General features: G+C 66.1%; 203 protein-coding genes and 3 pseudogenes. 120 read left to right on the top strand and 86 right to left on the bottom strand.

Annotation, left to right across the window (positions count from 1 at the left end):
• The 3 genes and pseudogenes from ACAD63_RS10930 to map form a co-directional block, all read right to left on the bottom strand.
• A pseudogene (locus ACAD63_RS10930) lies at window positions 1-642 on the bottom strand (pseudouridine synthase); the annotation flags it as partial.
• A gap of 22 nt (window positions 643-664) precedes the next feature.
• Window positions 665-3,256 (bottom strand): [protein-PII] uridylyltransferase, encoded by a 2,592-nt coding sequence (locus tag ACAD63_RS10935; RefSeq protein WP_434033943.1) that lies wholly within the window; start codon window positions 3,254-3,256, stop codon window positions 665-667.
• A 76-nt stretch (window positions 3,257-3,332) separates the two neighbouring features.
• Window positions 3,333-4,151: a type I methionyl aminopeptidase gene (gene map / locus ACAD63_RS10940; RefSeq protein WP_133096309.1), complete on the bottom strand. Its 819-nt coding sequence runs from the start codon at window positions 4,149-4,151 to the stop codon at window positions 3,333-3,335.
• Between the two features lie 360 nt (window positions 4,152-4,511).
• Here map and rpsB point away from each other — a divergent pair, with 360 nt between their 5' ends.
• The 16 genes from rpsB to ACAD63_RS11020 all read left to right on the top strand — a co-directional run bounded on the left by rpsB (window position 4,512) and on the right by ACAD63_RS11020 (window position 20,752).
• The gene (gene rpsB, locus ACAD63_RS10945) at window positions 4,512-5,255 is read left to right on the top strand and encodes a 30S ribosomal protein S2 (RefSeq protein ID WP_029045850.1); all 744 of its coding nucleotides are present in this window, start codon (window positions 4,512-4,514) and stop codon (window positions 5,253-5,255) included.
• Window positions 5,256-5,538: 283 nt separating this feature from the next.
• A complete protein-coding gene (gene tsf / locus ACAD63_RS10950; RefSeq protein ID WP_133096308.1) occupies window positions 5,539-6,417 on the top strand; it encodes a translation elongation factor Ts in 879 nt (292 codons plus the stop codon).
• A gap of 302 nt (window positions 6,418-6,719) precedes the next feature.
• Window positions 6,720-7,430 carry a UMP kinase gene (gene pyrH, locus ACAD63_RS10955; protein WP_063237869.1) on the top strand — a complete coding sequence of 237 codons (711 nt, stop codon included), beginning with the start codon at window positions 6,720-6,722 and terminating at the stop codon, window positions 7,428-7,430.
• Window positions 7,431-7,547: 117 nt separating this feature from the next.
• Window positions 7,548-8,108 carry a ribosome recycling factor gene (gene frr, locus ACAD63_RS10960; protein ID WP_133096307.1) on the top strand — a complete coding sequence of 187 codons (561 nt, stop codon included), beginning with the start codon at window positions 7,548-7,550 and terminating at the stop codon, window positions 8,106-8,108.
• Window positions 8,109-8,152: 44 nt separating this feature from the next.
• Window positions 8,153-8,923, top strand: coding sequence for an isoprenyl transferase (locus ACAD63_RS10965; RefSeq protein ID WP_135705370.1), 771 nt, complete (start codon window positions 8,153-8,155; stop codon window positions 8,921-8,923).
• A gap of 50 nt (window positions 8,924-8,973) precedes the next feature.
• Window positions 8,974-9,795: a phosphatidate cytidylyltransferase gene (locus ACAD63_RS10970; protein ID WP_133096305.1), complete on the top strand. Its 822-nt coding sequence runs from the start codon at window positions 8,974-8,976 to the stop codon at window positions 9,793-9,795.
• A gap of 23 nt (window positions 9,796-9,818) precedes the next feature.
• Window positions 9,819-11,000, top strand: a complete 1,182-nt coding sequence (gene ispC, locus ACAD63_RS10975) for a 1-deoxy-D-xylulose-5-phosphate reductoisomerase (protein ID WP_133096304.1) — start codon at window positions 9,819-9,821, stop codon at window positions 10,998-11,000.
• 115 nt (window positions 11,001-11,115) lie between these two features.
• The gene (gene rseP / locus ACAD63_RS10980; protein ID WP_434033944.1) at window positions 11,116-12,519 is read left to right on the top strand and encodes an RIP metalloprotease RseP; all 1,404 of its coding nucleotides are present in this window, start codon (window positions 11,116-11,118) and stop codon (window positions 12,517-12,519) included.
• Window positions 12,520-12,615: 96 nt separating this feature from the next.
• The gene (gene bamA, locus ACAD63_RS10985; RefSeq protein WP_240745874.1) at window positions 12,616-14,949 is read left to right on the top strand and encodes an outer membrane protein assembly factor BamA; all 2,334 of its coding nucleotides are present in this window, start codon (window positions 12,616-12,618) and stop codon (window positions 14,947-14,949) included.
• 22 nt (window positions 14,950-14,971) lie between these two features.
• A complete protein-coding gene (locus ACAD63_RS10990; protein WP_133096301.1) occupies window positions 14,972-15,499 on the top strand; it encodes an OmpH family outer membrane protein in 528 nt (175 codons plus the stop codon).
• 43 nt (window positions 15,500-15,542) lie between these two features.
• The gene (gene lpxD / locus ACAD63_RS10995; RefSeq protein WP_434033945.1) at window positions 15,543-16,634 is read left to right on the top strand and encodes a UDP-3-O-(3-hydroxymyristoyl)glucosamine N-acyltransferase; all 1,092 of its coding nucleotides are present in this window, start codon (window positions 15,543-15,545) and stop codon (window positions 16,632-16,634) included.
• Window positions 16,635-16,645: 11 nt separating this feature from the next.
• Window positions 16,646-17,095, top strand: coding sequence for a 3-hydroxyacyl-ACP dehydratase FabZ (gene fabZ / locus ACAD63_RS11000; RefSeq protein WP_010809590.1), 450 nt, complete (start codon window positions 16,646-16,648; stop codon window positions 17,093-17,095).
• Between the two features lie 100 nt (window positions 17,096-17,195).
• Entirely contained in the window at window positions 17,196-17,999 is an 804-nt protein-coding gene (lpxA, locus tag ACAD63_RS11005) for an acyl-ACP--UDP-N-acetylglucosamine O-acyltransferase (RefSeq protein WP_133096299.1), read from the top strand.
• 13 nt (window positions 18,000-18,012) lie between these two features.
• Window positions 18,013-19,221, top strand: coding sequence for a lipid-A-disaccharide synthase (gene lpxB, locus ACAD63_RS11010; protein ID WP_195427627.1), 1,209 nt, complete (start codon window positions 18,013-18,015; stop codon window positions 19,219-19,221).
• Entirely contained in the window at window positions 19,221-19,979 is a 759-nt protein-coding gene (gene rnhB / locus ACAD63_RS11015; protein ID WP_434033946.1) for a ribonuclease HII, read from the top strand. The genes lpxB and rnhB overlap by 1 nt, the downstream gene beginning before the upstream one ends.
• Window positions 19,976-20,752, top strand: coding sequence for a TrmH family RNA methyltransferase (locus ACAD63_RS11020; protein WP_115703349.1), 777 nt, complete (start codon window positions 19,976-19,978; stop codon window positions 20,750-20,752). The genes rnhB and ACAD63_RS11020 overlap by 4 nt, the downstream gene beginning before the upstream one ends.
• Window positions 20,753-20,786: 34 nt before the next feature.
• Here ACAD63_RS11020 and ppsR read toward each other — a convergent pair whose 3' ends face one another.
• The gene (gene ppsR / locus ACAD63_RS11025; RefSeq protein ID WP_218959498.1) at window positions 20,787-21,740 is read right to left on the bottom strand and encodes a posphoenolpyruvate synthetase regulatory kinase/phosphorylase PpsR; all 954 of its coding nucleotides are present in this window, start codon (window positions 21,738-21,740) and stop codon (window positions 20,787-20,789) included.
• A 289-nt stretch (window positions 21,741-22,029) separates the two neighbouring features.
• On the opposite strand from ppsR, the gene ppsA reads away from it, so the two are divergent.
• From ppsA to ACAD63_RS11040, 3 genes are all read left to right on the top strand, one after another.
• Window positions 22,030-24,414 (top strand): phosphoenolpyruvate synthase, encoded by a 2,385-nt coding sequence (ppsA, locus tag ACAD63_RS11030; RefSeq protein ID WP_434033947.1) that lies wholly within the window; start codon window positions 22,030-22,032, stop codon window positions 24,412-24,414.
• A gap of 180 nt (window positions 24,415-24,594) precedes the next feature.
• Entirely contained in the window at window positions 24,595-25,017 is a 423-nt protein-coding gene (locus ACAD63_RS11035) for an NfeD family protein (protein ID WP_133096295.1), read from the top strand.
• Window positions 25,018-25,115: 98 nt separating this feature from the next.
• Complete coding sequence (locus ACAD63_RS11040) at window positions 25,116-26,048, top strand: SPFH domain-containing protein (RefSeq protein WP_029045868.1); 933 nt, start codon at window positions 25,116-25,118, stop codon at window positions 26,046-26,048.
• Between the two features lie 24 nt (window positions 26,049-26,072).
• Here ACAD63_RS11040 and smpB read toward each other — a convergent pair whose 3' ends face one another.
• Complete coding sequence (gene smpB, locus ACAD63_RS11045) at window positions 26,073-26,525, bottom strand: SsrA-binding protein SmpB (protein ID WP_133096294.1); 453 nt, start codon at window positions 26,523-26,525, stop codon at window positions 26,073-26,075.
• Between the two features lie 178 nt (window positions 26,526-26,703).
• Between smpB and ACAD63_RS11050 the strand changes: the two genes are divergently transcribed.
• Entirely contained in the window at window positions 26,704-27,141 is a 438-nt protein-coding gene (locus tag ACAD63_RS11050) for a type II toxin-antitoxin system RatA family toxin (RefSeq protein ID WP_135705364.1), read from the top strand.
• Window positions 27,128-27,472 (top strand): RnfH family protein, encoded by a 345-nt coding sequence (locus tag ACAD63_RS11055; RefSeq protein ID WP_133096292.1) that lies wholly within the window; start codon window positions 27,128-27,130, stop codon window positions 27,470-27,472. The genes ACAD63_RS11050 and ACAD63_RS11055 overlap by 14 nt, the downstream gene beginning before the upstream one ends.
• A 72-nt stretch (window positions 27,473-27,544) precedes the next feature.
• Here ACAD63_RS11055 and ACAD63_RS11060 read toward each other — a convergent pair whose 3' ends face one another.
• Window positions 27,545-28,075 (bottom strand): DUF4124 domain-containing protein, encoded by a 531-nt coding sequence (locus tag ACAD63_RS11060; RefSeq protein ID WP_195427629.1) that lies wholly within the window; start codon window positions 28,073-28,075, stop codon window positions 27,545-27,547.
• Window positions 28,076-28,268: 193 nt separating this feature from the next.
• On the bottom strand, window positions 28,269-29,228 hold the full coding sequence (locus tag ACAD63_RS11065; protein ID WP_133096290.1) for a DMT family transporter: 960 nt from the start codon (window positions 29,226-29,228) through the stop codon (window positions 28,269-28,271).
• A gap of 123 nt (window positions 29,229-29,351) precedes the next feature.
• Here ACAD63_RS11065 and guaB point away from each other — a divergent pair, with 123 nt between their 5' ends.
• From guaB to ACAD63_RS11085, 4 genes are all read left to right on the top strand, one after another.
• Entirely contained in the window at window positions 29,352-30,815 is a 1,464-nt protein-coding gene (gene guaB / locus ACAD63_RS11070) for an IMP dehydrogenase (protein ID WP_133096289.1), read from the top strand.
• 227 nt (window positions 30,816-31,042) lie between these two features.
• Complete coding sequence (locus ACAD63_RS11075) at window positions 31,043-31,651, top strand: hypothetical protein (protein WP_133096288.1); 609 nt, start codon at window positions 31,043-31,045, stop codon at window positions 31,649-31,651.
• Window positions 31,626-33,245: a glutamine-hydrolyzing GMP synthase gene (gene guaA, locus ACAD63_RS11080; RefSeq protein WP_135705361.1), complete on the top strand. Its 1,620-nt coding sequence runs from the start codon at window positions 31,626-31,628 to the stop codon at window positions 33,243-33,245. Before ACAD63_RS11075 ends, guaA begins: the two co-directional genes overlap by 26 nt.
• A 416-nt stretch (window positions 33,246-33,661) precedes the next feature.
• On the top strand, window positions 33,662-34,648 hold the full coding sequence (locus ACAD63_RS11085; RefSeq protein WP_276609569.1) for a tripartite tricarboxylate transporter substrate binding protein: 987 nt from the start codon (window positions 33,662-33,664) through the stop codon (window positions 34,646-34,648).
• Window positions 34,649-34,687: 39 nt separating this feature from the next.
• Here ACAD63_RS11085 and ACAD63_RS11090 read toward each other — a convergent pair whose 3' ends face one another.
• The 10 genes from ACAD63_RS11090 to ACAD63_RS11135 all read right to left on the bottom strand — a co-directional run bounded on the left by ACAD63_RS11090 (window position 34,688) and on the right by ACAD63_RS11135 (window position 43,635).
• A complete protein-coding gene (locus ACAD63_RS11090) occupies window positions 34,688-35,503 on the bottom strand; it encodes a shikimate dehydrogenase family protein (RefSeq protein ID WP_434033948.1) in 816 nt (271 codons plus the stop codon).
• A 24-nt stretch (window positions 35,504-35,527) separates the two neighbouring features.
• Window positions 35,528-36,517: a 2-hydroxyacid dehydrogenase gene (locus ACAD63_RS11095; RefSeq protein ID WP_195427630.1), complete on the bottom strand. Its 990-nt coding sequence runs from the start codon at window positions 36,515-36,517 to the stop codon at window positions 35,528-35,530.
• 20 nt (window positions 36,518-36,537) lie between these two features.
• Complete coding sequence (locus ACAD63_RS11100) at window positions 36,538-37,482, bottom strand: sugar kinase (RefSeq protein ID WP_135705357.1); 945 nt, start codon at window positions 37,480-37,482, stop codon at window positions 36,538-36,540.
• A complete protein-coding gene (locus ACAD63_RS11105) occupies window positions 37,479-38,276 on the bottom strand; it encodes a sugar phosphate isomerase/epimerase family protein (RefSeq protein WP_135705356.1) in 798 nt (265 codons plus the stop codon). Before ACAD63_RS11105 ends, ACAD63_RS11100 begins: the two co-directional genes overlap by 4 nt.
• Entirely contained in the window at window positions 38,273-39,007 is a 735-nt protein-coding gene (locus ACAD63_RS11110) for an amino acid ABC transporter ATP-binding protein (RefSeq protein WP_133096281.1), read from the bottom strand. Before ACAD63_RS11110 ends, ACAD63_RS11105 begins: the two co-directional genes overlap by 4 nt.
• The gene (locus tag ACAD63_RS11115) at window positions 38,994-39,644 is read right to left on the bottom strand and encodes an amino acid ABC transporter permease (protein ID WP_042879405.1); all 651 of its coding nucleotides are present in this window, start codon (window positions 39,642-39,644) and stop codon (window positions 38,994-38,996) included. Before ACAD63_RS11115 ends, ACAD63_RS11110 begins: the two co-directional genes overlap by 14 nt.
• A complete protein-coding gene (locus ACAD63_RS11120) occupies window positions 39,641-40,399 on the bottom strand; it encodes an amino acid ABC transporter permease (RefSeq protein ID WP_133096280.1) in 759 nt (252 codons plus the stop codon). The genes ACAD63_RS11115 and ACAD63_RS11120 overlap by 4 nt, the downstream gene beginning before the upstream one ends.
• A 55-nt stretch (window positions 40,400-40,454) precedes the next feature.
• On the bottom strand, window positions 40,455-41,258 hold the full coding sequence (locus ACAD63_RS11125; protein WP_133096279.1) for a transporter substrate-binding domain-containing protein: 804 nt from the start codon (window positions 41,256-41,258) through the stop codon (window positions 40,455-40,457).
• Between the two features lie 237 nt (window positions 41,259-41,495).
• A complete protein-coding gene (locus ACAD63_RS11130; RefSeq protein ID WP_434033978.1) occupies window positions 41,496-42,551 on the bottom strand; it encodes a LacI family DNA-binding transcriptional regulator in 1,056 nt (351 codons plus the stop codon).
• A gap of 445 nt (window positions 42,552-42,996) precedes the next feature.
• The gene (locus tag ACAD63_RS11135) at window positions 42,997-43,635 is read right to left on the bottom strand and encodes a hydrolase (protein WP_434033949.1); all 639 of its coding nucleotides are present in this window, start codon (window positions 43,633-43,635) and stop codon (window positions 42,997-42,999) included.
• A 343-nt stretch (window positions 43,636-43,978) separates the two neighbouring features.
• On the opposite strand from ACAD63_RS11135, the gene ACAD63_RS11140 reads away from it, so the two are divergent.
• Together ACAD63_RS11140 and ACAD63_RS11145 are read left to right on the top strand one after the other, a co-directional pair.
• Window positions 43,979-44,275 carry a putative quinol monooxygenase gene (locus ACAD63_RS11140; protein WP_434033950.1) on the top strand — a complete coding sequence of 99 codons (297 nt, stop codon included), beginning with the start codon at window positions 43,979-43,981 and terminating at the stop codon, window positions 44,273-44,275.
• A gap of 15 nt (window positions 44,276-44,290) precedes the next feature.
• Window positions 44,291-44,755 (top strand): acyloxyacyl hydrolase, encoded by a 465-nt coding sequence (locus tag ACAD63_RS11145; protein WP_135705351.1) that lies wholly within the window; start codon window positions 44,291-44,293, stop codon window positions 44,753-44,755.
• Here ACAD63_RS11145 and ACAD63_RS11150 read toward each other — a convergent pair.
• A complete protein-coding gene (locus tag ACAD63_RS11150; protein WP_240745872.1) occupies window positions 44,743-45,417 on the bottom strand; it encodes a TetR/AcrR family transcriptional regulator in 675 nt (224 codons plus the stop codon). The genes ACAD63_RS11145 and ACAD63_RS11150 overlap by 13 nt on opposite strands.
• Before the next feature lie 246 nt (window positions 45,418-45,663).
• Here ACAD63_RS11150 and ACAD63_RS11155 point away from each other — a divergent pair, with 246 nt between their 5' ends.
• From ACAD63_RS11155 to ACAD63_RS11170, 4 genes are all read left to right on the top strand, one after another.
• On the top strand, window positions 45,664-45,972 hold the full coding sequence (locus ACAD63_RS11155) for a hypothetical protein (protein WP_434033951.1): 309 nt from the start codon (window positions 45,664-45,666) through the stop codon (window positions 45,970-45,972).
• Window positions 45,973-46,119: 147 nt separating this feature from the next.
• Window positions 46,120-46,917, top strand: a complete 798-nt coding sequence (locus ACAD63_RS11160) for a citryl-CoA lyase (protein WP_195427634.1) — start codon at window positions 46,120-46,122, stop codon at window positions 46,915-46,917.
• A complete protein-coding gene (locus ACAD63_RS11165; protein WP_195427635.1) occupies window positions 46,914-48,557 on the top strand; it encodes a class I adenylate-forming enzyme family protein in 1,644 nt (547 codons plus the stop codon). The genes ACAD63_RS11160 and ACAD63_RS11165 overlap by 4 nt, the downstream gene beginning before the upstream one ends.
• A gap of 22 nt (window positions 48,558-48,579) precedes the next feature.
• Window positions 48,580-49,428, top strand: coding sequence for a dioxygenase (locus ACAD63_RS11170; RefSeq protein ID WP_133096271.1), 849 nt, complete (start codon window positions 48,580-48,582; stop codon window positions 49,426-49,428).
• A gap of 12 nt (window positions 49,429-49,440) precedes the next feature.
• Here the strand turns inward: ACAD63_RS11170 and ACAD63_RS11175 are convergent, their stop codons facing one another.
• A complete protein-coding gene (locus ACAD63_RS11175; protein ID WP_133096270.1) occupies window positions 49,441-50,295 on the bottom strand; it encodes an IclR family transcriptional regulator domain-containing protein in 855 nt (284 codons plus the stop codon).
• A 77-nt stretch (window positions 50,296-50,372) separates the two neighbouring features.
• Between ACAD63_RS11175 and ACAD63_RS11180 the strand changes: the two genes are divergently transcribed.
• The 15 genes and pseudogenes from ACAD63_RS11180 to ACAD63_RS11250 form a co-directional block, all read left to right on the top strand.
• Window positions 50,373-51,260, top strand: a complete 888-nt coding sequence (locus tag ACAD63_RS11180; RefSeq protein ID WP_195427637.1) for a LysR substrate-binding domain-containing protein — start codon at window positions 50,373-50,375, stop codon at window positions 51,258-51,260.
• Between the two features lie 123 nt (window positions 51,261-51,383).
• Entirely contained in the window at window positions 51,384-52,595 is a 1,212-nt protein-coding gene (locus tag ACAD63_RS11185) for a CaiB/BaiF CoA transferase family protein (RefSeq protein WP_434032636.1), read from the top strand.
• Window positions 52,596-52,636: 41 nt separating this feature from the next.
• Window positions 52,637-53,587, top strand: a complete 951-nt coding sequence (locus tag ACAD63_RS11190) for a hydroxymethylglutaryl-CoA lyase (RefSeq protein ID WP_434033979.1) — start codon at window positions 52,637-52,639, stop codon at window positions 53,585-53,587.
• Between the two features lie 28 nt (window positions 53,588-53,615).
• A complete protein-coding gene (leuC, locus tag ACAD63_RS11195; RefSeq protein WP_135705345.1) occupies window positions 53,616-55,031 on the top strand; it encodes a 3-isopropylmalate dehydratase large subunit in 1,416 nt (471 codons plus the stop codon).
• A 19-nt stretch (window positions 55,032-55,050) separates the two neighbouring features.
• A complete protein-coding gene (gene leuD, locus ACAD63_RS11200) occupies window positions 55,051-55,689 on the top strand; it encodes a 3-isopropylmalate dehydratase small subunit (protein WP_434032637.1) in 639 nt (212 codons plus the stop codon).
• Window positions 55,690-55,740: 51 nt separating this feature from the next.
• A complete protein-coding gene (locus ACAD63_RS11205) occupies window positions 55,741-56,736 on the top strand; it encodes a Bug family tripartite tricarboxylate transporter substrate binding protein (RefSeq protein WP_434032638.1) in 996 nt (331 codons plus the stop codon).
• 16 nt (window positions 56,737-56,752) lie between these two features.
• Complete coding sequence (locus ACAD63_RS11210; RefSeq protein WP_434032639.1) at window positions 56,753-57,676, top strand: NAD(P)-dependent oxidoreductase; 924 nt, start codon at window positions 56,753-56,755, stop codon at window positions 57,674-57,676.
• Window positions 57,677-57,746: 70 nt separating this feature from the next.
• Window positions 57,747-58,907, top strand: a complete 1,161-nt coding sequence (locus ACAD63_RS11215; protein WP_135705342.1) for an ABC transporter substrate-binding protein — start codon at window positions 57,747-57,749, stop codon at window positions 58,905-58,907.
• 39 nt (window positions 58,908-58,946) lie between these two features.
• Entirely contained in the window at window positions 58,947-59,834 is an 888-nt protein-coding gene (locus ACAD63_RS11220; protein WP_133096263.1) for a branched-chain amino acid ABC transporter permease, read from the top strand.
• A gap of 2 nt (window positions 59,835-59,836) precedes the next feature.
• Entirely contained in the window at window positions 59,837-60,826 is a 990-nt protein-coding gene (locus tag ACAD63_RS11225; RefSeq protein ID WP_434032640.1) for a branched-chain amino acid ABC transporter permease, read from the top strand.
• Window positions 60,823-61,629, top strand: coding sequence for an ABC transporter ATP-binding protein (locus tag ACAD63_RS11230; protein ID WP_195427642.1), 807 nt, complete (start codon window positions 60,823-60,825; stop codon window positions 61,627-61,629). The genes ACAD63_RS11225 and ACAD63_RS11230 overlap by 4 nt, the downstream gene beginning before the upstream one ends.
• Window positions 61,630-61,631: 2 nt before the next feature.
• On the top strand, window positions 61,632-62,351 hold the full coding sequence (locus ACAD63_RS11235; protein WP_135705339.1) for an ABC transporter ATP-binding protein: 720 nt from the start codon (window positions 61,632-61,634) through the stop codon (window positions 62,349-62,351).
• Window positions 62,352-62,394: 43 nt separating this feature from the next.
• Window positions 62,395-62,799 carry a nuclear transport factor 2 family protein gene (locus ACAD63_RS11240; protein ID WP_195427643.1) on the top strand — a complete coding sequence of 135 codons (405 nt, stop codon included), beginning with the start codon at window positions 62,395-62,397 and terminating at the stop codon, window positions 62,797-62,799.
• 10 nt (window positions 62,800-62,809) lie between these two features.
• Window positions 62,810-63,103, top strand: coding sequence for a YciI family protein (locus ACAD63_RS11245; protein WP_434032641.1), 294 nt, complete (start codon window positions 62,810-62,812; stop codon window positions 63,101-63,103).
• Window positions 63,104-63,117: 14 nt separating this feature from the next.
• Window positions 63,118-63,237: pseudogene (locus tag ACAD63_RS11250) on the top strand (hypothetical protein); the annotation flags it as partial.
• Window positions 63,238-63,243: 6 nt separating this feature from the next.
• Here ACAD63_RS11250 and ACAD63_RS11255 read toward each other — a convergent pair.
• On the bottom strand, window positions 63,244-64,209 hold the full coding sequence (locus ACAD63_RS11255) for a LysR family transcriptional regulator (RefSeq protein WP_434032642.1): 966 nt from the start codon (window positions 64,207-64,209) through the stop codon (window positions 63,244-63,246).
• A gap of 166 nt (window positions 64,210-64,375) precedes the next feature.
• Window positions 64,376-65,224, bottom strand: coding sequence for a class I SAM-dependent methyltransferase (locus ACAD63_RS11260; protein WP_434032643.1), 849 nt, complete (start codon window positions 65,222-65,224; stop codon window positions 64,376-64,378).
• 275 nt (window positions 65,225-65,499) lie between these two features.
• On the opposite strand from ACAD63_RS11260, the gene ACAD63_RS11265 reads away from it, so the two are divergent.
• The 3 genes from ACAD63_RS11265 (at window position 65,500) to ACAD63_RS11275 (ending at window position 68,756) form a co-directional block, all read left to right on the top strand.
• Window positions 65,500-66,480 carry a quinone oxidoreductase family protein gene (locus tag ACAD63_RS11265; protein ID WP_195427647.1) on the top strand — a complete coding sequence of 327 codons (981 nt, stop codon included), beginning with the start codon at window positions 65,500-65,502 and terminating at the stop codon, window positions 66,478-66,480.
• Window positions 66,481-66,551: 71 nt separating this feature from the next.
• A complete protein-coding gene (locus ACAD63_RS11270; protein ID WP_434032644.1) occupies window positions 66,552-67,613 on the top strand; it encodes a 3-keto-5-aminohexanoate cleavage protein in 1,062 nt (353 codons plus the stop codon).
• A 153-nt stretch (window positions 67,614-67,766) separates the two neighbouring features.
• Entirely contained in the window at window positions 67,767-68,756 is a 990-nt protein-coding gene (locus tag ACAD63_RS11275) for a Bug family tripartite tricarboxylate transporter substrate binding protein (protein WP_135705333.1), read from the top strand.
• A 92-nt stretch (window positions 68,757-68,848) separates the two neighbouring features.
• Here the strand turns inward: ACAD63_RS11275 and ACAD63_RS11280 are convergent, their stop codons facing one another.
• Window positions 68,849-69,907 carry an AraC family transcriptional regulator gene (locus tag ACAD63_RS11280; RefSeq protein ID WP_135705332.1) on the bottom strand — a complete coding sequence of 353 codons (1,059 nt, stop codon included), beginning with the start codon at window positions 69,905-69,907 and terminating at the stop codon, window positions 68,849-68,851.
• 361 nt (window positions 69,908-70,268) lie between these two features.
• Here ACAD63_RS11280 and ACAD63_RS11285 point away from each other — a divergent pair, with 361 nt between their 5' ends.
• The 4 genes from ACAD63_RS11285 (at window position 70,269) to ACAD63_RS11300 (ending at window position 73,744) form a co-directional block, all read left to right on the top strand.
• A complete protein-coding gene (locus ACAD63_RS11285; protein WP_133096250.1) occupies window positions 70,269-71,114 on the top strand; it encodes a TauD/TfdA dioxygenase family protein in 846 nt (281 codons plus the stop codon).
• A gap of 103 nt (window positions 71,115-71,217) precedes the next feature.
• Entirely contained in the window at window positions 71,218-71,787 is a 570-nt protein-coding gene (locus ACAD63_RS11290; protein WP_434032645.1) for an RBBP9/YdeN family alpha/beta hydrolase, read from the top strand.
• A gap of 166 nt (window positions 71,788-71,953) precedes the next feature.
• Window positions 71,954-72,889: a 3-keto-5-aminohexanoate cleavage protein gene (locus tag ACAD63_RS11295; protein WP_434032646.1), complete on the top strand. Its 936-nt coding sequence runs from the start codon at window positions 71,954-71,956 to the stop codon at window positions 72,887-72,889.
• A gap of 108 nt (window positions 72,890-72,997) precedes the next feature.
• Window positions 72,998-73,744: an SDR family NAD(P)-dependent oxidoreductase gene (locus ACAD63_RS11300; protein ID WP_135705329.1), complete on the top strand. Its 747-nt coding sequence runs from the start codon at window positions 72,998-73,000 to the stop codon at window positions 73,742-73,744.
• Between the two features lie 142 nt (window positions 73,745-73,886).
• Here the strand turns inward: ACAD63_RS11300 and ACAD63_RS11305 are convergent, their stop codons facing one another.
• Window positions 73,887-75,044, bottom strand: a complete 1,158-nt coding sequence (locus tag ACAD63_RS11305; RefSeq protein ID WP_434032647.1) for a porin — start codon at window positions 75,042-75,044, stop codon at window positions 73,887-73,889.
• Between the two features lie 347 nt (window positions 75,045-75,391).
• Here ACAD63_RS11305 and ACAD63_RS11310 point away from each other — a divergent pair, with 347 nt between their 5' ends.
• The 6 genes from ACAD63_RS11310 to ACAD63_RS11335 all read left to right on the top strand — a co-directional run bounded on the left by ACAD63_RS11310 (window position 75,392) and on the right by ACAD63_RS11335 (window position 79,343).
• On the top strand, window positions 75,392-75,862 hold the full coding sequence (locus ACAD63_RS11310; RefSeq protein WP_434032648.1) for a plasmid fertility inhibition factor family protein: 471 nt from the start codon (window positions 75,392-75,394) through the stop codon (window positions 75,860-75,862).
• 159 nt (window positions 75,863-76,021) lie between these two features.
• On the top strand, window positions 76,022-77,086 hold the full coding sequence (locus ACAD63_RS11315) for a VWA domain-containing protein (protein ID WP_135705326.1): 1,065 nt from the start codon (window positions 76,022-76,024) through the stop codon (window positions 77,084-77,086).
• Between the two features lie 313 nt (window positions 77,087-77,399).
• The gene (locus ACAD63_RS11320) at window positions 77,400-77,720 is read left to right on the top strand and encodes a hydroxyquinol 1,2-dioxygenase (protein ID WP_133096243.1); all 321 of its coding nucleotides are present in this window, start codon (window positions 77,400-77,402) and stop codon (window positions 77,718-77,720) included.
• A 33-nt stretch (window positions 77,721-77,753) separates the two neighbouring features.
• A complete protein-coding gene (locus ACAD63_RS11325) occupies window positions 77,754-78,173 on the top strand; it encodes an organic hydroperoxide resistance protein (protein WP_434032649.1) in 420 nt (139 codons plus the stop codon).
• A 58-nt stretch (window positions 78,174-78,231) separates the two neighbouring features.
• Complete coding sequence (locus tag ACAD63_RS11330; RefSeq protein ID WP_135705324.1) at window positions 78,232-78,732, top strand: DUF1097 domain-containing protein; 501 nt, start codon at window positions 78,232-78,234, stop codon at window positions 78,730-78,732.
• A 176-nt stretch (window positions 78,733-78,908) separates the two neighbouring features.
• A complete protein-coding gene (locus ACAD63_RS11335; RefSeq protein WP_434033980.1) occupies window positions 78,909-79,343 on the top strand; it encodes a MarR family winged helix-turn-helix transcriptional regulator in 435 nt (144 codons plus the stop codon).
• Window positions 79,344-79,385: 42 nt separating this feature from the next.
• On the opposite strand, the gene ACAD63_RS11340 is transcribed toward ACAD63_RS11335, so the two are convergent.
• From ACAD63_RS11340 to ACAD63_RS11350, 3 genes are all read right to left on the bottom strand, one after another.
• A complete protein-coding gene (locus ACAD63_RS11340; RefSeq protein WP_434032650.1) occupies window positions 79,386-80,162 on the bottom strand; it encodes an enoyl-CoA hydratase in 777 nt (258 codons plus the stop codon).
• Between the two features lie 162 nt (window positions 80,163-80,324).
• A complete protein-coding gene (locus ACAD63_RS11345) occupies window positions 80,325-80,597 on the bottom strand; it encodes a DUF4148 domain-containing protein (protein WP_135705322.1) in 273 nt (90 codons plus the stop codon).
• Window positions 80,598-80,715: 118 nt separating this feature from the next.
• Window positions 80,716-81,519 carry an SDR family NAD(P)-dependent oxidoreductase gene (locus tag ACAD63_RS11350; RefSeq protein ID WP_195427652.1) on the bottom strand — a complete coding sequence of 268 codons (804 nt, stop codon included), beginning with the start codon at window positions 81,517-81,519 and terminating at the stop codon, window positions 80,716-80,718.
• 303 nt (window positions 81,520-81,822) lie between these two features.
• On the opposite strand from ACAD63_RS11350, the gene ACAD63_RS11355 reads away from it, so the two are divergent.
• Both ACAD63_RS11355 and ACAD63_RS11360 read left to right on the top strand, forming a co-directional pair.
• Complete coding sequence (locus ACAD63_RS11355; protein ID WP_133096239.1) at window positions 81,823-82,566, top strand: response regulator; 744 nt, start codon at window positions 81,823-81,825, stop codon at window positions 82,564-82,566.
• Entirely contained in the window at window positions 82,563-83,864 is a 1,302-nt protein-coding gene (locus ACAD63_RS11360) for an ATP-binding protein (protein WP_133096238.1), read from the top strand. Before ACAD63_RS11355 ends, ACAD63_RS11360 begins: the two co-directional genes overlap by 4 nt.
• 24 nt (window positions 83,865-83,888) lie before the next feature.
• Here the strand turns inward: ACAD63_RS11360 and ACAD63_RS11365 are convergent, their stop codons facing one another.
• Window positions 83,889-85,379 (bottom strand): efflux transporter outer membrane subunit, encoded by a 1,491-nt coding sequence (locus tag ACAD63_RS11365; RefSeq protein ID WP_434032651.1) that lies wholly within the window; start codon window positions 85,377-85,379, stop codon window positions 83,889-83,891.
• Between the two features lie 143 nt (window positions 85,380-85,522).
• Between ACAD63_RS11365 and ACAD63_RS11370 the strand changes: the two genes are divergently transcribed.
• The 7 genes from ACAD63_RS11370 to ACAD63_RS11400 all read left to right on the top strand — a co-directional run bounded on the left by ACAD63_RS11370 (window position 85,523) and on the right by ACAD63_RS11400 (window position 92,574).
• Complete coding sequence (locus ACAD63_RS11370) at window positions 85,523-86,011, top strand: winged helix-turn-helix transcriptional regulator (RefSeq protein ID WP_133096236.1); 489 nt, start codon at window positions 85,523-85,525, stop codon at window positions 86,009-86,011.
• A gap of 107 nt (window positions 86,012-86,118) precedes the next feature.
• Window positions 86,119-87,246, top strand: coding sequence for an HlyD family secretion protein (locus ACAD63_RS11375; protein ID WP_195427653.1), 1,128 nt, complete (start codon window positions 86,119-86,121; stop codon window positions 87,244-87,246).
• On the top strand, window positions 87,246-88,847 hold the full coding sequence (locus ACAD63_RS11380; RefSeq protein ID WP_434032652.1) for a DHA2 family efflux MFS transporter permease subunit: 1,602 nt from the start codon (window positions 87,246-87,248) through the stop codon (window positions 88,845-88,847). The genes ACAD63_RS11375 and ACAD63_RS11380 overlap by 1 nt, the downstream gene beginning before the upstream one ends.
• A gap of 240 nt (window positions 88,848-89,087) precedes the next feature.
• Complete coding sequence (locus ACAD63_RS11385; protein ID WP_195427655.1) at window positions 89,088-90,275, top strand: thiolase family protein; 1,188 nt, start codon at window positions 89,088-89,090, stop codon at window positions 90,273-90,275.
• A gap of 42 nt (window positions 90,276-90,317) precedes the next feature.
• Window positions 90,318-90,776: a MaoC family dehydratase gene (locus ACAD63_RS11390; RefSeq protein WP_133096231.1), complete on the top strand. Its 459-nt coding sequence runs from the start codon at window positions 90,318-90,320 to the stop codon at window positions 90,774-90,776.
• A gap of 12 nt (window positions 90,777-90,788) precedes the next feature.
• Window positions 90,789-91,727 (top strand): 2-dehydropantoate 2-reductase, encoded by a 939-nt coding sequence (locus tag ACAD63_RS11395; protein WP_135705316.1) that lies wholly within the window; start codon window positions 90,789-90,791, stop codon window positions 91,725-91,727.
• 37 nt (window positions 91,728-91,764) lie between these two features.
• On the top strand, window positions 91,765-92,574 hold the full coding sequence (locus tag ACAD63_RS11400) for an oxepin-CoA hydrolase, alternative type (protein ID WP_195427656.1): 810 nt from the start codon (window positions 91,765-91,767) through the stop codon (window positions 92,572-92,574).
• 48 nt (window positions 92,575-92,622) lie between these two features.
• Here the strand turns inward: ACAD63_RS11400 and ACAD63_RS11405 are convergent, their stop codons facing one another.
• The 4 genes from ACAD63_RS11405 to ACAD63_RS11420 all read right to left on the bottom strand — a co-directional run bounded on the left by ACAD63_RS11405 (window position 92,623) and on the right by ACAD63_RS11420 (window position 97,671).
• On the bottom strand, window positions 92,623-93,624 hold the full coding sequence (locus tag ACAD63_RS11405) for a tripartite tricarboxylate transporter substrate binding protein (RefSeq protein WP_434032653.1): 1,002 nt from the start codon (window positions 93,622-93,624) through the stop codon (window positions 92,623-92,625).
• Between the two features lie 102 nt (window positions 93,625-93,726).
• Window positions 93,727-95,664, bottom strand: coding sequence for an acyl-CoA synthetase (locus ACAD63_RS11410; protein ID WP_434032654.1), 1,938 nt, complete (start codon window positions 95,662-95,664; stop codon window positions 93,727-93,729).
• Window positions 95,665-95,666: 2 nt separating this feature from the next.
• Window positions 95,667-96,458, bottom strand: coding sequence for an enoyl-CoA hydratase/isomerase family protein (locus tag ACAD63_RS11415; protein ID WP_135705312.1), 792 nt, complete (start codon window positions 96,456-96,458; stop codon window positions 95,667-95,669).
• Between the two features lie 28 nt (window positions 96,459-96,486).
• Window positions 96,487-97,671, bottom strand: coding sequence for an acetyl-CoA C-acyltransferase (locus ACAD63_RS11420; protein ID WP_434032655.1), 1,185 nt, complete (start codon window positions 97,669-97,671; stop codon window positions 96,487-96,489).
• Between the two features lie 425 nt (window positions 97,672-98,096).
• On the opposite strand from ACAD63_RS11420, the gene ACAD63_RS11425 reads away from it, so the two are divergent.
• The 4 genes from ACAD63_RS11425 (at window position 98,097) to ACAD63_RS11440 (ending at window position 102,427) form a co-directional block, all read left to right on the top strand.
• A complete protein-coding gene (locus tag ACAD63_RS11425) occupies window positions 98,097-98,576 on the top strand; it encodes an SRPBCC family protein (protein ID WP_434032656.1) in 480 nt (159 codons plus the stop codon).
• A gap of 121 nt (window positions 98,577-98,697) precedes the next feature.
• Window positions 98,698-99,195, top strand: a complete 498-nt coding sequence (locus ACAD63_RS11430) for a (2Fe-2S)-binding protein (RefSeq protein WP_434032657.1) — start codon at window positions 98,698-98,700, stop codon at window positions 99,193-99,195.
• Window positions 99,192-101,564, top strand: coding sequence for a xanthine dehydrogenase family protein molybdopterin-binding subunit (locus ACAD63_RS11435; protein ID WP_135705309.1), 2,373 nt, complete (start codon window positions 99,192-99,194; stop codon window positions 101,562-101,564). Before ACAD63_RS11430 ends, ACAD63_RS11435 begins: the two co-directional genes overlap by 4 nt.
• Window positions 101,561-102,427 carry an FAD binding domain-containing protein gene (locus ACAD63_RS11440; protein WP_133096221.1) on the top strand — a complete coding sequence of 289 codons (867 nt, stop codon included), beginning with the start codon at window positions 101,561-101,563 and terminating at the stop codon, window positions 102,425-102,427. Before ACAD63_RS11435 ends, ACAD63_RS11440 begins: the two co-directional genes overlap by 4 nt.
• Before the next feature lie 17 nt (window positions 102,428-102,444).
• Here the strand turns inward: ACAD63_RS11440 and ACAD63_RS11445 are convergent, their stop codons facing one another.
• The 3 genes from ACAD63_RS11445 to ACAD63_RS11455 form a co-directional block, all read right to left on the bottom strand.
• Window positions 102,445-103,155: a TetR/AcrR family transcriptional regulator gene (locus ACAD63_RS11445; RefSeq protein ID WP_133096220.1), complete on the bottom strand. Its 711-nt coding sequence runs from the start codon at window positions 103,153-103,155 to the stop codon at window positions 102,445-102,447.
• Between the two features lie 123 nt (window positions 103,156-103,278).
• Window positions 103,279-103,725 carry a winged helix-turn-helix transcriptional regulator gene (locus tag ACAD63_RS11450; protein ID WP_133096219.1) on the bottom strand — a complete coding sequence of 149 codons (447 nt, stop codon included), beginning with the start codon at window positions 103,723-103,725 and terminating at the stop codon, window positions 103,279-103,281.
• A gap of 27 nt (window positions 103,726-103,752) precedes the next feature.
• Window positions 103,753-104,316 carry a TetR/AcrR family transcriptional regulator gene (locus tag ACAD63_RS11455; protein ID WP_133096218.1) on the bottom strand — a complete coding sequence of 188 codons (564 nt, stop codon included), beginning with the start codon at window positions 104,314-104,316 and terminating at the stop codon, window positions 103,753-103,755.
• A gap of 337 nt (window positions 104,317-104,653) precedes the next feature.
• Here ACAD63_RS11455 and ACAD63_RS11460 point away from each other — a divergent pair, with 337 nt between their 5' ends.
• A complete protein-coding gene (locus tag ACAD63_RS11460; RefSeq protein WP_135705307.1) occupies window positions 104,654-106,021 on the top strand; it encodes an MFS transporter in 1,368 nt (455 codons plus the stop codon).
• Between the two features lie 125 nt (window positions 106,022-106,146).
• Here the strand turns inward: ACAD63_RS11460 and ACAD63_RS11465 are convergent, their stop codons facing one another.
• From ACAD63_RS11465 to ACAD63_RS11475, 3 genes are all read right to left on the bottom strand, one after another.
• Entirely contained in the window at window positions 106,147-109,293 is a 3,147-nt protein-coding gene (locus tag ACAD63_RS11465; RefSeq protein WP_240745868.1) for an efflux RND transporter permease subunit, read from the bottom strand.
• A complete protein-coding gene (locus ACAD63_RS11470) occupies window positions 109,290-110,417 on the bottom strand; it encodes an efflux RND transporter periplasmic adaptor subunit (RefSeq protein ID WP_195427661.1) in 1,128 nt (375 codons plus the stop codon). Before ACAD63_RS11470 ends, ACAD63_RS11465 begins: the two co-directional genes overlap by 4 nt.
• Before the next feature lie 125 nt (window positions 110,418-110,542).
• A complete protein-coding gene (locus ACAD63_RS11475) occupies window positions 110,543-111,160 on the bottom strand; it encodes a TetR/AcrR family transcriptional regulator (RefSeq protein ID WP_133096215.1) in 618 nt (205 codons plus the stop codon).
• A gap of 93 nt (window positions 111,161-111,253) precedes the next feature.
• On the opposite strand from ACAD63_RS11475, the gene ACAD63_RS11480 reads away from it, so the two are divergent.
• Window positions 111,254-112,699: an efflux transporter outer membrane subunit gene (locus ACAD63_RS11480; protein ID WP_434032658.1), complete on the top strand. Its 1,446-nt coding sequence runs from the start codon at window positions 111,254-111,256 to the stop codon at window positions 112,697-112,699.
• A 98-nt stretch (window positions 112,700-112,797) separates the two neighbouring features.
• On the opposite strand, the gene ACAD63_RS11485 is transcribed toward ACAD63_RS11480, so the two are convergent.
• Window positions 112,798-113,103: a hypothetical protein gene (locus ACAD63_RS11485; RefSeq protein WP_135705305.1), complete on the bottom strand. Its 306-nt coding sequence runs from the start codon at window positions 113,101-113,103 to the stop codon at window positions 112,798-112,800.
• A 147-nt stretch (window positions 113,104-113,250) separates the two neighbouring features.
• Between ACAD63_RS11485 and ppk1 the strand changes: the two genes are divergently transcribed.
• On the top strand, window positions 113,251-115,386 hold the full coding sequence (ppk1, locus tag ACAD63_RS11490; protein WP_434032659.1) for a polyphosphate kinase 1: 2,136 nt from the start codon (window positions 113,251-113,253) through the stop codon (window positions 115,384-115,386).
• Window positions 115,387-115,443: 57 nt separating this feature from the next.
• Here the strand turns inward: ppk1 and ACAD63_RS11495 are convergent, their stop codons facing one another.
• Window positions 115,444-115,845, bottom strand: a complete 402-nt coding sequence (locus ACAD63_RS11495) for a hypothetical protein (RefSeq protein WP_135705304.1) — start codon at window positions 115,843-115,845, stop codon at window positions 115,444-115,446.
• Window positions 115,846-116,099: 254 nt separating this feature from the next.
• On the opposite strand from ACAD63_RS11495, the gene ACAD63_RS11500 reads away from it, so the two are divergent.
• From ACAD63_RS11500 to ACAD63_RS11525, 6 genes are all read left to right on the top strand, one after another.
• Entirely contained in the window at window positions 116,100-116,606 is a 507-nt protein-coding gene (locus ACAD63_RS11500; protein ID WP_434032660.1) for a DUF1993 domain-containing protein, read from the top strand.
• A 344-nt stretch (window positions 116,607-116,950) separates the two neighbouring features.
• On the top strand, window positions 116,951-117,598 hold the full coding sequence (queE, locus tag ACAD63_RS11505; protein ID WP_434032661.1) for a 7-carboxy-7-deazaguanine synthase: 648 nt from the start codon (window positions 116,951-116,953) through the stop codon (window positions 117,596-117,598).
• A 129-nt stretch (window positions 117,599-117,727) separates the two neighbouring features.
• Complete coding sequence (queD, locus tag ACAD63_RS11510) at window positions 117,728-118,204, top strand: 6-carboxytetrahydropterin synthase QueD (protein ID WP_135705302.1); 477 nt, start codon at window positions 117,728-117,730, stop codon at window positions 118,202-118,204.
• An 8-nt stretch (window positions 118,205-118,212) separates the two neighbouring features.
• Complete coding sequence (gene tadA, locus ACAD63_RS11515) at window positions 118,213-118,875, top strand: tRNA adenosine(34) deaminase TadA (protein WP_434032662.1); 663 nt, start codon at window positions 118,213-118,215, stop codon at window positions 118,873-118,875.
• Window positions 118,872-119,831, top strand: coding sequence for a muramoyltetrapeptide carboxypeptidase (ldcA, locus tag ACAD63_RS11520; RefSeq protein WP_434032663.1), 960 nt, complete (start codon window positions 118,872-118,874; stop codon window positions 119,829-119,831). The genes tadA and ldcA overlap by 4 nt, the downstream gene beginning before the upstream one ends.
• Before the next feature lie 302 nt (window positions 119,832-120,133).
• The gene (locus ACAD63_RS11525; protein WP_133096205.1) at window positions 120,134-121,756 is read left to right on the top strand and encodes an ABC-F family ATPase; all 1,623 of its coding nucleotides are present in this window, start codon (window positions 120,134-120,136) and stop codon (window positions 121,754-121,756) included.
• A gap of 73 nt (window positions 121,757-121,829) precedes the next feature.
• Here the strand turns inward: ACAD63_RS11525 and ACAD63_RS11530 are convergent, their stop codons facing one another.
• Window positions 121,830-122,444 carry a hypothetical protein gene (locus ACAD63_RS11530; RefSeq protein WP_434032664.1) on the bottom strand — a complete coding sequence of 205 codons (615 nt, stop codon included), beginning with the start codon at window positions 122,442-122,444 and terminating at the stop codon, window positions 121,830-121,832.
• 215 nt (window positions 122,445-122,659) lie between these two features.
• On the opposite strand from ACAD63_RS11530, the gene ACAD63_RS11535 reads away from it, so the two are divergent.
• The 3 genes from ACAD63_RS11535 (at window position 122,660) to ACAD63_RS11545 (ending at window position 127,449) form a co-directional block, all read left to right on the top strand.
• Complete coding sequence (locus ACAD63_RS11535; protein ID WP_133096203.1) at window positions 122,660-124,090, top strand: aldehyde dehydrogenase family protein; 1,431 nt, start codon at window positions 122,660-122,662, stop codon at window positions 124,088-124,090.
• A gap of 94 nt (window positions 124,091-124,184) precedes the next feature.
• Window positions 124,185-126,632 carry a penicillin acylase family protein gene (locus ACAD63_RS11540; protein ID WP_434032665.1) on the top strand — a complete coding sequence of 816 codons (2,448 nt, stop codon included), beginning with the start codon at window positions 124,185-124,187 and terminating at the stop codon, window positions 126,630-126,632.
• A gap of 109 nt (window positions 126,633-126,741) precedes the next feature.
• Entirely contained in the window at window positions 126,742-127,449 is a 708-nt protein-coding gene (locus tag ACAD63_RS11545; RefSeq protein ID WP_434032666.1) for a glutamine amidotransferase, read from the top strand.
• A gap of 23 nt (window positions 127,450-127,472) precedes the next feature.
• On the opposite strand, the gene ACAD63_RS11550 is transcribed toward ACAD63_RS11545, so the two are convergent.
• The 10 genes from ACAD63_RS11550 to ACAD63_RS11595 all read right to left on the bottom strand — a co-directional run bounded on the left by ACAD63_RS11550 (window position 127,473) and on the right by ACAD63_RS11595 (window position 136,869).
• A complete protein-coding gene (locus ACAD63_RS11550; RefSeq protein ID WP_434032667.1) occupies window positions 127,473-127,724 on the bottom strand; it encodes a DUF1289 domain-containing protein in 252 nt (83 codons plus the stop codon).
• 88 nt (window positions 127,725-127,812) lie between these two features.
• Complete coding sequence (locus ACAD63_RS11555; RefSeq protein ID WP_371704740.1) at window positions 127,813-128,424, bottom strand: PPC domain-containing DNA-binding protein; 612 nt, start codon at window positions 128,422-128,424, stop codon at window positions 127,813-127,815.
• A gap of 55 nt (window positions 128,425-128,479) precedes the next feature.
• The gene (locus ACAD63_RS11560; protein ID WP_195427668.1) at window positions 128,480-129,637 is read right to left on the bottom strand and encodes an alpha-hydroxy acid oxidase; all 1,158 of its coding nucleotides are present in this window, start codon (window positions 129,635-129,637) and stop codon (window positions 128,480-128,482) included.
• 40 nt (window positions 129,638-129,677) lie between these two features.
• Window positions 129,678-130,955, bottom strand: a complete 1,278-nt coding sequence (locus tag ACAD63_RS11565; RefSeq protein ID WP_135705293.1) for a TRAP transporter large permease — start codon at window positions 130,953-130,955, stop codon at window positions 129,678-129,680.
• Between the two features lie 16 nt (window positions 130,956-130,971).
• Window positions 130,972-131,472, bottom strand: coding sequence for a TRAP transporter small permease (locus ACAD63_RS11570; protein WP_116312639.1), 501 nt, complete (start codon window positions 131,470-131,472; stop codon window positions 130,972-130,974).
• A gap of 27 nt (window positions 131,473-131,499) precedes the next feature.
• Entirely contained in the window at window positions 131,500-132,432 is a 933-nt protein-coding gene (locus tag ACAD63_RS11575) for an amidohydrolase family protein (RefSeq protein WP_195427669.1), read from the bottom strand.
• Window positions 132,433-132,442: 10 nt separating this feature from the next.
• Window positions 132,443-133,435 carry a DctP family TRAP transporter solute-binding subunit gene (locus tag ACAD63_RS11580; RefSeq protein ID WP_434032668.1) on the bottom strand — a complete coding sequence of 331 codons (993 nt, stop codon included), beginning with the start codon at window positions 133,433-133,435 and terminating at the stop codon, window positions 132,443-132,445.
• 90 nt (window positions 133,436-133,525) lie between these two features.
• Window positions 133,526-134,716 carry a fumarylacetoacetate hydrolase family protein gene (locus ACAD63_RS11585; RefSeq protein ID WP_135705291.1) on the bottom strand — a complete coding sequence of 397 codons (1,191 nt, stop codon included), beginning with the start codon at window positions 134,714-134,716 and terminating at the stop codon, window positions 133,526-133,528.
• A 1-nt stretch (window position 134,717) separates the two neighbouring features.
• Entirely contained in the window at window positions 134,718-135,683 is a 966-nt protein-coding gene (locus tag ACAD63_RS11590; protein WP_195427671.1) for a Bug family tripartite tricarboxylate transporter substrate binding protein, read from the bottom strand.
• A gap of 46 nt (window positions 135,684-135,729) precedes the next feature.
• Window positions 135,730-136,869 (bottom strand): iron-containing alcohol dehydrogenase, encoded by a 1,140-nt coding sequence (locus ACAD63_RS11595; RefSeq protein ID WP_135705289.1) that lies wholly within the window; start codon window positions 136,867-136,869, stop codon window positions 135,730-135,732.
• Window positions 136,870-137,144: 275 nt separating this feature from the next.
• Here ACAD63_RS11595 and ACAD63_RS11600 point away from each other — a divergent pair, with 275 nt between their 5' ends.
• From ACAD63_RS11600 to ACAD63_RS11620, 5 genes are all read left to right on the top strand, one after another.
• The gene (locus ACAD63_RS11600) at window positions 137,145-137,924 is read left to right on the top strand and encodes an enoyl-CoA hydratase-related protein (protein WP_133096192.1); all 780 of its coding nucleotides are present in this window, start codon (window positions 137,145-137,147) and stop codon (window positions 137,922-137,924) included.
• Between the two features lie 69 nt (window positions 137,925-137,993).
• Window positions 137,994-139,226, top strand: a complete 1,233-nt coding sequence (locus ACAD63_RS11605) for a CaiB/BaiF CoA transferase family protein (protein ID WP_133096191.1) — start codon at window positions 137,994-137,996, stop codon at window positions 139,224-139,226.
• Between the two features lie 59 nt (window positions 139,227-139,285).
• The gene (locus tag ACAD63_RS11610; protein WP_434032669.1) at window positions 139,286-140,275 is read left to right on the top strand and encodes a Bug family tripartite tricarboxylate transporter substrate binding protein; all 990 of its coding nucleotides are present in this window, start codon (window positions 139,286-139,288) and stop codon (window positions 140,273-140,275) included.
• Window positions 140,276-140,279: 4 nt separating this feature from the next.
• Window positions 140,280-141,206, top strand: coding sequence for an amidohydrolase family protein (locus tag ACAD63_RS11615; RefSeq protein ID WP_434032670.1), 927 nt, complete (start codon window positions 140,280-140,282; stop codon window positions 141,204-141,206).
• An 85-nt stretch (window positions 141,207-141,291) separates the two neighbouring features.
• Window positions 141,292-141,702, top strand: a complete 411-nt coding sequence (locus ACAD63_RS11620) for a thioesterase family protein (protein WP_434032671.1) — start codon at window positions 141,292-141,294, stop codon at window positions 141,700-141,702.
• A gap of 52 nt (window positions 141,703-141,754) precedes the next feature.
• On the opposite strand, the gene ACAD63_RS11625 is transcribed toward ACAD63_RS11620, so the two are convergent.
• Complete coding sequence (locus ACAD63_RS11625; RefSeq protein ID WP_133096187.1) at window positions 141,755-142,681, bottom strand: transcriptional regulator GcvA; 927 nt, start codon at window positions 142,679-142,681, stop codon at window positions 141,755-141,757.
• 328 nt (window positions 142,682-143,009) lie between these two features.
• Between ACAD63_RS11625 and ACAD63_RS11630 the strand changes: the two genes are divergently transcribed.
• A complete protein-coding gene (locus tag ACAD63_RS11630) occupies window positions 143,010-143,477 on the top strand; it encodes a PaaI family thioesterase (protein WP_133096186.1) in 468 nt (155 codons plus the stop codon).
• A 233-nt stretch (window positions 143,478-143,710) separates the two neighbouring features.
• On the opposite strand, the gene ACAD63_RS11635 is transcribed toward ACAD63_RS11630, so the two are convergent.
• From ACAD63_RS11635 to prpB, 6 genes are all read right to left on the bottom strand, one after another.
• Complete coding sequence (locus ACAD63_RS11635; RefSeq protein ID WP_135705284.1) at window positions 143,711-144,823, bottom strand: asparaginase; 1,113 nt, start codon at window positions 144,821-144,823, stop codon at window positions 143,711-143,713.
• A 213-nt stretch (window positions 144,824-145,036) separates the two neighbouring features.
• A complete protein-coding gene (locus ACAD63_RS11640) occupies window positions 145,037-146,491 on the bottom strand; it encodes a bifunctional 2-methylcitrate dehydratase/aconitate hydratase (RefSeq protein WP_434032672.1) in 1,455 nt (484 codons plus the stop codon).
• 26 nt (window positions 146,492-146,517) lie between these two features.
• Entirely contained in the window at window positions 146,518-147,708 is a 1,191-nt protein-coding gene (prpF, locus tag ACAD63_RS11645) for a 2-methylaconitate cis-trans isomerase PrpF (RefSeq protein ID WP_135705282.1), read from the bottom strand.
• Between the two features lie 131 nt (window positions 147,709-147,839).
• Window positions 147,840-150,452, bottom strand: a complete 2,613-nt coding sequence (acnD, locus tag ACAD63_RS11650; protein ID WP_135705281.1) for a Fe/S-dependent 2-methylisocitrate dehydratase AcnD — start codon at window positions 150,450-150,452, stop codon at window positions 147,840-147,842.
• Window positions 150,453-150,575: 123 nt separating this feature from the next.
• Window positions 150,576-151,733 carry a bifunctional 2-methylcitrate synthase/citrate synthase gene (gene prpC / locus ACAD63_RS11655; protein ID WP_135705280.1) on the bottom strand — a complete coding sequence of 386 codons (1,158 nt, stop codon included), beginning with the start codon at window positions 151,731-151,733 and terminating at the stop codon, window positions 150,576-150,578.
• 101 nt (window positions 151,734-151,834) lie between these two features.
• Window positions 151,835-152,743 (bottom strand): methylisocitrate lyase, encoded by a 909-nt coding sequence (gene prpB / locus ACAD63_RS11660; RefSeq protein ID WP_135705279.1) that lies wholly within the window; start codon window positions 152,741-152,743, stop codon window positions 151,835-151,837.
• A 285-nt stretch (window positions 152,744-153,028) separates the two neighbouring features.
• On the opposite strand from prpB, the gene prpR reads away from it, so the two are divergent.
• Window positions 153,029-155,008 (top strand): propionate catabolism operon regulatory protein PrpR, encoded by a 1,980-nt coding sequence (prpR, locus tag ACAD63_RS11665; protein WP_135705278.1) that lies wholly within the window; start codon window positions 153,029-153,031, stop codon window positions 155,006-155,008.
• A 13-nt stretch (window positions 155,009-155,021) separates the two neighbouring features.
• Here prpR and ACAD63_RS11670 read toward each other — a convergent pair whose 3' ends face one another.
• Both ACAD63_RS11670 and ACAD63_RS11675 read right to left on the bottom strand, forming a co-directional pair.
• Window positions 155,022-156,023, bottom strand: a complete 1,002-nt coding sequence (locus ACAD63_RS11670; RefSeq protein ID WP_135705277.1) for a cysteine synthase A — start codon at window positions 156,021-156,023, stop codon at window positions 155,022-155,024.
• 165 nt (window positions 156,024-156,188) lie between these two features.
• Window positions 156,189-156,482, bottom strand: coding sequence for a putative quinol monooxygenase (locus ACAD63_RS11675; RefSeq protein WP_133096177.1), 294 nt, complete (start codon window positions 156,480-156,482; stop codon window positions 156,189-156,191).
• Between the two features lie 223 nt (window positions 156,483-156,705).
• On the opposite strand from ACAD63_RS11675, the gene ACAD63_RS11680 reads away from it, so the two are divergent.
• The gene (locus ACAD63_RS11680; RefSeq protein WP_434032673.1) at window positions 156,706-157,929 is read left to right on the top strand and encodes an HD-GYP domain-containing protein; all 1,224 of its coding nucleotides are present in this window, start codon (window positions 156,706-156,708) and stop codon (window positions 157,927-157,929) included.
• Here the strand turns inward: ACAD63_RS11680 and ACAD63_RS11685 are convergent.
• Complete coding sequence (locus ACAD63_RS11685; protein ID WP_195427677.1) at window positions 157,924-158,841, bottom strand: LysR family transcriptional regulator; 918 nt, start codon at window positions 158,839-158,841, stop codon at window positions 157,924-157,926. The two genes, ACAD63_RS11680 and ACAD63_RS11685, sit on opposite strands and share 6 nt — an antisense overlap.
• A 116-nt stretch (window positions 158,842-158,957) precedes the next feature.
• On the opposite strand from ACAD63_RS11685, the gene ACAD63_RS11690 reads away from it, so the two are divergent.
• Both ACAD63_RS11690 and ACAD63_RS11695 read left to right on the top strand, forming a co-directional pair.
• The gene (locus ACAD63_RS11690; RefSeq protein WP_029045934.1) at window positions 158,958-159,275 is read left to right on the top strand and encodes a DMT family transporter; all 318 of its coding nucleotides are present in this window, start codon (window positions 158,958-158,960) and stop codon (window positions 159,273-159,275) included.
• 135 nt (window positions 159,276-159,410) lie between these two features.
• Complete coding sequence (locus ACAD63_RS11695) at window positions 159,411-160,736, top strand: mechanosensitive ion channel family protein (protein WP_133096174.1); 1,326 nt, start codon at window positions 159,411-159,413, stop codon at window positions 160,734-160,736.
• Window positions 160,737-160,757: 21 nt separating this feature from the next.
• On the opposite strand, the gene purT is transcribed toward ACAD63_RS11695, so the two are convergent.
• Window positions 160,758-161,963, bottom strand: a complete 1,206-nt coding sequence (purT, locus tag ACAD63_RS11700; protein WP_133096173.1) for a formate-dependent phosphoribosylglycinamide formyltransferase — start codon at window positions 161,961-161,963, stop codon at window positions 160,758-160,760.
• A 72-nt stretch (window positions 161,964-162,035) separates the two neighbouring features.
• Window positions 162,036-162,515 (bottom strand): hypothetical protein, encoded by a 480-nt coding sequence (locus tag ACAD63_RS11705; protein ID WP_133096172.1) that lies wholly within the window; start codon window positions 162,513-162,515, stop codon window positions 162,036-162,038.
• A 172-nt stretch (window positions 162,516-162,687) separates the two neighbouring features.
• Between ACAD63_RS11705 and ACAD63_RS11710 the strand changes: the two genes are divergently transcribed.
• Complete coding sequence (locus ACAD63_RS11710) at window positions 162,688-163,668, top strand: SDR family oxidoreductase (protein ID WP_195427678.1); 981 nt, start codon at window positions 162,688-162,690, stop codon at window positions 163,666-163,668.
• A gap of 257 nt (window positions 163,669-163,925) precedes the next feature.
• Here the strand turns inward: ACAD63_RS11710 and ACAD63_RS11715 are convergent, their stop codons facing one another.
• From ACAD63_RS11715 to ACAD63_RS11730, 4 genes are all read right to left on the bottom strand, one after another.
• Window positions 163,926-165,170, bottom strand: a complete 1,245-nt coding sequence (locus ACAD63_RS11715) for an MFS transporter (RefSeq protein ID WP_434032674.1) — start codon at window positions 165,168-165,170, stop codon at window positions 163,926-163,928.
• 253 nt (window positions 165,171-165,423) lie between these two features.
• Window positions 165,424-166,188 (bottom strand): crotonase/enoyl-CoA hydratase family protein, encoded by a 765-nt coding sequence (locus tag ACAD63_RS11720; RefSeq protein ID WP_135705273.1) that lies wholly within the window; start codon window positions 166,186-166,188, stop codon window positions 165,424-165,426.
• A 56-nt stretch (window positions 166,189-166,244) separates the two neighbouring features.
• Window positions 166,245-167,009, bottom strand: coding sequence for an SDR family NAD(P)-dependent oxidoreductase (locus ACAD63_RS11725; RefSeq protein ID WP_135705272.1), 765 nt, complete (start codon window positions 167,007-167,009; stop codon window positions 166,245-166,247).
• Between the two features lie 58 nt (window positions 167,010-167,067).
• The gene (locus ACAD63_RS11730; RefSeq protein ID WP_135705271.1) at window positions 167,068-168,246 is read right to left on the bottom strand and encodes a thiolase family protein; all 1,179 of its coding nucleotides are present in this window, start codon (window positions 168,244-168,246) and stop codon (window positions 167,068-167,070) included.
• 226 nt (window positions 168,247-168,472) lie between these two features.
• On the opposite strand from ACAD63_RS11730, the gene ACAD63_RS11735 reads away from it, so the two are divergent.
• The 3 genes from ACAD63_RS11735 (at window position 168,473) to ACAD63_RS11745 (ending at window position 172,162) form a co-directional block, all read left to right on the top strand.
• On the top strand, window positions 168,473-169,288 hold the full coding sequence (locus ACAD63_RS11735) for an IclR family transcriptional regulator (protein WP_434032675.1): 816 nt from the start codon (window positions 168,473-168,475) through the stop codon (window positions 169,286-169,288).
• Between the two features lie 119 nt (window positions 169,289-169,407).
• Window positions 169,408-170,682, top strand: a complete 1,275-nt coding sequence (locus ACAD63_RS11740; RefSeq protein ID WP_135705269.1) for an MASE1 domain-containing protein — start codon at window positions 169,408-169,410, stop codon at window positions 170,680-170,682.
• The gene (locus ACAD63_RS11745; RefSeq protein ID WP_434032676.1) at window positions 170,675-172,162 is read left to right on the top strand and encodes an acyl-CoA-binding protein; all 1,488 of its coding nucleotides are present in this window, start codon (window positions 170,675-170,677) and stop codon (window positions 172,160-172,162) included. Before ACAD63_RS11740 ends, ACAD63_RS11745 begins: the two co-directional genes overlap by 8 nt.
• 24 nt (window positions 172,163-172,186) lie before the next feature.
• Here ACAD63_RS11745 and ACAD63_RS11750 read toward each other — a convergent pair whose 3' ends face one another.
• Complete coding sequence (locus ACAD63_RS11750) at window positions 172,187-172,984, bottom strand: crotonase/enoyl-CoA hydratase family protein (protein ID WP_434032677.1); 798 nt, start codon at window positions 172,982-172,984, stop codon at window positions 172,187-172,189.
• Window positions 172,985-173,254: 270 nt separating this feature from the next.
• Here ACAD63_RS11750 and ACAD63_RS11755 point away from each other — a divergent pair, with 270 nt between their 5' ends.
• From ACAD63_RS11755 to ACAD63_RS11785, 7 genes are read left to right on the top strand one after another with little or no spacing between them, the layout of a single operon-like run.
• Window positions 173,255-173,434: a hypothetical protein gene (locus ACAD63_RS11755; RefSeq protein ID WP_135705266.1), complete on the top strand. Its 180-nt coding sequence runs from the start codon at window positions 173,255-173,257 to the stop codon at window positions 173,432-173,434.
• 10 nt (window positions 173,435-173,444) lie between these two features.
• Window positions 173,445-176,249: a monovalent cation/H+ antiporter subunit A gene (locus ACAD63_RS11760; RefSeq protein ID WP_434032678.1), complete on the top strand. Its 2,805-nt coding sequence runs from the start codon at window positions 173,445-173,447 to the stop codon at window positions 176,247-176,249.
• Window positions 176,249-176,632, top strand: coding sequence for a Na+/H+ antiporter subunit C (locus ACAD63_RS11765; RefSeq protein WP_133096160.1), 384 nt, complete (start codon window positions 176,249-176,251; stop codon window positions 176,630-176,632). Before ACAD63_RS11760 ends, ACAD63_RS11765 begins: the two co-directional genes overlap by 1 nt.
• Window positions 176,629-178,167, top strand: coding sequence for a monovalent cation/H+ antiporter subunit D (locus tag ACAD63_RS11770; protein ID WP_434032679.1), 1,539 nt, complete (start codon window positions 176,629-176,631; stop codon window positions 178,165-178,167). Before ACAD63_RS11765 ends, ACAD63_RS11770 begins: the two co-directional genes overlap by 4 nt.
• Window positions 178,168-178,170: 3 nt before the next feature.
• Window positions 178,171-178,674 carry a Na+/H+ antiporter subunit E gene (locus ACAD63_RS11775; RefSeq protein WP_434032680.1) on the top strand — a complete coding sequence of 168 codons (504 nt, stop codon included), beginning with the start codon at window positions 178,171-178,173 and terminating at the stop codon, window positions 178,672-178,674.
• Entirely contained in the window at window positions 178,659-178,931 is a 273-nt protein-coding gene (locus tag ACAD63_RS11780; RefSeq protein WP_135705261.1) for a K+/H+ antiporter subunit F, read from the top strand. The genes ACAD63_RS11775 and ACAD63_RS11780 overlap by 16 nt, the downstream gene beginning before the upstream one ends.
• A 12-nt stretch (window positions 178,932-178,943) precedes the next feature.
• On the top strand, window positions 178,944-179,288 hold the full coding sequence (locus tag ACAD63_RS11785; protein ID WP_434032681.1) for a Na+/H+ antiporter subunit G: 345 nt from the start codon (window positions 178,944-178,946) through the stop codon (window positions 179,286-179,288).
• 6 nt (window positions 179,289-179,294) lie between these two features.
• Here ACAD63_RS11785 and ACAD63_RS11790 read toward each other — a convergent pair whose 3' ends face one another.
• Entirely contained in the window at window positions 179,295-180,164 is an 870-nt protein-coding gene (locus ACAD63_RS11790) for a DUF72 domain-containing protein (RefSeq protein WP_135705260.1), read from the bottom strand.
• Window positions 180,165-180,255: 91 nt separating this feature from the next.
• Between ACAD63_RS11790 and ACAD63_RS11795 the strand changes: the two genes are divergently transcribed.
• The 3 genes from ACAD63_RS11795 to ACAD63_RS11805 all read left to right on the top strand — a co-directional run bounded on the left by ACAD63_RS11795 (window position 180,256) and on the right by ACAD63_RS11805 (window position 182,663).
• Entirely contained in the window at window positions 180,256-180,501 is a 246-nt protein-coding gene (locus tag ACAD63_RS11795; protein WP_135705259.1) for a hypothetical protein, read from the top strand.
• Window positions 180,502-180,611: 110 nt separating this feature from the next.
• Window positions 180,612-181,451, top strand: a complete 840-nt coding sequence (locus tag ACAD63_RS11800; RefSeq protein WP_135705258.1) for a class I SAM-dependent methyltransferase — start codon at window positions 180,612-180,614, stop codon at window positions 181,449-181,451.
• Window positions 181,452-181,631: 180 nt separating this feature from the next.
• Window positions 181,632-182,663 carry a patatin-like phospholipase family protein gene (locus ACAD63_RS11805; RefSeq protein ID WP_133096152.1) on the top strand — a complete coding sequence of 344 codons (1,032 nt, stop codon included), beginning with the start codon at window positions 181,632-181,634 and terminating at the stop codon, window positions 182,661-182,663.
• Here the strand turns inward: ACAD63_RS11805 and ACAD63_RS11810 are convergent.
• Together ACAD63_RS11810 and ACAD63_RS11815 are read right to left on the bottom strand one after the other, a co-directional pair.
• Entirely contained in the window at window positions 182,644-183,297 is a 654-nt protein-coding gene (locus ACAD63_RS11810; protein WP_434032682.1) for an HD domain-containing protein, read from the bottom strand. The genes ACAD63_RS11805 and ACAD63_RS11810 overlap by 20 nt on opposite strands.
• Window positions 183,294-186,779, bottom strand: coding sequence for an adenylate/guanylate cyclase domain-containing protein (locus ACAD63_RS11815; RefSeq protein ID WP_135705256.1), 3,486 nt, complete (start codon window positions 186,777-186,779; stop codon window positions 183,294-183,296). The genes ACAD63_RS11810 and ACAD63_RS11815 overlap by 4 nt, the downstream gene beginning before the upstream one ends.
• Before the next feature lie 181 nt (window positions 186,780-186,960).
• Here ACAD63_RS11815 and ACAD63_RS11820 point away from each other — a divergent pair, with 181 nt between their 5' ends.
• The gene (locus ACAD63_RS11820) at window positions 186,961-187,371 is read left to right on the top strand and encodes a DUF1801 domain-containing protein (protein WP_135705255.1); all 411 of its coding nucleotides are present in this window, start codon (window positions 186,961-186,963) and stop codon (window positions 187,369-187,371) included.
• A 2-nt stretch (window positions 187,372-187,373) separates the two neighbouring features.
• Here ACAD63_RS11820 and ACAD63_RS11825 read toward each other — a convergent pair whose 3' ends face one another.
• From ACAD63_RS11825 to wecB, 11 genes are all read right to left on the bottom strand, one after another.
• Window positions 187,374-188,702 (bottom strand): type II toxin-antitoxin system HipA family toxin, encoded by a 1,329-nt coding sequence (locus tag ACAD63_RS11825; RefSeq protein WP_135705254.1) that lies wholly within the window; start codon window positions 188,700-188,702, stop codon window positions 187,374-187,376.
• A 2-nt stretch (window positions 188,703-188,704) separates the two neighbouring features.
• Complete coding sequence (locus ACAD63_RS11830) at window positions 188,705-189,103, bottom strand: helix-turn-helix domain-containing protein (protein ID WP_135705253.1); 399 nt, start codon at window positions 189,101-189,103, stop codon at window positions 188,705-188,707.
• 242 nt (window positions 189,104-189,345) lie between these two features.
• Window positions 189,346-190,926: an isocitrate lyase gene (locus tag ACAD63_RS11835; RefSeq protein ID WP_133096146.1), complete on the bottom strand. Its 1,581-nt coding sequence runs from the start codon at window positions 190,924-190,926 to the stop codon at window positions 189,346-189,348.
• Between the two features lie 577 nt (window positions 190,927-191,503).
• Window positions 191,504-192,310, bottom strand: coding sequence for a hypothetical protein (locus tag ACAD63_RS11840; RefSeq protein WP_135705251.1), 807 nt, complete (start codon window positions 192,308-192,310; stop codon window positions 191,504-191,506).
• A 2-nt stretch (window positions 192,311-192,312) separates the two neighbouring features.
• A complete protein-coding gene (locus tag ACAD63_RS11845; RefSeq protein WP_135705250.1) occupies window positions 192,313-193,152 on the bottom strand; it encodes a YaiO family outer membrane beta-barrel protein in 840 nt (279 codons plus the stop codon).
• 157 nt (window positions 193,153-193,309) lie between these two features.
• Window positions 193,310-194,311 (bottom strand): hypothetical protein, encoded by a 1,002-nt coding sequence (locus ACAD63_RS11850; protein WP_240745971.1) that lies wholly within the window; start codon window positions 194,309-194,311, stop codon window positions 193,310-193,312.
• 16 nt (window positions 194,312-194,327) lie between these two features.
• A complete protein-coding gene (locus ACAD63_RS11855) occupies window positions 194,328-195,404 on the bottom strand; it encodes a hypothetical protein (protein WP_434032683.1) in 1,077 nt (358 codons plus the stop codon).
• A 2-nt stretch (window positions 195,405-195,406) separates the two neighbouring features.
• A complete protein-coding gene (locus ACAD63_RS11860) occupies window positions 195,407-196,780 on the bottom strand; it encodes a glycosyltransferase (RefSeq protein WP_167884587.1) in 1,374 nt (457 codons plus the stop codon).
• A gap of 296 nt (window positions 196,781-197,076) precedes the next feature.
• Window positions 197,077-198,855: a hypothetical protein gene (locus ACAD63_RS11865; RefSeq protein WP_218959515.1), complete on the bottom strand. Its 1,779-nt coding sequence runs from the start codon at window positions 198,853-198,855 to the stop codon at window positions 197,077-197,079.
• A gap of 187 nt (window positions 198,856-199,042) precedes the next feature.
• Window positions 199,043-199,417, bottom strand: coding sequence for a hypothetical protein (locus tag ACAD63_RS11870; protein WP_135705245.1), 375 nt, complete (start codon window positions 199,415-199,417; stop codon window positions 199,043-199,045).
• A gap of 84 nt (window positions 199,418-199,501) precedes the next feature.
• On the bottom strand, window positions 199,502-200,686 hold the full coding sequence (wecB, locus tag ACAD63_RS11875; protein WP_135705244.1) for a non-hydrolyzing UDP-N-acetylglucosamine 2-epimerase: 1,185 nt from the start codon (window positions 200,684-200,686) through the stop codon (window positions 199,502-199,504).
• 971 nt (window positions 200,687-201,657) lie between these two features.
• Here wecB and ACAD63_RS11880 point away from each other — a divergent pair.
• The 4 genes from ACAD63_RS11880 to ACAD63_RS11895 all read left to right on the top strand — a co-directional run bounded on the left by ACAD63_RS11880 (window position 201,658) and on the right by ACAD63_RS11895 (window position 203,793).
• The gene (locus tag ACAD63_RS11880) at window positions 201,658-202,098 is read left to right on the top strand and encodes an Hsp20/alpha crystallin family protein (protein ID WP_135705243.1); all 441 of its coding nucleotides are present in this window, start codon (window positions 201,658-201,660) and stop codon (window positions 202,096-202,098) included.
• Between the two features lie 15 nt (window positions 202,099-202,113).
• Window positions 202,114-202,521, top strand: a complete 408-nt coding sequence (locus tag ACAD63_RS11885; protein WP_135705242.1) for an Hsp20/alpha crystallin family protein — start codon at window positions 202,114-202,116, stop codon at window positions 202,519-202,521.
• 207 nt (window positions 202,522-202,728) lie between these two features.
• Window positions 202,729-202,998: a hypothetical protein gene (locus ACAD63_RS11890; protein WP_205751655.1), complete on the top strand. Its 270-nt coding sequence runs from the start codon at window positions 202,729-202,731 to the stop codon at window positions 202,996-202,998.
• A gap of 501 nt (window positions 202,999-203,499) precedes the next feature.
• Window positions 203,500-203,793: a hypothetical protein gene (locus ACAD63_RS11895; RefSeq protein WP_434032684.1), complete on the top strand. Its 294-nt coding sequence runs from the start codon at window positions 203,500-203,502 to the stop codon at window positions 203,791-203,793.
• A gap of 13 nt (window positions 203,794-203,806) precedes the next feature.
• Here the strand turns inward: ACAD63_RS11895 and ACAD63_RS11900 are convergent, their stop codons facing one another.
• The 4 genes from ACAD63_RS11900 to ACAD63_RS11915 form a co-directional block, all read right to left on the bottom strand.
• Window positions 203,807-204,472 carry a methyltransferase family protein gene (locus ACAD63_RS11900; RefSeq protein WP_434033981.1) on the bottom strand — a complete coding sequence of 222 codons (666 nt, stop codon included), beginning with the start codon at window positions 204,470-204,472 and terminating at the stop codon, window positions 203,807-203,809.
• Window positions 204,472-204,738 (bottom strand): DUF2933 domain-containing protein, encoded by a 267-nt coding sequence (locus ACAD63_RS11905; protein ID WP_434032685.1) that lies wholly within the window; start codon window positions 204,736-204,738, stop codon window positions 204,472-204,474. The genes ACAD63_RS11900 and ACAD63_RS11905 overlap by 1 nt, the downstream gene beginning before the upstream one ends.
• A gap of 582 nt (window positions 204,739-205,320) precedes the next feature.
• Window positions 205,321-207,795 carry a heavy metal translocating P-type ATPase gene (locus tag ACAD63_RS11910; RefSeq protein ID WP_434032686.1) on the bottom strand — a complete coding sequence of 825 codons (2,475 nt, stop codon included), beginning with the start codon at window positions 207,793-207,795 and terminating at the stop codon, window positions 205,321-205,323.
• A 248-nt stretch (window positions 207,796-208,043) separates the two neighbouring features.
• Entirely contained in the window at window positions 208,044-209,228 is a 1,185-nt protein-coding gene (locus ACAD63_RS11915; RefSeq protein ID WP_434032687.1) for a methionine adenosyltransferase, read from the bottom strand.
• 319 nt (window positions 209,229-209,547) lie between these two features.
• Here ACAD63_RS11915 and ACAD63_RS11920 point away from each other — a divergent pair, with 319 nt between their 5' ends.
• Genes ACAD63_RS11920 through ACAD63_RS11930 form a run of 3 tightly spaced genes read left to right on the top strand, consistent with a single transcriptional unit; the run spans window position 209,548 to window position 211,543 of the window.
• Window positions 209,548-210,189, top strand: coding sequence for a LemA family protein (locus ACAD63_RS11920; RefSeq protein ID WP_434032688.1), 642 nt, complete (start codon window positions 209,548-209,550; stop codon window positions 210,187-210,189).
• On the top strand, window positions 210,186-211,043 hold the full coding sequence (locus ACAD63_RS11925) for a TPM domain-containing protein (protein ID WP_434032689.1): 858 nt from the start codon (window positions 210,186-210,188) through the stop codon (window positions 211,041-211,043). Before ACAD63_RS11920 ends, ACAD63_RS11925 begins: the two co-directional genes overlap by 4 nt.
• The gene (locus ACAD63_RS11930; RefSeq protein ID WP_434032690.1) at window positions 211,037-211,543 is read left to right on the top strand and encodes a TPM domain-containing protein; all 507 of its coding nucleotides are present in this window, start codon (window positions 211,037-211,039) and stop codon (window positions 211,541-211,543) included. The genes ACAD63_RS11925 and ACAD63_RS11930 overlap by 7 nt, the downstream gene beginning before the upstream one ends.
• 136 nt (window positions 211,544-211,679) lie before the next feature.
• On the opposite strand, the gene ACAD63_RS11935 is transcribed toward ACAD63_RS11930, so the two are convergent.
• Complete coding sequence (locus ACAD63_RS11935) at window positions 211,680-212,159, bottom strand: cupredoxin domain-containing protein (protein WP_434033982.1); 480 nt, start codon at window positions 212,157-212,159, stop codon at window positions 211,680-211,682.
• A gap of 336 nt (window positions 212,160-212,495) precedes the next feature.
• On the opposite strand from ACAD63_RS11935, the gene ACAD63_RS11940 reads away from it, so the two are divergent.
• The 4 genes and pseudogenes from ACAD63_RS11940 to ACAD63_RS11955 all read left to right on the top strand — a co-directional run.
• Window positions 212,496-213,065 (top strand): hypothetical protein, encoded by a 570-nt coding sequence (locus ACAD63_RS11940; protein WP_434032691.1) that lies wholly within the window; start codon window positions 212,496-212,498, stop codon window positions 213,063-213,065.
• A 598-nt stretch (window positions 213,066-213,663) separates the two neighbouring features.
• On the top strand, window positions 213,664-215,298 hold the full coding sequence (locus ACAD63_RS11945) for an ABC1 kinase family protein (protein ID WP_434032692.1): 1,635 nt from the start codon (window positions 213,664-213,666) through the stop codon (window positions 215,296-215,298).
• A gap of 764 nt (window positions 215,299-216,062) precedes the next feature.
• A complete protein-coding gene (gene copK / locus ACAD63_RS11950; protein ID WP_434032693.1) occupies window positions 216,063-216,347 on the top strand; it encodes a periplasmic Cu(I)/Cu(II)-binding protein CopK in 285 nt (94 codons plus the stop codon).
• A 373-nt stretch (window positions 216,348-216,720) separates the two neighbouring features.
• Window positions 216,721-216,993 (top strand): annotated as a pseudogene (locus ACAD63_RS11955) (porin); the annotation flags it as partial.
• Window positions 216,994-217,067: the final 74 nt, after the last annotated feature.

Genomic DNA, 217,067 nt, shown 5'->3' on the forward strand with positions numbered 1-217,067 from the left:
ATAGCGGCGCGGACGGTTGTCGTCGTCGCCGAAGCGCCGCGGCGGACGCGATTCATTGCCTTCGAAGCGGCGCGGGCGGGCTTCGCCGCGATCGTCGCCATAGCGGCGCGGACGGTTGTCGTCGTCGCCGAAGCGCCGCGGCGGACGCGATTCATTGCCTTCGAAGCGGCGCGGGCGCGCCTCGCCACGATCGTCGCCATAGCGGCGTGGACGTTTGTCGTCGTCGCCAAATCGCCGCGGCGGACGCGACTCATTGCCTTCGAAGCGGCGCGGACGAGCCTCACCGCGATCGTCGCCGTAGCGGCGCGGACGATTGTCGTCGTCGCCAAAACGTCGAGGCGGGCGCGCTTCGCCTTCGGCACGGCGCGGCCGTGCCTGGCGCTCGCCGTCAGCGGGCCGCGGCGGACGCGGCTTGCGCACGTCGCCGCCCGATTGCGCTTCGCCTGGCGCGCGGCGGCCGGCACTCTTGCCGCCGTCATTCTGCTGCGCACGCTTGATGCCTTCGGTCACGGCCCGCACGCGGTTGCGGTTCAGGTCCGAAACCCGCACCGGGCGGTTGCCGGTCTTGCGCGCGGCCGTGCCGGTATCGCTTGCGGCCTTGATGCCTAGCGTCTTGCGCTTCGGCGAATTGCTGTCGGTCATATCGTTGATGCTGTCCGCCGCCTCAGATCGCGAGGGCGGCGAGCAAGTCCTGTTCAAGCTGAATCTGCAATCGGTTGTCGGCGGCCAGGCGGCTGCCGTCTACCAGGAACACGTCTTCGACGCGTTCGCCCAGGGTGTTGATGCGTGCCGAATGCACGGACACGCGATGCCGTGCCAGTACGCGGGCGATGGCGTACAGCAGGCCGGTGCGGTCGTTGGCGGAAAGCGACAGCAGGTAATACTGGCCGCGCTCGTCCGCGCGCAGGTCCACGCGCGGCTTGATCGGGAAGCTGCGCGACTGGCGCGACAGGCGTCCCTGCGTGGGCTCGGGCAGGGCGTCGTGCTGGCGCAGCTTTTCGCAAAGCTCGTGCTCCACCAGCGCGATGATGTCGCGGTAGTTGCCACGGTAGTTGTCATTTCCTGCCATGCCGGGGTCCGTGACCTGGAACGTGTCCAGCGCGTAGCCGTGCCGGGTGGTGTGGATCTTGGCGTCCTGGATCGAAAACGCCTTGCGCTCGAAATAGCCGCAGATGCGCGCGAACAGGTCGGGCTGGTCCTGCACGTAGACAGCCACCTGCAGGCCTTCGCCCGCAGGCGAGATGCGTGCCTTCACCACGGGGGCGGGGCTGTCGACCTTGTCGTACAGGTGCCGCGTGAGCCAGGCGATATCGCGCGCATCGTGGCGCAGGAAGAAGGCCACGTCGAGCTGCGCCCACAGCCGCTTGCCGAGCTCGGGATCGAACGCCTTGAGCCGCAGCGTCGAGATGGTTTCTTCCTTGCGCTGCGCCCACAGCGAGTGCGAATCGACCCTGGCGCCGCCGAGCACGCGCAGCGTGATCCGGTACAGGTCTTCCAGCAGCTTGCCCTTCCACGCGTTCCAGACCTTGGGGCTGGTGCCGCGGATATCGGCCACCGTCAGCAGGAACAGCGCGGTCAGGTAGCGTTCGCTGCCGACCACGCGCGCGAAGGCATGAACCACTTCCGGATCGGTCAGGTCCTGCTTCTGCGCCACGTGGCTCATGGTCAGGTGGTGCTCGACCAGCCAGCTGATCAGGTCGGCATCTTCGCGCGCGATGCCATGCTGCTTGCAGAAGCGGCGCGCGTCCTGCGTGCCGAGCTTGGAATGGTCGCCGCCGCGGCCCTTGGCGATGTCATGGAACAGCGCCGCCACCCACAGCACCCACGGCTTGTCGAAGCTCGCCATCAGCTGGCTGCAGAACGGGAACTCGTGCGTGTGCTCGACGATGGCGAAGCGGCGCATGTTGCGCACTACCATCAGGATGTGCTGGTCCACGGTGTAGACGTGGAACAGGTCGTGCTGCATCTGCCCGACGATGCGGCGGAAGTTGATCAGGTAGCGCCCCAGCACGCTGGTCTGGTTCATCAGCCGCAGCGCGTGAGTGATGCCTTGCGGCTCCTGCATGATGGCCAGGAACAGGCGGCGGTTTTCCGGGTCGTTGCGCCAGCTTGCGGTCATCACGGTGCGGGCGTTGTACAGCCCGCGCAGCGTGCGCGGCGACAGGCCCTTCACGCCGGGCGTGCGCTGGTACAGCAGGAAGGTTTCCAGGATCGCGTGCGGATCGCGCTCATACACGTCGTCGCTGGTGATCTCCAGCATGCCCTGGCGCTCGACAAAGCGTTCGTTGAGCACGCGCGTGACCTGCGACTCGCTCGGGAACAGCATCGCCTCGATGTTCAGCAGCAGCACGCTGTTGAGCTGCGTGACTGCCTTCGCCGCCCAGTAGTAGCGCCGCATCAGCTGCTCGCTAGCGCGCTTGTTGGTGGTCTGGCGGTAGCCGAAGGATTCCGCCAGCGCGGTCTGCAGGTCGAACACCAGCACGTCCTGGCGCCGGCCCGCCACCAGGTGCAGGCGCGCGCGGATGGTCTTGAGCAGGCGCTCGTTGCGCGCCAGTTCCTGCGCTTCGCGCTGCGTCAGCAGGCCGCGCTCGAACAGTTCTTTCCAGCTGTCGCCCAGGCCCGCGGCCTTGGTCATCCACAGGATCACCTGCAGGTCGCGCAGGCCGCCCGGGCTTTCCTTGCAGTTGGGCTCGAGCGCGTAGGGCGTGTCCTGGTACTTGGCGTGGCGCTGGCGCATTTCCAGCAGTTTGGCCTGGAAGAACGCGGCCGGGTCCAGGTCGGCGAGGTAGCGCGTGCGCATCGACTCGAACAGCTTGCGGCTCCCGGTCACCAGCCGCGCCTCCAGCAGCGAGGTCCGGATGGTGATGTCCTGGCGCGACTCGCCGATGCAATCGTCCACGGTGCGTACCGACGAGCCGATCTCCAGCCCCAGGTCCCAGCACAGGCCGATAAAGCGCTCCAGCCGCCCGGTGGTGTCCTGGTCGGGATCGGCGGGCAGCAGCAGCAGCACGTCGACGTCCGAATAGGGCAGCAACTCGCCGCGGCCGTAGCCGCCCACCGCCACCAGCGCCGCACCCGCGGGCATCTGCAGCCCGCGCCACGCCTCTACCAGCGCGGCGTCGACGGCGCGGCGCAGCCGCGTGATCAGCGTGCCGACGTTGGCGCTGGTATTGAAGTCGGCAAGCAGGACCTGCTTGTCGGCTTTGAGCTGTTCGCGCACGCGCGTGGCCAGCAGAAGTTCCGGCGTGGTGTCCATGGAGAGGGCGGGGTGGTTCGTGGGCACGGCTGGAAAAATAAGGGCGCCGCTCAGGCGCCCTGGCTGGTGTGCGACCTCAGGCCGCGACGGATTCCGTAATGAAGGCCGGCGGCGCCGGTGTGCCGGCGGAGACCGTCAGCACTTCATACCCGGTCTCGGTGACCAGCACGGTGTGCTCCCACTGCGCCGACAGGCTGCGGTCGCGGGTCTTGACCGTCCACTGGTCGGGCATGGTGCGGATATCGCGCTTGCCGGCGTTGATCATCGGCTCCACGGTGAAGATCATGCCGGCCTTGATCTCGGCGCCGGTGCCGGCTCGGCCGTAGTGCAGGATCTGCGGGTCTTCGTGGAAGTTCTTGCCGATGCCGTGGCCGCAGTATTCGCGCACCACGCTGTAGCCGGCGGCTTCGGCGTGCACCTGGATGGCATGGCCGATGTCGCCGAGGCGCGCGCCATGGCGTACCTGGGCGATGCCCTTCCACATGCATTCGTATGTCACCTGCGCCAGGCGCTTGGCCAGGATCGAGCCCTCGCCGGCGATGAACATGCGGCTGGTGTCGCCGTAGTAGCCTTCCTTGGTGATGACGGTGATGTCCAGGTTGACCGCGTCGCCGCTCTTGAGCACGCGCTCGCCGGGAATGCCATGGCAGATCACGTCGTTGACCGAGGTGCAGATCGCGCCGGGGAAGGGCGGGTAGCCGGGGGGCGCATAGTTCAGTGGCGCCGGCACGGTGCCTTGCACGTCACGCATGTAGGCGTGGCACAGGCGGTCCAGCTCGCCCGTGGTGACGCCCGGCTGGACGAAGGGCGTGATGTAGTCGAGGACTTCGGAGGCAAGGCGGCAAGCCACGCGCATCTGGGCGATGTCTTCGGCGGTGTTCAGGTAAATGCTCATGCTGCGTCGCCAAAAGTGATGGCGGGGCCACTGGCCGCGCCGAATTCGAAAGGTCAATGTCGGATTATCGCACCATCGGAGCCTGATAGCAGCCTGTGCCGAGGCGCTTTTGGACGGCGCCTCTCCAACGCGGGTGCTGCGGTTGCGATCCGGGCGGCTTGAGCGCCCGATGCTTTTCTTGCTAGAATAGCGGGCTGACTTGATTGCGGCGCAGCATTGCATCCGCCAGGCCGGTATTTTGCAGCATCTGCTGCACGGTTTCTTGGAAATCGTTTTTGGAAATCGCTGGCCCGCCTATCCGGGGTGTTCCTTTTCAGGAATGTCGGGGCGGGCTTCAGACCTAACCCTTTGGAGAATCACATGTCCGTTACCATGCGCGAAATGCTGGAAGCCGGTTGCCACTTCGGCCACCAGACCCGCTTCTGGAACCCGAAGATGGCCCCCTTCATCTTCGGCCATCGCAACAAGATCCACATCATCAACCTCGAAAAGACGTTGCCGATGTTCCAGGACGCCATGAAGTACGTGCGTCAGCTGGCAGCCAATCGCGGCACCATCCTTTTCGTGGGCACCAAGCGCCAGTCGCGCGAAATCCTGGCTGAAGAAGCAGGCCGCGCCGGCATGCCCTACGTCGACGCCCGCTGGCTCGGCGGCATGCTGACCAACTTCAAGACGGTCAAGACCTCGATCAAGCGCCTGAAGGACATGGAAGCCGCCAAGGAAGCCGGCGCGCTGGAAACCATGAGCAAGAAGGAAGCGCTGATGTTCGAGCGCGAGATGATCAAGCTGGAAAAGTCGATCGGCGGCATCAAGGACATGGGCGGCGTGCCTGACGCCATCTTCGTGGTCGACGTCGGCTACCACAAGATTGCCGTGACCGAAGCCAACAAGCTGGGCATCCCCGTGATCGGCGTGGTCGATACCAACCACTCGCCGGACGGCATCGACTACGTGATCCCGGGCAACGACGACTCGAGCAAGGCTGTGGCCCTGTACGTGCGCGGCGTGGCTGACGCGATCCTGGAAGGCCGTGCCAACGCGGTGCAGGAAGTCGTTGAAGCCGCCCGCGGCGACGACGAATTCGTCGAAGTGCAGGAAGGCTGATAGCCTCCGGCCCGCTGTTTGAAAGGAACCCGATAGCGCGCACGTCAACATAAGACAGCAAGCATCGCTTGCCGCCCGGCATGCCGGGCAGCGCGCAGGGCGCAAGCCGGGGTACTTCGGCAGCAGGGCAAAAAAAGGGGGCACATCTGGCGCCCCCTTTTTTCGAATTTGAATTGTTGTCATCCGCCGCAGGCAATATCTGCCGCGGGTGCGCTGTAGACCCACCGACCGGGTGCCGCGGGCGACTGCCGGGGCCCGGCGCGAACCATTCAAGGAGTGACAAATGGCGGCAATTACCGCAAGCATGGTTGCAGAACTGCGCGCGAAGACCGACGCGCCGATGATGGAATGCAAGAAGGCCCTGACCGAGGCCGACGGCGACCTGAACAAGGCCGAAGAGCTGCTGCGCGTCAAGCTGGGCAACAAGGCCAGCAAGGCCGCATCGCGCGTGACCGCTGAAGGCGTGGTCGGTTCGTTCATCGACGGCACCACCGGCGCCCTGGTCGAACTGAACTGCGAGACCGATTTTGTCTCCAAGAACGACGACTTCCTGGCGTTCACGGCCAAGGTTGCCGAGCTGATCGCCAAGCAGAACCCGGCCGACGTGGCTGCGCTGTCGGCGCTGGAAATCGACGGCGTGAGCGTGGAAGCCACCCGTGCCGCCCTGATCGGCAAGATCGGCGAGAACATGACGATCCGCCGCTTTGTCCGTTACGCCAACGGCGGCAAGCTGGTTTCGTACCTGCACGGCACCCGTATCGGCGTGATGGTCGAGTTCGACGGCGACGAAGCCGCCGCCAAGGACGTGGCCATGCACGTGGCCGCCATGAAGCCGGTGTCGCTGTCGGCCGAGCAGGTCCCCGCCGACCTGATCGCCAAGGAGCGCAGCATCGCCGAGCAGAAGGCTGCCGAGTCGGGCAAGCCGGCCGAGATCGCCGCCAAGATGGTCGAGGGCTCGGTGCAGAAGTACCTGAAGGAGGTGTCGCTGTTCAACCAGCCGTTCGTGAAGAACGACAAGCAGACCGTCGAGCAGATGCTCAAGGCTGCCAACACGACCGTGAAGGGCTTCACCCTGTACGTCGTGGGCGAAGGCATCGAGAAGAAGCAGGACGACTTCGCCGCTGAAGTGGCCGCCCAGGTGGCCGCTGCCCAGAAGGGCTGATGTCAGGGGCGCGCCGGCCGGCCCTTATGGGACGGTCCGGGCGCCTATAATGCCGCAGGGGCGCCGCAAGGTGCCCCTCTGCATAAGTAGCGCAGTGACGCGTATTGCACTTTGCAGCACGTTGACTGCAGCAGTCAGTTTTCGCGGTCGTCTTCCTGTCGCCTGCCGCCAGGGCGGGGCGACCCCGAAAACCGGCTTTCTCCCGCCGGTGGCGCGCGATCCGCGCCGCCGGTGTCAAAAAATCAATCGTCTCATTTGTGTTCAGTCCCAAACGAGCGACTTGCTCCTGCCCGAGGGTAAACATGCCAGCCTACAAGCGCGTCCTTCTGAAACTGTCCGGTGAAGCCCTGATGGGCGACGATGCCTTTGGCATCAACCGCTCCACCATCGAGGCGATGGTGAACGACATTGCCGAGATCGTGAAGCTCGGCGTCCAGGTCGCGGTGGTCATCGGCGGCGGCAATATCTTCCGCGGTGTCGCGGGCGGCGCGGCCGGCATGGATCGCGCCACGGCCGACTACATGGGCATGCTGGCCACCATGATGAACGCGCTGGCCCTGCAGGACGCGATGCGCCACGCCAATATCGAAGGCCGCGTACAGTCCGCGCTGCGCATGGACCAGGTGGTCGAGCCGTACATCCGCCCGCGCGCGATTCGCCAGCTGGAAGAGGGCAAGGTGGTGATCTTCGCCGCCGGCACCGGCAACCCGTTCTTCACCACTGATACCGCCGCCGCGCTGCGCGGCTCGGAAATCGGTGCCGAGGTTGTGCTCAAGGCGACCAAGGTGGACGGCGTCTACACCGCCGACCCCAAGAAGGACCCGAGCGCCACGCGCTACACCACCATCAGCTTCGACGAGGCGATCTCGAAGAACCTGCAGGTGATGGACGCTACCGCCTTCGCCCTGTGCCGCGACCAGAAGCTGCCGATCCGCGTGTTCTCGATCGTCAAGCCGGGCGCGCTCAAGCGCGTGATCCTGGGCGAAGACGAGGGTACCCTGGTCCACGTCTGAGTCCGGCGCCCCCCGATGCCGCGCCACGGCGCTGGTGTCTGGCCGGGCAAAGAGTAGAATGATTCATTTTCGATCCCGCCCGGCGGGATCATGGTTGGCTGATTTCCGGAGGTTAACATGAGCGTCGCCGACACAAAGAAGAGCGTCGAGCAGAAAATGCAGAAGTCGATCGAAGCCTTCAAGGCCGATCTGGCGAAGATCCGCACTGGCCGTGCCCACACCGGCCTGCTCGACCACGTTCAGGTGGATTACTACGGTTCGATGGTGCCGATCAGCCAGGTCGCCAGCGTCGGCCTGGCCGATGCGCGTACGATCACGGTGCAGCCGTGGGAAAAGAAGATGGTGGGGGCGGTCGAGAAGGCCATCCGCGATTGCGACCTGGGCCTGAACCCGGCCACCATGGGCGACGTGATCCGCGTGCCGATGCCCGCGCTGACCGAAGAGCGCCGCAAGGAGCTGACCAAGGTCGTCAAGGGCGAGGCCGAGGGTGCCAAGGTTGCGGTGCGCAACCTGCGCCGCGATGCCAATGAGCAGTTCAAGAAGCTGGTCAAGGACAAGGCCATCTCGGAGGACGACGAGCGCCGCGGCCAGGACGAGGTGCAGAAGCTGACCGACAAGTACGTGGCCGAGATCGACAAGATGGTCGCCGAAAAAGAGAAGGAGATCATGACGGTCTGACGCCGTCCCTGCATTTGCCGGGGCTGCCGCGACCGTCTGCCATCATGCAGCACATCAGTTCAACACTCGCCGTACCCGATACCTCCTACGTGCCTGGTCACGTTGCCATCATCATGGACGGCAACGGCCGCTGGGCGACCCAGCGGCACCTGCCGCGCGTTGCCGGGCACTCCCGGGGGCTGGATGCTGTGCGCGCGGTGGTGGAAGCCTGCGCCGCGCGCGGCGTGCAGTACCTGACGCTGTTCGCGTTCAGTTCCGAGAACTGGCGCCGGCCGGCGGACGAGGTGTCGTTCCTGATGCGGCTGTTCATGATGTCGCTGCGGCGCGAAGTGGTGAAGATGCACGCCAACAACATCCGCCTGCGGGTGGTTGGCGATCTGGCCCGCTTCAGCCCGCGCATCCAGAAACTGATCAAGGACGCCGAGGCCCGCACCGCAGGCAACACCGGCCTGACCGTGACCATCGCCGCCAACTACGGTGGCCGCTGGGACCTGCTGCAGGCCATGCGCAAGATGCTGGCGCGCTCGCCGATGCTCGATCCGGAGTCGATCGACGAATCGATGCTCGCCCCGCACCTGGCCATGGCCTATGCGCCGGAGCCCGACCTGTTCATCCGCACCGGCGGCGAACAGCGCATCAGCAATTTCCTGTTGTGGCAGCTCGCGTATTCCGAGCTGTATTTCACCGACGTGTACTGGCCGGATTTCGACGCCGCCGAGCTGGACAAGGCCTTTGCCTCGTACCGCCAGCGCGAACGCCGTTTCGGCCGCACCAGCGCGCAACTGGTTGCGCCGGGACTATCGGGCACCGCCTGACACCCTGGCCGATCCGGGCTACTCCAATAACTACCACGGGACCGCAGCGCATGCTCCTCACCCGCGTCATCACCGCCCTGTGCCTGTTGCTGCTGATTCTTCCGATCCTGTTCCTGGCGCCGCCGGCCGGCCTGGCGGGCCTGCTCGGGGTGATCGTGCTGCTGGCGGGCTGGGAATTCGGACGCCTGATCGGACTGCGCGGGCCCTGGCCCTATGTCTATGCGCTGGCCTGCCTGATCGCCACCATCACCTGGCATGACATGCCGCTGCGCCACGCCACCACCTGGCTGCTGGAAGCGGCGGTGGTGTGCTGGGGCGTGGCGCTGGTCTTGCTGGCGCGCGGCGTGCGCACCGCCACGCCGGGCTTTGCCGTGCTGGGGGCCATACTGGGCCTGGTCATGCTGCCCGCGTTTGCCCATGCCACGATGATCCTGCGCGGCGCCGGCATCGGCGTGCTGCTGACGGCGGCCGTGCTGGTGTGGGCGGCCGACATCGGCGCCTATTTCACCGGCAAGGCCATCGGCCGGCGCAAGCTGGCACCGTCCATCAGCCCGGGCAAGTCCTGGGAGGGCGCCATCGGCGGCTGGCTGCTGGCGCTCGTCATCGGCCTGGCGCTGGCCGCCACCCATGCCTTCGCGCCGACGTGGTTCTCGGTGCTGGGCGACCGCGGCGGCCTGGGCTACGTGGCCGCGCTGACCACGCTGCTGGTCGCGGCGAGCGTGATCGGCGATCTGTTCGAGTCGCTGCTCAAGCGGCAGGTCGGCATGAAGGACAGCAGCCGGCTGCTGCCGGGCCATGGCGGCGTGCTGGACCGGATCGATGCCTTGCTGCCGGTGTTCCCGCTGGCGGCACTGATGCTGATTTTTCTCTGAAGCCTTCTCTGAAGCGGTCTGATATGCAGCGCATTACCATCCTTGGCGCCACCGGCTCGATCGGCGAAAGCACGCTCGATGTCGTCCGCCGCCATCCCGACCGCTACACCGTGCACGCGCTGACGGCGCATCGGCAAGTGCGCAAGCTGGCCGAGCAATGCATTGCGTTCCGCCCGGCCCGCGCCGTGGTAGGCAGTGCCGAGGCGGCCGGCGAGCTGCAGGCGCTGCTGCGCGATGCCGGTGTCGATACCGAAGTCAGCCACGGCGAGGCCGAGCTGGAATCGGTCGCCGCCGACGCGCAGACGGACGCCGTGATGGCCGCGATCGTCGGCGCCGCCGGCCTGCGCCCGACGCTGGCCGCTGCGCGTGCCGGCAAGCGCGTGCTGCTGGCCAACAAGGAAGCGCTGGTGATGTCCGGCCGCATCTTCATGGACGCGGTGCGCGAGCATGGCGCCACGCTGCTGCCGATCGACAGCGAGCACAACGCCATCTTCCAGTGCCTGCCTGCCGACGACCCGCGCTATGGCCGTGGCGTGGCCAAGGTGCTGCTGACCGCGTCGGGCGGGCCGTTCCGCACCCGCGATCCCGACACGCTGCATGACATTTCGCCGGACGAGGCCTGCGCCCACCCGAACTGGGTCATGGGCCGCAAGATCTCGGTCGACTCGGCCACCATGATGAACAAGGGCCTCGAGGTCATCGAGGCGCACTGGCTGTTCGGCGCGCCGGCCGAGCGCATCGAGGTGCTGATCCACCCGCAGAGCATCGTGCATTCGATGGTGGCCTACCACGACGGCTCGGTGCTGGCGCAGCTGGGCAACCCGGACATGCGCACGCCGATCGCCTACGGCCTCGCCTATCCCGAGCGCATCGATGCCGGCGTGACGCCGCTCGACCTGACGCTGGCCGGCGGGCTGCATTTCGAGAAGCCGGACCTGCAGCGCTTCCCGTGCCTGGGGCTGGCCTTCGACGCGCTGCGCGCCGGTGGCGTGGCGCCGACCGTGCTCAATGCCGCCAACGAGGTGGCGGTCGAAGCATTCCTGGGCGGAAAAGTGCGCTTCACGGACATTTCGCGTTTGGTGGCTCAGGTGCTCCAGGCGGCACCGGCCGGCGCGGCGGACACGCTAGACGCCATCCTCGATGCCGACCGCATGGCGCGCGCGGCTGCGCGCGCGGCCGTTGCCGGGCTGGCGCTGCGCCACTGATCCGACGGACCGGCCCGCCGCATCTGCGACAATAGCGGTTGCGGCGGCCCCGGACATGCCGGTACCCCCGGATCCGGCGCGCCAGTCCAGCCACTGTTACTGACGTCCCGACGCCATGCAAACCGTACTCGCTTTCATTGTTGCCTTGTGCGTACTCATCTACGTGCACGAGATGGGGCATTACCTCGCCGCGCGCGCCTGCGGCGTGAAGGTGTTGCGCTTTTCGATCGGCTTCGGGCGGCCGCTGCTACGCTGGATCTCGAAGAGCCGCGACCGCACCGAATGGACGGTGGCGGCCATCCCGCTGGGCGGCTACGTGAAGATGCTGGACGAGCGCGAGTTCGACCCCGAGCGCGACGCCCGGATCGATCCGGCCGACCTGCCGCGCGCGTTCAACCGCCAGCCGGTCGGCAAGCGCTTCATCATTGTCGCGGCCGGGCCGCTGGCCAATTTCCTGCTGGCGATCGTGCTGTACTTCGCGCTGTTCGCCGGCGGCATGCGCGAACCCGCGCCGATCGTCGCCGCGCCGGCGGCCGGCACCATGGCGCAGCAGGCCGGCGTGCGCGAAGGCGACCGGGTGCTGTCGCTGACCGCCAACGGCCATACCGAAGCGGTGCGTTCCTGGAACGACCTGCGCATGGCGGTCTTCGCCGGGGGCTTCGGCGATGCGCGCGCCGTGCTGCGCGTGCGCGCCGCCGATGGCACCGAGCGCGACGTCACGCTGGCGCGCCTGCCCAATACCGGCGGCAACCCGGAGCAGGATCCGCTCAACACGCTGGGCCTGAATCTGAAAGGCGGGCCGGTCACGATCACCGAGGTATTGCCGGACTCGGCCGCCGAGCGCGCCGGGCTGAAGAAGGGCGACCGCATCGTCGCCTGGCAGGGCACCCCGATGACCCAGGCCAGCGCGCTGATCAAGGCGGTGCGCAGCCAGCCGGGCCAGACCGTGACGCTCGGCATCGAGCGCGACGGCAAGCGGCTGGACGTGCCGGTGACGCTGGACGCTGCCGCCCCGCGCGACGGCGAGAAGGATGCCAGCGGCGCGCCGGCGCCGCCCGCAGGCAAGCTGGGCGCGGCGCTCAGCCAGGCGGTGGAGATGGAGACGGTGCGCTACCGTCCGGACGAGGCGCTGGCGCGCGCGTTCGGCCAGGTGTGGGACACCAGCGCGCTGTCGCTGAAGCTGCTGGGCAAGATGCTGGTGGGGCAGGCGTCGCTGCAGAACCTGAGCGGACCGCTGACAGTGGCGGACTACGCCGGGCGTGCCGCAAACCTCGGCCTGCAGGCTTTTGTCAGCTTCCTGGCGCTGGTCAGCGTCAGCCTCGGTGTACTGAATTTGTTACCTATTCCGGTTCTGGATGGGGGGCATTTGCTGTATTATTGCGTGGAATTTTTGACTGGCCGGCCCGTACCAGACCACTGGCAGGCAATGCTGCAGAAGGTTGGCATTGCCTGCATCCTGCTCCTGACCTCGCTCGCTTTGTTCAATGACGTCAGCCGAATGTTTCTGGCGAACGGCTAGAAACGCTTGTCGGCAAGGGGGCGGTCGTGTCGTCGGACACCGTCGCCAGGGGGCGCCATTGCCATGCGCAGTCCCACGAGGCATGGAAAATCCTGGATGGAATCAAAGAGGGGATCAACATTGATCAGACATAAGCGCATTTCGCTGGGCTTGCTGGCGAGTGCCGTTATTGCAGCCTGGAGCCCGGCGGGCTGGGCTGCCGATCCGTTCGTCGTCAGGGACATCCGCGTTGAGGGCCTGCAGCGCGTCGAGCCGGGTACGGTGTTTGGCTACCTCCCCGTGCGCGTCGGTGAAACGTTCACCGACGACAAGGGCGCCGATGCGATCCGTGCCCTCTACAATACCGGCTTCTTCAAGGACGTGCAGATCCGCGCCGAAGACGGCGTGCTGGTCGTGCAGGTGGAAGAACGCCCGGCGATCTCGCAACTGGAATTCGTCGGCATCAAGGAATTCGACAAGGACACGCTGCGCCGCTCGCTGCGCGCGGTCGGCGTCGCCGAAGCGCGCTACTATGACAAGGCGCTGATCGACAAGGCGGAGCAGGAGCTCAAGCGCCAGTATGTCGCGCGCGGCTACTATGCCGCCGACGTGCAGACCACGGTTACGCCGGTGGACCGCAACCGCGTCTCGGTCGTGTTCAACGTCGAGGAAGGCCCGGTCGCCAAGATCCGCCAGATCAATATCGTCGGCAACAAGGCGTTCAAGGAAAGCACGCTGCGCGACGAGATGCAGCTGTCCACGCCGAACTGGCTGTCGTGGTACACCAAGAATGACCTGTACTCGAAGCAGAAGCTGACCGCCGACCTGGAGGCGCTGCGTTCCTACTACCTGAACCGCGGCTACCTCGAGTTCGCGATCGAATCGACCCAGGTCTCGATCACGCCGGACAAAAAGGACATCTACCTGACGCTGAACATCAAGGAAGGCGAGCAGTACAAGGTGTCCGACATCCGCCTGGCCGGCGAACTGCTGGGCAAGCAGGAGGAAATGGAAAAACTGCTGCAGCTGAAGAAGGGCGACATCTTCTCGTCCGAAAAGCTGACCGCCAGCACCAAGGCCATTACCGACCTGCTCGGCACCTATGGCTACGCCTTCACCACGATCAACCCGCAGCCGAACATCGACCAGGAAAAGCGCGAGGTCGCGCTGACGCTGATGGTCGACCCGGGACGGCGCGTCTATGTGCGCCGCGTCAACGTGGTGGGCAACAGCAAGACCCGCGACGAAGTGGTGCGCCGCGAGATGCGCCAAATGGAAAGCTCGTGGTTCGACAGCGAGAAGCTGCAGCAGTCGCAGGCGCGTATCAACCGGACCGGCTACTTCACCGACACCAACATCACCACCGAGGACGTGGCCGGCGCGCCCGACCAGGTCGATGTGAACGTCAACGTGACCGAAAAACCGACCGGGCAGATCAGCCTGGGCGTGGGCTTCTCGTCCACCGACAAGCTGGTGCTGCAGGCCGGCCTGCGCCAGGACAACGTGTTCGGCTCCGGTACCAGCCTGGGCCTGGACGTGAACACCGCCAAGTCGTTCCGTACCATCGCGCTGACGCAGTACGACCCGTATTTCACGGTGGACGGCATCAGCCGCTCGACCGATATCTACTACCGCACTTCGCGTCCGCTGTACTACACCGGCGACCAGGACTACAAGATCGTCTCCGCCGGCGGCGGCTTCAAGTTCGGCGTGCCGTTCTCGGAAGTCGACACCGTGTTCTTCGGTATCGGCTACGAGCGCACCCAGGTCTATACCTCGGTCAACACGCCGAGCCAGTACACGGCGTGGCTGAACGCGATCGGCAAGAACAGCGGCGACGGCATCAACAACTTCCCGTTTACGATCGGCTGGGCACGTGACCGCCGCGACAGCGCGCTGGTCCCGACCAAGGGCCCGTACACCCAGGCCAACCTGGAAGTGGGCCTGCCGGGCGGCGATACGCAGTACTACCGCGCCAGCGTGCAGCAGCAGTACTTCTATCCGATCTCGAAGTCGTTCACGCTGGCGCTGAACGGTGAAGTCGCTTACGGCCACGGCTACGGCAACACGCCGTTCCCGGTGTTCAAGTACTTCTACGCCGGCGGTATCGGCTCGGTGCGCGGCTACCAGACCAGCACGCTGGGTCCTAAGGACCAGAACGGCAACCCGGTGGGCGGTGCATCCAAGATGATCGGTAACGTGGAATTCATCTTCCCGCTGCCGGGCTCGGGTGTCGACCGCACGCTGCGCCTGTTCACGTTCTTCGACTTCGGTAACGTCTACCAGGAAGGCGCGCCGATTTCGTTCAGCGACCTCAAGTACTCGACCGGCTTCGGCATGTCGTGGCTGTCGCCGATCGGCCCGCTGAAGATCAGCATGGGCTTCCCGCTCAACCGGGAAGAAACTGACAAGGTCCAGCGCTTCCAGTTCCAGATCGGGACGGCATTCTGATTCTGTAAAAGGATCTGTTTTCATGATGACAACATCCAAACTGGTCAAATCCCTGGGCGCCGCCGCATTCGCCACCGCCGCGCTGTGCACCGCGATGCCGGCCATGGCCCAGGAGGCGCGCATTGCCGCCGTCAATTCCGAGCGCATCCTGCGCGATTCGCAGCCGGCCAAGCAGGCCCAGGTGAAGCTCGAGCAGGAGTTCTCCAAGCGCGACCGCGAGCTGCAGGACATGGCCCAGAAGATCAAGGGCATGGCCGACAAGCTCGACAAGGACACCGCCGTGCTGGCCGACTCCGACCGCCAGCGCCGCCAGCGCGAGGTGGCCGACCTCGATCGCGAGTTCCAGCGCAAGCAGCGCGAGTTCCGCGAGGACCTGAACCAGCGCCGTAATGAAGAGCTGGCGCAGGTGCTCGAGCGCGCCAACCGCGTGATCCGCCAGCTGGCGGAGCAGCGCAAGTACGACCTGATCGTGCAGGAAGCCGTGTACGTGAACCCGCGCATCGACATCACCGACGACGTGATGAAGGCGCTGAACGCCGGCGCCCGCTAAGCCGCCGCTGTTCGTTTCGTCCCTTTTTTCAGGAAGTACCGCCATGCAGACACCCACACTGGGTCAGCTCGCCACCGAGAACGGCGCGCAGGTTGTGGGTGATCCCGACCTGGCGATCGTTGGCCTGGCTCCCCTTGACCAGGCTTCGGCGGGCGAGCTCTCGTTCCTGTCCAATCCGCTCTACCTGCAGCAGGCGCTGGATTCGCAAGCCGGCGCCGTGATCGTGTCGCCGGCCGACCTCGAGCGCATCCGCGCCGAGGGCCGGGCCGACGGCCGCAACTGGCTGGTGGCGCGCAATCCCTACGTCTGCTTTGCCCGCGTGGCGCAGCGCTTCGATCGCGAAGCCAACCACGATCCCCGCGTCGGCATCGACCCGCGTGCCAGCGTGTCGCCCGACGCGGTGGTGCCGGCGTCGTGCTTCATCGGCCCGAACGTGGTGATCGAGCGCGGCGCGCGGCTGGGCGAGCGCGTCCGCATCCTGGCCAACGGCTACGTCGGTGCCGGTGCCGAGATCGGCGACGATTCGCTGCTGTACGCCAATGTTTCGATCTACCACCACTGCGTGGTCGGCGCGCGCGCCATCCTGCACAGCGGCGTGGTGATCGGCGCCGATGGCTTCGGTTTCGCTCCCGATATCAGCGCCACCGACGTCGAATACGTGAAGATCCCGCAAACGGGACGCGCGGTGCTGGGTCATGACGTGGAGGTCGGCGCCAATACGGCGATCGATCGCGGCGCCATGGCCGACACCGTGGTCGAGGACGGCTGCAAGATCGACAACCAGGTCCAGATCGCGCACAACGTACGGGTCGGCGCCCATACGGTCATTGCCGGCTGCGCCGCGGTATCGGGCAGCACGCGCATCGGCCGCTTCTGCGTGATCGGGGGCGCCGCCAATTTTGCCGGCCACCTGACCATCGCCGACCGGACCACAGTGTCCGGCGGTACGTCGATTACCAAATCCATTACCAAGCCCGGGGGCCATTTCACCAGCGTCTTCCCGTTCCTGCCGCACGGCGAGTGGGAACGCAACGCAGCCATCGTGCGCGGCCTGAGCAAGCTGCGCGAACGCGTGGTGGCGCTGGAACGTCGCCTGCGCGGCCAGTCCGCCGGGTCCCAACCCACACAAGACTAAGAGAAATCATCATGAGCGCGGCCGAAATCGATATCCGCAAGATCCTCAAGCTGCTGCCGCACCGGTACCCGTTCCTGCTGGTCGACCGCGTGCTGGAGTTCGAAGCGCAGAAGCGGATCAAGACGCTGAAGAACGTCACCATCAACGAGCCTTACTTCCAGGGCCATTTCCCGGAACAGCCGGTGATGCCGGGCGTGATGATCCTGGAAGCGCTGGCGCAGTCGGCCGGCCTGCTGACCTTCGGCGCCGACATGGAGCGCAAGGAAGGCGCGCTGTACTACTTTGTCGGCATCGACGGCGCCCGCTTCAAGCAGGTGGTGTACCCGGGCGACCAGCTGCACATGAATGTGACGGTCGAGCGCTATATCCGCGGCATCTGGAAATTCAAGGCGTTCGCCACCGTGGACGACAAGGTCGCCTGCGAGGCGGAACTGATGTGCACCGTGAAGCAGGCCGAGTGAGGCCGGCTGCCGCGCTCCCGGACGGGCGCGCGGCGCGGACGGGAACCTTTGCCGCGCGCAGGGGCCCATTCTTCACCAGACACACCACAGGACAGGACGTATGACGCAAATCCACCCCACCGCCCTGGTTGACCCGAAGGCAGAGCTGGCAGCCGACGTGACCGTCGGGCCGTTCTCCATCGTCGGCCCCAATGTGCGGATCGGCAGCGGCACCCGGATCGGCTCGCATACGACGGTCGAGGGCCATACCACGATCGGCGAGGGCAACAACATCGGTCCCTATGCCTCGGTCGGCGGCGTGCCGCAGGACATGAAGTACCGCAACGAGCCGACCCGGCTCGAGATCGGCGACCGCAACACCATCCGCGAATTCACCACGATCCACACCGGCACGGTGCAGGACCGCGGCCTGACCAGCATCGGCAGCGACAACTGGATCATGGCCTACGTGCATATCGCGCATGACTGCTCGGTCGGCAACCACACCGTGTTTTCCAGCAACGCGCAGATCGCCGGCCACGTCGACGTGGGCGACTGGGCCATCCTGGGCGGCATGAGCGGCGTGCACCAGTTCGTGCGCATCGGTGCCCACGCGATGCTGGGCGGTGCCTCGGCGCTGGTGCAGGACGTGCCGCCGTTCGTGATCGCCGCCAGCGACAAGGGCGGCAACAAGGCGACGCCGCATGGCGTCAACGTGGAGGGGCTGCGCCGCCGCGGCTTCGATGCGGCCCAGATCGCCGCGCTGCGCCAGGCCTACAAGCTGCTTTACAAGTCCGACCTCAGCTTCGACGAGGCCCGCAACGAGATCGCCGCCTTGCTGGCCCAGTCGGATGCCGGCACCGCGGCGCCGCTGCAGTCGTTCGTCGACTTCCTTGCCGCCACCCAGCGCGGCATCGTGCGCTGAGACCGGGCTGCACATGGTCGACGCCGCGATTCGGGGTGGCCTGCCCACGGGCAACGGTTCTGCCGCCGCCAGGCGCGGCACCATCGCCATGGTGGCCGGAGAGGCCTCCGGCGACCTGCTGGCATCGCTGATGATGGGCGGGCTCAAGACCCGCCTGGGCGATACCATGGCGTACGCCGGGATCGGCGGCAAGCGCATGATGGCGCAGGGCTTCGTCTCGCGCTGGCCGATGGAAACGCTGTCGGTCAACGGCTATGTCGAGGTGCTGGGCTCGCTGCGCGAGATCCTGCGCACCCGGCGCGAGGTGCGAGACTGGCTGCTGGCCGAGCCGCCGCAGTGCTTTATCGGGGTCGACGCCCCGGATTTCAATTTCGGCCTGGAAGTGCCGCTGCGCCGCGCCGGCATCCCGGTGGTGCATTTCGTCAGCCCGTCGATCTGGGCCTGGCGCGGCGGGCGCATCCGCACCATCGCGCGCGCGGTGGACCACATCCTGTGCCTGTTCCCGTTTGAGCCCGAGATCTACGCCAAGGCCGGCATTCCCGCCACCTACGTCGGGCACCCGCTCGCCGACGTGATCCCGATGGTGCCTGACGTGGCCGGCGCGCGCGCCGAGCTGGGGCTGCCTGCCGGCCACCGCGTGGTCGCGGTGCTGCCTGGCAGCCGGCAGTCCGAGGTGCGCAACCTTGGCGCCACCTTCTTTGCCGCGATGGCGCAGATGCAGCGCATGGACCCGAACCTGGCGTTCGTGCTGCCGGCGGCAAGCGCGCCGCTGCGCGCCATCGTCGAAGACCTGCACCGGCAGTATCCGGAACTGCGCCTGACCATTGTCGACGGCAAGTCGCACCAGGCCATGGAAGCCGCTGACGTGGTGCTGCTGGCCAGCGGTACCGCGACGCTGGAGGCGGCGCTGTACAAGAAGCCGATGGTGATCTCGTACAAGGTGCCCTGGCTGACCGCGCAGATCATGAAGCGGCAGGGTTACCTGCCGTACGTGGGATTGCCTAATATCCTTTCAGGGCGCTTTGTCGTGCCCGAGCTGCTGCAGGACGATGCCACGCCCGAGGCGCTGGCCCGCGAAACGCTGCTGCAGCTCAACGACGAGGGCAATACCGCCTTCCTGTACGAGCATTTCACCCGCATGCACGAGACGCTCAAGTGCAACACCGCGCAGATTGCCGCCGATGTGGTGGTCGATTTGATGCATAGCCGGGGCAAAGTCTGATGGCCCGCCGCAATGCCGTATCCCTGCAGATGGGACTGGACCTGGCTCCTTCCGCATCCCCCGTGCAACGTTTGTGCGGCGTGGACGAGGCGGGCAGGGGGCCGTTGGCAGGCCCGGTCTATGCCGCCGCCGTGGTGCTGGACCCCAAGCGCCAGATCCGCGGGCTGGCCGATTCCAAGATCCTGACCGCCGCCAAGCGCGAGGCGCTGTACGAGAAGATCTGCGAGCGAGCGCTGGGTTGGCATATCGCCTTCGCCACGGTCGAGGAAATCGACACCATCAATATCTTCCACGCCAGCATGCTGGCGATGCAGCGCGCCGTGCAGGGCCTGGCCGCCAAGGGAATCGTGCCGGACCTGGTGCAGGTCGATGGCAACCGCTGCCCGCAGGTGCCGTTCCCGGTCGAGGCCATCGTCAAGGGCGACGCGCTGGTCAAGGCGATTTCCGCAGCGTCGATCCTGGCCAAGGTGGCGCGCGACCGTGCCCTGATGGAGCTGCACGCAACCTACCCGCAGTACGGCTTCGACTCGCACGTCGGCTACGCCACGCCGCAGCACATGGCCGCGCTGGCCGAGTTCGGCGCCACGCCGCATCACCGCCGCTCGTTCGCGCCGGTGCGCGAGGCGCTGGCACAGCGTCCGCTGTTTACCGCGGTGACGGCAGTTGCTGCCGGGGGCATTGACGGCATCGAAGTCGCCGAACTCACCACCCCGATCCAGGCCGCGCCCCCAGGCACCCTGCAAACCGACGCACCGTGAAGCACGTCACCTCGCGCGACAACGCGCTGTTCAAGCACCTGAAGGCGCTGGCCACCTCCACCCACCAGCGCCGCAAGGCCGGGCAGTCGCTGCTCGACGGCGTGCACCTGGCCCAGGCCTATGTGGATGCACTGGGCCAGCCAGTCACCTGCGTGGTGTCCGAGCGCCACTACGACCATGCCGAGGTTGCGCCGCTGCTGGCGCGCGTCGACGCGGAGCGGCTGGTAGTGCTGGCCGATACGCTGTTCACGCAGATTTCCGGCGTGGTCAACGGCATCGACCTGATGCTGGTGATCGAAACGCCTGCTGGCCACCTGCCGGCGCGCATCGAAGAGGACTGCATCATCCTCGACGGCGTGCAGGACGCCGGCAATGTCGGCTCGATCCTGCGCAGCGCCGCCGCGGCGGGCATTCGCCATGCCTTCCTGGCAACGGGATGCGCGTTCGCCTGGTCGGTGAAGACGCTGCGCGCCAGCATGGGCGCCAACTTCCACCTGAACATCGTCGAGCACTGCACCGTGGAGTCGCTGGCACCGCGGCTGGCGCTGCCATTGCTGGCGACGTCGTCGCATGCCGACGCCGCGGTGTTCGATACGGACCTGCGCGCGCCGGTGGCCTGGGTGGTCGGCAATGAAGGCGCCGGCGTCAGCGACGCGTGGATGCAGCACGTCAAGCGCAAGGTCGGCATTCCACAGCCGGGCGGCCTGGAATCGCTGAACGTGGCGGCCGCCACCGCGATCTGCCTGTTCGAGGCGGTGCGGCAGCGGCGATGAAAAAAGCGGCCGGGCGGCCGCTTTTTGTTTGTGCCTAGTAGTTGTCGCGATCGACCTTGATCTCCTGCAGGATCGTGGTCGCAATCTCTTCGATCGACTTGTGCGTCGACGACAGCCACTTGATGCCTTCGCGCCGCATCATCGCCTCGGCCTCATTGACCTCGTAGCGGCAGTTCTCCACCGCCGCGTACTTGCTGCCGGGGCGGCGCTCGTTGCGGATCTCGGTCAGGCGCTGCGGGTCGATCGACAGCCCGAAGATCTTGCTCTTGAACGCGTACAGCGCCGACGGCAGCTTGCCGCGCTCGAAATCGTCCGGGATCAGCGGGTAATTGGCCGCCTTCAGCCCGTATTGCATCGCCAGGTAGAGGCTGGTCGGGGTCTTGCCGCTGCGCGACACGCCCACCAGGATCACATCGGCTTCTTCGAGGTTCTTGTGCGACTGGCCGTCGTCGTGCGCCAGCGAGAAGTTGATCGCCTCGATCCGGTTCTTGTACGCCTCGGTATCGGCATTCTGGTGGAAGCGGCCGATGGCGTGGGTGGACTTGAGCCCCAGTTCCTTCTCGAGCGGCTCGATGAAGGTCTGGAACATGTCCAGGATCATCGCCTTGGCACGGCGCAGTGCCTTGTTCGCTTCCTGGTTGACCAGCGTGGTGAAGACGATCGGCGGCACGCCTTCGTTGTGGAAGGCCTCGTTGATCTTGCCGACCGCGATATGTGCCTTTTCCGGGGTATCGACGAAGGGCATCCGCACCTTGCGGAAGCGCATTTCGAACTGCGCCAGGATCGAGTGACTGAACGTTTCCGCAGTGATCCCGGTGCCATCCGAGACGATAAAGACGGTACGCACCGGCGGCCGGTCGCCGGTCTGGGCGGCTGCAGCGGGCGTTATCGCAGGTCTTGTCGCGGTCGCTTGGGTGGACGGGGAGGCGGGCTGCGTTCCAGGCTGGGTCCCGGAATCCGCTGTACCGGGCGCTTCTGGCTGGGACATGGGGTTGCGCAAATAAATAGATTCAATCTTCCGCAGAAAAGTGCGGCGCAGCACGGTAGAATAGCGGCGATCTTTTCGCTAAGCAATTCCGCGAGGGGCCCGCTTTGCATCAATCCAGGCCCGGAATTGTCGACAATGTGCGCTGCGCGATGAGAGCCGTAGCGCCGTGTCCGCAACATTGCAGCACCATGAGCATGGGGTTGCTTAGCCAAGCGATCGGTCCGGGAACAGAACGCGAACAACATACCGGGCATGCGCAACAAGTTTTCTACTTTGTTTTGAGGCTCTCATGACTAACCAGGCAGATAACGGCGCCTACGTGTTGCCGTTCGAGCAGTTGCGCATGGCTGACGTGGAAATCGTCGGCGGCAAGAATTCGTCGCTGGGCGAGATGATCTCCCAGCTGGCGGAGGCCGGCGTGCGCGTTCCCGGCGGTTTTGCCACCACCGCGCTTGCCTTCCGCGACTTCCTCGCCCACAACAACCTGACCGAGCGCATCTCCCAGCGCCTGAAGACGCTCGACGTCGACGACGTCAAGGCCCTGGCCGAGGCCGGTGCCGAGATCCGCGACTGGGTCGCCACCGCTCCGTTCCAGCCGCGCCTGGAACAGGAAATCCGTGAGTTCTATGCCAGCGTGTCCGAGCGCGAAGGCGCCGAGGCTTCGTTCGCGGTGCGTTCGTCGGCCACGGCCGAAGACCTGCCCGACGCCTCGTTCGCCGGCCAGCAGGAGTCCTACCTGAACGTCAGCGGCATCGACGACGTGCTGGACAAGATCAAGCACGTGTTCGCCTCGCTGTACAACGACCGCGCTATCTCCTACCGGGTGCACAAGGGTTTTGCCCATGACGTGGTGGCACTGTCCGCCGGTATCCAGCGCATGGTCCGTTCGGACCTGGCCGCTTCCGGCGTGATGTTCACCATCGACACCGAATCCGGCTTCCCCGATGTGGTTTTCATCACCTCCAGCTACGGCCTGGGCGAAACGGTGGTGCAGGGCGCGGTCAACCCGGACGAGTTCTACGTCTTCAAGCCGACGCTGCAAGCCGGCCAGTACCCGATCATCCGCCGCTCGATCGGCTCCAAGCTGATCAAGATGGAATTCACCAAGCCGGGCGAAGCCGGCCGCGTGAAGACCGTCGATGTGCCGGCCGAGCTGCGCAACCGCTACTCGATCACCGACGAAGACGTGACCGAGCTGGCCCGGTACGCGGTGATCATCGAGAAGCACTATGGCCGCCCGATGGACATCGAGTGGGGCAAGGACGGCAAGGACGGCAAGATCTACATCCTGCAGGCCCGCCCGGAAACGGTGAAGAGCCAGTCGGCCGGCAAGGCCGAGCAGCGCTTCAAGCTCAAGGGCACCGCCCCCGTGCTGACCAGCGGCCGCGCCATCGGCCAGAAGATCGGCACCGGCCCGGTCCGCGTCATCAACGATCCGTCCGAGATGGAACGCGTGCAGCCCGGCGACGTGCTGGTCGCCGACATGACCGACCCGAACTGGGAGCCGGTGATGAAGCGCGCTTCGGCGATCGTCACCAACCGTGGCGGCCGTACCTGCCACGCGGCCATCATCGCGCGTGAACTGGGCGTGCCGGCCGTGGTCGGCTGCGGCGATGCCACCGACATCCTGAAGGATGGCACGCTGGTAACCGTGTCGTGCGCCGAGGGCGACGAAGGCCGCATCTACGACGGCCTGCTCGAAACGGAAGTGACCGAAGTCCAGCGTGGCGACATGCCGGAAATCGACGTCAAGCTGATGATGAACGTGGGCAACCCGCAGCTGGCCTTCGACTTCGCGCAGATCCCGAACTGCGGCGTCGGACTGGCCCGCCTGGAATTCATCATCAACAACAACATCGGGGTCCACCCGAAGGCCATCCTCGACTATCCGCAGGTCGATGCCGACCTGAAGAAGGCCGTGGAAAGCGTGGCCCGCGGCCACGCCAGCCCGCGCGCGTTCTACGTTGACAAGCTGGCCGAGGGCATCGCCACCATCGGCGCGGCCTTCTACCCGAAGCCCGTGATCGTGCGCCTGTCGGACTTCAAGTCCAACGAGTACAAGAAGCTGATCGGCGGTTCGCGCTACGAGCCGGACGAGGAAAACCCGATGCTGGGCTTCCGCGGCGCCTCGCGCTACATCGCCGAAGACTTCGCCGAAGCGTTCGAGATGGAATGCAAGGCCATGAAGCGCGTGCGCGATGAAATGGGCCTGACCAACGTCGAGATCATGGTGCCGTTCGTGCGTACGCTGGGCCAGGCCGAGAAGGTCATCGGCCTGCTGGCCAAGCACGGCCTGAAGCGCGGCGAGAATGGCCTGCGCATCATCATGATGTGCGAAGTGCCGTCCAACGCGATCCTGGCCGAAGAGTTCCTGCAGTACTTCGACGGCTTCTCGATCGGCTCGAACGACCTGACGCAGCTGACGCTGGGCCTGGACCGCGACTCGGGCATGGAGCTGCTGGCCAAGGACTTCGACGAACGCGATCCGGCGGTGTGCTTCATGCTGTCGCGCGCCATTTCGGCGTGCATCCGCCTGGACAAGTACGTCGGCATCTGCGGCCAGGGTCCTTCGGACCACCCGGACTTTGCCGAATGGCTGACCAGGGAAGGCATCAAGTCGATCTCGCTGAACCCCGATTCGGTGGTCGACACCTGGCAGAAGCTGGCTTCCTGAGGCTTTTGACGTCACAATAACGACATTCGCCGGCGCGCCTTCGGCAGCCGGCTGGCACCGGCCCCTGCGTCAGGTGTTGCATCGGCCCCGCAGGCGCCCCTGGCGCTGCGGGGTTTTTGTTTTTCGGGAATCGATTCCGGGCATTCGCTGCCGGGAACCGATCGGACGGGGGGATTTCGGATGGCGTACTACATCTGGTTCGTGGCGGCGGTCGCGCTGGTGATCGTCGAACTGAATACCGGCACGTTCTACCTGCTGATGGTGGCCGTCGGGCTGGCCGCCGGCGGCGTCGCGGCCTTGCTGGACCTGTCGCCCGCCGCGCAGACGGTGACCGCGGCGCTGGTCGCCGCGGTGCTGATCGCCGGGCTGCGCCGTACCCGTTTCGGCAAGCTGCGGCGCGGCAATGCCGCCGCCGATCCCAACGTCAATCTCGACATCGGCCAGGAACTCGACGTTGCAGCGTGGGACGCCAACGGCCGTGCGCGCGTGCCGTACCGGGGCGCAGACTGGACCGTCGAGCTTGCGCCGAACTGCGCCGCGGCGCCGGGCCGCTACCGTATCGTCGAAGTGCGCGGCAGCACGCTGGTGGTTTCGCCGCGCTGAGCCGCATCCAAGGGTTGCCCGGTGCCAGCCGCGCAACCATCCGCCTGCCGCCGTTCCGGCGGCGCCGTACCGCTGTTTCCTGACCGGAGGGTTGTTACATGCTCGCTTTTCAGCTTGGCCTGTTGCCGCTGATCATCCTTATTGCCGTGATCGTGCTGATCGCCAGGGGCATCAAGATCGTGCCGCAGCAGCACGCCTGGGTGCTGGAGCGCCTGGGCCGCTACCATGCGACGCTGACGCCGGGGCTGTCGATCGTGGTGCCGTTCGTCGACCGCGTTGCCTACAAGCACGTGCTCAAGGAAATCCCGCTGGACGTGCCCAGCCAGGTCTGCATCACCAAGGACAATACGCAGCTGCAGGTGGACGGCGTGCTGTACTTCCAGGTGACCGACCCGATGAAGGCGTCCTACGGCTCGAGCAACTTCGTGGTGGCGATCACGCAGCTGTCGCAGACCACGCTGCGCTCGGTGATCGGCAAGCTTGAGCTGGACAAGACCTTCGAGGAGCGCGAGTTCATCAACCACAGCGTGGTGAACGCGCTCGATGAGGCCGCCGCCAACTGGGGCGTCAAGGTGCTGCGCTACGAGATCAAGGACCTGACGCCGCCGAAGGAAATCCTGCATGCGATGCAGGCGCAGATCACCGCCGAGCGCGAGAAGCGCGCGCTGATCGCCGCGTCGGAGGGCAAGCGCCAGGAACAGATCAACTTGGCCACGGGTGCGCGGGAAGCGGCCATCCAGAAGTCGGAAGGCGAGAAACAGGCCGCCATCAACAAGGCGCAGGGCGAGGCGGCGGCGATCCTGGCGGTGGCGGACGCCAATGCCCAGGCGATCCAGAAGGTGGGCAACGCGATCCGCACCGAAGGCGGCATGGACGCGGTCAACCTGAAGGTGGCCGAGGAATACGTGGCTGCGTTCGGCAACCTGGCCAAGCAGGGCAATACGCTGATCGTGCCCGGGAATATGAGCGAGATGAGCAGCATGATCGCGTCAGCGCTGCAGATCGTGAAGGGGCAGAAGGCCGGCGCCTGAGCACGCAGGCGCCGCCGGGCGGCATTATCCCTTGGTGTCGCCCTTCATGATGCGCGCCTTCTCGCGCTGCCAGTCGCGCTGCTTTTCGGTCTCGCGCTTGTCGAACTGCTTCTTGCCCTTGGCCAGGCCGATCTCGCATTTCACTCTGCCACGCGTGTAATGCAGGTTCAGCGGCACCAGCGTGTAGCCGCGCTGCTCGACCTTGCCGATCAGCTTCTTGATCTCGTCGGCCTTCAGCAGCAGCTTGCGCGTGCGCACCGGATCGGGGTTGACGTGGGTGGAGGCGCTCTGCAGCGGGCTGATATGGGCGCCGATCAGGAACATCTCGGCGTCGCGCACCACCACGTAGCCTTCCTTGATCTGTACTCGGTTCGCGCGGATCGCCTTCACTTCCCAGCCTTCCAGCACGATCCCGGCCTCATATCGCTCTTCGATGAAGTAGTCGAAAAAGGCCTTCTTGTTGTCTGCGATGGTCATGCGTGCGGGTAGGGGAACAATGTGGTGAAAGCGGGCCGGATCGCTGCAGCGCCGCATGGCGAAGTGCCGCCAGCGACCAGCGTCGGCTAAAATTGGGATTTTAGCAAACCAGCCCCGGTACCGGCTTGTGTCCTGGCGCAATGCGCCAGGCATGGCCGGGAGCCAGATTTTCCAATACATGGCAGACGTCCATAAATCCGTGCTGCTCGGCTATTCCGCCGCGCAGATGTACGACCTGGTCACGCGCGTGGAGGACTATCCCAAGTTCCTGCCATGGTGCGGCGGCGTGGAGGTGTTCGAGCAGACCGAAACCACGCTCGACGCCAAGATCCATATCCATTTCAAGGGGATCCAGCAGTTCTTCCACACCCGCAATACGCAGGAGCGCCCGACCCGCATCGACATGACCTTCGCCGACGGGCCCTTCAAGACCTTTAATGGCGCGTGGCGCTTTACGCCGCTGCGCGTGGACGCCTGCAAGATCGAATTCCACCTGCACTATGAGTTTTCGAGCCTGCTGCTGGAAAAGCTCATCGGCCCGGTGTTCAGCATGATCGCGAATACCTTCGTCGATGCCTTCGTCAAGCGCGCCGAGGTGGTCTATGGCGCCAGTTGAAGGCGCGGGCACCGTGCATGTCACGGTGTGCTATGCGCGGCCCCATGCGGTATTCCTGAAGGAGATCGACGTGCCCGCGGGCACCACGATCGCTGCGGCCATCGTCGGCTCGGGGCTGCAGCAGGCGTGCCCGGAAGTGGATCCGTCGACCATGCGGGTGGGCATCTTCGGCAAGCTCAAGACGCCCGATACCGTGGTGCGCGAGGGCGACCGCGTGGAGGTGTACCGGCCGCTGACTGCCGACCCCAAGCAGGCGCGGCGCAAGCGCGTGCAGAAGCTGCGCGAGGGCGGGGCGCGGGAAGGCCAGAAATGGCTGCGTGGCAATGGCTGAGCCGCAAGGCTTGCGCCACCGGCCGCAGCACTGACCGCGAAACGGGGCGTGATGCCCCGTTTTTGCTTATGTTCAGTTGCAGTTCTTTTCGAGGCTGGCGCTGGTCTTGACCAGTTCGGCCTGGCGCTGCTCGCTGTTCAGGTGCTGCAGCGAGCCGTCCTGACCCGCTACCGCCGCGCGCATCCCTTGCTGCAGGCCGGTGGCGTAGTTGCGCAGCTGGGCGCAGCGGGCCTCGCGGTCGGCAGCCTCGGCTTCCTTGCGCGCCTCTTCCGCGGCGGCTTTCAGGCGCGAGTCGCGGCGCTTCTGGAAGGCCTCTTCGGCCGTGGGCGGCGGGGCCTCCTTCGCCTTGCCCGCGGCCCTGGCAGGGGCCGGTGCAGCCACGGGGGCGTTGGCGGTCTCCGTGTTGGCGGCCTCCACCGGCTGGTACTCGCCGGCGCTGCGGCCAGGGGCACGCAGCACCCTGGCGGCGGCGCCGGAGGGCGGCACGTCGCTGTAGACCATGCGGCCGTTGGCATCGCGCCATTGCCAGTAGGCATGGGCGTGGACCGAGGCGGCAGCGGTGACGGCAGCGGCAAGCAGGCACAGCACGGACGATCGTTTCATGGCGCGGCGTCTCAAAGTGGCTGGTAAGGAACGGATGCGGCTGGAGAACTGCTGGGCCGCCGGCTGCGCGCGAGGCAATGCCGCGGCAGGCCTGCCGCGGGCGATGGCTTGGCGCCAGGGCATGGCGCCGGTTTGACCCTGGTACTTCAGTTCTGATGTGGCGCGTGTGACCCCCGCGCCATCGTCCGCTAGTCTACGCAGACTTGTCGCTGGCGTGCAAGCGCACCGACCAGGCCACGCCGACCATCAGCAACACAATGGCGGCAATTTCCAGCGGCCGCGGCCAGCGGTGGTCGAAGACAAAGCCATATGCCAGCGCGAACAGCGTCTCGAACACGATCATCTGGCCCGACAGCGTCAGCGGCAGGCGCCGGCTGGCGATGTTCCACAGGTTGTTGCCGATCAGCGACGCGCCCAGCGCCACCGCGGCGTTGACCATCCAGAACCACTGCCAGTCGCGGCCGCTGTCGCCGGAAGTGAGGGCATCGCCCGCCACCAGCCAGCCGACTATGGCCAGCACGGCCGATACCGCGCCGGTCGACAGCCCATAGAGCGCCGACCATTCATTGCCGCTGTAGTGCGGGTTGCGCTGCAGGTAGCGCGCGTTGTCGACCGCATAGAGCGTCCAGCAGACCAGCGCGCCGGCGGCGCAGCAGACGCCGGCAATCTTCTGCCAGACCGGCCGCACGGCGTCACCGGCCGCGGCGGCATGTGCGCTCTGGCCGCCGCCGAACAGGTCGATGTTGATGCAGGCGATGCCCGCGGCCACCACCAGCAGCGGCCACAGCAGCCGCGACAGCGGCACCGCACCGTGGTCGCGCCGGCCCATGATGGTGACCGTGATCGGCAGGATGCCGATAATCAGCGAAGTCGGCCCGACCCCGGCCAGCTGCACGCCGAAGGCCAGCAGCACGTAGTAGAGCAGGTTGCCGGTAAAGGCCTGGCGCAGCAGCGCCACGCAATCGGCGCGGGTCAGCTTGCGGGCGATGCGCTTGATCAGCGGCAGGGCGGCAACCAGCGCGACCAGGCCATACGCCAGGTAGCGCCCGATCGCCAGCTCCCACGGCGAGAACACGGGCAGCAGCTTGGGCGCGATAAAGACCATGCCCCAGAACGCGCCCGCCAGCAGCCCGCACAATACGCCGATCCCCATGCTTTTCAACGCCCGGTTAAAAGGACGACGAGCATAGCAGACGACACGCCGGAAAACCCGTTGCCGTTCATCAGCCAGCCGCGCATTCCTGTATAATTCGCTTTTGCGCCTAGAGGATTTGCTATGCGTCTTGTCCAGAAAGCACTCACATTCGATGACGTGCTGCTCGTCCCGGCCTATTCGGCCGTCCTTCCCCGGGATGTTTCCCTCCGCACTCGCCTGTCCCGTTCGATCGAACTGAACATTCCGCTGGTGTCCGCTGCCATGGACACGGTGACGGAGGCGCGCCTGGCGATCTCCATGGCGCAAGCCGGTGGCATCGGCATCGTCCACAAGAACCTGAAGCCCGCCGACCAGGCCCGCGAAGTGTCGCGCGTCAAGCGCTACGAGTCGGGCGTGCTGCGTGATCCGATCACCATTTCGCCGGACGCGAAGATCCGCGATGTGATCGCGCTGTCGCAGCAGCATGGCATTTCGGGCTTCCCGGTGCTGGAAGGCAAGATCGTCGTCGGCATCATCACCAACCGCGACCTGCGCTTCGAGGAAGAACTCGACGCCCCGGTGCGCGCCAAGATGACCCCGCGCGAGAAGCTGGTGACGGTGGCCGAAGGCGCGCCGCTGGAAGAAGCCAAGCGCCTGATGAACCGCCACCGCCTGGAGCGCGTGCTGGTGGTCAACCAGGCCTTCGAGCTGCGCGGCCTGATCACGGTGAAGGACATCCAGAAGGCGGTCGAGAACCCGCTGGCGAGCAAGGATGACCACGGCCAGCTGCGCGTAGGCGCCGCGGTCGGCGTGGGTCCGGACAACGACGAGCGTGTCGAGCTGCTGGTCAAGGCCGGCGTCGACGTGATTGTGGTCGATACGGCGCATGGCCACAGCCAGGGTGTGCTGGATCGCGTGCGCTGGGTCAAGCAGAACTTCCCGCAAGTGCAGGTGATCGGCGGCAATATCGCCACCGGCGACGCCGCCCGTGCGCTGGTCGAGCATGGCGCCGACGGCGTCAAGGTCGGCATCGGCCCCGGCTCGATCTGCACCACCCGTATCGTGGCTGGCGTGGGCGTGCCGCAGATCACCGCCGTTTCCAACGTGGCCGAGGCGCTCAAGGGCACCGGCGTGCCGCTGATCGCCGACGGCGGCATCCGCTATTCGGGTGACGTGGCCAAGGCCCTGGCGGCCGGCGCCCACACCGTGATGATGGGCGGGATGTTCTCAGGCACCGAAGAAGCGCCGGGCGAAGTGTTCCTGTACCAGGGCCGCTCGTTCAAGAGCTACCGCGGCATGGGTTCGGTAGGCGCGATGAAGGACGGCGCGGCTGACCGCTACTTCCAGGAAGACAACACCGCCAACGTCGACAAGCTGGTCCCCGAGGGGATTGAAGGCCGCGTGCCGTACAAGGGTTCGGTGATGGCCATCATCCACCAGCTGACGGGCGGCGTGCGTGCCTCGATGGGCTACTGCGGCAGCAAGTCGATCGCCGACTGGCATGAGAGTGCCCAGTTCGTCCAGATCACGGCAGCCGGCATGCGTGAATCGCACGTGCACGACGTGCAGATCACCAAGGAAGCGCCGAACTACCATATCGACTGACGCGCAGCGGTCGCGCCCGCCGTCCGCAGTGGCGGCGGTGCGCTGCCCGCGATCAGCGGGACGAGGGCGTGCGAGGTTTGGTGCGAGGTGCGCAGCGCCGCCCTGGTCCGACCGGATTCCAATCCGGCCCCGACCGTGGCCCCGGCCGCGCGCCACGCCGGTGTTGCCTGTCCCGGCGTGCCTTGCTGCCAGCCGCATCACCGGCGGGGCCCAGACGAGGAGCGCCAATGAAGGTGTTGCTGCGAGCCGTGCTGTTTTTCGATGCCCTGGTGGACCTGCTGCTGGGCGTCCTGCTGTTGATGTCCCCATTCACCACGCTGTACGCGGCGCTGCAATTGCCGCAGCCACAACCCGCGCTGTTCGGGCAACTGCTGGGCGTGGCGCTGGCCGGCCTGTCGGTGCTGCTGTGGCAGGCCGCGTTCAACGGCCAGCTGACGGTACCGGTGGCACGCACGGCCGGCTATGTGAACCTCGCCAGCGCGATGCTGATCATTGCCTGGATGGTGTTCCTTGAGCTGCCGCTCGAAGGCGCCGGCAAGATCTGGCTGCCGACCATGGCCGTGGTGCTGCTGTTTTTTGCCGCGGTGCAGATCCCCGCGGCGAAACGCGTGCGCGTGCGCGAGCAGCAGCTGAAGATGGAACGCGCGCTGAAGGAACAGGAAACCCGGAAGGAACCCGGCGTCGCCCCCGCGGCACGCCCAACGAATACCCCAGAATACCGGCGCGAGCCGGTCATCACGCCGCCGCCGGGCTATGGCCCCGGCACGGAAGTGACCGAGCCCGCAACGGAAGACACGCCATCGGCCCATCATGCACGACAAAATCCTCATTCTTGATTTCGGCTCGCAGGTCACGCAGCTGATCGCCCGCCGCGTCCGCGAGGCGCACGTCTACTGCGAAATCCACCCGAACGACGTCTCCGACGACTTCGTGCGCGAGTACGCGCCCAAGGCCGTCATCCTGTCGGGCAGCCACGCCAGCACCTATGAAGACCACCAGCTGCGCGCGCCGCAGGCGGTGTGGGACCTGGGCGTGCCGGTGCTCGGCATCTGCTACGGCATGCAGACCATGGCCGTGCAGCTCGGCGGCAAGGTCGAGTGGAGCGACCAGCGGGAGTTCGGCTACGCCGAGATGCGCGCCCACGGCCATACCGCGCTGCTCAAGGACATCGAGGATTTCCGCACTGCGGAAGGCCACGGCATGCTCAAGGTCTGGATGAGCCACGGCGACAAGGTCACCGGCCTGCCGCCGGGCTTCAAGCTGATGGCGTCCACCCCGAGCTGCCCGATCGCCGGCATGGCCGACGAAGCGCGCGGCTACTATGCCGTGCAGTTCCATCCCGAGGTCACGCATACCGTCAAGGGCCGGCAGATGCTCGAGCGCTTCGTGCTCGGGATCGCCGGCTGCAAGGCAGACTGGGTCATGCGCGACCACATCGAAGAAGCCGTCGCCAAGATCCGCGAACAGGTCGGCGACGAAGAGGTGATCCTGGGCCTGTCGGGCGGCGTCGATTCGTCGGTGGCCGCGGCGCTGATCCACCGCGCCATCGGCGACCAGCTCACCTGCGTCTTCGTCGACCACGGCCTGCTGCGCCTCGACGAAGGCAAGATGGTGATGGAAATGTTCGCCGGCCGCCTGCACGCCAAGGTCGTGCACATCGACGCTTCCGAGCAGTTCCTCGGCCACCTGGCCGGCGTGACCGACCCCGAGCAGAAGCGCAAGATCATCGGCCGCGAGTTCGTCGAGGTGTTCCAGGCCGAGGCGAAGAAACTGAGCAAGGCCAAGTGGCTGGCGCAGGGCACGATCTACCCCGACGTGGTGGAATCGGGCGGCACCAAGACCAAGAAGGCCACCACCATCAAGAGCCACCACAACGTCGGCGGCCTGCCCGAAACGCTGGGCCTGAAGCTGCTCGAGCCGCTGCGCGACCTGTTCAAGGACGAAGTGCGCGAACTCGGCGTGGAACTGGGCCTGCCGCCGGAAATGGTCTACCGCCATCCGTTCCCGGGCCCGGGCCTGGGCGTGCGCATCCTCGGCGAAGTCAAGCGCGACTATGCCGACCTGCTGCGCCGCGCCGATGCCATCTTCATTGAAGAACTGCGCAAGACCATCGCCACCGAGCAGGACGCTGCCGCTGGCCTGTGCGAGCCGAACCAGGTCGGCAAGAGCTGGTACGACCTGACCAGCCAGGCATTTGCCGTGTTCCTGCCGGTCAAGTCGGTGGGCGTGATGGGCGACGGCCGCACCTACGACTACGTCGTGGCGCTGCGCGCTGTGCAGACCACCGACTTCATGACGGCGCATTGGGCGCACCTGCCGTACGCGCTGCTCGGCCGCTGCTCGAACCGCATCATCAACGAAGTGCGCGGCCTGAATCGGGTGGTGTATGACGTGTCGGGCAAGCCGCCGGCGACGATCGAGTGGGAGTGATTTGACGTCCTCCGAAGTCTATCGCTGACGATCGGAAATCTCCCGGAAACCCGCGCCGCTGCGCGGGTTTCGTGTTCTTGGCTATCGATGGCTATCGACTGAAATCGGACTCTGGGGTCGGTAGCAAGGCCGCCAGTGTGGCCGTTCCTATCAACTTCGGGATGGCTCTACCGGGCGATTCGGGATCAAATGCAGCGCCCCACGTGATAGACCTCTTTCGCGGTGTTCCTCACCATGACCATCCCTTGCGGACTGCGCTAGAGAAAAAAACTGGAGACAGGCGAAGGTGGTTTCCATGCCGTTCGCCAGCACGACAAATCCGGCAAGCGGCAAATGGTGCTAGTCTTTCACGTTCTGTCCCTGACAGTGCCCCAATGCTTGCAATGCCGCCGGCTAGCTAAACGTGTGAGTCATAGATGCGACTACCCCGCAAGCACCTTCAAACAGCTTTATTGCTGGCCGCTCAACTGGCCGGATTCCTTGCCGCAGTTCCCGTGATGGGCCAGACGACTGCGGCGACTTACCCGAGTCACGCTGTCGAACTGGTGGTGCCAAGCTCAGCGGGCGGTGGTACTGATACGGTTGCGCGAGCCTTCAGCGAAGCCATGCGAAAGTACCTGCCGCAGCCGCTGACCGTGGTGAACAAGCCAGGCGCCAGTGGCGCAATCGGCATGACGGAAGTGGCCCGCGCCAGGCCGGATGGCTACAAGCTCGGCATAATCATCGCGGAAGCCGTGATCGTCCCGCATGTCGGGCCGACCACGTTCGACCCCGCCCAGCTGGTGCCGATCGCACGCCTGAATGCCGATCCGTCCGCGATCACGGTGAGGGCCGATTCGCGCTGGAATACCATCGAGGCGTTCCTGGCATTCGCCAAGGCGCACCCCGGTGAGGTGCAGCTCGGGAATTCCGGTCCGGGTTCGATCTGGCACCTGGCGGCGACGGCGTTGGAGGACAAGTCGCACGTCAAGTTTAATCACGTGCCGTTCACCGGCGCGGCGCCGGCGTTGGTGGCGTTGATGGGCGGGCATATCGACGCGGTGGCTGTCAGTCCCGCGGAGGTATCGGCCTATGTGGCCGCGGGCAAGGTGAAGACGCTCGCGGTGATGGCCGACCAGCGTGTCAGCGGTTTCGAGAATGTGCCGACGCTTCGTGAGCGGGGTATCGCCCTCTCGATCGGCACATGGCGCGGGCTGGCCGCGCCCAAAGGCACGCCACCCGAGGTGCTCGAAACCCTTGCGGCCGCCAGCCGCAAGGCGGTGGCGGATCCAGTCTTTGTGGCGGCGCTGAGCCGGCAGAACCTGGGCATTGCCTATGCCGACGCAGCGACCTTCAAGGCGATGATCGCGGCTGACAACGCGGTGATGAAGGCGCTGGTGGCCAGGACCAACCTGAAGAAGTGAGGCAGCGCATTCGCTGGTCCCGATGATGCTGACGGGGGCTTATGACAGGCGGGCAATCTCCTCAAGCAGCGCCGCCTCCATCGCCTCGATCGGCGCGCGCGCGCAGCCGGTGTAGAACTCGACCTGGGCGCACGCCTGGTGCAGCATCATGCGCGTGCCGTCGATGGTGCGGCAGCCGAGCGCTGCGGCATCGCGGATCAGCTTGCTCCTGACCGGGATGAAGGCGGCGTCCATGACGATCAGGTGCGCGGCGAGCTGTCCGGCGACCGGGTTGACATCGGGGGCGCGAAAGCCCGCCGCGGTCGCGTTGGCGAGCATGTCGAAATCCGCCGCGCGGAAGTCCGTCAACCCGCCGCCAAAGCGCAGGCCGAGCGAGCCGGCCAGTTCTTCGCCGCGCGCCGCGGTGCGGTTGAACACGGTCACGCTGGCGCCGGCCTCGCGCAAGCCATAGGCCATCGCCCGCGCCGCGCCGCCCGCGCCCAGCAGCGCAATGCGCTGGCCGGCCACATCCGTCACCTCCTGGAACGCCCGGACGGCGCCGATGCAGTCGGTGTTAAAGCCGGTCAGCACGCCATCGAGATTGTTGATGGTGTTGACCGCGCCGATGGCGCGCGCGGTCTCGTCGAGATGGTCGAGGTGGGGGATCACGGCCTGCTTGTGCGGCATCGAGACATTCATGCCGCGCACGCCGAGCGTGCGGATCGACTGCACGGCGCCGGGCACGTCCTGCACCCCGAAGCACACAAAGGTGTAGTCGATCCCGAGCGCCCGATAGGCGGCATTGTGGATGCGCACATTGAAGGTGAAGGGCTCGCCCATGATCGAGCCGCACAGCGTGGGAATGGAACCGGGCATTGCGGGGTGTCCTTGCGAGAAAAATCAGGCGGCTGCCTGGGCGGCAAAGGCCGCCAGGTCGAAGCGCGCGGCAGGTTGCCGCCCGGCGAGCGCGTCCAGCAGGTTGCGCGTGGCCAGTTCGGCCATGGCACGACGGGTCTCATGCGTGGCCGAGCCGATATGGGGCAGGGCGGTCACCCTGGGATGGCGGCGCAGCGGCGAATCCTGAGGCAGCGGCTCGGTGGCGAAGACGTCCAGCCCGGCCGCGCGCAGGTGGCCGCTTGCCAGCGCCGCGAGCAGCGCGTCTTCCTGCACGATCTGGCCGCGCGCGCCGTTGACGAAGATGGCGCCCGGCTTCATCAGCGCGAACTCGCGCGGGCCCATCAGGCCTCGGGTGCTGTCTGTCAGGGGCAGCGTGATGGCGACGATATCGGCGCGGCGCAAGGCGTCGTCGAGTTCCGTCCGGGTGGCGCGCCCCACCAGGTCGGGCGGCTCCATGGCAGTCTCGTTGACGTAGAGCACCTCCATGCCGAAGCCGAGCGCCGCGCGCCGCGCCACGGCCTGGCCGATACGCCCGAAACCCAGGATCGCCAGCGTCTTGCCGTGCACGTCCCAGCCGAACAGGCTGTCGCCGATATTGGCGGTCCAGCGGCCTTCGCTGACGTGGGCCGCCAGCTCGACCAGGCGGCGGCTCGTGGCCATGATGAGGGCGAAGACGGTGTCGGCCGTGGTCTCGGTAAGTACGCCCGGCGTATGGCACAGCGTGATGCCGCGCTGGTGCAGGCAGGGGAGGTCATAGTTGTCGACGCCCACCGAAATACTCGAGATCACTTCCAGCCGGCCGGCTTCGGCCAGTTCCGCCGCGCCCAGCTTCACGCTGGAGCCGATCAGGCCGTGGGCGGATGCCAGCGCGGCGCGGAAGGCCGGCCGTTGTGCCGGCTGGCGCGGGTCAGCCACGATCACGTCATGCTCCGACTCGATCCTGGCGAGCAGGTCGTCAGGAATCGGCCGGAACACCAGTACATTCTTGCGCATGGGTAGTCCTTGCTGCGGCTTCACAGGCTGGCGGCCGCCAGCTGGGCATGGGTCGGCAGGCCTTCGGTATCGCCGCGCACCTGCACCGCCCGGGCGCCGATCCAGGCACCGCGCCGGACGGCTTCGCCCACCGGGCGGCCCTCCAGCAGCGCGCTGATCACGCCCACGGCAAAGCCGTCGCCGGCGCCAACGGTATCGACGACGCGCTCGACGCTGAAGGCCTCGACATGGCCGCTGCCGGCCTCGCCATCGAAGTAGGCGCCGTCGGCACCGAGCTTCACCACCACCAGCTTCGCGCCGCGGGCACGGTAGAAGGCGGCAATGCGTTCCGGCTCGGCGTGGCCGGTGAGGAAGCGGCCTTCCTCGATGCCGGGCAGTACCCAGTCGCTTTGCTGCGCGAGGTCGTTCAGCGTCTCCCGCATCAGCTCGGGCGTGGCCCACAGCGTGGGCCGAAGGTTGGGATCGAACGAGATCGTGCGGCCGGCGGCGCGCATGGTGGCGATGGCCTGGCGCGTGGCGGCCTGCGTGCCTGCCGCCAGCGCGGGGAACACGCCGGTGACGTGCAGGTGCCGCGAGCGCCGCAGCCATTTGTCGTCCAGGTGCTCCGGGTTCATGCGGCTCGCCGCCGAGCCGCGGCGGTGGTATTCGACGGGCGGATCGCTGCCGTCGTCGACCCGGCCCTTGAACTGGAAGCCGGTGCGCTCGCCGGGCTCGCATACCACCTGGCTGCAATCCACGCCTTCGCGCTGCATTTCGCCGAGCAGGTAGCGGGCCATCGAGTCGTCGCCCAGCCGGCTGGCCCAGCCGACCTTCAGGCCCAGGCGCGACAGGCCGATGGCCACGTTGGTCTCGGCGCCGGCGGTGCGCTTGTGGAAGGTCTGCGCGCCTTCGAGCGGCCCGGCTTCGCCGGCGACCAGCATCAGCATGGCCTCGCCCAGCGTGACCACGTCAAGATCGGGACTCATGCGGGGACCTCCACCGAACGCAGCAGTTCGACATGATGGCGCGTGACCTGTACCAGGTCTTCGCCTTGCAGCGGGAATTCGATCGCACGCGCAACTTGCGTGGGCAGGCGGCGCAAGACGCCGCGCCAGGGTGCCGCCGACTGGTCGAGCGGTACCGCGATCCATTTGGCGGGCGTGCGCTGCACGCCCTTGCAGTGCACGTAGCCGACGTTGGCGCCGAAGACTTGCGCGGCGTCGAGCGGGTCTTCGCCGGTCCAGTGCCAGTTGCCCATGTCGAAGGTCATCGGCACGGTCTCGCCGAGCGCCGCGATACGCGCGAAGAAGTCGCGCAGCGGCGGTACGGTGCCGGCGCGGGCGGTCTGGTCGTTTTCCACGACGAGTTCGATGCCGTCGTGCCGCAGCCAGGGAAGCAGCGCTGCCAGTGCCGTGCCTGCCCGATAGCCGCCAAGCGACATCTTGACCCGGCTCGCACCGAGCGCCAGCGCGGTCGTGAAGGCACGGTCGAGCGCGGCGGCATCGAGGCTGCCTGCGTCATTCCAGAGGCCTTCCGGGCTGGACCAGACCACGTCCAGTCCATGCTCCCCAGCAACCTCGCGCTGTTCGATGACTTCCTCCTTGTGCCCGCGCTGGAGTTCGCCGCGGAATTCCACGCCATCCGCGCCCGCTGCCGCGGCAATCCGCGCCAGCGCCGCCTGGCCGTCGCGCAGCGCGAGGTCGGCACCATAGGCGGTCAGCGAGATAAGGACCGGCGGGCGCGAGGCTCCATTTGCGCCTTCTGGTTGCCACTGGCTCATTTCAGTGCTCCCGCGCTGAGGAATTGCTGCAGTTCCGGCGTCCGTGGCTGCGCGAACAGCGCCTTCGATGGGCCCGCCTCGTGGACCTTGCCCTGGTGCATGAAGATGGTGGTATGCGCCATGCGGCGCGCGAATTCCATCTCATGCGTGACCAGCACCATGGTCATGCCGGAGGCAGCGAGGTTCTCCATGACACGAAGCACTTCCGCCGTCAGCTCGGGGTCGAGCGCAGAGGTGACTTCGTCGAACAGCATCACCTTGGGTTCCATCGCCAGCGAACGGGCGATGGCCACGCGCTGCTGCTGGCCGCCCGAGAGTTGCTCGGGGTAGCAGTCCTTCTTGTCGAGCAGGCCGACCTGGGTCAGCACCTGGGCGACGATGCCGTCGATCCGGCTTGCGGCCATCTTCTTCACGATGGCCGGCGCCAGCGCGATGTTCTGGCCCACGGTCAGGTGCGGAAACAGGTTGTAGCTCTGGAACACCATGCCCACGTCGCGGCGCAGGTCGAGCAAGCGCTTGCGGTCGTGATCCAGCTTGTGGCCGGCGACGGTGATATTGCCGGCATTGATCGTCTCCAGTCCGTTCAGGCAGCGCAGCATGGTGCTCTTGCCGGAGCCGCTGCGGCCGATGATGGCGACTACCTGGCCCGGCTCGATGGCAAACGACACGCCTTTCAGGACTTCGACGCAGCCATACGATTTGTGCACGCCTTGTGCTTCAACGATTGACATGGAGCCTCCTTTCCATGCGCCGGGCCGCCGCGGACAGCGGGAAGCAGAGCGCGAAGTAGATAAGTGCGACGACGACAAAGACCGCAAAGGGCTGGAAGGTCGCGTTGTTGATCAGTTGGCCGGCGCGGGTCAGCTCGATGACGCCGATGATGGAAGTGATCGAGGTGTTCTTGACCAGCTGGACCGAGAACCCCACGGTGGGCGGCAAGGCCAGCCGCACCGCCTGCGGCAGCACCACGTAGCGCAGCTGCTGCCAGCGGGTGAGGGCAAGCGCCTCGCTGGCTTCCCACTGTCCTTGCGGCACGGCCTCGATGCAGCCGCGCCAGATCTCGCCAAGATAGGCGCTGGCGTAGATCGACATCGCCAGCATGGCCGCGACCATCGGCGACAGCTTGAGCCCGAGCACGGACAGGCCGTAGTAGCTCAGGAACAGCACGATCAGCACCGGCGTGCCTTGCACGACCTGGATATAGACCGTGCTGGCCAGGCGCAGCAGCGGGCTTCTGGAGGTACGCGCCAGCGCGACCAGGAAACCGGCCAGCGTGCCGCCGACGAAGGCCAGCAAGGTCACCCACAGCGTCCAGCGTGCGGCCAGCAGCAGGATTTCAAGATGATTCCAGGAAAACTCGGTGATCATTTCGTGCTCCCAGCAACCGCTGCCGTCAGTTCGGCGCGCGCCAGCGGCACGACCGGCGCCGTGCGGGCCAGCTTTCGTGCGCGCGCCACCACGCGGCGCCGCTTGAACACCAGGTTGCCGATCAGGGCGAACATGGCGCGCAGCAGTAGTGCCAGCCCGATATAGAGGAACATGACGAGGATGTAGCTCTCGAAGGTGCGGAAGGTCTGCGAATCGACCTGGCTGGCGACCGCCGTCAGCTCTTCCACCGAGATCGTCGACACCACGCTCGAGGTCAGCATCATCAGCGTGAACTGGCTGGTCAGGGCGGGATAGACCTTTTCGAAGGCCGGTACCAGCGCGACGTGGCGGATCAGCTGCCAGCGCGTCATGCCCAGCGCGGCGGCGGCTTCGAGCTGCGAGCGGTGTACCGCCTGCAATCCGGCACGGATGATTTCAGTCGAGTAGGCGCCGAGGTTGACGGTCATCGCAATCACCGCGGCAGTGACGGCATCGATCTGCAGGCCCACGGTCGGCAAGCCGAAGAAGATGATGAAGAGCTGGATCAGGAAGGGCGTGTTGCGGATCGCCTCGACATAGGCCCTGGTGACGCGCTGCAGCCACGGGCCGCCAAAAGCGGCGGCAATGGCGCCGGCGGTGCCGACCAGGGTGCCAAGCAGGATCGAGCCGAAGCTGAGTGCCAGCGTCATCGCGGCGCCTTCCGCGAAGCGATCCAGCTGCGACAACACCGGGGTCCATTCGAATTGGTAGTGCATGCGGGTCTCCTGGCACGCCGGCGGGGCGCCGGCGCGCAACCTCAGACGGCCTGGTTCAGAACGTTTGCAGCGCGGGCAGCGCCTTGCCGGTCCACTTCTGCGCAATGGCATCGAGTTCGCCATTGAGCTTGACGTAGGAGATGGTGGTGTTGAGCCACTGGCGCAGCTCGAAGGCGTCGCGGCGCACGGCCATCGAATTCGGCTGCACCGAGAACGCGAACTTGGCGTCGAACTTGCCGGCGCCGCGCGCCTTCATGATTTCGTTGCCGGTGGTGTTGGGCAGCGCAATGGCGTCGACCTGGTTGCTGATCAGCGCCTGCGCGCAGGTGGCATCGTCCTCGAAGCGGACGATATTCATGCCGGGCACCGCCAGGCGGGTCAGCGCGGTGTCCTGCGTGGTGCCGCGCGTCACGCCCACCTTCTTCTTGCCGAGCTCAGTCAGCTTGGCGTACTTGGCAGCGGTAGGCGCAAAGATGGTCAGCTCGAATGCGCTGTAGGGCGAGCTGAACATGATGGCACGCGCCCGCTCCGGCGTCGGCGCCAGCGTCGCGACCAGGAAGTCGACCTTGCCCGCTTCCAGCGCCGGAATCCGGCTGGGCGAGGTGAGCGGAACGATATCGACCGGCACGCCCAGGTACTTGCCGAGCAGGTTGGCCACGTCGACGTCATAGCCGGCGGGTTTGCCGGTGGCGTCCGTGGTGCCGAAAGGCGGAGCACCGGTCACCACGCCGATGGTGACCTTGCCCTTCTTGACGATCTCGGCGACGGTCTGGGCTTGGGCGGTAACAGCGGCGCTGGCCAGGATCAGCAAAGCCAGTACGGGCGTGGCAAAGCGGCGCAACAGGTGTTGGGCGTTCATTGGATGTCTCCTGCACGGATATGAAAGGTGTCGCTGGCGGCAGCGATCTGCATGCCGGATTTGAAACCGGTTTCAGGATTATAGGAAACCGGTTTCAGAGATACAGCAGTGGAAACCCTTACGGGCGCGCCGAGGTTGTTCCGACGGGGAAATGGGCGCGCTTGCGCACCCGCTACGCTGGTGCGGCGGCTCTATGCGTGGCTTGCGCGCGCACGCCGGACGGCGGCGGGGGAGTGATCAGCCGCGGCGGGTGGAACCGCGTGTGACCAGCGTGCCGGGCAACAGCACCCGCCGCGGCGGCAGCTGGCCGCCTTGCAGGCGCTCGATCAGGCAATTGGTGGCAACGCGCCCGATATCGTCGGTCGGCTGGGAAATGGCGCTGAGGCCCGGGCCGACCAACGCGGCCCATTCGGGGTCATCGAAGCCTATCAGGCCAAGGTCGGTACCGAGTTGCCACCCCAGTCGGGCGGCCGACGCGGCCACGCGCAGCGAGATCACTGCGTTGGCTGCCAGCACGGCAACGGGCGCCTGGCCGGCACGCCGGCGCAGCTCGCGCAGCGCTTCATCGAGGGCATCGTCGTCACCTCTGTGGGCTTCAATAGCAGATCCGCTGACCGTGTCCGCGTGTTCGGCGATAAAGCTTCGAAATGCGCGGGCGCGCTCGTTGCGCGAGCTGATGGCCTTGATCGGCTCGCTGATAAAGAGGATGTGCCGATAACCGGCTTCGACAAGGTGGCCGGCCGCTTCATGGACGGCAGTCAGGTTGTCCAGGGCGACAAGATCGACTTCCGCATCGCCGACCTTGCGATCAACCAGGACGACGGGCTTGCCCAGCTGCGCGGCATCGGTCAGGGCACCGGCGTCGTGGCCCAGTGTATGCAGAATGAAACCCTCCACGCGGTAAGCCGAGAGCGAGCGAATGGCTTCGCGCTCCAGTTGCTCGTCGTTGCCCAGGTTGAACAGCATCACCATATAGCCGGCATCGCGACAGGCCTTCTCAACGCCACGCAGCACTGCTACCGAGAACGAATTGGACACGTCCGCCACCACCAGCCCAATCAGGCGAGACTTGCCGCGTTTGAGTCCCTGCGCCATGGGACTGGGACTATAGCCAAGTGTGCGGATGGCCGATGCCACGCGCTCCTCCACCTCCGTGGACAACTGCTGGCCACCCCGGTTCAGGTAGCGCGATACCGTTGCCTTGGAAACGCCCGCATAGTCGGCTACATCCTGGATGGTGAGCTTTTCTGCGGGATTCGGGTTGGACTTCGGTCGGGTCACGGGCGGCGGCATAAAGTTGGATGAAACCAGTTTCACGATTATGCCTCGCGACTGCCATGATCGCCAGCACGCCGGGCTCAGTAGTGTAATAGTGCGCAAGTCGGCACTTAATGACGGGGGCGATGGGCACTGGACGGCCCTGAGGAGAGGGAAGCGCAGGTACGGCATCACCCCCGCTACATCACCGACGATATGACGGCGTTGTGTCGAGCGGCAAGGCATGGCGTAGGTATCGTTCAGTTATCGAGCATGTGTTTTTGTCTTTAGCTTTGTCATCACAGAATGCGATGGCACGATAACTATTGATTGCTTTACACGGCCGGAAAGGAGGTAGTAGTCGGCCATGCCGGCTCCGGTCGGGGCGGGGTTAAGCGAGAGAACAAAGGAATCGCGCCCCGCGTGGCGCGGGGCGCGTGGCACATGGAGTTGGGGGCGGGCATGCCGGCCCGCCTGCAGCTCAGGTGCGGTCGTAGGAGAACTGGATGCCAGCCGTGCCGCCGGTCTGGATGAAGAGATCCATGAAGGCCGGGACGGTGTCGCTGCGGGCCCAGTCGCGCTGCAGTTCGCAGAACAGCTGAGCCACGCTGATCATCTTGCCGCCAGCCTGTTCGATGCGGCGCAGCGCGGCCTCGTGCGCCGCCACGGAAGTACCGCCTACGGCGTCGGCCACGACATAGACCTCATAGCCTTCCTTGAGCGCGTCCAGCGCCGGGAAGGTCAGGCACGCTTCCGTCCACAGGGCAGTCATGATCAGCTTCTTGCGCCCCGTCGCCTCCACTGCCGCGCGGAACTCCACGTCTTCCCAGGAGTTGATCGAGGTGCGGTCGTAGGTGGGGAAGTCGCCCAGCACCTTCTGCAGCTGCGGGATTGGCGGCTTGTTCAGGCCCGTCTTCACATTGACCGTGGAATGCACGATCGGCAGCTTGTACGCAACCGCGGCACGCGAAACGCCGACGATGTTATTGATCAGCAACTGCCGGTCCATGGAGGCGATGGAGTTCACCTGGACCGGTTGGTAGTCGATGATCACGAAGGCTGCGTTCTGCGGAGTCAGCAGGTGGTCGTTTGCGGGATCGCGAATGGGTTCGCTCGCCATGGTTATCTCCAGAACAATGGGTGGGTTTCTGCTACTCGGCGTTCCCAGGCCGGCGCTGCATGTACTGTGCGCGACGCTGGCCCGACTGCCCCGCGACGGTACCGGCATTGCCGGACACTGCAAACCGGAAATGCGGTTCTGATGCCGTCCCGCATGCGTCGCGGTCGGCCGTCGCAACGAGCCTTTGCAGCATAAGCCATGCATTGGGGCGAGCGTGATAGCCATCTGCCAAACATGCTGTTCGCGCTGATAGAACGATCCGCGCGCCCTCCGTGTCCTGCTTGCTTGCGCCGTGGTATTTGCCTAGTCTTTGCTGACACCATATGTGCGGAGGACACGAACGATGGGCGATTTCTATGTGCTGGTGATCCTGTATGCCAAGCCCGGGCGCGAGGCGGAGCTACGGGAAAAACTGCGGGCCGTGGTGGCGCCTTCCCGCCGCGATGCCGGCAACCTGCGCTACGAGATGTTCGAGCAACAGGATGATCCGCGGCGCTTTGTCTTCGTCGAGCACTGGGACAGTCCCGCCGCGCAGGAGGCGCACCATACGCAGACCGAGCACATCCGCCGCTTCCAGGAAGATGGCAGCGATGCGGTGGAAAGGATGGAGTTGTTCTACCGGATGAAGCTTGTGGCCTGAGTGGCAGCGTTCTCCATGCAGGGAGGCTATGGCGGCGATAACGACCACGGCGTGGAAAAGTATGAAATCGCCGCGCGCTGGGACGACATCGTGCAATGGCAGCTGTCCAGCCGCTTCACGCTCTCGCTGGATGGGGAGGTCAATGTCGCGAACTGGCGCGCATTGTCTAACCGGCCGTCCAGCCAGCTGATGGAGTACGGCATCTCGCCAATCTTTCGCCTGGGTTATGCCGCGGAATTTGCCACGCCGTTTATCGAGGCGTCAGTGGGTTTGCGCGTGCTCAGCCACACCGAGATCGCCGGCGGCCACCGCATGGGATCGGCGTTCCAGTTCTCAGACATGGTCGGCGTCGGGGTTGCCTTCGGCGAGGCGCGGCGCCTGACCATCGGCTACCGCTTCCAGCACCTGTCCAACGCCGGCATTCAGGAGCCGAATCCGGGCGTCAACTTCAGCATGGGCTACATCCGCTATCGCTTCTGACGCGCTTCTGAGGGCGTGCCGGCATCAAGGGCCGGCACGATCACCGCGATCGCGTCGCGGACCAGCGCATCGATCTCGGCGTCGTCCGGACGGACGCCGGTAGCCAGCGCACGGTGCAGGACGCTGGCCAGCACCATGCCGTGGAACAGCCTGGCACTGACCTCAGGGCTTGCCGAGAGCCGCGTGCCTCTCGCCTGCTGGCTGCCAAGGAAGGCCGCAACATAGGCGCAGGTCGCCGCCGGGCCGCGCGTATACCAGGCGTTCCCCAACGCGGGGAAGCGCCGCGATTCCGCGAAGATCAGCCGCAGGAACGCCAGGTGGCGTTCCTCCAGCAGCGACTGCAGAAAACTGTGCGCGATCTTGCCGAGTCCCTGCGCCGCATCGCAGCGCGACACATCCACGCCCTTCTCGGTCTTTTCCAGGAAGCGGTCGCACAGCCGCTCCACCACCGCCACGAACAAACCGTCCTTGCCGCCGAAATAGCTGTAGACGTTGGTCTTGGAGCCCCCGCACGCCTTGACGATGTCGTCCAGGCTGACGCCGTCATAGCCGTGCTCGAGGAACATGTCGGCGGCGGTGCTCAGGATCAGGGCGCGCTTCTCTTCGCCACGGCGTGTGATGCGCTGCGGCGGGCGGTGCAGGGGAGTGTCGGTAACGCTCACGGGTGATGCCATCGGTAGCGAGGAGTAACAGGGGACAAGGGGCGCTGGCGCCCCGCGCAGTCTACCAAATGCTTGCGTGATCCAAGTGGCAGCCCAGGCGTCGCCCCTTTCTTCAAAAAATTCGAGTGAGGTTTTTCAATTTATTTAGTACCATACGGTACGGTTTTTTATATTTGGATCGTGAGACGTGCGGGGCAGATTGCCCCGGTCGACACAAGGTTCTTCCTGGTAGGAAAGGAGCAAGTGATGAAAAAGGCATCGATTGGCGCAATACTGATGGTGGTGATGGCGGCCGGGGCGCAAGCCGCGGTGCGCCCCGCGGACGTCTATACAGACGGGGCGCATGTTGCCGAGGCCCTGCAGCGTTCGCAATCCGGCCGCCTGGCCGATGAGCAATTCCGCCGGATTGCCGTGCGCAAGGCGGATCCGTTCACCGACGGCGGACTGCGGCAGGTAGATCTGTTCACCGACGGCGCACTGCGCCAGGTGGATCCGTTCGCCGACGGCGCACTCGCGAGAATTGGGAGTGCCGACCGGTTCACGGATGGCGCCTGAACGGCAAGCCGGTCCTGCGCCACATGCAGTGCCGGCCGCAAGTTGACGTCGGGGTGCGGGTTTACCGTTCTTGCAGAGGCTCGCACCCCCACCTAAAATAATTCGCATATCGCATTAGATTGCGCGTAGCGCAAAAACGGAGACAACGTGACGGAAGCGAAACACCCCCGGGCTGCCGGTCAGACCAGCATCGCGCATGTGGATATCCACGGCGTGTCGGTGCATGGCAAAGACCTGAGCGAGGCCTTGATCGGCAAGACCGGCTTCACCGCCTACTTCCTGTTCCTGCTGACCGGCCGCGAGCCCGGCGCAAAGCTGGTGGCGATCACCGATGCCTGCCTCGTGGCGATCGCGGAGCATGGCCTGGTCCCCTCGGTGCAGGCAGCCCGCATGACGCTGGCCGCCGCGCCGGATGCGTTGCAAGGCGCCGTGGCGGCTGGCGTGCTGGGTTGCGGCTCGGTGATCCTGGGCGCATCGGAAACCGCGGGCCAGCTGCTGGCGGAAGTGCTCGCCGGGCGGGAACACGGCACGCTGGCCGAGAGCGCGAACTTGGTGGTCAGGGCCGTGCGGCAGGCGCGCAAGCCACTGCCAGGCTTTGGCCATCCCACGCACAAGCTGGGGGATCCGCGCGCGCACCGGCTGCTGGCCATTGCGCGGGAGCTGGGCGTTGCCGGCGACCACGTGGCCGCGCTGGAAGCGGTAGCCGCCGCAGTGCCCGAGCATTACAGCAAGCCCTTGCCGCTGAACGTTTCGGGCGCAATCCCCGCCGTCCTGCTCGACGCTGGCTATCCCGCCACCGCGCTCAAGGGGGTGCCGTTGCTGGCGCGCGTAGCGAGCCTGATCGCCCACCTGCAGGAGGAACGCCGCCAGCCGATTGGCTTCATCCTGGCCGATGCCGCCGAACAGGCCATCGCCTACAGCGCCGCGCCGGCGCAAGCATCATGAGCGCGCCGGCCACCTGCACCGGCACGATGGCGCCGCTCGACGTGCTCAGGCAGTATCCGGCGCATGACTTCACGCTGACCGGTTTCCTCGCGGCCCGCGTGGCGGCGCATCCGGACAAGCCGGCGTTGCTTTTCGAGGGCGAGACCTGGAGCTATCGCGAGCTCGAGGGACGGATCGCGCAAGCCGCGCAATGGCTGGCGCGGGCCATGCACGTGCGCCGCGGCGACCGCGTCGGCGTGCTGTCCCCCAACCATCCGTCCACGGTCGTGCTGATGTTTGCGCTGGCGCGCATCGGCGCGACCATGGTGCCGGCCAACCCGGAATACCGGCTGGACGAGGCGCTGTACGTGTTCCAGCATGCGCAGGTCTGCGGGCTGGTGTGTGCACCGGCTACGCTGGACACCGGTGCGGCCATCGCCCGGGCGCTGGGCGGTGGGGTCTGGCTGCGCGCCAACGAGCCTGGCGACCACGGCGTGCCGACGCTGGAGCAGTCGATGGCGTCGGCGGGCGAACTTGCGGCCGAACCTGCCGACGACGGCGGCGACCGGGATACCGCACTGATCATCTATACGTCCGGCACCACGGGCTTCCCCAAAGGCGCGATGCACAGCCATCGCGGCTACGTACTGACCGCCGAAGCCTTCGTCGGCCGGTTGCAGCTGCAGCCAGACGAGCGCGTGATGTGCGTGATGCCGCTGTTCCATATCAATGCGCTGATGTATTCGGTGGGCGGGTCGCTGGCTTGCGGCGGCTGCCTGGTGCTGGTGCGCAGGTTCTCGGCGTCGTCGTTCTGGCGTTTCGCCGCCGAGACCGGCGCCACGGAGGTGAACCTGGTGGCGGCGGCCGGCAGCATCCTGGCCCGGCGCCCGCGTGCGGAGTTCGTGCCTGGCCACCGCATCACCAAGATGTTCATCGCGCCGCAGACCCAGGAAATGGTGCGTGTGATGAAGCAGGAGTTCCACGTGCCGCGGCTGATCGAATGCTATGGCATGACGGAAATCCCGGGCGTGATTGCCAACCCGTTCGACGGCCCGCACAAGCTTGGCACCATGGGCCTGATCTCGCCCCACCCGGATCCGGCGGTGCCGGTGCCGCAGGCCCGCATCGTCGACGACGAAGGCAGCGACGTGGCCCCGGGCGGCGAGGGCGAACTGCTGATCCGCACGCCTACGCTGATGCAAGGCTACTACCGTGACCCGGCCCAGACCGAGGCGGCGTTCCGCGACGGCTGGTTCGCCACCGGCGACCTGGTGCGCCAGGACGAGGACGGCTACTACGTCTTTGTTGCGCGCAAGAAAGATGTGATCCGGCGCAAGGGCGAGAACGTGTCGGGCGCCGAGCTCGATCGCATCTTCGGCGAACACCCGGCGGTGGAAGAAGCGGCGGCCATCGGCGTGCCCGCGGAACTTGGCGAGGAAGAAATCCTGCTGGCGGTGCAGTTCCGCGCGGGCCAGTCGGCCGATGCGGCCGAGCTGCTCGCCTGGGCGCGCGGCCGCCTGGCCGTGCACAAGCTGCCGCGTTATATCGCCACCGTCGACGCAATCCCGCACACACCGACGCACAAGCCTGCCAAGCACAAGCTGAAGGCTGACCGGACACTACTGGCGCGCGCGGTCGACCTGTCGGCCGCCAGCCAATAAGCCAGAACAAAAGGAGACAACCATGAGCACCCAGGACAACTACACCCTCCAGCGCGCGCTGGACGCCATGTGCGCCGGCGCACCCGGCTCGGACGAGACCTTGCAGGCGCAATTCGGCGTGGCGCTGCGGCATTTCCACGCCATGCTGGACGAGCTGCAGCTGACCGATGCGCAGCTCTATCGCATTGCCGCCTGGCTGGGCCGGGTGGCCGCGCAGGATGAGCTGATCATGCTGTGCGACATGATGGGCCTGACCATGCGCGCGCTGGACCTGGCGCGCACCGGCGAGCAAGCCACGCCACAGAACGTGACCGGCCCGTTCCCCAAGGACCAGGTGGCCGAAGGCAGCAACCCCTGCCACCTGGCGACGGCGGAGGAGCCCGGGCAGCGGCTCGAAGTGCGCGGCCGCGTGCTGGATGCGCGCACGGGCCAGCCGGTGCCGGGCGCGACGCTGATCGTGTGGCAGCCCAACCAGTTCGGCCGCTACGAGAACGAAGACGACTCCCAGTCCGAAGACAACCTGCGCGGCAAGCTGCGCTGCGATGTGGAGGGCGGCTTCCAGATCTTCACGGTGCGGCCGGGCGGCTACATCATCGGGCGCGAGGACACGGAGGTGGGCGTGCTGATGAGGCGCCTGGGCCGCAACCGCCAGCGCGCGCCGCATATCCACTACCGGGTGGTGCAGCCGGGATACCGCACGCTGACCTCTCAGATCTATTTCAAGGGCGACCCCGCCAACCCGGTCGACTGCATCTTCTCGACCATCGATGACCACATCGTCGAGGTGGGGCCACATCCGCAGCGTGACGGCTACCAGCTGCTGACGCTGGATGTGGTGATCGAGCCCGAGGTGGCGCCAGTGGCGGCCTGAGCCCCGCGCAGCTCAGGAGGCCGCCAGGATCGAATGCGCCAGCGTGGGCGCCCGCCGGATGGCGGCCTCGATCATCGCGGCCGCCTCGCGCAGTGCCGGCAGCCGTGTGGCGACAAGTTCTTCGGGGCTGGCGCGCTCGGTCTCGGTGGAGCAGTTGATGGCGGCGATCACGCGCTGCTGGGGGTCGCGCACGGGCACGGCGATAGACAGGACGTTGAGCTCGAGCTGGCCGTGCTGGATCGCATAGCCCTGTTCAAGTGTGCGTGCCAGCGCGGCGCGCAGCGCATCAGCATCGCTGAGCGTCATCGGCGTGAATTTCTGGAACGGTGCCTTGTCCAGGACCTTGTTCTGCTGGGCCTTGGTCGCATGCGCCAGCAAGGCGAGGCCGAGCGAGGTGCAATGCACCGGCAGCCGGTAGCCGACCGAGGCGCGGAACGCGATGCGCCGCTGGCTGGGCACATGCGCGAGGTAGACCACACTGTCGCCGTCGAGGATGGCGAGCGAGACCGAATCGCGGAAGCGCTCGGCCACTTCCTGCAGGAAGGGCTGGACGATGTCGCGCAGGTTCATCGAGCTGAGGAATGCGGCGCCCAGCGACAGGACCTTGGGCAGCAGCACGAAGCGCCGCCCGTTGGCGCCGATGTAGCCCAGCGCCTGCAGCGTCAGCAAGGCACGGCGCGCGGTGGCGGGCGTCATGCCGGTGGCCTGGGCGACTTCGCTCAGCGTCATTTCCGGCGTGGTGTCGGTGAACGCCTGGATCACCGCCAGGCCGCGCGCCAGCGCCGCGACGTAGTCGCGGTGGCCTTCTTCGAGCTTGGGCGGGGCGTCCTGGTCGACGGGGGCGGTGGGTTTGGCGGCGGAGGTCATGCACGCATTTTATCCGCAACGCCCAGGCTGGAACAGAAAGGAGGGCGCCATGGCCGGCGCCCGGGAGACATAGCAACATGAGACTCGATCCTACCTCGCTGCGGCTCTTTGTCTGCGTGGCGGAAGAGGGCTCCATCGCAGCCGCCGCCGAGCGTGCGCACCTGGCCGCCGCCGCGGTCAGCAAGCGCATCAGCGAGCTGGAGCAAGGCCTGGGCACGGCCCTGCTCCGGCGCAGCAACAAGGGCGTGGAGCCGACCACGGCCGGCATCGAGCTGGTGCACCTGGCGCGCGGCGTGCTGCACGACCTTGACGACATCGTGACGCGCATGCGCGACTTCGGCGGAGGCCTGCGCGGCCAGGTCAGGGTATTCGCCAACGTCTCCGCCATTACGCAGTTCCTGCCGGCGCAGCTCAAGTCGTTCCTGGCGGACTATCCGCGTGTCGACGTGCGCCTTGATGAGCGCGTCTCCACCGCCATCGTGCGCGCCGTGGCCGAGAACGCCGCGGATATCGGCATCTTCACCGCGTGCGCGGTAGGCGCGGAACTCGAGACCTTTCCCTACCAATGCGACGAACTGGTGGTGGTGGTGCCAGACGGCCACCCGCTGGCAGCGCGGCAGTCGGTGTCGATCCGCGAGGCGCTGGACTTTGATCTGGTCAGCATGCATGCCGGCAGCCAGATTCATCTGCAGCTGGTGCGGGCCGCCAGCGAGGCCGGCCTCGTGTTCAAGCCGCGCATACACGTGCCTGGCTATGACGCGCTGTGCCTGATGGTGCAGGCGGGGATGGGGCTGGGCATCCTGCCGAGGTCCAGCGCGGCGCCTTACCAGGACACCCTCGGCATCCGTACCGTCAGGCTGGACGAGCCCTGGGCCGCGCGGCAACTGGTGATCGGCGTGCGCGCCTACGACAGCCTCTCGGCGGTGGCGCGGCTGCTGGTCGACCGCCTGCTCGACGCCGCGTAGCACAGACGCGCCTGCCATCGCGCTATGCGATGGCAGGCTCGCCAATCACTGCTTTACCACGCGCGCCGGTTCTTCCAATCTTGCATGGCAGTCACCGTATTTCGACAGGAGCAGCAAACCGTCATGGTCAACGAAGCGAACAAGGAAAAGATGCCGCTGCAAGGCGTGCGCGTGTTGGAGCTGGGATCGCTGATCGCCGGCCCGTATGCCGGCGGCCTGCTCGCCCAGTTCGGCGCCGAGGTGCTGAAGATCGAAGCGCCGGGCGAAGGCGATCCGCTGCGCAAATGGCGCAAGCTGTATGAGGGCACCTCGCTGTGGTGGTATAGCCAGAGCCGCAACAAGAAGTCGCTGACGCTGGACCTGCGCAGCCCGGAAGGCCAGGACATCGTGCGCAAGCTGGTCGCCGGCGCCGATATCGTGATCGAGAACTTCCGCCCCGGCACGCTGGAGAAATGGGGCCTGGGCTGGGAAGACCTGCGCAAGGTGAGTCCGGCCCTGGTCATGGTGCGCATTTCCGGCTATGGCCAGACCGGCCCCTACAAGGACCGCCCGGGGTTTGCCGCGATCGCGGAATCGATGGGCGGGCTGCGCTATGTCAGCGGCTACCCCGACCGGCCGCCGGTGCGGTCCGGCGTGAGCATCGGCGACACGCTGGCGTCGCTGTACGGCGTGATCGGCGCGCTGCTGGCCATGCACCACCTGCGCAACAACAACGGCGAAGGGCAGTATGTGGACGTGGCCCTGTACGAGTCCGTCTTTGCCGTGATGGAGAGCCTGGTGCCGGAGTTCGACAAGTTCGGCCACGTGCGCGAGCGTTCCGGCGCCAGCCTGCCCGGCATTTCGCCGTCGAACACGTATCCCTGCAAGGACGGGCAGTACGTGATCATCGCGGGCAACGGCGACGCCATCTTCCGGCGCTTCATGACGGCGATCGGCCGCGACGACCTCGGCCAGGATCCGCGCCTGGCGCACAACGATGGCCGCGTGCAGCACAACACCATGCTCGACGACGCCATCGCCGCATGGACCGCCGCGCACGACCTCGACACCGTGCTGGCGACGCTGGAAGCCGCGGCGGTGCCTTGCGGGCGCATCTACACCGCGCAGGACATCTGCAGCGACCCCCACTACAGTGCGCGCGGCATGATCGAGCCGCACCAGCTTGCCGATGGCTCGCCGCTGGCGCTGTCGGGCATCGTGCCCAGGCTCAGCGCCACCCCGGGGCGAACCAACTGGATCGGGCCGGCGCTGGGCGAGCACACCGAAGAGATCCTGGCGGGAATCGGCATTGCCGGCGCCGAGTTCCGCGCGCTGCGCGAGGCCGGCGTGGTCTAAGCCCGCGGCGCCAAACCGAAGGACAGAAAATGAACATGACCATGTGGCTTCCCCATGCCCCGCGGCGAGTCCGCATCAATGAAGTGTCCGTGCGCGACGGCTTCCAGATCGAGCCGGAATTCGTCCCCACCGAAGAGAAGATCGCGTTGATCGACCGGTTATCCGAAACCGGGCTCGCCCGGATCGAGATCACCTCGTTCGTGTCGCCCAAGGCGATTCCGAACCTGCGCGATGCCGAAGCCGTGGCCAGGCAGATCCGCCGCCATCCCGAGGTCATCTATACGGCCCTGGTGCCGAACGTGCGCGGATGCGAGCGCGCGCTCGAGTGCGTGCTGGATGAGATCAACCTCGTCATGTCCGCCAGCGAGACCCACAACCTGGCAAACATGCGCATGACGTGCGAGCAGTCGCTGGCGCAGTTCCGCGATGTGACGGCGCTGGCCCGCTCCGGTGACCTGGTCGTCAGCGGCTGCGTGGCGACGGCGTTCGGCTGCCCGTTCGAAGGCGCGGTGGCGCCGGAGCGCGTGCGGTGGGCCGCGGGGCGATACCTGGAGCTGGGCATGGACAGCATCACGCTGGCCGACACCACCGGCATGGCAGACCCGCGCCAGGTGAGCGACCTGGTCGAGACCTTCCGCCAGTGGTTCCCGGGCGTGCCGCTGACACTGCATTTCCACAACACCCGCGGCATGGGCCTGGCCAACGTGCTGGCTGCGCTGGCCGCGGGCGTGGACAGCTTCGATGCCTCGCTGGGCGGGCTCGGCGGCTGCCCGTTCGCGCCCGGCGCCACCGGCAACATCTGCACGGAGGACCTGGTGCACATGCTCGAGTCGGCCGGCATCGACACCGGCGTTGACCTGGACCGGCTGCTGGGCGCCGCGCGCGACCTGCCGGCACTGGTCGGGCACGATATTTCCGGGCAGGTCGTCAAGGCGGGCAAGCGCACCGAACTGTATCCGGTGCCGGAATGGGTGGGCGCGCGCCAGCACTGAAGCAAAGCATAAGCAAGGAGACATCACCATGACCGAGCCTAACCGCCCCGCGAGCCTGCTCGACAAGCTCTGGGCCAGCCACGTGATCCACCAGGAGACCGACGGCCCCGCGCTGATCTATATCGATCGCCACCTGGTCAACGAAGTGACCAGCCCGCAGGCCTTCGAAGGGCTGCGCCTGAACGGGCGCAAGGTGTGGCGTGCCGCCTCGGTGCTGGCCACTGCCGACCACAATGTGCCCACCACCGCGCGCAGCCAGGGCATCGCAGATCCGGTGAGCCGCGCGCAGGTTGACGCGCTCGACCGCAACTGCGAAGAGAACGGCATCGTCAATTTCGGCATGGACGATCCGCGCCAGGGCATCCTGCACGTGGTGGGGCCGGAGCGCGGCGCGACCTTGCCCGGCATGACCATTGCCTGCGGCGATTCGCATACCTCCACGCACGGCGCGTTCGCGGCGTTCGCATTCGGCATCGGTACCTCGGAAGTGGAGCAGGTGCTGGCCGCGCAATGCCTGTGGATGAAGAAGCCCAAGTCGATGCTGGTACGCGTTGAGGGCGAGCTGGGCAGGGGCGTTGCCGCCAAGGACATTGCGCTCGCGCTGATCGGGCGCATCGGCACGGCTGGCGCGACCGGCCACGTGATCGAGTTCGCCGGCAGCACCATCCGCGGCCTGAGCATGGAGGCGCGCATGACCGTGTGCAACATGGCGATCGAGGCCGGCGCGCGCACGGGCATGGTGGCCGTTGACGAGACCACGCTGGAATATCTGGGAGGACGGCCGCAGGCGCCGCAGGGCCGGATGTGGGACGTGGCCGTCGAATACTGGCGCACGCTGCACAGCGATCCGGGCGCGACCTTCGATGCCGTGGTGGACCTCGACGCCGCGACCATCCGCCCGCACGTGACCTGGGGGACGTCGCCGGAGATGGTGGTGCCCGTCGGCGAGCGCATTCCCGATCCGCGGGACGAGCGCGACCCGGTGCGGCGCAAGAGCATCGAGGCGGCGCTGCGCTACATGGGCCTGCTGCCGAATACGCCGATCGAAGCGGTCGCGGTCGACAAGGTCTTTATCGGGTCATGCACCAACGCGCGCATCGAAGACCTGCGCGCCGCGGCGGAGGTCGTGCGCGGCCGGCATGTCTCGCCGCGCATCCGGCAGGCACTGGTGGTGCCGGGCTCGGGCCTGGTCAAGTCCCAGGCCGAGGCCGAGGGCCTTGACCAGGTATTTATCGCGGCCGGCTTCGAATGGCGCGAGCCCGGCTGCTCGATGTGCCTGGGGATGAACGACGACCGCCTCGCGGCGGGCGAACGCTGCGCATCCACGTCCAACCGCAATTTCGAAGGCAGGCAGGGACCGGGCGGGCGTACCCACCTGGTGAGCCCGCAGATGGCAGCCGCGGCCGCCGTGGCGGGGCACTTCGTCGATGTCCGCGCGTTGTAACACCGGAGGAAGCCGAGCAATGAAAGCCTTTACCACCCTGGATGGACTGGTCGCGCCGCTGGATCGCGCCAATGTCGATACCGATGCCATCCTGCCCAAGCAGTTCCTGAAATCCATCCGGCGCAGCGGCTTCGGCCCCTACCTGTTCGACGAATGGCGCTACCTCGACCATGGCGAGCCCGGGCAGGACTGCAGCACCCGGCCGCTGAACCCGGACTTCGTGCTGAACCAGCCGCGCTACCGCGGCGCGTCGATCCTGCTGGCGCGCGAGAACTTCGGCTGCGGCTCCTCGCGCGAGCATGCGCCGTGGGCGCTGGAAGACTTCGGCCTGCGCGCGCTGATCGCGCCAGGTTTCGCGGACATCTTTTACAACAACTGCCTGAAGAACGGCCTGCTGCCGATCGTGGCGGCGCCGGAGGTGGTCGACCGCCTGTTTGCCGAGGTCGCTGCCACGCCGGGCTACCGGCTGCAGGTGGACCTGGCCGCGCAGCAGGTGGTCACGCCGGCCGGGGAGGTGGTCGCTTTCACGCTCGACCCGTTCAAGCAGCATTGCCTGCTCAACGGGCTGGACGATATCGCGCTGGCACTGCGCCACGCCGCGCAGATAGACGCCTACGAACAAGTGCGGCGGCAGCGCGAACCCTGGTTGTTCAACTGACTGGACATCCGGCCGCACGAGCCGGAAAGCCCGACAACGATAGATGGAGACATGATGGACTGGAACACTCACACCCCTCGCGCGCTGTGTGCCGCGGCGCTCGGCCTGGCCTGCTTTGCCGGCGCAAGCGCCGCCCTGGCACAAGCCTATCCCGCACAACCGATCCGCATGGTGGTGCCGTACGCACCCGGCGGCACGACCGACATCATCGCCCGGCAACTGGCCCAGCGCATGTCCGAGAAGCTGCACCAGCCGGTGGTGGTGGAGAACAAGAGCGGCGCCAACACCGTGATCGGGGCCGACGCGGTTGCCAAGGCGCAGCCCGACGGCTACACGCTGCTGCTGACCAACGACGCCACGTTCGTGCTCAATCCGGTGGTGCTGCCATCGGTGTCCTACAACGTCGCGCGCGACTTTGCGCCGGTGGCGGCGATCGGCTATGTGCCGCTGGTCATGGCGGTATCGGGCAGCCTGCCGGTGGACAGCGTCAAGGACCTGGCGGCCTATGCGAAAGCCCGCCCGCAGGCGCTCAGCTACGGTTCGTTCGGCGCTGGCAGCCAGCCGCACCTGATGGGCGCGCTGTTCAACAAGCTGGCCGGCACCGACCTCGTGCACGTGCCCTACAAGGGCTCGGCGCCTGCCGTGGCCGATGTCGTCGGCGGGCAGATCCTGATGACCTTCCCGGCGCTGCCGACGATCCAGAGCTTTGTCACAGCGAAGAAGCTCAAGGTGCTGGCGGTCAGCGGCGACAAGCGCACGCGCGCATTGCCCCAGGTCCCGACCTTCGAAGAGGCCGGCTACAAGGAAATGAATATTTCGGCGGTCTACGGTGTGCTGGCGCCGGTCAAGGTGCCGCGCGCGGTGGTCGACAAGCTCAATGCCACGATCCGCGAGATCCTCGACGAACAGGACTTTGTCGAGAAGCACTTTGCGGCGCAGGGCATGGTGCCGATGAAGCTGACGCCGGAACAGTTTGCGCGCTACATCGAAACGCAGACGCAGCAGACACGCAAGGTCGTTGCGCTGTCGGGCGTCAAGGTCGAGTAGGCCGGAAGGCAAGGACATGAAAGACGTGAATCACGAACGCACCTCGTCATCGCCGCGCATCGGCTGGATCGGAATCGGCGCCATGGGCAGGCCGATGTGCCTGAACCTGCTGAAGGCCGGCCACGCGCTGACGGTGTTCGACAAGGTGCCCACCCAGTGCGAGCCGGTCGTTGCCGCGGGTGCCCACGCCGGGCCGTCCGCGCGGGATGCGGTAGCGCAATCCGATGTGGTGTTCTCTACCGTCTTCGATGACAGCAGCTTGCGCGCGCTGTTCCTGTCCGACGGCGGCATTGCCGCTGCGGCGGCCGCGGGCCAGGTCTTTGTCGACATGAGCACGGTATCGCCGGAAGCCTCGGCTGAGGTGGCCGAGGCACTGGCGCAGCGCGGCGCCAGCTGGCTGCGCGCGCCGGTGTCCGGCACGGTGTCGCTGGCCGCGAGCGCGCAGCTGAGTTGCTTTGTGTCCGGGCCACGCGAGGCGTTCGCTGCGGTGCAGCCGCTGCTGGCCTGCCTGACCGCGCGCCAGTCTTATGTCGGCGGCGCCGACGAGGCGCGCGTGATCAAGCTGATGATCAACATGATGGTGTTCATGAGCACCGCGGTGATCGGCGAAGGGCTGGCCTTCGGCGAGCGCGCCGGGCTGGACCGCTCGCTGATGGTCGATGCGATCAATGACAGCATCGTCGGCAGCGCGCACTACCGCACCAAGGCCGACAAGCTCAAGCAGCGCGAATACGGCGCCGCGGGGCCGATCTCGCTGGTGGTGAAGGACCTGGACCTGGCACTCGCCGTGGCGCGCGACAACGCCGTGGCGCTGCCGATCTCGTCGCTGGTGCGGCAGTACCTGGCGATGATGCAGCAGCGCGACCTGGGCCATCTCGACATTGCCGCGCTGGCCGATGTGCCGGCCTGGAGCAGTGCGCCGGGCGGGGAGGTGCGCTAGCCGCCGTCAACTGAGGCGCGCCGCGAGAGCGCGCCCAAGACCCATGAACCATGACAAAAAGGATGGAGACATGAACCTCAAGCAAATCATCCGGACGCCGCACGGCGTCCTGTGCGCGGCTGTCGCCGGAGTGATGTTCGGGCTGGCGCAGCAGCCGGTGCTGGCCCAGGCCAGGCCCGGCGCGGAGCCGGTGCGCATCGGCGGCCTGTTTTCAACCACCGGCGGCCTCGCCGCCGTGGGGCTGGCCGAGCGCGAAGGCGCGCTGCTGGCGCAGAAAGTCATCAATGCCGGCGGCGGCATCGGCGGGCGGCCGCTGGAGCTGGTCGTCGAGGACGACGGCTCCAGCCCGGATACCGCCGTGGCCAAGGCCAACGCACTGCTGCACACGCACAGGGTGCGCGCCATCGTCGGCCCGTCCGGGATCGCGCAGACCGTGGCCATCGGCGGCATCACGCAGGCGCAGAAGGTGCCGCTGTTTGCGTTCTCCGGACTCGGGCCGGCGGTGGAACGCGAGCGTACCTGCGTCTTCCACCTGACGCCCTCGCAGGAACTGAATGCGCGCGCGGTGCTGTCCTATGCGCGCGACAACGGGCTCAAGCGCATCGGCGTGCTGCACGATTCGGGCTACGGGCAGGTGGTGTGGAGCAGCATGAAGACGCTGGACCGCCAATACGGCGTCACCTTCGTGCAGGTCGAGAAATTCGAGATCGCCGCCACCGACGTCACCACGCAGGCTGCCAAGCTCAAGGCCGCCACGCCGGACGCGATCGTCGTCATCTCTACCTCGCCCGCGCCGTTCCGCAATGTGCGCCAGCTGAAGGTCGGCGCACCGATCATCTCAGTGCACGGCACCGCCACCTACGAGACCGTCAAGGGCATGGGCGAGGCCGCCGACAACATCATCCATCCCGAGTTCATCGTTTCCGAGGATCCGCTGCCGGGGCAGAAGGAGTTTGTCGAGGCTTACCGCAAGGAGTACGGCAAGCTGCCCAAGCATTTCGCCGCCGTGGGCTGGGATGCGGTGATGGCGCTGGCCAGCGGCCTGAAGGCGGCGGGCGCCGATGTGGCCGGCGACAAGCTCTGCAGCGCGCTGCGCCGGCCTTACCAGGGCGTCACGATGGGCTATGACTTTTCTGCGCCCGATATGGGCGGCATGACGCTGGCCGGCTTTACTTACTCGAAGCTGCAGAAGGGCCAGTTCGTGCGGCTGGACTACAAGGCCCGGCCCTAGCCGGTGTAGCGGCAAAACGCATCGGCAAAAGGATCGGCAATGTCTGACACCCTAGTTATCCAGGCGGTCCTGTCCGGGATCACCAACGGCTTCGTCTACGCGCTGATCGGCGTGGGCATATCGATCATCTTCAAGGGCACGCGCATCGTCAATGCGATGCAGGGAGAGTTCGCGGTAATCGGCGCGCTGGTTGCGGTATTCGCGCTCAAGACGCTGGGCCTGCCTTATCCGGTGGCGATTGCCGGCGGCATTGCCGCCGGCGCCGCCAGCGGCCTGGCCATCGACACGTTGTTCGTACGCCCGATGATGCGGCGCGGCGCCGGCGAAGAGAGCTTCCTGCTGCTGACCATCGGCCTGGCGTTCGCGCTGTCCGCCGCGGCACTGTACTTCGGCGGGCGCGATTCGCACCTGCTGCCGGCCATCGGCGGCGAGGGTGTGGTGGAGCTGCTGGGGGCGACCGCGCCCGTGCACGCACTGGCGCTGGTGGTCATTGCGGTGCTGCTGGTGGCGGCGTTGCGGTTGTTCTACACGAAGACCCTGGTCGGTCTTGCCATGACGGCGGCGTCGCTGGACCCCGACGGGGCCACCACCACCGGCATCAACGTGCGCCGCATGCGCACGCTGACGTTCCTGCTCGGCGGCGGCTTCGGCGCGGTAGCGGGGGTGCTGGTGACACCGCTGCTGTCGATGAACTACCAGATGGGTATCGGCCTGACGCTGAAGGGCTTTGCCGCGGCCATCCTCGGCGGGCTGGGCAATCCGCTGGGCGCGGTGGTGGGCGGGCTGCTGCTGGGCCTGACCGAATCGCTGGCGGTGGTGGGCTTTCCGTCGGGTTATCGCGACGTGGTCGCGCTGTCGATCCTGGTCGTCATCATGATTCTGCTCCCCAACGGCGTGCTGGGCCGCGCGGGGCGCAAGGGAGGATAAGCATGAATGCATCATCCAACGCCACGCGCTGGCTGGTGGTGGCCGCGGTGGTAGTGTGGGCGCTGGCCGGGCAACTGCTGTCGCGCCACCACATCGACCTGCTCAACTTCGCCGCCATCCTGGCCGTGGGCGGCCTGGGCGTCGGCCTGCTGCTGGGGCAGTGCGGCATCGTCAACCTGGCGCAGGCCTCGTTCTACGGCATCGGCGCCTATGCCTCGGCCTACAGCACCACGGTGCTGGGATGGCCGGCGCTGGCCGGTGCCGCGGCAGGCCTGCTGGCCAGCGCGGCGCTGGCGGCGGCGATCGGCCTGCCGGTGCTGCGCCTGGGCGGCTTCTTCCTGGCGCTGGCGACGCTGGCGGTCGGCAGCATCGCCAATGTGCTGTTCTTCGAATGGGACTGGCTGACCGGCGGCACGCTGGGCATCGGTGGCATCCCCAAGCTGTCGCTGTTCGGTTTCCTGCTGGATACGCCGGAGCGCTATTACTACTTTGCCTGGCCGCTGGTAGGGCTGCTGCTCTGGCTGGTGGACAACCTGGTCAAGGGCCGCCCCGGCCTGGCCATGCGGGCCATGCGCGACGCGGCGCCGGCAGCGCAGGTGCTCGGCATCGACATGCACCGGCTGAAGACCGTGATGTTCGTGCTGTCGGCCATGCTCGGCTCGCTGGCGGGAAGCCTGTTTGCGCACTACGTGTCGTTCGTCAGCGTGCAGAGCTTTACGGTGGAGCGCTCGATCGTATTCCTGCTGGTGCCGGTGGTGGCAGGCGCGCGCTCCACCTGCGGCGTGGTGATCGGCGCATTGTTTGTGTCGCTGGTGCCGGAGCTGCTGAGCGGATTGGGGGATTTCCACCAGGTGTTGTTTGGCGCGGTGCTGGTGCTGGTGGTCACGTTGATGCCTGGCGGGATCATGGGTGGGCTCGCGGGCATGGTTGGCCGCATGCATCGCCGCACCTTCGGCCGCACGCAGAACCCCGCATTGAAGGAGGTCCGATGAAATCCGCCATCGCTGAATCCGGCACCAGTGCCGCGGGCGCGGCAGGCGCGCAGGCCCTGCTGCGGGTCGAAGCGGTCGCGCACAGCTTTGGCGGCCTTGACGTGCTGCGCAATGTTGCGTTCGATGTGCCGGCCGGCGGCATCGTCGGCCTGCTCGGCCCCAACGGCAGTGGCAAGACCACCTGCTTCAACATCATCTCCGGCTTTCTGCGGCCCAAGGGCGGCAAGGTGCTGCTGGCGGGGCGCGACATCACCGCCGACAGCGTGCAGCAGCGCAGCCGCGCCGGGCTGGTGCGCACATTCCAGACGCCACAGGTGTTCGAGCACATGACGGTGCTGGAAAACCTGATGGCCGGCTGCCACAAGGCCACGCGCTCGGGCGTGGTGCATGCGATGCTGCGTTCGCCGCTGTCGCGGCGCGAGCTGCAGTCGATGCACGAAGCCGCGCTGGGATGCGCACGGAAGTTCGGTCTGGAAGGCCTGCTGCAGCACCGCGCCGGCGCGCTGCCCGCGGGCCAGCGCCGCATCGTCGAGCTGGCGCGCGCCTGCATCGGCGAACCCCGCCTGCTGTTGCTCGATGAACCGTCCTCGGGGCTGAACAGCGAGGAAATCGAACTGCTGCGCGCGTGGATCCTGCGCCTGAACGGCGAAGGCATGACCATCCTGCTGGTGTCGCACGACATGGGGCTGATGACGATCTGCGGCACCGCCCACGTGCTGTATTACGGGGAAATCATTGCCAGCGGCACGCTGCAAGCCGTGCAGGCGGATCCGCGCGTGCGCGAAGCCTATATGGGAGTCTGACCATGCTGAAAGTGAAAGGCCTGTATGCCGGCTACAGCCCGGTGCCGGTGCTGCATGATATCGACATGGAGGTCGGGCCGGGCGAGGCGGTGGCCGTGGTCGGCGCCAACGGCGCGGGCAAGACCGCGCTGGTGCGCACGCTGTCGGGGCTGGTGCGGCCGATGGCGGGCAGCATCGTCAAGGACGGGGTGGAAATCGGCCACGTGCCGGGGCATCGCCGCTTCGAGCATGGCATTGCCGTAGTGCTGGAGAACCGCAACCTGTTCGGCGAGCTGTCGGTGCGCGACAACCTGCGGCTGGCCGAGCAGGCCGGCAGGCGCGCGCGCGGCGGCGCGATGCGCTTCACGCACGACGAAGTCTGCGAACTGTTCCCGCTGCTGCGCGAGCGCGGCAGCGGCCAGGTTGGCCTGCTCTCGGGCGGGCAGCAGCAGATGGTGGCGATCGCCCGCGCGCTGCTGCTGCAGCCCGACCTGCTGATCATGGACGAGCTGACCACGGGCCTGGCGCCGCGCATTGTCAAGGAAATCCTGGCCGTGCTCAACCGGCTGCGCGAGCGCGGGCTGAGCATCGTGCTGGTGGAACAGAGCGTGGCGATTGCCGCGGAGATGACCGACCGCGCCTATGTGCTTTCGGTGGGACGGGTGATCCACGAAGTGCGGCGCGGAGAGTGGCAGGCGCTGCTGAACGACAAGACGCTGGTGAAAGCGTATCTGCATGGCTGAGGGCACCGGCATGGGCAAAACGGACACAAAGACCGGAGGGTATATGGAAGATCTCGCTGCGCTCAGGCAGGCGGATGCCGCGCGATACCGCGCGATGCTCGCCGCCGATATTGCGGGGCTGGAAGGCCTGCTTGCGGATGAACTCAGCTATACCCACTCCTCGGCGTTGCGCGAAGACAAGCAGGCATACCTGGCATCGCTGCGCAGCGGGCGGGTGCGCTACCTGCAGGCGTCGGTACGAGAGGTTGGGCAGGAAATCTACAACGACATCGCCGTGATGCAGGGCAAGGCCCTGCTGGTTGCCGTGGTCGACGGCGTGGAACGCACGCTGGACAACCGCTTCCTCTGCGTGTGGAAGCGGCGGGAGGGCGCGTGGCAGATGCTGGCGTGGGCCTCGACGCCGATCCCCGCGCCGGTTGCTGCTGTCCCAGGCCAGGCATTTCAATAGATATATTGATATGGACTTCATCATTCATTGCCTTGACCACGCCGATGCGCAGCAGCGCCGGCTCGACAGCTACGACGCACATCGCGCCTACCTGGCTGCCGCGGAGGTCCGGTGCGTCATGTGCGGGCCGTTGATGTCCGATGACGGCGGCCGCATGATCGGCAGCCTGTTCCTGGTGCGTGCGCTGGACAAGCGGCAGGTCATCGACTTCACCACGGGCGATCCCTTCCAGCAGGCCGGCGTGTGGAAGGAGGAGCAGATTCATCCGTTCCTGCTGCGGGTAGACAACCGCGATCCCGACTGAACGGACGCGATGATAACTGCATCAGCTATGACCCGACCTTTGCCTACGCGCTCGCCGTGATCATCCAGGACGGCCTGCGCCGCATGATGCAGGAGCAGGAGGATGTGTACTACTACCTCACGGTGATGAATGACCGCGGCTCAACCGTGCCGCAGCAGGGGCGCCGGCTCAGGCACCTGGCTGCCGCCCGCGGCGCGGGCCTCCCACGGCGGCGGTGACATTGCCTGCTGCAGGTATTGCACCAGCGTCCGCACTTTCTGCGAGGTGAAGTTGCTGCGCGGATAGATCGCGAAGATGCCGTCGTCGAGCGGAACCTCGTGCGGCAGCACCTGGACCAGGCGGCCCGCCGCCAGGTCCGCCGAGATAATGAACAAGGGCAATACCGTAATGCCATGGCCGGCCAGCGCCGCGTCGCGCAGCACTTCGCCGTTGTTGGCGGTGAAGACCCCGCGCGGGGCGATGACCTTCGGCGCGGCCTGCGGGGTCGCGCCACGGAACGCCCACACCTGGCCGGGCGCGGAGTTGCTGTACGACAGGCAGGCATGCTGCGAGATGTCGGCGAGGCTGGCCGGCAGCCCGGCGCGCGCAGCGTAGGCCGGGCTGCAGCATGCGATGCGCCGGCTCACCGCCAGCCGGCGCGCGATCAGCGCGCTGTCGCCCAGCCGGGTGATGCGGATGGCAACGTCGTAGCGCTCATGGCCGGTATCGGCCAAGCGGTCATCCAGCTCCATCACGACATGCAGGCGCGGGTGGGCGCTGGCAAACTCGGCGATCATCGGCGACAGCCAGAGCGTGCCGAAGCTCATCGGCGCCAGGATGCGCAACTCGCCGCATAGCTGCTGCGATGTCTCGGAAATGCTTTCCGCCGCATGCGTCAGTTGCGCCATCGCAGCACGGGCCTGTTCGTAGAAATGCCTGCCGCTTTCGGTGGGCTGCACGCTGCGCGTGGAACGCTGCAGCAAGGTCACGCCAAGGCTGCGCTCCAGGTCGCTGATACGTTTGCTGACAACGGACTTCGACAGTGCCAGGTGGCGCGCGGCACCGCTCACGCTCCCTGACTCCACCACCAGCAGGTATGCCTCGATCTCCTCGGTCTTGAGTTGCATGCTGGTCTTCCATATTTCGTTGCTCTCGGCACGAAGGATACCGGGCGGTACTGTACAGGAGCAATGGTTGGAAGCCTTGTCAGGGCCCTTCCAGTTGGCGGGAGTACAAAGCCCCATATCGGCTTGCCGCTTATGCCGTTCCGCTAGGCTCGAACGGGGGCGAAAACTATCCTGGCTTCGCGCCCGAGCCGATGATGAGTTCAAGCTCGGTCTTGAAGCCTTCACCGACGTCGAACTGCTTTAGGCATTCATAAACATCGTTCCAGGCCCTCACCCTGGCCGCGACGTCGAGGTCCGCTACCACCGCCCGGTATGCCCCGGCGGCTTCCTGCATCAGTTGCAGCGCATCGGACGCGCTCGGCAAGACGAGCTGCGCTCGGACGTGCCGTGTTTCCACATCGCCAAGACCGCTGTCGTGCATCAGGCGTTCCAGCACGCCATCGCCTCCCAGTGCAAAGATTCCGGGTTGTCCGGGCGCGGGAGGAGACTTGCCCGCGTGGCGTAGAAGGATCGCCATCGGCTGAGCCATAAAGGGATTGGCGGCGGGCGTCGTGAAGACCAGCGCCGCGAAACGCGCGCCAGGCTTGAGTGCGCGCTGGACAGATTTCAATGCCTCACCAGGCGACGGAAAAAGCATTAGTCCCAATCGGCACATCGCCGCGTCGAACGGGGCCAGTGTCTCGTCCAATTCGTCTGCTGCGCATTCCAGCGTTTCGATATTCTGAAGGCCGGCACGGGCGGCATTTCGGCGGACATGCTCCAGCATGGTGCCCGATATATCACTGGCGACCACTTCGCCGTCGGCACCCACTCGCATCGCTGCCTGGATGCTCTGGCTGCCGGCACCGCAAGCCAGATCGAGAACGCGCATGCCCGGCCGGACACCGGCCATATCAATGAGCGTGTCCGTGGCGCCAGAAAGAGTGGTGGCGAACACATTCTCCCACTTCGCCCAGCCGGGTGCTGCCGACTCCCACGTATTGCGAAGACTGGATTTCACTCCGTTGTCGGTCATCTGGAGACTCCCTCAGGATCCACCGCCGCCTGTACAGAAGCATTGTATTTCCATCACTCATGAGCCGGCGGATCCTTGTCATAAAGAGAAAAGTTAAAGGCACGCAAGGGAAAGCGGAAAGCGGCGCCAGGCTCGATGATTCGGTCATGCAAAGTGCACTCGGACATCAACCCGTCTGAGTCACACCAGCACCGGCTTGTCCATTTTGTCCATCGGCGAGCCCAGGCGGCAAGCCCCAGGCAAGCCGTGACATCTACTCAAGAACAGGAGACCACATGGCGAAAGTCGTTAAGATTTACGAGACAGGCGGACCCGACGTCCTTCGTTTTGAGGACGCGCATGTGGGTGATCCGGGGCCAGGGGAGGTTCGTGTCCGTCACGTGGCCGCAGGTCTGAATTTTGCCGACACTTACTTCCGCAGCGGTACCTATAAGGTCCCGCTGCCCAGCGGCATCGGCAACGAAGCCGCCGGCGTTATCCAGGCCGTCGGTGCCGGCGTCACCCATCTGGCGGTCGGCGACCGTGTGACCTATACGGGCTTTACCAACACGCTGGGCGCCTACAGCACGGAGCGGTTGATCTCCGCCGCACCGCTGATCAAGCTGCCGGAGACGATCAGTTGCGAAATCGCGGCTGCCATGACCATGCGGGGCCTGTCAGCGGCCTACCTGATGCGCCGGATCTACCCCTTCAAGGCGGGCGACTCCATCCTGCTGCATGCCGCGGCAGGCGGTGTCGGCCTGATCATTTCGCAATGGGCCAAGCTGCAGGGACTGACGGTGATCGGAACGGTTTCTACCGATGCCAAGGCCGAAATCGCGCGCGCCCATGGCTGCGACCACACGATCAATTACAGCCATGAGGACGTGGCCACGCGCGTGCGGGAGTTGACGGATGGCGTGGGCGTGAACGTGGTCTTCGACAGCGTGGGCAAGGACACCTTCATGGCCTCGCTGGACTCCCTCAAGCGCCGCGGCCTGCTGGTGTGCGTGGGTTTCGCCTCCGGCCCGGTCACCGGGTTCGATCCTGCGATCCTGGCCCGCAAAGGCTCGGCATTCCTGACGCGCCCGGGCCTGGCCGACTATATCGCCGATCCTGCCGAGAAGGCGGAACTGGTGAGCGAGCTGTTCGGCCACGTGGCGGCGGGCCGCATCCACATCGGGATCAATCAGCGCTATGCCCTGGAAGATGCCACGCAGGCACATCGGGACCTCGAGTCCCGAAAGACCACCGGCTCGTCCATTTTCGTGATTTGACAGCGCGAAGCAGCCTTCCCATCTAGTTCGACGTTCCCAAGATTCAAACCTCAACCCGGAGATCCATCGATATGAACTTCCTTGACGGCCACCTGTATCCCGAGAACCAGCAGCCCCTGATCATCACCGCCGCTCCCTATGCGCCAGGCTGGATCCCGTCAGACTTCCCGGAAGACATCCCTGTCACCATGGCGGATCAGATTCAGAAGGCGGTGGATTGCTACGAAGCTGGTGCGAGAGTGCTGCATCTGCACGTGCGCGAAGAGGATGGCAAGGGCAGCAAGCGGCTGTCCAAGTTCAACGAACTGATCGCCGGCGTGCGCAAGGCCTGTCCGGAAATGGTCATCCAGGTGGGCGGCTCTATCAGCTTCGCGCCTGAAGAGGGACAGGCCGCCAAATGGCTTAGCGATGACACGCGGCACATGCTGGCCGAACTTGATCCGAAGCCGGACCAGGTGACGGTGACCGTCAACACTTCGCAGATGAATGTGACGGAGCACGCCAGTGTGGATGATTTCAAGGGAGTTTCGCGGGGGTTCGCGCACCTCTACGAAACCTACAAGGACATGGTCGTTCCCTCGAATCCCAGCTGGTTCGAGGAGCACGTTCGACGCCTGACGGCCGCCGGTATTCAAAGCGAGTTTCAATGCTACAACATCAACAGCTTTGAAACGATTGAGCGGATGATTCGCCGCGGTGTCTACAAGGGCCCGCTGGTGATGAACTGGGTGGCGATCAGCGGCGGCATGGATCAGGCGAACATCTACAACCTGGCCAACATTCTGCGTGCCGTGCCGGACGGAGCCGTGGTAACGGTGGAGAGTTCGGTGCTGAACGTGCTGCCCATCAACATGATCGGCATGGCTTTGGGCCTGCATGTGCGGTGCGGCATCGAGGACGTACTCTGGAACCAGACCCGCACCGGAAAGATGAGCACGGTCGAGCAGATCAAGCAATTGGTGCGTATTGCCGGCGAATTTGGTCGGCCCATCGCGACCGCGCAGCAGACCCGCGAGATCTTGCAGCTTGGGGTCTTCTACGACACGGTGGAAGAGACGCTGCAGAAGAATGGCTTTTCCCCCAATCGTAACGGTGGCCACCAGGGCTTCCTGCGCAAGGCCGAATGCATGTAAGTAGCCCTTGGGGGAACTTGACAGCATTTGCGGTATTGGCGATGCCAGCGTTGCTCATGCCGCCATGTGCGTCGCGCCTGCTGCCAGGGCGACGCACATGGAAGGCGCGCAGCTTGACCAATCGTCAACAAAACAAGTACATGGAGGTAGACAATGGCATTGCGAATTCAAAAGCTGGTTGCGGTCACGCTGGGCACCGCAGCGCTTCTGGCGTTGTGCGCTTCAGGGCAGGCGCAGGAAGCCTGGCCCGCGCGCCCGATTCAGATGATCGTGGCCTCGTCGGCAGGATCAGGAACCGATGCCCTGGCACGGGTGATGGCGCAACGCCTGTCGGCATCCCTGAAGCAGCCAGTCGTTGTTGAAAACCGGCCGGGCGGCAGTGGAGTCATTGGGACAAGCGCTGTAGTCAAGGCGCCGGCCGACGGATACACGATTCTTTACACCACGGCATCGAACCAGGTCATCGCCCCGGCCGTTCTGAAGACCATCCCGTATGATCCTAAGAAGAGCCTTGTCCCAATCGCCGAGACGGCCGAGGGTGGCGTGATGTTGCTGGTGAGCAATGATCTGCCGGTCCACAACCTGCAGGAGCTTATCCAGTTGGTGAAGGCGAATCCGGACAAATACAGCTACGCTTCCTGGGCCACCGGCTCTTCAGGGCAGCTGACGATGGAATGGCTCAAGAAGCAGACCGGCATGAAGACCGATCACGTCGCATATCGGACCTCGAATCAGCTATTGACTGACCTTTCCTCAGGTGTCGTGAAAATCGGCTGGACCGATCCGGCCGCGCCCGTTCCCTTCCTGCGTTCCGGAAAGGTCCGCGCCATTGCCATTACCGGCAATGTGCGTGCGCCGCAGCTGCCTGATGTCAAGACCATGGGTGAACAGGGCTATAAGTTCGATATGGTGGGGTGGTTCGGCATGTTTGCGCCAGCGGGAACCAACCCGGCGATCGTGAAGAGGCTGGCCGATGAAGTCAACAAGGTGCAGGCGTCCCCTGATCTCGCAGCGATGATGAAGAGCATGAACTTTGGGCCGCCGCCGGTGAAGACCTCGGTGCAGTTCGGCGAGACTGTCAGCAACGATCTGCAAGCCTGGTCGAAGATCGCGGTCGATGCAAAGATCCGGCTCGATGAATGAAACGTGTTGTGACCGGGGGCGTTCTCACTTTGCCGGTGGCGAGGCAAGGCTGCAGCAGGTGAGGCTCCCCCGGGATCCGTGCCAGGTCGGAATCATGAACAAATCCGGTCGGCAGCGCTTGCCTGCGAAGGGGCTGCCTGTCGGCGCACGCTGCCGCTTGCGGCCCGGCTCTCCTTGGGGCTGCAACCGAATTGCACGTGATACCAGCGCGAGAATCCGCTTAGCGCGGAAAAGCCGAGCAGTGTCGCCACTTCAGTCAACGGACGATCGCTCTCGATGACATGACGGGTCGCGAGCTCCGTGCGGACTTCGTTCACGATCGACGAGAAGCTCTGACCCTCTTCCGCCAGCCGGCGCTGGACCGTGCGGCACACCACGCCCAGGCTATCAGCTACCCGTTCGATGCTGCAGCGCCCACTGGGCAATAGCAGCAGGATGGTGCGCCGCACGTCCTCATGCATTGTCGCCCGATGCGGCATGGCGGACTTGTCGACCAGCTGCTGCGCATAGCGCACCATGGCCGGATCGGCCCACGGATTGCGCGCATCGAGGTCGGCCCGCGCGCAGAGGATCCCGTTGAAGTCACAATCGAATTCGATGCGAGGGCCAAAAAACCGCTGGTGTGCGCTCAGGTCGCGCGGCGCCGGGTGCTCGAAGCATACGCGCTGCGGCTGCCAGTCGGGCTTGAGAAGCTGGCGTATCAACCGCACCATGACCCCCAGGGCCAGTTCAACCCTTTGGCGGGTTGGCTGATGCGCGCTGCCGGCGATCAGCGCCTCGCGGATGATGACCAGTTCGCCGCATTCCTCGACTGCCAGTGACTGCGCACCGTTGAGCATCGGCTGGTAGCGCATCAGCGTGCCAAGCGAGTCGCGCAGCGTCGCCTGGTCGCGGATCAGCATGCCTACCGCCCCGAGATTGGACAACTGGCGTGACTCGGCCATGCACAACCCGAAACTCTCGTTGCCCGACAGGTCTGCGGAGGCCTGGAGCAGGCGTCCGAAACGCTCGACTGGAATCATGAGGTCCGGCTCGCGAAGTACGCTCGGACTAATTCCTGCGTCAGACATCAGCCGCACCGGATCCAGTCCGGCGGCACGAGCGACCTCGCTGTAGTTGGTCAGGGCTGCAGCGCGGACAAGTAACGACATCGGGAAATGAGGCTGAAAATGGACAGCTCATGATAAATCGCTGTCACGTACTGTCAAGCGAGAATGACCCGCGACGTTCATCCTCTCAAGGTTGCGGGGAAGCGTTGAATCCTCTGGTTTCCTGTGCAATCGGATGGTTGTCGTCAATTGCCAAGTTCCAGGCGCGCAAGGCAAAGCGGGAAGTGTCGCCAGGCACGATGATATGCGTCAGCGGTCATTATCGAGAATTGTCACGTGAACGCGACTTGACTTCCTTCGCGACGGCGCCGCCGGAAAGCCTGGAACGCCGGATGCTCATCCGCAAGCAGCCGGACTCTGAACCCGTTCGCAGATTCATCCACCTGCAGGAGACGTAGAAATAATGAAGATCAGGCAAATCACCCCCGCCATCGGGGCCGAGATTTCTGGCGTCAACCTTGGCGAGGCGGCGCGCGATCCTGCGCGCTTCGCCGAGATCCGCGCGGCGCTGCTCAAGCACAGAGTGCTCTTCTTTCGCAAGCAGGAGATCACGCGCGCCGATCACGTGGCCTTCGCCAGCGGCTTCGGCAAGCTGGAAGACCATCCGGTGGTCGGCAGTGTTCCCGGGTATCCGGGCCTCGTGAAGGTCTACCGCAGCGACAACCCGCACAGCTACGAGAACAGCTACCACTGCGACGGCCTGTGGCGTCCCAATCCGGCCATGGGCGCAGTCCTGCGCTGCATCGAATGCCCGGAGATCGGCGGCGACACCATCTGGGTCAACATGGTCAAGGCATACGAAGAGCTGCCGGAGGAGATCAAAAGGAAGATCGACGGCCTGCGCGCCAGGGCCAGCATCGAGCACAGCTTCGGTGCGGTCATGACCCCGGAAGACCGCGCAAAGCTGGCCCAGGATCATCCGCCGGTGGAGCATCCGGTGGTACGCACCCACCCTGAGACCGGCGAGAAGATCCTGTTCGTCGGCGCCTCGTTCACGACGCACTTCACCAACTACAGCACCCCGGACAACGTGCGCTACGGCATCGACAAGTCGCCCGGCGCCTCGCTGCTGCTCAATTACCTGACCAGCCGCGCCACCATTCCCGAATACCAGGTGCGCTGGGCATGGCAGGAGGGCGACGTTGCGGTCTGGGACAACCGCAGCACGCAGCACTACGCCGTCAACGACTACTACCCGGCACCGCGCAAGCTCGAGCGCGCCGGCATCGTGGGCGATATCCCCTGCTAAGCCGCAAGCGGGCCGGGAGAATCACTTCCGACCATCGGCCGTACTCGCCGACGGACCAGGCTGCGCTGGCGAATCATCAAATCAAGCGAGGAAAATGAATCCCATGACATCCGGAAATCAGCCAACGGTTGTGATTGTTCGCGGCTTTCGCGATCACATGCCGGAGCACTGGCAATCGCTGCTGGCAGAGCGTTTGCAGCAGCAGGGACGAGCGGTGCGCATTGTGCCCCAGATTGATCAGGACAAGCGGTTGCGCAGTGCCAGGGTGGCCAACCTTGACCGTGTCGTAAGCAGCATTGCAGGGCCGGTCATCCTGGTTGCACATAGTGTTGGCTGCCTGATCACGGTTCACTGGGCACAGGAGACGGCGCGCGCCGTGCAGGGCGTGCTACTTGCCGGGCCGACCGACTACGACAGTCCGTTGCCGGCCGGATACAAGGATCCGCAGGCGCTGGCAGAGGAAGGATGGATCCCTATCCCGCGGCGGCCTCTGCAATTCCCGAGCATCGTAGTGGCGAGCCGAAATGATCCGCTCGGGAAGTTCGAACGAATCCGCGACCTGGCGCAGGCCTGGGGCAGCCGTTTCGTCGATGCCGGGGAAGTGGGCCATCTCGGACCGGCAGATGGCTATGGACCGTGGCCGCTGGCAGAGGAACTGATTCAGCAACTCTGAGTGGCTACGTCTCCTGCCGGCTTCCACGCATATCTTGCCGGAACATCTACTTTCCAATTGGCGACATTCAGGGCGTGGTCACAGCCGGCGACGGCAAAGTTCCCGAGCATTTGCGGCGTCGCATGAAGCAGTTCATTCCCCAGCCAGAGAACGAAGGAAATCTACCATGGCAGTTCCCCAGAGCAAGGTTATTGTCACGTGCGCCGTGACCGGTGGCATCCACACTCCGACGATGTCGCCTTATCTCCCCATTACCGCGCAGGAAATCGAAGACGAGGCTGTTGCCGCGGCCGAGGCAGGCGCCTCGATCGTCCATCTGCATGCCCGCAAGCCGGAGAATGGCCAGCCGTCCCAGGACCCCGCGCTCTTTCGTGAATTCCTTCCGCGCATCGCGGCGCGCTCCGACGTGGTGATCAACCTCACGACCGGCGGCGCCCCCAACATGCTGGTCGAGGAGCGCCTCCAGCCGGCGTTGCAGCTCAAGCCGGAAGTGGCCTCGCTGAACATGGGTTCAATGAACTTCGGCTTGTACCCGATGCTCGCCCGGCACAAGGAGTTCAAGCACGACTGGGAGCGTCCTTACCTGGAGGGTTCCGAGGACCGCGTCTTCCGCAACACGTTCAAGGAGATCCGCTACATCCTGGAGTCGTGCGCCGACAATGGCACTCGCTTCGAAGTCGAATGCTACGACACCAGTCATCTCTATACCGCCGCCCACTTCGCTGACCGCGGCATACTCAAGGCGCCGTTCTTCATCCAGTCGGTGTTCGGCCTGCTCGGCGGCATCGGCTCGCATCCCGAGGACGTCATGCACATGCGCCGCACCGCCGAGCGGCTGTTCGGCAAGGACTACTACTGGTCGGTGCTCGGCGCCGGCCGCAGCCAGATGCCGATTGCCTCGATGGCCGCTGCCATGGGCGGAAACGTCCGCGTGGGGCTGGAGGACTCGCTCTGGGACGGCCCGGGCCGCCTGTCGAAGAGCAATGCCGACCAGGTCAGGCGCGTCGTTGGTGTTCTGGAATCGCTGAACCTCGAGGTGGCTACGCCGGACGAGGCGCGTGACATGCTTCAACTGAAGGGCAGGAACGCTGTCGCATTCTGACAGTGCGAATGTTGTGCCGGCCAGTTGAGCATCCGGGCATGCGCGCGTCTTGAACATCTTCCCCAGGCTCTCGAATAGCTCCTCTTCACTCCCCCGAAGGAAATTCTCATGTCTCATGCTGTTGTCTTGATTACCGGTGCGACGGCAGGCATCGGCCGCGCGACGGCGCTTGCCTTTGCAGCCAAAGGTGCACGACTGGTCTGCTCGGGTCGGAACGCCGCTGCCGGAGATGCCCTCATCTCGGAACTTCGGCAGATGGGCGCGGAAGCGGACTTCGTCGCGGCCGATATCAGCCGTGAAGACGATGTCATCCGTCTTGTCGGCCATGCCGTCGAGCGCTTTGGATGCCTTGATATCGCAGTGAACAGTGCCGGAACGGAAGGAACCCCGGGATCGATCGTCGAGCAGACCGTCGAGTCGTACACGACGATTTTCGATGCGAATGTCCTTGGGACATTCCTTTGCATGAAGCACGAGCTGCGCGCGATGATCTCGCAGAAGCGTGGGGCGGTCGTCAACCTCTCTTCCACGATGGGCAGCCGCGGCAACCCGCGCAATCCCATGTATGTGGCAAGCAAGCACGCGATCGAGGGCTTCACCAAGTCGGCGGCGCTGGATGCCATCAAATCGAATGTCCGCGTCAACGCCGTGGCGCCGGGCCCGATTGAAACGGAAATGCTCGGACGCATTGCCGGCGGCGCGGATCGGGTCGCAGCTGTCGCCGCAACGATCCCAGCCGGACGCGTCGGCACACCGGAAGAAGTCGCTGAGGCGATTATCTTCCTGGCATCCGGCCAGTCCACGTACATCACGGGCCAGATCCTTCACGTGAACGGCGGGAAGACAGCCGCGTAGCTTTCATGGCATTCCTGCGCTCCCCCAGGCGCGGCTGTAGTCGCGCACTTGATCCGGTTCAGGCGCGGGAGGGGGGCGACAGGGGGGCGACGTGCCACCCATCACTTCGACAGAAGCATGACACGTCGCCACTATGCGGGCCTCAGAAGACGTGACGGATACCCACGGCAACGCCAAACATCGAGGTCTGGCCATTGGGGAGCGCGTAACTATTCAACGTAAGACTGGTGGCGAAATTGCTTGCCGCCGATTCCATGGCCAGGCCAGCGTTCTTTGAATAGGCCGTGGTCAGGTAGATGTCGGTACGCTTGGAGAGCACGTAGTCTGCAATCAGCGCAATCTGCCAGGGGTTGGCAATGTGAGTGTTCCCTCCCAGGTTCTTCACGTCCTGGTAGTTGTACTCGAGCGTGAAATCGAGAGTCGGTGAGAACCGGTATTGACCGCCAATCCAGTAGAAATCGTCACGTTGAATCAACGTGCCATTTTGATTCTTGTTCTGACCCCAGCGATAACCGCCCATTACCTTCGCCGTTCCATTGAGAGCGTAGCTGGCCATGACAGCAGCCTTCTTATAGGTACCGTGGCCAGTGCCGATCGTCGGATTCCATTGGTCATAGCCGACGCCCACCCCGAAAGGCCCGGCAAGATAGTTCAGCCCTGCTCCATAGCTTGTGTCCCGGCGGAACTGCCCTGGCACTTCACCGTTGCCACCAGCAGTCGGGAGGGTGGGAGCGACTTGCGGAAGTGTTGTGCCCACGCCAAACGACCAGTTTGCCATGGCCGTGAGCCCCCCGAACACGCCGGTGTACTTCACCGCGTTGTCCTGGCGGAAGTTGGCACCGGCAATCACGCCGGTAGGCTCATACTGGCTGGCATATCGCGCCGGGACAAAGTTGGCTAGCGTGGAGAACAACGAATGGTATTGCCGGCCGAAAGTAATCTGGCCATATGGCGACTCAACGCCAACAAAGGCCTGGCGGCCAAATATCCGGCCACCCTGTTGCAGGGTACCGGTATCGCTCGAGAAGCCGCTCTCCAGAACGAAAACCGATTTCAGCCCGCCGCCCAGGTCTTCCCTGCCGCGAAGGCCCCAGCGCGAGCCGGAGTAGCCGCCGGCGTCCTGTCTGAATGCTTTGCCGCCCGTGCCCGGATTGAATCCGTTACTCGCCTGCGGCACGGCACCAACGTGATTAACGTACTCGACGTTCACGTCCATCACGCCGTAGAGCGTTACGCTGGATTGCGCTTTGACTGCGCCACACGCAACCATCGCGGCGAGGGCGATCATCGTTCTTTTCATCTACTCGTTCCTCCTTGGCCCATGTTCTGGTTTCATTCTTGTGATGCTCGGCAACCCTGACATGCAGGATCAGGGTGCTGGGCGAGTGTCTGATGCCTTGGGCGCGTCGCGCTTGTGTTGCTGCGACTTTGAATTGCTGATTGGCGACACGTTGGGGCATACCCCTACCCGGCAAGCGGCAGACGTTGCGGACGCTGATGCGGGGCGTGTGACTGGCGAGTTCACAAGGGCTTGGCGCTGACGCATAATCCCAGGGCATACGGATAGCACGGCAGCGGCGGTTGAAGCCGCGCCGCATCGAATCCGGCCCCGGCGAAGCGCCGGGATAACAAGAAATCGGAGTCGCCTTGTCAGAAGATCAGGTGCAACGGGGTCCTGACGGGAACTGGATAGTTCCTATCCCCGGTCACAGTCCTTACACGTTCACCCGCATGAAATGCGGTTTCGATGCCCCCGACTCGCGCCACAAGGTGGTCGTGATCAACCTGGCGAAACCGCTCGCCTGCGCCGACCGCGATACCACGGACTATGTCCTTCAGGCTGCGCAGTACTGGCATGCGGGCAAGGTGCGCGGCATTTGCGAGTTCCTGGCGCCCGGCCAGGAGCGGATTCCGGAAGTCCCCTATGTAACGTTCACAACCCGGCGCCGCCGTACGCTATCCGGGCTGATCGGCATTCCCAGTGAAGGCGTGGTGTCGTTTCGAAACGGCCAGCATCGCGCCCGCTATCTGGCGTTTGCCGGCGCAAGCAGCCTGCCGGTTGAAGTCCATGAAACCGAGGCGGAACTGCTCGAGCGATTCTGCGGGTGGGGTCGTTAGCCAGCGCCTGGATGCCTGGCGGGCGCGTGAGCCTTGCCGTGGATGAAATTGTGCGGTAAATGGCATTTGCCGGTTACCCGGTCTGATCGCTCGGGGATCCGGTCCGCCCGGGAAGCTACAGTAGTAACATCGTCCTACCCACGCGCCAAGGAGCAGGGCATGCAGTTTCTCTGGCCGCAAATGCTATGGCTGCTGCTCTTGCTCCCACTGCTGGCAGCCGCCTACCTGTACCTGCTTGCGCGGCGCAAGAAAATCGCCCTGTTGTATTCCAGCCTTGCGCTGCCGCGCGCCGCGCTGGGCCGCAGGCAACGGCTGCGGCGTCATATCCCGCCGCTGCTCTTCCTGCTCGCGCTGGGCGCGGCGCTGCTGGCTTGCGCCCGTCCTACGGCGACCGTCACGCTGCCGTCCGACACCATCACCCTGGTGCTGGCCATGGATACTTCCCGCAGCATGGAGGCCACCGATGTCGCGCCCACCCGGATCAGCGCGGCCCAGCAGGCTGCGCGGGATCTTATCGTCGGGCTGCCGGCCAGCGTGCGCCTGGGCATTGTCTCTTTTGCCGCCACGGCGACCGTGGTGCTGCCCCCGACCGACAACCGGCAGGACATGATCGACGCGATCGATCGCTTCCAGCTCCAGCGCGGCACGGCGACAGGCAGCGGGCTGATCCAGGCGCTGGCGATGCTGTTTCCCGACGATGGCATCGACCTGGAAGCGATCCTCTTCAGTGGCGAGTCGCTCGCCCCCGGGCCGGGTGGCAGATCGATGACAGAGGCCGCGGCGGCGGACGCCGTCCGCAAGCGCGACCTGGAGCAGCCGGCGGCGCTGCCGGGCTCTTACCGGCACGGTGCGGTGATCCTCCTCAGCGACGGCCGCCGCACCACCGGCCCGGACCCCCTGGACGCCGCGCGCATGGCGGCCCAGCGCGGCGTGCGCGTCTACACCGTGGGCTTCGGCATGCCGCAGGACGGGGGTGCGGCAGTGTCTGGCCTGTCTTTCTACATGCAGCTGGACGAGCCCACCTTGCGCGCGGTCGCGGCGCTCACTGACGGCGAGTACTTCCAGGCAGGCTCGGCCGCGGACCTGACGCAGGTGTATCGCCGGCTGAGCGCCCGTTTCGTGCTCGAGCGCAGGGCAATCGAGATCGGCGCCTTGCTGGCGGCGGCCTCGGCCGTGCTGCTGGCGGCGGCGTGCGGGCTGTCGCTGCTGTGGTTCCGGCGCTGAACTGAAAGACCTCTGCCGGCGCCGGGATGGCGCCGGGGCGACAACAGCGGTCGTGGACGACTTCGTTGGGCGGCATCGGCACCCGCTACCAGTGGGCGCATCAGGCCCAGGCCAGATCAGGACCTGACAGCGATTTTGTATGTCTTTGTATTGCGCAGCCGGGGCGATACGCTTGGTGACAGCATCGGCCTCCCTGCACTACACGCGCGATACACCGGTCTCCTTAAATACGTTCCGTGGCCCGGCGCCGAAATCCAGCGAAAGCAAGCACCGGGCGCTCACAGTTCAACGTCGATTCTTGAGGAAACCAATCATGACTACCAACATCGCCCGCCGTTTCGTACTGGCCATCGCCTTGACCGCCGCAGCGGCAGGTGCCCAGGCCGCGAGCCTGTCCCATGTGGGCGCGCGTGACCCGTACACAGACGGCGCCCGCTCGGTGCTGGATGCGCGCGACCCGTACAGCGAAGGGGCGCGTTCGGTGCAGGAGCCGCGCAGCGCGTACAGCGACGGCGCCCGCAGCTTCGATCCCTTCACCGATGGCGCACGGACGCTGGCCGGCCTGGACCGCACCGGCGTCTCCGCGGCACCGGCGCGCAGTGCCGACCCCTATCTCGACGGCGCACACGCCTGACCCACGCCATCACCGTCTATCAAGGAGCAAATCATGACCCGCATCGAAAATGTGCTGTACACCGGCAAGGTCCATATCACCGCGGGTGGCCGCAACGGCGAAGCCCGTAGCGATGACGGCCGCCTGAACCTGCAGTTGTCGTCGCCGGGGTCCAGCGGATCCGGCACGAACCCGGAGCAATTGCTGGCGACGGGATGGTCGGCATGCTTTATCGGCGCGATCGGACTGGCTGCCGGCAAGATGAAGGTCAGGCTGCCGTCGGACCTGTCCGTCGACGCGGAAGTCGACCTGGGCACGGCCGGCGAAGCCTACCTGCTGCAGGCCCGCCTCAATGTCCGGATTCCCGGCATCGAGCGCGACGTGGCCCAGGCACTGGTGGATACCGCGCACCAGACTTGCCCGTATTCGAAGACCCTGCGCGGCAACATCCATGTCGAAACCAAACTGATCTGAAGACCCGGGGATCCGCCTGCGTTCGCCAGGCGGTCCCACTCACCGAAGGAGGAAATCCATGTCGAACACCAGCACTCCTGCCGCCATGGCAATTTCGCCGGGCACGTTCCATGGCATTACGCTGGTCGGGGCCGTGGTGGCCGCAGTGACAACTTTCGTGACGCTCGCCGCGGCGTTGCCGGCCTGGGCCATGTTCCTTGGCTGGGTCGGCTACAACTCGCGCGGCCAGACGGTGCGCGAAGGCCTGGCGAATCTTGTGGCACTCCTGCTCGGCATCGTGTTTGGCGCCGGGACGGCACTGCTGATCGGATGGCTGTCCCCGCACGTCGGGAACCTTGCTACGCCGCTTGCTGTATTCGCCGATGTGGTGCTCGTGCTCAGCTTGCGGGCCTTGCCCGGCATCAACAACCCGCTTGCCTACTTTCTGGGGCTGATCAGCTTCTTTGCCGCGAGCCAGCCTCCGACTCCGTCGTTGCTGGCCGGACTGGTCGCGGCGGGGGTGCTCGGCGCGCTGGGCGGTGGCATCAGCAATGTGCTGCAGGGACGCCTGGCGCGCTAGCGCTGCTACCCGCAATCACGGCGAGTGCGGAAATGCCGTGATGGCATCGCAATCGCATCCGATCGTATCCGGTTTGCGCCGGATGCGGTCGCGTGCGCCTTCCGGCCGGCTACGCCGTTGCCGGGCGGGCCCATGATATATTCGCATGCGAACAAATTCACAATGCCGCCGAACACATGGAACCTCGCCTCGTCTACCTGTTGAACGTGGGCCAGCAGCGCCTGCAGCGGTGGTCTCAAGCGCGCATTGCCTCCGGTGGCGTGACATCCGCCCAGGCCGGGCTGCTGTTCTTTCTGGGCAGGAATGATGGCGCGCTGATGAGCGAAGCCGCCGCGGCACTCGATCTGGGCGCACCCGGGATGAGCGGGCTGGCCGACCGGACCGAACGGGCCGGCCTGATCGAGCGCCGGCCGGACGATAGCGATCGCCGTGCATCGCGCCTGTGGCTGACGGAAGCAGGGCGCAAGGCGCGCCTGCGCTCCAAGGCCAGCATGAAGGTATTGAATGCCAGGCTGACCGAGGGCTTCACCCCGGACGAGATCGACGTAGTGGCGCGCTGGCTGGGCAGTTTGCAGACGAAATTTCCGGCCGCCGACGAGGATCAGGAGTAACCCGGGGCAGCGGCGCCGAATCGAGGACGCGAGGCAGCCGGCTTACTGCCCGTCGAGCCTGGTGAAGTCCGGCTTGCGCTTTTCGGCGAAAGCCTGGAAGGCTTCCCTGGCTTCCGCACTGGCCAGCCGCTCCTCGAACCTGGCGCTTTCGCTGTGCATCTGCGACACCAGTTTTTCCGCATCGCGCATCAATTTTTTCATGGCGCTCAGCGAGCCCGGCGGCCGGGTGGCAAGCTTCTCGGCCATGCGGCGCGCCTCCGGCCGCAACTGGTCATTGCCGACGACCTTGTTCGCGATGCCCCAGGCCACCGCGGTCTGCGCGTCGAGCGGCTCGCCCAGCGCGAACATCTCGAAGGCCCTGACGTGGCCGATCCGCAGCGGGAGCAGATGGCTCGATGCCGCCTCGGGAACCAGCGCCAGGTTGACGAAAGGCGTGATCAACTGCGAATCCTGGCCGAGCACGACGTAGTCGCAATGCAGCAGCATGGTAGTTCCGACGCCGACGGCCTTGCCGTTGACGGCGGCGACAGTCGGTACCGTCGAGTTGGCAAGGGCGTGCAGGAAGCGATGCACGTGGCGTTCGCCGCTGTGCTTTCCCGCCGCGATCGCGGCGAATTCGCCGATGTCGTTGCCGGCGGTGAACATGTCCCCGTCTCCCTGGACCAGCAGGACCCGGATACGCCGGTCCTGTTGCGCCTGCTCGATCGTGTCGGCGAGTGCGCCATACATGTCGTTCGTCAGGGCGTTCTTCTTGTCGGGCCGGGCAAGCGTCATGGTCAGCACGCCGCCGGTGAGGTCAATGCGGATTTCGGGGGTCATTGGTCGGTCTCCGGGTGAGTTGCGGGATGGCAGGATGCCGTGCAAGTATCGGAATGAAGTTCGCGTGCGAAGTATATATATATAATTCGCATGCGAAGTAAACGGATGAAGGCTAGGTGCGCTGTCCATAACCGCAAGCCCTGGGCGCCGTGCGTCGCAGGCTCACCGAGCCGTGGCGGTCGCCTGTTCGGCCTGAAGGCGCTGATACAGCGCGAGGCGCTTCTGATACTCGGCGTTTTCGAAGTTGGAAGCGCGGTCGCCAAGCCGGTACTCCGACAGCCCGGCGCGGTGCCAGGCTTCGAGATCGGCGCGCACGGCTTCGCGGGTCAGGGCGCGGCTGGTGGCGTTCGTATCGGCTGCTTGCGCATGCGTCGGGAAAGCGAGGCTCGAAGCCATCAGCGCTGCAGCGAGCAAAGAAATCGTGATGAGTTTCATAGCATTTGAGACCTGTTCAAACGTACCGGGCGTCGCCTGTGACACCCGCCTCCAGCCTTCTCAGCCGGGGAGCGCCGATCCGGCGCCCCGGGATAACTGCCAGAGAACTGCCAGTGAACTACCGCGCCACGCCGTACCGGGCCGCGGGCCGGTCACGTGACAGATTGGGACCGAGCGCGGCACGTGCAGCCTCGAACGCCTTCCAGTCCGCGTCGTCGGGCAGCGATGGCACGGTAATCACTTCACCCAGGTCAAGCCCGGCCAGCGCGGCATCGACCAGGTCGTCGCCGCTCATCACGATGCCTTGCGGCAGGTTTTCGACCGAATGGCCGGCGGTGTCCCAGAACTCGGTCCGCGTGGCGCCGGGAAGCACGGCCTGCACGCGCACGCCCTTGCCGGCAAGCTCATGCTGCAACGACTGGGTAAAGGCCAGCACGAACGCTTTCGTGCCGCCATAGACGCCATTCAGGATCTCGGGCGCCACCGCGACGATCGACGCGATATTGATGATGGTGCCTTCGCCGCGCGCCACGAATGCCGGCGCGGCGGCATAAGTCAGGCGGGTCAGGGCCGTGACGTTGAGCTCGATCATCGCCTGCATCTTGTCGACGTCCGAGACCTCCAGCGGTGCCGCGGCGCCGACGCCGGCATTGTTGACCAGGGTGTTGATGCTGGCATCGCTGCGCAACAGTTCTTCGATGCGGCGGACATCGGCAGCCTGGCCAAGGTCCGCGGTCACGATCTCGACCGAGCGGCCGGTGTCGTCGCTGATGCGGCGGGCCAGCGCTTCGAGGCGGGAGCGATTGCGCGCCACCAGGATGAGATCGTGGCCGCGGCGCGCGAGGCGATCCGCATAGATCGCGCCGATGCCGGACGAGGCGCCGGTGATGACGGCGGTGCCGGCGTGGATGTGAGTCGTCATGTCTGAGCTCCGGGGTGCTGGGGAGGAGGGTGGAAGCCGTGGCCGGAATGGCCGGCTGCGTGAACTGAAGAGTAGGGGCACAATGGCATGGCGCCAATGTCATATATGCAACCTTTTCTGCCATCGCCACCGGCGGCGCGCTCATGCAGGGAGGGAGGGTGCGGTACGGGAGGCAACGGGATATGTACCGGATTGTGGCGTGTGCTGCGCCGGATACAGTGAGATACACGGAGAATTGCCGCCACCCATACAATGGCGTCGACGCAGACTGGCGGTTCACCTGACTTTTCTGAGGGGATAGAGATGGATGCACACGTCGACCATGTCCTGGTTGTCGATGACGACCGGGAAATCCGCGAGCTGGTATCGACCTACCTGACCAAGAATGGCCTGCGCGTGACCGTAGCGCAGGATGGCCGGCAAATGCGCTCGATCCTGGAAGCCAACGCCGTCGACCTGATCGTGCTGGACGTGATGATGCCCGGCGACGATGGCCTGGTGCTGTGTCGTGAACTGCGAGCCGGCAAGCACAAGACCACCCCGATCCTGATGCTGACCGCGCGCAGCGACGAGACCGATCGCATTCTCGGCCTCGAAATGGGTGCCGACGACTATCTCCCCAAGCCTTTCGCGGCGCGCGAGTTGCTGGCCCGCATCAAGGCGGTGCTGCGCAGGACGCGCATGCTGCCGCCCAACCTGCAGATCACCGAAGCGGGCCAGCTGCTGGCGTTCGGCGACTGGCAGCTGGACACCACGGCGCGGCACTTGATCGACCGCGATGGCATCATCGTCGCGCTCAGTGGCGCGGAATACCGCTTGCTGCGCGTGTTTGTCGACCATCCGCAGCGCGTGCTCAACCGCGACCAGCTGCTCAGCCTCACGCAAGGCCGCGAGGCGGAAATGTTCGAACGCTCGGTCGACCTGCTGGTCAGCCGCTTGCGCCAGCATCTCCGGGACGATGCGCGCGAGCCCCGCTACATCAAGACCGTGCGCAGCGAGGGCTACGTGTTCTCGGTGCCGGTCGAGATCCGGGAGGCCCGGCAGTGAATCTCCGCGCCTTGCCGTGGCCCCGCACGCTGGGCTCGCGGCTGTTCCTGATCTTGCTGGCCGGGCTCGTGGTGGCCCATGGGCTGTCGTTCGGCGTGCTGTTTGGGGAGCGCTACATCACCGCGCGCCAGGTGATGCTCGGCACGCTGGAAACCGACGTGTCCACGTCGATCGCCATCCTCGACCGCTTGCCCGCGGCGGAGCGGCCGCAGTGGCTACGGTACGTCAATCGCGGCAACTACCAATATGTGTTGGGGCCGGGTCTGCCAGGCATGCCGGAGATGAGCGAGCAGGCCCAGGAGATCGCCGATCGCATCACCGAGGCGAGCGGCGGCCGCTTTCCCGTCAGGGTCGAGTCGATCCCGGGGCAAGGCAAACGCCTGCAGGCGCACCTCACCCTCAGCGATGGCAGCCCCCTGACCATCGACGTGCATCCGAAGCCGCCACCCGTCGCGCAATGGCTGCCCTATGTGCTGGTGCTGCAGCTCTTGCTGCTGGTGCTGTGCTGCTGGCTGGCCGTACGGCTGTCGCTGCGTCCCGTGGTGGCGCTGGCCAATGCCGCCGACGCGCTCGACCCGAACGCCGCGGGCAAGCCGCTGGCCGAGACCGGTCCGACGGAACTGGTGCGTGCGGCGCGCGCGTTCAACGCCATGCGCGAGCGCATCGCACGCTTTGTCGAGGAACGCGTGCAGATCCTGGCGGCGATCTCGCACGACCTGCAGACGCCGATCACGCGCATGAGGCTGCGCGCCGAGATGGCGGAGGACTCCGAAGACAAGCGCAAGCTGGTGCACGACCTCGCCGAGATCGAGACGCTGGTGAAAGAGGGGCTGGCCTATGCGCGCGCCATGCATGGCGACGGCGAGAAGGCATCGCGGATCGACATCGGGTCATTTGTCGAGAGCCTGGTCTACGACTACCAGGACACCGGCAAGGCCGTCACGATCCTGCAGAACATCGGCGGCGCCATCATGACGCGGCCGCATGCGCTGCGCCGCATCCTGACCAACCTGACCGACAACGCGATCAAGTTCGGCGGGGCGGCGGAGCTGAGCGTGCGGCGCGATGGCGCGGTGGTGGTGATCGGCGTGCTCGATCGCGGCCCCGGCATCCCGGCGGAGAAGCTTGAATCCGTGGTGCAGCCGTTTGTCAGGCTCGAGGAATCGCGCAACCGCGAGACCGGCGGCACCGGCCTGGGCCTGGCCATTGCGCACCAGCTGGCGCTGGCGATCGGCGGTTCGCTGACGCTGCGCAATCGCGAGGGCGGCGGGCTGGAGGCGCAGCTCAGGCTCGGCTGAGGCGGTGAGGCCGGGACATGCAAACTACCAGCCGCCACCCAGCGCGCGGAACGTTGCCACCGCCGCGCGGGCATTGTCGGCGCGCACACGCGCCTGCTGGTCGCGCGCGGCCAGCAGCAGGCGATCTTCTTCGAGCACTTCGAACAGGCTGACGGCGCCGCCCTTGTAGGCATCCTCGGCCGCGCCGCGGGCGCGCGCGTGCGCGGCCACTTCCACGGCTAGGTCCTTGCTCTGCAATTCCAGCTGGGTCAGGGCGATGATCGCGTTTTCCACGTCCTCGGTGGCGCGCAGCATCGCCTTGCGGTAGGTGGCCAGCGCCTCGGCGTTGGCGCCCCTGGCCTGCGCTACCTCGGCGTCCACCCGCCCGAAGTCGAACAGCCGCCAGCGCAGCCCCGCGGCAGCGGCAGGCTGGAACGCGGCGGCGGTGAACAGCTTGCCGGCGGAAAGGCTTTCGAACCCGAGCAGCGCCGACAGCGACAGCTTCGGGTAGTACTCGGCAGTGGCCACGCCGATGCGGGCGCTCGATGCTGCCAGCCGGCGTTCGGCGGCAATCACGTCGGGGCGGCGTTGCAGCAGGTTGGCGGGGCCTTGCGCCACGGAAATCTGCGGGACCGTGGCGCGTTCGACGGGCGCGAGCAGTTCGGCTGCATACGTGCCCGGATGCGCGCCCATCAGTACGTCGAGGCGGTTCAGCTGCGTCTCCAGCTCGATCTGCAGCGGCGGGATGGTCACGCGGGTCTGTGCGAGCTGTGCTTCGGCCTGCGCTCGTTCGCGTTCCGCGCCAACGCCGTCGGCGAGACGGAACTGCACCAGTTCCAGCAGCCTGGCACTGGTCCGCACCTGCTGCTGCGCGATCGCGATGCGCTGCTGCGCGCCGCGCACGCGGAAGTACGCATCGGCGGCTTCCGCGGCCACCAGCACGCGCACGCCCATGTGCTCGGCTTCGGCGGCCTGCGCTTCCGCGCTGGCCGCCTCGGCGCCGCGCCGCAGGCCGCCCGCCACATCGATCTCCCAGCTCGCGCCGGCGCCCACGCTGTACACCGTGCTGTTGCGGTCAAAGCCCGGCCGGCTGTTGGCAAGGCTGCCCAGCGGTCCTTCCAGCGATTGGTGCTGTTTGACAACGCTGCCCGACAGCGACCCTTCAGGCAGCAGCGCGGCGCCGGCGTACTGCGCCATCGCGCGCGCCTGGTCGACGCGCGCGATGGCGGCTGCCAGGTCGAGGTTCTGTTCCAGCGCACGCCGGATCACCCGGGTCAGCGCGGGGTCGTCAAAGCCCTGCCACCAACTGTCGAGCGCCGGCGCTTCGCGGGTGGCTTCGCGGGCTTCCAATGCCGCGGCGTGCGGGTAGGCGGCCGGCAGATCCGACGACGGAGTCTGGTAGTCGGGCCCCACCGCGCAGGCGGCGAGCGCGGCCGCCAGCAGCAGCGGCACGGCGCGGGCGATGCCGGCGCCGGGGCGCTGCAGACGGGAGCGCGTGGTGGGATGGAGAGCAGAACGGGAGGGATCTTGCGGCATTGCTAACACCTTTCAACGGCGACCTTCAACGACTCGACAGCGGCGGATACTGCACAACCGAAAAACTAACTTGCATGATGATAGTGACTACTCTAGACTAACTTTCAAATTGAAAGCAACTAGATTCTCAGAGGACGCCGATCATGCCGAAAAAGCCCCTTGATCAAATGCCATGTCCCATTGCACGCACCGTGGCCCGCGTTGCCGACAGCTGGAGCGTGCTGATCCTGCGCGAGGCCTTCTATGGCGTGACCCGCTTTGACGAGTTCCAGCAGAACCTGGCGATCGCTCCCAATATGCTCACGCGCCGGCTGAACTCGCTGGTCGAGGAAGGGATGCTGGAGCGTCGCCAGTACTGCGACCGGCCGCCGCGTTCCGAATACATCCTGACCGAGCGCGGGCGCGACTTCCGCCAGGTGCTGCTGGCCATGCTGGCGTGGGGTAACAAGCATCTCGCGCCCGAAGGCGAAAGCGTGCAGCTGGCGGACCGGCGCACCGGCGCTCGCGTGGAACCCCTGCTGGTCGACCCTGCCACCGGCAGCCCGGTCACCGGCGCCGACTACCACATTACGCCTGGCCCCGCCGCCAGCGAGCGCGTGCGTCAGCGGCTGAGCCGCTCGGCCGAAGCCTGATCCCGTTCCCCTTTCCAGTTTTCCGACCACCCGATTTCCCGACCCAGCCGCGCCACAGGCGGCGCAGACCCCCGACAGCAACGAGCAGAGAGCAGAAAGGAAGTGCCATGAGTAGCAATACGCTGACTGACCGGGCGGGTGCCGAACCCGTTCCCGAGCCGAAATCCAAAGCCAGTCCCAAGCGCCTGCTGGCGGCCGGCGCGCTGGTTGTCGCGGGTCTGGCGGCCATCGGCTATGGCCACCACTGGTGGACGTCGGGCCGTTACCTGCAGAGCACCGACGATGCCTACGTCGGCGGCGATGTCACGGTGATCGGTGCCAAGGTCGGGGGCTATATTGCCGAAGTCGCGGTGACCGACAACCAGTCGGTCCACGCCGGCGACGTGCTGGTGCGCATCGACGACCGCGACTATCGCGCGGCGCTGGCCAGGGCCGAAGGCGCCGTGGCAGCACAGAAGGCGCTGCTGGCCAACCTGGATGCCACCGCGCGGCTGCAGGAGGCGGTGATCGCGCAGGCCAGGGCGGGCATCACGGCGGCCAATGCCGACACGGTGCGGGCGCACGACGACCAGGTCCGCTACGCCAGCCTGGTGGCCAAGGCAGCCGTCTCGATCCAGAGCTCGCAGAAAGCCGACTCCGACTACAAGCAGGCGCAGGCCAATGGCGACAAGGCGCGCGCTGCGCTGCTGGCGGCCCAGCGCCAGCTTGAGGTCATCGGCACGCAGAAGCAGCAGGCCGAGGCCGCGCTGGCGCAGGCGAGCGCCGAGCGCGATATCGCCAGGCTCAATCTCAGCTATACGGAGCTGCGCGCCCCGGTGGACGGCACCGTCGGCAACCGCCGCGCACGTGTCGGTGCCTTTGCCGGTGCGGGCAGCCAGCTGCTTTCCATCGTTCCGGCCAACGGGCTGTGGGTGGACGCGAACTTCAAGGAAGGGCAGCTGGCCCATATGCGCCCTGGCATGCCGGTCGAAGTGGAGGCCGATATCCTGCCCGGACGCGTCTTCCATGGCCGGGTCGCGAGCCTGGCGCCCGCCACCGGAGCGCAGTTCAGCGTGCTGCCGGCGGAGAACGCTACGGGCAACTTCACCAAGATCGTCCAGCGCGTACCGGTGCGGATCCGCCTCGACGACCAGGACGCCCGGCTGGGGGTCTTGCGCCCGGGCCTGTCGGTCATCGCGCAGGTCGATACCAATCCCGCCAATCCCGCCACGCAGACCACCCCGCGGGTGCAGTGATGACGACGGCCAGCGTGACCACCCCTGCGGCCGCCGTGGCGACGACGCCGGACGCGATGTCCACCGGCGCCAAGGTCTTCGCCTTCGGCACCATGTGCGTGGGCATGTTTATCGCCTTGCTGGACATCCAGATCGTTTCCGCGTCGCTGCGCGATATCGGCGGCGCGTTGTCGGCCGGCGCCGATGAAACGGTATGGGTGCAGACCAGCTACCTGATCGCCGAGATCATCGTCATTCCGCTGTCCGGCTGGCTGTCGCGCGTGATGTCGACGCGCTGGCTGTTCGCCGCCTCGGCGGCCGGCTTCACCGTGACCAGCCTGCTGTGCGGGGTGGCGTGGGATATCCACAGCATGATCGTGTTCCGCGCGTTGCAGGGGTTCCTGGGCGGCTCGATGATCCCGATGGTGTTCACCACGGCTTTCGCGTTCTTCACCGGCCCGCAGCGCGTGATCGCCGCGGCCACCGTCGGCGGGCTGGCTTCGCTGGCGCCCACGCTCGGGCCCACGGTGGGCGGCTGGATCACCGATCATTTCTCGTGGCACTGGCTGTTCTTCATCAACCTGGTGCCGGGCATCTTCGTCACCATCGCGGTGCCGCTGCTGGTCAAGGTCGACCGGCCGAACTGGTCGCTGGTGCGCGGAGCCGATTACCTTGGCATCGTGATGATGGCGCTGTTCCTGGGCTGCCTGGAATACACGCTGGAGGAAGGCCCGCGCTGGGACTGGTTCGACGATGACGTGATCCTGACGACGGCGTGGATCGCCGGCGTGTCGGGCGTGGCCTTCATCTGGCGCACGCTGACCTACGCCAACCCGATCGTCGACCTGCGGGCGCTCAAGGATCGCAACTTCGCACTTGGCTGCTTCTTTTCCTTCGTTACCGGCATCGGCATCTTTGCCACCATCTACCTGACGCCGCTGTTCCTGGGGCGGGTGCGCGGCTTCAGCGCGCTGGACATCGGGCTGGCGGTGTTCTCCACCGGCGTGTTCCAGATGGCTTCGATCCCGTTCTATGCCTTCCTCGCCAACCGCGTCGACCTGCGCTGGCTGATGATGGCCGGGCTGGCGATGTTCGCGGTATCGATGTGGTTCTTTGCGCCCATCACCCACGACTGGGGCGCCGCGCAGCTACTGCTGCCGCAGGCGCTGCGCGGCATGGCACAGCAATTTGCCGTGGCGCCCACCGTGACCCTGACGCTGGGCAGCCTGCCGCCGGAGCGGCTCAAGCTGGCCTCCGGCCTGTTCAACCTGATGCGCAACCTGGGCGGCGCCATTGGCATCGCGGCGTGCGCAACCGTGCTCAACGACCGCGGCAACATGCATTTCCTGCGCGAGGCGGAGCACCTGAATATCCGCAATGAAGCCATGGGAAGCGTGCTGCAAGGGCTCACCGACCAGTTCGTGGCGGCCGGGCACGATGCCTTCGATGCGCATACCGCCGCGCTCAAGCAACTGTGGGGGCTGGCCTGGCGCGAGGCCCAGACGCAGACCTTCGGCGATGCGTTCCTGGTGATCCTGGTCTGCTTCGTCATCGCCACGGCGATGGTGCCGCTGATGCGCAAGGTCGGGGCGCCGAAGGGCCCGTCGGCGGATGCGCATTGATGGGGGCAGCGATGAAAGCCGTTCTGTTCAGACGAGTGCTGTGTGCCGCGCTGATCGCGGGCGGGGCGACGTTGGCCTACGCTGGCAATGAGCGCCCGCGTGACACCGGCGTGGCCTGTTCGCGGGCAGGCAATACGTATTGCAACCTTCAGGAGCCGGCCGCCGGGCGTTTGCCGCAGGGCGCCACGACTGAAGCGCGTGTGACCGATTGATCATTGGTTTTTTGGCAGGGAGAAAGCAATGCATGCAAGAGATGTCGTGCTGTGTCAGCCGGTGCGGACCGCCATTGGCGCCTACAACGGCTCATTGAAGTCCATTGCGGCAACCGAACTCGGCGCCGCGGCGATCCGGGCCAGCGTGGAACGCGCGGGTATCGATCCGGGCGAGGTCGGCAGCGTGGTGTTCGGCAATGTGATCCAGGCCGGCAACCGGATGAATCCGGCACGGCAGGCCGCCATCGGCGCGGGGCTGCCGGTGTCGGTTCCGGCGATGACCGTGAACCGCGTCTGCGGCTCGGGCGCGCAGGCGATCGCCACGGCCGCCGACGAGGTGCGCCTCGGCTATGTCGACATCGCCGTCGCCGGCGGCATGGAGAACATGGACCGCGCGCCTTACCTGATGACGTCCGGCCGCTGGGGCCAGCGCATGGGCGATGCCGTGCTGCGTGACAGCATGCTGTACGACGGACTGCACGACGCCTTCTCGGGCGAGCATTCCGGATGGCATACCGAGGACCTTGCCGCCCGCTATGAGCTCAGCCGCGAGGCGCAGGATCGCTGGGCCGAACGTTCGCAGCGCAATTTCGCGCGGGCACAGGCGAACGGCCGGTTCGCCGGCCAGATCGCCGGCGTGGCGGTCAAGGGCAAGGGCGGTACGACGTCTTTCGAGGTGGATGAAGCCAACCGGCCCGATACCACGCTGGAGGCGCTCGGCCGGCTCAAGCCGGCGTTCCGCCCCGACGGCACCATCACCGCCGGCAATGCTCCCGGGCTCAACAGCGGCGCCGCGGCCATGATCGTGGCGGAGCGTTCGCTGGCCGAAGCCCGCGGGCTGGAGCCGCTTGGCCGGCTGGCGGCCTACGGGGTCGGCGCCGTCGAGCCCGGCATGTTCGGCCTGGGTCCCGTCCCGGCGGTGCGGCAGGCGTTGCAGCGCGCCGGCTGGGCGCTGGGCGACATCGAGCGCATCGAGATCAACGAAGCCTTTGCCGCCGTGCCGCTGGCCGTGGCGGCGGAACTGGGCTTGCCCCACGACATTATCAATGTCGACGGCGGCGCGATCGCCCACGGCCACCCGATCGGCGCGACCGGCGCGGTGCTGACGACGCGCCTGCTGCATGCGATGCGCGCGGACGGCATCCGGCGCGGCATCGTCACGCTGTGCATCGGCGGAGGACAAGGAATCGCGCTGGCGCTCGAGGCCCTGGCCTGATCCGTCGGTTGCCGTCGCAATCAACACCTGGAGGAGCAAACCATGAACATCCAATTTATCGAGGATCTGGCGCCAGGCCAGAAATATGGTTCGGGGCGGCTGACCGTCGAGCCCGAGCGGATCAAGTCCTTCGCTGCCGAGTTCGACCCGCAGCCGTTCCACCTCGATGAAGCCGCTGCCCGCGACACGCTGTTCCGCGGCCTGGCCGCGAGCGGCTGGCACACGGCGGCGCTGACCATGCGCCTGCTGGTCGACGGCGAGCTCCGGCCCGCGGGCGGCATCATCGGCGCGGGCTTCGAGGAGCTGCGCTGGCCCAGGCCGGTGCGGCCCGGCGATGCACTGCGTGTCGAGAGCGAGATCCTGGAGGTGCGGACGTCCAAATCGCGTCCTGACCAGGGCATCGTCAAGGTGCGCATCACGACCTTCAACCAGCATGACGAAGCGGTGCAGGCCGGCGTCGTCAACCTGGTGGTGCAGTGCCGTCCCGGCGGCACGGCGTAGTCGGGAGGCACCATGAAGATACTGGTACTCGGCGCCGGCGCCATGGGCGGCTACTACGGCGCGCGGCTGATCGAGGCGGGCGCGGACGTCACCTTCCTGGTGCGGCCCGGCCGCGCACAGGCGCTGGAACGCCACGGCCTTGCCATACGCAGCGAACTCGGCGACTTCCATCGCCCGGTCAGGACCGCGCTGGCGGGCCAGGTAGACGCGCAGTACGACCTCATCCTGCTGGCATGCAAGACCTACGACCTGGCCGACGCGATCCGGGCGGTCAGTCCCGCCGTGGGCCGGGACACCGCGGTGCTGCCCTTGCTCAACGGGCTCGGCGCCTATGACTCGCTCGACCAGTGCTTTGGCAGGGAACGCGTGCTGGGTGGGGTCGCCTACATTGCGACCACGCTGGCGGCGGACGGAACCGTCATGCACGCCGGCCGCATGGACCGGCTCGTGATCGGGTCGCGTGCCGCGCAGGCGTCGGCAATTGCCGCGGAATTCCACGCGCTGCTGTCGCGAGCGGCGGGCACGCGTGAAATATCGGGCGCCATCGGGCAGGAACTCTGGAACAAATGGGCCATGATCGCCGCCGGGGCAGTGATGACATGCCTGATGCGCGGCTCGGTGGCGGACATCATGAAGACGCAGGATGGCCGCCGGCTGATGCTCGATGCAATGGCCGAATGCCGCACGGTGGCGCGACTGTGCGGCCATGCCATTCCCGAACCCGTTGCGGCCGCCATGCAGTCACGGCTGCTGGACGAAACCTCGACCTGGGCCGCGTCGATGATGCGGGACATTGCGCAGGGCGCGCCACGCATCGAAGCCGACGCCATCGTCGGCGACCTGATCCGGCGCGCCGCCGCCCACGGGAACGAGCTGCCGTTGAGCCGCACGGCCTATTGCCACCTGCAGGTCTACGAGCGCCAGCGCGCTGCCAGCCAGGCTACTGCCTGAACCGCGTCCGCCCACTCAAGCCATCAAGAATCACGACATGACGAATTTTTCCTCCCTGTTGCAACGCACCGAAGGCAGCGTGCGCGTGCTCACCATCAACAACCCGGGCAAGCGCAACGCCATCGCGGCGGATCTTTATGACAACATCCGCGCCGCTCTGGCCGCCGCCGCGGACGATCCGGCGATCGGCGCTATCGTGCTGACCGGCGCCGGCGACTACTTCTGTGCGGGCGGCGACCTGACATTGATCAGCAAGCGGCGCGAACTGACTTACGGCGAGCGCATCGAGAAGCTGGGGCACCTGCACGACGTCGTATGCAAGCTGCGCGACTTTCCCAAGCCGATCGTCGCAGCGGTGGAGGGCGGCGCGGCGGGCGCGGGCTTCTCGCTGGCACTGGCCTGCGACCTGCTGGTGGCATCCGCCGGCGCGGCCTTCTCGATTGCCTATGTAAAAGTGGGGCTGACACCCGATGGCGGCATCACGGGCCTGCTGGCGCAGAGCCTGTCGCGGCAGGTGCTGACGCAGCTCGCGTTGAGCGGCGACCGGATCACGGCCGAGCAGTTGCAGCAGTTCGGCGTGGTCAACCAGCTGGTGGAGGCGGGGCAGGCCGGCGCGGCGGCGATCGCGCTGGCGGCGCGGCTTGCCCAGGGCCCGCAGCAGGCGCTGGCTTCGATCAAGGCGCTGTGCCGGCATGCGCACGAACGCACGCTCGATGACCAGCTCGAAGCGGAACGGGTATCGATGGCCGTGGCCCAGGGCGGCGCAGAAGCCGCGGAGGGCATCGCCGCCTTCCTGGAGAAGCGTCCCGTGGACTTTGCCCGCTTGCGCCGCGGCGATCCGGCATAGCCGCGGCGCACGGCTGCCCGGCATTGCCGCCGGGCATTACTGTCCGACCTACTGGCCGGCGAGCTTCAGGCTCCTGGCGATACGGGTCAGCTTGGCGTGTTCGGTGCTCAGGAAGGCTTGTGCCTGCGCCATCGTCATCGGCTCGATCGCGCGCTGCAGGTTGACGGAGCGCCGGGTGCGGTTTTCCGGGCTGCCCACCCAGGCATTCATGGCTTCCACCAGCCGTGCCGCCACGGGGTCCGGGGTGTCCGGCGGCGCCAGCACCCCTGCCCACTGGCTGTACTCGAAGTCGGCAAGTCCGCTGGTTTCGGCCAGCGCCGGCACATCGGGCAGCGACGGATGCCGTGCCTTGCTGGCGACGCCGATCGGCCGGAAGCGGCCGGACTTGATCATGCCGTAGGTCGGGCCGCCCATCGGAATGAAGGTCAGGTCTACCTGCGCACCCGCGATATCGCTGGTGACCGGTGCCGCGCCCTTGTACGGGACTTCCAGGAAGCGCACGCCGGTACGGGCCTGGAAGTCGGCGCCGACCAGGTGGGGTGCCGAGCCTGGGCCCCAGTGCGCCAGCGACAACGGGCGGTTCTTCGGGTTCTTCGCGTAGGCGATGACCTCGTCGACGTTTCTGAACGACAACGTGGGATTCGACACCAGGATGAAATCGGAAATCCCGCTGAAGCCCGCCAGCTTGAACTTCTCCGGCGCATACCTGGCCGAGGCGATGGTCAGCGGCGCGACCAGGAAGTCGATGCCGGTCGTTCCCAGCAGGGTGTAGCCGTCGTTGGCGGCGCGCAGTACGTTCATGGCACAGATCGAGCCGCTCGCCCCCGGCAGGTTGTCGGCAATGACGTTCTGTCCAAGGCTTCGCTTCATCACGACGGCTGCCGCGCGGATCGACTCATCGGCCGGACCGCCGGCGGGAAATGCTACCTTGATCACAACGGGCTTGCCCGGATAGGTTCCTTCGGCGCGCAGCCAGGATGGCGCGAGCATGGCCGGCACGGCGCCGCAGGCCGTTTGCAGCAGGCGCCGGCGCGATAGCTGGATAGTCATGGTTGTCTCCTCTATGGATTGTGCTGGCCGGCAGCGCATCCCGCGATGGGGCGGCTGCCGGCAGGCACTGCTTCTGGTGAGAGCTGCCGGGCGGACTGCGGACTATTCGTAGACCACCGCGTACTTGATCGTCAGCGTCGTGAAGGCCTTGTCGATGCTCGCGACCGCGGCCTCCCGCTCTTCGGCGCTCAGCGCGGACGGCAGCACCAGCGTGGACAGCAGCCCCTGATCGCCCCGGTCGTCGATGCGGATATCGACAAGCGGCACGGGCGACTGCGCATTGACCTCGGCAAGCATCTGCCGTTGCGCCCGCAGCACGGCGTCGCTGCGCAGCGCATTCTTCTGGATCTTGCCGACCGCGGTCTTGGGAATGGCATCGACCAGGTAGAACTGCTTGGGCACGGCGGCGCGTTCCGGGATCACCTCATAGGCGTAGTGCTTGATCCGGCCGAGCGGGTAGGTGCTGCCCGGCTTGAGCGCGACATACGCCACCGGCAGCTCCCCGGCGTGTGCGTCAGGCAGGCCGACCGCGGCGGCATCGAAGACCTCGGGATGGCGATACAGCGCCTCTTCGATCATGCGCGGGTCGATATTGTTGCCCCCGCGGATAATCAGGTCCTTGGCCCGCCCCGTCAGCCAGAAGTAGCCGTCCTCATCCGCATAACCCAGGTCGCCGGTATTGAACCAGCCGCCGTCGAACCAGATGCCCTTGTTCTGCTCGGGATTCAGGTAGCCCGCGAAGATGTTGGGACCGCGCACCACCACGATGCCGGGTTCCCCCGGCGCGCAGTCGCGCTGGATGCGCCCGTCCGCCACCTTGACGACCTTCATCTCCTGGTAGGCCATCGGCAGGCCGATGGAGCCGATGCGGCGCTGGCCATAGCGCGGGTTGGTGGCGCTGAGCGCGGTCCCTTCGGTCAGGCCGTAGCCCTCGAAGATCAGCGCGCCGGTCAGTCGTTCGAAGGCTTCGGCAACGGCCACCGACAACGGCGCGGTGCCGCAGCTGGCCGCCTTGAGCGAGCTGATGTCGGCGTCGCCGACCGGGATATTCAGCGCCATGTTGACCACGCTCGGCACCATGCCGAGCGCGGTGACGCCGAAGTGTTCGACGATCTGCCAGAGGTTGCGGATGACAGAGGGATCGCGCCAGCCGCTGGACGTCAGCATCACCACCGAGGCGCCGCGGGCCAGCGGCATCAGGCAATTGGTCAGCACGCCGGTGACGTGGAACATCGGCACGCCGCAGACGCGGACATCCTCGGGCTGCACGTCGATCTGCATCGCGCTGATCCACGCCATCGCCACTTCATTGCCATGCGTGTGCAGCGCCAGCTTGGGCGTGCCGGTGGTGCCGCCGGTATGGAACATCGAAGCGGTGTCCGCCGGGGAGAACACGCGCTGGCTGTCGAGCGAGTCGCCGTCGAAGCGCTCGAGCGCGGCGTCCAGGTCGACGATGCCCGGCTCGCTCGCCTTGCCGCCGCCCGCCTTGATCCAGTGCTGCACGCCGGGCAATTCGCGGCGCACCAGCATGGCCTTGTTCCAGGCTTCGATATCCGGGTCGGGACCGTAGGCGATCACCGCCTTGGCGCCGGCGTTGCGCAGCAGCGCCGCGATGATCTCGGGCTCGAGCATCCAGTTGACCGGGCAGGCGATGCCGGTGGCCTCGCTGCCCCAGATCGCGTACTGCGATTCCGGCGTTACCGGCATCAGCACCCCGATCACGTCACTGGCGCCGAGGCCGAGCGAGTGCAGCAGGTTGGCGGTCTGCGTGATGCGCCCGAACATCTGCGCATGGGTGATGGTGACCGACTTCGCCAGTTCGTCGCCGGAGGTGAAGTAGTGCAGGGCGGGCGCCTCCGGCGCGCGGTCGCGCGCCAGCCGCAGCAACTCATAGGTGCTGTCGGGCAGGCGGCGCTCGGCCAGCGGTGTCTGCTCGAAGCGGCGGATATCGGCAAGCGCCGTCACCGTCAGCCTCGGCCGGTAGGGGTCTGGCTGCACCAGGTTGGCGGCTGCCTGCACGCGTGTAGTGAGCTGCGTCATGATCAGACTCCGCGATAGACCGGACGGCGCTTGTTGAGGAATGCTTCGCCGCCTTCATGCATGTCTTCGGTGCTGAACAGCGTGGCAAAGGCCAGCTGTTCCAGCATCAGCGCGGTATCCAGCGTGGCGTCCTGGCCGTTGTTGATCATCAGCTTGGCCATCGCGATCGAGTGCGGCGACTTCTCGGCAATGCGGTGCACGTAGGCTTTGGCTTCCGCCAGCAGTTCGTCCGCGGGCACCACCTTGTTGACCAGGCCGATGCGGTAGGCCTCGTCGGGCTTGATGATTTCGCCGGTAAAGATCATTTCCTTGGCGCGTGTCGCGCCGACCAGCCGGGTCAGCCGCTGCGTGCCCCCGCGTCCCGGGATCAGGCCGACGTTGGTCTCGGTCTGGCCCATCAGGGCATTGTCTGCGGCGACGCGCAGGTCGCACGCCATCGCGAGCTCCAGGCCGCCGCCAAAGCACGGTCCGGCGATGGCCGCGATCACGGGGATGGTGCTGTGATGGATCAGCGCCCACAGGTCGGGCGCGCCGCTGGTCGGCACGAAGGCTTCGATCGGGCGGCGCGCGAGCATTTCGGGAATGTCGCCGCCCGCCACGAAGGCCTTGGTGCCGCCCCAGAGGACGATGCCGCGGACCGTCCGGTCCGCCATCAGCGACGACAGCGCCGCGTAAAGGTCGCTGCGCAGTCCCGTGTTCAGCGCGTTGTACTTCTCCAGCCGGTTCATGGTGACGACGGCGCAGGGGCCGTCGCGGTCGATGAAGACGGTGTCGTACTCGGTGATATCGGTCATCGGTGTCTCCGTTATCGCTATGGGGTGCTTAGTGGATGAACTCGAACAGGCCGGCTGCGCCCATGCCGCCGGCGGCGCACATGGTCACCACGCCATATTTGGCCTTGCGGCGGCGGCCTTCGAGCAGGATGTGGCCGGTCTGGCGCGCGCCGGTCATGCCATAGGGGTGGCCGATGGCGATGGCGCCGCCATTGACGTTGACGCGCTCCAGCGGCAGGCCGAGCTTGTCGATGCAGTACAGCGCCTGGCAGGCAAAGGCTTCGTTGAGCTCCCACAGGTCGATGTCGTCGATGGAAAGCTCGTTGCGCTCCAGCAGGCGCGGCACCGCGCGCACCGGGCCGACGCCCATTTCGTCCGGTTCCACGCCGGCGGTGGCCAGGCTGACAAAGTAGCCGAGCGGTTCCAGGCCGCGGCGTTCGGCCTCACGCTCGGACATCACCACCAGCGCCGCGGCGCCGTCGGACAGCTGGCTGGAGTTGCCGGCCGTCACCTGGTAGCCCTCGCCCTTCACGGCGGGCAGCGCACCCAGGCCCGCCACCGTGGTGTCGGGACGGACCCCTTCGTCGGCCTCGAGCAGGCATTCCACCGTCGACGTCTCGCCGGTCACCTTGTCCTTCACCGCCTTCACCGTTGCCAGCGGGACGATTTCGTCGGCGTAGCGGCCTGCCTTTTGTGCTTCGACGGTGAGCCGCTGGCTGCGCAGGGCGAACTCGTCGGAGCGCTCGCGCGACATGCCATAGCGCTCGGCCAGGATTTCGGCCGTATCGATCATATGCAGGTAGACGTCGGGGCGATGCTTCGCCAGCCACGCCTCCTGCTGGGCGACCTTCAGCGTGACCGGCTGCGACAGGCTGATGGATTCGACGCCGCCCGCCACCATCACCGGCACCTTGTCGATCAGCACGCGCTGCGCGGCAAACGCGACCGCCTGCAGGCCGGAGGCGCAGAAGCGGGTCAGGGTGGTGCCGCTGACGGAGACCGGCAGGCCGGCGCGGATGCCGCCTTGCCGGGCAACGTTGCCGCCGGTTGCGGCGATGGGCTGGCCGCAGCCGAAGATGATGTCCTCGACTTCAGCGCCGTCGATTCCCGCGCGCTGGACGGCATGCTGGATGGCATGGCCCGCCATGGTTGCGCCATGGGTCATGTTGAATGCGCCCCGGGTGGCTTTGCCGATCGGGGTGCGGGCAAACGAAACGATCACTGCACGCGACATGGATTCTCCTTTGGAGTGGATGGAAGGGGGCGTTGACGGCCCGCCGGATCGAATATAGACAGTGGATAGATTTAGGCGCCTGTGGTTGCGTCGGACCGCAATCGGAAGCGTGAGAGGCCGGATGCTTCGCTTGCCTGGTTGCGCCAGTGCGGTCAGGCGCGGGCACCCAGTGTATCCACTGTCTACATCCTAGGATTGCCGTTGCAACGGCGTCAAGGAGTCGTTGGGCAAGGTCGGGTTTACCACCCCGTCAAAGCGTTGGCATCGCGGCGCCAGCCGATTGGGAGCGCTAGGGGTTAGCACTAGGGGCAAATGGCGTCCCGTTCCTTGACGCTGGCCGATGCGCTCCCTACGATATAGACGCTGGATACATTGAGCGTCCGGCCATGCGGTGACGACATCGCAGCAGCCGAAAGGAGCAGATATTGGAATTCACTGGCACACAGGTAATCAATGCTTCCAGGGCAGAGGTCTGGAAGCGGTTGAATGATCCCGCGACCTTGCAGCAGTGCCTGCCGGGATGCGAGCAGTACGGGCAAGCGGAGGATGGCAGCTATGACGCGGTCATCGTCGCGGCAGTCGGGCCGATCAAGGCCCGCTTCAAGGGAAACGTCCGCTTTTCCGGCCACGAAGAAGGCATCGGCTATCACATCGAAGGCAACGGCAGCGGTGGCGTCGCGGGATACGGCAAGCTGGGCGCCGATGTCCGGCTGGAAGACGCCGATGGCGGGACCTCGCTGCACTACGTGGCCGTGGCCCAGATCGGCGGAAAGCTCGCACAGATCGGATCCCGCCTGGTGGGTTCCGTGGCGAACAAGTTCCTCGCGGAGTTCTTTTCCCGCTTTGAGCGGCTGGTCACGCAGGAGATGGAGCGAAGTGCCTCCTCCCTTGAAGCGTCTTCCTAAGCAAGCTTCCGGATGGAGCGTAGTGCACCAAAAATTTTTTGACCTTTAGTATGATGATCGTAATACTATACGCATCGCGTCGACTGATGCTGAAGGTGATAACGGAGACACAGAGGCGACCGTGAAAATTGAAAACACCATCAATGGCGTGACCGGTGCGACCGAGGTCGAGCCAAGGCGGCTGCTGGTGCATATGCTGCGGGACCAGAAGCACCTGACCGGCGTCCATATCGGTTGCGATACGTCCCAATGCGGCGCCTGCACGGTCCTGCTGGACGGCTCGACCGTGAAGTCATGCACGGTGCTTGCCGCGCAAACCGACGGCTGCGAACTGCGCACGATCGAGGGAATGGAGCATGACCGCACGACCGACGCCCTCAAGCAGGCCTTCAACGAACTGCATGGCTTGCAGTGCGGTTTCTGCACGCCGGGAATGCTGCTGGCGGCGCGCGCGCTGCTCGGGCACCAGCCGGAGCCGGCCGAGGCCGATGTCAGGGAGGCGCTGCATGGCAACCTGTGCCGCTGCACCGGGTACCAGAACATCGTCGATGCGGTGCTGCTCGCCGCGACCAGGCTGCGGGAAGCGCAGGCCGTGATGCAAGCGGAGGCCTCCAGATGAGCGAAGCACTGAACGGCAGCACGACCCGGTATATCGGCAAGTCGGTCACGCGACGGGAAGACAAGCGGCTGATGAGTGGCCAGGGCAGGTTTACCGACGACCACCGGTTCCCTGGCATGGTCTACGCCGCCTTTGTCAGGTCGCCATATGCCCACGCCAGCGTCACCGGCATCGACACCTCGGCCGCGCGCGCGCTTCCCGGCGTGGTTGGCGTGCTGACCTACGCGGATATCGAGGGCAAGGTCGGCGACATCCGGCCGAACTGGGTGGTGGGCAATTCCAGGGTGCCGCCTCATCCGGCCCTCGCGGCGGAGCGCGTACGGTACGTCGGCGAAGCCGTGGCGATGGTGGTTGCCGGGAGCCGGGAAATCGCGGCGGATGCGGCCGAACTCGTCTCGGTGAGCTACGAGGAATTGCCGCCGGTCGTCGATGCGGAAGCCGCGCTGGCGGACTCCGCGCCCCAGCTCCACGATAACGTGCCGGGCAATCACATCGGCACTTTCCGGCTCAAGGGCGGCAGCTACGAGGACGCATTGAAACGGGCCGACCGCGTCGTATCGATCCGGCTGGTCAACCAGCGGCTGATACCCAGCCCGCTCGAACCCCGCGCCCTGTGCGCAAACTTCGACCCGGCCGACGAGCGCCTCACGTTTATCGTCCCGACCCAGGTCCCGCACATGTCGCGACGCTGGCTGGCGGAAACCCTGCGCTGGCCCGAGCACCGGGTCCGGATCGTGGCACCCGATATCGGCGGCGGATTCGGCGCGAAGATGCACTTCTATGCGGAAGAGGTGCTGGTGGCGTTCGCTTCCAGGCATTTCGGGCTCCCGGTGAGCTGGACCGAGACGCGCAGCGAGAACTTCGTCGCGACCACCCATGGCCGTGCGCATACCGAGTATGTGGAAGCCCCCGTCACCAGCGACGGCAAGGTGCTGGGGATCCGCTTGCGCTCGTACGCCAACCTCGGCGCCTACCTGTCGAACATGGCGACGGGCATCCCTACCGTCAACACGGCCAACTACATCACGGGAAACTACCGGATTACCTCGGTCGACGTGGAAGTGAACCTGGTGACGACCAATACCACGCCGGTCGACGCCTACCGCGGCGCCGGCCGGCCGGAAGCCGCATACATCATCGAGCGGCTGATGGACGCCGTGGCGGGCGAACTGGACCTGGACCCGGTCGAACTGCGGCGCCGCAACCTGGTGCAACCCGACCAGTTCCCATATCTGCCGCACGACGGCGCGCGCGGCAAATGGGACTCCGGCGATTACGAAGCCTGCCTGAACCAGGCAACCGAGCTGATCGGCTACCGGCGCTGGCGCGAGCAGCAGGCGGCGCTGCGCGAGCAGGGCAGATATATCGGCATTGGCGTGATCTGCTATCTGGAGCTGGTCGGCATGGGCATTTCGCCGATGCTGGAAAAGGTCGGGTTCAACCGCGGCGGCTGGGAAAGCGCGCATATCCGCGTGCACTCCGATGGCAAGGTCACGCTGTTCAGCGGCTCGATGCCGCAGGGCCACGGCCATGCCACCAGTTTCGCGCAGATCGTCGCGGATGCCTTGCAGTTGCCGATGGCAGATATCGACGTCGTGCAGGGCGACACCGACCGCGTGCTGGCTGGCCACGGGACGTTCAACTCACGCTCGATGCCCGTGGGCGGCAGTGCCGCCTACATGGCAGCGGGCAAGATCCTGGCCAGGGCCAGGCGCATCGCCGCCTTCATGCTGGAAGTCCCGGAAGAGGAAGTGAACTATGCAGATGGCCGTTTCTCGAGCGCAGCCAATCCCACCGTTATCCCGTTCTCGCAGGTTGCAAGAATGGCATACCTTGCGCACAAGCTGCCCCGCGATTTTGAAGCAGGGCTGGATGAACGCGTCTTCTATGAGCCGGTCGCCCTGGGAGCGCCGAATGGCTGCCATGCCGTGGTTGTGGAAGTCGATGCCGAGACGGGCGTCGTGACGATCCTCGACTATGTGGCGGTCGACGACGTCGGGGTCCTGATCAATCCGATGCTTTGCCACGGCCAGATGCACGGCGGCATCGCACAGGGTATCGGCCAGGCGCTGTATGAGGAAGCCAGCTACGACGATGCCGGGCAGTTGCTGTCCGGTTCGCTGCTCGACTACGGCTTTCCGCGCATCGAGCAGATCCCCCGCATGCGCACCGGCTTCCATGTCTCGCCGGCGCCGTCGAATCCGATCGGCGTCAAGGGCATCGGCGAGGCGGGCTGCGTCGGTGCGCCGCCCGCGGTGGTGGCGGCGGTTTGCGATGCACTGAAGCCATTCGGCATATCCCATCTCGATATGCCGCTGACGCCGCCGAAGGTCTGGCGTGCCATCCAACAAAGCCGGAGCGCGACATGATTCCCTACGAAGTCGAATACCTCAGGGCCGGCAGCGTGCAGCAGGCACTCTCCCTGCTGGTCCAGAATCCCGAGGCGAAGATCCTGGCCGGAGGCCACACGCTGCTGCCGATGATGAAGCTCAGGCTGGCGCGGCCCGCACTGCTGGTGGACATCGGCCGACTGCCCGAGCTGCGTGGGATCGCGGTCCATGAGGAAACCATTTCCATCGGCAGCGCCACGACGCACGCCGAACTCGAGGCGAGCGCGGAACTGAAGCAGCTGGCGCCGTTGTTCCCGCTGGCCGCCGCGGTGATAGCCGATCCGACCGTCAGGAACCGCGGCACCATCGGCGGCGCGCTGGTGCACGCGGATCCGTCGGCGGACTGGCCGGCTGTCGTGCTTGCCATGGACGCCGAGATGGAAGTCGTCGGCGCACACGGGAGCCGGCGCATTCCGGCGCCGGAGTTCTTTGCCGGCTTCATGGCGACTGCGGTCGCGCCGGACGAAATCCTGACGCGCATCCATGTGCCATTGCCGGCGCCGGCACGGGTTGGCTACCGCAAATTCCGCCATCCGTCGTCGGGCTATGCGGTGGCCGCGGCGGCCGTTGCGATCAACATCGGCAAGGACGGCTATACCTGGGGGAGGATTGCCATCACCGGCGTTGCCGATACCGCATTCCGCGCCTGGGAGGCCGGGGCGTTGCTGGAAGGCAGCTTCGCGGACCTGCCGGACAAGGTCGACGACATCGTCGAAGCCGCGTTCGCCAACGTGCCCCCGCTGGAGGACAACTTTGCCGATGGGGCATACCGGCTGCAACTGGGCCGGGTGATGCTGAAGCGCGCGCTTGCCGATGCGCTGAAGGCGCCGGGCACAACCTGAGTCTCCCGAGGGAGAGGTCACGTCTGCGCGGCGCTGCGTGACCTCGCCTTCGGTTTGCTTGCGGCGGCCTCGTCGGCCGCCGCGGCTTTTTTCTTATGGCCCGCTGCCAGCAGGCCGGTCAGCACGAACTGCTGCACGCTCTGCCGCCATTGGGCCAGCGCCACGCGCGGGCGCGGGCTGGGCCCCGTTGGCCTGGCACTGAAGAACATGCTGACGCCATGCATGGCCGACCAGGCGCAGCGCACCATCATGTCGTCGAACTGCTCGGCAAGACCGTTCTCGCGGAAGTAGTCCTGGACGGCTCCCGACAACAACTGGTAAGAAGCGCTGCCTGCTTCCAGCAGTTCCGGATACCGCTCCTTATCCTCGATCTGCGGCCCGAACATCAGGTAGAACAGCGCGGGATGCTTGACGGCGAACTCGATGTAGCCATCCATGATCGTCAGCAGCCGGGCCTCGGCGCCCATCTCGGGCGACAGGCGGGCGCGCCGCACCGCGACCAGCTCCCGGAACCCTTCTGTAGCGATCGCGGCCAGCAGGCCCTCCTTGTCGGAAAACTGGTTGCGCGGCGCGCCGTGCGAGACCCCGGCGAGCTTGGCCGCGGAGCGAAGCGTCAATCCATGGACGCCCTGGCTGGCGAGGATCTCGCGGCCGCAACGGATCATTTCTTCCCGCAGGTTGCCATGGTGATAGCTCTGGCGGGCCGGGCGCTTGGTGGTGGTGGTCATGAAAATGCGGGTCGCGGTTTCGTCAGGCCTCAATATTAGCGCCAACCCGTCGCGTGTTCGCTTGTTGCGGCGCGCAGGCGTGCCAGCTACCGGGCGGGCTGCAAAAGGACCGCAGAGGGGCCGCTAACGTACCTGGGCGTCGATGACCTGGATGTCATCGAAGACGATCGGCGAGCCATCGGCGCGCGACAACGGCGGCGCCACGATCTCGCTGCCGGTCTGCTTGTCGACGAAGCGCTTGGCGCGCCGCTTGGGTTCCGCGACCCATCGCTCCGCCCACGCCTTGAGGCTCAGGTACGTCGGCAGGAAATCGCGCGCGCTGTCGGTCAGGAAATAGGCGCAACGCGTGCTGCCCTCGAGCCTCCTGCGCTCCAGCAGGCCATGATCGGTCATCGCCTGCAGCCTGGCGCTCAGGATGTTGGAAGCGATGCCGAGCCGGCGCTGGAACTCCTCGAACCGTGTCGACCCGTAATACGCTTCGCGCAGGATCAGGATGACCCAGCGCTCGCCCAATACTGCCGATGCATGTGCCACGGGACAGGGCATCGCGAGGAAGCGGGCTTGGCTCATGTCGGCTCGGGTGCTGTAGGCGCTCGCCTACAGGCCGGCGTGGAGCCCGGCCTGGACTGCATCCAGGATTTCGCCGGACAGCGCTTCCGACCTGACCGAACGCGCCAGCACCATCCCGCCGACCATGGCCGCCAGCGTAACGATGGCGTCCTTGCGCGCAGCTTCGTCATCGCTCCCGGCGATGGCATCGACCAGCGCTGTCACGCGCGCCTCGAAGCGCTTGCGCGTCTTCGCGTCAAGCCGCGACACATCGGCACCGAGCGCCGCGATGGCGCAGCCCGCTCCGGGGTTGTCGCGGTGCTTCCTGTTCACATACGCCTGGACGACGGCTTGCCTGCGCTGCCGGGAAGAGGCCACCGAGGTCGCATCCTTCAGGAAATCCATGGTCTGGTCGAAGGCCGCGTCGATGGCCTCGGCCACCAGCGCGTCCTTGGATTCGAAGTGCGCGTAGAAGCCGCCATGCGTGAGGCCGGCGCTTTTCATCAGCTGCGCAACGCCGATGCCGTTGACGCCATGCTTGCGGAATTGCGTCGAGGCGGCCTTCACGATGTGCTTGTGGGTTTCAGCTTTCTGGTCGAGCGAGTAGCGCATGATCGGGAGACGGCAACGGCAGGTGAGTCTCTGCAATATATAGCATTACGATCGTCATTGCATCGGGCGCTTCCCGAAGTCTGCCCGCCGCGCCGGGAAATGTGGCTGCCGAGGGACTCACGCCACCTCCTTCACTAGGGATAGCACCAACGCCGTGGCGGGGTGATCGTCCTTGACCCTGCCGCATCGCCTGACTAGCATGTAGACGCTGGATACATCAGCGGGGGCATTGCAGGAATCGCGCGGCGAGCGGCGTGGGGAACGTCATGGCCGCTGCGATCGTTCGCCCTTTGATATGACGATCATCATTGCATGACAGACAATGGAGACAACGCGCATGAAACCACAGCAATCCAGCTCGCCGGGGACGGTTGACGTCCAGGCGTTCATCGACAGCCAGAGATTCTCTCCCTACCAATGGATGATTCTTATCGTCTGCTTCCTGGTGGTGGTGGCGGATGGCTTCGACACCGCCGCGATCGGCTATGTGGCGCCGTCGCTGACCAGGGAGTGGGGCGTTTCAAAGCTGGCGATGGGCAATGTGCTGAGCGCTTCGCTGGTTGGGCTTGCGCTTGGCGCGCTGATCGCCGGGCCCTTTGCCGACCGGTTCGGGCGCAAGCCCGTGCTGGGCGTATCGGTGGCGGTCTTCGGCCTGTTCAGCCTGGCCACCGCGACGGCGGCTTCCGCGGTCGAGCTGTCCGGCTGGCGCTTCCTGACGGGCATGGGGCTGGGCGCAGCCATTCCCAACGCGACGACACTGCTGGCCGAATATGCGCCCGCCAGGCGCCGCGCATTCCTGGTGAACAGCATGTTTTGCGGGTTCACGCTGGGTGCTGCGGGCGGCGGCTTCCTTGCCGCGGTGATGATTCCGGAATTCGGCTGGCGCAGCGTCTTTGTCGTTGGCGGCGTGGTGCCGCTGGTCCTTGCCGTCATGGTGCTGGCGTTGCCGGAATCGATCCGGTTCATGGTGCTGCGCGACTGGCCGGCGCAGCGCATCGGTTCGGTGTTGCGGCGCATCGCAGGTTCCGCGCAATTCCAGGCATCGCGCTTCACCTTGCCGGATGACCACGCCGACAAGCTGCGCTCGCCGCTCGGGCTGATCCTGTCGCAGAAATACCGGATGGGCACCTTCATGCTCTGGACGACCTATTTCATGGGCGTGCTGGTCTTCTACCTGGTGACGAGCTGGATGCCGACGCTGGTCAACGAAACCGGCGCGACCCCGGCCGAGGCGGCGCTGATCGCGGCACTGTTTCCGCTGGGTGGCACGCTGGGCGCCATGGCATGTGGCTGGCTGATGGACCGCATCGATCCGCACCGCGTGATCGGTGTGGCCTATTTTTTTGCCGGCGTGTTTACGCTGGCAATGGGCCACGCCAGCAGTGGCTCATACCTGACGATGCTGACGCCGGTCGCCGGGCTGTTCATGGGGGCGGGCCTGGTTTCGATGCCGGCGCTGGCCGCCTCGTTCTATCCAACGCAGGGCCGCGCCTGCGGCGTCGGCTGGATGCTCGGCATCGGGCGCTTTGGCGGCATCCTCGGCGCCGTTGCCGGCGGCACGCTGTTGCAGCTGGGCCTGGGCATGAGCGCGATCCTGAGCATCCTGGCCGTGCCATCCGTGCTCGCGGCCATCGCCGTCGCGGCCAAGGGCATGGCGGCGGACGCGAAGCCATCGCAGCAGGCGGCTGTTGCCAACGAGGCATGACCCATCTGTTGGCCCCCGGGTATTGATCCAGGCATGACAGACATGGGCCTGCCCCGCTTGCCCGGGGGCGGCGGGCGCGGGCTCCCGGCCCTGCGGCCGCGCCATGACGGTCGCGGCCGCCCGGGTCATGCGGTGCTCGCGGGAGTGCCCGCGCCACCGTCGTCAGTATCCGCGCGATGCAGCGCGATCGCAGGCTTGCCGGGATCCCTCTCGCTGGCATCGGCAGGCACCCTGATCCGGTACCAGATGGCATACATCGCCGGCAGGAACACCAGCGTCAGCGCCGTGCCGGCAAAGGTGCCGCCGATCAGCGTGTAGGCCAGCGTTCCCCAGAACACCGACTGGGTCAGCGGAATGAAGGCCAGGATTGCGGCCAGCGCGGTCAAAAGCACCGGACGGGTACGCTGCACCGTCGCTTCGACGACCGCGTCGAACGGCGCCATGCCCGCCTGCTTGTTCTGGTGGATCTGTCCGATCAGGATCAGCGTGTTGCGCATCAGGATGCCGGACAGCGCGATCAGCCCCACCAGGGCGTTGATCCCGAACGGCTGCCGGAACAGCAGCAAGGTCGGCACGACGCCGATCAGTCCGAGCGGGCTGGTGGCAAGCACCATGACCATGGCGGAGATCGAACGCACCTGCAGGATGATGATCAGCAAGGTCAGGGCCAGCATGATGGGGAACAGCGGCAGCAACGCCTTGGTGGCCTTGTCGGATTCCTCGATGGCGCCTGCCTGCTCGATCCGGTAGCCTGCCGGCAGCTTTGCGAGGATCGGCTCCAGTTGCTGCCGGATCGACGCGGACACATCGGGCGGCTGCAATCCCTCGGCGATATCGCCGCGTACCGTGATCGTCGGCGTACGGTCGCGGCGGCGCAGGATCGGATCTTCCATGCGCACGTCGACGGTGCCAACCTGGGACAGCGGAATGCGCTGTCCTGCCGCGCCGGTCAGCGTGAAGCCGGAGATCTTCGCCGGATCCAGGCGTATGTCTCCCGCGGCGCGCGCCAGCACCTGCACCGAGCGGATGTCCTCGCGCACTTCAGTGACCGGCAAGCCGTTGAGGAGAAGCTGCAATTGCTGCGCGACGCCGCTGGAAGTCAGGCCTACGGCCTGCAAGCGATCCTGCTGCAGCGTGAAGTGCAAGGCCGGCGCACGCGATCCCCAGTCGGTATTGACGGTTCTCATCTGCGGACTGTTCTCCATCACGCGGCGCACGTCCGCCGCAATCGCACGCAGCTTGTCCGGATCCGGCCCTGCGACGCGGAATGCCACCGGGAAGGGCGAGTAAGGGCCGAATACCAACTGGCTGACGCGCACGCGCGCCTCGGGGGCCAGCCCGTCGGCAATGGCCTGGCGCAGGCGGGCCTTCAGCGCTTCGCGTTCGGCCTGGCTGTCGGTCCGCACCACGAGCTTTGCAAAGGAGGGATCCGGCAGTTCCGGCGACATGGCGAGATAGAAGCGGGGCGCGCCCTGGCCCACGTAGGCCGTCACGATCTTCGCCTCCGGCTGGCGGGCGAGCCAGGCTTCCACCTTGGCCGTGGCCGCGCTGGTCCGGGCAATCGCGCTGCCATAGGGCATCTGTACTTCGACCAGCACCTCGGGGCGGTCGGAGGTCGGGAAGAACTGTTTCTTCACGATGTCCATGCCCAGCACCGACACTACGAAGCCGCCCACCACCACCGCGGCCACGATCCACTTGCGCCGGATGACGCGCCCCAGCAGGCGCCGGAAACGGTTGTAGTTCGGCGTGCCATAGATGGCATCGTGGCCGCCTTCGGCCTTGCCGATCTCGGGCAGCAGCTTGACGCCCAGGTAGGGCGTAAAGGCGACGGCGACGATCCAGGACACGACCAGGGCAATGCCCACGATCCAGAACATGTTGCTGGTGTATTCGCCGGCCGTGGAGCGCGCAAAGCCGTTGGGCATGAAGCCCACCGCCGTGACCAGCGTGCCGGACAGCATCGGCGCGGCGGTGTGGCTCCAGGCATAGGCGGAGGCGGCAATGCGGCTGTAGCCTTCCTCCATCTTGACCACCATCATCTCGATCGCGATGATGGCGTCGTCCACCAGCAGGCCCAGCGCCAGGATCAGCGCGCCCAGGGTAATGCGGTCGAAGTTCTTGCCCGTGGCCGCCATGACGACGAACACCGCGGCCAGCGTCAGCGGCACGGCGGCCGCCACGACGATGCCGACGCGCCAGCCCATGCTCGCGAAGCACACTACCAGCACCACCAGCAGCGCGACGAAGAACTTGACCATGAACTCGTCGACCGATGCGCTGATGTTGACGGACTGGTCGGTCACCTTGGCCAGGCTCATGCCCAGCGGCAAGGCTTCATTGATCGCCGACACTTCCGCATCCAGCGCCTTGCCGAGGTCCAGGCCGTTCCAGCCGTCGCGCATCACGACGCCCAGCAGCAGCGCGGGTTCGCCGTTGTTGCGGACGAGGAAGGTCGCCGGGTCCTCATAGCCGCGTTCCACCGTGGCGACATCCGAAAGCTTGAGGGTGCGGCCCTGCGCCACCACCGGCGTGTCGCGGATCTTCTGCAGCTTGTCGAAGGCGCCGTCGAGGCGGATGAAGACCTGCGGACCCGCGGTGTCGATCGACCCGGCGGGGGTAAGCGCGTTCTGGCTGTTCAGCGCCGCGAAGATGTCCTGCGGCGAGATGCCCAGCGTGGCCAGGCGGTCATGGGAAAAGCTGACGAAGATGCGCTCGGACTGTTCGCCGATGATGTTCACCTTCTTCACGCCCGCGACGTGCAGCAGGCGCTGGCGCAAGGCTTCGGCGTCGCGCACCAGGGCCCGCTGCGGTTCGCCCTTTGCCTTCAATGCGAACAGCGCGAAGGTCACGTCCGAATATTCGTCGTTGACGAGCGGGCCGATCACGCCGGCAGGCAGCGCGGCGGACTCATCCCGGATTTTCTTGCGCGCCTGGTAAAACTCTTCCTGGACCTCCGCTGGCGGGGTGCTGTCGAGCAGCGTTACGGTGGTGAACGCCAGGCCGGGCCGCGTGTAGGTCTCCGTGCGGTCGTACCAGCGCAATTCCTGCATGCGCTTTTCCAGCCGTTCGGCCACCTGGTCCTGCATCTCCTGCGCCGTCGCTCCCGGCCACGCCGTGATGACGGTCATGGTCTTCACCGTGAAGGCGGGATCTTCCGCGCGGCCGAGCTGGAAAAAGGCGATGACGCCTGCCACGGACACCAGGATGATCAGGAACAGCGTGACCGATCGCTCGCGCACCGCGAGCGCAGAAAGGTTGAAACCACTCATTGCTGCGCTCCCTCGCCCGAAGCCTGCGTGGCGCGGGGCCCGATTGCCGCGATCCGTACCTGCTCGCCCTCGCGCAGCAGGTGGGCACCCAGCGCAATGATCCGGTCGCCGGCCCGGAGGTCGCCCGCCACGCGCGCGGCATCGTCGTCCAGGCTGCGTACCTTGACCGGGCGCCAGCTGACGCGATTGGACTTTCCGTTCAGCACCCACACGCCCGGGCCCTTGCCCGGATCGAAGATCGCGCCGATCGGTACCTGCAGGTCGGCCTGCGTCGCAGCGCGGCGGACTTCCGGGATCCGGAGGATCACGGTCGCTCCGAGCGGGGCTTCGGCCAGCGCGCCTTCGAGCACGTACCTCGCTTCGTAGGTGCGGGTTTGCCGGTCCGCCGCGCTGGAAAGCTGCCGCAGCCTTGCCGGCACCGTCAGCGTGTCATTGCCGTAGAGGGTCGCCTCGCCGACCGAGCCCACCGGCGGCAGCAGGGTTTCCGGGAGGTGGACGACGGCCTCGCGCCGCCCCGCATGCGCCACGCGCACCACCACCTGGCCGGCATTGACGACCTGCCCGGCATCGGCCAGCGTTTCCACGACAACGCCGTCGGCGTCAGCGGCCAGGACCGCGTAGCCGGTGGCATTCCTTGCCACGTCGGCCTGGGCTTCCGCTGCCTTGAGCTGGGCCCTGGCCGATTCCGCCGCGGCCCTGATCTGGTCGTAGGCCGAGGCCGATACCGCGCCGGTCCCGACCAGGTCGCGATAGCGGGCTTCGTCCTCCGCCGTTTGCCTGGCCCGTGCGCGCGCGGCAACTACCGTCTCCTGCTGCGCGTGCGCTGCCAGCTTCAGGTCGTTCGGGTCGATGCGCATCAGCGGCTGGCCGCGCTTGACGGCCTGACCCGTATCGACAAGCCGCTCCAGGACTTTGCCGGAGACTCGAAAGCCCAGGTCGCCCTGGACCCGCGCGGCAACGGTCCCGGTGAAAGAACGCGTCGCGGCGGCCGGGTCCTGGACGACTCCGACCCGGACCAGCGGGGGCTGGACGCGGGGATCGGGCGCCGGCGGCCCGCCGCAAGCAGCTAGAACAAGTGGCAACACGCACGCGGCGGCGGATGAAGCGATTCGGCGCTGAAGCATAAGGTCCTCTCTACGCGAGACTGGACCTGAATTATTGTCCGTGTGACCATTTTAGTCAATGGTCACAAAGCGGTCGCAATGAGGGAGCGGCGACGACGCCGCTTGGGGAGTTTTTTTTACGCCACTTACGGAGCCAGGCTGCGCAGTATCAGGCTGGAAAGCTGCGCGTGAGCCTCTGCGGCAACGTCGAGGTTGTGCTGCAGCAGCAGCGGATCGATGTAGGGACGCATGACGAGGTAGATGCCGTTGACGGTCTCGTCCAGCGGTGTCTTGCGCTCGAACTCCCCGGATTTCCGCCCCTCCAGGATGATCCGCATCACGAGAGCCCGGATGTGGTCCTCATAGGCGAGAACCGGCTGCCACCGCTCCTGCGCGGCCGCCGCGGCAATCGCGTAGAGCTTGCGGTCCTGGAAGAACAGGCGCACGCCGGCATCGACCAGCGTCTTGAACAGCCGCCGCAAGCATTCCGACGCTGTCGGCACGGCAGCAAGGGTCTCGTCGACCTCGGTGGTGATCGCGCCCAGGCAGTTGGCGCAGATCACTTCACCGATCGCCTGCTTGGAACCGAAGAACTTGTAGATGTATGCCTTGGAGAACCCGATCGCCTTGGCGAGGTCGGAAACCGTCGTCTTCTCGTAGCCATAGAGGCTGAAGTGCTCGGTAGCCGCCTCAAGGATCTGGGAGCGGACATTGTGGTCTGCGGGGCCGCGGGAAGGCAGGGCAGAGGGTGTGGTTTCGGTCATTCGGTCAGCTTACCGTGGCAGATGATCATTGACAACCAGTGACCATTTTATAATATAGTCACACCTCCGATCGTTTCCGAGTACTCAACCTCCATGCTTTTTCCTCGCTCTCTAACCCTGCTGCTGAGTGCCGGCGTCATGGCGGGTTGCGCTGTCGGCCCTGACTATAGAAAGCCGGACGTGCCGGTTTCGGAACGCTACCTGGGAAAGCCCGGCGTCGAACAGAGGCAGGCCTCGCCGCCGGCCGAGCTGACGACGTGGTGGGAAGGTTTCGGCGACCCCGTGCTGACCCGCCTGGTGTCGCTGGCGTTAGCGCAGAACCTGGACCTGGCGCAGGCGTCGGCGCGCGTCGCCCAGGCACGCGCGGGACTCGGCACGGCCACTGCGGCCTTGCTGCCGTCCGGCAGCGTCAGCGCGCAGGCGGGGCGGAGCTACCAGTCGGTCGAGACGCCGCTTGGCAAGCTGCTGAATGCCACGCCGGGCTTTGACAGGTATGGCAACCTCTACGAGGCAAACCTCGGCGCCGGCTGGGAACTGGACGTCTTCGGCGGACTGCGCCGCGGGCGCGAAGCCGCGCTGGCGGAGTACCAGGCCTCGACCGCGGGCGCGGCCGCGACGCGCCTCGCGGTGGCCGCGCAGACGGCGGATCTCTACATCACTGTGCGTGGATTGCAGACCCGTCTCGGCATCGCCAGGCGGCAAATGGAGACCCAGCAGAAATTGCTCTCCACGGTTGGGCTGCTGTTCGGCAAGGGCCTTGCCGCCGGGCTGGAAGTCCGGCAGGCCGAAGGCGCGCTGGCCCAGGTCAGCGCCACCGTGCCGGTGCTGGAAACAGGGCTCGATGCGGCGTTGAACGCGCTCGACGTGATGCTGGGTGTTCCGCCGGGCACGTACCGCGCCGAACTCGGCGGTGCCGGAACGATTCCCGCAGCGCCGCAGCTCGCCGGTACGGGTTCGCCGGCGGACCTGCTGCGACGCAGGCCGGACCTCATTGTCGCGGAGCGCCGGCTGGCGGCGGCCAACGCTCGCATCGGTGTCGCCATTGCCGAGTACTACCCCAGGTTCTCGCTCAGCGCCCTGTTGGGCAGCGCCACGACCGTGGCCGGCGGCAACCTGTTTTCCGCGGGCGCGAGCCAGGCGGCGGGCGTGCTGGGCTTGCGCTGGCGCCTGTTCGATTTCGGCCGCATCAACGCCCAGATCGACCTGGCCCGCGGCCAGGAGGCGGAAGCGCTGGCGGCATACCGGCAGGCCGTGCTGCGTGCGACCGAAGATGTCGAAAATGCCTTCTCCGCCCTGGTCAGGCGTGAAGACCAGGCCGGCACGCTGGCGCAGGGCGAAGCCTCGCTGACGCAGGCGCGAAACGCCTCGCTTGCCGCCTACCAGAAGGGTGTCGTACGCCTGATCGAAGTGCTGCTAGCCGACGAGAGCCTGCTGCGGACGTCCGATGCCAGGGCGCAGGCGCAGACCGAATCCGCCCGCGCCGCCGTGGCGGCATTCAAGGCGCTGGGCGGCGGTTGGGAGCCGGCAACCGCCTTGTAAGGCATAACTGCAGCACGGATTCCGGCAAGCAGGCAACGCCTGGGATTCCTGAATTAACAACATAATAAAAAGCCCCGGCGAAATCATTAATACGGCCGCTAGTGAGAAGCCGGACTCGCGCCCTCAGTTTCACGCAACTTTTGCAAGGACCTGGTCAGCCTGGCGCCATGCCCGCTGTCCGCGGCCAGCAGCAGCGTTTCGATGCTCGACTCGAGGTCTGCCAGTTCAGTAGCTCCCGGCCTGGCGGCCTTCATCTCCTGAAACTCCTTGCAGATCCGCTTGGCCAGTTTGTGGACAAACTCGGGGTCAAGATCACCTTGCCCCACGGCATGCCTGATGTGCTCGATTAATCTCGCCAGGCCTTCTGGCGTGGTCTCGCTCGCATATGATATTTCCTGTGTCATTGGCAACTCCATTGGGCAGGTCGGATTATTCTAGGACGAGGCTGCTGCGCAGGGATTGCATTTTTCGCGAACGCCAGAATCAGAATCGCGCCGATATGCGCGATACGCCAGCTAGAATCTGGAAAGAACTCTCTTCGGCACGGAATCATGAAACGCGAATCCAGCTTCATGCAGCACGGGTCGCCGGGTGCTCGGGGCGCGGGGCGCCCGGGCCCTCTGGTGGATGAGGAGAGCTTGCCCAATGGCAATGAGTTCTATATCAACCGCGAACTCAGCCAGCTGGAATTTTTCAGCCGCGTCCTGCAGCAGGCGGCCGATCCCGCCATTCCGCTGCTCGAGCGCCTGCGTGCGCTGTGCACCTTCAGCAGCAACCTGGATGAGTTCTACGAAATCCGCGTGGCGGGCCTGAAGGAACAGTGCGCGCTTCAGTCGCCGGTAGTCGGCCCCGACGGGCTTACGCCGCAGGTCGTCTATGCCGCGGTCAACCAGCGGGTGCGTGAATTGGTCGATCAGCAGTATCGCCTATTCAATGACGTGTTGATCCCAGCCATGGCAGAGCAGCAGATCTGCTTTTTGCGACGGCCATCGTGGAACGCCGTGCAGCAGGCCTGGATTCGCGATTTCTTCTTCGCCGAGCTGATGCCGGTCCTGACACCCATCGGGCTGGATCCCGCGCATCCGTTCCCGCGCATTCTCAACAAGAGCCTGAACTTCGCGGTTGAGCTGGAGGGCAAGGATGCGTTCGGCCGCAACTCCGGCAATGCGATCGTGCAGGCGCCACGGGCGCTGCCACGTGTCATCGCACTGCCCGCTGACGTTTCGGGGTGCGAGCATGGCTTCGTCTTTCTCTCGTCCATCCTTCACGCCCATGTCGGCGAGCTTTTCAGCGGTATGTCGATACGGGGCTGCTATCAGTTCCGTGTGACCCGGAACAGCGAATTGTTCGTGGACGAGGAAGAAGTCAAGAACCTGCGCGAGGCGCTGCAAGGCGAACTGCCGCACCGCCATCTTGGCGACGCGGTCCGGCTGGAAGTCGCGGACAACTGCACCCCGGCAATGACGACATTCCTGCAGGAACAGTTCGGGCTGGCGCCGGGCGAAGTATTTTCGGTCAACGGGCCGGTCAACCTGGTTCGCCTGATGCAGGTGCCGGACCAGGTCGACAGGCCGGAGCTGAAATACACGCCTTTCCGGCCCGGCGTGCCGAAGATATTGAGGGAGCATGCCGACGTCTTCCGCGCCATGCGCGACGGCGACATCCTGCTGCACCATCCGTTCCAGTCATTTGCACCGGTCGTCGATTTCGTCAGGCAGTCGGCACAGGATCCCGATGTCGTGGCGATCAGCCACACCGTGTATCGCGCCGGGCACGACTCGGTCCTGTTGTCGGCACTCATCGAGGCTGCGCGCAACGGCAAGGAAGTCACCGCCGTGGTGGAATTGCTGGCCCGCTTCGACGAGGAGGCGAATATCGGCTGGGCGGCGCAACTGGAGGCAGTCGGCGCGCATGTTGTCTATGGCGTCGTCGGTTTCAAGGCGCACGCCAAGATGGTCATGGTGTTGCGCCGGGAGGGGGGGAAGCTCAGGCGCTATGTCCATCTCGGCACGGGAAACTATCACCTCGAGACCTCGCGCGCTTATACGGATTTTGGATTGCTGACCTGCAACGAAGCGCTGACGCAGGACGTGGCACAAGTCTTCAGCCAGCTGACCGGGCGCGGGCAGACGCACAGCATGACCCATATCTGGCAATCGCCGTTTACCATGAAGAAGCAGTTGCTGGCGGCGATCCGATGCGAAGCCGAGCACGCCAAGGCCGGGCGCAAGGGAAGGATTATCGCCAAGATGAATGCACTGCTGGAGCCGGAACTGATCCAGGCGCTATACGATGCCTCGCGTGAAGGCGTGCGTATCGACCTGATCGTCAGGGGCGCCTGCGCACTGCGGCCGGGCGTTGCCGGCCTGTCGGAGCACATCGCAGTGAAATCGGTCATGGGCCGGTTTCTCGAGCACTCGCGCATCTTCTACTTTCACGACGGCGGGGCGGAGAAGGTCATGCTGTCCAGCGGCGAATGGATGGAACGAAGCCTGTCCCGGCGGATCGAGATCTGTTTTCCCATTCTGGATCCCCGGCTGAAGGGGAGGGTCATTGCCGAAGGGCTGAAGCCGTACCTTTCCGACCGGCGCGACACGTGGGTGATGACGCCTGGCGGGACCTATGAACGTCAGCTTGCACAGGACGGCGAGGCAGCGCAGAACATGTTGCTGTCGGCGCTGACCTGAGTGCCCCTTCGACGGTTCGACGAACAGGGCGGGGTGAAATGGGGCGTCCCGCGCGCTTCAGGCCCCACCCAGCAGGTCGTGCGCATCGACGATCGCATAGGCGATCTCCGGATGCTGCTCCATGCTGCGCCGGATGGCCGCGGGAATGGACTGGCGGATCTTGCGGCACAGGCCCGGCTGTTCCTGCACCTGGATATTGATGCCGCGCACCGTCTTCACGCCGCGCGCGCTGGGCGTGATGGTCAGCACGATATTCAGCTGGGCCTGCATCAGGCCCTCCATGCGGCGCAGTTCGGCCAGGCTGGTCAGATTCTCGAGCCGCTCGACCAGGCGCTTTTCCTCGGCGCGGGTGAGCCGCAGCACGCGCAGGTCGGCGCCGGGATCACTCAACAGCGCTTCGCGCCCGCAGATGCAGGCGCCCGGCGGGCACTCCGTGCGAAGGGGGAACGACGCGTTCATGGGGGCGCGGCGGTGGCTCCGCCGGATTCCGGGGCGATGGCCAGATATGTTAAATCAGGTTGCCCGCCTGCGGCGCTCGAACCGTTGCGTTGCCCTCGGATGCGGCAAGAGACGCCGGCACTGCTGCAAGAATCGGTGGCAGGTTCTGCGGCAAAGGCCAATCCGTTCTATGCTCGCGGCAGGTTGCCAGGACAGCCTGCCGACCCCCGGCAATCACTACAACCGCGACCACACACGCCACACCAGGAGACCCCATGGCACTTTCGATGTACGACGTATCGATCCCGCCGTTTATCCGCGCCCTCGGCAACCTTGCCGCGATCCTCGACAAGGGCGCCGCGCACGCGCAGGCGCAGGGCATGGATCCGGCCGACTTGATCCAGACCCGGCTGATCGCCGACATGGATCCGCTGTCGGCGCAGGTCCAGCGCGCCAGCGACGCCGCCAAGGGCGCCGCGGCGCGGCTGGCGGGGATCGAGGTGCCATCGTTCGCCGACACCGAAACCTCGTTCCCCGAGCTGCAGGACCGCATCGCGCGCACCATCGTGTTCCTGGAGCAGATCACGCCGGCGCAGCTCGAGGGCAGCGAACAGCGCGTGATCGAACTGAAATTGCGGCAAGGGCCGGTGACGTTCGACGGCAAGTCGTACCTGCTGGGGTTTGCGCTGCCCAACTTCTATTTCCACGTGACCACGGGCTACGACATCCTGCGCCACAAGGGTGTGCAGATCGGCAAGCGCGACTACCTCGGGCTCAAGTAAGGTGCGGCCGGCGGGCGACGCGCGCGTCACGCCGGCCCTAGGCAAAAACCCTTAGCCCTCTGGTATACTCAGATGTTGTCCGAGCCGTGTCCGGAGCGGCCGGACGCAGCCTGCGACAGGCCACGGGGCGGATTCGACCCCTGCGCCGGAACCCGGTGCTTCCCGCCCGCGCTGCCAGCGATAGCCACGATCGTGCGCCCGCCCTGGACGGCATCGGTCCCGCCGATCGATCCGCCAAGACTGGCCCCTGGCCGAGCCCAACCATACCAATACACCCGGCCAGCCCGAAGGCTGCCGATATTCCGCTGCCATAATCCGTTTACGGTCCCAGAGAGACCTCACGCATGACTTACGCCGTCAAGGAAATCTTCTATACGCTGCAGGGCGAGGGCGCCAACGCCGGCCGCGCCGCGGTGTTCTGCCGCTTTGCCGGCTGCAACCTGTGGAGCGGCCGCGAAGAGGATCGCGCCAGCGCGGTATGCCAGTTCTGCGACACCGATTTCGTCGGCACCGATGGCACCCGCGGCGGCAAGTACCGCACCGCCGGGGAGCTGGCCGCGGTGGTCGCCTCGGAATGGCCGCAGGGCGCTGGTGGCAGGCCGCTGGGCAAGCCGCTGGTGGTGTGCACCGGGGGCGAGCCGCTGCTGCAGCTCGACGCGCCGCTGATCGATGCGCTGCATGAGCATGGCTTCGAGATCGCGATCGAGACCAACGGCACCATCGCCGTGCCGCCCGGCATCGACTGGGTTTGCGTGAGTCCCAAGATGGGTTCCGAGCTGGTGGTCAGGGGCGGCGACGAGCTCAAGGTCGTGATCCCGCAGGCGGGCCAGGACTTTGCCGCATACGAGCAGCTTGATTTCGAGCATTTCCTGGTGCAGCCCATGGACGGCCCGCTGCAGCGCGAAAATACGGCCGCCGCGGTGGACTTCTGCCAGCGCCATCCGCGCTGGCGGCTGTCGTTGCAGACCCACAAGCTGCTGGGCATTCGTTGAGCGCGGCTCCGGGGTTTTGCCCCGGGTTTTGCTCAACGCTGGGCAAACGTACACAATAGAGGCTTCGGGCGCACGCGCGGCGCCCGTCCAACGCAGGCGGCCTGGACCACGGAAAGGGCGCCGCTACACATGAGCAAACAAGTTTCCATTACCCGCCGGCTGGAATTCGACTCCGGCCACCGCATCCCGAACCACGGCGGCCAGTGCCGCAATATCCACGGCCACCGCTACCGGCTGGACCTGACGCTGTCGGGCGAGGTGCTGCATCGCGAAGGTGCCTCGGATGACGGCATGATCCTGGACTTCGGCGATATCAAGGCGCTCGCCAACGAGCACCTGGTCAACAAGTGGGACCACGCCTTCCTGATCTACCGCGGCGACACCGCGCTGCTGAACTTCCTGCAATCGATGGAAGGGCACAAGACAGTGGTGCTGGATGCCATCCCCACCGTCGAGAACCTGGCCCAGGTCGCCTTCGATATCCTGGCGCCGGTGTTCAAGGATTGCTTCGGCCACCACCTGCAGTTGACCAGGTTGGTGCTGTTCGAAACCCCCAATTGCTGGGCCGAAGTCAGCGCCCCGGCAGTGCTGCCGGCGCAAGACTGATCCTGCCGATGCCAGAGACGCCGCCGCTGCCGCCGATGCCACTGAGGGCCCCGCGCGCGCTGCCGGACGATCCGGCCGAGGCTGCCGCGCGCGATGCCCGCTACATGCGCGCCGCGCTGGAGGAGGCGCGCCTGGCCGAGGCCGTCGGCGAAGTGCCGGTCGGCGCGGTGGTGGTCTGGAACGACACCATCATCGCGCGCGGCCACAACCTGCCGATCCGCTCGGTCGATCCTTCCGCGCATGCCGAAATGCAGGCGCTGCGCGCCGCCGCGCAGGTGATCGGCAACTACCGCATGCCCGAGTGCGAGCTATACGTGACGCTGGAACCGTGCGCGATGTGCAGCGGCGCGATCCTGCATGCGCGGCTGCGCCACGTGGTATTCGGCGCCACGGATCCGAAGACCGGTGCCGCCGGCAGCGTGCTCAACCTGTTCGAGCACGCGCAGCTCAACCACCAGACCACCATCACCGGCGGCGTGCTGGCCGACACCTGCGGGCGGATGCTGAAGGATTTCTTCGGGGCCAGGCGCCGCGCACAGAGGGCTGCCCGCGGTGTTGCCGGCGGTGTCGGCGCCGATGTCGAGGCAGGCAGCGAGGCCGGAACCGACGCAGCCTGCGCCTGTCCGACCCGTCCCGAACCGAATACACAGAACAAAGCCAACGACGCATGAGCACGCCGAACAGCAGGCCGCCGCATACCGAAGTCCGACTGATTGCCTCGTCCGGCTATCCGCACGACGTCGCCGTTGCCGCGCGCGGCGTTGCCTGGCTCAAGCAGCACGGCTACCACACCACCAACCCCGACGTGCTGGCCCGGCGCTACCTGCGCTTCGGCGGCACCGACGCGGAGCGGCTGGCCGACCTGCATGCCATCGGCACCGGCGCGCCGCATGAGCTGACGCTGGCGGTGCGCGGCGGCTACGGCATCGCCCGGCTGCTGGCGCAGGTGGACTTCGCGCGCATCGCCGAACAGGCGCGCGCCAGCGCCACGCCCATCGTCGGGCACAGCGACTTCACGGCGTTCCAGCTCGCTTACCTGGCCGCGGCCGGCGGCATCAGCTTTTCCGGACCGATGCTGCTGGCGGACTTTGGCGCGGACAGCGTCGATCCGTACATGTGGGAGCACTTCGAAGGCATCCTGCGCGATCCGGCCTACCGGGTCGACGTGGCGGCGCCGCAGGCCGGCGGGCAGCCGTTCAGCGGCGAAGTGTCCGGCACGCTGTGGGGCGGCAACCTGGCCATGCTGTGCAGCCTGCTCGGCACGCCCTTCATGCCGCGGGTCGAGGGCGGGGTGCTGTTCCTGGAAGACATCAACGAGCCGCCGTACCGGGTCGAACGCATGCTGCTCCAGTTGCAGCAGGCCGGCGTGCTCGACACCCAGCGCGCCATCGTGCTGGGCGACTTCTCCAACTATCGCGTCACCGACTACGACAACGGCTACGACATGGACGCCGTGGTGGCCTACCTGCGCGGCCAGCTGCCGATGCCGGTGCTGACCGGCCTGCCGTTCGGCCATTGCGCGCGCAAGCTGACGCTGCCGGTGGGCGCGCAGGTGCGGCTGGCCGCACGTGCCGACGGGTTTTCGATGGCGTTTTCCGGCTATCCGGTGCTGCCGCCGGTGGCCTGAGCGCTGCACGCGAAGCGCGGCCGCCACATGCAGGCCGCCAGGCGTTCATCGTCCCGCCTACGGATGCAAGGAACGCATCCGGATGGTAGAATATGCGGTTATTTCCTGACTTCCTGCCGGGTTCTCGCAAGAACCGGGCGCGGCCCCTGCCGCATCGCCAGCCATGGCTCCGGAATGCTCCGGACGGCGCGATGCCTGCCGGCAGGGCCGGCCCCTGAACGGCATGGGGTGCACCCCGGTGCAACAACCTGCGCAATGCGGCCAGTGCCGCGGCGCCACATTCTCCAGACAAGGTTCCAGACGTGCTTTCTACCGCAAACATCACCATGCAGTTCGGCCCCAAGCCGTTGTTCGAGAATATCTCGGTCAAGTTCGGCGAGGGGAACCGCTACGGCCTGATCGGCGCGAACGGCTGCGGCAAGTCCACCTTCATGAAGATCCTGGGCGGCGACCTCGAGCCGTCGTCGGGCAACGTCATGCTGGAGCCCGGCATCCGCCTGGGCAAGCTGCGCCAGGACCAGTTCGCCTATGAAGACATGCGCGTGCTGGACGTGGTGATGATGGGCCACACCGAGATGTGGGCCGCCGCGCAGGAGCGCGACGCCATCTACGCCAACCCGGAAGCGACCGACGAAGACTACATGAAGGCCGCCGAGCTGGAAGCCAAGTACGCCGAGTACGACGGCTACACCGCCGAGGCGCGCGCCGGCGAACTGCTGCTGGGCGTGGGCATCCCCACCGCGCAGCACCAGGGCCCGATGAGCGACGTCGCACCGGGCTGGAAGCTGCGCGTGCTGCTGGCGCAGGCACTGTTCTCGAACCCGGACGTGCTGCTGCTGGACGAACCGACCAACAACCTGGACATCAACACGATCCGCTGGCTGGAGACCGTGCTCAACGAGCGCAACTCCACCATGATCATCATCTCGCACGATCGCCACTTCCTGAACTCGGTCTGCACGCACATGGCCGACATGGACTACGGCACGCTCAAGGTCTACCCGGGCAACTACGACGACTACATGGAAGCGTCGATGCAGGCCCGCGAGCGCCAGATGGCCGCCAACGCGCGCGCCAAGGAGCGCATCTCCGAACTGCAGGACTTCGTGCGCCGCTTCTCGGCCAACAAGTCCAAGGCACGCCAGGCCACCTCGCGGGCCAAGCAGATCGAGAAGATCAAGGTCGAGGACATCAAGCCGTCGTCGCGCCAGAACCCGTTCATCCGCTTCGAGTTCGAGAAGAAGCTGCACAACCTGGCGGTCGAGGTGGAGAACGTCACCAAGAGCTACGACCGCAAGATCATCGACAGCCTGTCGATGGCGATCCAGGCCGGCGAGCGCGTGGCGATCATCGGCGAAAACGGTGCGGGCAAGACCACGCTGCTGCGCAGCCTGCTCAACGGCGCGGTGCAGACCGGCGTGCAGCGTGGCGTCGAGGTGGATCGCGGCTCGGTCAAGTGGGCCGAGAACGCCAATGTCGGCTACATGCCGCAGGACACGTACGAGGAATTCCCGGCGGATCGCGACGTGATGGACTGGATGAGCCAGTGGACGCAGGCCGGCGATGACGAAACCTCGCTGCGCGGCACGCTGGGCCGGCTGCTGTTCTCTGCCGACGACATCAAGAAGAACGTCAAGGTGCTGTCCGGCGGCGAGAAGGGCCGCATGATCTGGGGCAAGCTGATGCTGGGCCGCCATAACGTGCTGGCGCTGGACGAGCCGACCAACCACATGGACATGGAGTCGATCGAGTCGATGCAGATCGCGCTGGACAAGTTCCAGGGCACGCTGATCTTCGTGTCGCACGACCGCGAGTTCGTGAGCGGCCTGGCGACGCGCGTGATCGAAGTGCGCACCGACGGCACGCTGACCGACTACCTGGGCACGTATGACGAGTACCTGCAGTCGCAGGGGATCGACGGCTGAGTTTGCCTCATGCCGATGAAAAAGGGCCGCCTTCCGAGGCGGCCTTCTTGCTGTCTGGCGCGGGGATCGCCGCTTATCCGGCCACTGCCGGGAGGTCCTGTGCGATGGAGTCCAGCTCACGCAGGATCGCATGCGCCGTGATTTCGCCTTTGGCCCTGAGCAGCGCCGCGTGCAGCGGCTCGCGCAGGGTCAGCAGCGCGGGCAGGTCCTGCGCTTTTTCCACCTTTACCTGCAGCATGTAGCCGCGCAGGCCCAGGTGCTGGCCGATGACGTCGGTATAGAAGTGGTAGAGGCGCTGGAACGCGTCGATCTCGGCGGCAGAGTGCGTCGGCTGGGTCGTCTGTGCCGCGTCGGGCGTTGCTGCCGGCCCGTGCCGCATGGCGTACACCGAAAACAGGTTGGTATCCGCCGCCGCGGCCGAAGTGCGTGCCGGGGCATCCGGCGCCGCAGCCGCAGCCGCTAGCGCCGGTGCCGCCTCATGCACTGGCTCGACCAGCCCCTGGGCGGCCAGCATGTCGAGGGCATCGGGCCCGACCCCCATGCCTGCCACCTGCGCCAGCAGGTCCTGCCCGCGGCGCTCACCGTTGACCATCAGCAGCAGCGCGCGCAGCTTGTGGTCCAGCTTGCGCGCGCGCGTCCTGATCTCGTCCTGTCCCGCATCCGTCTTGCGGTAGATCGGATCGACCATGTGTCTCGCTCCCTTGTTATGCCGGCCGTCCGTGCGAGCATCCCGTATCCGGGTGCGGCCGATTATCGCCATTTGAAGAGACGCGCCCGGCGCGGGGGCTGCCAGGGCTGGAAACATAGTCTCCAAACCGCTCTACAATGTGCGTGCACCATAAAAGTAACAAAAAATTGCGGTTGCTCATCCGTCAAACTCAGCACCAACCGAGAACTGTGGCCATGCAACAACGAGACAAACTGTTTATCAACGGCAAGTGGGTCGTGCCCCACGGTACCGGCACCATCGACGTCATTCATTCCAGCACCGAAGCGGTGATGGGGACCATTCCCGAAGGCTCGCCGCGCGACGCGGAAGACGCCATCCAGGCCGCGCGCGCTGCCTTTGACGGCTGGGCGTCGACGCCCGCGTCGGTGCGCGCCGGCTATATCGCCAAAATCGCCGAAGGGCTGAAGGCGCGCAGCGAAGAACTGGCCCAGATGATCGCCGGCGAAGTCGGCATGCCGATCAAGCTGGCGCGCGCGATCCAGGTGGGCGGCCCGGTCTACAACTGGGGGCAGGCCGCCAAGCTGCTCGATACCTTCCCCTTCGAGGAAGAAGTCGGCAATTCGCTGGTGGTGCGCGAGCCGGTGGGCGTGGTGGCGGCGATCACGCCGTGGAACTACCCGCTCAACCAGATCACGCTGAAGGTTGCGCCGGCGCTGGCCGCGGGCTGCACGGTGGTGCTCAAGCCGTCGGAAGTGGCGCCGCTGAACGCCTTCGTGCTGGCCGAGGTGATCGAGGCCGCGGGCCTGCCGCCGGGTGTGTTCAACCTGGTGACGGGGTTTGGCCCGGTGGTGGGCGAGGTGCTGGCGAGCCATCCGGAGGTCGACATGGTGTCGTTCACCGGTTCGACCCGCGCCGGCAAGCGCGTGTCGGAGCTGGCGTCGCAGACGGTCAAGCGCGTTGCGCTGGAGCTGGGCGGCAAGTCTGCCTCGGTGGTGCTGGACGATGCCGACCTGCCGGCGGCGGTCAAGGGCACGATCAGCGCCTGCTTCCTCAACTCCGGCCAGACCTGCTCGGCGCATACCCGCATGCTGGTACCGCGCGCCCGCTACGACGAAGTGAAAGCGATCGCGCAGAAGGTGGTGGCCGGCTTTACCGTGGGCGATCCGCTGCAGGAAACCACCAGGCTCGGACCGCTGATTTCCGCCGTGCAGAAGGAGCGCGTCACCGGCTATATCCGCCGCGGGCTGGAAGAGGGCGCCGAACTGGTGGCCGGCGGCCCCGAGGCGCCGGAAGGGCTGGACCAGGGCTTCTTCGTCAAGCCGACCGTGCTCGGCAATGTCGAGCCGCGTGCCACCGTGGCGCAGGAGGAGATCTTCGGGCCGGTGCTGACGATCATCTGCTACGACACCGAGGAAGACGCGGTCCGCATTGCCAACGACAGCATCTATGGGCTGGGCGGCGGCGTCTGGTCCGGCGACGAGGCGCGTGCGATCCGCGTGGCGCGGCGCATCCGCACCGGCCAGGTCGACATCAACGGCGGGCCGTTCAACATGGCCGCTCCGTTCGGCGGCTACAAGCAGTCCGGCAACGGGCGCGAAGCCGGCAAGTACGGGCTGGAGGAATTCCTCGAATACAAGGCCCTGCAGTTGAGGAAGCCGGCCTGAGGCCTGCGCGACATGGGAAAATGCCCGGCCGGTCCGGGCATTTTTTGCATTGCCGCCGGGGGCACGCAACGATAACGATAAGAGGGGAGCAACGATGCGCTGGTTCGGTCGTCTGGCCAGGCTTGTGGGATGGCTGCTGGTGCTGGCGCTAGCCGGCACGGCGGGGGCCTTCATCTGGTATCGCCAGGCGGCCCAGCCGCCCGCATCCGGCACGGTCGCGCTGCCCGGCCTGCGTGGCCAGGTCACGGTGGTGCGCGATGGCAACGGCGTGCCGCAGATCCGTGCCGCCAGCAAGGCCGACGCATGGTTCGCGCTGGGCTATGTCCACGCGCAGGACCGGCTGTGGCAGATGCAGATGAACAAGCGCGTGGTGGCCGGCCGGCTCGCCGAGATCCTGGGGCCCTCCGCGCTCGATACCGACAGGTTCCTGCGCACGCTGGGCGTGAGGCGCAATGCCGAAGCGATCCTTGCGCAGGCCTCGCCGGAGACGCGGGCGGCACTGCAGGCGTACGCCGACGGCGTCAATGCGTGGATCGACCATCGGCAGGGACCGCTGCCGCCTGAATTCCTGTTGCTGCGCACGCAGCCGGAGCAATGGGAGCCGGCCGATACGCTCGGCTGGCAGACCATGATGGCCTGGGACCTGGGCGGCAACTGGAACCAGGAGACGCTGCGCATGCGACTGGCGCAGGTGCTGCCGGTGGCGCGCATCAGCGAACTGCTGGCGCCGTACCCGGACGAGCAGCCGGTGCGCACCATGGACTACGGCCACCTGTACAAGCAACTGGCGCCGCTGGCGAATGCCATGGCCAGCGTCGGCGACAAGGCGCCGCCGGGCTATGTCGAGGGCATGGGCTCGAACAACTGGGTGGTCTCCGGCGCGCACACGCAATCAGGCAAGCCGATGCTGGCCAACGATCCGCACCTCGGCTTGCAGGCGCCGGCGCTGTGGTACTTCGCCCGCATGACCGCCCCGGGGCTCGACGTGGCCGGGGCCACGCTGCCCGGCATTCCGGTGGTCGTGCTCGGGCACAACGACCGCATCGCCTGGGGCCTGACCAATACCGCGCCGGACGTGCAGGACCTGTTTATCGAACGGCTGCGCCCCGGCAGCGAAACCCAGTACCAGACGCCGGACGGCTGGGCCACCTTCGAGACCCGCACCGAGACCATCCGCGTCAAGGGCGCGCCCGACGTGACGCTGAAGGTCCGCAGCACGCGCCACGGGCCGGTCATCTCGGACGTGGCCGAGCCGCTGTCCGCCGCGGCCGGGCCGCTTGGCGCGCAATACGTGGTTGCGTTCCAGTGGACCGCGCTGCGTCCGGACGACCGCACCTTCCAGGCCGGCATGAAGATGAACGAGGCGCGCGACTGGGCCAGCTTCACCGCCGCGCTGCGCGACTTCCATTCTCCGCAGCAGAACATCGTCTACGCCGATGTCGACGGCAATATCGGCTTTTTCGCGCCGGGCCGGGTGCCGCTGCGCCGCGCCGACAACGACCTGAAGGGCCTGGCGCCCGCGCCGGGCTGGGATGCGCGCTATGACTGGGCCGGCTTTATCCCGTTCGAGTCGCTGCCGCAGCGCTACAACCCGGCGGAAGGCGTGATCGTGACCGCCAACCAGCGCATCGTGCCGCCGGACTACCCCTACTTCATCACCAGCGAATGGACGGTGCCGTACCGCCATGACCGCATCCAGGCGTTGCTGGCGGCCACGCCCAGGCACACCTTCGACACCTTCGCCACGATCCAGAAAGACGTGCTCTCGCTGGCCGTGCGCGACGCCTTGCCGCTGCTGCTGACCGCACCGGTCGGCAGCGATGCCGCCCGGCCGCAACGCGAGCGCGCGCTGCTCGAGGCGCTGCGCAAGTGGGACGGCACCATGGATGCCGATCGTGCCGAGCCGCTGGTGGTCACCGCCTGGCTGCGCGAGCTGTCGCGGCGGCTGTTCGAGGAAAAGGTCGGCGAGGCCATCTTTGTCCGGCTGTGGGACCAGCGCAACGTGCAGCAGCCGATGCTGAATATCCTGCGCGACCCCGGCAAGCTTGGCGCGTTCTGGTGCGACCGCCCGCATACGCGCCCCGTGGAAAGCTGCAACGACGCGATCGCCGATGCCTGGACCCAGGCCATGGCCGACCTGTCGCGCCGCTATGGCGACGACCCGACGCGCTGGCGCTGGGGCGAGGCGCATACGGCCCGTTCCGAGCACAAGCCGTTCGGCAAGGTCGCATACCTGTCGCCGCTGTTCAACCTGCGCGTGCCGACCGGCGGCGACACGTATACGGTCAACGTCGGCCGCCATAACCTGCGCGACGCGAAGGCGCCGTTCGAAAATACCCATGCCGCCAGCGTGCGGGCGCTGTACGACCTGGCCGACCTGCCGGGATCGCGCTTCATGGATTCGACGGGGCAGTCCGGCAACGCGTTGCTGCCGCGCTATCGCGACTGGACCGGCAAATGGGCGGCGGTGGAGTACGTGACCATGCCCCCGGCACCCGCGCAGGCCGAAGCCCTGACCCTGGTTCCGGCCGCGGCAAGATAGCGCAGCGTGGCGGCATGCCGCCGCAACAGCCGATATCCTGGCGTGGTTTTCTCGCGGCGGGGCCATTGGCGCTACCATGAGGACCCTTTCCGATCGGCAGGAGTCGCCCATGGCCACACGCACCACCCATGTGATCCAGCACCTCGCATTCGAGCATGCGGGCGTGATCGGCAATGCGCTGCGCGCGCGGGGTCATGCGCTGCGGGTATTCCAGGCGGGTGTCGACGACCTGCGCCCCATCGTCGATGACCCGGCCGACCTGCTGCTGATCCTGGGCGGCCCGATCGGCGTCTACGAAACCGATGCCTATCCGTGGCTGGAAGGCGAGATCGCGCTGATCCGCCAGCGGCTGGCCGCCGGCGGCAAGATGATCGGGGTCTGCCTGGGCGCGCAGCTGATCGCGCGAGCCGCCGGTGCGCGCGTGTATCCCGGCACGCGCGAGATCGGCTGGGCGCCGATCATGCCGACGCCGGCCGGACGGGATTCGGCGCTTGGCGAACTCGCCGCGGCCAACTGGGAAGTGCTGCACTGGCACGGCGATACCTTCGACCTGCCGCCAGGCGCCGAACTGCTGGCGTCGACGGCCGCGGTGACCAACCAGGCGTATGCCGTCGGCAACCAGGTGCTGGCGCTGCAATTCCATCCCGAAGTGCTGCCCGGCGACATCGAGGCCTGGCTGATCGGCCATACCGTCGAACTCGGCAAGGCCGGCATCGAGCCGCGCGCTATCCGGGCGCGCACGGCGGAAGTCGGCGCGGGCGTGGCGGCGGCAGGCGAACGCATGTTTGCCCGCTGGCTGGACCAGGCGGGGCTATGAGCAGTCGTTCCCGCGCAGGCGTATCAGCCCTGCCGGAAGCGGCGGGCCGTGCCTTCGCGGGTGATGCGCTCCCACACCACCTGCTTTTCCTCGTCGCTGAAGAACACCCAGTTGCTGACCTCGGCGGCGGTGCGCCCGCAGCCCTGGCAGATTTCGTCGAAGAGGGTGGAGCAGATGCCGATGCATGGGCTGTCGGGGCGCTCTGACAGCGTGGAATCCGTGTTGCCGGTGCCCGATTGAGGGCGGAACGGGGCGGATTCGGGAGACTGCGGCATGTTAACGGGTGGGTTGGGGTGAAACGGGGGGACATTATACGGGGTGGGACCGGCCGCCACCGGTCCCACCGTCCAATCCCGCAGCCCGTCAGTGGCTATCGCGCAGTCCCAGCACGTTCGCGCCGATCTTCGGGTCGATGCCGCGTTCCAGTTGCTGCGGATAAGCCGTCACCGTCACTTCCAGTGATCCGGTGCCGACCTCCATCGACAGGATATGGCCGCCGTACGTGTCGAAGCTGCTGTCACCGGCCACGCCATGCGCATGGATCGACGGCTTGCCTTCCTTCCACGCCAGGCTGCCGACGATGCTGGCCATCTCCACGTTGCGGAAGGTGCGCGGGTTGAACTGCTTCTTCGCGGCATCCCAGAAGCCGAACGTGACATTGGCGAAGCCGATCGCGGACAGGCTCGCGCTGGGCACCTTCTCGCAGATGGCAAAGGCTTCGATCTGCTCGAACACGTTGTCGCCCATGCGCAGCACCAGCAGGTAGCCGGTGGGGGTCTTGATGTAGCGCGGCACGCTGTCGCGGGGGTAGTTGGGGTTCTGGGCACGGGCGTCCAGTGCCGCCTTGCATTCGACAGATGGCGCGGGCTGCGCCGCGGCTGCCGCGGGCATCAGGGCGACGGCGCCGACGGCGGTGGCTGCTGCGAACGTGGCGAGCGCCTGGCGGGCGCGCAGGGTTTTGCGAAGGATCATCATCTGTTGTCTCCTGTCTGGTTTGATTGCGTCTGGGTTTGTGGCTACGGCAAGAAAACTACGAGGCGGGCGGATGCGGCGGCAGCAGGATGTCCGTGCCGACCGCGCGGATGTCGGTGTGGCCGCAGAAGGCCATGGTCAGGTCGAGTTCCTTGCGGATGATCTCCAGCGCCCGCGTCACGCCGGCCTGTCCCATGGCGCCCAGCCCATACAGCATCGGCCGGCCGATATAGACGCCCCGGGCGCCGAGCGCGACCGCCTTCAGCACGTCCTGCCCGGAGCGGATGCCGCCGTCCATATGGACTTCGATGCGCTCGCCCACGGCTTGCGCGATGGCGGGCAGGGCGCGGATCGATGCCGGCGCGCCGTCGAGCTGCCGGCCGCCGTGGTTTGACACGATCAGCGCGTCCGCGCCCGACTGGCACGCGAGCCGCGCATCCTCGACATCCTGGATGCCCTTGAGCACCAGCTTGCCGGGCCAGCGGCGGCGGATCCACGCCACGTCGTCCCAGTCCAGCGTCGGGTCGTACTGGCGGCTCGACCAGTCGGCCAGCGAGGTCATGTCGTCGACGCCCTGCACATGGCCGATGATGTTGCCGAAGCTGCGGCGGCGCGTGCCCAGCATGCCCAGGCACCAGCGCGGCTTGCCCATCATGTCGAGCAGGTTCCACGGCGTCAGGCGCGGCGGCGCCGACAGGCCGTTGCGCAGGTCCTTGTGGCGTTGCGCGCTGACCGGCAGGTCCAGCGTCAGCACCAGCGCCGGGCAGCCCGCGGCGCGGGCGCGGTCCATCAGGCGTTCGACGAAGGCGCGGTCGCGCATCACATAGAGCTGGAACCAGAACGGATGCCCGCCGGTGGCCTCGGCCACGTCTTCGATCGAACAGATGCTGACCGTGGACAGCGTGAACGGCACGCCGAAATCGCGCGCGGCGCGGGCGGCCAGGATCTCGCCGTCGGCGTGCTGCATGCCGGCCAGCCCGGTCGGGGCGATCGCCACCGGCATGGCGACGTCCTGGTCCAGCATGCGTGTGGCGACGCGGCGCTCGCCGATATCCACGGCCACGCGCTGGCGCAGCAGGATGTTGCCGAACTCGCGCTGGTTGGCGCGGTACGTGGACTCGGTCCACGAACCGGAGTCGGCGTATTCATAGAACATGCGCGGCACCCGCTGCCGGGCGAGCCGGCGCAGGTCCTCGATCTCGTTGATGGATGGCATCTTGTGTCCTGCAAGGAAGAAAGATGGAGCGCGCCTGGCCTTAGTGCAGCCATGCGGCCGGCACCAGGATCAGCTGCGGGAACAGCACGAACAGGAACATCAGCGCGGTCAGGCTCAGCAGGAACGGCCAGACGCCGCCGATCACGCTGTCCAGGCTGCAGCGCGAAGTGCCCGCCACGACGTTGAGCACCGTGCCCACCGGCGGCGTCAGCAGGCCGATGGCGTTGTTGAGCACGAACATCACGCCGAAGTACACCGGGTCGATGCCCGCCTTGGTGATCACCGGCATCAGGATCGGGGTCATGATCAGCACCGTCGGCATCAGGTCGAGCGCGGTGCCCACCACGATCACCAGGATCATGATGACGAACATCAGCAGGATCTTGTTGTCGATGAAGGGTTCGAGCAGGTCGGTCACCTGCGCCGGGATATTGGCGATGGTGATCAGCCATGCCGACACCAGCGCGCAGGCCACCAGGAACAGCACCGTGGCGGAGGTCTTGGCCGCGGTGACGATCAGTTCCGGCAGCGCGCGCAGCTTCAGTTCGCCGTAGACGAAGCGGCCGACCACCATGGCGTAGACCACGGCGACCACCGCCGCTTCGGTCGGCGTGAACGCGCCGATCTTCATGCCGCCGATGATCACCACCGGCAGCACCAGGGCCCAGATGCCGTCGAGCGCGGCCCTGGCCAGGCGGCGGGCATTGAAGGGCTCGGTGGGCGCGAGCTTTTCCTTGCGCGCACAGAAGTGCCAGGTGACGGCGAGGGTCAGGGCCATCATCGCGCCCGGCGCGATGCCGGCGAGGAACAGCTTGGTGATCGACACCTGCGCGACCACGCCAAACACCACGATGGCGATCGACGGCGGGATCACCGGCGCGATGATGCCACCCGCCGCGATCAGTCCCGCCGCGCGCGGCACGTTGTAGCCGGCGTTGCGCATCATCGGGATCAGCAGCGCGGCGACCGCGGCGGTATCGGCCACGGCCGAGCCGGAGATGCTGGCCACCACCGTCGCCGCGATGATCGCCACGTAGCCCAGCCCGCCACGGACGTGCCCGACCGCCGCGTCGGCGACGCGCACGATGCGCCGCGACAGGCCGCCGGCGTTCATCAGCTCGCCCGCCAGCATGAAGAACGGCACCGCCATCAGCGGATAGTTGTTGACGCCCTCGAGCATGTTCTGCGCGAGGATCTGCGTATCGAAGTTACCCAGGTGCAGCATCAGCGCGACCCCGGAAGCCAGCAGCGCAAAACAGATGGGCATGCCGAGCGACATTGCGCCCAGCAGCGAGCCGACAAAGACAAAGATGGTCATGGCAGGCTCCTTGCGCTTATTCGCCGGAGGCGCCGGACTGCGGCACCAGTTCATGCTGCGCCATGCGGCCGCTGGCGAGGCGCCACAGCCCGTGCAGCAGCATCGCCGCCATGCCGACGCTGCACACCAGCAGGCAGGCATAGACCACGCCCAGCGGCACGCCGGTGACGGGTGCGCGGTCGTCCATGCCGATCGCCACCAGCTGCCAGGCGCCATGGGCCAGCAGCAGGCAGCAGCCCAGCGCGCCCGCGTCGGCGAGAAGGCGGCAGGCACGCTGCCCGGTCTCGCCCAGCCGCGATACCACGGTGGACATCCCCAGGTGGGCCTTGTCATGCATCACCAGCAGGGCGCCGGTCAGCGTCAGCCACATGAAGATGAAGCGCGAGGCTTCCTCGGAGAAGGCAATGCCGGAATTGAAGACGTAGCGCAGCACCACGTTGCCAAAGACCAGCACGATCATGGCGGCCATCATGGCGACCATCGCGCCCTGGATCAGGCGCAGCGTAATTCGGTTCATGATTGAGGACTCCTGGGTGGACGGGGGTCAGCGCAGGCGTCGCGCGGTTGCCCCGATCCGGTAAAAGCGCATGGCGTTGTCGTGCCAAACCGCCTGCGCGGCGGCGTCGGGCAGGCCTTCCAGCGCCGCGGCGACGGTATTGACGATTTCATGCAGCGATGCGCGCAGCCCCGACACGGGCAGGTTGCTGGCGAACATGCAGCGCTGCCAGCCGAAGATCTCCAGCGCCTGGCGGATGACGCCGACATTGCCGGCGCGATCCCACGACGCGCCCGGCAAGCCGAACTCGGACAGCTTCAGGTGCACCCCGGGCAGGCTGGCCAGCGCCGCCAGCCCGCGGCGCCAGCCGGACAGGCCCGCTTCAGTGCGGTCCCACGGCAGGCCGGTGTGTTCCACCACCACGGCAAGCCCCGGCACCGCGGCGATCGCCTCGGCGGCTTCCTCCAGATGCCACCACGGCACCCGCAGGTCCCACGCCAGGCCATGCCCGGCCAGCCGCTGCAGCCCGGAGAGCCAGCGCGGGTCCTGCAGCGTGCCGGGCTGGCCGCGCACGCTGGCATCCGCTGACTGGCTGGTGCGCGGCTTGCACCGCACGCCCCGCACCAGCGGGAAGGCCTGGTGCGCGCGCAGCTGTGCCGCCAGCGTGTCGCTGTTGAAGTCGGCATGCGCGACTACCGCATTGGGAAAGCCGTGGCGCGCGTGGACCTGATGCAGCCACGCGGTCTCGGCCACCGATTCGTCGGCATGCCGCTCGGCTTCCACGTGGACGCTGGCGGCCAGGGGCAGGCCGTCCCACTGGCGCAGGTAGTCGGCCGGATCGAAGTCCTGCCGCAGCGCGGCGTAGTCGCCAAGAAAAAACGCTGCGGCGTCGTACCGCTCCTGCAGCCAGGGATAGCGTGCCGGGCCGAGCCGCCACAGGTGGTGGTGGGCGTCGACGATGGCAGCTGGCAATGCGGACATGGCCGGCCTCCTAGCGCTGGGCGTCCATGGCGCGCAGCACGGCGTCGCCGTTCTTCTGCACGAACAGCTGGCGCGTCTCCTCGCGCACCACCTTGCGGATGCCGGCGTTGTCGGGATGCTCGTTGACCTGCACGCCCCTGGCACGCAGCGTGGCGATAGCCGCAGCCTCGTTGTCGGCGTTGAGCTTGCGCTGGTAGGTGGCGGCGGCAGCGGCCTCTTCCAGCAGCACCTTCTGGTACTCGGGCCTGAGCCCGTCGAACTTCGCCTTGTTCATCAGCACCACCAGCGCGGTATAGGCGTGGCGCGTCATCGACACGTACTTCTGCACCTCGTACATCTTGGCCGAGACCATCAGCGTGGGCGGATTCTCCTGGCCGTCGACCGCGCCGGATTCCAGCGCGCCGAAGACCTCGGCGAACGGCATCGGCTGCGGGCTCGCGCCCAGCAGCTGGAAGGCCTTGATATGCGACGGGTTGGGCGTGGTGCGGATCTTCAGGCCGCGGATGTCCTCGGCCTTGCTGACCGGTCGCTTGTTGTTGCCCAGGCTGCGGAAGCCGATCTCCCAGAAGGCCAGGCCCTTGATGCGGTGGGCGCCCAGTTCTTCCAGCAATGAACGGCCGACCGGGCCGTCCAGCACCTTGTAGGCCGAGGGGCCGTCCTCGAACTGGTAGGGCAGGTCGAGCACGTTCAGGCGTGGCGCCAGGCCGGTGACAAAGGGATTGCCGGTGGCGCCGATATCGATGGTGCCGCTGCGCACGCCGGTGACGAGGGTGGTGTCGTTGCCGAGCTGGCTGTTGGCAAAGACCTGGATCTCGACGCCGCCCTGGGTGCGCTCCCTGACCTTCTTGCTGAAGGCGAGTGCGGCCAGGTGCTGCGAATCGGTTTCCGGAACGGTATGGGCGAAGCGCAGCTTTACCGGTACCGGTGTCTGTGCGTGTGCCTGTGCCACGCCGGCAACGGACAATAGCGCTGCCAGCACGATATGCGGGATAACGTGTTTCATGGTGTCTCCTGGGTTTTGTGATGCGGCCTGGTCGATGTGCGCCGGGCTCTCGGTGCCCCCATACAGGGGCGGATCAGGGGCGGGAGGCGATCAGGGCGGCGGATGCAGCAGGCCACGCCGGGCGAGGCTGTCCATCAGCGCGCCGATGCCGAAGGTCCACGGCGGCAGCGCGTCGCTGGTGCGGACCCAGTTCACCAGGCCGCCGAAGTGCGCCGCCGAAATGCTGACGCGGTCGCCCGGGTGATGGGTAAAGCCGGCGCCAGCTGCGTCGCGATCCTGCACCGGCGCGAACAGCGTGCCGCAGAACAGCATCATGCCGTCGGGGTATTGGTGGTGCGCGCCCATCGCATGCGCCACCAGTTCCTGCGGCGAACGGCTGATCTGCGTCATCGCGCTGGCGCCATGCAGCACGAAGCCATCCTCGCCTTCGATGGTCAGGCCGATCTCGGTCCGCGCGATCTCGTCGATGCCGAAATGCGCATCGCACAGCCGGATCCACGGGCCGATGCCGCAGGACGCGTTGTTGTCCTTGGCCTTGCCCAGCAGCAGTGCGCTGCGGCCTTCGAAGTCGCGCAGGTTGACGTCGTTGCCCAGCGCCGCGCCGACGATCTCGCCGCGCGGCGAGACCGCCAGCACCACCTCCGGCTCGGGGTTGTTCCAGGTCGATGCCGGATGCAGGCCCACATCCACGCCGGTGCCCACCGATGACAGCGGCGCGGCCTTGGTGAAGATCTCCGCGTCCGGGCCGATGCCGACTTCCAGGTATTGCGACCACAACCCCTGCGCGACCAGCACATCCTTGATGCGCATGGCTTCGGGCGAACCCGGGCGAATGGCGGCAAGGCCCGTGCCGATGATGGCGCTGACGCTCTCGCGCACCGCGGCGGCGCTGGCCGCGTCGCCGCGCGCGCGCTCCTCGATCACGCGCTCGACCAGGCTGGCGGCAAAGGTCACGCCGGCGGCCTTGACCACCTGCAGGTCGTTCGGCGCCAGCAGGTGGCGATGCTCCGGGTCCGGCCCGTGCGCGCAGGTCGAGTCGAGCCAGTCCTGCAGCAGCCCCAGCGAAGGCCCGGTGGCCTGCCGCACGCGTTCGGCGCAGTCAGGCAGCGCCAGCAGGCCGGCAATCGTGGGCGCGGTGGCCGTGATATCGAACAATTCCGCGCCGCGCACGACTACCGTCACGGGGCCCCCGCGCGGGCCGGGCAGCCACGCGCGTCCCACCAGCAAGGCGTGGTCCGCGTCGCGCGGCAGGGTTTCCTCAACCGAGATGCGTCGTGTCATGTCACACCTTCACGTTGGCGTCCTTAACCACGCGCGCCCACTTGGCGCGCTCCGTGGCGATGAACTGCGCGAAGCGCGCCGCGCTGCCGCCGCCGTCCTCGGCACCGAAGCCGGCGAGCTTGCCCGCCACGTCGGGCATCGCCAGCACCTTGTTCAGGTCCGCGTTCATGCGCTGGACCATGGCCGCGGGCAGCCCGGCGGGGCCGACCAGCCCGTACCAGGTGCCGGCATCGAAGCCGGGAAAGCCCGATTCCGCCAGCGTCGGCACATTGGGATAACTGGCCGCGCGGCGCGTGCGCGTCTGCGCGATCGCCACCACCTTGCCGCCCTGGATCTGCGGCGTGGCGGAAGTCATGGTTTCGAAGCTGAAGTCGATCTGGCCGCCGATCAGGTCGGTCAGCATCGGCGCCGAGCCGCGATACGGCACGTGCAGCGCATCCACGCCGGCGCGCAGCTTGAACATCTCCAGCGCCAGGTGCTGCGCCGCGCCGGCGCCGGACGAGCCAAAGGTGATCTTGCCCGGCTGGCTGCGGCACAGCGCGACCACGTCGGCCACCGAGCGCGCGCGCCCGCCGGTATGGCAGATCAGCAGGTTGGGCGTGACGCCGACCAGCATGACCGGCGTGAAGTCCTTCTCCACCGAGTAGCCCAGCTTCGGGTACAGGCTGGGTGCGATGGCATGGTTGCTGATATTGGTCATCAGCAGCGTGGTGCCGTCCGGCGCCTGGCGCGCGGTGTACTCGGCGGCGACCACGCCGGCGGCGCCTGGCCGGTTCTCGACGATGACCGGCACCCGCCACAGCGCCGAGAGCTGCTGCGCGATCACGCGCGCCATCACGTCGGTGCCGCCGCCGGGCGGGAATCCCACGATGATGCGGATCGGGCCGGTCGGCAGTGCCTGGGACCAGGCTGCCAGCGGCGTGGCCAAGGCGGCCGCGCCCGCGCACAGCAATGTGCGACGTCGCATGCGTTGTCTCCTGATGTTGTTGTTGGTGTAGGGAAGTGGCGGCGCCTTACAAGGACGCCTGCAGCAGCGCCAGGTAGTCCTGGGCGCTGGCCTCGCGCGGGTTGGTCTTGTGGCAGTGGTCGGCCAGCGCGTAGTCGATGACGCGCGGGAACAGCGCCGCATCGACGCCCATCTCGCGCAGGCCCGCAGGCAGGCCCAGGCGCCGGTTCATGCCGGTGATGGCCGGGGCGACGGCGCTGGCATCGGGGAGTCCCATGGCCTGCGCGATGCGCCCAAGCTTGTCATCGGCCTGCATCGACGGCGCGTCGGCGTTGAAGCGGATCACCGCCGGCAGGAGTACGGCGTTCAGGGTGCCGTGGTGCAGCGTCGGCATCAGCCCGCCCAGCGCATGGCTCAGGCTGTGCACGCAGCCCAGCCCCTTCTGGAACGCGAGCGCGCCCTGCATCGATGCGCTCATCATGGCCAGGCGCGCGGCACGGTCCTGCGGATCGCGGCGCGCGCGCTCGATATGCAGCCAGGCGCGGCGCAGGCCATCGAGCGCGATGCCGTCGGCGGGCGGGTTGAAGGCCGGCGCCATGAACGTTTCCAGGCAATGCGCAATGGCATCCATGCCGGTGGCCGCCGTCAGCATCGGCGGCAGGCCCAGCGTCAGTTCCGGATCGCAGATCGCCACGCGCGGCACCAGGTAGGGCGACAGCACGCCGACCTTGCGTCCGTCGTCGAGGATCAGCACGGCGCCGCGGCCGACTTCGCTGCCGGTGCCGGCCGTGGTGGGGATCGCGATCACCGGTGCGGTGGACGCCGTGATCCGCGCCACGCCGCCCTCGATCGCGGCGAACTGGCGCAGCGGGCCGTCGTGGGTGGCGCAGACCGCCACTCCCTTGGCCAGGTCGATCGGCGAGCCGCCGCCCACCGCGATGATGCCATCGCAACGGTACTCGCCATAGAGGCGCATGGCCTCGCGCATGGCGGCTTCGGTCGGGTTGGACGGCGTGCCGTCGTAGATCACCGCCTCGCAGCCGGGGCGCAGCTGCTCCAGCACGCGCTGCACGATGCCGGCGGCCTTGACGCCGGCGTCGGTGACCACCAGCGGGCGCGTGATGCCGATGCGTTCGCATTCCTGGGCCAGCAGCCCGATCGCGCCGAAGTCGATCTGGATCTGGGTGATGTAGTGGATCAGGGCCATCTTGTCTCCATGCTGTGTGGGGTGGGCCGGACGCTGCGGGGCGGGCCGGCTGCATTGGTGACGAAGTCTAGGAACAAGGGGCGCGGGTCACAACGTGGATTTACTTGAAGCAACCCCAAGAAAAACTCACAGCACCGGACGCCTAGTTTTTCTTGAAGCGGCGCTGAGATTTTCTCGTTTTGCGGCGCGCGGCGCGGGCCCTAGACTGGCGCAGACCAGCCGGATTCCGGACCACCGCCCGCACCCGACGGGCCTCCTCCACACCAACGACAACCATGAGACAACCCATCCTGATCGAGCGCGACGCGCAGGTCGCCACCATCACGCTGAACAATCCGGACAAGCTCAATGCCATGGACCTGTCCATGTGGCAGGGCCTGACTCAAGCCATCCAGGGCCTGTCGGCCGACGACACGCTGCGCTGCGTGGTGCTGCGCGGCGCCGGCGACAAGGCCTTCGCCGCCGGCGCCGACATCGCCGAGTTCGACACCATGCGCGCCAACGCCGCGCAGGCGCAGCAGTACGGCGTGATCACCAACGCCACCATGCGCGCCATCGCCGAATGCCGGCACCCGACCATCGCGCTGATCCAGGGCGCCTGCGTCGGCGGCGGGCTGGAAATCGCGTCGATGTGCGACCTGCGCATCTGCGGCAGGTCGAGCCGCTTCGGCGTGCCGGTAAACCGGCTCGGGCTGGTGATGTCGTATGGCGAACTCGGCGGGCTGGTGGCGCTGGCGGGACCGGCGACCGCGCTGGAGATCGTCCTGGAGGGCCGCGTATTCGATGCCGACGAGGCGCTGCACAAGCGCCTGGTCAACCGCGTGGTGGCAGACGAGGCCGTGCCGGACGAAGCCTACGCGGCGGCACGGCGCATTGCCGCCGGCGCGCCGCTGGTGGCGCGCTGGCACAAGCAGTTCGTGCGCAGGCTGCTCGACCCCACGCCGCTGCGTCCGGAAGAGCATGCCGAGTCCTATGCCTGCTTCGATACCGAGGATTTCCGCATCGGCCACCGCGCCTTCATCGACAAGACCCGGCCGCAGTTCGTGGGCCGTTGAAAACACCTTCACTCCAAGCACCGCGGCGCCGCCATTTCCATGCGGCCGCTCCAACCTCAGGTGGTATCCATGAATTTGCCGTTATCGAAAATCAAGGTCCTGGACGTCAGCCAGATCATGGCGGGTCCGTTCTGCTGCATGCTGCTGGGCGACATGGGCGCCGACGTCATCAAGGTCGAAGCGCCGGGCGCCGGCGACCAGACCCGCAAGTCGATGGGCTTCCGGCTCAAGGGCGACGACAGCGGCGGCTTCCTGGCGCTGAACCGCAACAAGCGCAGTGTCGAGATCGACCTGAAGAACCCAGCCGGCCTCGAGGCCTTCTATGAACTGGTGCGCGGCGCCGACGTGCTGGTGGAGAACAACCGTCCGGGCGTGGCCGCTCGCCTGAAGATCGACTATGCGGTGCTGCGCGAGATCAACCCGCGCCTGGTCTATGCCAGCATCTCCGGCTTCGGCCAGACCGGGCCGTGGTCGCGGCGCCCGGGGCTGGACCTGATCGCGCAGGCCATGTCCGGCGTGATGAGCGTGATGGGCCACCCGGACGCGCCGCCGGTCAAGGCCAGCGTGCCGATCGCCGACCTGGGGGCCGGTCTGTTCACCGCCTATGGCGTGCTCAGCGCGCTGATGGGGCGCGAGCATACCGGGCAGGGGCAATACGTGGATGCATCGCTGTTCGAGACGGCGCTGGGGCTGTCGGTGTGGGAGTCGGCCGAGTTCTGGGGCACCGGCGACGTGCCGGTGCCGATCGGCAGCGCCAACCGCATGAGCGCGCCGTACCAGGCGGTGCGGGCCGCCGACCGGCATTTTGTCATCGGCGCGGCCAATCCCAAGCTGTGGGCCGCGCTGTGCGAGGTGATCGAGCGGCCCGACCTGCTTGCCGACCCGCGCTTTACCGACAACGCCGCCCGCATCCGCAACCGCGCCGCGCTGATCCCTGAAATTGAGGCAGAATTCGCGCGCAAGCCGGCGGCGCAGTGGGTCGATGCGCTGCTCGCGGCCGGTGTGCCGGCGGCGCCGATCTTCACCTACGACGAAGCGCTGGCCAGCGAACAGGCGGTGGCGCGGGACATGGTGCTGGAGATCGACCACCCGGTCGAAGGGCGGGTCAAGGCGCTGGGCTTTCCGGTCAAGCTGAGCGGCACGCCGCAGCAGGTGCGCTATCCGGCGCCGCTGCTGGGCCAGCATACCGATGAAGTGCTGGGGGAGTTCGGCCTGGACGCCGCCACCGTCACGCGGCTGCGGGCGCAGGGGGCGTTCGGCGCACCGGCCCGCGCACAGGAACTGGAACGCGGCGCCGCCTGAGCGCACCGCGGCCATCATCCATACCGATCATCTATACCGATAAAAGACAGGAGACAACCATGACGATTTCACGTTCGCTGATGCGGCGCTGGGCGATGCCCGTGGCCGTGGTGCTGGGGCTGCCGGCCCTGTTGGGCGGCGCGGCCACGGCGAGTGCGGAAACCTACCCCAGCCGGCGCATCGAGCTGATCGTGCCGTGGCAGGCAGGCGGCGGGGCGGACGTGGTAGCGCGCGCGCTGTCCGCCGCGGCCGCGAAACACCTGCCGCAGCCGATCGTCGTCATCAACAAGCCGGGTGCTACCGGCTCGGTAGGCCTGGGCGAAGTGGTCCACGCGAAGCCGGACGGCTACAAGCTGGTGCTGTCGTCCAGCGAGCTGACCTTCCTGAACTACCTCGGGCTGGCCAAGTTCACTTACCAGGACCTGGTCCCCATCGCACGCCTGAACGCGGACCCGGCCGCCGTGGCGGTCCGGGCCGAGGCGCCGTGGAGCACGATCGAGCAGTTTGTCGCCGATGCGCGCAAGCCGGACGCCAATATCCGCGTGGGTAATGCCGGGCAGGGCTCCGCATGGCATATGGCAGCCGCCGCGCTGGCAGACAAGACCGGCGCGAAGTTCAACCATATCCCCTATGCCGGCGGTGCTCCCGCCACGCTCGCGCTGCTGGGCGGGCATATCGACGCGGTCACGGTCAGCACGGCGGAGGTCTTCACGCATGTCGCCGCGGGCAAGCTCAAGGTGCTGGCGGTGATGGCCGACAAGCGGGTCAGCGGCTTCGAGAACGTGCCCACGCTGAAGGAGCGCAATATCGACCTGTCGATGGGGATCTGGCGCGGCATCTCGGCACCGAAGGGCACGCCGCCGGAGGTGATCGCGGTACTGAAGACGGCGATCGTGAAATCCGTGCAGGAGCCGGTGATGCGCCAGACGCTGGAGAAGCTGCATTTCAGCACCGATACCTATGCCGATGACGTGACGCTGCAGGCGGCCATGGTGAAGGAGTCGGCGCAGTTCAAGCAGCTCGCCAGCCGCATCAGCGTCAAGGAGTAGGCCCATGCGCGACACACCCGCGGCGGGCGCGGCGTCCGTCGAGCCCTTTATCGACGCGCACCAGCATTTCTGGAACCTGGCGATCAACCCGTACCCGTGGCTGCAGGGCGAAACGGTGCCGAACTTCCGCTATGGCGACTATTCGGCGCTGCGCAGGAGCTACCTTCCCGAGGATCTCGCCCGCGATACGGCTGGCTGCGCGCCGGTGAAGACGGTGCATGTCGAAGCCGAATGGGCGCGCGCCAATCCCGTCGACGAGACCGCCTGGCTGACGCAGCTCGCCGCGCAGACGGGACGGCCAACGGTGATCGTCGGCCATGCCCAGCTTGACCGCGGCGATGTCGAGGAAGTGCTGGCAGGCCATGCCGCCTGCGCGATGATGCGCGGCATCCGCAACAAGCCGGTGACCGCGGCGCGGCGCGAGGATGCGCGGCGCGGCGTGCCGGGCTCGATGGACGATGAGCGCTGGCGGCGTGGCTATGCGTTGCTGGCCCGGCATGGCATGTCCTTCGACCTGCAGGCGCCGTGGTGGAACCTGGATCAGGCGGCTGCGCTGGCACGGGATTTCCCGGGCACGCAGCTGATCCTGAACCATACCGGGCTGCCGGCCGACCGCAGTGAGGCCGGCCTGGCCGGCTGGCGTGCCGCGATGGCCGAGCTGGCCGGGCAGCCCAATGTCGCCGTGAAGATCTCGGGCCTGGGATTGCCGGGAAAACCCTGGACGCAGGCCGACAATGTGCCGGTGATCCGCGACGCCATCGCCATCTTCGGCGCGCAACGCTGCATGTTCGCCAGCAACTATCCGGTGGACAGCCTGGTAGCGAGCTACGACACCATCGTGGCAGGCTTCCGCGCCGCCATCGCCATCTATCCGCCCGAACAGCAGCGCGCGCTGTGGCACGACAACGCCGCGCGCTGCTATCGCCTGTAGCCATGCAGTGCAAGGATCCGCCACCCGCCCGGCTTGCGCCTTGGCGGCGCGGGCGGATTCGTCCCTACACTTGAAAGGACCACTTATGAAAAACGAATTGGAACCGGGAGCGACCTGCGCGCGCACGCTGACGGTCGACCGCCAGCGCACCATCGATTTCCTCGGCGAAAGCCTGCGCATCTACGCCACGCCCGAGCTGGTACGCGATATCGAACAGACTTGCCTCCATTTCCTGCAAGGCTTTCTCGATGACGGCGAAAGCTCGGTGGGCGCGGAAGTGTCGGTGCAACACACCGGGGCCACGCCGCTGGGCGGCGAGGTGCGCATCCACGCCGAGATCACGGCCATCGATGGCCGCAGTGTCACCTTCAGCGTGACCGCCGACGATGCGGTGGAGCGGGTTTGCAGCGGCACGCATCGCCGCTTCGTGGTCGATGTCGAGCGCTTGCGCGCACGCGTGCAGAAGAAGGCGGCATCGATGCCCGCCGCGGCCTGACCTCGCGCGGCCAGGCGCGTGCAGCTTGCGGGACGCGCCCCGCAAGCTGTGCTCAGACAGGGGCCGGCTGCTGCTGGTCCGCCGACACTTCCGCGCGGATCCAGTCGGTGAAGCTGCGGATGCGGCGATCCTCCAGCCGCTCCTTCGGGAACACCACGAAGTAAGAGAACTCGACCGGCAGCCGGATCGATTCGAACAGGCGCACCAGGCGGCCTTCAGCCAGGTCCTGCTCGATCCAGTTCTTCTTCACCAGCGCCACGCCCAGGCCATTGAGCGCGGCGTTGATGACCAGGTGGCTCGGCCAGAACGACGGCCCGCGGCTGGCGTCGACATCGGTCACGCCGGCGTGCTCCAGCCACATCGCCCAGTCAGGGTTGCTCACGTCCGTATACGTGCTGTCGTCGTGCAGCAGCGTATGGTGCTTCAGGTCGGACGGTGTCTCGAGCGGCTGCGAACCTTGCAGCAGCGCCGGACTGCACACGGGAATGACTTCGACCGCCATGCACAGCTCGCAGTGCAGGCCGGGGTAATCGCCGCGGCCATAGCGGATCGCCATGTCGAAATCGTCGCGCTCGAAGTCGATGCGATGGTTCGAGGTGGACACCTTCAGGTCGATGTCCGGGTGCGCCTTCATGAAGCGGTCCATGCGCGGGATCAGCCATTTGACCGCGAACGTGGGCGGCATGTTGACCTTCAGCGCCGGGCGGTCCTTGCTGTGCAGGCGGTGCGTGGCATCGGCGAGTTGCTTGAAGGCCAGCTGCACGCTGGGCAGGTAGGCGTTGCCGGCCGGTGTCAGCACCAGCGCCTTGGCCTCGCGGATAAACAGCTGCACGCCCAGGCTTTCTTCCAGTGCCTTGATCTGGTGGCTGACCGCCGACGGTGTGACGAACAATTCCTCCGCGGCCCGCGTGAAGCTCAGATGCCGGGCAGCCACTTCGAACGCCCTGAGCGGGTTGAGTGGGGGAATCTGTCTCGACATAGCGGGGGTACGCAATCCTGTAGATGCCTTGCCGGCATGCGGGGTGCTGAGGCACCGGCAAGCCGCTGCACGATAGCATTCGTGCCCGGGCATGGGAATAGGGGCCTGTCCCCGTGTAGGTGTATTCACAGCCGCTGCGTTTTCATCCGGCCGCGTAGCGGGGCAAATGCCCGGATCTGGCCGCTCCGTGATGTGCGCGATATGAGCCATGCTGCGCATCGGCGGCGCCATTGCCGCACAACTATGTGCGACGTAATTGAGCCGCTCGCAGCATTCCCCTACGCTGGCTGGCATAGCCTCGATCACTGACCACCTGAAGGAGCGCCCCATGCCGCAAGCCATCGCCACTCTCGCACCGTCGCGCCGCGATGCCATCGTCGACCCCCGCATGCACGCGATGATCGACAACATCCTGCTTGGCTCTCCGGTCGCGCGGGCGCTGGGCGTGCGGCTGGCGAGCCTGGCGCCCGAACACGTTGAGCTGGAGATGCCGTTCTTGCCGACCAACGTGACCCATGGCAGCACCGTGCACGGCGGGGTGATCGCCACGCTGATCGATATTGCCGGCGCGGCGGCGGCAGCGTCCGGCGCCAGTGCCGACGAAGTGAAGGGTGGGGCGACCAGTTCGCTGTCGATCCAGTACCTTGCGCCGGCGCAGGGGGCGGCATTGCGCGCCGTGGCAACCGTGGTGCGGCGCGGCCGGCGGCAGGTGGCGACAGAGGTGTCGGTCTACGCCGAGGCCGCTGACGAAGGCGTGCTGGTGGCTAAAGCGTTGATGAGCAGCGCCATGTTCTGAGTCGCCGGGCCAGCGCAAGAGCGCTGGCGCCTACCTTCAAAAACGCAATTAACCGCCAGAACTACTACTCCACACCAAGGCGCGCCAGTGCGCTGGCGCGATCCGCTTCCATCAAAAGCGGGCGGCTTGTGGAGGAATCGCTGCAGAGCAAGGCCCTGTCCCGCAAGCAGGAAAGGGCTCGCCGGAGAGGGCGGGGCGCGTAGGGTATCGACCCGGCCACGCCCACGCCGCCATCAATACTTCCAGAAAATCTGCTGCAGCGCCTTCGCGTCGTTAGTCTTGGTCAGCGCCAGCGCCATCAGGATGCGCGCCTTCTGCGGCAGCTGGTCGTCGGTGACGATCCAGTCGTACTTGTCGTCCGGCTGCTCCGCATTGCGGACCACCACGCCGCTGCCGGTGCGGGAGGCACGCACGATCTGCACGCCCTTGGCGCGCGCCGCCTTGAGCGGCTCGACCATGTAGTCGCCGACGCTGCCGTTGCCGGTGGCGGCGTAGACGATGGCCTTGGCGCCGTTCTTCACCGCGGCGTCGATGCTGGCCGGGTTGACGTTGCCGTAGGCGTAGACCACGGCCACTTCAGGCAGCTTGTCGATCTTGTCGATATCCCACTCGGTCTGCAGCGTGTGCGGGCGCGCCGGCAGGCGGTAGAACAGCGAGCGGCCTTCCACCACGTAGCCCAGCGGGCCGAACTGCGAGCGGAACGTCTCGGCCTTGAAGGTATTGCTCTTGGTGACGTCGCGGCCCGTGTGGATCTCGTCGTTCAGCACCACCAGCGTGCCCTTGCCCTTCGATGCCGGATTGGAGGCCACCAGCACCGCGTCATAGAGGTTGAGCGCGCCGTCCGCGCCCAGCGCCGTGCCCGGGCGCATCGAGCCGACCACCACCACCGGCTTGTCGCTCTTCAGCGTCAGGTTGAGGAAGTACGCGGTTTCCTCGATGGTATCGGTGCCGTGGGTGATGACGATGCCGTCGACGTCAGGCTGCTTGAGCAGTTCCGAAACGCGCTTGCCCAGCTTCAGCAGGCGTTCGTTGTTGAAGCTTTCCGAGCCGATCTGGAAGATCTGCTCGCCCTTGACGTTGGCGACCTTGGAGACTTCCGGGACCGAGGCGATGATCTTGTCGACCGGCACCACGGCGGACTGGTAGGCCGCGGTATTGATGGCCGAGGCGCCGGCGCCGGCAATGGTGCCGCCGGTACCGATGATGACGATATTGGCCTTGCGGGCTTCGGCCTGGGCCGTGGCCGGCGCGGCGGCCGTTGCCGGCTGTGCATGGGCCGTAGCGGTGATCAGGCTGGCGGAAAGCAGGGCAGCGGCCAGCGTAGTGGCGCGGGCAAAGTTCTTCATGGTTCTCCTCGGATGTTATACGGACGTGTAGGCACGTACAGGCACGATCGGAACGGCACGGCAGACCTTGTGGGTGGTGCGGTGCGGTCCGTCTTCCTTCGACGGCTTGCCGCCGCGGGCGCGAGAGCGCCGGGCGGGCAGCGGCTGAGACTATACGTTAGGAGAATCTTCAGGGGTTATGCCGATTCGGCATGAAACACCGTACCCGATAACCTAAATCGCATACATATCGAGGTAGTCGTTCACGGCTATCGCCTCCAAGCGAGCCTGGTCCAGCGATACCGCCAGGATCGCCTGCTGCTGCTTCGGCGGGAAACGCCGCGCCAGGTTGGTGCGGAATTTCTCCACCAGCAGCGGGATGCCTTCGGCGCGCCGGCGCTTGTGCCCGAGGGGATATTCGACCAGCACTTCGTCCAGCACGGTGCCGTCGTTCAGCGTGACGGTCAGTGCATTGGCGATCGAGCGCTTGTCCGGGTCGTGGTAGTCGTGCGTCAGCGCGGGGTCTTCCCGGCAGGCGATCCTGCCGCGCAGCGCGTCGATGCGCGGATCGGCCGCGACGTCATCCTCATAGTCCGCGGCGGTCAGGCGGCCGAACAGCAATGGCACCGCCACCATGTACTGGATGCAATGGTCGCGGTCGGCGGGATTGCTGAGCGGGCCCTTCTTGTCGATGATGCGCAGGCAGGCCTCGTGGGTGCGGATGGTGATGGCTGCAATATCCGCCGCCGAGCGCCCTGCGCGCGCGAGCGCCCCATGCAGCTGCATGGCGGCTTCCACCGCCGTCTGTGCATGAAACTCGGCGGGGAACGAGATCTTGAACAGCACGTTCTCCATCACGTACGAGCCGTAGGGCCGCTGGAACCTGAACGGCTGGCCCTTGAACAGCACGTCATAGAAGCCCCAGGTCTTTGCCGTCAGCGCCGACGGGTAGCCCATTTCCCCGGTGCGCGCGATCAGCGCCAGACGCACCGCGCGGCTGGTGGCATCGCCCGCGGCCCAGCTCTTGCGGCTGCCGGTATTGGGCGCATGGCGATAGGTGCGCAGGCTCTGGCCATCGACCCAGGCCAGCGAGACCGCATTGATGATCTCGTCGCGCGTCAGCCCCAGCATCTGCGCGACCACGGCAGTGGAGGCCACCTTGACCAGCACCACGTGGTCCAGCCCCACTTGGTTGAACGAGTTCTCCAGCGCGATGCAGCCCTGGATCTCATGCGCCTTGATCATGGCCGTGAGCACGGCCTTCATCGTCAGCGGCTTGCGGCCGGCGGCGAGGTTATTGCGCGAGATCCAGTCGGCGGTGGCCAGGATGCCGCCGAGGTTGTCGGACGGATGGCCCCATTCGGCCGCCAGCCAGGTGTCGTTGAAATCCAGCCAGCGGATCATCGTGCCGAGGTTGAACGCGGCCTGGACCGGGTCGAGCTGGAACTGGGTGCCGGGCACGCGCGCGCCGTTGGGCACGATCGTGCCCGGGACGATGGGGCCGAGCAGCTTGGTGCAGGCCGGGTAGGACAGGGCTTCGAGCCCGCAACCGAGCGTGTCGATCAGGCAGTTGCGGGCGGTATCGTAGGCGAGGCCGCTCTTGATCTCGTAGCGGGTGACATAGTCGGCGATGTCGACCAGCACCTGGTCCGGATCGGGGCGTTGCGCGGATGGCGTGCCGGTGGACATGAACGGCCTCGCGGGAGGGGCTCAGCTCAGAACGCGTCGCCCGGCACGCGCACCCAGCCTTCCATCAGCACGCGCGCGCTGCGGCTCATGATGGCCTTCTTTACGACCCATTCGCCATCGGCCTGCTGCGCCTCGGCGCCCACGCGCAGCGTGCCGGACGGGTGCCCGAAACGCACCGCGTTGCGTTCGCCACCGCCGGCAGCCAGGTTGACCAGCGTGCCGGGGATGGCCGCCGCGGTGCCGATGGCAACGGCTGCCGTGCCCATCATTGCGTGGTGCAGCTTGCCCATGGAGAGCGCGCGCACCAGCAGGTCCACGTCGGCCGCTGCCACCTTCTTGCCGCTGGAGGCGGTGTAGTCCACCGGCCTGGCCACGAAGGCCACCTTGGGCGTGTGCTGGCGCTTGGCGGCCTCGTCCACGTCCTTGATCAGGCCCATGCGCAGCGCGCCGTAGGCACGGATGGTCTCGAACATCGCCAGCGCCCTGGTGTCGCTGTTGATGGCGTCCTGCAGTTCGGTGCCCGTATAGCCGATGCTCTCCGCATTGACGAAGATGGTCGGGATGCCGGCGTTGATCATGGTCGCCTTGAGCGTGCCGACGCCCGGCACCTCCAGGTCGTCGACCACGTTGCCGGTCGGGAACATCGCGCCGCCGGCGCCTTCTTCCTCGGCGGCGGGGTCCATGAACTCGAGCTGCACTTCGGCGGCGGGGAAGGTCACGCCGTCGAGCTCGAAGTCACCGGTTTCCTGCACTTCACCGTTGGTGATGGGCACGTGGCCGATAATGGTCTTGCCGATATTGGCTTGCCAGATGCGCACGACAGCGATGCCATTCTGCGGGATGCGGCTGGGGTCGACCAGGCCGGCGCTGATGGCGAACGGGCCGACCGCTGCGGACAGGTTGCCGCAGTTGCCGCTCCAGTCGACGAAGGACTGGTCGATCGAGACCTGGCCGAACAGGTAGTCGACATCGTGGTCCGGGCGCGTGCTCTTCGACACGATCACGGTCTTGCTGGTGCTGGAGGTGGCACCGCCCATGCCGTCGATCTGCTTGCCGTACGGGTCGGGGCTGCCGATCACGCGCATCAGCAGCGCGTCGCGGGCAGGGCCGGGGACCTGCGCGGTCTCGGGCAGGTCTTGCAGGCGGAAGAACACGCCCTTGCTGGTGCCGCCACGGATGTAGGTGGCGGGGATCTTGATCTGGGGTACGTGGGCCATGGAGTCTTTAGTCCTGGTTAGGCCGGGGGCCTTTGCACAGCTTACGAATCGAATGCGGGGAAGCAAAGCGTAGCGCTTGTTTTCTCCCCTCTCCCGCAAGCGGGAGAGGGGAGAAAACCGGCAGCAGTGGTTTACGCCGCCGCCTTGCTCGACTCCAAAAAGTCCTGCGCAAACCGCTGCAGCACACCGCCAGCCTCATAGATCGACACTTCCTCGTCGCTGTCGAGACGGCACGTCACCGGCACTTCGATGCGCTCGCCATTCTTGCGATGCACCACCAGCGTCAGCGTGGCGCGCGGCTGGCGTTCGCCGATCACGTCATAGGTCTCGGTGCCGTCCAGCCCCAGCGTCAGGCGGTTCACGCCCGGCTTGAACTCCAGCGGCAGCACGCCCATGCCGATCAGGTTGGTGCGGTGGATGCGCTCGAAGCCCTCGGCCACGATCACTTCCACGCCGGCCAGGCGCACGCCCTTGGCGGCCCAGTCGCGCGACGAGCCCTGGCCATAGTCCGCGCCGGCGATGATGATCAGCGGCTGCTTGCGGTCCATGTAGGTCTCGATGGCTTCCCACATGCGCACGACCTTGCCTTCCGGCTCGATGCGCGCCAGCGAACCCTTCTTGACCTGGCCATCGACCACGGCCATTTCATTGATCAGCGTCGGGTTGGCGAAGGTGGCGCGCTGCGCGGTCAGGTGGTCGCCGCGGTGCGTCGCGTACGAGTTGAAGTCCTCTTCCGGCAGGCCCATCCTGGCCAGGTACTCGCCAGCCGCGCTGTTCAGCAGGATCGCGTTCGACGGCGACAGGTGGTCGGTGGTGATGTTGTCGCCCAGCACCGCCAGCGGACGCAGGCCCTGCAGCGTGCGCTCGCCGGCCAGCGCGCCTTCCCAGTACGGCGGGCGGCGGATATAGGTGCTTTGCGGGCGCCAGTCATACAGCGGCGCGGCGCTCTCGCCGGTTTCCGCGGTCAGCGCGAACATCGGCTCGTAGACCTTGCGGAACTGCTCGGGCTTGACGCTCTGCCTGACGATCGCGTCGATCTCTTCGTCGGTCGGCCAGATGTCCTTCAGGTAGACCGGCTTGCCGTCCTGGTCCGTGCCCAGCACATCCTTTTCGATATCGAAGCGGATGGTGCCGGCGATGGCGTAGGCGACCACCAGCGGCGGCGAGGCCAGGAAGGCCTGCTTGGCGTACGGGTGGATGCGGCCGTCGAAGTTGCGGTTGCCGGACAGCACCGCGGTGGCATACAGGTCGCGGTCGATGATTTCCTGCTGGATCTTCGGGTCGAGCGCGCCGGACATGCCGTTACAGGTGGTGCAGGCGAAGGCGACGATGCCGAAGCCGAGCTTTTCCAGGTCAGGCAGCAGGTTGGCTTCTTCCAGGTACAGCTCGACCGCCTTGGAGCCAGGCGCCAGCGACGACTTGACCCACGGCTTGCGCGTCAGGCCGCGCGCGTTGGCGTTACGTGCCAACAGCGCGGCGGCGATCACGTTGCGCGGGTTGCTGGTGTTGGTGCAGCTGGTGATGGCGGCGATGATCACCGCGCCATCGGGCATCAGCCCTTCGGCTTCCTGCGCGCGGGCCTTGTCCAGGTCCACGGCGATGCCGCGCTCGGCCAGCGCCGAGGTCGGCAGGCGCTTGTGCGGGTTGGACGGGCCGGCCATGTTGCGCACCACGCTCGACAGGTCGAACTTCAGCACGCGCTCGTATTCGGCGTTCTGCAGCGAATCCGCCCACAGGCCCGCGGCCCTGGCGTACGTTTCGACCAGCTTGAGCTGCTCGTCGGTGCGGCCGGTCAGGCGCAGGTATTCGATGGTCTGCTCGTCGATGAAGAACATCGCCGCGGTGGCGCCGTATTCCGGCGCCATGTTGGAGATGGTGGCGCGGTCGCCGAGCGTCAGGCTGGAGGCGCCTTCGCCGCGGAATTCCAGGTAGGCGCCGACCACCTTTTCCTTGCGCAGGAATTCGGTCAGGGCCAGCACGATGTCGGTGGCGGTGATGCCGGGCTGGCGCTTGCCGGTCAGCTCGACGCCGACGATATCCGGCAGGCGCATCCACGAGGCGCGGCCGAGCATCACGTTCTCGGCTTCCAGGCCGCCCACGCCAATGGCGATCACGCCCAGCGCATCGACGTGCGGGGTGTGGCTGTCGGTGCCGACGCAGGTATCCGGATAGGCCACGCCATTGTCAGCGTGGATCACCGGCGACATCTTCTCCAGGTTGATCTGGTGCATGATGCCGTTGCCCGGCGGGATCACATCGACGTTCTTGAACGCCTTCTTGGTCCAGTCGATGAAATGGAAGCGGTCTTCGTTGCGGCGGTCTTCGATGGCGCGGTTCTTCTCGAACGCCTGCGGGTCGAAGCCACCGCATTCCACCGCCAGCGAGTGGTCGACGATCAGCTGCACCGGAACCACCGGGTTGACCTTGGCGGGGTCGCCGCCCTGGTCGGCAATGGCGTCGCGCAGGCCGGCCAGGTCCACCAGCGCGGTCTGGCCCAGGATGTCGTGGCACACCACGCGCGCCGGGAACCACGGGAAGTCGAGGTCGCGCTTGCGCTCGATCAGTTGCTTGAGCGAATCCGTCAGCGTGGCGGGATCGCAGCGGCGCACCAGGTTTTCTGCCAGCACGCGCGACGTGTACGGCAGCTTGTCGTAGGCACCCGGCTGGATGGCCTCGACCGCGGCGCGCGCGTCGAAGTAATCCAGCTTGGTGCCCGGTAGCGGTTTGCGGTTTGCAGAATTCATGGTGTAGGGAAATCTATATAAGTATGAAAAAGGGGTAGTGGTCCCGTGTCAGCGACCAACTACCCCCTTTGCCCGCAGGCCCGGATCAATGCAACCCGACGCAGGGCAAACCGGCAGCCGGTCTTACTTGCGGTCCTTGATCGGCACGAACTTCAGGTTCTCCGGACCGGTGTAGTTGGCGCTCGGGCGGATGATCTTGTTGTCGATGCGTTGCTCGATGATATGCGCGGCCCAGCCGGACGTACGCGCGATCACGAACAGCGGCGTGAACATTGCCGTCGGCACGCCCATCATGTGGTAGCTCACCGCGCTGAACCAGTCCAGGTTCGGGAACATCTTCTTGATGTCCCACATCACGGTTTCCAGGCGCTCGGCGATGTCGAACATCTTCATCGAGCCGGCATCCTTCGACAGCTTCTTCGCCACTTCCTTGATCACCTGGTTGCGCGGGTCGCTGATGGTGTACACCGGGTGGCCAAAGCCGATCACGACTTCCTTGTTCTCGACGCGGCGGGTGATGTCGGCCTGGGCCTCGTCGGCGTTGTCGTAGCGCTTCTGGATTTCAAAGGCGACTTCGTTGGCGCCGCCGTGCTTGGGGCCGCGCAGCGCACCGATCGCGCCGGCGATCGACGAGTACATGTCCGAGCCCGTGCCGGCGATCACGCGCGCGGTGAAGGTCGAGGCGTTGAATTCGTGCTCGGCGTACAGGTTGAGCGACGTGTTCATGGCGCTTACCCACAGCGCCGACGGCTTTTCGCCGTGCAGCAGGTGCAGGAAGTGGCCGCCGATGGAGTCATCGTCGGTTTCCACTTCGATGCGCTTGCCGTTGTGGCTGTAGTGGTACCAGTACAGCAGCATCGAACCGAGGCTGGCCATCAGGCGGTCGGCGATATCGCGCGCGCCCGGGGTGTTGTGGTCGTCCTTTTCCGGCAGCACGGTGCCCAGCACCGACACGCCGGTGCGCATCACGTCCATCGGGTGGGCGCTGGCGGGGACCCACTCCAGCGCGGCCTTGACGTTGGCGGGCAGGCCGCGCAGGGACTTCAGCTTGGCCTTGTAGGCGGACAGTTCGGACTTGGTCGGCAGCTTGCCGTGCACCAGCAGGTGGGCGATTTCTTCGAACTCGCAGGTCTCGGCGATATCGAGGATGTCATAGCCGCGGTAGTGCAGGTCGTTGCCGGTACGGCCAACGGTGCACAGCGCGGTATTGCCGGCGGCAACGCCGGACAGCGCGACGGATTTCTTGGGCTTGGGAGTGACGAGCGGTTGCGCTTCGGACATCTGGGTCTCCTTGGTGTGATGCCTGGTGTTGCCTGTCTTTGTCAGGCGAACGGCCGGGAGGGGATCTGCCCCGGCCCGGCCGCGCCTGCCTCTATGGTGTCTTACTTGCCCTTGCCTTGTGCGAACAGGGCGTCGAGCTTCTGCTCGAAGTCATGGTAGCCGATGCTCTCGTAGAGCTCCGAGCGGGTCTGCATGGTATCGACCACGTTCTTCTGCGTGCCGTCGCGGCGGATGGCCGCGTACACGTTCTCCGCGGCCTTGTTCATGGCGCGGAAGGCCGACAGCGGGTACAGCACCATCGACACGCCGGCACCGCCCAGTTCGTCGGTGGTGAACAGCGGCGTGGCGCCGAACTCGGTGATGTTGGCCAGCACCGGCACCTTCACCGCGTCGACAAACTTGCGATACATGCCGAGGTCGGTCATGGCTTCCGGGAAGATGGCGTCGGCGCCGGCTTCCACGCAGGCCACGGCGCGCTCGATGGCGCTGTCCAGGCCTTCCACGGCCAGCGCGTCGGTGCGGGCCATGATGACGAAGTTCTCGTCGGTGCGGGCGTCGACGGCGGCCTTGATGCGGTCGACCATTTCACCCTGGGTGACGATTTCCTTGTTGGGGCGGTGGCCGCAGCGCTTGGCGCCGACCTGGTCCTCGATATGCATGGCCGCGGCGCCGAACTTGATCAGCGACTTGGTGGTGCGGGCCACGTTGAAGGCCGAAGCGCCGAAACCGGTGTCGACGTCCACCAGCAGCGGCGTGTCGCACACGTCGGTGATGCGGCGGATATCGGTCAGGACGTCGTCCAGGCTGGAGATGCCCAGGTCGGGCAGGCCCAGCGAGCCGGCCGCGACACCGCCGCCGGACAGGTAGATGGCCCGGTAGCCGGCACGCTTGGCCAGCAGGGCGTGGTTGGCGTTGATGGTGCCGACCACCTGAAGCGGATGCTCTTCGGCAAGCGCCTGGCGGAAACGGGCGCCTGCGGAGCGCGCGAGGTCGGAAGCGGAGTAGGTCATGGCGTTTGCGTTTGAGGTGAACAAGACGGAGCCATAAGCGCAAGGGGTGTGCCAGCCTTTGCGGGCACGTCGCTGGAATCGCCGTAAAGCCTTGTCAGGACTGGCCTCGCGGGCAGCAGCGTGAAATCTTGCCGATGCCGGATGTCCTCATTTCAGCACATTTGAATTTCACATTCGCAAATCGCGAATTCAAAGTTGAAATCGGGGCGGGCATGACGGACAATGTGCCAGCACTGTACGCCTGTTCCGACGGGGTTTCACCCGCTCCCCACGCCGCACCGCACCATGAGTCCTCCCGCCTCCACGCCCGCCCGCCCGCGCATCTGGGCCATCGGCATCAGCCGCCTGGCACGTGCCTTTGCCGACCTGATCCCGTCCTATGCCGCGCGCGCGGAATTCCGCATCGTCGGCAAGGGCTTCGAGGCCGCCGCCAGCGCGGTATCGCGTGAAGTGCGCGAAGGCCGGCTCGATGTGGTGGTCGCCGGCGGCTCCAACGGCGCCTACCTGCGGCAGCATGTGGACGTGCCGGTGGTGCTGGTCAAGGTGACGGGCTTCGACGTCATGAGCGCACTCGCCACCGCGCGCCGCATCTCGCCCCGGGTCGCGCTGGTCACGCATGCCTCCACCTATGCCGAGGTCGATGAATTCGTGCGCGCGTTCTCGCTGGCGATCCCGGCCTATACCTACCTGACCGAGGACGATGCCGTGGCGCGGGTCAAGGCGCTCAAGCAGGAGGGCATCCAGGTGGTGGTCGGCCCAGGGCTGGTCACCGACCTGGCCGACCGCTACGGCCTGACCGGCGTGTTCCTGTATTCAGGCAACTCGGTGCGCATGGCGCTGGAAGACGCGATCGAGGCCGCACGGCTGCGCCGCATTGAATCGACCCGGCGCGACTATGTCAACACTATCCTGGCGCACCTGAACGAGGGCGTGGCCGCCGTCGATGCGGAAGGGCGGATCCAGTCGTTCAATCCGGCCATGGAGCGATTCCTCGGTACCTCGGCCGCGGCCGCTGTGGGCCGCAAGCTGCAGACGCTGGCGCCCAACCTGTCGCTTGAAGGCGTGATGCAGAGCGGCGACAAGGAGCTGGAAGCGATCCACAAGCTCGGCGACAAGATGGTGGTGGTCAACCGCATCCCGATCGCCAGCGAAGCCGGCACCCTCGGCGCGGTGCTCACCATCCAGGACGCCAGCGCGATCCAGCGCGTCGACCGCAACCTGCGCTCGCGCAGCCGCGCCCGGCCCGCGGGCGTGCGCTACAGCCTCGACGACCTCGCCGGCACCTCCGCGGTGATGACCGAACTGCGCACGCTGGCGCGGCGCTACGCCGTGGTCGATTCCACCGTGCTGATCGGCGGCGAGAGCGGCACCGGCAAGGAAGTGCTGGCGCAGGGCATGCACGACGCCAGCCCGCGCCGCGCGTTCCCGTTCGTGGCGGTCAACTGCGCCGCGTTTCCGGAAGCGCTGCTGGAGAGCGAGCTGTTCGGCTACGAAGAGGGCGCCTTCACCGGCGCGCGCCGCGGGGGCAAGGCCGGCCTGTTCGAGTCGGCGCACAACGGGACACTGTTCCTCGACGAAGTGGGCGACATGCCGCCGACGCTGCAGACGCGCCTGCTGCGCGTGCTGCAGGAAAAACAGGTGCTGCCGATCGGCGGCCTCGACGCCGTGCCCGTCAACGTGCGCGTGATCGCGGCCACCCACCGCGACCTGCCCGCGATGGTGCGCGACGGCGGCTTCCGCCAGGACCTGTACTACCGCCTCAATATCCTGCGCATCGAGATGCCGCCGTTGCGCGAGCGCGCCGAAGACCTGGCCGAGCTCGCCGAGCTGCTGTACCGCCGCGCGCAGGAGCGCCTGGGCACCGAGCGTGCGCAGCGCTTGCCGGCCGTGGCGCGCTCGCGCCTGGCGCGCTACGCATGGCCGGGCAATATCCGCGAGCTGGAAAATGTCACGGAGCGCATCGCGGTGCTGGTGGCCGGCCGCAAGCTGGAAGCCGATGCACTGCTCCGAGAACTGCAGGCCGCCGTGCCGGAACTTTTTGGCGGCGAGGGCGTGGCGATGGCCGTGGCGGAAGCCCCAACGGAACCGGCCGCGCGCGCTGCAACGGCCGGCAGGCCCGGCCATTCGCTGGCGCGCGTCAAGCAGTCGAGCGAAGTCGAGCATATCCGCCGCGTGCTCGCCGAATGCGGCGGCGACCGGACCGCCGCGTGCCACATCCTGGGCATCAGCCCGACCACGCTGTGGCGGCGGCTGAAGGCGGCGTAGCCGCCGGCCGTGCCTATACCCCCGGGCCGACGCGCCGGAACGGAATCGGCTGCAGGTTCTTGCCGGCCAGCCACGCCTCGTTGAAGAGCCGGCCCATGTACAGGTCGCCGCGGTCGCAGAGCAGGGTCACGATGGTGTGGCCCGGTCCCATCTCGCGGGCCAGCGCCACGGCGGCGCCGACATTGATTCCTGAAGAGCCACCCAGGAACAGCCCTTCCTCGCGCAGCATCCGGTAGACCATGTCGACGCAGGTCTGGTCGTCGACCTGCACCGCATCGTCGATCGGCGTGTCCTGCAGGTTGGCGGTGACGCGGCTGGTGCCGATGCCTTCGGTGATCGAACTGCCCTCGGCCTTGAGTTCGCGGTGCTTGACGAAGTTATAGAGGGCGCTGCCGTGCGGGTCGGCCAGCACGATGCGCACGGCCGGCTTGTGCTCCTTCAGGCAACGCGCGATGCCCGCCAGCGACCCGCCCGTGCCGGTGGAGCAGGTGAAGGCATCGATGCGGCCAGCCGTGGCGTGCCAGATCTCGGGGCCGGTGGTTTCGTAGTGGGCCTGCCGGTTGGCGAGGTTGTCGAACTGGTTGGCCCAGATCGCATTATCGGTTTCCTCGGCCAGCCGGCAAGCGATCTTCTGGTAGTTGCCGGGATCGGCATAAGGCTTGGCGGGAACCGGCCGCACCTCGGCGCCGAGCATGCGCAGCCGTTCCATCTTCTCCGGCGACTGCGTGTCGGGGATCACCACGATGCAGCGATAGCCGCGCGCCGCGCACAGGTGGGCCAGGCCGATGCCGGTATTGCCCGCCGTGCCTTCGATCACGGTGCCGCCGGGCTTCAGCACGCCGCGGCGCTCGGCGTCGCGGATGATGTAGAGCGCGGCGCGGTCCTTGACCGAGCCGCCCGGGTTCAGGAATTCGGCCTTGCCGTAGATATCGCAGCCGGTCTCGGCGCTCAGCCCCGCCAACCGGATCAGCGGGGTGTGTCCGATGGTGCCGGCAAATCCGTCCCTGACTTCCATGATGCACTCCTGCCAGGCCGCGGCGGCCCGAGATGAGGGTCAATCTGATTGATAGACCGGGGCGGCGGGAATGACAAGCGGGGGGAAGAAGGCCGTGGGGCCGGGGAAGTGGCTCCGGTAACGCCTGGCGCCGTGGCTGGCCGTTTCAGGCCGTTTCAGGCCGTGTCAGGCCGCATTCAGCCAGCGGAAACTGAAGTCGCCTTCGACGAATTCCCGCCGCGACGCGTGGAAATCGCGCATATACGGCCGGTTCAGGTGCGATTCCAGCGCGTTCTTCGAGTCCCAGACCATATAGATCACGAAGACCTGAGCGTCCTCGGCATCCTGCCCGACATGGTAGTCCAGGCAGCCGGGCTCCTTCAGCCCGCGCGTTTGCAGCGTGGTGAGCTGGGATACCAGCGCCTCGCGGCGATGGGACTTGGCACGGGCGATGCCGACTAGCGTGTACGTTCCGGACATGGTTGAACGGGGGCGACTGGCTGGCGTCTGGTGAGCTCTGGGCGCGCCATTGTAGCGCCGGCGCCGGGGCCGCCTGGAATGCCTGACGGCGCCGTCCGGGCATTTGGCGCCCCCTTGACAACGCCGGCGCGGTTCCGGCGGGCAAAAAACAGGCCTCAAGTCTGGCGCCGGCCTGCCGATAGCCATTCCGACAAGAAAAAAACCAGCGTCCGGGGGACATCTCATGCTGAGACGAATCGGGTCGGAACAATTGCAGGTCGGGATGTTTGTCGCCAGGCTGGGTGGGCCGTGGATCAGCCACCCGTTCTGGCGCGCGAAGTTTCTGGTCAGCCACGAAGACCAGATTCGGCAGATCCAGTCCGCGGGCGTCCGCGAAGTCTGGATCGATATCCTCAAGGGGCGCAACCTGCCCGCACCAGCCGTGCCCGAGGCGCCGCCAGTGCCGGTTGCCGAGGCCGAGCCACCGGCGTGGGAGCCTGCGGCCGAGCAGCCGGTCGCTTCGCTCGAAGCCGAGCTCGGCCGGGCGCGCGACCTGCTCCAGTCCGGCAAGGCGATGATCGGCTCCATGTTCGCCGACATCCGCATGGGCCGCGCGCTGGAGGTCGGACGCGCGCTGCCGCTGGTCGACGCCGCGTCGCGCTCGCTGTCGCGCCACGGGCAGGCGCTGCTGGCGCTGGCGCGGCTCAAGGCGCGCGACGACTACAGCTACCTGCACGCCTTTGCCGTCTGCGCGCTGATGATCGCGGTCGGGCGGACGCTGAGCCTGCCGGAGGACGAGGTGCGCGAACTCGGCCTCGCCGGCCTGGTGCACGACATCGGCAAGCTGACGTTGCCCGAATCCGTGCAGCACAAGGCCGTCGCACGCACGCCCGAGGAAGAGGAAAGCTACCGCCGCCATCCGTCGGCGGGCTACCGCATCCTCAACGAGGCGCGGCTGGTCTCCAATATCCCGCTCGATGTCTGTGTCCACCACCACGAACGCGTGGACGGCCGCGGCTACCCGTTCGGGCTGGCCGGCCACGAACTGAGCATCCACGCCAGGATTGCCGCGATCTGCGACGCCTACGATGCGCTGACCTCGGACCGTCCGGGCCACCAGCAATGGTCGCCGGCGCGCGCCATGGAATACATGGCCGTGCGCGTCGACACGCTGTTCGACCGCCGGGTGTTCAAGGCCTTCACGCGCACCGTCGGCATCTACCCGCTGGGCACCGTGCTGCGGCTGCGCTCCAACCGGCTGGCGGTGGTTTGCGGCCAGAACGAAGCCGACCCCTTGCGGCCGCTGGTGATGGCGTTCTATTCGGTGTCGCAGTCACGCCCGGTACCGACGGAACTGATCGACCTGCGGCACAGCGAGGAGACGGTGGTGGCGTTCGAGAATGCCGCCGAATGGGGTTACACGGACGAGCAACTGATGGCGATGTATACGAATACGAACGCTTCATAGCGCCGGCGCCGGCTTCAGCCAGGGCGACGCACTGAGCCTGGCGTAGAGAAAGTCGTTGAACGCCCGGACCCGCGCGCTATGGCGCAGGTCGGGATGGGTCAGGATCCACAGCGGCGTGCCGAGCGCGGGGTCGGGCCGGGCCAGACGGACCAGGCCTGCGTCGTGCTCGGCCAGCAGGCACAGCAGCATGCCGATACCCATGCCATGCCTGACGGCATCGACCATGGCCACCAGGCTGTCTACGCTCACCAGCCGGCGCGCCGGCGGCACGTGCTCGGCCACCCAGCGAGCCTGCGCGAGATGCGCGAGCGCGTCGTCCGGGACCACCCAGTCGTGGCCGGCCCAGTCAGGCGCTGCGGTTCCACGGGCCGGGGCGTTGCCGGTTTGCGCCAGGTAGTCGCGCGATGCGTACGGCGCAGTTTCCAGCATCCCGACCTGGCGCCCGACCAGGTATTCCGGCGGCGCGCTGGCCGGACGTACCGCCACATCCGCCTCGCGCCGGCTCAGGCTCAGGAAGCTGTTGTTGACCACGATCTGCAACTGGATCCGCGGATGCAGCGCGCGAAATTCCGCGAACAGCGGCATCAGCAGCCCGGCCAGCAGCGTGTCCGTAGTGGTGACCCGCAGCGGCCCGCTCAGCTGGCTGTCCAGGCCGGACAACTGGCGTTGCGCGGCATCGATCTGTTCGCCGACGCCGGCAAGCCGCTGGGCCAGCGCTTCGCCCGCTGTGGTGAGGGCGTAGCCCGTCGGATGGCGCTCGAAGAGCAGGGTGCCCAGCACCTCTTCCAGCCGGGCGAGCCGGCGCAGCACGGTGGAGTGGTTGACGTGCAGCGTCCGGGCAGCGCCGGCCAGCGAGCCTGACTGGCTGACGGCAAGGAAGTACTTCAGGTCGTCCCAGTCCGCTTCCTGCATGTTTGCATAGCCCCTTTGCGAAAATAGCCAGTTCTCGTGCCGATTCGCACAGCCTACATTGGCCTGGCGGGCCCGGCAATGGTCGCCGGGCGGCAATCAGGGAACAGGAAAAGGCAATGGCGTGGATGCTGCTGGTGCTGGCGGGGCTGATCGAGATCGTGATGGCGCTCGCCTTGAAGTACACGGACGGATGGACGCGGCCGGGGCCGACGGTGCTGGGGATCGGGGCCGCCCTGGCCAGCATCTTCCTGCTCAGTGCGGCCTTGCGGCACCTGCCGGTGGGAACGGCGTACGCGGTATGGACCGGGATCGGGGCGATCGGGGTCACCGTGATCGGGATCCTGTTCCTTGGGGAGAGCGCGGCGCCGATGCGCCTGGCGCTGATCGCGCTGATTTTTGTCGGGATCGGGGGGCTGAAGCTGCTGCCTGCCTGAGCGAGGGCAGGGCCGCGGGACACGGGGGGAGGGGGCCTGGTGGGTCCCGGTGGGTCCTGGGATCGCAGTTTTACGAAGGGGCGTGCACGTTTTGTACACTATCCGGCCGAACCACTGGCTTGACTTCGCCCCCTTATGAGTTTCGATGCCCTGCTGGAGCTGTTCCAGCAACGTATTCCGGCCCATCCCTGGGCGCAGATCACGCTGTATCTGGTGGTGCTGGTGCTGATCGCGCTGGTCGCGCAATGGCTGTTCGGCCATGTGATGTCGCGCATCGCCCATCGCGTGCTGACGGTCTGGGGCAAGGGGCCCTGGAGCAAGGCGCTGACGCGCCATCGCGCGTACCGGCGCTTCGGCTATGCGGTGGGTTTTGCGGTGATCACCGTCGGCATCGGCGAGGTGCCGCACATGGGCCGCTATGCGCTGCTGGTGGAGCGCCTGGCCCATTCCAGCCTGTGGGTCTGCTTCTTCCTGATGCTGGGCGGCGTGCTGGGCGCGTGGCAGGACGTTTACGCCGGCAGCCGCCGCGCGCAGACGCGCTCGATCAAGGGTTATATCCAGGTGGGGCGGCTCGGGCTGGGGCTGGTGTGCGCGGTGCTGGTGCTGTCGATCCTGATCAACCGTTCGCCGCTGTGGATGCTGTCCGGCCTGGGGGCGTTGTCGGCGGTGCTGCTGCTGGTGTTCAAGGACACGCTGCTGTCGCTGGTGGCCAGCACGCAGCTGACCTCGAACGACATGCTGCGCATCGGCGACTGGATCGAAATGCCGCAATGCAATGCCGATGGCTACGTCAAGGACATCGCGCTGCATACGGTCAAGGTGCAGAACTGGGACAACACCGTGACCACGGTGCCGACCTACAAGCTGTTTTCGGAGAGTTACCGCAACTACCGCCAGATGTTCGAGTCCGGCGCGCGCCGTATCAAGCGGACGTTGCGCATCGACGCGAGCAGCGTGCGCTTCCTGGAAGACGACGAAGTGCATGCGCTGATGCGGTACCAGTTGCTGCACGACTACCTGGCCGAGAAGCAGGCCAAGGTCGACGAGGCCAACCGGCTGCTGATTGCCGCCGGCAATGACCCGGTGAACCGGCGGCGGCTGACCAATGTCGGCACCTTCCGCGCGTATGGCATCGCCTACCTGAAGGCGCATCCCGAAATCCACCACGACCTGCTGCTCAACGTGCGCATGATGGAGCCCGATTCGCAGGGCATCCCGGTGGAAATCTATTGCTTTACCGCGCTGACGGCGTGGATGGACTACGAGCGCATCCAGGGCGATGTGTTCGACCACCTGCTGGCGATCCTGCCGGAACTGGGCCTGCGGCTGTACCAGGCCCCGTCCGGTGCCGACCTGAGCGGCGTGCGCATGGCGCCGGTGCTGGCCGCGGCGCACGCTGCCGCGCAGGTGGCGGCACCGCACCCGCCCGCCCATGCCGCCGCGGGCAGTCACGTGCTGTAACGCCTTCCGCTCCTTCAGGTATCAGCCCACCGCGCGCGGACGCACGCGGCTTGCGGCTTCCTTGGCGCGGGTGCGGGCGGTGTCAACATCGTCCGCATAGGCCAGCGCCACGCCCATGCGGCGCTTGGTAAAGCTCTCGGGCTTGCCGAACAGGCGCACCTCGGTCTGCGGCACGCTCAGCGCCTGGTCCACGCCGTCGAACACCACGCCCTGCGCGTCCACGCCGCCGTAGATCACCGCGCTGGCGCCGGGGCTGCGCAGCGAGGTATCGACCGGCAGGCCAAGGATGGCACGCGCATGCAACTCGAATTCGTTCTGGTGCTGCGTGGCCATGGTCACCATGCCGGTATCGTGCGGGCGCGGGCTGACCTCGCTGAACCAGACCTGCTCGCCCTTGACGAACAGTTCCACGCCGAACAGGCCCATGCCGCCCAGGTCGGCGGTGACGGCCTGCGCGATCTGCTGGGCCTTCTGCAGCGCGGCGGGGTGCATCGGCTGCGGCTGCCAGCTTTCCACGTAGTCGCCGCTGACCTGGACGTGCCCGATCGGCGCGCAGAACTGCGTCTCGACCTGGCCGCTGGCGCCGATGGCGCGCACCGTCAGCAGCGTGATCTCGTAGTCGAAGTCGATAAAGCCTTCCACGATGATGCGGCCGTGGCTGACGCGGCCGCCGGCCATGGCGTAGTCCCACGCGGCCTGCACGCCCTCGGGGCCGTCGATCTTGCTCTGGCCCTTGCCGGAGCTGCTCATCACCGGCTTGACCACGCACGGATAGCCGATGCCGCCATCGATGGCGGCTTGCAGTTCTTCCAGCGAATCGCAGAACTTGTACGGGCTGGTGGGCAGGCCGAGCGACTCGGCGGCGAGGCGCCGGATGCCTTCGCGGTCCATGGTCAGGCGCGCGGCGCGCGCGGTGGGGATCACGCGCACGGTGCCGGCGGCTTCCAGCGTTTCCAGCATGGGGGTGGCGATGGCTTCGATCTCGGGCACCACCAGGTGAGGCTTCTCGGCTTCGATCAGCGCCCTGAGCTGGTCCGGGTCGCTCATGGCAATGGTGCGCGCGTGGTGGGCCACCTGCTGGCCCGGCGCATTGTCATAGCGGTCGACGGCGATGGTCTCGACGCCCAGGCGCTGCAGTGCGATCAGCACTTCCTTGCCCAGCTCGCCGGAGCCGAGCAGCATCACTTTGGTTGCAGAGGGGGAAAGGGGCGTTCCGAGGGTGGTCATGGCAGCAGGGCGGCGGGGCGAAGGGAAAACCAGGATTGTACGTGGTGCCGCCCGCCGTGGCGTCGCCCTGGCCTAGTCTTCGGCGTCGCGCGAGCCGGGGTGGCGCCGTGTCGCCTCGTCCTTGCGGTCGGCCGCCTCCGCCTCTGCCGGAGTGGACGCGACCCCGTACATGCCGTGGCGCGGCGTGCCTTCCGGCAGGTTGCCGAGATCAGTGGCCTGGTAAGGGTGCGGACCCGGCGGCGGCTGCGAGGTGTCGCTCGACGGATGCGCGCGGCCGGTCAGCTTCTCGTCCTGGGTCGCGCTGTGGCCGCCGTAGTGATAGTCGGTCAGCGATCCTCCATGCGCGGGGGCCGACGGTGCCGGCGCCCCGGAGATATCGGTCACGCGCACCGGAATCGACGGATAGACCTGCTGGGCGCCGGCGATGGCCATGTCGGGCGAATCGAACTCGCCGGCGAGCCGCTCCGGTGCGGCGTTGCCGGTGCGCATTTCGAGGTGCCAGCGGCCGTTTTCCGGGCCGCACACCAGGATTTCCTGTTCGGTCGAGATCATGGCAGGGCTCCTTGTGCAGGTTCCAGGGGGCCGGCACGCCATACCGGCCGCGTGGGCCGGCCGTGTGGTCGGTCCCCAGGCAGACAGGCAAGTTGCATTCCAGCGCCGCCGCGCTGGAACGGAACCTGCTGCTCCTGCGGGAATACGCCGTTAACTCAAAAAGAGGTTCGCCATGCCCCCGACCCGACCGCTTACTGTTGTCATCACCGGCGCTTCCAGCGGCATCGGGCTGGCCACCGCGCTGGCGTTCGCGCGTGCCCAGGCGCGCGTGGTGCTGTGCGCGCGCGGCGAGGCGCCGCTGGCGCGCGCCGCCGCGGCGTGCCGCGAACTGGGCGCGCGGGCACTGGCCGTCCCGGGCGACGTCACGCAGCCGGCGGCCATGCACCGGCTGGCCGAGCGTGCGGCGGAGTTCGGCGACGGCGGCATCGATGTCTGGGTCAACAATGCCGGTGTCGGCGCGGTTGGGCTGTTCGACGAAACACCGGTGGCCGCGCATGAGCAGGTGGTACGCATCAACCTGCTGGGCTACCTGCACGGCGCGCATGCGGTGCTGCCGTTCTTCAAGGCGGCGCGCAAGGGCGTGCTGGTCAATATCGTGTCGCTGGGCGCATGGGCGCCGTCGCCATATGGCGTGTCGTATACGGCAAGCAAGTTCGGGCTGCGCGGCTTTTCGGAGGCGTTGCGCGCGGAGCTGGTCGACTATCCGCAGATCCGCATCTGCGACATCTTCCCGGCCACCGCCGACACGCCGGGCATGCGCCACAGTGCCAACTACACCGGCAAGGCACTGCGTCCGCCGCGGCCGCTGGTCGACGCCGGCGCGGTCGCGCGTGCGGTGCTGCGCGCGGTCGCGGCGCCGGCCTCGCAGGCGGTGACGGTAGGCGTGGTCGCAAGGCTGGCGCGCGTTGCCAACCTGCTGGCGCCAGGCCTGCTGCAACGGGCGTACGGCCGCATCCTGCATCGGCATTTCAGCGGGGCGCACGAGATACCGGTCACCGACGGCAACCTGTTCCATGCCTCGCTGGGACATATGGACGTCCAGGGCGGCTGGACCTCGCCGGAACAGATGCGCCAGCTTCGCATTGCCGGCGCGGCGGTGGCGGCCGGACTGGCCGGCCTCGCGCTGTGGCATTGGCGCCGCCACGCCCGCTGAGTGCCGGCAGGCACTGACAGGCAGACTGGCAGGCAGATTTACAACCGCGGGCGATTCTTACCTGCGCCGCGTGCGGCTGCCGGCCCATATAGAAAAAGGCCCGCGCGAACGCGGGCCGCAAAGGCCTGAGGATCCGCTAGAGGACCGCTCGGTATTTATCCTAATTGCCCGGCAGCGGCTGCACATCCCCCGTTCGGGGTGCAGGCCGCATTCGTGCGTGATCCCGCCTCGATACGGCGGCGGACGGAGCGGTGCCCTCAGGACGTCGCCATCAAAGGTGGTCGACGCTGCGTCGCCACCGCAAACACGATCTGCGCGATCCCGGCCGCCAGCCCCATCGCCACGCCCGCCTGCCAGGCAACGGTGTACGAGCCCAGCGCGTCATAGACCACCCCGCCGCCGAAGGCACCGGTAAAGCTGCCGATCTGGTGGCTGAAGAAGGCCACGCCGCCCAGCATCGCCTGCCAGCGCAGGCCGAAGGTCTCGGCGATCCAGCCCGACACCAGCGGCGCCACGCCCAGCCACAGGAAGCCCATCACCGCGGCAAACACCAGCGTGCTGCCCGGCGTGGGCGCCGACGAGAAGTACCAGGTCAGCGCCAGCGAGCGCACGGTATAGATGCCGCCCAGCAGCATCAGCTTGTTGAAGCGCCCGCCGGCCCAGCCGAAGAAGATGCTGCCGAGCACGTTGAAGCCGCCGATCACGCCCAGCGCCTGCGCGCTAAGCATCGGGTCCATGCCGCAGATGTCCAGGTACGACGGCAGGTGTGTGGTCAGGAAGACCAGTTGCATGCCGCAGACGAAATACGCCAGCGCCATGACGATGAACGGCGCGTGCCGCAGCGCCGTGCCCAGCGCCTGCCGCGCATTGCTCTGGTCGGCGCCGCCGAACGCGGGCAACGGCAGCTTGTCCACGCGCCCCGCCATCCAGGCCGCCGGCAGCATCACCAGCGCCAGCAGCACGAACGCGGCCAGCCCGGCGCGCCAGCCGTAAGCCTGCGTCACCATTTGCCCGATCGGCGCGGCCAGCAGCGCGCCGAGCGAGCCGGCCCCCGACACCAGCCCCAGCACCGTGCTGCGCAGCGCCGCCGGCACCGGCCGTGCCGCCACCGCCATCGCCAGCGCGCTGCCGGTGCAGGCCATCGAAGCGCCGATCGCCACGCCCGCGCCCAGCGTGACGCCGATCATGCCTTGCGCGGTCGCCAGCAGCACCAGCCCGGCCACATGCGACAGCGAGCCGGCCAGCATCAGGGGCCGGAAGCCGATCCGCGTGGCCCATGCGCCAGCCAGCGGCTGCAGCAGCCCCCAGGCCAGGTTCTGCACGGCGATGGCGACCGTGAAGTCGGAGACCGAGATGCCGATGTCCCGCGTCAGCGGCGGCATGAAGATGCCCAGGCTCTGGCGCAGGCCCATGGCCAGGCTGAGCATCAGGGAGGCGCCAAGCAGGATCGGCAGGGCCGGGCGGAGGCTTTCCAGGCGGGAAGGCGCGATGGAGGCAGGCACGATGGTCGTCTCGCGGGATTGTCGTTGTCGTTATGTGCCCGCGGCGGCGCCTGGCATGTTAAGCATGCGCTGAATATACCGCAGGGTAGGCCGAGAGTAAGCGGCAGCCTGCACCGTGTCAATTTGGCTTTGGGCTGGGCCGCCTTCCGCTTTGCCGAAGGCGGCCCAGCGCCGCGCTAGTCCAGGCTGACCCGCCGGCTTGCGGCCGGCCGTCCAGGCGAAAGGCGCGACGACGGCATGGCTTGCTCCCGCCTTACTTGCCGGTCCACACCGGCTTGCGCTTCTCCGCAAAGGCCGCGGCGCCTTCGCGCGCATCGGCCGAGGTGAACACCGGCGCCATCAGCGGGCGCTGGCGCTCGAACATCTCCTCGTTGCTCCAGTCCGCCGACTCGGCCACGATCTGCTTGCTCACCGCCACCGCCAGCGGGCCGTTGGCCCCGATTTCCCCGGCCAGCGCCAGCGCGCCCTGCAGCGCTTCGCCCGGTTCGGTCAGGCGGTTGATCAGGCCGTAGGCATGCGCCTGCTCGGCGCCCAGCATGTTGCCGGTCAGCGCATATTCCATGGCGATGTGGTACGGCACGCGGCGTGGCAGGCGCATCAGGCCGCCGGCACCGGCAACCAGGCCGCGCTTGACTTCGGGCAGGCCGAATTTGGCCGCCTTCGACGAGACGATCAGGTCGCAGGCCAGCGCCAGCTCGAAACCGCCGGCCAGCGCATAGCCTTCCACCGCGGCGATCAGCACCTTGCGCGGCGGCTTCTCGGTGAGCCCGCCGAAGCCACGGCCGGGCAGGCTCGGGCGCTTGCCCTCCAGGAAGCCCTTCAGGTCCATGCCGGAACAGAAGGTGCCGCCGGCGCCGGTCAGGATGGCGACGGCGAGGTCGTCACGGCTTTCCAGCTGGTCGATCGCGGCGGCCAGCGCGGTCGCGGTCTCGAAATCCATGGCGTTGCGCGCCTGGGGCCGGTTCATGGTGATCAGCAGCGTATTGCCGCGGGTCTCTAGTTGCAGCGTGTCGCTCATGCAGGTGTCCTGGTCAAGAAGGCCATTGGGGAGTGCTGGATGGTGATCGATGGCGCTCAGCGCGGGGCCATGCGGATGGCGCCGTCCAGGCGGATGGTCTCGCCGTTGAGCATCGGGTTCTCCAGGATGTGCAGCGCGGTCGAGGCGTACTCGTCCGGCGCGCCCAGGCGCGCCGGGTGCGGCACCATCGCGCCCAGCGAGGTGCGCACGTTCTCCGGCAGCTTCGCCAGCAGCGGCGTGTCGAACAGGCCCGGCGCGATGGTGCAGACGCGGATGGCGCGCTGCGCCAGGTCGCGCGCGGCCACCAGCGTCATGCCGACGATGCCGGCCTTGGCCGAGCTGTAGGGGATCTGGCCGATCTGGCCTTCGTAGGCGGCGACCGAAGCGGTCAGCACGCATGCGCCGCGCTCGCCGTCCACCATTTCGTTCCTGGCCATGCGCGCGGCGCCGAGGCGCAGCGCGTTGAAGGTGCCGATCAGGTTGATGCGCACCACCGACTCGTACTTTTCCAGCGAGCCCGGCGAGCCGTCCTTTTCGACCACGCGCACCGGCGCGCCCAGGCCGGCGCAGTGGATCAGCGCGCGCAGCGGGGCGATGGCCTCGGCGGCGTCGTAGACCGCGTTCATCTGCTCTGTGTCGGTGACGTCGGCCTTGACGAAGCGGACCTTGCCGCCGAACTCGTCCACCACCGCGTTGCCGCGCTCTTCGTTCAGGTCGGCGATGACCACGCCGACGCCGCGCTCCACCAGGCGGCGGGTGCAGGCCAGGCCCAGGCCGGAAGCACCGCCGGTGACGACGGCGGACATGTTTTCGAGTTTCATGGGTGTCTCCTAGGAAAAAGTCACTGGGTTCCCGCCTGCGCGGGAACGACGCAGGCGGTTACAGGCGTTCGATGATGGTGGCGTTGGCCATGCCGCCTGCCTCGCACATCGACTGCAGGCCGTAGCGCTGGCCGCTGTCTTCCAGCGCATGCAGCATGGTGGTCATCAGGCGCACGCCCGACGCACCCAGCGGATGGCCCAGCGCGATCGCGCCACCGCGCGGGTTCAGGCGCGCCGGGTCGGCGCCCAGCGCCTTCTGCCAGGCGAGCGGCACGCAGGCGAAGGCTTCGTTGATTTCGTAGTGGTCGATCTGGTCCAGCGCCAGGCCGCTCTTCCTGATGGCGCGCTGGCTGGCCGCGATCGGGGCAGTCAGCATCATCACCGGATCGTCGCCGCAGACGTCGAACGCGACAAAGCGCGCGCGCGGCTTCAGGCCCAGGCGCTGCGCCATGGCTTCGCTCATCAGCAGCATGGCCGAGGCGCCGTCACTGATCTGCGAGGCATTGCCCGCGGTGACGTTCCAGCCGATCTGCGGGAAGCGCTCGCTCAGTTCGTCGTTGCGGAACGAGGCCTGCAGCGTGCCGAGTTTTTCCACCGAGGTGCCGGGGCGGATGGTTTCGTCATGCTCGACCACGCCGTTGGGCGTGCTGATCGGCAGGATCTCGCGGCGGAAGGCGCCGCTCTCGCGGGCCGCGGCAGCCAGTTCGTGCGAGCGGGCCGAGTAGTTGTCCATGTCCTGGCGCGACAGCTCGTACTTGGCCGCGACCAGCTCCGCAGCAACGCCCTGCGACACCAGACCCGGCGCGTAGCGCGCTTCCATCGACGGTCCATATGGGTTCTGGCCGATGCGCGCCGAGCCCATCGGCACCCGGCTCATCGACTCGATGCCGCAGGCGATGACGATGTCGTAGGCGCCGGCCATGATGCCTTGCGCGGCAAAGTGCACCGCCTGCTGGCTCGAACCGCACTTGCGGTCGATGGTGGTGGCAGGCACGTGGTCGGGGAAGCCGGCCGCCAGCCAGGCCACGCGGCCCGGCCCGGCTGACTGCTCGCCCGCCTGCGTCACGCAACCGGTGATGACGTCGTCCACCAGGCCGGGATCGAGCTGGTTGCGTTCGACCAGGCCCCTGAGCACCTGGGCCAGCAGTTCGGTGGCATGCAGCTCGGTAAAGGCCGATCCCGGCTTGGAGCGGCCCATCGGGCTGCGGATGGCGTCGACGATGACGGCTTGTTGCATGAGGGTGTCTCCTGGTGCAGCGGTTGCGAGTCGTTGATGAATCGTTGAGTTGGGATATTGAGACGTCGGTTTCAAAAAGTGATCGTCCAATACGATGAATCGGAATTCTCGCGTCGGAAATTCGCCATGTAAACTCAAAATCCTGTGTTTGACTTCGGAATCAACGAAGGGCAACATCCGGGTTTTGAGACGCTGGTATCAAAAAAATCCAGACGAAGGCCCGGTTATGACCAATGAAGCACATGCCTCCCTGACCCCGCCGGCCGCCGATGCCGATGGCGAGTCGCGCCTCGTCAGCGCGCTGGCGCGGGGCGTTTCGATCCTCAACTGCTTCTCGCCAACGGTGCAGGAGCTGAGCAGCCGCGAGCTGATGGAGCGCACCGGGCTGGCCAAGCCGACGCTGTTCCGCCTGCTCGACACCCTGTGCGAACTGGGCCTGCTGCACTATTCGGAGCGCCTGTCGCGCTACGTGCCGGGGGTCGGGCTGGTCAACCTGGCCGCGCCCGCGCTGGCGCGAATGACGGTGCGCCAGCTGGCGCGGCCGGCCATGCAGGAGCTGGCCGACCACATCGCCGGACAGGTCGAGCTGATCGTCGGCAACGGCAACGCCATGACCTACGTCGAGATCGCCCAGGGCGTGGGCAGCCATGTGTTCCGGCCCGAGGTCGGTACCCGGGTCTCGATCTCGCGCACCGGTTCGGGCCGCGGCTACCTGTTGCTGATGCCCGAGCCCGAGCGCGAGGCGTATCTGGCCCAGCTGCGCGCCGCCGATCCGGCGCGCGCTGACTGGCTGCAGCAGCGCCTAAAGGATGCCGCGCGCGACCTCCAGGAGCACGGCTTCTGCCGCGGCCATCGCGACCTGCATCGCGAGGTGGAATCCGTTGCCGTGCCGATGCGCGCACGGCGCGATGGCGAAGCGTGGATCTTTGCCGCGTCGGTGCCGGTGTTCAGCCTGCAGAGCAAGCAGATCGAGGAAGACATCGGCCCGCGGCTGGTCAGCCTGGTGCGCAACGTGGAGGGGGCCATCGGGGTGTCAGGCTGACGTTCCGGCGCCCCGCCAGGCGGGGTGACTTGTCTTGGCCCCGGGCGGGCTGGCGACTATCCTGAGTCACAAACAAGGACGTCGGGAACCCGTCGCAGCCAGCCTCCTGGGGGTGTGCCATGCAGCAGATACGCCTGGCGGCAATCGTCGCCGTGCTGGTACTCGTCGCCGGCGTGGTGTCGCGCTCGCTGGCGCATGCGTCGACCGAGGCCGTGCCGGTCTGGCTCGGCAGCGGCGTCACGTTTGCCGCGCTGCTGGTCTGTGCGCGCTGGTCATGGCCAGCGGTGCTGGCCGGGGCCGGGCTGGCGCTGGCAGGGTGGGGCATGGCCACGCACGGCCTGCCGCTGCGCGGGGCGGTCGCCTTCGGCCTGATCGAGGTCATCAGCCTGGGCACCGCCGGCTGGATCGCCACCTATGGCCGGCGCGATCCGCAAAGCCCGCCGGGAGCCACGCTGCTGATCGCGGGGGCGCTGGTCGGCTCGGCGCTGGGCGCTTCGCTGGCGGTCGAGCTATGGCGCTGGCAGCGGCCGGGACTGGACCTGCCGGTCGAATGGCGCGCCTGGGCCTTTTCCACCGCGGCCGGGCTGCTGCTGGTGGGGCCGCTGGCGGTGGCGTTCCGCGGCTTCCGCGTGCGGCGCTCGGGCGGCATGCCGATGCAGCAGTTCGCGGCCGGCGGGCTGGCCTTCGTGGTCTTTATCGTGGCGGTGCTGGCGGTGTTCTCGGACAACGCCGCGCAGCGCTTCGGCGGCCTTGCGCCCACGCTGGCCTACGTGCCGATGCCGCTGCTGCTTGCCACCGCGCTGCTGTGGGGACCGCGCGGCGGTGCCATTGCCACGCTGCTGGGCTGCCTGCTGATCATCCACCGCACCGCGGCCGGTGCCGGCCCGTTCAACGTCATCGAAGGCTTTCCGGGCGAAGCGGTGGTCGAGGTGCAGGGCTTTGTCATTGTTTGGGCGCTGGTGATGCTGCTCGGCCGCGCATTGTCCGAGGGCCGCCGCACCGCGCTGGAGGAAGCGCGTGCCTGGCGCCTGCGCTATGCGCGCACGCTGCAGGCGGTGGGCGTGGCCAGCGTCGAGTATGACGCGGTCACCGGCCGCGCTACATGGAGCGAGGGCGCGGCGGCGTTGCTCGGCGACACGATCCGCGACGTCAACAGCGTCGACGAATGGCTGGACCATATCGACGCCACCGACCGCGGGCTGGTGCAGGCCACCTGGTCCGCCGTGGCGCGCGGCGATGCGCCCGACAGCGTGCAGGAATACGCCGTGACGCTGCCGGGCAGCGGCCGCCTGCGCGTGCACGAGCGGCTGGCCGGCATCCGCGGCGCGGACGGCAAGGTAGAGCAGGTGGCGGCACTGCTGCGCCGTGCCGGCGCGGAGCCCGCGCATGTCTGACCCGGGCGTGTTCCTGATCCACGGCCTGGGCGGCACGCAGTATGACCTGGGCTCGATGCACAAGCGCCTCAAGCGCGCCGGCTTTGTCACGCACTCCCTGACGCTGCCGGGACACGGCACGCAACCCGAAGACCTGTGCGGCGTGCGCGCCGAGGACTGGCTCGAGGCGGTGCGCGCCAAATACCGCGAGATCATCGACCAGCATGAAACGCTGCACGTGATGGGCATGTGCATGGGCGCGCTGCTGGCGGTGGAAACGGTCAAGCGCGAGCAGCACACCAGGGGCCGGCTGGTGGCGCTGGCGCCGCCGGTCTATATCGACGGCTGGGCCACGCCATGGTATCGCAGCCTGCGCCCGCTGCTGTACCGGATTCCAGGCGTTCCCAACCGGATGAAGGTGGAAGAGGAAGAGCCGTTCGGCATCAAGAACGAACAGCTGCGCGAGATCGTCAAGGCCAAGTTCGCGCGCGGCGAGAACTTCCACTACCAGTGGGTGCCGCTGGCGTGCATCCGCGAAGTCGATCGCTTGCGCGGCTACGTGCGCAAGGGGCTGCAGCGCATTGCCTGCCCCACGCTGGTGGTCCACGCGCGGCTGGACGAGCTGACCAGCCTGCGCTCCGCCAACTTCCTGGTCGAGCAGATCGGGCAGGGCAAGCGTGCCGGGCAGGCGCGCATGCTGGTGCTGGAAGACAGCTACCACATGGTCTGCGTCGACAATGACCGCGAGCTGGTGGCGCGCAATGTGCTGGAATTCTTCGAGGCCAGCGTGGGCACGTCGCTTGGCATGGCGGGTGCGGAGCGCGACGATGCGCGCATGACGCCGGACCAGATGACCGGGCTGCTGGCGGCGGCGCGCGCGGACCTGGAGCAGGGCGACCTGGCCGCGCTGTATGCGCGCGGCAAGGGCGATTTTGCGTGGTTCCAGCCGGGCGCCAACCGGACCAGCGGGGTCTATCGTGGCGATCGTGGCCTGGCGCGGCTGCGCGAGTGGGCGGATGCGGGGCTGGCGTTCACCGCGTTCGGCGCGCCGGTGCTCAACACCGGCATGGCCGTGGTGCCTGCGACCTTGCGCAGCGGCACGCTGGCCTCGCAGGGCGTGCTGGCGTTTGCGCTGCGCGACGGCAGGCTGCTGGAGGGGCGGTGGTTCCCGGACGAAGTGGCGCTGGAAGATGCGTACTTCGGCGGCACGCCGGCGCTGCAGGGGCCAAGCCCCGCTGAAAAAGCCTTCGAGGCCGCCGCGGCGTTGTCGAAGACGCTGCGCCAGGCGCCCGACAACGACACCTTGCTGTCGCTCTATGCGCTCTACAAGCAGGGCAGCGTCGGCGACGTCAGCGGCGACCGCCCGGGCATGATGGACATGGTCGGGCGCGCCAAGTACGACGCCTGGGCCGCCCGGCGCGGCTTGCAGCGCGAGCAGGCCATGCGCGACTATGTGGCGCTCGTCAACCAGCTCAAGGCGGCGGAAACGCAATCCGCCTGAAGCCGGGTTGCGTAGCTGCCGCGATCAGTTTCCGCTGAACACCGGCGTGCGCTTGTCCAGGAAAGCCTGCACCGCCTCGCGGTGGTCCGCAGTCTGGTGCGACAGGGCCTGGAAGCCGGCCGACAATTCCAGCAGCGTGTCGAGGCGGGTGTGCATGGCCTCGCGCATCAGCCGCTTGGCCAGCCGCACCGCATGCGGCGGGTTGGCCGCGATGCGCCCGGCCAGCTCGTATGCGGTCGGCAGCAGCGCCTCGGGCGCCACCACGCGCGACACCAGGTTCCATTCCAGCGCGGTCTTTGCATCGATCGCCTGCCCGGTAAAGGTCATCTCGGCGGCACGCGACAGCCCGATCACGCGCGGCAGCAGCCAGGCGCCGCCATCGCCGGGGATGATGCCCAGCTTGACGAAGGATTCGGCGAACTGCGCGCGCTCCGAAGCGATGCGGATATCGCACATGCAGGTCAGGTCCAGGCCCGCGCCCATGGCGGCGCCGTTGACGGCGGCGATCACCGGCACTTCCAGGTTGAACAGCGCCAGCGGCAGGCGCTGGATGCCGCAGCGGTAGTCCTGCCGGATCTCCATGCCCGGCACCTGGCCCGAGGCCTGGCGTTCCATGTCCTTGATGTTGCCGCCCGACGAGAACGCCGTGCCGGCGCCGGTGATGACCACGGCGCGCACGCTGCGGTCGGCATGGATGCGCTCGATCGCGGCCAGGAACTCAGCCACCGCGGTGTTGCCGGTCAGCGGGTTGCGGCGCTCGGGCTCGTTCATCGTCAGCGTGACGATGTGGCCGTCCTGTGCGTAGAGGAGGAAGTTGCTCATGGTGGGTGTCTCCGGGGGGGCATCGGGTTCAGTTGCTGCCGCCAAGGCTAAGTCAGCCGGGGCGGCCGCGTCCAATATTCATTTGTTGGCGGGCGATAGCGGGCATGTATCGATTGCCGGGGCGATTCTCGGGACTTCAGTATGTTATGCAGGGCGATGAATTCTTTCGTGCAGCCGGTAGCAGGCCACGCATGACTTGCGCAATACCCCCAGAATCCGGAAAGTAGGGGGCAGCCTGCCCGCTGCCTTGTTAATCCTGGATCCCTGCCCATGACAGTCGTCGTACTCGCGATGGACGGATCGCCCGACAGCGTTGCCGCCGCCCGCCGCCTGGCCAGCCGCCCGCTGCTGGCCGGGCCCTTGTCCGTGCATGTTGCCCATGTCTCGCCGGTGCCGGGCAGCCCCGGCCTGTCCCGGGCCGCGCAGGCGCGCGCGCCGGCCCGGGCCTGAGGCGGCGCCCATGGAACTGCCGCTGCTGCTCGCGCTGCCGCTGCTGGCCGCCGGACTGACCTGGGTGATCGGCATGCGCGCGCCGCGGCTGGTGGCGCCCGTCATCGTCGGCCTGCCGCTGGTCGCGCTGGTACTGCTGCTGCAGCTGCGCGGCGCGGTCTTCGACCAGCCAGAGGACGGCCTTGCCTGGCGCGTGGGCTGGCTGCCCGCGCTGGGACTCGACCTGTCGCTGCGCCTGGACGGCCTGGCCTACCTGTTTGCGCTGCTGGTGGTCGGCGTGGGCCTGCTGGTGATCCTGTACGCGCGCTACTATCTGGCGCGCAATGAATCGGCGGTGCGCTTCTTCTGCCTGCTGCTGCTGTTCATGGCGGCCATGCTGGGCGTGGTGCTGGCCGGCAACCTGCTGTTGCTGGTGGTGTTCTGGGAGCTGACCAGCATCCTGTCGTTCCTGCTGATCGGCTTCTGGTCGTGGCGCGGCGATGCCCGCCAGGGCGCCCGCATGGCGCTGGCCGTCACCGGCGGCGGCGGGCTGGCGCTGCTGGCCGCGGTGCTGCTGCTGGGCCATATCTGCGGCAGCTTCGAACTGTCGGTGGTGCTGGCGCAGGCCGGCAACGTGCAGCGCCACCCGCTCTACATGCCGATGCTGGTGCTGATCCTGCTGGCGGTCTTTACCAAGTCGGCGCAGTTCCCGTTCAGCTTCTGGCTGCCGCAGGCGATGGCCGCGCCCACGCCGGTATCCGCGTACCTGCACTCCGCCACCATGGTCAAGGCCGGCGTGTTCCTGCTGGCGCGGCTGTACCCGGTGCTGGACGGGACCAACGGCTGGTTCTACCTGGTCAGCATGACGGGGCTGGCCACACTGATCTTCGGCGCGGCGATGGCGCTGCTGCAGCGCGACCTCAAGGGGCTGCTGGCGTATTCCACCATCAGCCACCTGGGACTGATCACGCTGCTGTTCGGGCTCGATACCCAGCTGAGCACGGTGGCGGCGATCTTCCACATCATCAACCACGCGGTGTTCAAGGCGTCGCTGTTCATGGCCGCCGGCATCATCGACCACGAGACCGGCACGCGCGACCTGGAACGGCTGCACGGGCTGGCGCGCTACATGCCGCATACGGCGGTGCTGGCGATCGTGGCGTCGCTGTCAATGGCGGGCGTGCCGCTGTTCAACGGCTTCCTCAGCAAGGAAATGTTCTTTGGCGAGACGCTGGCGCAGGGCCTGCTGGGCGAATTCAACTGGGTCATCCCGGCGGCGGCGACCATGGCCGGCGCGCTGACGATGGCGTATTCGCTGCGCTTTATCTACGGCGTGTTCTTTGGCGGCAGGCAGCCCGACGTTCCCAACTATCCGCCGCACGAGCCGCCGCGCTTCATGAAGGTGCCGGTGGAGTTCCTGGTCGTGATCTGCCTGGTGGTGGGACTGGTGCCGGCCTACACGGTAGGCACCCTGCTGGCGGCGGCGTCGCTGGCCACGCTGCGCGCGCCGCTGCCGCCGTACAGCCTGAACCTGTGGCATGGCGTCAACCTGCCGCTGCTGATGAGCCTGCTGTCCATGACCGGCGGCGCGGCGCTGTTCTTCCTGCGCCGCGATGCGCTGCGCCGCTGGCAGCAGTCGCTCGAGCACCTGAACGCGCGCCGCTCGTTCGAGAGCGGCATGCGCGCGCTGGAGCGCATTGCCACCGCGATCACGCGCGCGCTGGAGAGCGGCTCGTTGCCGGGCTATATCGCCTGGATGCTGCTGGCGCTGCTGGCGATTCCGGCGTGGTTCCTGGCCGATCTCGACACGCTCGCCGGCACCGTCCCGGCCGGCGCGCTCGACCCGATGGGCGCCGCGGCGCTGGCGATACTGGCGGTGCTGGCGCTTGCCGTGGTGGCCGCGCGCGGGCAGCGGCTGGCGGCGCTGGTGCTGCTCAGCGGCTGCGGGCTGATGGTGTCGCTGGTGTTCCTGCGCTTCTCGGCGCCGGACCTGGCGCTGACGCAGCTGTCGGTGGAAGTGGTGACGGTCTTGCTGCTGGTGCTGGCGTTGTTCTACCTGCCGCGCGAGACGGCCGAGCAGGGCGGCCCTGCGCGCCGCATCCGCGACGTGATGCTGGCACTGGGCGGCGGCACGCTGCTGGCGGTGGCAGCCTACGCGGTGATGACGCGCCCGTTCGACCCGGTATCGGCCTTCTATGTCGAGCAGGCGGTGCCGGGCGGCGGCGGCCACAACGTGGTCAACGTGCTGCTGGTGGACTTCCGCGGCTTCGATACCATGGGCGAGATCTGCGTGCTGCTGATCGCCGGCCTGGCGGTGCAGGCGCTGCTCAAGGGCATGCGCCTGCCGACGCCGTCGGCCGCGCCGGACGGGCTGCCGTGGACCAGCCAGGCGCATCCGCTGCTGCTGGCCATGCTGGCGCGGCTGATGCTGCCGCTGACGCTGCTGGTGGCGGTCTTTATCCTGCTGCGCGGGCACAACCTGCCCGGCGGCGGCTTTATCGCGGCGCTGGCCACGTCGGTGGCGCTGCTGCTGCAATACGTGGCCAACGGCGTACGCTGGACCGAAGCGCGCATCGCGCCGGACTACCGCGCCATTGCCGGCGCCGGCATCGTGCTGGGGGGGCTGACCGGCCTCGGCAGCCTGGCCTTCGGCTACCCGTTCCTGACGACGGCGTTCGGGCATTTCCACCTGCCGGGCATCGGCGAAATCGAACTGGCTACGGCCATGATCTTTGACCTTGGGGTGTTCTGCACCGTGACCGGGACCACGCTGGTCATCGTCTCGCACCTTGGGGTGCGCAACCTGCCGCCCGCGCGCGCTACGGAGGACGACTGATGGCCGCCCTCTATGCCGTGACGATCGGCATCCTGGCTGCCTGTGGCATCTACCTGCTGCTGCGCGAGCGCGTCTTCACCGTGGTGCTGGGCCTGACGCTGCTGTCGTATGCGGTCAGCCTGTTCCTGCTCGGCATGGGCCGCCTGTCGATCGGCCGGCCGCCGGTGATCGTGCCCGGCGCCAGCTACGCCGATCCGCTGCCGCAGGCGCTGGTGCTGACCGCCATCGTGATCGCGTTCGGCATGACGGCGTTTGCCGTGGTGCTGGCGCTGCGTTCGCTGGGACTGACCGGCAGCGACCATGTCGATGCCGCCGGCGAGCCGGAAGGCGCCCCGGTGCACGACCCGGACGGCGACGATGAAGCGCGGGGGCCACGCCCATGAACCACGCCGTGCTGCTCCCCATCCTGCTGCCGATGTTCGCCGGCGCGCTGCTGACGGCGATGCCGGCGCAGGCGCTGCGCGCGCAGCGCGCCGTGTGCGCGGTAGCGACACTGTTGCTGCTGCCGGTGGCCATCATGCTGATGCAGCACGCGGCAGGCGGCGCCATCGAGGTCTATGCGATGGGCAACTGGGCCGCGCCGTTCGGCATCGTGCTGCAGCTGGACCGCACCGGCGCCATGATGCTGGCGTTGACCGCGGTGCTGGCCGTCGCGGCGCTGGCCGCGGCAGGCGACGGCACCGCGCGCGAGGGCCGGCATTTCCACGCGCTGTTCCAGTTCCAGCTGATGGGCCTCAACGGCGCCTTCCTGACTGGCGACCTGTTCAACCTGTTCGTCTTCTTCGAGATCCTGCTGATCGCCTCCTACGCGCTGCTAGTGCACGGCGCCGGGCGCGCGCGCATCGGCGCCGGGTTCCATTACGTGATCCTGAACCTGGTGGCGTCGTCGTTCTTCCTGGTGGCGATTGGCGTGCTGTACGGGCTCGGCGGCACGCTCAACATGGCGCACCTGGGCTTGCGGCTGGCCGGCCTGCCGGCGCAGGACCTGCCGCTCGCGGTAGCGGCCGGCGTCATGCTGATGCTCGTGTTCGCGCTCAAGGCGGCGCTGTTCCCGCTGTACTTCTGGCTGCCGCGCGCCTACGCCAGCGCCACCGGCCCGGTCGCCGCGCTGTTCGCCATCATGACCAAGGTGGGCATCTACGCCATGCTGCGCTGTGCCGCGCTGCTGTTCGGCGGCGCGCAGGGCTTGCTGGGGCCATTCCTGGATGACTGGGTGTTTCCGCTGGCGCTGGTGACGCTGGCGATCGGCGGCATCGGCGCGGTGGCCGCCCGCACGCTGCGCGCGATGACGAGCTACCTGGTGGTAGCGTCGGTGGGCTTGCTGTCGGCGTGTGTGGCGATGCAGACGCAAGCCGGCTGGGCCGCCGCGCTGTACTACCTGCCCAGCACCACGCTGTGCACGGCGGGGCTGTTCCTGCTGGCCGATGCGCTGGAGCCGGATCCCGCGCACGACGGCGCGCCGCCGGTGGCCTCGCGGCTGGCCGGGGTGCTGTACCTGGTCGGCGTGCTCGCGGCGGTGGGCCTGCCGCCGCTGTCGGGTTTCCTGGGCAAGGCCATGATCCTGCGCGCGACCCCGGCGCCGTGGATGCCGGTGCTGTGGCCGGTGGTGCTGCTGTCGAGCCTGCTGCTGCTGATCGCGGTGTCGCGCACCGGCACGCGGCTGCTGTGGCGCCTGCCGCATGAGGCGGCGCAGGTGCCGGAAGGCGCCGAGCATCTCGACGAGGACCATCCCAGCGCCGCGCGCGCCCGCGTGCGGCCGGACCCGCGCAAGCTGGCCTGCTGCGCACTGCTGCTGGCGGGCAACGTCGCGCTGACCGTGTACGCGCGGCCGGCCACCGAATATATGGCGGACGCCGCCGCGCAGCTGCTGGACCGCGCGGCCTACATGCGGGCCGTGCTGCCCGCGCAGAAGGAGTAGGCCATGCTGCACCGCCTGCTGCCGCATCCCTGGCTCAGCCTGATCCTGCTGCTGATGTGGCTGATGCTGGCCAACAGCATCGCCCCCGGGCATTGGCTGCTGGGCGCGCTGCTCGGCTGGGCCATCGGCCGGCTGGCCGACCGCTGGCTGGTGCTAAGCGCGTTCCGGCTGTCGCGTCCCGACCTGATCCTGCGCCTGAGCATCCATGTGCTGATCGACATCGTCATGGCCAATATCGAAGTGGCGATCCTGGTGCTGGGCCGCACCGCGCGGTTGCGGCCGGCCTTTATCGTGGTGCCGCTGGATGGGGAGCACGAACTGGCCACCACGGCGCTGATCAGCATCGTCTCGCTGAGCCCCGGCACGCTGTGCGCCGAACTGAGCGACGACCGGCGCGCGCTGCTGGTCCATGTGCTCGACCTGGAAGAAGAAGCTGCGCTGGTCGAACGCATCAAGTCGCGCTATGAAATCCCGCTGAAGGAGATCTTCCAATGCTTGCCATCGTGATACCGGTGTGCCTGGTCATCCTCGGGCTGGCCTTCCTGCTGACCTTTGCGCGGCTGCTGCGCGGGCCCAGCCTGCCGGACCGCATCGTGGCGCTCGATACGCTCAATATCAACGCCATCGCGCTGATCGTGCTGCTGGGCATCAGGCTCGATTCGGCGATGTTCTTCGAGGCGGCGCTGCTGATCGCGGTGATGGGCTTCGTCGGCACGGTGGCGCTGGCCAAGTACCTGCAGCGCGGCGACATCATCGAATACTGAGGAGCCATGGCCATGCTGCATCCCGTTGCGGAGTTCGTTGTCTGCGCGCTGCTTGTGACCGGCAGCGTATTCATGCTGGTGGGGGCGATCGGGCTGTTCCGCCTGCCGGATTTCTTCATGCGGCTGCACGGGCCCACCAAGTCGACCACGCTGGGCGTGGGCGGGGTGGTGCTGGCGTCGGTGGCGTATTTCAGCTTCCGCGGCGATGCCAGCCTGCATGAGCTGCTGGTAACCGCATTTCTGTTCCTGACCGCGCCGATCAGTGCGCACATGCTGTCCAAGGCCGCGTTGCAGCGCCAGCTGCCGGTGGACCCGCGCACGCGCGGCAGCGGCTGGATGCCGCGCATCCGCGACTGAGGGCCTTCAGGCGTTCTGCAGCAGGCGCATCAGGCGCTGCGCGTCGAACGGCGCCTTGACCTTCTTGTCATTGTCGAAATAGCAATAGACGTCGCGGTGCGCCGCCTTGCGCGGGCGCCTGGGCGAGATCCGCTGCGCATCGGCCGGTTCATGGCCGCTGGCCCATTTTTCCAGCCGCGCGGCCCAGCGGTGCAGCGCCTTGTCGGAGTAGCTGCCACCGTACAGCGTCTGGCTGCCGTGCAGCCGCAGGTAGAGGAAATTGCTGGTGATGTCTTCGGCGTAGGGCCAGTCGGCGACGGCGTCGGAGATCACCAGCGCCACGCGGTGGCGTCGCAGCAGCGCCGGGAATTCGGGCGTGCAGAAGCTGTCGTGCCGGATCTCCACCGCGTGCCGGATCCGGCGACGGCGCCGCGTCTCGCACCAGGGTTGTTTGACCCGGCTGTCATGCTCGCGCGCCAGTTCGCGCGCGCTTTGGGTGTCATGCGGCAGCAGGGCAAGGAAGCGCTCCATCCGCTCGGGATCGAAGGCAAAGCTGGGCGGAAACTGCCACAGCATCGGGCCCAGCTTTTCCTCCAGCGCCAGCACGCCGGACGCCAGAAAGTTGGCCATGGCCGGGCGCGCCTTGTCGTCGCGGACGCGCAGCATGTGCGTCAGGTAGCGCGATCCCTTGACGCTGAAGACAAAATCGTCGGGCGTGGCGTCGTACCACGCGCGATAGCTGCGCAACGTCTGCAGCGCGTAGTGCGAGCCGTTGATCTCGATGGAATCGACCGCGCGCGAGGCGAACTCCAGCTCGCGCCGTTGCGCCAGCCCCTTGGGATAGAACACGCCGCGCCACCCGTCGTAGCGCCAGCCCGAGATGCCGATCCGGATCATTGCCTTGCCTGCGAGTGCCCTGTATTTTTTCCAATATGCACGCCACGCACGGCGCGCAGGCCTTGCCAACGCCTACAGGAGGAAAGGTTCCATGACTGCCACGCAAGTTTCGCGCCTTGATGCCTGCGCCTATCTGCTGCACCTGCTGCTGCAGCGCGCCGAGGCCAGCCAGCCCGGCTTCCTGGAAGACCTGATCCGGGGCGTTGCCGCCGACCGCGCCGCCATGCCCGAGGTGCCGGACCGGGAACACGCGCTGCCGGTATTCGACGAAGTACTGCGCATGCTCGAATTCGCCAACGCACAGATGAAGGAAGCGCAGGCACTGGGACGGCCCTGACGACGTTGCGCCACGGCAGGCAGCGCCGTCTGGTTTACTTTCGCGGCCAGGTGTCCTACACACACTGAGGCGATCCCGGGCTTCCAGCGCGCCGGGCAAGGGGACTTCCAATGGCTTTGCCGAATGCCGACCACCCGGATTTCGACCACATTTTTGCGGGTGCGATCCCCGACGTATACGCGTCGATGATGGTGCCGATGATCTTTGCGCCCTATGCCGCCGACCTGGCCGAACGCATCGCCGCGCTGCAACCGCGCCGGGTGCTGGAACTGGCTGCCGGCACCGGCGTGCTCACGCGCGAACTGGCGCGCCGGCTCGCGCCCGACGCCATCATCGTCGCCACCGACCTCAATGCGCCGATGCTGGCGCGGGCCCAGGCCGAGGGCACGGAGCGCCCCGTGACCTGGCGGGAGGCCGACGCGATGGCGCTGCCGTTCGGCGATGCCAGCTTCGACCTGGTGGCTTGCCAGTTCGGCGTGATGTTCTTCCCGGACAAGGCCAAGGCCTTCGCCGAGGCGCGCCGCGTGCTGGTGCCGGGCGGGACGCTGGCGTTCAACGTTTGGGACCGGATCGAATTCAACGCCTTTGCCCGCGATGTCACGGCGGCGCTGGCGCGCCTGTTCCCCGAATCGCCGCCGGATTTCATGGTGCGCACGCCACACGGCTATCACAGCCAGGTGGCAATCGAGCAGGACTTGCGCCAGGGCGGCTTTACCGCGCCGCCGCTGTTCGAGACCGTCACCGCGACCAGCCGCGCCGATGACGCCCGCATCCCTGCGGTGGCGTACTGCCAGGGCACGCCGCTGCGCGCGGACCTGGAGCGGCGCGGCCCCGACGCGCTGGCGCGGGCGACCGAGGCGTGCGCACGGGCGTTGGTGGCGGCATATGGCGACGGTCCGGTCTCCGGCCCGATGCAGGCGCACGTGGTGATGGCCGGCGCCGGCGCGTGACGGATGTCCGGGCATGGCGCCAGCGGCAAGCGCGCCATCGGTCCGCCCGTCAGGCCACGCGCCAGGCCACGCGCCGGGCTGCCGGAAAACGGCTTATTCCCTACACTGGATTGATACGGATCACCGCCCGCAGCACGGAGCCTGGCACACCCGCATGGCGCGCCAGGGAGGGAGCCTCGGATGCAGCCGGACCAGCCAGACCACAAACCCGTGTCGCTTGCCCTGCAGGGCGGCGGCATGCACGGCGCCTTCACCTGGGGCGTGCTCGACCGCCTGCTGGAGGACGGCAGGCTGGTGATCGAAGGCGTCAGCGCCACCAGCGCCGGCGCCATGAACGGCGCGGTGCTGGCCTATGGGCTGCTGCAAGGCGGCAGCGCCGGCGCGCGCGAGGCCTTGCACTCGTTCTGGCTGGCGATCTCGAACTCGGCCCAGCGCTACAGCCCGTTCCGCTGGATGCCCTGGTTCAAGACCGGCCATACGCTGGGGCTGAACCATTCGCCCCTGTACGCCATGGCCGACATTGCGCTGCGCCTGCTATCGCCGTACCAGTTCAATCCCAACAACCTGAACCCGCTGCGCGAAGTGCTCGGCACACAGGTGGACTTCGCCGCGCTGCGCGAGCATTGCCCGATCCAGCTCTACCTGTGCGCGACCAATATCGAGACCGGCCGCATACGCATCTTCCCGCCGGAGGAACTGAGCATCGATGCCGTGCTGGCGTCAGCCTGCGTTCCCACGCTGTTCCAGGCGGTGTGCATCGATGGCCAGTACTACTGGGACGGCGGCTATGTCGGCAACCCGGCGATCTTTCCGCTGATCTACCACTGCCAGACCCGCGACGTGGTCATCGTCCATATCAACCCCATCGTGCGCCGCGGCGTGCCGACCTCGGCGGCGGATATCCTCAACCGCGTCAATGAACTCAGCTTCAACTCATCGCTGATGCGCGAGATGCGCGCCATTGCCTTTGTCACGTCGCTGATCCAGCAGGGCAAGGTGGACGGGCGCGAGATGAAGGAGATGTGGATCCACTCGATCCGCTCCGACGAAACCATGGCGGCGCTCGGCGTGTCGACCAAGTACAACGCCGACTGGGGCTTCCTGTGCGCACTGCGCGACCAGGGCAGGGCGCAGGCCACGGCCTGGCTGGCGCAGCACTACGACAGCGTCGGCCGGCGCTCCAGCATCGACATCAGCGGCGAATTCCTGTGACGCCGGGAGGGCCCGGCTGCGCCAGCCGCCACGCCAGGTTGCCGCGCGCGCGCGCCTCGTAGCGCGCGTGGAACAGCTCGGTGTGGAAGATGCGCGGGCTGTCCAGCAGCGCGCGCAGGAAGGCACGCTCGGCGGCGTCGTAGGCCTGGTCGTCGAGGTCGGTGCGCTCGGCGCGCAGGCAGGCGCCGTTATGGCGGAAGCGCCTCCGGCCGCAGCCCAGCGCGGCCAGGTCGATATCCGCGGTAAAGCGGCCCGCCGTGCTGGCAGGAATGCCGTCGTGGACGGTTTCCAGCACCAGTGCGGCGATCCGGCCGGCCGTGGCCATGCCGGTCCCCCATTGCCGGATCCAGCCGGCGCTGCGCGCCTCGTTGTCGGTCGCACCGGGCACATAGATCACGTCATGGCACCACAGCGCCAGTTCCACCGCATCGGCATCGGCCGTGTCGATGGTGCTGCGTGCCCAGTCCAGGTCGCGCAGGCAGCGGCGGATGTGGTCGAGGGTGTGGTAATGGCGGCCCGGCTCGCCATAGCGGCCGGCAAGGTCGGCATAGGCGTCGCGCGCATGCGCGCCGCCCGCGCGCGTCCACACGGCATGGAAGCGGTCCTCGAGCTGGCGGGCCTGGAGCGGAGTCATTGGCGCACAGGGGTTGTGGTGTCGCTGGCAGTGCCGGATACTTCGCCTTCCAGCTGCGCCAGCAACGCTGCGGCCTCCTGCTGGTCGGCGGTGTCGGCGCCTTCGGTCAGCGGGGCCAGGTACCGGGCCAGCGTCTCGCGCGCCATTTCGGCCTTGCCTTGCGCGCGCCACAGCCTGGCCAGGCTGCGCGCGGCGCGCAGCGCCAGCAGCCGGGCGCCTTGCTCGCCGGCGATGCCGAGCGCCCGGTGGAAGCAGGCTTCCGCTTCCTCGAGTCCGGGCGGCTGCATCCGGCACAGCATGTCGCCGCGCAGCCGCCACAGCGTGGCTTCGTCCAGCCGCTCGCCGGTCTTTTCCGCCAGCGCCAGCCCGCGCGCTATCGCTTCCTGCGCGGCTTCCGGCTGTCCGGCCTTGCAACAGGCATCGGCCAGCAGCGACAGCAGGTTGGGCGTGCCGAGCACGGCGCCGGTGCCCTCGTAGGAAGCCAGGCCATGGCGGATCCGGGCGATCCCCGCCTCGGCCTCGCCAAGTTCGGCCATCGCCCAGCCTTGCACGACGGTTCCCCACGCGAGGTAGATCGGGAAACCCTGTTCGCCCGAAATCGCGATTGCTGCCTCCGCATACTCGCGTGCCAGCTTCGCTTCGCGCCGGCACTGGTGCACTTCCGCGGCGAAGACCAGGCACAGCGCCAGGTTGTAGGCATCGGGCCGCGCGCGCGCCATCACCAGTGCTTCCTGGCACAGCGCGCGGGCATGGTCGGGACAGCCGAGGTACCACAGGATCCAGCCCAGCGTGCTGGTCGCGTGCACGGCCGGATCGCGCCCGTAGCCCATCAGGAAGTCGTAAGCCTGCGAATCGGGGTGGGGCAGGCCGATCACCGTCTCCATATGCGAGCGCGCGGCGTCGAGCTTGCCCAGCCGGAACAGCGTGGCGCCCAGCACGCGATGGCCTTCGGCCAGTTGCTTGGGCCGCTGCGACTGCAGCGCCAGGCCGAGCAGCCGCTTGCCCAGCGGCAGCGCCACCTGGTATTGCGCGCGCAGCTGGTAGAAGGCCCACAGGCCGAGCTGCGCGGAAAAGACGTAAGGGGTCTGACGGCCCTGTTCGCACAGCGCCAGCGCGCGCCGGTAGTTGGCCTCGACTTCCTGCGACGCCTGCCCGCGCGCGGCCATCAGCGCCGGCCCCAGCGTCAGCAGCAGCGTCAGTTCCTGGCGCGCGCGCTCGGCGGTATCGGGCTGGCGCTTGAGCAGCTCGATGGCGGCGCTCAGGTGCCGGATCGCCTCGGCCTGCGCCGAGCGCTGCAGCGCCTGCTGGCCGGCGCAGTGCAGGTATTCGACCGCCTTGGGCACATTGCCGCTGAGGCTGTAGTGGTGCGCCAGCTCGCTGCAATAGTCCTTGAGCCGGCCCTGGAACAAGTCTTCGATCGCGCGCGCCGTGGCTTCATGCAAGGCGCTGCGGCGTTCCGTCAGCAGCGAGTTGCCCGCGACTTCCTGGGTCAGCGCGTGCTTGAAGACGTACTCGACCTCCGGGAATGCCGGGCGTTCATGGATGAAGTCCGCGGCCTGCAGGTCGGCCAGCAGCGGATGCAGCCTGTCGTCCTCGAGCCCCGCCACGCGCAGCACCAGGCTTTGCGGGAATTCCTTGCCGATCACCGCCAGCGTCTGCAGCAGTTCTTTCTGCGCCAGCGGCAGCCGGTCGATACGCGCGGCCAGCACGCCCTGGACCGTGGTCGGGATATGGAGCAGCGCCGGCGCCTGCTCGATGCGGTAGCAGCCGGGCTGGCCCAGCAGCGCGCCTTCCTCGGACAGGGTCTGGACCACTTCCTCCATGAAGAACGGGTTGCCTTCGGTCTTGTCGAGGATCAGCCGCTTCAGCGGCACCAGGCTCTGGTCGTCGCCCAGCAAAGCGGTCAGCAGGCCCTGCGCCTCGGCCGGGCCCAGCGGCTGCAGCCGCAGCTGCGAGTAATGCGGCCCCGCGTCCCAGCGATGGGTGTATTCGGGCCGGTAGTTGACCAGCAGCACCATGCGCGCGGCGGGCACATGGTCGACCATCATGTTGAGGAAGGCTTCGGTCTCGCCATCGAGCCATTGCAGGTCTTCGAAGATCAGCATCAGCGGCTGGTTGACGCTCTCGCGCACCAGCAGCCGGGCGATCGCGTCAAAGGTGCGCTGGCGCCGGATCGACGGATCCATGGTCGGCAGCGGCGAACCCGGTTCGGTGGTGCCGAGCAGGTAGAGCAGGTAGGGCAGGTTATCTTCCAGCGAACGGTCGAGCGTCAGCAGCCGGCCCGTCACCTTCTCGCGGCAGGCGCGGTCGCCGTCCTGCGCGGTGATCTGGAAGTAGTTCTTCAGCAGTTCGATCAGCGGCAGGTAGGCAAAGGCCTTGCCGTGCGAGACCGAGAACGTCTCCAGCGCCAGGCAGCCCTGTTGCGAGCGGGTCTTGAACTCATGGAACAACCGCGACTTGCCGACGCCCGCTTCGCCGACCACGGCGACAATGCGCCCGCTGCCCGCCTTGGCGTGCTCCAGCGCCTCATTCAGATGCTCCAGTTCCTGCTGGCGCCCGACGAAGCGCGCCAGCCCGCGGTGCGCCGCCACCTGCAGCCGCGTGCGCAACGCGCCCAGGCCCACCACCTCGTACACCGCCAGCGGCTCGCGCACGCCCTTGACATGGGTGGTGCCCAGCGCCGTGAACTCGAAATAGCCCTCGGCGAGCTTGTGTGTGGATTCGCTGACCAGGATCGATGCCGGGGTGGCAATCCCTTCCATGCGCGAGGCAATGTGGATAGTGTGGCCGACCGGATCGTAATCGGTATGCAGGTCGTCCTTGCGGATCGATCGCACCACCACCTCGCCGGTATGGATGCCGATGCGGATCTGGAGCGGGATGCCTTGCTCCAGCCGGACCCGGTCGCTGTGGCGATGCATCGCGCCCTGCATCCGCAGCGCGGCGTACAACGCGCGCAGGGCATGGTCCTCGTGCGCGATCGGCGCGCCGAACAGCGCCAGGATGCCGTCGCCGAGGAACTTGGCGACATAGCCTTCGTAGTGGTGGACCGCCTCCATCATCAGCGTCACGACCGGGTCGATCAGGCGGCGCGAGTCTTCCGGGTCCATGTCCTGCGTCAGCGCGGTCGAGCCGGCCATGTCAGCGAACAGGGCGGTGATGGTCTTGCGCTCGCCGGCGGCCTCGCCGCGGGCTTCCATCGCGGCCTGTTCGGCCAGGATGCGCTCGGCGAGGTGGGGCGGGGTGTAGTGCACGGGGGCGGTCGCCGGCGGCCGGGGCGGCTGGGGCGGCTGGGGCGCGGGTTGGGGCGCAGGTCGCGGCGCGGCTGTATCGCCGAGGGAAACACCGCAGGCGCGGCAGAACTTGGCCGCTGGCGTGGCTTCAGCGCCACACTGTGGGCAAATGCGGGCAAGCCTTGCCCCGCACTCCTCGCAGAAGTTGGCGCCCGCAAGGTTCGCGAAGCCGCAATGCGTGCAGCGCATTTCGCCTCCTGACCGGACCGGGTCATGCCGACCCGCCTGTTCAGACTATTAGAGGCAGATTTGGGCGGCGTGGCAAGGTGAGGGCGGTGGTGGCGCGGTGGTGGCGATACAGGGCCGGCTTCGGCACAATGCAGGGCCAGCCATGTGCCGCGGGCACGGTATCCGCTTGAGGAGAACCGCCATGAAAAAGAGCGAAGCGCAGGACAGCAGCCAGGACAGCATTCCGGCTTCCGAGCTGATCGATGCCAGGATCCGCGAGCTCGGCGACTGGCGCGGCCAGATGCTCGGCCGGCTGCGCGCGCTGGTCAGGGAAGCCGACCCCGAAGTCGTCGAGGAATGGAAATGGCGCGGCGTCCCGGTCTGGTCGCACGACGGCATCATTTGCACCGGCGAGACCTACAAGAACGTTGTCAAGATGACCTTCGCCAAGGGTGCGGCGCTGGACGATCCTGCCGGCCTGTTCAACGCCAGCCTGGAGGGCAACACCCGGCGCGCCATCGATTTCCAGGAAGGCGACAAGATCGACGAGAAAGCGCTGAAGACACTGGTCCGCGCCGCCGTGGCGCTGAACCAGTCCACGCGCAGGCGCTAGCCTCAGGCAGCAAGGCGCCGCTGCTGCCGGCGCATGCCGTCGAAGATCGCATCGGCCAGGTCCAGGGGGAATTCCGGCGGCAGCGCGGAAGCGGCGGCGTCGATGGCCCGGCCGGTCTGCGACACGACCTCGTCGAGCATCGACCCGACGTCGTCGGGCGAGAAGCCGATGCGCTGTCCCTGGGCAAACCAGTGTCGCCGCTGGATCTCCTGGATGGCGTAGTGCGAATTCTTGCCGTGCAACGCCATCGCCAGCCGGGCCCGTTGCGGCGCCACCTGGTTCTTGCCCCTGCCGATGATCGGATGCGCCGACAGGATGTCGTACAGCGGCGTTGCTTCATAGCGGCTGCCCGGCAGATGGCTGATGCTGAAGTTCTTGCCATGGCCATCAGTGGCGGCAAGCAGCCAGAACACGATCTGCGCGAGGAAGAAGTTGCGGCGATCGGACAGCGCCGAGCGCGAGCCGGAGAGGATGTCGGCGATCTGCTGGATGCCGGGCCCGCCGTCCGACTCGTACTTCTGCAATGCCGACGTCCCGGTGGCCTGGCACATGTCTTCCTGCGGCAGGCGCAGCAGCCAGGAACCGTCGGCCGAAGGCTTGCGGTCGAAGCGTTCGACCACCAGTGCCTTGACATCCCCGAAGCGCGCGATCTCGCAGGCAGCGACCGGCAGGCCAAAGGCGGCGACGATCCTGGCGCAGAGCCATTCGTTTTCCACCGAGGTCCGCATGTCGGCGCGCATATTGCCCACCAGTCCCATCGGCAGCTTGAAGATATGCGTGGTAGGCGTACTGCCTTGCGGCAACAGCCAGTGCCCGCCCCAGCGCAGCAGCGCGGTCTTCTCCTGCGCGCCGGCGATGGACAGGCGCAGGTCATCGATGGGCTCGCGCAGCCCGAGCACGGGCTCGGCCGTGGCCTCATGCAGCAGGGTGGCGATCTCGGTCTCCGACAGCGGGCGGCCCTGGACGCGCTTCAACGCCGTCGGTGCCTCCTGCGGCGGCAGCATCTGGAGGGCGCCGGCACAGTCGCGGCCGAGCTTGGCCAGCAGCGCGAAGGCGTCGGTCCCGCCGGTCCGGTACCGGGCCGCGATGCGCCGCCTGATGGCATCGCTGTCGGGCAGCAGGTTGTCGAAATAGTTGGCGACGACGGGCCCGCGGTGGGGCTGGTTGCCCGGCGTAAAGGGTAATGACAGGGACAGCGGCCGGCCTTGCGGGTCGGCAATCCAGTCCTCGCGATAGGCCAGCCGGTCGCCGGCGGGCGTGGTTTCCCAGTGACCCACCGGCAACCCGTTCATCCACAGATCGAGACGCCTCGCCTGCGTGCCGCGCGCCATGGCTACCAATCCTCCCGCTGTGGCCTGGTGCTCTTGCGGGCGGCGCGGCTTGCCTTGCCGCCAGCGGGCTTTTTCGGCTGTTCCGTTGTTGCCTTGCGGGCAGCCTTGCTTGCCGGCAGGGAGGCGGGACTTGTCTCTTGCACAGGTTCCGGCTGCACCTGGGGCACCTGGGACACCTGGGTATCCGGGGCAGGGGACAGCACCATCTCCACGCCGAGCACGCGCAGTGCCTTGAACAGCCGCTCGACGCTGGCCGCGGCGGGGTTGGCTTCCAGCTCGGCGTAGGTCTGCTGCCTGACGCCCAGGTAAGCCGCCATCCTGGCCTGCGTCAGGCCCCTGGACTTCCTGAAGCCCTGCAGGATCGGCCGCAGCTGGGTGAGGGTATGGATGGGATATTGCATGGCGCCGCCTGCCGTCCCGGATGGCAGGCCATGAGTTGCTGATGATGTACAGGATATAGCCTGTTTTGATGTTTTACAAGCTGTAGCCTGTATCTTGAAAATACAGGATTTGACCTGTGTATTGTGAAAACAGGGAATCGCCTGTGTGGCCCCAGGGGTAGAACCCACGCACGGCGTTATCGCCGGACAAAAAAAACGCCAACCCGTTATGGGTTGGCGTTTTGCCTGGGGTATGACTGGTATCAGAACTGGTTCATGGTGTTGTCTTTACCCGCCGCTTTCAGGGCCGCTTCGCCGCTGAAATACTCCTTGTGGTCGTCACCGATGTCCGAGCCGGACATGTTCTGGTGCTTGACGCAGGCGATGCCCTGACGGATTTCCTTGCGCTGCACGCCAGCCACATAACCCAGCATGCCCTGGTCGCCGAAGTATTCCTTGGCCAGGTTGTCGGTCGACAGTGCGGCGGTGTGGTAGGTCGGCAGCGTGATGAGGTGGTGGAAAATGCCGGCTTCGCGCGACGCGTCTGCCTGGAAGGTGCGGATCTTTTCGTCGGCGAGCTTCGCCAGTTCGCTGTCATCGTATTCCACGCTCATCAGCTGGCTGCGATCGTAGGCCGACACATCCTTGCCCGCGGCCTTCATCGCGTCATACGCCTGCTGGCGGAAGTTCAGGGTCCAGTTGAACGACGGGCTGTTGTTGTAAACCAGCTTGGCGTTCGGGATGACCTTGCGAATCTCGCTGACCATGCCGCCGATCTGGGCGATATGCGGCTTTTCGGTTTCGATCCACAGCAGGTCGGCGCCGTTCTGCAGGGCGGTGACGCAATCCAGCACGCAGCGCGCTTCGCCCGTGCCGGCGCGGAACTGGAACAGGTTGCTCGGCAGGCGCTTGGGACGCAGCAGCTTGCCGTCGCGCTTGATGATGACATCACCGTTGCCCAGTTGGTCGGCCGACAGTTCGTCGCAATCGAGGAAGGAGTTGTATTGGTCGCCCAGGTCGCCCGGCGTGTGGGTCACGGCGATCTGCTTGGTCAGGCCGGCACCCAGCGAGTCGGTACGGGCCACGATGATGCCGTCGTCCACGCCCAGTTCCAGGAAGGCGTAGCGGATGGCGCGGATCTTGGCCAGGAAGTCCTCGTGCGGCACGGTGACTTTGCCATCCTGGTGGCCGCATTGCTTCTCGTCGGACACCTGGTTCTCGATCTGGATGCAGCATGCACCCGCTTCGATGAACTGCTTGGCCAGCAGGTAAGTGGCTTCGGCGTTGCCGAAACCCGCGTCGATGTCGGCGATGATGGGCACGACGTGGGTGACGTGATTGTCGATTTTCGCCTGGATGGCGGCCTTGGCAGCGCCTTGGGCAGCATCCAGCTCGCGGAACAGGCCGCCCAGTTCACGGGCGTCGGCCTGGCGCAGGAAGGTGTACAGCTCGCGGATCAACGCGCTGACAGAGGTCTTTTCGTGCATCGACTGGTCCGGCAGCGGGCCGAACTCGGAGCGCAGCGCGGCCACCATCCAGCCGGACAGGTACAGGTAGCGGCGCTCGGTGCTGTTGAAGTGCTTCTTGATGGAGATCATCTTCTGCTGGCCGATGAAGCCGTGCCAGCAGCCCAGCGACTGGGTGTACTTGGACGAGTCCGCATCGTAGGCGGCCATGTCGGCGCGCATGATTTTGGCGGTGTACTTGGCGATGTCCAGGCCCGTCTTGAACTTGTTCTGGGCACGCATGCGGGCGGCATACTCGGGATTGATGGCATTCCACGCGCTGCCGTTGTTCTCTTTCAAAGCAGCAACTGCCTTGATGTCGTCTTGATACTGGGCCATGTGAATTTCCTAGGGGTAGGGAGCGTTTGAAAAAATGGTCGAGTGTGCCGCTACGGATGTCGAAGCAAGCAGCGTGGACTTATTGTAGGGCGTACTTGATGCGTTGCGGCAAGGTCTTATATAAGACATAAGAGTTAGTTTTTCTTTATTTTTCAATGAGATAGGAAGTAAATTTTGCGATGTGGAACGGGTTTTCAAGCAACGAAAAGCAATGCTGTGAAAAACTGGCGTGGATTCCATAATGTGAAATCAGCTTTCAGTTCACGCATTCGGGCAACAGTGGCACGCCGCCCAAGTGCGATCTCGCTAGGTCCAAGGTCCCGCCTGTACTTGATGGCATCGGAAAGCAGGTTGAGGAGGAGTTGCGATGTGCAGGAGCCCGGCCAAGGCCGGGTCGAGCGAATGAACGCCACGCTGCAGAACCGGCTGGTCAAGGTTTGCATCGCAGCAGCCCAGCATCGCCATCGGATGCCCGTTTCAGGCGATATTCGATTTCGTACCGCCCATGCAGAGTAGATGGCCGGAAGACATTGCTTAAAGCGCTTCTGCCAACGTTATCGTAACGATGCCACGCGCTTTATACGGCCCGCTCGATCCTCTCCCAACTCATCGCCCAGCCATACAACGCAATGCATCCGAACACCAGCATCGTTGGCCCGAATACAAACGACAGGAGCGGCATCATCAGCAGCGAACAGGTCACCATCAGATAGACGTGTAGCGCTAGCTGCATCGGCACTGCGATCACCACGAACAAAAGCGTGAGTAGCGTCAGGAATATCTTCTTCGGCCAGGAGAAGTCAAAGATGTAGTAGACCAGCGCATGCCCCCATGGCAACAGGAACAGGAAGCTCGCGCAGGTCTTGACGCCGTTGTCCACATACCTGCTGGCAGTGTACGGAAAACTCTGTGGCGCCACCGCGAAAAACAACAGTGCTGTGGCCTGGATGAACACAGCGAACAGCAGGAAGTACCGCAGTGGCAGGTACTTGTCGCGTATCCGGAGCGCCATCAGGCAGACAACCAGCGTGGCGACCAGCGATACACACCAGGTCAGCACGTCCGGCGCAGGGGCCACGACATCGGTGTAGGGCAGGTTGAAGTCGAACCACGCTACCCGCGTCAGTTGTTCGATGACGCTGCCTTCGATCCCGAGCTTGTCAACCCAGAAGCGCAGCACGGCAGCCCAGAGCCCGCTGATACGGTCGCGCAGCAGCCATTCGCCCAAATTGAATGCCACCGGCACCAGCAGGATAGCCGCAAGGGAGGTGACGGACAGCGTCAGATGGTCCAGCGAGCGATGCCTGGCCAGACAGAGAATGCTCAGGCCGAGGGCGTCGCTTTGGTCGTGTGTGGCTGCAGTGTGGCCGGTAGGTTGTGCCATGGCTAGAACTCCGCGAAGACACCGATTTCCGCTTGCTTGCGCGTGTAGGACGGGTTGTCGTAGTAAATGGCTCGAAGGTTGATGCCGTAGCGCTTGGTGAACCATTTGCGCCACGTCAGCGACACTTCATGACTGTTGAAGTCACTCAGCAGGGCCTGCTCGCCGGTGAGCTGATAGGCTTCACTACCGCCGTCGTATTTCAGGGTGATGAACTGGTCCTTGTCGCGTCCGTAAGTTACCGCGACGATGCCGCGATTCGAGCGGACATTGCCAGGATCGCTGCGATTGAGCCGTGCGTTAAGCTGGATGATCCACGGCGCGTCAAAATAGTAGATCAGGCCGAGCAGCAAGGTCTTGTCGGTATAGACTTCCTTGGCGCGGTAGTAGGTAAAACCGGCGTTGACCACCAGGTTCTTCTTCTCGAGCAGCTTGCGGAAGATAAGGCCATCGACCCGAACCTCGGGCAGGAAGAAGCCGCCCGCGCTGGTGCCGGCGCTCAGGAAGCCGTACCAGTCCTCGTTGAAGGTGCGGGTATAGCCCAGGCCGAAGAATGTACCCTGGTCGCCAAAGTGGCTCTGGTGGCTGATTTCGCCAGTCACGTAATCCTTCGGGGTCAGGTTGACTCCGCCTCGCAGGTACTGGTCGTTCCAGCTGGCATTGTCGCCAGTGAGGTTGGCGTGCCCAAGACCACCTTCGATGAAACCCGTGAGCAAGGGCACGAAGGTCCGGGGAGGGGTGGCTTCAGCCTGCGCGCGAACATCGGTGGTGGCAAGCAGTGCGAGCATGCCCATCAAGGGCAGGGCTTGGGCGCCGTGAATTCTTGTATCCGGGGGTTTCGCCATGGGAATCCTGTGGATTTTCTGATCGATGTCGCCCGGAGGGGCCTGACAGGACCCTCCGGCCCGCAAGCTGCAGACACACCATACACCGCCTCGCGGCGATCGGTCGATAAAGTCCGGCTCATTTTGTCGCCTTCTTGCATGTCTGGTCCGGGGTGAGTCATCGACACCGCAGGCCCGGGGCAGGCGGAGCGATCGCCTGCTCAGGGGTCAGGCGCGATTCGAATGCCAGGTATAGCGCCTCTTCCAACACATTCCAGTGCTTGCCATGGCGGAACTGGATGGAACGCAGGCGCCAGCAAGTGATGGCATCCTTGTCTCCCATCCGGTCAGCTACCAGGGCCACCAGTCCCCAGGGGAAATCAACCTCTGACATCTGCAACCAGGCCCAGCGGTTCTCTTTCATCCACGACTGGTAAGCGACGACATGGGATCGGCCGGCGGGATGGATATCGCCCAGGATGGGGAAGATCTGCGCGACGGCGTCGGGATAGAACTCGAACTGTTCGCGCGGCTGGGTGCTGACGAGGTAGCGGCTAGCGCGCCAGAACACGCGCAGGATGTCCTTGTCCAGCTGCTCGGCCTTGCGCTGCCAGGCAGCGGCGCCCACGGCGTCTCCATGGCGCTGCCGATAGAGGCTGGCCGCCTTGAAGGCGCTTGAGACTTCGACGTTGTCCATCAGCAGGGCCACCGGAAGCCTGGCGGAGATGTGGTAGACGCCGGAGCCCGGGTCGCGCAGCCTGTCCAGGTAGCGGCTGGCCTTGTCGAAGCTGGCCTGCCACGCCGGCGGCATGCCCTTGGGCGGCGCGCTGCGGACCAGCAGTTCCATCCAGGCGGCCATCAGCGCATCGTCGGCGTCGGCCTCCTGGCAGGAGACGAAGCGTTGGCCCCGCTCGCAATAGCGGTCGAAGCGGCCATCGGCTTGCTGGCGCGGCAATAGCCATGCAATCCAGCGGGTCGCAGCAATTCGGGTGGTCATGCCGGCGTCCTGCGCGGCCAGCAGTGCCTTGGCCGCGAAGTAGGGATCGACCGAGTCGCCGGCGAAATAGGTGGTGATCGCCCCGTCGGGACGCTGGTAGTCTGTCAGCGTGAGCTCGACCGCGTCCGCCGGCCGGTGGACGTATGTGGCAAGGGCCAGGAGCAGGACAAGGAGGGTTTTCATGGCAGGTGGGGAGGTTTCATGGGGTGGCCACATCGGCCAGGACTCGTCCTTTCTCCGGGGCGCATGCCGCCCCATAGACCACCGTACCGACCCGTACGCGGAGCACCGGCGCCACCACGGTGGTGCGCTTGTTCGCCGCCCCGATAACGCTGCGCGCCCCCACTTCAATCTCGCGCTCGGCAGCCACCGGCCCGGCGATGGCACACTCGCGGGCAATGGAAATGGCGCCCCCGGCAATCAGTGCGCCGTCAATGCGCACCCGCGAGCCTAGCCAGATGCGGCCGTTTGCCTTGACGCTGCCGATCACGCGCGCGCCGGAGCCGATCCACAAGTCGCCTTGCACGATAAGGTCACCGCGATACAAGGTGCCGGCGGGAAATGTCATATCGTGCGTTACCAGCCAGCGGCCGTCCGAGGGTTCGGAGGGGGGATTCAGCACTTCATGCGCCCAGTCTCCGCCGGGTGGGGCGGTGGCGTCCATGTCGGGCGGCGCGGCCAGGTGACGGCCGCCGAAACCGATTTCCGCCGCGCTGACAGACGTGAATTCGCAGTCCTCTTCGAGCCGCATGGCGTAGAGGGCGGAGAGCGGTCCGAGCAAGCGGCAGCGTGGCTCGACATGGACAGTGCGGGCGTGCGCCCAGCGTTGCACCTCGCTATCGCTGCGCACCAGGATCTCGCCTTCGGACAGCAGGACCTGCATGCGATTCCTTCGGCCCGTGGAGATGCCACGCCGGCCGTAGATGTCCCTTGAAAACGTATAGCCGTCAGGAAGCACCAGTGAGCCGCTGGTGACAATGGTTCGCGCACAAGTGCCGATGAACGCCTCCGCCGCCGTGGGCATGAAGGTGCCTGTCACCTGCACCAGGGGCCGCAATGCGTTGGCTGAGTAAAGTCGGCCACGCAAGCCTTGCCTTGCCCCCCCCCGCCCGACCATCGCACGAAAGTCCGCGGCGACGGCCGCGACATCCAGCGTGTGTTCGCTATCGATTGCCAGCGGCCGTACATCGAGCCGGCGTCGCCATTCAAGCACTGCGGGTATCAGCGGCAATCCGAAGAGCAGCATGGTGAGGATGCCAAGCAGCAGGGCCCACATGTTCAGCTCCTTGGGCGATAACGCGTGGTCTTGTCCCACCGCAACTCGCGGCGGAGCACATAGTCGAAGGCGAGCTGACCAAGAATGGCGCGCGACACGGTCAGCATGCTGACGAGGAAGCCGAAGTAGTTCATCGGCAGCAGGCGGATGCGCTCGCGGCTGCCGTCCAGATACACGGCGGCGGCGATTTCGAAGAAGGCGGCAAAGTTGCCCAGCGTCCCGTACGACATCAACGCAAACAGGATTACCGCTTCACCGAACAGCGGCAGGCCACCAGCGTAGTACAGCAGGATGGCCAGCAGCCAGCCGAACAACATCAGCGGCGCCATCATGTAGATGCCAAGCAGCGCCACACCGTCGATCTTCTCGAACAAACCGTGGTTGCGGCAGACGGCCATCTTCCAGCCGTGCCGATAGAGCGCCTGGTTGTGGCCCTTGGTCCAGCGCATGATCTGGCGCACCCGCACTGGCCAGGTCTCGGGCACTTCTTCATAGCACTCCGACCAGTTCTGGTAGACAGTCTTCCAGTTGGCCAGCAGCAGCCGGTAAGTCAGGTCGGTGTCTTCGGCCAGTACATCGTCGTGCCAGCCGCCGACGCTGCGTAACGCCCGCATCCTGACGCCGCCGACGGTGCCACCATACTGGGGGACGAGGCTCAGGTTCATGCGGGCCTGCTGGTCGACCTGATAGCCGCCGGAGCGCTCCAGATCGAGCAGCCGCGTCAGCAGGTTGCTACCGAGGTTCAACGGTACGACGCGGCCCATGGTCGCGCCGACTTCGGGGTCGAAGAACGGCGCCACCAGTTGCTTGAGCATGCTTACCGGCGGAAGGTAGTCGGCGTCGAACACGACGATGATGTCGCTGGCCACGGCGTCGCTGGCATCCTTGAGCGCGGCTGCCTTGCCGGGCTTGCCGTCGGCACGGTGAAACGGTGTGATGCGTCCCGGGTACTGCTTCACGAGGTCATCGATGATTTCGCGCGTACAGTCGCTGGATCGGTCGTTGACGGGCATGATGGTAAGCCGGTCGGCCGGATAGTCCGCGTGCAAGAGGCATAGCAGCGAGCCGGCGATCACTGCCTCTTCGTTATGCGCGGCGACCAGCACGGTGAGGCTGGGCCAGTGCGCGACGTCGATGTCCAGGTAAGGATGGCGTTGCCTGCCGAACAAGCGGTTTAGCGTGAACATGTAGTGGCGCACGGCATAGAAGATCACCAGGCCGACGATCAGCAGGAGCATGGCCGTCAGCGGCGGCACGATGGCCTGCACGTCCGCGCGTTCCGGCGGCGGCTCGATCGACGTTGGCTTGGTCAGGGCCGGCGGGCGCAGTGCCGGCGCCGTACCGGCGCGCTCTTCCAACGTGTCGGGCGACGTCATTGCCAGGTCCACCGCTGCGCCGGACGGTGCGACTGCATCGTGCGCAACGAGCCTGGGCAGCGGTTTGGTGGCATCTTCCGGGGTTCCTGGACCCCGGGAGAAAATCTTCCCGTGCTTGGGAACTTCCGTGGCTGCTGCTGCCATGGCGGGCGTCGCAAAAAAGAGCAGCCCGCTCAGTGAAATCACTACGCGATACGTCGCACACATGTCGACGACCTCCTCCGTTGCCTTCTCATCGCAGGGTGTTTATGCCGCGCGCCCGTCCCGGGGGGCAGGCGCGGTGAGTCCCTGTGCCTTTACTGCTTGCCGGCGACAAAGGCCAGCGAGGTCCCTCCCAAGGAAGTGACAATCCAGTTGTTGGTGTCCCATGTCACCAGCGCTAGCCCCTGCGTCACGACAGGTTGTGTGTATGCCGAACGCGGCAGCACCCAGGCCATGTCGGTCATGTCCGTCGGGTGCGTCGCCTGGAAAGCCCATGAATTGCCGTTATCGGTGGCTTGCCAGGCGGTCTGCTGGCGCCGCTGCGCGAACTGCGCCAGCGTATCCATCGTGTACCAGCTGAACTTGCCGTTTGCCTTCACGTTGTCCGCCTTGTTGAAGATGACGTTGAGCGTCCTCGGGTACTGGATGGCGCCCGCCGGATGCATGTAGATCAGCCGGCTGGTGCGATTCTTCGCCACGAAATCGATGAGCTGCCGGTACCAGGTGTTGACGTCGGTCACAGGCACGTTGAATTCCTGGAACTCCTCGAACGTCGCGTTCGGCCCGAACGGCATCACCGGAAAGGCGCGGATCGTGTTGTTCGACAGTACGCCATCGCGATAACTGCGCGTCGGCGCCATCCCGGTGTGACCCAGAAAGTAGTAGCCGGTGTTGCCGTTGGCTTCGATCCAGTTGACCGACCACTGGGGCGTATTCCCTTGCGGCGCGGAGTACTCGACCGCGGCGCGTCCGGCCACGCTTTCCACGCTCTGCTTGTTCAGCATCAGGTACTGCTCGAAGGAGGACTGGTTGGACTCGCTCGCATTGGCACCCCAGTAGTCATGGATCCATCCGCCATGGCTGCCGATCTTGTGCCCCTTCGATTGCAGCGACAGCAATAGATTCTTTGCCGAAGTGTTCTGCGACAGGTTGACGCCCTTGCCGTCGCCGAAGTCGATGTGGTCAGGACCCGCAGTCACGGAAATGGAGAACGGGCTATTGCTATTGTCGAAGGTGCCCCAGGTATTCATTTCCACCGCGGGTGCGATCTGGTCGCCGGCGCAGAGGTGCCAGTTCAGCACAAGCCCGCCAAGCGCCTTGGGCTGCGCGGACAGCCGCGGCATCTTCATCAGGTTGGTGCCGAAATAGCGCAGGAAGCCGTGCATCAGCATGCCGTCGGTCTGGCCCTTAAGGTAAGAGAGCGGCGTGTTGACGAACAGCACCCGCCCCGAGCCGAAATCGCGCAGGCCCGCCACCAGTCCAAAGTTGGGCGACGTGATCAGGGCAGAGCCCGGATAGGTTCCCTGCGTCACGAAGCTCGGATAAATCAGGAAGCCATAGACATAGCCCGAGACGCCTTCAACCGGGTCCGTCGCGCCTGCGTCCCACAGCATCGACTTGCCCGGCGGCACCTGCAGGGTCCGCAGCGTGCTGCCCAAACCGGTGATCGGCCCCACGCCGATCATGTTGCCGAGCAACTGGTCATAGAGGACGTAGTCGACCCCTGCGAGATTGCTGAGCCGGCTTTTCGGGACGGCATAGAAACCTGTGGTGGTGAGCGCGCCGAAGTCGTACACCAGCATCAGGCTGCCGCCCTGCGTGGTGTAGGTTTCGAGGGCGGCGATCAGCGCATCGCTGGCGTTGACGTGCACCTGGTCTGGCAGGATCACGCCGGAAAATTGTGCTGGGGTCGTGCCCTGCTGGAACTGGGTGTCGTTGATAACGGTGATCTTGAGGCCTTCCTCCTGCGCGGCGTCTAGCCATGCCGACACGCGCGGATCGGGAAGGGCAAAGCCATCGGGCACCAGCAGCGCGATCTGGTTGGTCGCGGCGTGCGTCATGGCCGGCACGGTAAGCGCCAGCGCGAATACCATCAGCAGGGCCCGGAGCGCCAGGCAACTGCTTCGCCGCAGAAGCGAATTGGATTTGTTGAACACGGTCTTCTCCCAGCGCGATGTATGTTGATTTGCCTCGCCGTGCATTGCGGCCACCGTGGGGAAAGCCCTTCCGGGCGACCTTTCTGGAGCCGATATGTCGTCAGGCATCATGTGCATGCGTGCGTCAATCCGGCTCGGCACCCGGGGCCGGCGCAAGCGTGTACGTGCCCGACTTCACCTTCGGCCCGGACACGGCCTTCTTTGGCTTGATCGCCTTCAGCTTGTCCTTTTGCTCCTTGTTCTTGCCTTTCCCTTGCGCTTCGTAGGCAAAGTCAATCTGGAAGCTATGGTTGTAGCCCTTCAACCCACCCGGATCCGCCGGACTCGCCGGCAGGTAGAGCGGGGCCTTGGCCGCGGTCGCTGCCGCTTCTTCGGTCAACGCGGCATGCGCAGGCGTCCATGCCAGGGCGACGGCGGCTACCACAACGATGGCTGTAGCGGACGTGCCCGCCGCTGCGACAGTCGTTGCGGTATTCGTTGCAGTACGTAAGCGCTTCATTTGCCTTGTTCCTCCTGCTTGCGGTGGCCATTCGGCTTCGGGGGCGTGGCGCCCGGCCGCCGGCTTCGTTGATGCTTCGCTTGACTACTGGGTGGCGACGTTGACGTTGACCGCTTCATCACCACCTTGCCGGTACGGCTCAGGTGACGCCGCCTGCAGCGCACCGACGATGCGTTCGCTGGCGCGGCCGTCGCCGAACGGGTTGTGCGCGCGCGCCATGCAGGCGTACTCCGTCGGGTCGTTCAGCAAGTGCTCCGCGGCCGCGATGATGCGAGCAGGGTCGGTACCGACCAGCCGAGCGGTACCGGCGGCCACGGCTTCCGGCCGCTCGGTGGTTTCCCGCGTTACCAGCACCGGCTTGCCCAAGGCCGGCGCCTCTTCCTGGATGCCGCCGGAGTCGGTGACGATCAGATAGGCGCGCGACATCAGGAACACAAAGGGCAGGTAGTCCTGCGGATCGATCAGGTGGATGCTGGGGTGCCCGCTCAGGATCGCCTGCACCGGACCCTGCACGCGCGGGTTCAGATGCACCGGATAGACGATCTGGATATCCGGATTGCGGTCCGCCAGCATGCGCAGCGCGCTGAACAGCCGCTCGAATGGTGTACCGAAGTTTTCGCGCCGGTGTCCGGTCACCAGCACCATTCGGCGCGTCTCATCCAGGAATGGGTACCGGCTCGCCAGCCGGCCGCGCATTTCGGCATCGGCGTCCAACCTGGCCTTGACCTGCAGCAGCGCGTCGATGCCGGTGTTGCCGGTCAGGCTGATGCGCGCCGGGTCGACGCCTTCGCGCAGCAAGGCTTCCTGCGCCTGTTGCGTCGGCGCGAAATGCCAGGACGCCATCACGTCGGTCACGCGCCGATTCATTTCTTCCGGCCAAGGAGCGCTGAGATTGCCAGTGCGCAGTCCCGCTTCGACGTGGCCGATCGCGACGTTTCGATAGAAGGCTGCAAGCGTGGCGGCCAGCGTGGTGGTGGTGTCGCCGTGGACAAGCAGGGCCTCAGGCAGGAAACGGTCCAGGACCATGTGCACGCCTGACAGTACGCGTGTCGTGATGTCGGACAGGCTTTGCCCGTGGCTGATGACGTTGAGGTCATAGTCCGGCACGATTTCGAAGAGGCGAAGTACCTGGTCCAGCATCAGACGGTGCTGGCCCGTGACGCAGACCCGCAACTCGAAATGGCTGGATTCCCGAAGCCGGTGAATCAACGGCGCCATCTTGATGGCCTCGGGTCGAGTTCCGAATACAGCAAGGACCTTCATCGGCATGTGATGTCTCTGGGTTACTTCGCCGGTCGGTTGGCGGACGATTTGCCTGGTCAGTCGTCCCGCCCGGCGTTGAACGCAAGGCTGAGCCGCGATGCGTAGACCTGAATCACTTTTTTGTTATGTAGGGATATGCATGCCGCGACATAACCGAGCGATGGTTGTGCCAGTCATTCGTAGCCTGATGAATTCATTACGAATTCTTGGGAGCAACAAACCGTGCCGACGACCGGAGCCGTCTGCATGGTTGCATTTTTGTTACAAGGGAATATCTGGATAGGAATCTAAGACGTTTGCATTGCCGCACGGCAGAGCGGGGCCAAACGTCAAGAGGTGATATCAACGGCGCGAGCTTGCCGCGCATGCCATCACTCACGGGGCATGTCGGGTGTGGGTACCACTACCCAATGTGCCTCAGAATTGTTTCAGAATTCGACCTTTGCAAATCCCAAAGCAGGTCCGCATGGCGTGCCCAAAGGCTGAAAAAACAATGCATGAGCACTCAGGCTAAGGCAAAGCGTGAATAGCTAATGCTACTCGCGTGTGCAGGGATGTCCGCAATCATATCTTTGCGGAGCACAAATCGAGCCCGACGCGGGACGGTCAAGTAGTTTCAAGAATGAAATTTTATGCAAGTTAGTTTTAAAACCTATTAATAACGGACACCGCCCCCGTGGATTGGTTGACGCACGCCGAGCAGTCGAAGAGTCTCGCCAGCGCGTTCGCGTACAGATCACACATATCCGACATACTTAGGCAGAGCGTGGCAGCCTAGATACCGCAGAGAGGGTGCTTTATGCGAGGCCCTCCGCCTAAGTGCCCTACCGTACTCTTGAAATTTGACTTACTGCTTCTATTTCCGGCTCAAGCAGTCGCGACGTCGCGCTGCGTTTCTGTTTGTTTCGGCCGGCAAGGCAGGCGAACGGGAGCGCGCAAGCCCCTTCGCCTCCTTGCGGTTTGAAGGAGATAAGACCATGAGTCACGTAGTTTTCGGTGCCGATCTCTTCAGTGAACTCGACCGCCTGCAAAGGCAGATGGCGGACGTGTTTGGCGGCTTCCCCTCCAGTATCCGCTCCGGGCGCTTCGGCGCTTTCCCGCCGGTGAATATCGGGTCGACGGACGACACCATCGAGATCGTTGCGTTCGCGCCCGGGCTGAAACGGGAAAACCTTGAGGTCTCTATCGACAAGGGGCTACTGACGATCAGTGGGGAGCGCGGTCCTTCCTGTACGGACGACTCGCCGGATAGCAAGCGCTATGCGCGTGAGCGCTTCGTTGGCTCATTCAGGCGCGTCATCGAGCTGCCGCAAAGCGCCGACCCTGACAAGGTTCAGGCCCGCTACGCGAACGGCTGCCTGTCGATTAGCGTGGGCAAGAGGGAAGCGTCCAAGGCGCGCGCGATTACCGTCCAGTGAACCGGGGAGAATGCCATGTCAGAGGTGAAACAAGTCGTTGCACAGCCTCAAGGTGCTGTCGCACAAGCCCAGGATGAAAAGGCGGCACCTGCCGTCACGTTGCTCCCGCCGGTCGATATCGTCGAGGATGCGGGCGGCGTTACCTTGTGGGCGGACCTGCCTGGTGTGACCCGCGACCAACTGGAAGTCAGCGTCCATGACGGGAACCTTCATATCGAGGCGCAGGCAATCGTATCGATGCCCTCGGGCCTGCGGGTACAACACGCTGAAATCCGGCAGCCGCGTTTCGCGAGAGCGTTCTCGCTGAGCCCCGATCTCGATTCGACGAAGATCGAGGCGAATCTGCAGGACGGCGTGCTGAGGCTGACGATTCCACGCCGTGAGGCCGCGCGTCCGCGACGCATCGACGTCAGTGTTTCCTGAGTCCGGGCCGAGATAAGCCAGGGAGAACGCGCCATGCCGCGTAGCGGCTGGAACTAGCCGCCAGCGGCTTGAACTAGACCCGCACTTCTCCTAAGCTTTGGCGCCTGAAGCCGATGCAACGGTCCTCCGCTTGCCATCTTTGGCCCGAGACGGGCCAAGGGTTTTCCAGAGACCGATGCGAGGGATACCCGAGACGACTTCCAGAAGGTGGTCGAAGCCCAGTACGAAACGAGCAAGCACAGTTTGCAGGAGATTTTCGACAGGCTCATGCAAAGTGCGCCGGCCGGCTCGAAAGGCGCGCTGGACGCATGGCAGGCGGCCATGCTTTCCGGCGCCACCTTCTGCGAATCCTTGCGGCAATCCACGCGGCAAGCCGTCGAACTGGCGGAAAACCAGGTGGCCAGTGCCGCCGCTGTTGCTGCCAAGGCCGCGCACAAGCCAAACATCCCATCTGCCCGCGCTGCCGCGAAGCGTTAAAGTCTGGTGGGCTTTGCGCCATCGTGACGGATGGGAGAAACATGCCAACGACCACCGATCGCTCGGAAGATGACGACATGCAAGATTGGCATCTTCTCCCTTAGTGTTGCGTTGCGATGACCAAGCCAGTCTCATCTCTGGTGGCGCAGCCACTCCGGCAGACGGTCGGCAACCAGACGAGAGCAAGACCGCGAACCAGGAGAAGGGTGGTGAAGGCGACAGTGATGCCGCGAGCCAGTAGCCATTGCACCGGCCGGCTGGTGCGCGTCGTTCCCTGCGGCGGCCGCTAGACGAGCGATGGTCGATGCCACGCAAGCTGCCGCATGGCCTGATGCGCGTCCTGCGGGACCGTTTTAGCGTGAGCAGGCTGAGGGCGGGGCAGGGGGAAGTCATCGACAGCATGCGGCGCCACCTGGCACACTGGGCGCTCTTGGCCCCGCCGCCTCCCATCCAAGACCTGCTGTGCTGGTCTGTGCGCCACTGGCAGGGCATCACGCCGTCATGCTCCGCGAGGTCGTCGAAACCTTATTGGCAGAGCATATCGTCTATGTGACGGACTGGATCGATGCGCGCTGTGTGCCCGTGGTGGACGGGCCGTTTCACCTGGATGACTATGTCACCGAACTGCAGGCTTTTATCCGTCAGATTGGCACGGAGGACCCGCTGCACGTGATTGCCATCTGCCAGGCTACCGTACCGGCCCTGGCAGCTGTTTCATTCTCGTCATCAGAGCCGAGTTTTTCGCCCGCACACGTTCTTATCAGTCTGAACGCACCAATTCACGCGGCTTGTTAAGCATAGCCTTAGCTCAATTTGGTCGAGGCCGAGGACAGTCGGATCCGCTGAAGTGCGGCATGAACGCAGGTGTCTTGGCGCGATACTCTTCGTATTCCTGCCCAAACACCGCCAGCGCCTCGCGTTCCTCGGCCTTGGCCAACCGCACGTACATCCAGACCAGGATGGGGAACATCCCCAGTGTGGGAATCGTCGGCCACTGCAGCAAGAAGCCGAACATAATCAGAACGAAGGCGACATACTGTGGGTGCCTCATGCGCGCATAGAGCCCAGTGCTTGCGAGGCGATGCTGCTGCTGCGCCAGGTACAGCACCCGCCAAGCGGCGGCGAGCATGATGAAGCCGCCAAAGATCAGGATGTTGCTGGCAATGTGAAAGGGTCCCAGGTGCGGATTAGCGCGCCACCCGAACATCGTCTCCAAGAGATGGCCGGCATCATGGGCGAGGAAGTCGATGCCTGGAAACTTCGCCGACAGCCACGGCAGCAGGAGATAGATACTCAGGGGAATGCCGTACATCTCAGTAAAGAGCGCCACAATGAACGCGGAGAACGCGCCAAAGGAGCGCCAGTCACGCGTCGTCCTCGGCTTTGTGAAGCTGAAGGCGAAGAGGATGAAGATGGCGGAGTTGATAGCCACCAGCAACCACAGGCCATATCCCGACTGCGTTTCGTGTTGCATCATCGCTCTCGTTTGGTGTTCAAGTCCTTGGGTTTCTCATCCTTCCGGTCGCCATGCCCGTGGCCATGTTCACCGTGCATAAAGAGGTGCATTAGCGGACAGGCTGCGAGCAGCAGGAAAGGCAAGAACGGGATGACGTGCGCTCGGTGTTCAGTGAACAGGAAGTAGGCGATCACCAGGAGAAAGCCGATTGTGACCAGCTTCGACCTGGAAACCGTTCGCTGTGCATCCTGTGGCCGATCATGATTGTTCTGCTCGTGCTTCATACTTCGCTCCTATGGAGGTCATCCTATGGACCGCCTCATCTAGCAACAGCCGTGATGGCGATGATGGCGGTGCACGTATCGAGCAGGATCTTGCTGGAAGACAGCCCGAGAGTTTTCGGACTCGAAGAAGTAGGGTTTCCCCTCGAAGTCGGCCGTAAGGGCGTGTGACAGATCGACCGGCTTGCCGGTGACGGGGTCATGCACAGTGTGGTCGTCCCGGTGAGCTGCAGGGAGATTTTCCCCGTCCTGCCGGCGTTGGCGATTCATGACGCGCTGCCACGCAAGCAGTGCGATTAGGCCTGCTCCAGTAAGAATGATCCAATTGAGATTTTGTGAGAGCCAGTTCATTTTTAGGTCCTCCTCGTCAACATTTTCCGCGAGACTTACGCTCACGCTCGACGGCGTGGCGGATGTCTTGCTCGCACTGCCTTGACAGCCGCAGGCTCATCCATATCACGACGACTGGACAGGCGAGCAAGAGCAACGCGATCAGTATGGTGAGCGGCGAAATCCCAAACCAATAGACGATTGCGGCTGCAAGTAGTGTCGCAATGACGGCGCATATTCATGCCAACGTTTGCCTCATGCCGCCTCCTTGCTGGGAACAACCGCGCTAAGGCGAGCACGCTTGAGCAAGGCCGAGTTTGCCACCACGCTCAACGATGACAGTGCCATAGCGGCTGCTGCGATGATGGGGTTCAAGAAGCCAAGCGCAGCGACGGGGATGCCAATAGTGTTGTAAATGAACGCCCAAAAGAGGTTCTGCTTGATTTTGCGCATCGTTGCGCGCGACAAGTGAATGGAGGCGACGACGTCGCGCACGTCATTGCGAATCAGGATGATGCCTCCGGTCTCCTTTGCAACGTCCGACCCCGAACCAATGGCAATGCCAATATCGGCGACGGCCAGCGCCGGCGCGTCATTGACGCCGTCCCCAACCATGGCCACGACCTCCCCCTGCTTCTGCAAGGCCTGAATGGTTGTGACTTTGTCTTGCGGCAGGACTTCTGCAATCACGCGCTCGATGCCTACTTGTCGGCCGATTGCTTCGGCAGTGCGCCGGTTGTCGCCGCTCAGCAGTACCACCTTGATCTTGCTTGCCCGCAAGGCAGCCACGGCCTCGGCCGCCTCCGGCTTCACCGTATCCGCTACGGCCACCACGCCGAGCAACTGTGTGCCTGCGCCGACCAACATGGCCGTCTTGCCATCAGCTTCAAGCTTGCCCAACAGGGCTTCGACTGCTTCTGTCTGAATCCCTTGGCGTGCGAACAGGCGCCGATTGCCCAGCCAGATCTGCTCACCTTCGACCAAACCTTGGATGCCCAAGCCAGGCAACGCGCTGATACTCGTGGCCTTGGGAAGGGAGAGAACTCGGTGTTGGGCGGCGCGCACGATAGCCTGGCCCAACGGGTGCTCTGACCCGGTTTCGACGGAGGCAGCGAGGCTCAGCAAGCCATTTTCCTCGTGCTCCGCGACCGGTATGACATCGGTCACCGTTGGCTCCCCGCGCGTAATTGTCCCCGTCTTGTCGAAGACAACCGACGTCAGCTTTTCCGCCCGCTCCAGTACTTCACCACCGCGGATCAGGATGCCGTTGTCCGCGCCCTTGCCGACCCCGACCATCAACGCGGCGGGGGTCGCCACGCCCAGCGCACACGGGCAAGAGATAATGAGGACAGCAACAAAGGCCAGGAGGCCGTGCGGGAAATGGCCGGCCACGGTCCAGCCGGCTAGGGCAAGGAACGCAACGATGACGACAGCCGGCACGAAATAGGCAGTAACCTGGTCAGCCAGCCGTTGAATCTGCGCGGTACTGGCTTGGGCATCCTCGACCATCTTGATGATCTGCGCGAGGGCCGTTTCGGCACCGATCTTTGTGGCCTGGAAGATGAAGACACCGCTGCGGTTAAGCGTACCGCCAATGACCGCAGCGCCAAGCGTCTTTTCCACGGGCATCGATTCGCCGGTCAGCATTGACTCATCGACGCTGGTCTGACCATCGATTACTTTGCCGTCGGTGGGAATTTTCTCACCCGGGCGTACGACGACCGCTTCACCGACCATGATACTTTCGGCTGGGATTTCCATCTCTTTGCCGTTACGAAGCACATGAGCGACGGCCGGACGCAGGTCGAGCAGACGCCGGACAGCGGCGGAGGACTTCTTCTTGATGATTTCCTCCATATACTTGCCAAGCAGCACGAAGGCGATAATCACCGCCGAGACCTCGAAATACACGTCTCGTTCTTCCACTTTAACTGGCAGCCAGGACGGAAAGAACAGCACCACCACGCTGTAGAAATAGGCTACGGACGTCCCCAGGGCGATAAGGAAGTCCATGTTGATATTGCGCGTGCGGATCGCATTCCACGCGCCCTTGTAGAAGCTCCAGCCACCGATAAACTGCACTGGCGTAACGAGCAGAAATAGCCACATCCCCCACGTGAACCACGGCAAGGCGGGAATGGGCGCCCAGGTCAGCAGGGTCGCGCCCGCCGCCAACGCCAGGAAAGCACCGGCTCGGAGCACCGCCAGCGCAAGCACGCCCGTGAGGGCGATGGTCACGCGTGTCTTCATGGCCTTCAGCTCGCGCTCGGGGGACTCGAAGGTCCGAAGGCAGCTGTCGCTGCAGAAGTAGTACTTGCGGTTGCCACGCTCCGTGGACAGGGCCGTTGCCTTGTCCACCATCATCCCGCAGATCGGGTCCTTGGCGAGTTGCTTTGCGCCGCTGGCGGCAAATGCGGGTGTCGCCACCCACCGGGCGGGTGCGTCCGCAGGCGGGCAAGCAAAGCTCAAGTGTTCTCGCTGCTGAGCAGGCCCGAGGGTATATTGTGCAGGGTTGGCGAGGAACGCTTGCTCACAGTGACGCGAGCAGAACCAATACCGCTCTCGGTCAACTTCCGCACTGGCAGCGGCGCCGCTCGGGGAGATCTCCATGCCGCAGACGGGATCCCGCACTAACCGTTCGGATGCGGTTGCGGCGGTCGCTGGGGCCGTCTTGGCGTTGGTAACGCCGCCGCAATTCTCCCCATACGGGGTAGCTGACTTGATCGGCATTCCCTCGGCTCCTTAGAGTAGTTCGGAGAACCTGCAGCACGATTGCTTTTGCATTCTGCGCGACCAATCAATCTGCCACTTGAGGTGAATCAAGAATTCCCGAGGCAGGTGAACTTGCTGGGGAATGCTGGTTCGCAAATGAGTGCGAAATAACACATTCGAGCGATCTTTGCATCTGCCGAAGCTTCACGGAGGGCCTCGGTCAGCCGATACCGGCGCCGAGATTGGCACGCTTGCCTTCGTGAGCCTTAGAAAACCGGTACCGTGCCGTGGACGAGCTCGCTGACCAAGGCGGGCAGCGCCTCCAGCTGTTGCCGGGCAAGTTCCCGAATGTGCTGCTCCTGGGCAGTCGACAAACCGCGCTCGGCCGCAACATCAATGGCAACTAGCTGGGGCTGGTTGATGGGACGTCCGATTCCGGAAAGGAGCCGGACGATGACGTCGTCCGCGCCATCTACGCTGTCGTAGATATGAGCTGCCAGCCGGTGGGCGAGCATGTTATACAGCTTGCCGACATGCGCCGCGGGGTTCTTGCCCGCTGCCGCCTCCAGTGACATGGGTCGATATGGTGTGATCAATCCATTGACCCGGTTACCGCGGCCTACCTGGCCATCATCGCCATGCTCGGCGCTCAAGCCAGTGACAGTCAGGTAAATTCCGCGCTCATCGCGAGCATCCTGGTCATCGAGGGTATTGATGGCAATCTCGGCCTCGATACCGATTTGCCCCGCCAGATACGATCCAATCCGCTCTTTGAGCAACAAATATTCGTCGACGGTGTGCACGCATCGGTCCACAAGTGCGAGCGCAATCGTGAGGCGCAGATGCTCGCCCAGCCGACTCCCCATCACCTTGTAATCGAGCCCTGCCGCCGCAAACATGCTCCTGAATGCACTGGATTGCAGGACGTCCGCGGCGGACAGTACTGCATATTCAAGTGGTGTATGTGGCGAATAACCGACACCAAAGGATGTGTCATTGGACAGCGGGAGAATCGCGTCTCCAGTCACCCGCCGTAGGTTTGGCGCTGACGGGCGCAGAATTGGCTCGATGCGGATGCCGTTGCCAATCCCGCCCAGAGAAGTGGCGAAGTATTCGCGAATGGCCTGCTCAACAAGATACTCGACCTTTGCCGACGGAAGCTCGGTAACCGGCCCGGATACGATGAGACGTATTGAGCGCAGCTGCCTGCCGCCACCGAATTTCGGCGCGCTCGTGCCGCCGACCAGCAACGCCTTATCGAGGTTGAACGGCTGCACGGCGCCATAGCCATCAATATAGGCGCGGGAAAGCGCGCGGGCGGCTGCCTCCACCGCGCCATCGCAAAGGCTGTCCGGGTGGCCGATCCCCTTGTGCTCACAGATCTCTGCGCGCCCTTGGACCAAGACCGATGACGTTGCGATAGAAAGAACGATCTCGTCTGAGCGCAGCATCAAGACCTCCAGACTCTGAAAGAGAAGCCGTCCCTGTCTTAGCGACGATCGACGGAACTGGGCGGCCAGCTAGGGACTCTCCATTCAGTGAAGCACAAGCCGGCCCGACGGCACTACCAGATGGCCTCCATTTTGATGGGACTTGAACTCGGCCGGCTACGGCACTGGCCAGCTCGGCCGCCCGGAGTCGGTGTTCGTTGAGGCAAATCAAGGGCATGTCCTCCATGTGCTCTAGGATGAATTCTGTGGATTGGTTTTGCGATGGCTTCTGTTCCGAGACATCCGTCGCATAAAGACTTCGGCATTCGAAACAGATGCCATGGAAATCTGGAGGTGCGCCGTGCGCAAAGTTTGGTTGAGACTGCTGACGCTGCTTGCACTGGCGCTCACGGGATGTGGCTACAACACCATTCAATCGCAGGAAGAACAGGTCAAGGCGGGTTGGGCGGAGGTGCTGAACCAGTACCAGCGCAGGGCCGACTTGGTGCCAAATCTCGTTAACACGGTCAAGGGCTACGCTAGTCATGAGCGCGAGGTCTTGACTCAGGTGACCGAGGCGCGCGCGCGTGTCGGTGCGCTTCAGGCTTCCCCGGAACTCCTCAATGACCCGGAAGCGTTCGCGCGATTTCAGGCCGCTCAGCAACAATTGACGAGTTCTCTGACACGGCTCCTCGCCGTTTCGGAGAACTATCCGCAGCTGAAGGCGGATGCTGGCTTTCGGGATCTGCAGGCGCAGCTGGACGGCACCGAAAACCGCATCGCCATCGCGCGAAATCGATACATTCAGGCAGTGCAGGGCTTCAACGTAACCGTCCGCTCGTTCCCTTCGAATCTGACGGCGATGGCTTTCGGATACAAAGAAAGACCTAATTTCACCGTCGCCAACGAGGCGGGTATTGCCAAGCCTCCGCAGATTGAATTCGGCGGTGCGCCGGCTCCCGCCTCGCGGAGGCCCAATTGAATTCGATCAAGGCCGCGCTTGCCTCAATCCTGGCAGTTGCGCTTTTCCTTCCGCTAACGGTCTTCCCCGAGGTCGCAATCCCAGCATTGACGGCGCGTGTGACGGACCTGACCAGCACGCTCACGCGCGATCAACGGGAAACCCTGGAGCAAAAACTGGCAGCCTTTGAAGCTCGGAAGGGCAGTCAGCTTTCCATCCTTGTCGTCCCGAGCACCCAGCCAGAAACTATCGAGCAATACTCCCTCCGCGTCGTGGAGCAGTGGAAACTGGGGCGCAAGCGGGTCGACGACGGTGCCTTGCTGATTATCGCCAAGGACGATCGCACACTCCGGATTGAAGTGGGCTACGGACTTGAGGGCATTCTGACTGACGCGACAAGCAAGCGCATCATTAGTGAGATCATCGTTCCCCGTTTCAAGCAGGGAGACTTCTATGGCGGCCTCACTGCGGGTGTTGAGGGAATGGTCCAGGTGGTCGACGGCGAGCCGCTGCCACCACCGAAAACCGCGGTCGCTGGCGAAAGGGATCCCGTTCGTCAGTATATGCCGATCGTGCTGGTACTCACACTGGTGCTGGCAGGCGTACTGCGAAGCGCCCTTGGCAGATTCCCCGGGGCGATTGCCACCGGTACAGCAGTTGGTGCAGTGATGTGGCTGCTCTCTGGCACTATGCTCGTTGCACTTGCTGCGGGCATGATTGCTTTGGCGTTCACCTTGCTGGGTGGTGGCATGGGCGCGCACGTGGGTGCGTGGCACAGTGGTAGTGGCCGCTCAGGCAGATCGGGCCGATCAGGTAGTGGCTTCGGCGGCGGCGGTGGTGGATTTGGTGGCGGCGGGGCCTCGGGCAAATGGTAACGAACAACTTCAATCGCATCGGGCGCCACCTGATGATGACTCACTGGCACGTTCATCACGCCTTTCCTCGGGAGACCTTGAACGCCATCGAGGAGGCCATCAAGCTAAGTGAGGCTATGCATGGCGGCGAAATTCGCTTTGCCTTGGAGGGCGCATTACACAGCACCGCCCTGCTCAATGGTCAATCGGCCAGAACGCGCGCGATCGAGGTATTCTCGCAACTCCACGTTTGGGATACCGAACAGAACAACGGTGTCCTGATCTATCTCCTGCTGGCGGACCATGATGTTGAAATCGTGGCAGATCGGGGGGTGCATGCAAGAGTTGGCGCCGACGCCTGGGAAATTATCTGCCGCGAGATGGAGGCCAGATTCCGCCACGGGGAGTATCAGGCAGGAGTGATTGCCGGCATCCAGGCGGTCACTCGACATATGACACAGCATTTCCCGGCGCGCGATCATTGTCAAAACGAGTTGGCCGACAAAACTGTGATTCTATGACGAATACGGAGCATGCCATCGGCAGCTAAGCCGGCCGCTGCGTAGTGTAGTAATTGTACGTCTCATACCCCATCTCGGTCCTTCAGGGCGCCCCGCTCGGCTTGCCATGCGCGGGGGACAAAGTAATCCCTGGCCATTACTTCACCGTCACCACTCCCCTCATGCCGGCGTCGTAATGACCCGGTAACAGGCATGCAAACGGCACCGTACCACGTTTGGTGAATCGCCAGACGATCTCACCAGTCTCCCCGGCGTCAAGTGCGATAGCGTTAGGCTTGGTATATTTCATCTCCGGCATCTTCAGCATCATCTGGTAATGCTCCTCCAATTCACCTTCCGTCCCAAGAACCATCTCGTGCTTCATTTTTCCGGTATTCCTGACGTGGAAACGAATGGTTTCCCCCCTCTTTACCGTAATCGTGGAAGGGATAAATCGCATGCCGTCTGTCATATCCACGTTGATGGTGTGACTGACCTTTTTCGAATCGCCAGCTTGCCCAAATGCAGCCACTCCGCCACCGCCGTGCCCGTGGCCGTGCCACCATTTCGCCCTGTCATCACTCGCCATGACTGCGATGGGTATAGCGGCAGCGACGGCAATGACCGTCGCCTTCACTTGCCTCGACAACTTCATGTTAGCCCTCCATTGCGCCTGGGTGTACAGCTCGCGTACTGGGTGAATGCGCGATTCATCCGTCCCGAACATCAGCATAATGACAGAAATCGGGTCGAGAAGGTGCCGGTTCCCCAATGATGGGACCAGCGCGCGCGGGACGTGGCGCAAAATCCCCATACGTTCGCCTTCAAGGACTTGCCTCTGGAGAGGACGCGACGGCTCAGTTCGCGACTGACTGACGCACATCAAATCAATCGCATTCTCACTGACTAAGCTGGGTTTAAAGACTGGCAAGCGAATGACGAGCTTGCGGATTGGCACTGAAGGAGGTCGACTATGAACACCGATGATAGCGATGACATTGCGCGGGGCTGGCCCGGAACGCCGATCCGGCCTTGTCCTCCAGCAGTCCGATCTGGTCACGAGACTGCCATCCAAAGTCTTCATCGCTTGCGAATTGTCCTCGTGGCGCTATTTGCTTTCGCCTTAGCCTCAACGAGCGCAATCGCTCAGAATCGGCTGGTGCGTGACGGCGTGGTGCTGTACTGGGGCCTCGTCCCGGCCGCTATCGTTTCCCAGAAGCACGCGATTGAAGATATGCACGGCGCGATACCGCCCGGCGGTGGGCAGCTCCAGCATCTGGTCGTCGCGTTATTCAATCCCGATGGCTCACGAATCGACAATGCCATAATACGCGCGCAAGTTAGCGAGATTGGAATCGTGGATTCGCCGCCCAAGTATTTGACGCCAATGGCGATTAACGGCCAGGCGTCGTATGGTCAAATTTTCACGACCGTGCTGAGTAATAAGGTTCGATTTCGACTATTCGTGAGGGTGCCAAACCACGACGCGGACATCGAGTACGTGATATCGGCGACTCCTCCGCAAAGCAAGGGCGCGCAGTAGAAATCGATCTCTTTCACGATTGCTCCACGGGAACTTTCAACGCACCGCTCCCCTTCCGGTCACGCGCCATCATGTTGTTCGCGCACGATGGCGGCCATGCAAGCCTCCCAGGCTGCTCTCTGCCTATGGACTGCACATCTTCATTGGCCAGCGCTAGTCAGTGGGCGCGCAGGTACTGCGTCACTTTCGGGGGCGCGGGCTTACTGATGTTGACGGCTAAAGTCGGGACGGGCGGCATGCCGGATCGCAGCTTCTTGTCGCACCAGCTTGTTAAGCAAGCAGGCCCCAGCCCCGGAGACCCCAGCGATCTATTATCGCTGGCACCCTCTTCTTACTGCACAACCCTCGGAGCCAGCGCCCGGCCAGCGCCCTCCGTGACAAAGAGATCTCACAATAAGCCAATGCAGTGGAAAACGAGTCCCGGTACGTGCGCTCTGATGCACTACACTTATCCGCAATTGGCGGCCGCCCGCAGGCATGGCGTCACCTGGACGCTTGATGACCGAAGTCCTTACCATAGGTTTCCGCCGCCCAGCGGGGCTGCCATGATTCTGGGATTCCACGCAGATAGGGATACGATCTTGCTGGAAGGACCACAATGAACACCGTACCAAGCGAAACGGGAAATGGCCCGGTGACAATCCTGCGGCGGCCCAACTCTGTGGGACGCGCTGTCACGATCGTCACTGCATTTTCTGGGTTCGTGTTGTGGCTGGCCCGATGTAAGCTCCCTTGGGCACGCCCTAATCAAACAACGGGCGAGCGTTTTGCAGACCTGCTGCAGGGCCTCGGTACGACCTTCGTCAAGCTTGGACAACACCTGAGCTTACGTGCTGACTTGCTGCCAGAGGAGACGCTGCGAGCCCTAGAGCGACTTCAGGATCATGTCTCGCCATTTCCCGCAGATGTCGCAGAGAGCATTATTGAGCTTGCCTTCGGGCGTAGCACGGAAGCGATATTTGCCAGTTTCGACCGGCAGCCGCTAGCCGCCGCTTCGATAGCGCAAATACACCGCGCGACATTGGCTAATGGGCATGACGTCATCGTCAAGATTCGCCGCCCCAACATCCGCGCTCAAGTGGATTCGGATATGCGACTCCTGCGCCGCGTCGCACATATTGCCCAACGGCTCGTCCCCACGCTGCGCCCTCTTAACCCGGTTGCCGTGGTAGATGAAATTTGGTCCAACCTGAGGCGCGAAATCGATCTAGCGCGCGAGGCGAGGAACGTCCGTCGATTCGCCGATGCAATGCGAGACTCGCCAACCGTCTTCGTACCTGACGTGATCGATGGCCTCTGGACTGAAACGGTACTAGTTCAGGAATTCAGCCACGGTCGGCGCATCGACGAAATCCACGGTGAGCAAGGCATGATTGTTGCGCAGTCGATCGTCGATAGCTATGTGCATCAATTGTTCACTATCGGCTATTTTCACGGTGATCCTCATCCCGGGAATTTGTTTGTCATGCCCGATCTGCGCGTTTGCTTTCATGACTTCGGCATCGTCGGCCATATCGATAGACGACTTCGACGTGCATTGGCGGCTTTCGCTACCGCGTTTGTAGAACAGAATGCCGACTGGGTTGTCGATGCGTGGCTGGATATGGGCCTGCTACGGCAGCACGCGGATCGCAGAATCTTCCTCGAAGTCGTCGACGACCTCTTACGCGACTTCGCCGACTTGCCGCTGCGCGAGTGGTCAATCGCAAATGCGCTATCCCGTCTGATCGCGGCGGGGCGATCCAGCGCCGTTGGCCTCCCCTCTGACCTGCTTGTCTTTAGCCGAACTATTCTATTGCTAGAATCGACCTTGCAGCGGATTGCACCGGAGTTTTCCATAGTCGAAGCCCTGTCTCAGCATGTGAGAAACGGGAAAATAGACATCACCGATCAGGAATCAGGCCGATCTCGGAGACTCTCATTTGAACTGGCGGCAACCATTGACGAGCTGCCAGATCTCATGGCTCGTAAGCTTCATGATAGATTGGGGAAGTCAGGACTGTTTGAGTTGACAATAAATCATGATCCCCACTTTGGGCGGTCCCTTGAACATCTCGGCGCCCGCATCGCGCTAGCCATAGTGACCCTCGGTTTGTATATCGCTTCAACGTTGCTGATCAGAAATCCTATCGGCCCGACGATCCTAGGGGTGCCAGTCTTGGCAGCCGCGGGATATGTGCTTGCGGTACGGTTCACATACTCCATCGCGCGTGACTATCAAAGGCTGAACTGAAGATCCAAATCAGGAGCCTTGCCGAAAGCACCCGCCCAAGTTCGTTCTGTTTATGATACCCATGTTGCTACTAGCGGCAGGCTCTATTGATCAGTCGCGGCTCCGACGCCACGGGCACCCATTCAGGCGCGCTGTGCGTAGATAACGGTAAGCTGTCCGGAGGATTACATTTCGTATCATGCCCTCGAGCGCGGCGGCAAGGCTTCCAATATCGCTTATGCTGCATGTAGCGGGCTGTGACGCCGCGTTGCCCCTATCGACACGACAGAATGACGCACAGGCCGGTTAACTCGTCCAGGAAAAAATGAATGACTGTCGGGAGGTTCCACATCCTGCTTAGCGACGCGGCGTTGGGGATGGTACCCGGTCCAATCCTGGCCAACCGTCTGGCCTGGGAGCCTATGAGCGATATCTGGAATGAATTGCGCCTACGGTGCAAGAAGAGTCAGGTTCCGCTCCGATCCAAGCGCACTCATGTGCTGACCAAGGCTTCATATCCACGCCGTCTCATACCGAGCAGGCTGACAGGAAGGAGTTGCACTATGCGCCTGCCGTGAACCCCTTAAACATCGCGGCAGCGCCTCGGGAAACTCGCGGCCAACCCAGTCAACACGAGATCAGGGGCGCTCGAAACGTGACTGCGAGCAGGCGCGCCCTGCTTCACTGCCTCAGCGATGCCATTCCTCTGTCTCTGTGACTTCGCACCTAGCCAGTCCGGGGGCTCTCAGTTGTTTGTTGTGTTATGGAACCAAGGAGGCCTTGAGATGAAAAGCAAACTTGCCGTTGCCACACTGATTGGCGCATTATCGTTTACCGCTGCCGCGGTGGACCAGAGCAACGTCGTCAAAACCTATGAGCTCAAGGACGGCTCAAAGATTCATGTTTTCAAAGACGGGAAGATGGGCATGGAGAACAAGTTCGGGAAGACCGTGAGCATGCGCGAGGGCAAGGTCATGGAAACTAAGGACGGGAGCAAGATCCTAATGAAAGGAAACGAGGTGTTCCGCCTTGACGATGCCCTGATCAAGGGGCATCGCGAGGGCGGCTAGGAGGTAGACGCCGGCTCGAATGGCCACAGCCGAAGCGGTCGTGCGCAGGCGCCAACCGCTTTGGCTCCTCGGCTGGCGGTTCATGGCGCCGTCGATATGACGCCCCTTACTCTATTTGCTCTCCGCTTGCTACGCTCAACGGCCTGAATGCCTGCAGTGTCAAGGCATGGCGACCATGTCCCGCAATCCGAAAATAGGTCAGGTGCCGGGCATCGGCTGTCCTGCGTCATCTTGGGAACACGGAATGGTTACGCCGACCAGCTCATCCCCGGCAGTAGGGGGGGCCTGACCGATTCGTCATGTCCGCGTCATTCATTGAATTCCGCCGCCAATCGGCCGCTCGCCAAAGGGCGCGTGCCCTGTGGTGTGTGCGGACCGGCGTGCGCTCGTGGGCGTGAGTTATGGTATCGGTCCCGCGAAGCTGTACGCCGGCTACCGCTGGCTGAACGGCAATATCTCGGCCTCCCCCACCGACACTCGCTCGAACCTGTATTGGGCGGGCCTACGCTATCAACTGACCTCGGCCTTATCCCTCACGGGCGTGGCGTACTACACGGATGTGCGTGGCTCCGGGGCGGACCCGCTGATGTTTGTGGCATCCACCGATTACGCCTTCTCCAAGCGCACCGACGTGTACTTCAATGTAACGGTCCGCCGAGTACCGTCATTGACGGACTCGTCGATTCGGTGGGCTCTTTGGTAGTTAGGCGGAGGCAGTGT

This window comes from Cupriavidus sp. a3, from assembly GCF_051015765.1.
In the GTDB taxonomy this organism is placed as follows: Bacteria; Pseudomonadota; Gammaproteobacteria; order Burkholderiales; family Burkholderiaceae; genus Cupriavidus; species Cupriavidus oxalaticus_A.

Coding starts and splice junctions, on each gene's coding strand:
- ACAD63_RS11155 (WP_434033951.1), top strand. CDS start 45,664: ATGAAAAAGGCATCGATTGGCGCAATACTGATGGTGGTGATGGCGGCC.
- ACAD63_RS11905 (WP_434032685.1), bottom strand. CDS start 204,738: ATGAAGCACGAGCAGAACAATCATGATCGGCCACAGGATGCACAGCGA.
- ACAD63_RS11035 (WP_133096295.1), top strand. CDS start 24,595: ATGGCGTACTACATCTGGTTCGTGGCGGCGGTCGCGCTGGTGATCGTC.
- ACAD63_RS11170 (WP_133096271.1), top strand. CDS start 48,580: ATGAGCACCCAGGACAACTACACCCTCCAGCGCGCGCTGGACGCCATG.
- ACAD63_RS11805 (WP_133096152.1), top strand. CDS start 181,632: ATGCAGCCGGACCAGCCAGACCACAAACCCGTGTCGCTTGCCCTGCAG.
- ACAD63_RS11710 (WP_195427678.1), top strand. CDS start 162,688: ATGCCCCCGACCCGACCGCTTACTGTTGTCATCACCGGCGCTTCCAGC.
- map (WP_133096309.1), bottom strand. CDS start 4,151: ATGAGCATTTACCTGAACACCGCCGAAGACATCGCCCAGATGCGCGTG.
- tadA (WP_434032662.1), top strand. CDS start 118,213: ATGCCAGAGACGCCGCCGCTGCCGCCGATGCCACTGAGGGCCCCGCGC.
- ACAD63_RS11620 (WP_434032671.1), top strand. CDS start 141,292: ATGAAAAACGAATTGGAACCGGGAGCGACCTGCGCGCGCACGCTGACG.
- ACAD63_RS11855 (WP_434032683.1), bottom strand. CDS start 195,404: ATGTGGGCCCTGCTGCTTGGCATCCTCACCATGCTGCTCTTCGGATTG.
- ACAD63_RS11040 (WP_029045868.1), top strand. CDS start 25,116: ATGCTCGCTTTTCAGCTTGGCCTGTTGCCGCTGATCATCCTTATTGCC.
- ACAD63_RS11730 (WP_135705271.1), bottom strand. CDS start 168,246: ATGCAACAAGCCGTCATCGTCGACGCCATCCGCAGCCCGATGGGCCGC.
- ACAD63_RS11570 (WP_116312639.1), bottom strand. CDS start 131,472: ATGAACCGAATTACGCTGCGCCTGATCCAGGGCGCGATGGTCGCCATG.
- ACAD63_RS11915 (WP_434032687.1), bottom strand. CDS start 209,228: ATGCTGCGCTCAGACGAGATCGTTCTTTCTATCGCAACGTCATCGGTC.
- ACAD63_RS11335 (WP_434033980.1), top strand. CDS start 78,909: ATGGAACCTCGCCTCGTCTACCTGTTGAACGTGGGCCAGCAGCGCCTG.
- lpxD (WP_434033945.1), top strand. CDS start 15,543: ATGCAGACACCCACACTGGGTCAGCTCGCCACCGAGAACGGCGCGCAG.
- ACAD63_RS11745 (WP_434032676.1), top strand. CDS start 170,675: ATGTCTGACCCGGGCGTGTTCCTGATCCACGGCCTGGGCGGCACGCAG.
- ppsA (WP_434033947.1), top strand. CDS start 22,030: ATGACTAACCAGGCAGATAACGGCGCCTACGTGTTGCCGTTCGAGCAG.
- ACAD63_RS11185 (WP_434032636.1), top strand. CDS start 51,384: ATGGTCAACGAAGCGAACAAGGAAAAGATGCCGCTGCAAGGCGTGCGC.
- ACAD63_RS11055 (WP_133096292.1), top strand. CDS start 27,128: ATGGCGCCAGTTGAAGGCGCGGGCACCGTGCATGTCACGGTGTGCTAT.
- ACAD63_RS11550 (WP_434032667.1), bottom strand. CDS start 127,724: ATGCCGCAGTCTCCCGAATCCGCCCCGTTCCGCCCTCAATCGGGCACC.
- ACAD63_RS11500 (WP_434032660.1), top strand. CDS start 116,100: ATGGCACTTTCGATGTACGACGTATCGATCCCGCCGTTTATCCGCGCC.
- copK (WP_434032693.1), top strand. CDS start 216,063: ATGAAAAGCAAACTTGCCGTTGCCACACTGATTGGCGCATTATCGTTT.
- guaB (WP_133096289.1), top strand. CDS start 29,352: ATGCGTCTTGTCCAGAAAGCACTCACATTCGATGACGTGCTGCTCGTC.
- ACAD63_RS11365 (WP_434032651.1), bottom strand. CDS start 85,379: ATGCCGCAAGATCCCTCCCGTTCTGCTCTCCATCCCACCACGCGCTCC.
- ACAD63_RS11535 (WP_133096203.1), top strand. CDS start 122,660: ATGCAACAACGAGACAAACTGTTTATCAACGGCAAGTGGGTCGTGCCC.
- ACAD63_RS11625 (WP_133096187.1), bottom strand. CDS start 142,681: ATGTCGAGACAGATTCCCCCACTCAACCCGCTCAGGGCGTTCGAAGTG.
- ACAD63_RS11680 (WP_434032673.1), top strand. CDS start 156,706: ATGCTGAGACGAATCGGGTCGGAACAATTGCAGGTCGGGATGTTTGTC.
- ACAD63_RS11860 (WP_167884587.1), bottom strand. CDS start 196,780: ATGACGTCGCCCGACACGTTGGAAGAGCGCGCCGGTACGGCGCCGGCA.
- ACAD63_RS11720 (WP_135705273.1), bottom strand. CDS start 166,188: ATGAGCGACACGCTGCAACTAGAGACCCGCGGCAATACGCTGCTGATC.
- prpB (WP_135705279.1), bottom strand. CDS start 152,743: ATGACCTACTCCGCTTCCGACCTCGCGCGCTCCGCAGGCGCCCGTTTC.
- ACAD63_RS11480 (WP_434032658.1), top strand. CDS start 111,254: ATGCTTTTTCCTCGCTCTCTAACCCTGCTGCTGAGTGCCGGCGTCATG.
- queD (WP_135705302.1), top strand. CDS start 117,728: ATGAGCAAACAAGTTTCCATTACCCGCCGGCTGGAATTCGACTCCGGC.
- prpR (WP_135705278.1), top strand. CDS start 153,029: ATGAGTCCTCCCGCCTCCACGCCCGCCCGCCCGCGCATCTGGGCCATC.
- ACAD63_RS11640 (WP_434032672.1), bottom strand. CDS start 146,491: ATGTCCACCGGCACGCCATCCGCGCAACGCCCCGATCCGGACCAGGTG.
- prpF (WP_135705282.1), bottom strand. CDS start 147,708: ATGGCCCACGTACCCCAGATCAAGATCCCCGCCACCTACATCCGTGGC.
- ppsR (WP_218959498.1), bottom strand. CDS start 21,740: ATGTCCCAGCCAGAAGCGCCCGGTACAGCGGATTCCGGGACCCAGCCT.
- ACAD63_RS11090 (WP_434033948.1), bottom strand. CDS start 35,503: ATGCCCGGTTCCATTCCCACGCTGTGCGGCTCGATCATGGGCGAGCCC.
- ACAD63_RS11375 (WP_195427653.1), top strand. CDS start 86,119: ATGAGTAGCAATACGCTGACTGACCGGGCGGGTGCCGAACCCGTTCCC.
- tsf (WP_133096308.1), top strand. CDS start 5,539: ATGGCGGCAATTACCGCAAGCATGGTTGCAGAACTGCGCGCGAAGACC.
- ACAD63_RS11420 (WP_434032655.1), bottom strand. CDS start 97,671: ATGTCGCGTGCAGTGATCGTTTCGTTTGCCCGCACCCCGATCGGCAAA.
- ACAD63_RS11580 (WP_434032668.1), bottom strand. CDS start 133,435: ATGAAACACGTTATCCCGCATATCGTGCTGGCAGCGCTATTGTCCGTT.
- ACAD63_RS11140 (WP_434033950.1), top strand. CDS start 43,979: ATGGGCGATTTCTATGTGCTGGTGATCCTGTATGCCAAGCCCGGGCGC.
- ACAD63_RS11470 (WP_195427661.1), bottom strand. CDS start 110,417: ATGCTTCAGCGCCGAATCGCTTCATCCGCCGCCGCGTGCGTGTTGCCA.
- ACAD63_RS11085 (WP_276609569.1), top strand. CDS start 33,662: ATGCGACTACCCCGCAAGCACCTTCAAACAGCTTTATTGCTGGCCGCT.
- ACAD63_RS11145 (WP_135705351.1), top strand. CDS start 44,291: ATGCAGGGAGGCTATGGCGGCGATAACGACCACGGCGTGGAAAAGTAT.
- ACAD63_RS11370 (WP_133096236.1), top strand. CDS start 85,523: ATGCCGAAAAAGCCCCTTGATCAAATGCCATGTCCCATTGCACGCACC.
- ACAD63_RS11230 (WP_195427642.1), top strand. CDS start 60,823: ATGAAATCCGCCATCGCTGAATCCGGCACCAGTGCCGCGGGCGCGGCA.
- ACAD63_RS11280 (WP_135705332.1), bottom strand. CDS start 69,907: ATGTCGTTACTTGTCCGCGCTGCAGCCCTGACCAACTACAGCGAGGTC.
- ACAD63_RS11755 (WP_135705266.1), top strand. CDS start 173,255: ATGACAGTCGTCGTACTCGCGATGGACGGATCGCCCGACAGCGTTGCC.
- ACAD63_RS11345 (WP_135705322.1), bottom strand. CDS start 80,597: ATGAAACTCATCACGATTTCTTTGCTCGCTGCAGCGCTGATGGCTTCG.
- queE (WP_434032661.1), top strand. CDS start 116,951: ATGACTTACGCCGTCAAGGAAATCTTCTATACGCTGCAGGGCGAGGGC.
- ACAD63_RS11380 (WP_434032652.1), top strand. CDS start 87,246: ATGACGACGGCCAGCGTGACCACCCCTGCGGCCGCCGTGGCGACGACG.
- ACAD63_RS11885 (WP_135705242.1), top strand. CDS start 202,114: ATGTCAGAGGTGAAACAAGTCGTTGCACAGCCTCAAGGTGCTGTCGCA.
- ispC (WP_133096304.1), top strand. CDS start 9,819: ATGCAGCGCATTACCATCCTTGGCGCCACCGGCTCGATCGGCGAAAGC.
- ACAD63_RS11285 (WP_133096250.1), top strand. CDS start 70,269: ATGAAGATCAGGCAAATCACCCCCGCCATCGGGGCCGAGATTTCTGGC.
- ACAD63_RS11105 (WP_135705356.1), bottom strand. CDS start 38,276: ATGAGCCAGTGGCAACCAGAAGGCGCAAATGGAGCCTCGCGCCCGCCG.
- ACAD63_RS11835 (WP_133096146.1), bottom strand. CDS start 190,926: ATGGCCCAGTATCAAGACGACATCAAGGCAGTTGCTGCTTTGAAAGAG.
- ACAD63_RS11635 (WP_135705284.1), bottom strand. CDS start 144,823: ATGAAGAACTTTGCCCGCGCCACTACGCTGGCCGCTGCCCTGCTTTCC.
- ACAD63_RS11930 (WP_434032690.1), top strand. CDS start 211,037: ATGGTAACGAACAACTTCAATCGCATCGGGCGCCACCTGATGATGACT.
- ACAD63_RS11100 (WP_135705357.1), bottom strand. CDS start 37,482: ATGAGTCCCGATCTTGACGTGGTCACGCTGGGCGAGGCCATGCTGATG.
- ACAD63_RS11545 (WP_434032666.1), top strand. CDS start 126,742: ATGGCCACACGCACCACCCATGTGATCCAGCACCTCGCATTCGAGCAT.
- bamA (WP_240745874.1), top strand. CDS start 12,616: ATGGAATCAAAGAGGGGATCAACATTGATCAGACATAAGCGCATTTCG.
- ACAD63_RS10970 (WP_133096305.1), top strand. CDS start 8,974: ATGCTCCTCACCCGCGTCATCACCGCCCTGTGCCTGTTGCTGCTGATT.
- ACAD63_RS11135 (WP_434033949.1), bottom strand. CDS start 43,635: ATGGCGAGCGAACCCATTCGCGATCCCGCAAACGACCACCTGCTGACT.
- ACAD63_RS11290 (WP_434032645.1), top strand. CDS start 71,218: ATGACATCCGGAAATCAGCCAACGGTTGTGATTGTTCGCGGCTTTCGC.
- ACAD63_RS11415 (WP_135705312.1), bottom strand. CDS start 96,458: ATGACCGATATCACCGAGTACGACACCGTCTTCATCGACCGCGACGGC.
- ACAD63_RS11075 (WP_133096288.1), top strand. CDS start 31,043: ATGAAGGTGTTGCTGCGAGCCGTGCTGTTTTTCGATGCCCTGGTGGAC.
- ACAD63_RS11735 (WP_434032675.1), top strand. CDS start 168,473: ATGACCAATGAAGCACATGCCTCCCTGACCCCGCCGGCCGCCGATGCC.
- ACAD63_RS11880 (WP_135705243.1), top strand. CDS start 201,658: ATGAGTCACGTAGTTTTCGGTGCCGATCTCTTCAGTGAACTCGACCGC.
- ACAD63_RS11600 (WP_133096192.1), top strand. CDS start 137,145: ATGAGACAACCCATCCTGATCGAGCGCGACGCGCAGGTCGCCACCATC.
- ACAD63_RS11305 (WP_434032647.1), bottom strand. CDS start 75,044: ATGAAAAGAACGATGATCGCCCTCGCCGCGATGGTTGCGTGTGGCGCA.
- ACAD63_RS11325 (WP_434032649.1), top strand. CDS start 77,754: ATGACCCGCATCGAAAATGTGCTGTACACCGGCAAGGTCCATATCACC.
- ACAD63_RS11390 (WP_133096231.1), top strand. CDS start 90,318: ATGAACATCCAATTTATCGAGGATCTGGCGCCAGGCCAGAAATATGGT.
- ACAD63_RS11115 (WP_042879405.1), bottom strand. CDS start 39,644: ATGATCACCGAGTTTTCCTGGAATCATCTTGAAATCCTGCTGCTGGCC.
- ACAD63_RS11190 (WP_434033979.1), top strand. CDS start 52,637: ATGTGGCTTCCCCATGCCCCGCGGCGAGTCCGCATCAATGAAGTGTCC.
- ACAD63_RS11795 (WP_135705259.1), top strand. CDS start 180,256: ATGACTGCCACGCAAGTTTCGCGCCTTGATGCCTGCGCCTATCTGCTG.
- ACAD63_RS11410 (WP_434032654.1), bottom strand. CDS start 95,664: ATGACGCAGCTCACTACACGCGTGCAGGCAGCCGCCAACCTGGTGCAG.
- ACAD63_RS11770 (WP_434032679.1), top strand. CDS start 176,629: ATGAACCACGCCGTGCTGCTCCCCATCCTGCTGCCGATGTTCGCCGGC.
- ACAD63_RS11840 (WP_135705251.1), bottom strand. CDS start 192,310: ATGGCACAACCTACCGGCCACACTGCAGCCACACACGACCAAAGCGAC.
- ACAD63_RS11595 (WP_135705289.1), bottom strand. CDS start 136,869: ATGGCCCTGATCCACTACATCACCCAGATCCAGATCGACTTCGGCGCG.
- ldcA (WP_434032663.1), top strand. CDS start 118,872: ATGAGCACGCCGAACAGCAGGCCGCCGCATACCGAAGTCCGACTGATT.
- ACAD63_RS11675 (WP_133096177.1), bottom strand. CDS start 156,482: ATGTCCGGAACGTACACGCTAGTCGGCATCGCCCGTGCCAAGTCCCAT.
- ACAD63_RS11435 (WP_135705309.1), top strand. CDS start 99,192: ATGAGCGAAGCACTGAACGGCAGCACGACCCGGTATATCGGCAAGTCG.
- ACAD63_RS11910 (WP_434032686.1), bottom strand. CDS start 207,795: ATGCCGATCAAGTCAGCTACCCCGTATGGGGAGAATTGCGGCGGCGTT.
- prpC (WP_135705280.1), bottom strand. CDS start 151,733: ATGTCCGAAGCGCAACCGCTCGTCACTCCCAAGCCCAAGAAATCCGTC.
- ACAD63_RS11705 (WP_133096172.1), bottom strand. CDS start 162,515: ATGATCTCGACCGAACAGGAAATCCTGGTGTGCGGCCCGGAAAACGGC.
- ACAD63_RS11245 (WP_434032641.1), top strand. CDS start 62,810: ATGGACTTCATCATTCATTGCCTTGACCACGCCGATGCGCAGCAGCGC.
- ACAD63_RS11050 (WP_135705364.1), top strand. CDS start 26,704: ATGGCAGACGTCCATAAATCCGTGCTGCTCGGCTATTCCGCCGCGCAG.
- ACAD63_RS11690 (WP_029045934.1), top strand. CDS start 158,958: ATGGCGTGGATGCTGCTGGTGCTGGCGGGGCTGATCGAGATCGTGATG.
- ACAD63_RS11585 (WP_135705291.1), bottom strand. CDS start 134,716: ATGACACGACGCATCTCGGTTGAGGAAACCCTGCCGCGCGACGCGGAC.
- ACAD63_RS10935 (WP_434033943.1), bottom strand. CDS start 3,256: ATGGACACCACGCCGGAACTTCTGCTGGCCACGCGCGTGCGCGAACAG.
- guaA (WP_135705361.1), top strand. CDS start 31,626: ATGCACGACAAAATCCTCATTCTTGATTTCGGCTCGCAGGTCACGCAG.
- ACAD63_RS11565 (WP_135705293.1), bottom strand. CDS start 130,955: ATGACCATCTTTGTCTTTGTCGGCTCGCTGCTGGGCGCAATGTCGCTC.
- smpB (WP_133096294.1), bottom strand. CDS start 26,525: ATGACCATCGCAGACAACAAGAAGGCCTTTTTCGACTACTTCATCGAA.
- ACAD63_RS11400 (WP_195427656.1), top strand. CDS start 91,765: ATGACGAATTTTTCCTCCCTGTTGCAACGCACCGAAGGCAGCGTGCGC.
- ACAD63_RS11605 (WP_133096191.1), top strand. CDS start 137,994: ATGAATTTGCCGTTATCGAAAATCAAGGTCCTGGACGTCAGCCAGATC.
- rpsB (WP_029045850.1), top strand. CDS start 4,512: ATGTCCGTTACCATGCGCGAAATGCTGGAAGCCGGTTGCCACTTCGGC.
- ACAD63_RS11740 (WP_135705269.1), top strand. CDS start 169,408: ATGCAGCAGATACGCCTGGCGGCAATCGTCGCCGTGCTGGTACTCGTC.
- ACAD63_RS11165 (WP_195427635.1), top strand. CDS start 46,914: ATGAGCGCGCCGGCCACCTGCACCGGCACGATGGCGCCGCTCGACGTG.
- ACAD63_RS11630 (WP_133096186.1), top strand. CDS start 143,010: ATGCCGCAAGCCATCGCCACTCTCGCACCGTCGCGCCGCGATGCCATC.
- ACAD63_RS11940 (WP_434032691.1), top strand. CDS start 212,496: ATGAACACCGATGATAGCGATGACATTGCGCGGGGCTGGCCCGGAACG.
- lpxA (WP_133096299.1), top strand. CDS start 17,196: ATGACGCAAATCCACCCCACCGCCCTGGTTGACCCGAAGGCAGAGCTG.
- ACAD63_RS11685 (WP_195427677.1), bottom strand. CDS start 158,841: ATGCAGGAAGCGGACTGGGACGACCTGAAGTACTTCCTTGCCGTCAGC.
- ACAD63_RS11060 (WP_195427629.1), bottom strand. CDS start 28,075: ATGAAACGATCGTCCGTGCTGTGCCTGCTTGCCGCTGCCGTCACCGCT.
- ACAD63_RS11670 (WP_135705277.1), bottom strand. CDS start 156,023: ATGGAAGTCAGGGACGGATTTGCCGGCACCATCGGACACACCCCGCTG.
- ACAD63_RS11315 (WP_135705326.1), top strand. CDS start 76,022: ATGCAGTTTCTCTGGCCGCAAATGCTATGGCTGCTGCTCTTGCTCCCA.
- ACAD63_RS11180 (WP_195427637.1), top strand. CDS start 50,373: ATGAGACTCGATCCTACCTCGCTGCGGCTCTTTGTCTGCGTGGCGGAA.
- ACAD63_RS11945 (WP_434032692.1), top strand. CDS start 213,664: ATGAACACCGTACCAAGCGAAACGGGAAATGGCCCGGTGACAATCCTG.
- fabZ (WP_010809590.1), top strand. CDS start 16,646: ATGAGCGCGGCCGAAATCGATATCCGCAAGATCCTCAAGCTGCTGCCG.
- ACAD63_RS11270 (WP_434032644.1), top strand. CDS start 66,552: ATGAACTTCCTTGACGGCCACCTGTATCCCGAGAACCAGCAGCCCCTG.
- ACAD63_RS11830 (WP_135705253.1), bottom strand. CDS start 189,103: ATGCAATATCCCATCCATACCCTCACCCAGCTGCGGCCGATCCTGCAG.
- ACAD63_RS11790 (WP_135705260.1), bottom strand. CDS start 180,164: ATGATCCGGATCGGCATCTCGGGCTGGCGCTACGACGGGTGGCGCGGC.
- ACAD63_RS11125 (WP_133096279.1), bottom strand. CDS start 41,258: ATGAACGCCCAACACCTGTTGCGCCGCTTTGCCACGCCCGTACTGGCT.
- purT (WP_133096173.1), bottom strand. CDS start 161,963: ATGACCACCCTCGGAACGCCCCTTTCCCCCTCTGCAACCAAAGTGATG.
- ACAD63_RS11265 (WP_195427647.1), top strand. CDS start 65,500: ATGGCGAAAGTCGTTAAGATTTACGAGACAGGCGGACCCGACGTCCTT.
- ACAD63_RS11240 (WP_195427643.1), top strand. CDS start 62,395: ATGGAAGATCTCGCTGCGCTCAGGCAGGCGGATGCCGCGCGATACCGC.
- ACAD63_RS11210 (WP_434032639.1), top strand. CDS start 56,753: ATGAAAGACGTGAATCACGAACGCACCTCGTCATCGCCGCGCATCGGC.
- ACAD63_RS11385 (WP_195427655.1), top strand. CDS start 89,088: ATGCATGCAAGAGATGTCGTGCTGTGTCAGCCGGTGCGGACCGCCATT.
- ACAD63_RS11130 (WP_434033978.1), bottom strand. CDS start 42,551: ATGCCGCCGCCCGTGACCCGACCGAAGTCCAACCCGAATCCCGCAGAA.
- ACAD63_RS11260 (WP_434032643.1), bottom strand. CDS start 65,224: ATGACCGACAACGGAGTGAAATCCAGTCTTCGCAATACGTGGGAGTCG.
- ACAD63_RS11725 (WP_135705272.1), bottom strand. CDS start 167,009: ATGAAACTCGAAAACATGTCCGCCGTCGTCACCGGCGGTGCTTCCGGC.
- ACAD63_RS11095 (WP_195427630.1), bottom strand. CDS start 36,517: ATGCGCAAGAATGTACTGGTGTTCCGGCCGATTCCTGACGACCTGCTC.
- ACAD63_RS11800 (WP_135705258.1), top strand. CDS start 180,612: ATGGCTTTGCCGAATGCCGACCACCCGGATTTCGACCACATTTTTGCG.
- ACAD63_RS11785 (WP_434032681.1), top strand. CDS start 178,944: ATGCTGCATCCCGTTGCGGAGTTCGTTGTCTGCGCGCTGCTTGTGACC.
- ACAD63_RS11300 (WP_135705329.1), top strand. CDS start 72,998: ATGTCTCATGCTGTTGTCTTGATTACCGGTGCGACGGCAGGCATCGGC.
- ACAD63_RS11450 (WP_133096219.1), bottom strand. CDS start 103,725: ATGAGCCAAGCCCGCTTCCTCGCGATGCCCTGTCCCGTGGCACATGCA.
- ACAD63_RS11900 (WP_434033981.1), bottom strand. CDS start 204,472: ATGCAACACGAAACGCAGTCGGGATATGGCCTGTGGTTGCTGGTGGCT.
- ACAD63_RS11225 (WP_434032640.1), top strand. CDS start 59,837: ATGAATGCATCATCCAACGCCACGCGCTGGCTGGTGGTGGCCGCGGTG.
- rnhB (WP_434033946.1), top strand. CDS start 19,221: ATGGCCCGCCGCAATGCCGTATCCCTGCAGATGGGACTGGACCTGGCT.
- ACAD63_RS11440 (WP_133096221.1), top strand. CDS start 101,561: ATGATTCCCTACGAAGTCGAATACCTCAGGGCCGGCAGCGTGCAGCAG.
- ACAD63_RS11405 (WP_434032653.1), bottom strand. CDS start 93,624: ATGACTATCCAGCTATCGCGCCGGCGCCTGCTGCAAACGGCCTGCGGC.
- ACAD63_RS11350 (WP_195427652.1), bottom strand. CDS start 81,519: ATGACGACTCACATCCACGCCGGCACCGCCGTCATCACCGGCGCCTCG.
- ACAD63_RS11455 (WP_133096218.1), bottom strand. CDS start 104,316: ATGCGCTACTCGCTCGACCAGAAAGCTGAAACCCACAAGCACATCGTG.
- ACAD63_RS11775 (WP_434032680.1), top strand. CDS start 178,171: ATGCTGCACCGCCTGCTGCCGCATCCCTGGCTCAGCCTGATCCTGCTG.
- ACAD63_RS11215 (WP_135705342.1), top strand. CDS start 57,747: ATGAACCTCAAGCAAATCATCCGGACGCCGCACGGCGTCCTGTGCGCG.
- ACAD63_RS11865 (WP_218959515.1), bottom strand. CDS start 198,855: ATGGTATTCGCGCTGGCGCTTACCGTGCCGGCCATGACGCACGCCGCG.
- ACAD63_RS11495 (WP_135705304.1), bottom strand. CDS start 115,845: ATGAACGCGTCGTTCCCCCTTCGCACGGAGTGCCCGCCGGGCGCCTGC.
- leuD (WP_434032637.1), top strand. CDS start 55,051: ATGAAAGCCTTTACCACCCTGGATGGACTGGTCGCGCCGCTGGATCGC.
- leuC (WP_135705345.1), top strand. CDS start 53,616: ATGACCGAGCCTAACCGCCCCGCGAGCCTGCTCGACAAGCTCTGGGCC.
- ACAD63_RS11850 (WP_240745971.1), bottom strand. CDS start 194,311: ATGAAAACCCTCCTTGTCCTGCTCCTGGCCCTTGCCACATACGTCCAC.
- ACAD63_RS11465 (WP_240745868.1), bottom strand. CDS start 109,293: ATGAGTGGTTTCAACCTTTCTGCGCTCGCGGTGCGCGAGCGATCGGTC.
- ACAD63_RS11590 (WP_195427671.1), bottom strand. CDS start 135,683: ATGCGACGTCGCACATTGCTGTGCGCGGGCGCGGCCGCCTTGGCCACG.
- ACAD63_RS11530 (WP_434032664.1), bottom strand. CDS start 122,444: ATGGTCGATCCGATCTACCGCAAGACGGATGCGGGACAGGACGAGATC.
- ACAD63_RS10990 (WP_133096301.1), top strand. CDS start 14,972: ATGATGACAACATCCAAACTGGTCAAATCCCTGGGCGCCGCCGCATTC.
- ACAD63_RS11395 (WP_135705316.1), top strand. CDS start 90,789: ATGAAGATACTGGTACTCGGCGCCGGCGCCATGGGCGGCTACTACGGC.
- ACAD63_RS11275 (WP_135705333.1), top strand. CDS start 67,767: ATGGCATTGCGAATTCAAAAGCTGGTTGCGGTCACGCTGGGCACCGCA.
- ACAD63_RS11255 (WP_434032642.1), bottom strand. CDS start 64,209: ATGCAACTCAAGACCGAGGAGATCGAGGCATACCTGCTGGTGGTGGAG.
- ACAD63_RS11540 (WP_434032665.1), top strand. CDS start 124,185: ATGCGCTGGTTCGGTCGTCTGGCCAGGCTTGTGGGATGGCTGCTGGTG.
- ACAD63_RS11205 (WP_434032638.1), top strand. CDS start 55,741: ATGATGGACTGGAACACTCACACCCCTCGCGCGCTGTGTGCCGCGGCG.
- ACAD63_RS11065 (WP_133096290.1), bottom strand. CDS start 29,228: ATGGGGATCGGCGTATTGTGCGGGCTGCTGGCGGGCGCGTTCTGGGGC.
- ACAD63_RS11120 (WP_133096280.1), bottom strand. CDS start 40,399: ATGCACTACCAATTCGAATGGACCCCGGTGTTGTCGCAGCTGGATCGC.
- ACAD63_RS11820 (WP_135705255.1), top strand. CDS start 186,961: ATGAAAAAGAGCGAAGCGCAGGACAGCAGCCAGGACAGCATTCCGGCT.
- ACAD63_RS11110 (WP_133096281.1), bottom strand. CDS start 39,007: ATGTCAATCGTTGAAGCACAAGGCGTGCACAAATCGTATGGCTGCGTC.
- ACAD63_RS11615 (WP_434032670.1), top strand. CDS start 140,280: ATGCGCGACACACCCGCGGCGGGCGCGGCGTCCGTCGAGCCCTTTATC.
- ACAD63_RS11320 (WP_133096243.1), top strand. CDS start 77,400: ATGACTACCAACATCGCCCGCCGTTTCGTACTGGCCATCGCCTTGACC.
- ACAD63_RS11765 (WP_133096160.1), top strand. CDS start 176,249: ATGGCCGCCCTCTATGCCGTGACGATCGGCATCCTGGCTGCCTGTGGC.
- ACAD63_RS11920 (WP_434032688.1), top strand. CDS start 209,548: ATGGAAATCTGGAGGTGCGCCGTGCGCAAAGTTTGGTTGAGACTGCTG.
- ACAD63_RS11295 (WP_434032646.1), top strand. CDS start 71,954: ATGGCAGTTCCCCAGAGCAAGGTTATTGTCACGTGCGCCGTGACCGGT.
- ACAD63_RS11760 (WP_434032678.1), top strand. CDS start 173,445: ATGGAACTGCCGCTGCTGCTCGCGCTGCCGCTGCTGGCCGCCGGACTG.
- ACAD63_RS11235 (WP_135705339.1), top strand. CDS start 61,632: ATGCTGAAAGTGAAAGGCCTGTATGCCGGCTACAGCCCGGTGCCGGTG.
- ACAD63_RS11750 (WP_434032677.1), bottom strand. CDS start 172,984: ATGAGCAACTTCCTCCTCTACGCACAGGACGGCCACATCGTCACGCTG.
- ACAD63_RS11175 (WP_133096270.1), bottom strand. CDS start 50,295: ATGACCTCCGCCGCCAAACCCACCGCCCCCGTCGACCAGGACGCCCCG.
- ACAD63_RS11445 (WP_133096220.1), bottom strand. CDS start 103,155: ATGACCACCACCACCAAGCGCCCGGCCCGCCAGAGCTATCACCATGGC.
- ACAD63_RS11610 (WP_434032669.1), top strand. CDS start 139,286: ATGACGATTTCACGTTCGCTGATGCGGCGCTGGGCGATGCCCGTGGCC.
- ACAD63_RS11330 (WP_135705324.1), top strand. CDS start 78,232: ATGTCGAACACCAGCACTCCTGCCGCCATGGCAATTTCGCCGGGCACG.
- ACAD63_RS11895 (WP_434032684.1), top strand. CDS start 203,500: ATGCTCCGCGAGGTCGTCGAAACCTTATTGGCAGAGCATATCGTCTAT.
- ACAD63_RS11870 (WP_135705245.1), bottom strand. CDS start 199,417: ATGAAGCGCTTACGTACTGCAACGAATACCGCAACGACTGTCGCAGCG.
- ACAD63_RS11555 (WP_371704740.1), bottom strand. CDS start 128,424: ATGATGATCCTTCGCAAAACCCTGCGCGCCCGCCAGGCGCTCGCCACG.
- ACAD63_RS11810 (WP_434032682.1), bottom strand. CDS start 183,297: ATGACTCCGCTCCAGGCCCGCCAGCTCGAGGACCGCTTCCATGCCGTG.
- ACAD63_RS10965 (WP_135705370.1), top strand. CDS start 8,153: ATGCAGCACATCAGTTCAACACTCGCCGTACCCGATACCTCCTACGTG.
- ACAD63_RS11825 (WP_135705254.1), bottom strand. CDS start 188,702: ATGGCGCGCGGCACGCAGGCGAGGCGTCTCGATCTGTGGATGAACGGG.
- ACAD63_RS11340 (WP_434032650.1), bottom strand. CDS start 80,162: ATGACCCCCGAAATCCGCATTGACCTCACCGGCGGCGTGCTGACCATG.
- acnD (WP_135705281.1), bottom strand. CDS start 150,452: ATGAATTCTGCAAACCGCAAACCGCTACCGGGCACCAAGCTGGATTAC.
- ACAD63_RS11475 (WP_133096215.1), bottom strand. CDS start 111,160: ATGACCGAAACCACACCCTCTGCCCTGCCTTCCCGCGGCCCCGCAGAC.
- ACAD63_RS11355 (WP_133096239.1), top strand. CDS start 81,823: ATGGATGCACACGTCGACCATGTCCTGGTTGTCGATGACGACCGGGAA.
- ACAD63_RS11780 (WP_135705261.1), top strand. CDS start 178,659: ATGCTTGCCATCGTGATACCGGTGTGCCTGGTCATCCTCGGGCTGGCC.
- lpxB (WP_195427627.1), top strand. CDS start 18,013: ATGGTCGACGCCGCGATTCGGGGTGGCCTGCCCACGGGCAACGGTTCT.
- wecB (WP_135705244.1), bottom strand. CDS start 200,686: ATGCCGATGAAGGTCCTTGCTGTATTCGGAACTCGACCCGAGGCCATC.
- frr (WP_133096307.1), top strand. CDS start 7,548: ATGAGCGTCGCCGACACAAAGAAGAGCGTCGAGCAGAAAATGCAGAAG.
- ACAD63_RS11560 (WP_195427668.1), bottom strand. CDS start 129,637: ATGCCATCCATCAACGAGATCGAGGACCTGCGCCGGCTCGCCCGGCAG.
- ACAD63_RS11460 (WP_135705307.1), top strand. CDS start 104,654: ATGAAACCACAGCAATCCAGCTCGCCGGGGACGGTTGACGTCCAGGCG.
- pyrH (WP_063237869.1), top strand. CDS start 6,720: ATGCCAGCCTACAAGCGCGTCCTTCTGAAACTGTCCGGTGAAGCCCTG.
- ACAD63_RS11485 (WP_135705305.1), bottom strand. CDS start 113,103: ATGACACAGGAAATATCATATGCGAGCGAGACCACGCCAGAAGGCCTG.
- ACAD63_RS11815 (WP_135705256.1), bottom strand. CDS start 186,779: ATGCGCTGCACGCATTGCGGCTTCGCGAACCTTGCGGGCGCCAACTTC.
- rseP (WP_434033944.1), top strand. CDS start 11,116: ATGCAAACCGTACTCGCTTTCATTGTTGCCTTGTGCGTACTCATCTAC.
- ACAD63_RS11845 (WP_135705250.1), bottom strand. CDS start 193,152: ATGGCGAAACCCCCGGATACAAGAATTCACGGCGCCCAAGCCCTGCCC.
- ACAD63_RS11695 (WP_133096174.1), top strand. CDS start 159,411: ATGAGTTTCGATGCCCTGCTGGAGCTGTTCCAGCAACGTATTCCGGCC.
- ppk1 (WP_434032659.1), top strand. CDS start 113,251: ATGAAACGCGAATCCAGCTTCATGCAGCACGGGTCGCCGGGTGCTCGG.
- ACAD63_RS11220 (WP_133096263.1), top strand. CDS start 58,947: ATGTCTGACACCCTAGTTATCCAGGCGGTCCTGTCCGGGATCACCAAC.
- ACAD63_RS11575 (WP_195427669.1), bottom strand. CDS start 132,432: ATGTCCGCATTGCCAGCTGCCATCGTCGACGCCCACCACCACCTGTGG.